This is a genomic window from Pseudomonas sp. CFBP13528, assembly GCF_005233615.1.
Classification (GTDB): Bacteria; Pseudomonadota; Gammaproteobacteria; order Pseudomonadales; family Pseudomonadaceae; genus Aquipseudomonas; species Aquipseudomonas fluorescens_AM.
On the sequence record NZ_QGAJ01000013.1, the window covers coordinates 1 to 165,094 of the forward strand.

Sequence of the window (165,094 nt, forward strand, 5' to 3'; positions counted from 1 at the left end):
AAGAACAGTTGCCCAACGGTGGGATCAAGCGCTATCGCTATGACGATCTGGGGCGGCGGGTTGCGCGGGAGGATGAGCATGGCGCGCTGACTCAGTATCAATGGGACGCTGTAGGGAGGCTGCTGAAACTGACCCAGCCCGATGGGACTCATCGGGAATTCAGCTACAACCCCTACGGAAAAATCATCGCCGAGCGCGATGAACTCGGCCAGGTCACCCGCTACGAATACGCCGACGGCCTGCACCTGATCAGCCGCCGCATCAATGCCGATGGCACTCAGGTCAAGTACCGCTACGACAACGCCCGCCTTTTGCTGACCGAGATCGAAAACGAAGTCGGCGAAACCTACCAACTGGACTACCACCCCAACGGCCTGATCCGACAGGAGATCGGCTTCGACGGCCAATGCACCGCCTACGCCTACGACCTCAACGGCAACCTGCTGGAAAAGACCGAACACGGCGACGACGGTAGTCAGCTTGTTACCCGCTACGAGCGCGACTATGCCGGTCGTCTCGTAAGAAAAACGCTGCCCGATGGCAACACGGTCGCCTACACCTACGACCGCCAGGGCAACCTCCTCAGCGTCGAAGACGGCCACTGGGCGCTGGCCTACGAGTACGACAAACAAAACCGCCTCACTGCCGAACATCAAGGCTGGGGCACCTTGCGCTACGGCTACGACGCCTGCGGTCAATTAAAAGACCTGCGCCTGCCCGACAACAACCGCCTCACCTTCAACCACGAAAAAGGCGGTCACCTGGCCACCGTCGAACTCAATGGTTCGCTGCTGACCTCCCACCTGTTCAGTGCCGGTCGCGAACACCAACGCCAACAAGGCCAACTGCTCAGCCACTACCACTACGACGACCAAAACCGCCTGCACGCCCACGCCGTCACCCAACAGCAAAACCACCTCTATCAACGCCAATACGACTACGACAAAGCCGGCAACCTCACCCGCCTGCTCGACACCCGCAAAGGCGAACACCGTTACCGCTACGATCCGCTCCAGCGCCTGACCCGCGCAGATCATTCCCAGGACGTCCAGGAGCGCTTCGCCCACAACCCGGCGGGCAACCTGCTGATGCAAGACCGCCCCGGCCCGGACATCGTTGCTGGCAACCGCCTGATGATCCAGGGCGATCACCATTACGACTATGACGCTTTTGGAAATCTAATAAGAGAACGGCGTGGCAAGGGCCATTCACTCGTCACCGAATACCGCTACGACTGCCAGCACCGGCTGATTGGCGTCACCCAACCCAACGGCCAAACCGCGAACTATCGCTATGACCCGTTTGGTCGCCGCATCAGCAAGACCCTCGAAGAGAAAACCACAGAGTTCTTCTGGCAAGGCGACAAGCTGATCGCCGAACACCACGCCGATCGCCATCGCAGCTACCTCTACGAACCCGACAGCTTCCGCCCGCTGGCACTGCTGGAAGGCTTCGGGCCGGAAGGCGTAAAGCCTTACTACTACCAACTCGACCACCTCGGCACACCGCAGGAACTTACAACGCCCGACGGCGAAATCGCCTGGTCCGCCCACTACCGCGCCTACGGCCAGATCGCCCGGCTGGACGTAGGCAAAATCGACAACCCACTACGTTTTCAAGGCCAGTACTACGACCAGGAAAGCGGCCTGCACTACAACCGCCATCGCTACTACCATCCGGATATTGGTCGTTACCTGACGCCGGACCCGGTAAAGCTGGCGGGTGGGATCAATGCGTATCAGTACGTGCCCAACCCAACGGGATGGGTGGATCCGTTAGGGCTAAGCTTCAACTGTCCTGGTTTGGGAACGAAAAGCCCAACCTGTTCTTCTCCGGCCGAGCCGGACATCCCTAATATTTCTAGGAGAGGAGCGTTTCGAGAGGCGAAAAGAGATGCGAATATTCCTATGTCACAACAACCTGATAAAGTCGCCGACGCAAAATCCGGATTAGAAAAACAATACGGAACGGTTAAAATGTCAGATATAAATCAGCGAAGCATTTTAGACAGCTTGGGAAAACCCACTAACACGAGGGTGTACCAATACACGAGAGCCGATGGTTCTATAGTGCTAATTCAGGACCACTCTGCCGGGCATGTATTTGGAGATACAAATAAAAAAGGTGACCAGGGTGCTCACTTCAACCTACGACCTATTGCGACACCCCGAACTGGCAGCGTCCCGGGCACAAAAGACCATTACCCATTCAGGAAAAAAAAATGAAATACTGGAATAGTCTAGAAGAAACTATTTTCTTCAACAAAGTATTTAGTTATCCAGTTGAAATTGGAAAAATCTATATACATTCATTAACCATCGAAAATGACCGACCCGACGTGGGGATTGGTTTTGACATACCAGAATTCCCTGATCGCTTACCTGAAAAATGGAAAAACAAAGGTTATAACACTTGCAGAATTGGCCTAAGCTGCTTAGGAGTGAGCGACTTACGAATAGTAAACCTTCCTAGAAGAGAAGTTTTCATTGCCAATATAAAGCAAGAACACGAGGGTTTTTTATTTACCGCAAAATCTAAAGAAGCCTCTATTGAGTTCAGGGTTAAATGGTTATCTCTAGATGGGCCGTCCGTTTACATAAACTGCCCTGACCCGGATGACCACGATTGGGAAAATCTGTAGTCATAGGCGGCATTCAAATTCTCAGAACGGCAACTATGACCCCCATAGTCAACCCCAATTCGCCGCCCCACCCTCTCCCACCTAAACTCCATCCAAGTTGTTTCAACGGACAGAGGATTCACCATCATGGGCAAACGTCACCCCAATCTCCCCGCCTGGCAATGGCGTCACTACCCACAAAACCATCAGCACCCGGCCAACCTGGCCTTGCACCTGATTGCCGTGCCGCTGTTCATCATCGGCTTCTTGTTGATCGTCTCCGGCGTGTTCAGCCTGAGTCTGGTCAGTGTTGCCATCGGCGTGATCGGCATCCTGGCGGGCCTGGCGTTGCAGCGTCACGGCCATAGCCTGGAAGCCCAGGCCAGTGAGCCGTTCAGCGACCGTAAGGACGCGGTGCAACGCCTGGTGGTCGAGCAATTCGTGACGTTTCCGCGCTTTGTGCTCAGTGGTGGCTGGTGGCGCGCGTGGCGTCGGCGCCACTCGCGTTGAATGTCAGGCGAAGACCACTACGGTCTGGCGGCTGAGCGCGATCAATTCGCCGGTCGGGCTCCAGAGCGCGGCGGCGGCGTGGCCGTAGCCGTCGCGGGCGTGTTCGATGTTGACGTGGTATTGGCACCAGTCAAGGGTGGTCAGGTTCTGCAATGGCTGGATGAACTCGATGGTCCAGGTCAAGGTGCTGCCCGGCGCCGGTTTGCGCAAATGCGGGAGCAACGCCGGGGGCCAGGCATCGACCAGTGCGAGGATGTGCGCCTCGGTCAGCGGTTCCTCCTTCACATCCCCACGCAAACGTACCCAACCGCCCATGTCACGGGATTTATTGCCGGTAAACGGCAGGCCGCCGACGCTCCAGCGCATTGCCAGGTGCCGCATGAATTCGGGCGTGACGCCCTTGATATAGGGCAGCTCCTGGCATTCATCCCACTGTTTGAACACCGGTGGCGGCTCGCTCGCTACATCAATCTCTGACTCACGGGACGCACCGAAACTGGCCTGGACCAGCGTCGCCACTTCACCGTTCTGCACCACACGGCCCAGCAATTGGCTGACGGCCTTGCCTTCGCGCAGCACTTCAACCTGATAACTGGCGGATACATCCGGCGCTACCGGGCCCACGAAGGTGATCGCCAGTGAGCGCAGCGGCCGGTCTGCCGGAACGTGCGAACGCAAGGCCTCGTACTGCAAGGCGGCGACCAAACCACCAAACGTGGCGCGGCCCTGGGCCCATTCGGCGGGAATGGTGACATCCAACGGGTGACTGCGAGCAGCGTCGAGCAAATCACTAAAGCGCATGGCGACCTCACATCAAGCAAACGATGCGGAGATCTTAACCATCCACCCCGCCAGGCACAGCGCCTATTCCGGCCAAAAGCCGGACCGGTTCAGAAACAATCGGCGCCGAGTTTATCCAGTACACGATCCGCCCGTGCCTCGGCCTTGACCATGGCGGCACGCCAGGTCGCAATGCAGGGCTGCAGGTCAGCCTGGTGCTCGGCCTGGAGCAGCCATTGCCAGCAGTCATGCCAGTCACCCAGGACGCCCTGCGCTTTTTTCAAAGCGGCCACGGCGTTGGCCGGCAGCTTGTCCAACTCGGGGTACGCTTCGGCCGCGTAGCGCACACGCTTGATCAGCAAGCGCAAACGGTGGCGATCATGCGCTGGATCCTTGAGCGCGTGATTGAGTGTTTTCCATTGCTTGGCCAGGCGTTTCTGGATGCGTGAGCGCAGGCTCTTGAGCAGTTTCTGGTGTTGGGATGCACGGATAAAGCGTGGAAACGCATCAAGGATCTGCAGCAGCTGGGCCAGCTCCGGGCTTTGCGCCACCTGGCGATAGGCCTCAGGTTGCAGGCGCAGACGACGCTCAGCCGCCTGATGATGCCCGTGCTGGTGCAAGTACGCCGCCAGCACTTCGCGGTCACGCAGCGGCGTGGTCAATTGGCCGACGGTGCGGGCGGCGGATTCAAGCTGTTCGACACCCGGTAACCCGCGCAAGGGCCGCAACAGGCTGCGCAAACGGCGCACCGTGGTGCGCAGATCATGCAAGGCTTCATCGTCGGTGACGGCGGCAAGACGAGCCTGGCAGCTCAGTAATCCCACTTCCAGGCCAATGACCTGAGCAACTAACTGATTGACCAGCGCTGACATCCTGCCCTCCCTTTGCGATGAAAAACTCTGCGGTGGCTAAATCAGCGCCCGGCGCGTGACTCACGGATATAGAAGCGCGCCTTCTCGGCCTTGTTGGAGCAGCCTTCGAACGCTTCGAATTGCTGCTGGGTCTTGGCCCCCGTCAACAGCGACAAAGCCTTGGAGTAGCTGACGGTGCCGGCGAAGCCCTCGGCCTTGGCCAGGTCCAGTTCTTTCCAGGCGGCATCCAACTGCGACCCGCAGCTGTCGCGATACGCGGTTTTCCCGGCACAGCCCGCCAAGGCCAACAGGATCACAGGTACACACATCCAGGCTTTCATTGATGACACCTCAAAATATACAAAATCTGTCGTAGCCTGTAGACGATGCCTACAAGAAAAAGTGCCTTGTCCCTAGCCTGAAATCGGTAGTACCTATTGCCAGAGCATACCCGAGCCTCGTGGCGATTCTGGAAAAATTTTGTCAGGCCTCACCGAGGATTGAAGCCGCCCCCTGGATGGGTGCATTGTGGGCACCTGTTTTGCGAAGGATCTGGTCATGAAGAAACGTGTTGCCTTGGTACTGGGCTCCGGCGGAGCCAGGGGCTACGCCCATATCGGCGTGATCGAAGAAATCGAACGACGCGGCTATGACATCGCCTGTATTGCCGGCTGCTCGATGGGCGCCGTGGTCGGCGGGATCTATGCGGCCGGCAAGCTGGACGAGTATCGACACTGGATCGAAAGCCTGGATTACCTCGACGTATTGCGCCTGGTGGATGTGAGCTTTCGCCTGGGTGCGATTCGCGGTGAAAAGGTGTTCGGGCAGATCCGCAAGATCGTCGGCGAAATCAATATCGAAGACCTGCGCATCCCCTACACCGCCGTGGCCACCGACCTCACCAACCAACAGGAAATCTGGTTCCAGGAAGGCTGCCTGCACCAGGCCATGCGCGCATCGGCAGCGATCCCCAGCCTGTTCACGCCGGTGATGCAAGGCAACCGCATGCTGGTGGACGGTGGTTTGCTCAACCCGTTGCCTATCGTGCCGGTGGTGTCGAGCCATTGCGACTTGATCATTGCGGTCAACCTCAACGCCACCAACCAGAAGCACTATCATCTGCCGGTGATCCAGCGCCCGCCGGCGTTCAAAAGCCGTTTCAACAGCCTGGCAAAATCACTGGGCTCGCACCTGCCGTTCCGCCGCAAGCAGGCCGAGCAGTTGATGAAGCTCGAGCAGGAAGCCTTGCAGGCCCAGGCCGCCGAGATCAACCCGTGGCTGGACTCGGCCGAGCCGGAATCCCAGCAACCCGCCGCCGCGCCGGAGAAGCCCGGCGCGCCGAAGTCGGCCACGGGCTCGTTCATCATCGACAATGTCGGGCCGGCCTCGCTGCTGGACCTGATCAACCAGAGTTTCGAGGTGATGCAGACGTCATTGGCCCAGTACAAAATTGCCGGTTACCCGCCGGACGTGCTGATCAACGTACCAAAGCGGGTGTGCCGTTTTTTCGAGTTCTACAAGGCGCCGGAGCTGATCGCGTTGGGGCGGGAAATTGCCAGTGATACATTGGATCGGTATGAGAGTGAGCAGGCCTGAAATTCAGGGTGTTATAGAGGGCCTCATCGGGGGCAAGCCCCCTCCCACCTTTTGATCGGTGAATACATTCAAAGTGTGGGAGTGGGCTTGCCCGCGAGGAGGCCGGTCCAGACAGCGGTAAACTCAAGCACCCAGCAACCGATACCCCACCCCCGCCTCAGTCACGATAAACCTCGGCTGCGTCGGATCATCCGCCAGCTTCTGGCGCAAATGGCCCACCACAATGCGCAGGTAGTGGCTGTCTTCGGTGTGGGTCGGCCCCCAGATATCCTTGAGCAATTGCTGCTGGGTAATTACCCGCCCAGGATGCCGCGCCAGTTGCGCCAGCACCGCGTACTCCTTGCGGGTCAGTGCCACTTCGGCGCCGTCAAGCAGGACGCGGCGGTAGGCCAGGTCCACGGTCAGCGGGCCGAAACTCAACGCGGCCTCCTGAGCTTCCCCCGTCGGAGCCTGGCGCAATAGTGCGCGCACACGGGCGAGAAACTCCTGAATGCCGAAAGGCTTGGTCACGTAGTCGTTGGCGCCACCGTCAAGGGCTTGGACCTTCTGCGCTTCGCTGGCCCGCACCGAGAGCACCAACACCGGCACCGTCGACCACTCGCGAAACTCGCGCAGCACCTGCTGGCCGTCCATATCGGGCAAGCCCAGGTCAAGTACGAGCAAATCCGGTTTGCTCAGTGCCGCCTGTGCGAGGCCTTCGTTGCCGGTACCGGCTTCGATCACCTTATAGCCTTGGGAGGCCAGGCTGATGCGCAGGAATTTGCGGATCTGCGGTTCGTCATCAATGACGAGAATCGTCGCGGTCTGGCTCATGGTGTCTCAGTTAAAATCAATTAAAACCCAACCAATGTAGGAGCGAGCCTGCTCGCGAAAAACGTCTAGGCGCCGCGTGCATTCAGGAAGCCATCTTTATCGTTAACGACCTTCGCGAGCAAGCTCGCGCCTACAAGTTTTGCTCCAAGGCAGGTTGTGTCGGCAGAGGCAGAAACAAGGTAATACAAGTGCCCCGCCCTTCAATACCGTCGGCCACACTGATGTGCCCGCCGTGCGCGCCGACCATGCCCTGGCAGATCGCCAACCCCAGGCCGGTGCCCTGCCCGCCGCGATCACCGCGCGCAGCGGTGTAGAACATATCGAAGATTTTTGCGCGCTCGTCCTCCGGAATTCCCGGCCCCTCATCGGCTACGGCGAAAAACACTTGGCCGTCCGACACGCCGGCGCTCAACTGCAAGCGGCCCTGGGGCGGCGAAAAGCGCGCGGCGTTTTCCATGACATTGACCAGGGCCTGCTCGATCAACGCCGCATGCACATAGAGCAAGGGCAGGTCCGGCGGCACATCGGTGTCGACCTGCAAAGGCGCCAGCACGGCGCGCAATCGCCCAAGCGCACTGCCGACGATATCACCGGGCGACACCCAATCGCGCGCCAGCTTCAGCGCGCCGTGGCCCAGGCGGGTCATGTCCAGCAGGTTCTGGATATAGCGGTCGAGGCGCTCGGCTTCATCACGGGTACCTTCGAGCAATTCGCGACGGTCCTCCAAAGGGATCGCCTCGCCCAGCGCCAGCAGGCTGTCGATACTGCCGCGCATGGAGGTCAGCGGCGTACGCAAATCGTGGGAGACGGAGGCGAGCAAGGCACTGCGCAGTTGTTCGGTCTCACCGTGCAAACGTGCGGACTCCAATTCCTGCGCCAACTGCGCACGCGCCAACGCCTGGGCCAACGGCTGGCTCAGCGCGGTGAGCAGGCGACGGCGTTGGCCGCTCAACGCCATGCCGGCTTTCGCGCTCACGCCCAGCAAGCCCAGAGGGCCCTCTTCACCCGACAACGGCCACCACCACCAGCGTCCAAATGGCAAGGTGCCGGTGCCCATGCCTGCCGGTTGATCGTGCTGCCAGGCCCAGTCGGCGGCGGCACGTTCGGCCTCGGTGAGGGTCAGCGGCCCGCCGGTCTCGATCGTCCAACCGCCCTGACCATCGCGATTGACCAGGCACAGATCCAACTCATTCCAGCCTTGCAGGTGATGAGCCGCCGCACTGATGACCGCCTGGCGATCCGTGGCGGCGGTGAGCTTGCGTGACAGGTCGAGCAGCTCGCTGGTTTCTTCCTGGGTATCGCGCAGCGCCTGTAATTGCCGACGCTGGCGTGCGGCCAGGTTGCCGGTGAGGGCCGCCATCAACAGGAAAAACAACAGCGTGAGGACGTCTTCTTCACGCTGGATGGCGAAGGAGAAATTCGGCGGGATAAACAGAAAGTCGTAGGTCATGAACGACAACGCCGCGCACACCAGCGAAGGCCCCAGGCTGCTGCGCACCGCCACCAGCAGCACCGCAGCGAGAAATACCAGCGAGATATTCGGCAACGGCAAGACGCTGGACACCCCCCACGCCAAGCCTGCTGCGACAAGGGTGGCCGCCACGGCCAGGGCATAATCGAACCAGCGCAGCCCGCGCACATCCGGCAAGCGCGGTGCCGCAGGTATATCGTCGCTGTCGAGTACGTTGATTTCCAGGCCCCGCGCATTGCGCAGCAAGCGTGCGGCCAGGCCGCCGCCGAACAGCCGTCGACGCCAGCGCATGCGCGACTGTCCCACCAGCAGCAGACTGGCGCGGCGCTCGGCAGCATGCTGGATCAACGTCCTGGCCACCTCGCCGGCCCGCAGCAGCACCACCTCACCGCCCAGGCGTTCAGCCAGTTGCTGGGCATTTTGCAGGCGTAGCCGTGACTGTTCATCCCGCGCACGGCCGTTGTCGATATGCACCAGGCTCCACGGCAAATGTCGCCGCTGGGCGACGCGGCTGGCATGGCGCACCAGACGCTCGGCTTGTGCATCGCCATCGACCCCCACCAGCAGGCGACCCCGCACAGCCGGCGCCGCTTGGCCGAGTTGGCGGTAACCCTGGGCCAGATCGTCGTCGACATGGGCGGCAGCGGTCTGCATGGCCAGCTCGCGCAGGGCCATCAAGTTGGTCTGGGTGAAAAACGCATCGATGGCCGCACGCGCCTGTTCCGGCACATACACCTTGCCGTCGCGCAGGCGCTCGAGCAATTCGCGGGACGGCAAATCGATCAGCAGCAGTTCATCGGCCTCCTGCAGCACCCAGTCCGGCAGGGTTTCACGCACCTGCACACCGGTGATGCCACGCACCTGGTCATTGAGACTTTCCAGATGCTGGACGTTGACGGTGGTGAACACGTTGATGCCGGCCGCCAGCAGCTCCTGGATGTCCTGCCAGCGCTTTTCATGACGGCTGCCGGGGGCATTGCTATGGGCAAGCTCGTCGACCAGCACCAGCTTGGGCTTCGCCGCGAGCAGGCCGTCGAGGTCCATTTCTTCAAGCATTACGCCACGGTATTCGCTGCGTAACAGCGGCTGCTGCGGCAAACCGCTGAGCAAGGCTTCAGTCTCGGCGCGGCCGTGGGTCTCGACCACGCCGGCAATCAGACCCACGCCTTGGCGCAGTTGAGTATGGGCAGCCTGGAGCATGGCGTAGGTCTTGCCTACGCCGGGCGCGGCGCCGAGGAAAACTTTGAGCCGGCCACGGCCGTTGCGGGGCAGATCGGCTAGCAGGGCATCGGCGCGGCCGGAGTCGCTCATGTTGTGGTCCTTCAAAAATTTCGATGTAGGAGCAAGCTTGCTCGCGAAAAACCCCAGAGCGCCACGCTGACTCTGGATGCCCGCGTCATCGTTTAACGACCTTCGCGAGCAAGCTCGCTCCTACAGGGGGTCAGAGTTTTTCCAGGGCCATGTTCAGGGCCAGCACGTTTACTACGGGCGGGCCTACCAACGGGCTTTCGATGTGTTCATCCAACAGCCGCTGCAAGGTCGACACCGGTACATTTCGTGCGGCCGCCACTCGCGCCAGTTGATAGGCAATTGCCTCGGGTGGCAAGTGTGGATCGAGCCCGCTGCCGGAGGTCGTCAGCGAGGCCAACGGTACCGGCCCCTGGCCTGGCACCTGTTGTTTATTCGCGTCGTCAAAGATACGCGCGGCCAGCGCGGGGTTGCTCGGGCCAAGGTTGCTGGCGCTGCTGGAAACCGTCGCGAACGCGCCGGCCGAAGGGCGTGGGTGGAACCAGCCGTCGCCGCTGAAATCCTGGGCGATCAGGCTGGAGCCGCGCACCTTGCCGCTGGCATCGCGCACCAGGCTGCCGTTGGCCTGGTCCGCAAAGGCCACTTGCGCGACACCGGTCACCACCAGCGGGTAGGCGACGCCGGTGATCAGGGTCATGAGTACCAGCAGGCTCAGGGCCGGGCGGATTATATTAGTCATCATCAAATCCTCGTTGAATCGGGCCATAAAGACCGCAGGGTTACACCAGGTGCAGCGCCGTCAGCAGCATGTCGATCGCCTTGATGCCCACAAAGGGCACCAGCAGCCCACCCAGGCCGTAGATCAGCAGGTTGCGTCGCAACAATGCGGCCGCACTCGCGGCCTGCACACGCACCCCGCGCAGGGCCAGGGGAATCAGCACCACGATGATCAGCGCGTTGAACACGATGGCCGACAGGATCGCGCTCTGCGGGCTCTGCAAGTGCATGACGTTGAGCACGCCCAGTTGCGGATAGATCGCGGCAAATAGCGCCGGCAGAATCGCGAAGTACTTGGCCACATCGTTGGCGATGGAAAAGGTGGTCAGTGCGCCCCGGGTCACCAGCAACTCCTTGCCGATCTGCACCACATCCAGCAGCTTGGTCGGATCGCTGTCGAGGTCGACCATGTTCGCGGCTTCGCGTGCAGCCTGGGTACCATCGTTCATCGCCATGCCGACGTCGGCCTGGGCCAGTGCCGGGGCGTCGTTGGCACCGTCGCCGCACATGGCGACCAGACGGCCGTCGTTCTGTTCATGGCGGATACGCGCCAGTTTCTTCTCAGGCGTGGCTTCAGCCAGTACATCATCCACGCCGGCTTCAGCGGCAATCGCCGCGGCGGTCAGCGGGTTGTCGCCGGTGACCATCACGGTACGAATGCCCAACGTGCGCAGCTCGGCAAAACGCTCGCGAATCCCGGGCTTGACCACGTCTTTGAGATGGATCGCACCGAGTAACTTGCCATCGGCGCACACCAGCAACGGCGTGCCGCCACTCTGGGCAATCTTGTCGATTTCCCGCGACAGCGCAGGTAACAGGTCGCTGCGTTGCTGGCCGATAAACGCCAGCAGCGAATCCACCGCGCCCTTGCGGAAGACGCGGCCCTGGTAGTCGACACCGGATAACCGGGTTTCGGCGCTGAAGGGTACGGCGGTCAGTTGGTCCAGCGTCGGCTCGGCCTGGGGGTGCAAGGCGCGCAGGTATTCAACGATAGACTTGCCTTCCGCCGTGTCATCGCCCAGGGAGGCGAACAACGCGCCTTCAGCCACTTCCCGGCCACTGACACCGGGCGCCGCAACCACGGCCGAACAACGACGGTTACCAAAGGTGATGGTGCCGGTCTTGTCCAGCAGCAACACATGCACATCCCCTGCCGCTTCCACCGCGCGACCGGACTTGGCGATCACGTTCAGGCGCACCAGACGGTCCATGCCGGCAATGCCGATGGCCGAGAGCAAACCGCCAATGGTCGTGGGAATCAGCGTCACCAGCAGTGCGACCAGGAACACCAGAGGCAGGCTGCCATTGGCGAAGTGCGCGAACGGCTGCAGGGTTACCACCACCAGCAGGAAAATCAGGGTGAGGCCGATCAGCAGGATATCCAGCGCAACTTCGTTGGGGGTTTTCTGGCGTTTGGCGCCTTCCACCAGTGCGATCATGCGGTCCAGGGTCGACTCGCCGGGGTTGGCGGTGATGCGGATCAGCAGCCAGTCCGACACCAGGCGGGTGTTGCCGGTGACGGCCGAGCGGTCGCCGCCGGACTCGCGGATCACCGGGGCGGACTCGCCGGTAATCGCCGCTTCGTTGACCGCGGCGATACCTTCGATCACTTCGCCGTCGCCAGGAATCATTTCGCCTGCCGCGACGCGCACCACATCACCTTTGCGCAGGCTGGTGGCCGGGACCACCTTGAAGCTGCCGTCGGCCTCCTTGCGGCGCGCGCTCAGGCCTTCACTGCCAGCCTTGAGGCTGTCGGCGCGGGCCTTGCCACGGCCTTCGGCCAAGGCTTCAGCGAAGTTGGCGAACAGCACAGTGAACCACAGCCACACTGCGATTTGCACGGCCACGAAGGTCGGCACGCTGGTATCGGGCACAAAGCACAGCACGGTGGTGAGAATGGCGGTCAGCTCGACCACCAACATGACCGGAGAGCGTTGCAGTTGACGGGGGTCCAGCTTGACGAACGCCTGGACCAGCGCCGGGCGCCACAACGCAGAGATCGCGGTCTTGGCGGGCTCCTGAGTGCGCGCAGGGGCAGCATTTTTTACAGACATGTTCATTCTCATATCCCCTTAACTTAGAAGCCCATGCTCAGGTGTTCAGCAATCGGGCCCAGCGCCAGTGTCGGCAGAAACGTCAGGCCGCCCACCAGCAAAATGGTCACGGTCAACAGCGTCACGAACAACGGGCCGTGGGTCGGAAAACTGTTCTGGCCAATCGGTGCGGTCTTCTTCATCGCCAGGCTACCGGCCAGGGCCAGTACCGGGAGGATGTAACCGAAACGGCCGATCAACATGCCCAGCCCGAGCATCAAGTTGTGAAACGCGGTGTTGCCACTGAAACCGCCGAACGCCGAACCGTTGTTGGCACTGGCCGAGGTGTAGGCGTAGAGCAACTGGCTGAAACCGTGGGGCCCAGGGTTGCTGATGGCTCCGGCCGGGCCTGGCAGGCTCGCGGCGATGGCACCCAGCACGAGCACACCCACCGGCATCACCAGCAGAGTCACCACCAGCAATTGCACTTCCTTGGCCTGAAGTTTCTTGCCCAGGTATTCCGGGGTGCGGCCGATCATCAGCCCGGCAAGGAACACCGCGATCAACACGTTGAGCAACATGCCGTACATACCGGCACCGACGCCGCCGAAGATCACTTCACCGACCATCATGTTGACCAGCGCCACCATGCCGCTCAGAGGGCTGAGGCTGTCCTGCATGCCGTTGACCGATCCGTTGGAGGCCGCGGTGGTGGTTACCGACCAGAGCACCGTGCCGGTGGTGCCGAAGCGTGTTTCCTTGCCTTCCAGCGGCGCGGTGTGTTCCACGGCCGGGTTGTTCAGGGTCGGATTGGGCTGGTACTCGGACCACAGCGACGTCGCGCCGCCAATCAGGAACAAGGCCAGCATGCACGCGAGAATCGCGCGGCTCTGACGCAGGTCTTTGACGTAGTGGCCGAAGGTGAACACCAGGGCGACCGGGATCAGGATGATTGATGCCACTTCAAAGAGGTTGGCCCAGGCCGTCGGGTCTTCAAACGGATGCGCCGAGTTCACCCCAAAGAAGCCGCCGCCATTGGTGCCCAGTTGCTTGATCGCAATCTGGCTGGCTGCCGGGCCCAGGGGAATGACTTGATCCACACCTTGCAGCGTCATGGCATCAACGTAATGGGCGAAGGTCTGCGGCACACCCTGCCATACCAGGAACAGTGCCAGCACCAGGCATAGCGGCAGCAAGCCGTAGAGAGTGGCGCGGGTCATGTCGACCCAGAAATTACCCAAGGTCGTGGCGGATTTGCGACCGATCCCACGGCAAAGCGCGACCAGGACTGCCAGGCCGGTGGCGGCACTGACGAAGTTCTGCACGGTAAGGCCGACCATCTGGCTGAGATAACTCAGGGAGGCTTCGCCGCTGTAGTTCTGCCAGTTGGTATTGGTCATGAAACTGACCGCTGTGTTGAACGCCAGCGTCCATTCCTGGCCCGGCAATTTCTGCGGGTTGAGTGGGAGGTAGTCCTGGAATAACAGAATCGAGAACAACAGTAAGAAGCCCGCAAGGTTGAACGCGAGCAAGGCCAGCATGTATTTCTGCCAGCTCTGTTCCTGCTGGGCGTCTACGCCCGACAGGCGATAACAGGCGTTTTCCACCGGCCCCAAAACCGGCGTCAACCAGGTGCGCTGACCTTCCATCACCTTGTAATAGAACCGCCCCAGAAACGGTGCCGGCACCAGTACCACGGCGAAGAAGGCGATGATCAGCCAATAGTCATAACTGTGCATAGCCCGCTCCTAGTTCCGATCCGCGCGTAACAGCGCAACCAGCAGATAAATGAACAGCGCCACGGCCAATAGCAGTGACACCCCGTCCAGAACGCTCATGGAAGTTTCTCCGTTTAACGGCGAGTGCCGCGTGTGGGGCAATTGTCCGCAGGAGGGGTGTAAAGGAACGAGAGCGAGGCGGGGCGCGGGGCGTAAAGATGGCGTAAAGAGTGGCTTTATGCAGGGTTTACAGGGGGATTTGCGGTGGCTCGCAAGGCCTCGTCGCGGGCAAGCCCACTCCCACCTTTTGATCGCGTTTTTCAGGCCCGACGCGGTGCACTGTGGGAGCCGGGTTTGCCCGCGATGGCAGCAGTCCAGGCACTATCGCCCTTATCTGGTGCGCACCAAGCCGTGTTCGAACGCCAAACCGTCTCGCCCGCGACATAGGCACTGCTTTGCGACAGGATTGCCAAGCCTGGCATAGCCACTGCAACAACCTGAATCATTCCAACCGTTCAGGGAACTCCTCACAATGAACACACAACTCAAACCCACCTTGGGCACGCTGCATCTCTGGGGCATCGCTGTCGGGCTGGTGATTTCCGGCGAGTACTTCGGCTGGAGCTACGGCTGGGGTGTCGCCGGCACACTGGGCTTTCTGGTGACCTCATTGATGGTCGCCGCGATGTACACCTGCTTCATCTTCAGCTTCACCGAACTGACCACGGCGATTCCCCACGCCGGCGGACCCTTTGCCTACAGCCGCCGCGCCTTCGGTGAGAAAGGCGGCTTGATTGCCGGCCTGGCAACCCTGATCGAATTTGTCTTCGCGCCACCCGCCATCGCCTTGGCCATCGGCGCCTACCTCAACGTGCAGTTCCCAGCACTGGACCCGAAACACGCCGCCGTCGGCGCCTACATCGTGTTCATGGGCCTGAACATCCTCGGCGTGAAACTCGCCGCCACCTTCGAACTGGTGGTCTGCGTACTCGCTGTCGCCGAACTGCTGGTGTTCATGGGCGTCGTTGCCCCGGCGTTCAGCTTCAGCAACTTCGCCCTGAACGGCTGGGCCGGCTCCGACACCTTCGGTGCCCCGGCGATTGCCGGCATGTTCGCCGCAATTCCCTTCGCCATCTGGTTCTTCCTCGCCATCGAAGGCGCGGCCATGGCCGCCGAAGAAGCCAAAGATCCCAAGCGCACCATTCCAAAAGCCTACATCAGCGGCATTCTCACCCTGGTAATCCTGGCCATGGGCGTGATGTTCTTCGCGGGCGGCGTGGGCGACTGGCGCACCCTGTCAAACATCAACGACCCGCTGCCCCAGGCGATGAAAACCGTGGTGGGCGAAAGCTCCGGCTGGTTGCACATGCTGGTATGGATCGGCCTGTTCGGCCTGGTGGCGAGTTTCCACGGCATCATCCTCGGCTACTCGCGCCAGTTCTTCGCTCTGGCGCGCGCCGGTTACCTGCCGCCTTTCCTGGCCAAACTGTCGCGATTTCAGACGCCTCACCGCGCCATCATCGCCGGCGGCGTGGTCGGCATCGCGGCCATCTACAGCGACGGCCTGATCAACCTGGGTGGCATGACCCTGACCGCCGCGATGATCACTATGGCTGTGTTCGGTGCCATCGTCATGTACATCATGAGCATGCTCAGCCTGTTCAGATTGCGCAAAACCGAACCGCTGCTGGAGCGGACTTTCCGCGCACCGGGCTACCCCATCGTGCCGGGTATCGCGTTGGTACTGGCAGCGGTGTGCCTGGTGGCGATGGCCTGGTTCAATACACTGATCGGGTTGATCTTCCTTGGCTTCATGGCCGTGGGCTTCATCTACTTCCAACTGACCGCCCAGGATCGCGCCGATGCGCCGGCGGATGCGATGTTGACCGGGTTATAAGGTTCGCGAGGCAGAACGGGCCTACAATGAACTACTCAGAACGCCCGTAACTCAAAGCAGTTATTACCGTGGGAAAATTCTCCCCCGGCAATCTGCCTCAAGGAGAGCCTTATGCCGTGGTATGCGTGGTTGATTATGGTAGTTGCGATCGGATCGATCGTCGGTGGGTTGATGATGCTGCGCGACAGCGCCAACAAAGTGGAACTCACCGACGAACAACGCAAACGCGTGGCCGAGCGCAATGCGCAGGCGGATGCCAAGGATGCCCAGGATCGTTGAGCCTTGGGTTACTCCCAAGCCGCCTTGGCAATCTGCAACCCGTGCTGCCCTTTATAGGCAGCACGCTCGGGCTGGCTCCAGCCTTCAAGCAGCTCTTCCTCCAATTGGTAGATCTCGACGCCCAACGGGCGACACACCGTCAACGGATCCTGCGCATCCGGCCCCCACATCGGCAGCGACAAATCCCCACCCGGACACGTAGACAGCGCGCACAGCACATCAATCTCGGCAAAGAACTCCAGGTAATCGCCCTTCTGCGCAGGACAGGCTTTCATGAAGTACATGTCATCATGATTGAGCCCGGTGCACTGGAAAATATTCAGCACGTCGTGCACATCGAATTCCGTCAGACCGTGGGGCAATACCGCGCGAGTGAGGTTCGAATGGCAATGATGATGAAAGTCCTCACCGGTGAGCATACGGTTCACATACGGATCGCAGCGCGTGCCAAGCAAATCGTGCAGACGCCCGCCGTGTTCATCGATGCCATAGCCTGCCAGGCTGTCATCGGTAATGGTAACCAGGGGCCTCAGAAATGGAAGGTTCGACCACAAACGGTCGTGGGTGCTGACATGTGCGCCTTGGAGTTGCCGGGTGCGGGCTGCCCACAACCGCTCGCGCGGATCATTGGCGTTCCACACGTTGAAATCCCCCACCTGCGGGCCCACCGGAGTGGTTACGCGGAAGACATGCCCGGCAGGGACTTTCCATGCCCTGCCCGTGCGGATCGGTACCTCGAACTGTTCGATCAGGGTGCGCTGGCCCTGCCGATCCCGGATGCGCTCGTAGAACGCCGTATCCACCTGTAATGCCGAGCCTTTACTGACTTGGTAGGCGGCCGGATAGTCTTTATACATGGGGCAATCCTCCATCAAGGGTGACTGTTGAACAATCGATAATCTTGAGGTAACCACATTTCATGCCAGGGCTGGACTAAAAACGCACAGGGTAAAAGGCCGATCAATGATCGGCCTCTGGGCAACGTCGTTTAGTTGATAACCAGCCTGTCGCGGTTCTTCTCCAGCAGGGCCTTGCCAATTCCCTTTACCTCCAGCAACTCATCCACCGCTGTGAAGGGGCCATTGCTTTCGCGAAAAGCAACGATCGCTTTCGCCTTGGCGGCGCCGATACCGAACAAATCGCGGCGCAGGGTTTCAGCATCAGCCGCGTTGAGGTTGACCTTGGCCGATTGCTCGGTTTTGGTCATTTGCGCGGAGATGGCGGTTGGGGCTTCAGGTTTGGCGGATGGGGCTGCGGTGGTGGCGACAGAGAGGCTGGCGAGGAAGGCGAAGACAAGGGAGGAAAGGTAGGTGTTTTGCATTGGTGACGCTCCATGACATCGGTAAGAGAAAAGCAGCTTTTCCGAAGCTGCTTCTCTAACTTAGGCGATGGTTGGAGGGTGTCAAAAGCGCTTGAGTAACAGGGTGTTAACTCACGGTTCCAGGCGACGCTGCTGATAGATCCAGTCGACGATTTCGCCGTCGGGGGCATAGCCGCTGACAGTGTCGCGCAGAAGCTGACGGACACGGGTGTAGTCATCCTCATCAACCGCGGCAAGCAACTCAGAGAGCTTGCCTTTGAGTACGTCCCATGACAGATAATCTTCGTTGGCACTCATGATCATCGGGTGCTGGGTCGCAACAACGTTGTCGCCAATCAGCAACTCTTCGTAAAGCTTTTCGCCGGGACGCAGGCCGGAGAACTCGATGGCGATATCACCATGGGGATTCTTTTCGGAACGAACGCTCAGGCCGGAAAGATGAATCATTTTTTCGGCCAGCTCGACAATCTTCACCGGCTCGCCCATGTCCAGCACAAACACATCACCGCCCAGGCCCATGGAGCCTGCCTGAATCACCAACTGCGCCGCTTCAGGGATTGTCATGAAGTAACGCGTGATCTTGGGATGGGTGACCGTCAATGGGCCGCCAGACTTGATCTGCTTGTGAAAGAGCGGAATCACTGAGCCCGAAGAGCCCAGTACATTGCCAAAACGCACCATCGTGAAACGGGTCTTGTTGACGCGTGAGACATTCGACTTATCACCGAACAGTACAGGAGCCAGCTCACGACTGAGCGCCTGCAAGGTAAGTTCGGCCAAACGCTTGGTACTGCCCATGACATTGGTCGGGCGTACGGCTTTGTCCGTAGAGATCAGAACAAAGTTGGAAACGCCAACTTGAAGTGCGGCCTGGGCCGTATTCAACGTCCCGATTACGTTGTTCAGCACACCTTCTGCGATGTTGTGCTCAACCATCGGTACATGCTTATACGCTGCGGCATGATAAACCGTATCCACGCGCCAGGTTTTCATCACATCCAGCAGCTTGGACTGGTTGCGCACAGAACCGAGGATGGGCAATAACTTGACGGGCAACGACTCACGAACGACGCGTTGCTCAAGTTCCGAAAGGATGCTGTAGAGATTGAACTCACTGTGTTCGAACAACAGCAGCGTCGTCGGACGCAACGCCAGAATCTGCCGGCACAGTTCGGACCCGATCGACCCCCCCGCGCCAGTGACCAGAACGGTCTGGCCCTTGATGCAGTGTTCCAGGAGCTCGCCTTGAGCAGGCACGGTATCGCGACCCAGCAAGTCGGCGATGTCGACTTCCTGGATGTCATCTACCTTGACGCGACCACTGGCCAGGTCCATGAACCCCGGAACGCTTCGCACGTGAAGCGGGAAGCCTTCGAGGAAACCCAGGATTTCACGGCGACGGCCACGGTTGGAGGATGGGATGGCCAACAGAATTTCCTGGGCGCCAGTGGTATCGATCATTCGCTGGATATGCTTGGCCTTGTACACCTGCAGGCCCGAAATGACGCGATCAGTGATGCTTTCATCGTCGTCGATAAACGCGACAGGGCGCATCACCCTGCCCATCCTCAACGCCGCGACCAATTGGTTGCCGGCTGCGCCCGCGCCATAAATAGCAACGCGCGGCAGACCATCTTCCCGGCTAGTGAACGGAACGTGCTGAGCCGCCGTAAACCAGTCCCCCAGGAAGTATTGGCGCATCGCCAGACGCAGGCCGCCCACCATGATCAGGCTGAGCCACCAATAGTTGAAAATAATCGAGCGCGGGACCACATTCTGGTGATTGCTGTACCAATATACGACGACGCCAAGAATCAGCGATGAAAGGCTGACCGCCTTGATAATCGCAATCAGCGCGTCGTTACCGAAATACCGCATCACCGCTCGGTACATACCAAATCGAATGAACAGAGGTATTGCGACGACAGGCGCGGCAATAAACAGCCAAAGGTGAGCGATGATTGGATTAGCCATTTCATCGACGCCCAGACGTACGACGAAAGCCAGCCACAATGCAGCCCAGACCACCATTACATCGGTACTGACCTGAATCAGCCGCTTTTTGCGTCGAGGCAAACCGACTAAGAACGCCCGTAACTTATCCATAACTCCTTCGAACACCTCTGTACATTCCAATGCCTAATGCTGCAAAGCCATCCACGGGCTTTTCAGGACTCGCTGACCGACTACGATAACCTTTACTTCTGCGCGACCATAATCTCGAGCTCGCCGGCATGAAACTTTATCGCCAGCGCGACCAACGGCAGGTAGGCAACAACCAACGCCCATGTGCCATCCCATCCGCTCAAGACTACACCCGCTGCAATAGGTAAAAGCCAGAAAACGTTGATGGCAGCAACTGCCATGGTCACTGGCAAGTGCTTGCCATATTTGCGCGAGGCAAATTGATAAGCATGACTGCGATGCGCTTCGTAAACCTTATCACCCCTTACCAATCGACGAACAAGCGTGCAGGTTGCGTCGACGACGAATACGCCCAGCAAAATCAACCACGCCCAGAAAAAATCCGATTTGACCCAGGCTGCCTGCAGTGAGAAGAACGCCAGGGTAATCCCCAGGAAACCGCTACCGGCATCACCCATGAAAATCTTGGCGGGGGGAAAATTCCAAACCAGAAATGCCCCCACTGCCGCTGCCAGCAATAAAGGCAGCCAGATCATCTGCGGGTGACCGCCCAATACGTAAAGCAAACAGGCGCCCAGGCAGGCGCAAATCGCTTCCACGCTGGCGATACCGTCAATTCCATCCATGAAATTGTAGAGATTGAGCATCCAGACAATATAGACAGCCGCCAGCACATTACCGACAAGCCCCAGATCCAGGGCCCATCCGAATAGGTTCAGCGGGGCCAGTCCGTTGATCCAGAACAACGCCCATGCCGCCGCTGCAAAATGCCCTGCCAAACGCCAGCGAGCTGCAATGTGTCCATGGTCATCCATAAAGCCCAGGACGGCTATTACCACTCCGGCGCCGCCTGCTGCAACGAGCGAAGGCCACGGGACCAGGTCCAACCATCCGACCAGCGGCAGTACCGCAAGAAAGGCCAATACAATGGCTACCCCGCCGCCCCTGGGCGTAGGAACAGAATGTGAACTCCGTGCGTTCGGTATATCAATGATGCTTCGAGATAGCGCATAGTGCCTAAGCACAGCGGTCATGACAAACGAGACAAACGCAACAACCGGAACGATCCACCAATAACTCATGTGTTTTGACTTTCCATATAAGCAGACGCCGTGACCTTGAGCGCCTCATCAACCGACAGCGGAGGCGTCCAGCCTAAAAGGGCACGCGTCTTCCCAATATCGACCTGCAAGGAACCGCACAACCGTTGGGACAGGCTGCGCTTGCCCAGCATGATTGCGGCAGTGCTCAGCAAAGAGGCTGGAACCGGAAGAAGACGCGCGGGTTTGCCCAGCGCAGACGCCATTTTGCGTAATAAAACAGTGGTTGAAAGATCCTCGCCATCACTGACCATGAATACCTGGTTGGCGGCGGCTGGATGAGTGATGCAGGTAATCGAAAGATCAACCAGGTTATCCAGCGCGACCAGACTGCGCGCGTTATGGATGGCGCCGAAAGGCAATGGCACACCTTTGTGCAGCCAACGCATCATGCTCAGGAAGTTGGCCTTTACACCCGGGCCATAAACCAGCACCGGACGGATGATCACCACTTCCATCCCTGTCGTTGCAGCCAATTCCAGCAGACCCTGTTCGGCCTCCATCTTTGATATGCCGTAAGGGTCCGACGGTGCCGGCGGCTGATCGGCGGTATAAGGCGCGCCCGAGACCGTGCCTTCACCGTTGACCTTGATTGAACTGAGGAACACAAAGCGTCGCACACCAGCCTGGGCCGCCTGATGCGCCAGGGCCAGGGTGCCCTGGACATTGACGCGGCGAAAGGCTTCAAGCGGATCGGCCTCGGAATCGTTCATCACATGAACGCGGGCCGCGCAATGAACAACCGCCTCAACCCCCGTCAGAACGCCTGAAAAATCAGCGCTCGACAGGTCGTCGAATTGAACCACTTGATCGGCGCCAGGACAGGAAAAACCGGGGTCTCTGACGGCAACCGTGACGTGAACATCTGTACGAGCGGATAACACTTGGACCAACCGGCTACCAACAAATCCAGATGCCCCAGTCACAAATATGCGCACACCAAACTCCTTGTTTAGGATTTAGACCAAACGGTGCGATTAATGTAATCGGTATAGCTGTGCACAATGCGCACGACTTTTTTGGAGACGGCGCCACCCAAATAATCGCCTACCACCGACATCACTCGTTCACCACGTACATGCTGGCTGGTCACGACCCTGACAGCGTTCAGCACGCGATCAGTCGTCAGGCCACACATGATAAGCGTGCCTTCATCCATGCCTTCAGGCCGCTCGTGAGCGTTGCGAATCGTCACCGCCGGCAGGTTCAACAAAGACGCTTCTTCAGTGATGGTGCCGCTGTCGGACAGAATGCAAAACGCTTCCATCTGCAACTTGATGTAGTCGAGCAGACCGAACGGTTTAACGAAGCGAATCAGTGGATGGTCAAGCGACTCACCCAATGCTTCAAGGCGCTTACGCGTCCTTGGGTGTGTGGAAACAATAATAGGCAGCTTGTACTCGTCAGCCAGTGCCTTCAGCGAGCCAATCAGATCCCGAAGATTATCCGGGGTATCTACGTTCTCTTCACGATGCGTGCTGACAATAAAGAAGCCACCGGAGGTCAGCCCTTCGCGAGCCACTACATCGGACGCTTGGATCTTGGGCATGTAGAAGTCCAGGACTTCTGCCATGTGCGACCCGGTCTTGATGATCGTTTCCGGGCGCACGCCCTCATCCAGCAGATAGCGACGGGCGTGTTCGGTCAGCACCATGTTTATATCGCTGAGGTGGTCGAGAACCTTGCGATTCAACTCCTCGGGGACGCGCTGGTCGAAGCAACGGTTACCCGCTTCCATATGGAAAACAGGGATTTTTCTGCGCTTGGCAGAAATGACAGCCAGACAGGTATTGGTATCCCCGTAGAGCAGCAGTGCATCCGGCTTTTCCGACTCGAACAGCTCATCCGATTTAGCGATAACCTGAGCAATCGTCTGGGCCGCAGTATCACCTACAGCGCCCAGGAAATGGTCGGGCTTACGAATATCCAGGTCATCAAAGAATACCTGGTTAAGCTCATAATCGTAGTTCTGACCGGAATGCACCAGAATATGGTGGGTCTGTTTATCCAGCTCTGCGATCACGCGGCTCATTTTGATGAGTTCCGGCCGAGTGCCCACCAGCGTCATGACTTTAAGCATTGAGTTGCTCCCGAACAAACTCCAACTTCATCAGCAGCGCTTTAACACCCTCAACATCCAGGCGCTCAGTGTTGTGTGATGTATAGTCGTCCAACTCCGAAATATGCGTTTCACCCTCTACGAAATATTTCTCATAGTTCAGATCGCGATTGTCCGCAGGGATCCGGTAGTAACGGCCCATGTCTTCTGCCTTGGCCATTTCCTCGCGAGAAATCAACGACTCGTAAAGCTTCTCGCCGTGACGCGTGCCGATCACCTTGATCGAATTCATGCACTTGAACAGTTCTTTGAGCGCTTGAGCCAAATCTTCGACAGTCGATGCAGGCGCCTTTTGTACGAAAATATCGCCTTGTTCGGCATATTCAAAAGCATGCAAAACCAAATCAACCGAATCTTCCAGGGACATGAGGAAACGGGTCATATTGGGGTCAGTTACCGTCAGTTCGCCGCCCTGCTTCAACTGATTGATGAACAAGGGGATCACCGAACCTCGGGAAGCCATAACGTTGCCATAGCGTGTGGAACAGATGACAGGACCGTTTTGCGGGATCATCCGGGACTTGGCAACGACCAGCTTTTCCGCCATGGCTTTGGAAATGCCCATCGCATTGATTGGGTAGACGGCTTTATCCGTACTCAGAACCACTACGCGTTCTACATTGTTGGCGATCGCCGCGTTCAGCACGTTTTCCGTGCCCATCACGTTGGTTTTGACCGCTTCCATCGGATAGAACTCGCAAGAAGGAACTTGCTTGAGCGCAGCGGCGTGAAAGATGTAATTGACCCCGACCATCGCCTGGGAAATGCTGGCATAGTCACGCACATCGCCGATGTAAAACTTTACCTTGTCGTTACCCAGCGCAATGCGCATGTCTTCCTGTTTCTTTTCGTCACGGCTGAACACACGGATTTCTTTGACATCGGTATCGAGAAATCGCTTGAGCACGGTGTTACCAAAGGAACCGGTACCGCCGGTAATCATCAACACTTTATTATCGAACATCTGTAAAATCTCCTAATTATCGCTGAGCGCGCATAAATTGAATAAGGTCTGGCCAAGCAGGCGGAACGTAGCCCACTGCCTGGCGGAATCGCGTAGAGTCCAGAGACCGATCAATCGCTAGATGATCATCTGGGACAATGTCGATTTTCTTTTCATAAATCTTCGCGATTTCATTCAGCAACGTGAATTTATCGATAGGCTCAGCGGAAACATGATAGAGACCGAACAGCTGCGGATTGGGAATCACGAAATCGGTGATGATGCGAGCAAGTTCTGAGGTCGGTACACCCGAGAATATGGCTTTCGTAAAACCTTTTACGGCACCTTCCTGGGAGAGGAACCAGTCAACTAGAGACGCACTGCTTGCCAGCTCATGGCCGATGATTGAGGTGCGCAAGGTGATGGCGTGAGGTTGGTCTTGAACTTCACCAATAAACTTGGACTTTCCGTACAAGTCGACCGCGTCTGAAATGTCAGATTCCAAATACATTCCCTTCTCGCCAGTGAAGACGCAGTCGGTACTGATATGGACAAGCCGGGCACCGATCAGCGCGCACAACTTCGATAGGCGATGCGGCAGCATCGAGTTGAGCGGCAACGTCGACAGCGGATCCTTGGCCTGGGCTAACTGTTTGATCAAGCCAACGCAGTTGATAACGACGTCCGGACGTGCCTGCTCGAAGACACCGACCAAGGCTTCGTAGTCTAGAACATCAACATCCGAATAGAAGTTCTCTGCGTACTTTTCATCGAAGTACTTACGCCCCCCTTTACCACGCATGGTGCCAAACACACTATGTGAGGTATGGCTGGCGATGTACTTGAAAACAGCACTTCCGAGCATCCCTGTCACACCCAGCACTAAAATTTTCATATTGGATCTCTACGTATTTTTAATTCGATCTTGAATAATTTCGACCAAGCGGCGGCACTGGCTTTTCATTTCGTAATTATCACAGAAAAACCGATACCCTGCGGCCCCGTAGGCGCTTCTTTTTTCGGGCTCGCAGCGATAAATTTGTTCGATATTACTCGCCAGCGCAGCAGCGTCACCTGCGGGAGAGCACAGGCCGGCGCCCGCCAACTGCACGACTCTCGCACCCTCGCCGTCAAGGGCGGCCAAGATGGGCTTGCCTGCTGCCATATAGGCCTGGACTTTGCTGGGAATGGTCAGGGTGAATATTTCGTCCTTTTTGAGCGTCACCAGCAGGGCTTCACTCTTGGCGAATAATTCCGGCATTGATTCAGATGGCAAACGCCCCACCAATTCCAAGTTGTGCAGCGCATGCACACGCTTTTGCTCATTCATCCATTCAAGACGGCTACCACTGCCAACCACCACGATCTTGCAACTAAGGTGAGTCAGGGCTTTTGCCGCATCGACGATAGTTTCCAAAGATTGCGCAAATCCGAGATTGCCAGCAAACACAATGCAAAAATGGGAGGTTAACAACTGATTGATTTCATCAGGTAAAACACTGGCGGCGCCAGCGGGCGGCGCAGGTGACAGCCGATAGGAGTTGGGGTAATAAACGAGCTTGCTTTTCTCCACATACTTTTCGGCAGACGATATAAATGCTTCAGACTGTACCAATACGGTATCTGCCTTGGCATATATGAACCGAACCAGCAAACCCACGGCTTTCAGCGCCCAGTGATTTTTTATAAACCCGGTTGCTTTCAGCGTTTCGGGCCACAAATCCTGCACCCAGACCATCAGGTGCGCATCCGTAGAGCGCTTCAACACAATTGCGGGGATCGCAGCAGTGATGGGAGACACCGCGAACACAATGATCGCGTCGAATTTTTTTCCCGCATTCTGCTTTGGAAAATGCTTGATGCCATTAACTACAAATGACAGGTAGTTAAGGATCAGATTCTTTGCACCGCCTGCATGACGTGGCCTTAAAGGTGCACGGTGAACCTTTATCGAATCCTTGTACATGTGCTCGCTGCAGGAAGCTGCCTGATACCCTTCGTAGGTATCACCGTCCGGATAATTAGGTTGCCCCGTGAACACTTCGACTGTATGGCCAAGCGATGCCAATTCCTCCACGATATCATTAATGATAAAGCTCTCAGGGTAAAAATACTGAGTAACTATTGCAATATTCAGGGGCATGTCAGCTCACACTATCGAATCTGGACTTGAGCGCTTTGGGCCCCAAAAAAATCACAGATTTAATGAATGACAACATCGCGATCCACCGGTTAATTTTAATATCGAAACGGGGGGCGCGATTTGATTTCTCTACAAACTGAGCAGAGGTTTCCAGTATGTCAAAAAGCTTGGCCTTCTTTCTGTGACGGTCGGAAACCTGCATGTACTCGGAAGCGCTCATCGCGTGCAGCATCGCAATGGTATCAAAAATCCCAACCCGGTTGGTGGTGGCGGACTCTTCGTTATAGGAATATCCGGCAACGTCCGAAAACAGACCACACGTGAGCGGGCGCTCAATCGACTCGATGCCAACAACAGAGGGAATGCCAGCTGCCGAGGCCTCGATAATCGTCGTCCCCGACCCTACAAAGCAAAATGCACCATCCAGGATAGAGGGCAGCTCAGCGTAATCTACCTCACCGCAAAAATGCACATAAGCCTCAACGCCGTGCGACTCAGCCAAGGCAATCAGCGCGTTGCGCTCAGGGCCGTCGCCATATATGAAGTACTCAAAATCGGCTAACTTGCGAAGCTCAGCCAGTTGCGAGATGACATGGCGATTGTAGATCTTGAAGTCAACCAAACGACCGACGGAAACTATACGCAAGGATGACTGAAGCGGCTGGCGAGCACTGTAGCTTTCAAAAGAAATGCCCAGCGGTAGAATATCCAGCCCCGACACCTCGGCGCCACTGAATTCTGCAGCCATCTCAGCCGTTCTTTCGTTAGGAAATAACGTGAGCTGGACGTTGCGATCATACAACGCCAACATTTTTTTCCTGAAATAGATATTACGACCGCGCCACCAGGCAATTTCCTTAGAGTGATAAATACCGACACTGACCGATTTGAAATCCAGCTGATCTCTATTTAAACAAACATAGGCCAACGTCAGCACATCTACCACATGAACGATGTCGTACTTTGTGGTATCCGTTTTTGCCGGCAACAGTGCATTGACCCAACTGGAAGCAGACAGAAAAGGAACATGTTCGACAATCGTGACCGACGCGTGCTGGGAGAGTTCGGTAAACAGCCCCTGATCATACTTATCAGACAGTAAAGTCACGCTAACGGAGTGCCCGGCCAGCTTGAGATATTTGGCCAATCTGACCACGTAAGTCTCAACCCCGCCAATAGCGAGTCCTCCCATCACAAACAATATGCTTTTCATACACCCTCAACCACAATCTATAGGAAATCGAAAAACACTTCGGAACCACCTGTCCACCCTGAATTGCTGTTGAGGTTCAGGTACAAGGTTGCAAAGGTATAAGCCGCCACCAGCAAAAAGCCCAATTTCTTGCCACACACATGCACAGCGATCATGGGGATCAGCACGTACTCAAACATTGAAATACTTGCGTAGCCCCGACCCGCCAGGATCGCGAAATCGCCCAGCACAATACGCAAGAAGGCCGCACAATAAAAAATACAGAAAATCAGATTGAAACTCTGGTATCGATGTTCAATCTTCTTCCAACACACCAGGCCTGCGATGATCACCAGCAAATTCTTGATATTCACCATGTCAAAAAGCGGCAAGGCATAACTGTACATGTCGGCGTTGAGATACAATTCGATTTTATCCCCCACAAAACCGAAAATTGCCATTTGACGCAGCACAGATTTAAAGTCGATGGTTGCGGAGATAAAGATCAGAACGGCACTGACGAGAAGGTACAAACTGCGCTTGGGCCGAAAAAGATACAACCCCACTGGCACAATAAAAAATACCGATGACACATGAACCAATGTCGCGGCAACGATCAGCGCCGTCATCATTTTATACTTTCGCTGATCCAGATAGGCCGCAGCGAGGAATAGCAACCCGGATGCCAACCCCAAGCGTATTGCATTGAGTTCTTTGGCCAGGTAAAAATGCGTAAAGTAAACCAGCACCGCCAATGCAAAGTAAGGAGAAAAATACCTTATGCTGCGAATATTTAACGTCACCGCAACTAACGAACTAAAGCCGAATAAAACGGCCGCATTCTTTCCGAGTGCTGCCAATACCGACAGGAACATGAAAAAACCGAACTCGACATTGAATGTCGCGTAGCTGTAATCGCAATAGACGTTCTGGCAATCCAATACCGACGGTATCTGATAGAGCATCTCGAGATAAGCGGCATCATCGCTGCCAACTCCCACTGCCCTGAACGTAGCCAGGAAAACTAGCGGAACAGCCATCAGCACAGACACAACAATCGCTGGTAGTTTCCTATCACTTAAGGTATCAAATGCAGCCACCAGCACCAAAAAGCCATAGGCCAGGTACAACGGGAGAGTGAATTCCAGTTCCATTATCTACGCGCCCAGCAGGCAAAACCGATGACACACATGACAAAAAATACGATGTAAGCGATCATATAAGAATACATGACACCGTAAATACCGCCGATACTTTTTCCCAGCGAAAAAGTGAGCCCGACAAACAGCAGCGCTTGAATAACTTCAGACAGTATATACAATTTGGTCGCAGCCTTGGCCACTGCCACGAACCCGATCACGTAAGCGGAAACTTTGAAAAAATCGCCCACCAGCTGAAAAATTATATAATTCTCCAGTTCATTAAATTCGGAAGACAGCAGCAGCGGGATGAAGAAGTGCCGACCAAAATAAAGCACACTTCCGCCGATAAGGAACCCGCCCATCACCAGCAACATGAACTTGATGACCTGACGTGTTATTGCCTTCTTCTCTCGCGTTGCCGAAATAAGTGGCATATAGTAAGACGCCAGGAAGACGCTAAAAAATCCAATATAAGCGCTTGAGAGTTTTATACTCCCCTGCCATATACCTGCCTCACTGTACCCCACCTGCGTTATCAGCGACTCCCTGATAACTATTTCCACCACAGGAAACATGACCGCACTGACCAGTAACATCAAACCGAATCTGGCAAAACCCTTCCCAATGCCAACATCAAATTTTCGCCACTTGATCATTCTGAACAGCGGCATGCCTTTAACAAAAAACAACGAAACAATAATCGGCATGACAAAGATCGCAAGCATGGCAATCGCCGCACCTGGCATTTTATAGCTTGAAATCAAAAACCATATTAATGGCAGTGCCAGGATATTTGAAACAACCTGCACCACCGCATTCACCTTCAGTTTACCGAGCCCATTGAAGAAACCGGAAAACAGAATATTGAACGCGAACGCAACCTGGGCGACAGCAAGGCACAGGATCACCCAGTAAAAGCGAGGCTCTCCAAACACCAGGACCGATATCTTCTCAGCAAATGAAAACAAGGCCACCAAGACAAGCATGGAGGCCCCCAACGCATAGAACACCGAGGTGGAAAACAGCCTGTACAGACTAAACTTACTGTCCTTGAACTCGGCTACATATTTGATGACACCGTGCCCCAATCCCCCCCCCGCCAACAAGACCGCGATGGAGACCAGGCTCATAAAGTGCCCCAATTTCCCGAGGCCATCTGCACCCAAATACAAAGCAATCAGCTTAAGAATGCAGAACCCTACCAGGATTTTTGATGCTTGAGCGGCGCTCGTGAAAAAAGCGCCCGCCAGCAGTCCCGCCCTTTTCTCTTTTAATTTACCGACCGGCGGCATTAACTGCACCTATCACAGAATCAATGACGTGCTGAATTTCAACGTCTGACATTCCGTACCAGACCGGTAGACGAAGAAGACGCTCACTTTCCTTAGTGGTAAAGACATCTTCGCCGTTAAAACGTCCCAACAGAATTCCCGCCGGAGCGCTGTGCAGAGGCACATAATGAAAAACGCCGCCCACGCCGGAGGCATTCAGATGTTTAAGCACTGCCGTGCGGGCGACAATATCTTTAACCTTGATATAAAACATGTGCGCGTTGGCTACACAGCCCTCTGGAACTGACGGCGTTTCGATCAGACCGGCACCGACCAGATCTTTAAACGCGGCATTGTAGCGATTCCAGATTTTGCAGCGGAATTCGTTAATCACCTCCGCCCGTTCTAATTGACCGAACAGATAGGCTGCCTGAAGTTCACCAGGCAGGTAGCTGCTGCCAATATCCACCCAGGTGTACTTATCAATCATCCCTCTGAAAAACTGGCTACGGTTAGTGCCTTTTTCACGGATAATTTCAGCGCGCCCAATAAAACGCTCGTCATTAATGAGCAGCAAACCACCCTCACCGCCACTGGTGTAGTTTTTTGTTTCATGAAAACTGTAGGCAGCTAAATGACCAATAGTGCCCAACTTACGTCCTTTATAGGTGGACATCATGCCCTGTGCTGCGTCTTCGACAACAAACAACTTGTGTCGCTGCGCAATGTCCATGATGGTGTCCATTTCACACGCCACGCCTGCGTAATGGACCGGCACTATGACCTTGGTTTTTTCAGTAATGGCCGCTTCAATCAGGGTTTCATCAATATTCATCGTGTCCGGACGAATATCGACAAATACGATTTTTGCCCCGCGAAGTACAAAGGCATTGGCTGTACTTACGAAGGTGTAGCTGGGCATGATCACTTCATCGCCCGGCTGTATATCGACCAATATTGCCGCCATCTCAAGCGCCTGGGTGCAAGAGGGCGTCAATAATGCCTTTTGGCACGAAAACGTTTCTTCGAACCAGCGCTGGCAATTTATCGTGAAGTCTCCATCTCCGGACATCTTCGCGCTGCGCATGGCGCGGGTTACATATTGATCCTCATTACCGGTATAAGGCGGCTTATTAAAGGGAACTTTCATCGAACTCACCATAAAATTCTTTTTCTAGTTGAAGTAAATCTTTCTTACGTTCTTTGACACGTTTTGCGGGTATGCCTGCATAGACACCCCAGGCGTCAGTAGATTTGGTAACAAGCGCCATCGCGCCTACGGCGCATCCTTCAGCCAGTATCACACCTGGAAAAATGACAGCGCCAGCGCCTACTATTACGTGCCTGTGCACGTGTACCGCAGAAAACAACTCGTTCTTGAATTTTTTTGGAATTAAAGAGTTCGTTAACGTTTCGCCGCTGTAATCATCCGACTGGGAGAATATCTTGACGCCGTACGCCAACGTACAAAAATCCTCAAATACGATACCCGGCGTCCCACCAGCGATAAGGCACATAGGTGTTATATGATTGAAGCGACCGAATGTAATCTTGCCTGAAATGACGCAAAAATCATCAATTCGCGAAAAATCGCCAATCTCAATTTGATCAGCATTATAAATGCTGGCTCGATCACTGATTTTCACATCTTTGCCAAGCTGTTTAAAACCGAGCTGAGCCAGCTGCTCGTTTGATAAATACGCCATAATCTCTCCACAGCTAGCCAATACTGTCAGCAACCTAACGCACGGTTCTGCAGCTGGACGCTGCTGACAGGCGCATCAAAATGTATCAGCAATTTTAAACTTGTTTTTCCTGGCGTAATAGCATAATCGCCTACAGCCACCCAACAAATCAGGCCAATCTCAGGCCCGGGCACAGACAATGGGCTACTGGCCATCACTTAACACGACAGTGGAGCGCATTCTTGCAGGCGCTTGCTAGCGCAGGTAGCAAGATGTACTCCAGCGGCCGCCTCTACGCCAGCCTCTTGGAGCGAAAAACGCTGGAGAACAACGCGAAGGCTATACCGAGAACCAAACCAGCAATAATACCACCCATGATGATCAGCAGCTTCTTGGGCTTTACTGCGCTCAACGGCTCCATAGCGGCTCGATCAATGGCCACTAACTTTATGCGACTCATATCGATATTCAAATTGCGCAAACGCGCCATTTCCGCCCTCAGCGGCTCCACCCCGGCTAGAAAAATGTCTTCGTTTTCTCGGCGATTGAGTACTTCAACTTGACGATTGGATTGAAGCAGCTGCAGTTCTTTGGCGATTTGGGCAATACGCGCCTCAGCGAAGTCGTCCGAGTTTCGTTGATTGAGTGCTCGCTTTTCGGCCTCGAGCGCCTCTACCCCCATGAAATAAAGAGGTATCTGCTGGTTGTTCACTTCCGTACGCATCACGCTGTTTGAGCTTGCGCGTTCAGCGTCTCCCAACGAAGAAGGCGTCGTCGGTTTGTTAATGCCCAGTGATTTAGCGATGCCGATAGCCTCAGCCAATTGCGACATGCGATCGGTACGCAACGTTTTCAACTGGGCACGCAGCGCCTTCAATTCGTCCAACAGCTGTGCGCGCTTCAGATTGTCGGCCTCGAGCAATGAAGCTATCTTCGCTTCCTTGTCGGTTTCATAACTTGCTCGCGCAGCGTTAAACTTACCCGTAATTTCGTTAATTCGGTTCTTGACAATAACATCCATATCGGCCGCTATCTGCTTGCGCTCGCTGGCAATCGCATACTGAACGAAATCGTTCAGAATCTTTACACCATCGACGCCCTGCGGGTAATTCATTTCGAGTTTGATATAGGCACTCAGTGACTCAGCTTTCTTCAAGTCAGGCACTATCAAACTGATCGAATTACGATTGAACTCTTCAAAACTCTGCTCAAGGGTACGCCCTGGACGCTCAAACTCGCTAAAGAGCTGCTGATTGGCTCTGAAAAAATTCAATCGGGTTTCATAAGATTCAAGGGAAGCTCCAACTTTCAGAAGCGCTTCACTCGGTGGCAACTTATAAACTTCCGAACGATTTAAGGCGTCCAACTCATTGATCGCGGCAGGCCTTAGTACACTGCTCACCTGATATTCAGGAGTCGCCAGGAATGCATACGCCGCTGCGAGCAGCGCCACGCCAGCAGTGGTGATCAGGACTATTTTTTTCTGACGCCAGACGATTTGAGATAACGCAAAGAGGTCGACTTCACCCGTCGAGGGCACAGGGGGGGCGCGGAAGCTACTACTCACAACAAAAACCTGCCTTCAATGAGAAACTGCGGGCTCGTTATGCAGACTATCTTGCGTGATTTTTCCATCAACCGCCCAACGAAGCCCAGCTTCGCTGCCTGGCCTTGAGCGCACAAAATGACTGTTCTCGAGAATATGTTGCATTTTGCCATCTCTTCGCTACATTGCAAGACTTGACAAGTCAATGAGACGCTTCCCGCCTACGCGTAGGATACTTCCGCAGAGCTAGCAATGCGCAGCCATTCCCCCTTAAACACTGTCATTATCATTAATTAAAAATAGATTCGACCCGTAGCTGCTGCCAGAAAAAGCTGCGGTTTTAAATCCTGATATTCATTTATAGGATGTAGATCAGCGTATTCGACGCGAAAAACGATCAGATTGATCCGACAAACGGCACCCCTCGTCACCGGCAATCTTGTCCACCTGAACGACCTGGATCCAGGTCACGCTGCAGGTATCTTTCCTCGGCTCTGCCTAGGCTTGAAAAGCAGGAACAGCACTGGGCCCAGTAGCATTCCGATTATCAGTGCCAACGTAACGAATACTGAAACAGGCAGTGTGGCGGAGGACCACCCCAAGAACGAAAGCGAGGCTGACTGTTGGTTCTCAAGCACGAAGCCTACAATTGCGAGAGCAACGATTGAAGCAATGATGACAGTAAAAATACGCTTGAACTGACGCATAACATACTCCTGGCAAACAATCAGATGCCCTCTTCCTCATCTTCATTTACCCGATCGCGTAACTCTTTACCGGGTTTGAAATGAGGTACGAACTTCCCATCGAGACTGACGGACTGGCCAGTCTTGGGGTTACGCCCTACTCGCGGTGCACGGTAATGCAGCGAAAAGCTACCGAAGCCGCGGATTTCTATACGATCTCCGGTGGCCAGGCATTGGGACATTTGCTCAAGCATAGTCTTGATAGCCAACTCGACATCCTTGGATGAGAGCAGCCCTTGATGGGTGACAATTCGTTCGATCAACTCCGACTTCGTCATATTTTTCCCTTCTTTTTCAAGCAGCTAGGAAAATCGCTTCGAAGGTTTTAGCATGACCTGAGGATTTTGAACAGCCCATGTACTAACTTATCTGCGCGCCTACTCCAAGACAGCCGTAAACACCCAAATCATCAATTACAGATCACCAACATCGTGCGCGTAAGCGCGCCAGCCGGGTTCCAGCCGAACGGATAGTCTTCGGCGTCATCCTTGGCTTCACTGGACCGGGCGATGACCTTGTAACCCCGCGCTTTGCACTCACGCATCGCACGCGCATCGCACTTCTCCCATTTATTTCCCAGACCCGAGCAGTCGATCTCAATACCGCTGCCGCCCCGCGTTGCATGAGTCTTGGCGCTGGTAGCGGAGCAGCCTGCAAGCGTCAGCACTGCCAGCACTATGATAAACCTGTTCATTCATCCCCTTATTGAATCAGCAATGTGGAGCAATCAAGACTATAGCCACTTGTGACCTTGAGACGTACGCGTTAGTTCTTGGTTTTTGATTCACTTGATTTCAGAACCGGCAGCAAGCAGCCTTTCAATGGTCGCCCTCTCTACATCATTCAACCACGTCTCGAAACGCCCGTTCCGCAAAGGGGCATGCGCCCTTCGCGACTACATGCCCCGATGGCCAGATCAAGCCCACCTCCGGATGACTCTCCAGACAGCTGTAAGCCACGTCACTTGCGAATCGAGACCGCCCATGCATGCACGGACATCCCGTAACCTTCGAAAGCCGAGCGCGGTGACGGCGCTGACGCTATCGGGGCGCAAGCCCATACGATGAGAAGCCTGCAAAAAGCGCATCATCATCGCTCAGCAGGTATAATTACCTTAAGTTAATCCGGTCCGCATGTTCACAACGAAAGCCAAAGGGATGCAGCAGCAATGACGTTATTTAAACCTGCTAAACCAATTAAAAAAAATAGCAGGGTGCACACTAGCACGATAGCCGACACACCTCAGTCAAAGCGCCTTACGAACTTAGTGGCCTATGGGATACTTCTGGGAATTTGCATTATTCTATTTGAGCCTCTTATCAGCACTCTCTCTACAAACGCGTTCGACTATGTCACTCACTTAAAGTGGGCAAGCGACATGGAGAATGGTCAGAAATTAATATTGCCTCACCCGCTGTATCACGTGCTCACCATACTTTCCAAAAAAGCACTCGCCATCAGTTACCCCCAGGCGTCAACACTGGTCATAGTGCTTTCAATCTTCTTCCTTGCTATTTTAAATTACAACATTTTGAAAGCTCACACGTCCGCGTTGATCGCTGTATTTTTCTCAGTCTGCTTGCTTGTCATAACGCCCTTACAACTCTTCTTCGCTATTGATCAGCACCTTTACTTCGGCTACATAGGAATAAGCATTTATCACAGCCCTACCATGCTGCTGCTGAAGCCTCTATCCCTCCTGGCGTTCTGCTATGCACTCAAGTCTGTAGACAGCCCGCAGCACAACAATCTCTCCAACGGACTCGCACTCGCGTTCGCTTTGTTCCTCAGTGGGATTTCAAAGCCTAATTTCTTGATGATCGTGCTCCCCGCCTTTGTGCTTTTCCTGCTGATCAGCCACCGGCTCAAATCAGCACTCATGAACAAGTATATCTATCTCGCATTTTTTCTCCCCATCATCGCTTTGCTAGGCCTGCAGTTTTTTCAAACGTTTTTCTTCCAAGACCTTTCACAAGCCACCGGCGCTACTGAAAGCCATATTGTTGTTCTACCCTTTGAGACCATGGCTCATTATTCAGACTTTCTATTTCCGAAGCTGATTTTATCGATAGCGTTCCCGCTGCTGGCCTTTTTATGCTACCCGAGAGATTTCATACAAGACAAAGCTGTCGTTTTTTCCTGCTGCTGCCTTTTGATGGGCTTGGTACTGACCTACTTCTTCGCAGAAAGCGGATCGAGAATGTACGATGGAAACTTCTGGTGGAGCGGACAAATGGGGCTCTATCTGGTCTTCCTGTTCTCTGTCGCATTTCTAGTTAAAAACAGACATCACCTGACGATTCGCACCGTAGACAAAGTAAAGTATTCACTCTGTCTGATGTTGTTTTTCTTACACGCGCTTTTTGGAATATTCTTTTATAAACAAGAGCTTTTTTTCAATGCGAAATTTTGGTAACAATTCGTCTATCCCACACACCAACAAGATAAAAATATTATGCCAGCAAAATTGACATCACCTCATATCTCGGTGATCGTTCCAGTTTACAAAGCCGAAAACTCACTTGAGGAGCTTTACTCACGCCTGAAATCCGCCCTCGAGGAAATCTCATCCGATTTCGAAATCGTATTGATAGAAGACTGCGGGGGCGATCGCTCGTGGCAAATTATAGAGCGCCTCGCCGAGGCGGACCCAAGAGTACGTGGCATCCAGTTGAGTCGAAACTTTGGCCAGCACTATGGAATCACCGCAGGCTTGGATGCTTGCCGAGGCCAATGGGTCGTTGTGATGGATTGCGACCTTCAGGATCGCCCTGAAGAGATTCCTCGCCTCTATGCCAAGGCGCAAGAGGGTTACGATATCGTTTTAGCCTTGAGAGGAAAACGAAGTGATCCGCTACTTAAGAGAGCAACCTCTTGGCTGTTCTACAAGACGTTCAGCTATTTAGCCGACTTTGAATATAATGGCGACAGCGGAAACTTTCGTATTATTTCGCGAAAAGTAGTCGATAACCTCTGCCAAATGCGCGAGCAACTTCGCTTTTTTGGTGCACTCGTTCATTGGACAGGTTTCTCAAGCACAGGGATTGAAATCTCGCACGCAGAACGCCTGGATGGAAAAAGCACCTATACGTTTTCAAAGCTCTGGAACCTGGCGATGGAGACAATAATTGCCTATTCAGACAAACCACTTCGGCTTGCAGTGAAGTTAGGTTTCACCATGGCAGCACTGGCGTTTATCTTTGGGGCGTACCTCATGTTCACCACGATGCTACACGGAGCCGTGGTACAGGGCTGGACCAGCCTCATGGTTTCTACATTCTTTATTGGTGGCATCGTCATTTCAATCCAGGGCATTGTTGGCATATACGTCGGCAAAACATTTGACCAGACCAAGAACCGCCCCCTGTATATTGTAGGACGGAAAACCTACGATTTATCTGATGACACAGTTGGCACACACACGCAAACCTCTCGATCTACCTTGCGCTTCGAAAAAGAATGAAGGCCAGAATGAGTTTTTTTGCCTCACCCGCTTTTTTACAACTGATACGTTATGGGATTGTCGGCCTGACTAATAATGCCCTGCTTTACGCGGGCTACTTATTGCTCGTGTATTGCGGAAGCGGTGAAAAGCTGGCGATGACGTTAATTTATATAATAGGTGTTCTCACCAGTTATACATTCAATTACAAGTGGACGTTTTCTCAGAAAAAGAATCGAGGTGCCTTGATACGATACATCCAGATGCACTTAACCGGGTACCTCATAAACTTTTTGCTTCTGTATATCCTTGTCGACAAGTTACTTTACCCTCATCAACTTGTTCAAATCTTCGCAATCATAGTTGTCGCGTTTTTTGGGTTTTTCACATGCAAGTATTTCGTTTTTCGTGACAAATCGGCTCGCGAATAAGCCTATCTTTCACGTACGGGTGCTAGTGCCACTCACTGAAGCGCAGCCGCTATGAGTCAGACGTTATTTCGGCCGTGACTTGCGCCACTGGATTACGAGCTGCCAGTCTCATCAGGCTGAACCAACAGGCACAAAAAAGGGCGACCGAAGTCGCCCTTTTTTACAGCCTTACAGAACTTAGTTCTGCTTAGCCATTGCTTCGCGCAGCAGGGAGGCCATGGTGGTCTCGCCAGTTGCAGCTTCCGGAGCGGATTTCAGGCTCTGGATAGCTTCTTTCTCTTCCACTTCATCTTTCGACTTGATGGAGAGTTGGATTACGCGGCTCTTGCGGTCAACGCTGATGATCTTGGCTTCTACTTCCTGGCCTTCCTTCAGAACGTTGCGCGCGTCTTCAACGCGGTCACGGCTGATTTCGGAGGCTTTCAGAGTCGCTTCGATATCGTCGGCCAGAGTGATGATGGCGCCTTTGGCGTCAACTTCTTTCACTGTACCTTTAACGATGGCGCCTTTGTCGTTCTCTTGTACGTACTCGGAGAACGGATCGCTTTCCAGTTGCTTGATGCCCAGGGAGATGCGCTCGCGCTCTGGGTCAACCGACAGGATAACGGTGTCCAGCTCGTCGCCCTTCTTGAAACGACGAACAGCTTCTTCGCCAACTTCGTTCCAGGAGATGTCGGACAGGTGAACCAGGCCGTCGATGCCGCCGTCCAGACCAATGAAGATACCGAAATCGGTGATCGACTTGATGGTGCCGGAGATTTTATCGCCCTTGTTGAACTGGCCAGAGAAATCTTCCCATGGGTTAGATTTGCACTGCTTGATGCCCAGGGAGATACGACGACGCTCTTCGTCGATGTCCAGAACCATAACTTCCACTTCGTCGCCGACTTGTACGACTTTCGAAGGGTGGATGTTCTTGTTGGTCCAGTCCATTTCGGAAACGTGTACCAGGCCTTCAACGCCTTCTTCCAGCTCAGCGAAGCAGCCGTAGTCGGTCAGGTTGGTAACACGCGCGGTCACGCGAGTGCTTTCTGGGTAACGGGCTTTGATAGCGACCCATGGATCTTCACCCAGTTGCTTCAGGCCCAGGGAAACACGGTTGCGCTCGCGATCGTATTTCAGAACCTTGACATCGATCTCGTCGCCAACGTTGACGATTTCCGAAGGATGCTTGATACGCTTCCAAGCCATGTCGGTAATGTGCAGCAAGCCATCGACGCCACCCAGATCGACGAATGCGCCGTAATCGGTGAGGTTCTTGACGATACCTTTGACTTGTTGGCCTTCCTGCAGGGATTCCAGCAGAGCTTCACGCTCGGCGGAGTTCTCTGCTTCCAGGACGCTGCGACGGGAAACGACAACGTTGTTGCGTTTCTGGTCGAGCTTGATGACCTTGAATTCGAGTTCTTTGCCTTCCAGGTGCGTGGTGTCGCGCACAGGACGAACGTCGACCAAAGAACCTGGCAGGAACGCACGGATGCCGTTAACGTCGACAGTGAAGCCGCCTTTAACCTTACCGTTGATAACGCCCTTGACCACTTCTTCAGCTGCGAAGGCTGCTTCGAGAACAATCCAGCATTCAGCGCGCTTGGCTTTTTCACGGGACAGCTTGGTTTCACCGAAACCGTCTTCAACCGAGTCCAGAGCAACGTGAACTTCGTCACCGACATTGATTGTCAGATCACCAGCATCGTTGTAGAACTGTTCCAGCGGGATCAGAGCTTCAGACTTCAGACCAGCGTGAACGGTTACCCAGCGAGCTTGGTAATCGATATCAACGATAACACCGGTGATGATGGAGCCTGCCTGAAGGTTCAGGGTTTTTAGGCTTTCTTCAAAGAGTTCCGCAAAGCTTTCGCTCATTTTAATTCCTGTTGATAAGGGCGAAGAATACGCCCATCTCCACACCCCAGACGGTATGGGTCAGTTTCAATTAGAAGAAGCACCACAGGACTATGACTGGTCCCCTGCGGCCTTCTTGGTCACCCGGCGATATCGCGAATGGCGATCTCGCTCATGATGCGTTCCAGCACCTGCTCGATGGACAACTCCGTGGAATCCAGCTGTATGGCGTCAGCCGCCGGCTTGAGCGGGGCTACCGCACGCTGGGTATCACGCTCATCGCGTGCACGGATCTCATCTAGCAGACTCGACAGACTAACACCATCGACTTTGCCCTTCAACTGCAAGTAACGGCGGCGAGCACGTTCCTCGGCGCTGGCGGTCAGGAAAATCTTCAGCGGCGCCTCGGGAAAGACCACCGTGCCCATGTCACGGCCGTCGGCCACCAGGCCCGGCGGCTCCTGAAACGCGCGCTGGCGCTGCAGCAATGCGTCACGTACGGCGGGCAGCGCGGCAACCTGGGAGGCCCAGGAACCGACTTGTTCGTTACGCAGGTCGTCGGTCACATCGTCGCCTTCAAGGATGATGCGCTGGGGATGACCTTCCGTCGCGCCGACGAACTGCACGTCAAGGTGCGCCGCCAGCAACGTGAGGGATTCCTCGTTGGTCAGGTCGACGCCATGGTTGCGCGCGGCGAACGCCAGCAGGCGATACAGCGCGCCGGAATCGAGCAGGCACCAGCCGAGGCGCTTGGCCAGGATGCCGGCGATCGTGCCCTTGCCCGAGCCGCTTGGCCCGTCGATGGTAATCACCGCAGCTTTGATATTCACAATTGAGCCTCTTGGGCTACACGCATGCCGACATGGGCACACAGTGTAAGAAAGTTCGGAAAAGATGTGGCGACGTTGGCGCAATCGCGGATACGGATCGGCGCCACCGCTCGCAACGACGCCACGCTGAAGGCCATGGCGATCCGGTGATCGCCATGGGCCTGCACGTCGCCGCCGCCTATCGGGCTGCCGTCAATGATAATCCCATCAGGTGTCGGTTCACACTTCACACCCAGCGCCAACAGACCGTCGGCCATGACCTGGATACGATCGGACTCCTTCACCCGCAGCTCCTCGGCACCGCGCAACACTGTGCGCCCCTCGGCGCAGGCGGCGGCTACGAACAGTACGGGAAATTCATCGATCGCCAGCGGCACCAGCGCTTCGGGAATCTCGATGCCTTTGAGCCCAGCGGCGCGTACACGCAAGTCGGCAACCGGTTCGCCACCCACTTCACGTGGGTTTTCAACGGTAATGTCCGCGCCCATCAGGCGCAGAATATCGATCACCCCGGTGCGCGTCGGATTGATACCGACATGTTCGAGCAACAACTCGGAACCCTCGGCAATCGTGGCCGCTACCAGGAAAAATGCCGAGGAGGAAATATCCCCCGGCACTTCTATATGGGTAGCGGTCAACGTATGCCCGGACTCGACCGACGCCGTCGCGCCCTCCACCACCACCGGGTAACCAAAACCGCGCAACATGCGCTCGGTGTGGTCGCGGGTCGGTGCAGGCTCGGTCACTGCGGTTCGGCCTTCGGCATACAGTCCGGCCAGCAACACACAGGATTTCACCTGGGCACTGGCCATCGGCAGTACATAATTGATGCCTTTGAGTGCCTGGCCACCGTGTATGGTCAGCGGCGGGCAGCCTTGCGGCCCGGTCTCGATCACTGCACCCATGTCTCGCAACGGCTTGGCCACGCGGCTCATCGGGCGCCTGGACAGCGAGGCGTCGCCCGTCAGCACGCTGTCGAAGCGCTGCGCCGCCAGCAACCCGGACAACAGGCGCATGGACGTACCGGAATTGCCCAGGTAGATCGGCCCCGGCGCCGGTTTCAGGCCATGCAGGCCCACGCCATGAATCGTCACTCGACCGTGGTGCGGCCCTTCAATCACCACGCCCATGTCGCGAAACGCCTGCAAGGTCGCCAAGGCGTCCTCACCTTCTAGGAAGCCTTCCACTTCGGTCACGCCCTCAGCCAATGAGCCCAGCATGATCGAGCGATGGGAGATCGACTTGTCACCCGGCACCCGAATGCGCCCGCTCAAGCGGCCACCGGGACGGGCGATGAAGGTCAGTTCTTCGGCATTCACTGCGGTTTCCACATAGGCGCGGCGCGCCAGGATCTTGCTGAAGTGTTCACGCGCCACCCGCGCACGGGTGAACACGCCCAATAGTTGATGGCCATCGCCCGCATCCACTGCGTCGCGCAGGGCGTCGAGGTCGCTGCGGAAAGTATCCAGGGTACGCAACACCGCTTCACGGTTGGCGAGGAAGATGTCGTGCCACATCACCGGGTCACTGCCGGCAATTCGCGTGAAGTCGCGAAAGCCACCGGCGGCATAGCGGAAAATCTCCAGGTTTTCGTTGCGCTTGGCCAACGAATCCACCAGGCCGAATGCCAACAGATGCGGCAGATGGCTGGTCGCCGCCAGCACTTCGTCGTGACGCTCGACCTGCATATGCTCCACATCCGCCCCCAGCTCGCGCCATAGCCGGTCTACCACGGCCAAGGCCGCAGGATCGGTCTGTTCAAGCGGAGTCAGGATCACTTTGTGCCGCCGAAACAGCTGCGCATTGGACGCTTCCACCCCACTCTGCTCGGAACCGGCAATCGGATGGCCCGGCACGAAACGCGGCGGCATGTCACCAAACGCCAGTTGTGCGGCGCGCACCACGTTACCCTTGGCGCTGCCGACATCCGTGAGAATCGCGCCGCCCAAATCCAGGCCGGCCAGGATCGCCAATAGCTTTTCCATCGCCAGGATCGGCACGGCCAGCTGGATCACATCGGCGCCCTGGCAAGCGATGGCCAGGTCCGCCTCGCAGCGATCCACCACCCCAAGCTCCACCGCCAGCTTGCGCGATTGCGGGTCCAGGTCCACGCCGACCACTTCGCCGCACAGGCCGCTCTCGCGCAGGCCTTTGGCGAAGGATCCACCGATCAACCCAAGACCGACCACCACCAGGCGACCGATCATAGGCACAGCAGGTTGCAATGCAGTGACATCAACCACGGGCCAGAACCTTGGCCAACGCCTCCAGGAAGCGGCTGTTCTCCGCCGGCAAACCGATGGTGACGCGCAGGTGGTTTGGCATGCCGTAATTGGCCACCGGGCGTACGATCACGCCTTCGCGCAGCAACCCCTGGAAGACCGGGGCGGCTACCTGTCCGAGGTCGACACAGATAAAGTTGCCCCTGGACGCAATCCAGCCCAGGCCCAACTCGCGAAAACCGTCCTGCAATTGCTGCATGCCGCGTTCGTTGAGGCGACGGCTTTCTTCCAGGTAATCGGCGTCATTCAATGCCGCGCAGGCCGCCGCCAGGGCCAGACTGTTGACGTTGAACGGTTGGCGCACGCGGTTGAGCACATCGGCGACTACCGCTGTGGACAAGCCATAGCCAACCCGCAGCGACGCCAGGCCGTAGGCCTTGGAGAACGTGCGCGACACCAGCAGGTTCGGATAGGCCGCCAGGAAGTCCAGGCCATCCGGCAGGTCGCTGCCTTCGGCGTACTCGATATAAGCCTCATCCAGCACCACGAGGACGTGCTCGGGCACGTCCTGCAGGAATTCGTTCAAGGCCTGCTCATCGAACCAGGTGCCCGTCGGGTTATTCGGGTTGGCGATAAACACCACGCGGGTTTGCGCATCGATGGCGGCCAGCATCGCCGGCAAATCGTGCCCCCAGTCTTTTGCCGGGATAACCCGCGCATCGGCACCTACGGCCTGGGTGACGATCGGGTAGACCGCAAATGCATGCTCACTGAACACCGCATTCAGGCCCGGCGCCAGATAGGCCCGGCCGACCAGCTCGAGGATGTCGTTGGAGCCGTTGCCCAGGGTCACCTGATTGAGCTCTACCCGGCATTTTTCTGCCAGCAGAGACTTGAGGGCAAAGCCGTTGCCGTCGGGATAACGGGTCAGCTCAGCCAACTCATCACGAATCGCCGCCAGCACTTTAGGGCCAGGGCCCAGCGGGTTCTCGTTACTCGCCAACTTGACGATTTTGGATGGATCCAGATTCAACTCACGTGCCAGCTCGTCCACAGGCTTGCCTGGTACGTAAGGCGAGAGTTGTTGCACGCCCGGCTGCGCCAGGGCGAGGAAGTTGCCACTCATGTCAAAGCCTCACAAAACCGCTTTCGGGTAAGAGCCCAGCACCTTGAGTGCCACGGCCTCCTGGCTGATTTTCTCCAGCACACCTTTGACCAGTGGGTCGCGGTGATGCCCGATGAAGTCGATAAAGAACACGTAGGTCCATTTACCGCTGCGCGAAGGACGCGTCTCGATGCGCGTCAGATCAATCCCGTTGTCGTGGAACGGCACCAGCAGCTCGTGCAGCGCGCCGGGTTTGTTGCTCATGGAGACGATAATCGAAGTCTTGTCGTCGCCGGTGGGCGGCACTTCCTGGCTACCGATCATCAGGAAACGCGTGGAGTTGTCCGGACGGTCCTCGATTTTCTCGGCCAGGCGCGTGAGCCCGTACAGGCCCGCCGCCATATCGCCGGCAATCGCTGCCGAGTTCCACTCACCCTTGACCCGCTTGGCCGCCTCGGCATTGCTGGAGACTGCCACGCGCTCGACGTTCGGGTAATGCGCATCCAGCCACTTGCGGCACTGGGCCAGGGACTGGGCGTGGGAATAGATACGGCTGATGCTGTCGGTCTTGGTGTTTTCGCCCACCAACAGGTGATGGTGGATGCGCAGCTCAACCTCGCCACAGATCACCATGTCGTGTTCCAGGAAGCTGTCCAGCGTGTGGTTGACCGCGCCTTCGGTGGAGTTTTCCACCGGCACCACGCCAAAATTCACTGCGCCGGCCGCCACTTCGCGGAACACTTCGTCGATCGCTGCCATGGGCTTGCTGATCACGGCGTGGCCGAAATGCTTCATGGCCGCCGCTTGGGTGAAAGTGCCTTCCGGGCCGAGGTACGCTACTTTCAGCGGCTGTTCCAGCGCCAGGCACGAGGACATGATTTCACGGAACAACCGCGCCATCTCTTCGTTGCCCAGCGGGCCCTTGTTACGCTCCATCACGCGCTTGAGCACCTGGGCTTCTCGCTCGGGCCGGTAGAACACCGGCACTTCACCTTCCGCCAGGGACGCCATTTTCACCCGTGCCACTTCCTGGGCGCAGCGTGCGCGCTCGCTGATCAGCTCGAGGACTTTCTCGTCCAAGCTGTCGATGCGTACCCGCAGGGCCTTGAGTTCTTGCTCAGACATTAGCCGTGTTCCTTTTCGAACTCTGCCATGTAGGCAACCAGCGCGTTGATGGCGTGGATGTCGACAGCGTTGTAGATGGAGGCGCGCATGCCGCCGACTGAACGGTGACCCTTGAGGTTCAGCAGGCCGCGCTCGTCGGCGCCGGCCAGGAACGGCTTGTCCAGGCGGTCGTCGGCCAGGCGAAATGGCACGTTCATCCATGAGCGATTGGCGAGGTTGATCGGGTTGCTGTACAAGCCGCTGGCGTCGATGAAGTCGTAGAGGGTGCGCTTCTTCACTTCGTTGAGCTTGCCCATGGCCGCCACGCCGCCCTGCTCCTTGAGCCATTCGAACACCAGGCCGGACAGGTACCAGGCAAATGCCGGCGGGGTGTTGTACATCGAGCCATTATCGGCCGCGACCTTGTAGTTGAGCATGGTCGGGCACAGCGAGCGGGCGCGGCCGAGCAGGTCTTCGCGGATGATGTTGACCAGAATACCGCTCGGGCCGATGTTTTTCTGCGCACCGGCGTAGATCATGCCGTACCGGGACACGTCGATCGGGCGCGAGAGGATGTCCGAGGACATGTCGCACACCAGCGGGACGTCGCCCACTTGCGGCACCCAGTCGAATTGCAGGCCGCCAATGGTTTCGTTGGCAACGTAGTGCACGTAGGCCGCATTCTTGGACAACTTCCATTCGTTCTGACCAGGAATGGCGAAGTAGTCATAAGGCTTGGCGGTGCCTGCCACGTTGACATGACCGTAGCGGGAGGCTTCTTCAATGGCCTTCTGACCCCAGATACCGGTGTCGATATAGTCAGCCGTGCCGCCTTCAGGCAGCAGGTTCAGTGCAATCTGGGCGAACTGCTGGCTCGCGCCGCCCTGCAGAAACAGCACTTTGTAGTGGGAGGGAATGTCCAGCAAGTCGCGCAGATCCTGCTCGGCCTTGGTGGCAATGGACACGAACTCATCGCTGCGATGGCTCATTTCCATCACGGAGAGGCCTTTTCCATGCCAGTCGAGGAGTTCAGCCTGCGCGCGCTGCAGGACTGCTTCAGGAAGCGCCGCGGGACCGGCACAGAAGTTATAGGCTCTCTTGCTCACATCCAATCTCTCTGATCTGGTGGGACTCAAATCACACACTGTAGGAACGAGGGGGACGCCCAGTTCTTGCTCGCGAAAAAACCGAGAGCGCAAGGGCGTATCAGGCAGCCCGCGCCATCGTTGGCGATTTTCGCGAGCAAGCTCGCTCCTACAGGGGGCGGCGTTATATTTCAAAGGGGACAAACAACAAGGGGGCGAATCTTCATCCGCCCCCTGTGTGTCCGCTTATTCCTGCGGTTCTTCTTCGTCTGCGGCAGCATCGAGGGTTGGCTCGTCGACGTTGTCATCGCCGGCTGCGATCACCTCGCCGTCGAACTCCTCATCTTCCAGCTCTTCGCCCTCAACTTCCGAAGGCTCCTGCACACGCTCCAGGCCGACCAGTTTTTCGTCCTTGGCCAGCTTGATCAGGGTCACGCCCTGGGTGTTACGACCCAGGCTCGAGACTTCAGCCACGCGGGTACGTACCAGGGTGCCCTGGTCGGAAATCAGCATGATTTCCTCGCCATCGAGCACCTGGACTGCGCCGACCAAACGGCCGTTGCGGTCGTTGCTGACCATGGCAATCACACCCTGGCCGCCACGCTTGTACTCCGGGAACTCGCTGATAGCGGTACGCTTGCCATACCCACGCTCGGAAGCGGTGAGGATCTGGCTGCCTTCTTCCGGGATCAGCATCGAAATCAGCTTCTGCCCTTCTGGCAGACGCATGCCGCGCACACCGCGGGCGGTACGGCCCATGGCGCGAACGTCGGATTCCTTGAAGCGCGTTACTTTACCGCCGTCGGAGAACAGCATGACTTCACGCTCGCCATCGGTGATGGCAGCCGAAATCAGTACGTCGCCTTCGTCCAGCTCCAGGGCGATCAGGCCCACGCTGCGTTGACGGCTGAAGGATTCCAGCGGGGTCTTCTTCACAGTGCCCTTGGCGGTGGCCATGAAGATGAAGTGACCTTCGGTGTAGTCCTCGACCGGCAGCATGGTGGTAATGTATTCATCACTGTCCAGCGGCAGCAGGTTGACCAGTGGGCGACCACGGGCGGCACGGGAGGCTTCCGGGATTTCGTAGGTTTTCAGCCAGTACACCTTGCCCTTGCTGGAGAACAGCAGCAGCGTGGTGTGGCTGTTGGCGACCAGCAGGTGAGCGATGTAGTCCTCATCCTTGACGCCGGTAGCCGATTTACCTTTACCGCCACGACGCTGAGCCTGGTACGCAGCCAGCGGCTGGGTCTTGGCATAGCCACCGTGGGAGATGGTCACCACGCGCTCTTCTTCCGGGATCATGTCGCCCAGGGTCAGATCGAGGCGTGCATCGAGGATTTCGGTGCGGCGCACGTCGCCGTATTCGGCGCGGATCACTTCGAGTTCTTCGCGGATCACTTCCATCAGGCGTACGGCGCTGTTGAGGATGCGGATCAACTCGCCAATCTGGTTGAGGATCTCCTGGTACTCGGCCAGCAGCTTCTCGTGCTCCAGACCGGTCAGGCGGTGCAGGCGCAGTTCCAGGATGGCCTGGGCCTGTTCCGGCGACAGGAAATACTTGCCGTCACGCAGGCCGTATTGCGGGTCCAGGGTCTCGGGACGGCAGGAGTCAGCGCCGGCGCGTTCAACCATGGCCACGACGGCGCTGGATTCCCACGGCATCTTGATCAGGGCTTCCTTGGCTTCCGACGGCGTCGGGGAGGCCTTGATCAGCGCGATCACCGGGTCGATGTTCGACAGCGCAACCGCCTGGCCTTCCAGGATGTGGCCGCGCTCGCGGGCCTTGCGCAGTTCGAACACGGTACGCCGGGTGACCACTTCGCGACGGTGACGTACGAAGGCTTCCAGCAGATCCTTGAGGTTCAGGATGCGTGGACGGCCATCGATCAGGGCAACCACGTTGATACCAAACACGCTTTGCAGCTGGGTCTGGGCGTAGAGGTTGTTGAGGATCACCTCGGGCACTTCGCCACGACGCAGCTCGATCACCACGCGCATACCGTCTTTGTCGGACTCGTCGCGCAGCTCGGTGATGCCTTCGAGCTTCTTCTCTTTAACCAGCTCGGCGATCTTCTCGATCAGGCGTGCTTTGTTCAGCTGGTACGGGAGTTCGGTGATGACGATCTGCTGGCGGCCACCGACCTTGTCGATGTCTTCGATGATCGAGCGGGCGCGCATGTAAATGCGGCCGCGACCGGTGCGGTAGGCTTCGATGATGCCGGCGCGACCGTTGATGATCGCGGCGGTCGGGAAGTCCGGGCCGGGGATGTACTGCATCAGCTCATCGACGGTCAGCTCGGGGTTGTCGATGAGGGCCAGGCAACCATCGATGACTTCACCGAGGTTGTGCGGCGGGATGTTGGTGGCCATGCCCACGGCGATACCGCTGGAACCGTTGACCAGCAGGTTGGGAATACGGGTGGGCATGACGGCCGGGATCATTTCGGTGCCGTCGTAGTTCGGCACCCAGTCCACGGTTTCTTTATGCAGGTCGGCCAGCAACTCGTGCGCCAGCTTGGTCATGCGCACTTCGGTGTATCGCATGGCCGCGGCGTTGTCGCCGTCGACCGAACCGAAGTTGCCCTGGCCGTCTACCAGCAGGTAGCGCAGGGAAAACGGCTGGGCCATCCGAACGATGGTGTCGTACACCGCAGTGTCGCCGTGAGGGTGATACTTACCGATCACGTCACCGACAACACGGGCAGATTTCTTGTACGGCTTGTTCCAGTCGTTACCCAGCTCGCTCATCGCGAACAGCACACGCCGGTGCACGGGCTTCAAGCCGTCGCGCGCATCAGGCAGTGCCCGACCGACAATGACGCTCATCGCGTAGTCGAGGTAGGACTGTTTCAGCTCGTCTTCGATATTGACCGGGAGGATTTCTTTGGCCAGTTCGCCCATGAGAAGCCTGATTCCTTTTTCGGGTGAAACTTCGTTACATCCATTCGGGACGAACAAAGCTCGCCGCTGCCGGCACGGTGCCTGACAACGACTTACGACAAATCAACGAGTTATGACACGGATCTGCGCGTTATGGACCACCCCTCGGGGCAGCCCTGGAAACCGCCGGATGTTATCACAATCGCCGCCACGCACCTATCCCCCTGATGCGCATGGAGGCTAGTAATTTGATGAATGACAGGCTTGAGGGGGACGAGAGGGGCTCAGAGGTGGGGTGGTGCTGTTTTTTGAGGCTGGATCCGGGACTTTTATTGACTTTGAGGGCCAATCGGGGGCAAGCCCCCTCCCACATGTTGACCGTGTTCACCATTCAAGTGTGGGAGGGGGCTTGCCCCCGATAGCTATTTCACAGACACCACAGCCCTCAATGCAGCCGCTTACGGCACATCAACCTGGCCAGCTTGGCGGTATCCGGCCGCTCCACAACGCCTTTTTCAGTCACGATCACATCAATCAGATCAGCCGGCGTTACATCGAACACCGGATTAAAGGCCTGCGCCTCCAACCGCTGGCCATTGACCTCCAGCAACTCACCGACATCACGCTCTTCCAGGGCCACATCATCGCCGGTAGCCATCATCAGATCGAGGGTCGAACTCGGCGCCACCACCATGAAGCGTACGCCATGGTGCATGGCGCAAACGGCCAGTTGATAGGTACCGATCGTGCTGATCACATCGCCATTGGCCGCGATGCAGTCCGCGCCGACCACCACCCAGGTGACGCCTTTGGTCTTGAGGATATGCGCTCCGGCGGAGTCGGCATTTACCGTGACCGGAATGCCGGCGCCGGCCAGTTCCCACGCGGTCAATCGCGAGCCTTGCAGCCACGGACGGGTTTCATTGGCATACACCTGCTCGACCAGGCCTTCCAGGAACGCCGCGTGAATCACCCCGAGCGCCGTGCCGACACCGCCGGTGGCCAAAGCGCCGGCGTTGCCATGGGTCAGGATCGCCTGGGCATTGCCCTGGTGCTTGCGTATTCGCTCAAGGCCCAATTGGGCCATGACCACATTGGCTTCGCGGTCGCTTTCATGAATCGCAAGGGCTTCGGCTTCCAGCACCGCCAACGGGTCGGCGTGCTGCCTGAGACGGTCGAGGCGGTCGCGCATGCACTTCAATGCCCAGAACAGGTTGGATGCGGTGGGACGGGTATCGGCCAGCAATGCGTAGTCTTCTTCCCATGCCGCCTGCCAGTCGTCGCCTTCGGCAATGCGCTGGCGGGCAGCCAGCACCAGGCCGTAGGCCGCACTGATCCCGATGGCTGACGCGCCGCGCACCACCCTCGCGCGAATGGCGGCGGCCACCTCGTCGACGGTCGAGCACGCCACCCAGCTTTCCCGGGCCGGCAACGCACGCTGATCGAGCAGGTGCAGCACGCCATCACGCCACTCGATGGCCTTCACCTTCTCCGCAGCCAACAGTCGGTCGCGCATCCCTTACCCCGTACTCATGAACAAAAGCCGCCGATTATAGCGATCCGCCAGCCGGGACGCTCGGGTATACTTCGCCCTTCTTTTATAGCTGCCCAGGAAGAAGCCTGCGATGACGCCCACTGCCGCCCCGCTCGACTTATTACTGCTGCCGACCTGGCTGGTACCCGTCGAACCCGCTGGCGTAGTGCTCAAGGAGCACGGCCTGGGTATCCGCGACGGCTGCATCGTGTTTATCGGGCCGCGGGCGGCGGCATTGAAGCTTGAGGCGAGCGAAGTGCGCGAACTGCCGGGCATGCTGCTCAGCCCGGGCCTGATCAACGCCCACGGACATGCGGCGATGAGCCTGTTTCGCGGCCTGGCCGATGACCTGCCGTTGATGACCTGGCTGGAAAAACACATTTGGCCCGCAGAAGCCAAGTGGGTCGATGAAGCCTTCGTGCGCGATGGCACTGACCTGGCCATCGCCGAGCAGCTCAAGAGCGGCATCACCTGCTTCTCCGATATGTATTTCTACCCCAAGGTCGCCAGCGATTGCGTGCACAACAGCGGCATGCGGGCGCAGATCGCCATTCCGATCCTGGACTTCCCGATCCCGGGCGCCAGCAACGCCGACGAGGCGATTCGCCAGGGCATCGAGCTGTTCGGCGACCTCAAGCATCATCCACGCATCAAGATCACCTTCGGCCCCCACGCGCCTTATACGGTCAACGATGACAACCTGGAAAAGATCCGGATCATCGCTGAAGAGCTGGACGCTGCGATCCATATGCACGTGCACGAAACCGCCTTCGAAGTGCAGCAAGCCGTGGAACAGACTGGCGAGCGGCCACTGGCCCGTCTGGGTCGCCTTGGCTTGCTGGGCCCGCGCTTCCAGGCCGTTCATATGACCCAAATCAGCGAGGATGACCTGGCTTTGCTGGTAGAAAGCAACACCAGTGTCATCCATTGCCCGGAATCGAACCTGAAACTGGCCAGCGGCTTCTGCCCGGTTGAACGCCTGTGGCAGGCTGGCGTCAATGTGGCTATAGGCACTGATGGCGCCGCCAGCAACAACGACCTCGACCTGTTGGGCGAAACCCGCACGGCCGCCATGCTGGCCAAGGCCGTCGCCGGTTCGGCCACCGCGCTGGATGCCCATCGCGCGTTGCGCATGGCAACCCTCAATGGCGCGCGGGCCATGGGCCTGGACAGCCAGATCGGTTCGCTGGAAGTTGGCAAGGCCGCAGATATCGTCGCCTTCGACCTTTCGGGGCTGGCGCAACAACCGATCTACGATCCGGTCTCACAGCTTATCTATGCTACCGGTCGCGACTGCGTGAAACACCTTTGGGTCGCCGGCAAGCAGTTGCTCGACGACCGACGATTGACCCGCATGGATGAAGCACAGTTGACCGCCACGGCCATTGCCTGGGGCCAACGCATCAGCGGGCACAGCGAATAAACCGATTTATCAGATTCAGAGGATTCACCATGAGCAACGTCGACCACGCCGAAATCGCCAAATTCGAAGCCCTGGCCCACCGCTGGTGGGACCGTGAGAGCGAGTTCAAGCCGCTGCACGACATCAACCCACTGCGGGTCAACTGGATTGACGAACGCGTCAACCTGGCCGGCAAAAAGGTGCTGGACGTCGGTTGCGGCGGTGGCATCCTCAGTGAAGCCATGGCCCAGCGCGGCGCCACCGTCATGGGTATCGACATGGGTGAAGCACCGCTGGCCGTGGCCCAGCTGCACCAGCTGGAATCCGGCGTAAGCGTGGAATACCGCCAGATCACCGCCGAAGCCCTGGCCGAGGAAATGCCCGAGCAGTTCGATGTGGTCACGTGCCTTGAAATGCTCGAACATGTGCCGGACCCGTCCTCGGTGATCCGCGCCTGCTTTCGTATGGTCAAGCCTGGCGGCCAGGTGTTCTTCTCCACCATCAACCGCAACCCCAAGGCTTATCTGTTCGCGATTATCGGCGCCGAATACATCATGAAGCTGCTGCCACGCGGCACCCATGACTTCAAGAAATTCATCCGTCCGTCCGAGCTGGGCGCGTGGAGCCGCCAGGCCGGGCTGACCGTCAAGGACATCATCGGCCTGACCTACAACCCGCTGACCAAGCACTACAAGCTGGCCAACGACGTTGACGTCAACTACATGATCCAGACCCTGCGCGAGGAGTAAGCCTGTGAAGTTGCGAGCGGTTCTCTTCGACATGGACGGTACCCTGCTGGACACCGCGCCGGACTTTATCGCCATCTGCCAGGCCATGCGCGCCGACCGTGGCCTGCCGCCGGTCAACGACCAGCACATCCGCGATGAAATCTCCGGTGGCGCGAAAGCGATGGTCGCCGTGACCTTCTCGATGGACCCGGAGTCGCCAGGTTTCGAAGCGTTGCGCCAGGAGTTCCTCGAGCGCTACCTCAAGGATTGCGCGGTGCACAGCAAATTGTTCGACGGTATGGCCGAACTGCTGGAAGACATCGAGAAAGCCAAGCTGATCTGGGGCGTGGTCACCAACAAGCCGCTGCGCTTTGCCGAGCCGATCATGCAGCAATTGGGCCTGGCCGAACGCTCGGCCGTGCTGATCTGCCCGGACCACGTGAAGAACAGCAAGCCGGACCCGGAGCCGATGATCCTGGCGTGCAAGATGCTCGACCTCGACCCGGCCAGCGTGTTGTTCGTCGGTGATGACCTGCGTGATATCGAATCCGGTCGCGATGCCGGTACGCGCACGGCGGCGGTCACCTACGGCTACATCCACCCGGACGACAACCCTCGTCACTGGGGGGCGGATGTGGTGGTGGATCACCCGCTGGAACTGCGCAAGGTGCTGGATAACGCGGTGTGCAGTTGCTGATTTAACTGATCGATGAAGATCCAATGTGGGAGGGGGCTTGCCCCCGATTGCAGTGTGTCAGTCACTGCATTTGTTGACTGATCCACCGCTATCGGGGGCAAGCCCCCTCCCACAGGGGATCTTCGGCATTTTCGAATTTGAGGTTATTTATGTTTGATTATTCTGCCCCTCCAGAACTGCTCAAAGGCCGGGTCATCCTGGTCACCGGCGCCGGTCGCGGAATCGGCGCGGCCGCGGCGAAAACCTACGCCGCCCACGGCGCCACCGTGCTGCTGCTGGGCAAGACCGAAGCCAACCTGGCCCAGGTGTATGACGAGATCGAAGCCGCCGGCCAGCCGCAACCGGTGGTGATCCCGTTCAACCTGGAGACCGCCCTGCCCCATCAATACGATGAGTTGGCAGCGATGATCGAAAAGGCATTCGGCCACCTCGACGGCCTGCTGCACAACGCCTCGATCATCGGACCGCGCACACCTATCGAGCAATTGTCCGGCGAGAACTTCATGCGGGTGATGCACGTCAACGTCAACGCGATGTTCATGCTGACCAGCACCTTGCTGCCGTTGCTCAAGCTGTCCCGGGATGCGTCGGTGGTGTTCACCTCCAGCAGCGTCGGGCGCAGGGGCCGGGCGTATTGGGGCGCTTATGGTGTGTCGAAGTTTGCCACTGAAGGCTTGATGCAAACCCTGGCCGACGAACTGGAAGACGTAGCCGCCGTGCGCGCCAACAGCATCAACCCGGGCGGTACGCGCACCAGCATGCGGGCCCAGGCCTACCCAGGGGAAAACCCGATGGAAAGACCGGCGCCGGAAGAAATCATGCCGGTGTACCTGTACCTGATGGGGCCGGACAGTGCGGGCATCAATGGGCAGGCATTTGACGCGCAGTAACCCCTGACAAGACCTGGATCAAATGTGGGAGGGGGCTTGCCCCCTCCCACATTTTGTATTGCGGTGTTCTGTAGACCTTAGTTTTTCACCACTTCCTCGAGCGTGAAGCGGCCCAGCGGGTTCTGCAGGAAGTTGCTCACATTCTTGCGTGAGATATTGATGTACGGGCTGTAATACAGATCGATCCAGTTCACATCCTGTTTCGCCAGTTTCTGCAATTCCACGTACATCTGCTCACGCTTGGCCGGGTCGGCCTCGATGCGCGCTTGCGCCACCAGTGCCTTGACCTTGTCGTTCTGGTAACGGGTCATGTAGTTCTGGTTGGTGTCGTGGCCCAGCACGAAGGTGGTCTTCTGGTCCGGGTCGAGGATGTCGTTGGTCCAGTACATCACCGAAATATCGTACTCACCGTCCACCAGCATCTGCCAGCTCTGGGTCGGGTCGACCTTTTGCAGGTTGGCGGTGACGCCGACCTTGGCCAGTTGATCCTTGATGATCACCGCAATCTGTTCGTCCGCTTCATTGCCGGCGTTGACCACGTAGTTGAGCTTCAAGTCCTTGGCGCCGGCCTGCTCCAGCAGCTTCTTGGCGGCAGTCGGGTCGTATGGGCGCTGCAGGTTATTGGCGTAGTGATAAAGCGAGCCTTTCGGGATGTAGGAATAGGCCACGGTGCCTTGACCGTAAGTGGCGGTCTTCACCAGCGATTGTTTGTCGATGGCCATGTCCAGCGCTTCACGCACCTCTGGCTTGGCCAGCAGGCCGTGAGCGTGGTTGATCAGCAGGTGGTCTTCGCGGGTGGACGGGTCGGCATGGATCACCACGTTCGGGTCTTTTTTCAGCTCCTCAACGCGGGAGAAGGGTACGAAGATCGCCGTGTCCAGCTCGTTGTTCTGCACCATGCGCATGCGTGTGTTGTCGTCGGTGACCGACACCCACTCCACACCGTCCAGGCTGACGTTGCTGGCCTGCCAGAAGTTCGGGTTCTTCTTCAGGATCACACGGTCGCCCTTGCGCCACTCGTCCACGGTGAAGGCGCCGGAGGTCACCGGGTTTTCCGAGTAGGCGTCTTCGCCCATTGTCGTCATGGCTTTTTCCGACAGGATCGACACCGTTGGCGACGCCAATTGCGAGAGAAACGCTACCGCCGGCGTTTTCAGGGTAACCACCAGCGTTTTCGCATCGCTGGCCTTGGCGGTGTCGATCAGGCTGAACGGGTCGCTCCACAGCGATGCCTTGTTATCACGGATGCGCAACAGGCTGAACGCCGCGTCGCCAGCGGTGATCGGCGAGCCGTCGGAGAACTTCGCGTCGCGCAACTTGAAGGTGTAGGTCAGGCCGTCCTTGGAAATCTCCCAGCTTTGCGCCAGGCCCGGTTGCATTTTGGTGCCCAGGTTATCCACCCGCACCAGGGTGTCGTAGACGTTGGCAAAAACCCAGGTATCGCGGTTCTGCGCGCTTTTGATCGGGTCAAAGGTGGTGCTGTCTTCACGGCAACCGATGGTCAGTACACCGGCAGCCTGGGCCAGGCCGGCAGTGAGGGACCAGGCGGTCAGCGTGGCGGCGGCGAGCAATTTCAGATGGCGCGATTGCATGTCATAACTCCTTGTTCATGATGGGCAGGAAGGGTCAAAGGGTGTTCAAGCACGCAACTGTACCGATGCTCATGCAGTGAATGGGTGGGCGGCAACACCACGGAACACCTGGCCTGGGCATAGCGGCAACGCGGGTGAAACGCGCAACCTGTGGGCAAATTCAGCGGGCTTGGTGGTTCGCCGGGCAACGGCTGCGCAGGCAACGGATGATGGGGGTCAATCTGCGGAATTGCCTCGATCAACGCCGCCGTATAAGGATGGCGCGGGGCAGTGAACACCGCTTCCACCGGCCCCTCCTCGACGATCTTGCCCAGGTACATCACCGCCACGCGGTCGCACAGGCGACGCACGATGGCCAGGTCATGGGCGATAAACAGGATCGCCAGGTTCATGCGCTGTTGCAGTTCCAGCAGCAGATTGATGATCTGGCCCTGGATCGACACGTCCAGCGCCGCCACGCATTCGTCGGCGATGATCAGGCGCGGCTCCACCGCCAGCGCCCGGGCGATCCCCACGCGCTGGCACTGGCCGCCACTGAGGGAGCCGGGTTTGCGCGAGGCCAGTTCAGGGCGCAGGCCAACCAGCTCAAGCAGTTCATCGACACGGGCGCGGATGTTGTGCGGCGCGACCTTGCGCTGCACCCGCAACACTTCGGCAAGGGTCTCGCCGACGGTGTGACGCGGGTTCAGGGCGGCATAGGGGTCCTGGAAGATCATCGCGGTTTCCCGGCGCAACCGTGCAATATCGATAGCACTGCCCTGAGCCAGGTCGACACCCTCAAACAGCACCTGCCCGGCGCTGATCGGGTTGAGGTGCAAAATCGCCCGGCCCAGCGTGCTTTTACCGCTGCCGGACTCGCCCACCAGCCCGAGGGTTTCACCGGCGGCCAGATTCAGCGACACCCCGTTCACCGCCCTCACCCACTGCTTGCTCAACCCGAACAGGCCACTGCCGGATGCGGTAAAGCGGACCTCCAGGTCCTTGATCTGCAACAGGCTCATGGGCGCCCTCCCAAGGGATAGTGACAGGCAACCCGTGCGCCTTCCGGCAACAGTTCGGTACACAGGGCGCCGACCTGCGGGCAACGGGGGTTGAAGCGGCAACCGTCAGGCAATGCGTCGAGCAGCGGCGGCTGGCCAGGGATGGTGCGCAACAACGCATGGCCGCTGCTGTGGGCCGGCTGACAATCGATCAGGCCGGCAGTGTACGGATGCCGTGGCTGGGCCAGCAGTTCGTATTTGCTGGCGTGTTCGCACAAGCGCCCGGCGTACATCACCGCGATGGAGTCGCAGCTTTGCGCCACCACGCCGAGGTCGTGGGTGATCATGATGATCGACAGGCCACGCCTGTCGCGAAGGTCGAGCAACAAGCGCAGGATTTGCGCCTGCACCGTCACATCCAGGGCCGTGGTGGGTTCGTCGGCGATCAGCACCTTCGGGTTGCATCCCAGGGCTACTGCAATCATCGCGCGCTGGCGCATGCCGCCGGAAAACTCATGGGGATAGTTGTCGACACGGGCTTGCGGGTCGGGAATACCCACTTGGCGCAGCACGTCGATGGCTTGCAGGCGCGCGTCTTTTTTCGAGGCGTCTTGATGCAGGCGGATGCCCTCGGCGATCTGCTCGCCGATACGCATCAACGGGTCCAGGTGACTGCTGGGGTTCTGGAAGATCATGCCCAACTGCCCGCCACGCACGGCGCGCATGCCGGCTTCATCCAGGCGCAACAGGTCCTGGCCGGCCAGGTGTACCGTGCCGCCGTGCACGCGCAGGCTGGGCGATGGCAACAGGCGCATCAGGCCGCGACACGCCAGGGTCTTGCCCGAACCGCTTTCACCGACCAACCCCAGGATTTCGCCCTCGGCCAGGTCAAAGGACACGCGGTCGACCAGGGTCAGCGCGTGCCCGGCGTTATCGGCAATCACGCTGAGATCGCGCACTTGCAGCAGGCTCATGAGCGATCCCCCAGGACGTGCGCCACACCATCGGCCAGCAGGCTGAAGCCCATGGCCAGGGTCACGATGGCCACGCCCGGAAAGGTGCAAATCCACCAGGCGGTGGTGATAAAGGCCTGGCCCTCGGCGACCATCGTGCCCCATTCGGCGGTCGGTGGCTGCACGCCCAGGCCCAGGTAGCTCACCGCAGCGCCGTTGAGCAGCACCAGCACCGCGTCGGACATGGAAAACACGATCGAGCCAAACAGCGCATTGGGCAGCAAATGCCGGAACAGAATGCGCCCATGACCAAACCCCAGGCTCTTGGCGGCCAGGGCAAAGTCGCTCTCCTTGAGCACCAGGATCTGTGAACGGATCAACCGCGCATACGACACCCAGCCCACCAGCGCCATGGCGATGTAAAAGCTCTGCAGTCCAGGCCCGAGAATGGCCATGATCGCCAGCATCAACACCAGAAACGGGAACGCCAGGACCACGTCGATCACGCGCATGCACACACTGTCCAGGCGCCCGCCGATATAACCGGAGACCGCGCCGATGAAGGTGCCGATCATGAACGGAAAAATCACCCCGACAATCGCCAGTTGCAGGTCGATGCGCGCGCCCCAGATCACCCGCGACAGCACATCGCGGCCGTAGTTATCGGTACCGAACAGGTGCGCAGCGCCGGGCGCCAGCAGGCTCATATCGGTGTTCTGCGCAATCGGGTCGTAGGGCGCGATCCACGGCGCGAACAGCGCCAGGATCAACCACGTGAGCAGTATCAGCAGGCCCCACGCAGCGGTCAGCCGGCCGTTGCGAAAACCCAGGCGCAGACGCCAGGGCGCTATCAATGGGCGGCTATTCATTGCATTTTCACCCGTGGGTCGAGCGCCACCGTGACCACGTCGGCGATGAAGTTGACCACCACCGTCGCGCACGCCAGCACCATCGCCACGCCCTGTACCACCATGTAGTCGCGGGTAAAAATACCGCGTACCAGCAACTGGCCGATGCCGGGAATGGCGAACAGACTTTCGATGACCACCGTGCCGCTGATCAGCCAGCCGATATTCACAGCCAGCAGGTTGACGGCCGGCACCAGCGAGTTGGGCACGACATGGCGGCGGAACACGGCGGCTTCCGACAGCCCCCGCGCCCGTGCAGCGGTGACATGATCAGCCTGCAGTTCCACCAACATGCTCGCGCGCAAATTACGCACCAGCACTGCCGACAGCGCCAGGGCAATGGTCAGACACGGCAGGACCATATGGTGGGCCTTGTCCAGCCAGGTGCGACCGTAACCGGACACCGGAAACAGGCCCCACTGCACGCTCAGCAACAGGATCAGCATCAGGCCCAGCCAGAACGCCGGCATGCCCAGGCCGACCGTGGTGAATATACGGATCAGGTTGTCAGGCCAGCCGCCTTTATTGCGCGCCGCCAGTGTCGCCAGGGGTACCGCGATCAACAGCGCCAGCAACACACTGCCGAGCACGAGCACCAGCGTCGGTTCAATGCGCGTGACGATCAGCTTGAGGGCGTCGACCTTGTACAGCAGCGATTGGCCGAGGTCGCCCTTGAGCAGGTTCTTCAGGAAGTAGAAATATTGCAGCCACAACGGCTCATCGAGGCCGTACTGGGCGCGGATTTTCAGCAACGCGTCCGGCGTGCTGCGCGAACCCAGCAGCGCGCGCGCCGGATCGCCCGGGATCGAGCGCACCAGCACAAAGGTGATCAGGCTGATGCCCACCAGCACCGGCAACAATTGCAGGGGCCGGGACAGTACGAAGCGATAACGCGCCAGGTTCATTCGTCAGCCTCGGTGACGGGCGAGAAAGTCCAGCAGCACCGGAAAGTACGCCTGGGGTTCTTCGTAGAACGGCATATGGCTGCTGTTGGGAAATACATGCAGTTCGGCGTGCCGGGCCGCCATCTTCATGCGCATGGCACAGGCCGGCGTGAGTTCGTCGTGCTGGCCGGTGGTGATCAATATCGGCATCTTGAACGTGGCCATTTCAGGAATGCGGTTCCAGTCCTTGAGGTTGCCGATATAGAGGAATTCGTTTGGACCTTGCATGGTTTCGTAAGGCCCCATGTTCCAATCGCCGAGGGAGCGTTTGACCGGCTCCGGCCATTCGTCCAGCCGGCAGACGTGGCGATAGTTGAGCAAGGTGATGGCGGCTTGATATTGCGGGTGATCGAGCGTGCCCGTGGCTTCATGGCGCTGCATCATGGCCACGGTTTCGCTGCCAAGGGCGCCGCGCAGGCGTTCAAGTTCCCGTGACAGGTGGGGAATATCGCCAACCGTGTTTTCCAGAATCAGGCTTTTCAGCGCATCGGGGTAATGGATGGCGTACTCGATGCCCAGCCAACCGCCCCAGGAATGCCCGAGCAGATGCACCGGGCCCAGGCCCAGTGCCTGGCGCACGGTCTCGACTTCTTCGACATAACGGCGGATTTCCCACAGGGAAACGTCGTTCGGTCTGGCTGATGCGCCCGTGCCAAGCTGGTCGAATGCAACCACTCGCAGGTTATGCTCTTTGAGCCAGCCATGGGCGTCGCGCAAATAGTCACACGGCAGGCCCGGCCCGCCGTTGAGGCACAGCAGCACCTCATCGCCTTCGCCAAAGCTGTAGACCACGAGATTATGGCCGTCGACTTGCACGTTGTACTGCTGGTCGGGGGCAATTTCACGCCACATGCATACATTCCTTGTGTTGTATCGGCCTGGCAGGTAGTGGCCGTTTGTCACGTCAACACTACCGAGGATGCCGCGCGTCCATAACCTAGCGTTTCTTATAGGTTTGGCCTGGCAGTCCTTCGCCGGGGCGTGGCATTCTACTTGCAGCAAGTCGAGATTCAAATGAATTCGGGAGCAGAACGGATGCTGGCCAGGCTAACTGCCTTCAATAGTCGTCTGATGCCGGGCAGGAGCCTGGACGAGCAGATAGACAACACGTTTATCCTCGCCCAACAACTGGGCTTCGATGCGCTGGTGTACGACTACACGCCGGTGCCCATCGACCTCAATGGTGCGCTGATCACGCCCTCGGTGCTGCAACTGCGCAACACACCGACCGACTGGCACGCCTTGTGGTGCAGCGAAGGGTTCTACCAGATTGATCCGGTGCAACACCTGGCCTTGCGCAGCGTATCGCCGTTTGTCTGGTCGTATGAGGCAAAAGCCGAGACTGCACTGCAAACGATCATCGACCCCTGCCATGCACCCGTTTGTTCCTACCTGCACGAACAACAGTTGACCTGCGGCGTCAGCGTGCCGATCCACCTGCCCCGCGGTGGCTTCGCCTCATTGACCGGGCTGCGCACCGGCAAGGCGAGCACGGTATTGAAAGATGCGCAGCACACCTTGTCGGACTTCAGCGTGATCGGCCACGCGTTACAGGAGGCGGCTTATCCTTTGTTCAACAAAGCGTTGCGCACCTACCCGCATATCCATCTGACCAAACGCGAGCGCGAGTGCCTCAAATGGGCGGCCGAGGGCTTGACCGCGGCCGAGATCGCCACGCAATTGACCCGCTCGCTGGCGGTAGTGACCCTGCACCTGGCGTCGGCCATGCACAAATTGGGCGCCAAGAACCGCGTGCAGGCGGTGGTGCGCGCCACGCACTATCGGTTGCTGGACGATTGACCCTTACGCAAAACCTAGCTGTTTTGCTAGTTACCTAAACGTCGCGTGCAGACTATCGTAGCCCTGATCCTTTTTTCAGAGCAGGGTACGAAATGGAATTCATCGATAAAGTCCGCGAAGGCTACGCCCCCTTCGGCGCCTATCAGACGTGGTATCGCATCACCGGTGAGCTGGCCACAGGCCGCACACCGCTGGTGATCATCCATGGCGGCCCCGGCTGCACCCACGATTACGTCGACGCGTTCAAGGACGTTGCCGCCAGCGGCCACGCGGTGATTCACTACGACCAGCTGGGCAACGGTCGCTCAACGCATCTGCCGGAAAAACCGGCATCGTTCTGGACCGTCGACCTGTTCCTCAATGAGTTGAACAACCTGCTCGACCACCTGCACATCAGCGACAACTACGCGATCCTCGGGCAATCCTGGGGCGGCATGCTCGGCAGCGAACATGCGATTCTGCAGCCCAAGGGCCTGCGTGCCTTTATCCCGGCCAACTCACCGACGTGCATGCGCACCTGGGTCAGCGAGGCCAATCGACTGCGCAAGCTGTTGCCCGAAGGTGTGCATGAAACCTTGCTCAAGCATGAAGCCGCCGGAACCTACCAGGACCCGGAATACCAGGCCGCCTCGCGGATCTTCTACGACCAGCATGTGTGCCGGGTCAACCCGTGGCCGGAAGAAGTCGCACGCACCTTCGCCCAGGTCGATGCCGACCCGACGGTGTACCACGCCATGAGCGGCCCGACGGAGTTCCATGTGATCGGCAGCTTGAAGGACTGGAACGTGATCGGTCGCTTGCCTGCGATCAACGTGCCGACCCTGGTGATCTCCGGTCGGCACGACGAGGCCACGCCGTTGGTGGTCAAGCCTTTCCTGGACGAAATCCCGGACGTGCGCTGGGCGCTGTTCGAAGACTCCAGCCACATGCCCCACGTAGAAGAACGCCAGGCGTGCATGGGGACCGTGGTGAAGTTCTTGGATGAAGTATGTTCAGTACGGCACGCAGCACTCAAAGCCAGTTGATTTCCAATGTGGGAGGGGGCAAGCCCCCTCCCACATTTAGACCTTGCTGGTTTCAGCCTTCACTGTTCTCTTCGGCATATCCGCCACCAGTGGAATCTCCTTGCCCTCGGCATCGAACAGTTTGCCACCCCGGTAGTAATCGCCATCGCGCAACGCCGCCACGTCGCGAAAGCACAAACTGCGCTCCGTCCCCGCCACGAATACCGACTGCTGGTCAGAGTTACCGGCGGTGAAGTGGTTGAACGTCAGGTTGAGCAAGATCGCCATGATCGCCGACGAACTGATGCCCGAATGGAAAATGGTCGCGAACCAGTTGGGAAATTGGTCGTAGAAGCTGGGCGCGGCGATGGGAATCATGCCGAAACCGATACTCGTGGCGACGATGATCAGGTTCATGTTGTTGCGGTAATCCACCTTGGACAAGGTGCGAATACCGCTGGCCGCCACCGTGCCGAACAACACAATGCCGGCGCCGCCGAGCACCGAGGTAGGCACGGCGGCAATCACCCGGCCCATGAACGGCAGCAGGCCAAGCACCACCAGGAACACCCCGCCGGTTGCCACCACAAAACGGCTCTTCACCCCGGTAACCGCCACCAGGCCGACGTTCTGGGCGAACGCACTCTGCGTGAATGAACCGAAGATCGGCGCGAACATGCTCGACAGCATGTCGGCGCGCAGGCCGTTGCCGAGGCGTTTGGAGTCGACCTTGGTGTCGATGATCTCACCCACCGCCAGAATGTCCGCCGAGGTTTCCACCAGGGTGACCATCACCACGATGCACATGGAAATGATCGCTGCCACATGAAAGGTCGGCATGCCGAAATGGAACGGCGTGGGAAAGCCGAACATGGGCCCCTGGGTCACGCCGGAGAAGTCGGCCATGCCCAGGAACACCGCGATTACCGTGCCGATTACCATCGCCAGCAGAATCGACAGGCGCGAGATGGCTGCGCTGCCGATTTTGCTCAGCAGCAACACCAGCACCAGCGTCAGTGCAGCCAGGCCGATATTCGACATGCTGCCGAAGTCCGCCGCGCGGCTATTACCGCCCATGGCCCAGCGCGCCGCCACGGGCATCAGGGTCAGGCCGATGGTGGTGATTACGATACCGGTCACCAGCGGCGGGAAAAACTGGGTAATGCGCGAGAACACCGGGGTGATCAACAAACCGATGAACGATGCGGCCATCACCGCGCCGAGAATCGCCGGCACGCCCCCTGCCCCGTCGCTGCCGACGATCGCCACCATGGTCGCCACACCGGCGAACGACACGCCCTGCACCAGCGGCAACTGGCACCCGAAGAATGGCAGGCCAAGGGTTTGCAGCAACGTGGCCAAGCCACCGGCAAACAACGACGCGGCGATCAACAGGCCGATATCCGCTGGCGACAACCCGGCCGCCTGGCCGACGATCAACGGTACGGCAACGATGCCGCCATACATGGTGAGCACATGCTGCAGGCCGTAAGCCATGTTGGCGGCGACGCCCAGATTCTCATCTTCGGGCCGCTGCGGTGACGCCTTCGGGATAGTCATGGTGAGGGGATCTCTGTTTTTGTTGTGCGCTCACTGTATGCAATGTTAAGACTGTATGTCCATAGAGTTGTATACAATCAGTCAGACAAGATACCCTGCCGCGGCGTTACAAAAACAATCCGGCCGTCACGAGCCAGAACGCCAAAGGACCCAACAGAATGAAAAAGGCATTGCAGGGCGCAACCGTCGCATTGACCCTCTTCGGCGGCGGGGAGGCTGTCGCAGTGGAATGGATGAACAACAGCGTAGGTTTTCGCTACGGCCAACACTTCACCAACCCGAACAACCCCGACGACTTCAGCAAGCGCATCTACAGCTTCACCCACGCCAGCGGCTACCGATACGGCAGCAATTTTCTGAATCTCGATGTGTTCCTGTCCGACAGCAAGGACCCACGCAAGGGCACCGACCGCGGTGGCAGCGAGGTGTACGCGGTGTACCGCCATCAGCTCTACGCTTCACGGGTATTGGCTATGCCGCAGGGTACCGGGCTGATCAAGGATTACGCACTGACACTGGGCTTCGATGCGAACCGCAACAACAACTTCGCCAGCGCGAAAAAACGTGCTCTGGTCATCGGCCCTACGTTGAAGTGGGACACCGTCGGTGTGCTGGACCTGAGCCTGATGTACTACAAGGAAAAGAACCACACCGGGATTCCCGGCGCCAGGGAATCGAACCACACCTTCGACGACACCTACATGCTCAACCTGACCTGGATGCGCCCGTTCGAGATCGCCAGCCATGCGGCTAAATTCCAGGGATTCATCAATTACGTGGGGGAGAAAGGCGAGGACTATCATGGCCGCGATACCGCGCCGGAAGCCCTGATGCGCACCGCATTGATGGTGGCGGTGCGGCCGGGCAAGAGCGTCAAGCCGAACCTGTACCTCGGCGTGGGCTATGAATACTGGCATAACAAGTTCGGCGTGGACGGCGGTCGGGGCAGCCGTACATCAACGCCGACGCTGAACATGGAAGTGACGTTCTAGCTGAAGAAACTCAATCCAAATGTGGGAGGGGGCTTGCCCCCGATTGCGCTATATCAGCGCCAAATGTGCTGGCTGATCCACTGCTATCGGGGGCAAGCCCCCTCCCACATTTTCGACCGCATTGTCACTTCAGATCAGTTGCCAGCTCAGAGCACTGCGCCTTCGGCCGCGCCAACCAGTAACCCAACACCGCCAACGGCGCGGTCGCCAGCATCACCATCACCGTGATCAACAACGGTTGCTCGATCATTGACGACACCAACAAGCTGGCCAGGAAGCAAAGGCCCAGTTGCAGAGTGTTTTGCAGTGCCGCCGCCTTGCCGGAGTTTTCCGAAAACGGCATCAGCGCATTCGCCACCACGATCGGGTAGCTGGCCCCGTTGCACAGCGCCATCAGGCAGAACGGAATCAGCAAGGTGGTGAGGGTCGGCACTGTCAGGGTTGCAACCAGGTACAACGCCACCATGCTCAGGCAATAGAAAGCAAGCAACCACGGAAGCAAGGTCTTGCCCGGCAAGTGCTGCAAGGCGCTGCGGCAACTGTAGCCGCCGACAAGAAAGGCCAGGGTCGGCACCACGTAACTGAGGCCGATGTCACTCGGGCTGTAGCCCATGCCACCGAGGATGAACGGCGAAGCGGTCAGCCAGGCAAAGAAACTGGCGGAGCAGGCGGCAAATATCATGACGTTGCCAGTAAATACCCGTGAAGTGAACAGCTGTGCATAGCCCAGGCGCACGGGTTGGTGCGTCTGACGCTTCGGCGCGCTGCGCAGGAACACCGTCGGCAACAGCAGGAGCAGCGACACCCCCAGCAACACGCCAAAAATCGCCTGCCAGCCAAAATGATTCAACACCATCGCGCCCAACAACGGCGCCAACGCCGGCGACAGCGACATCAGCGGCATGATGCTGGCGAACACGCGGTGAGCCTTGTCCGCCGGGTAGCGATCGATCACCAGGGCCTGCCAACTCACCGCCGCAGAGCACACGCCGATCGCCTGCATAAAGCGCAATGCCCAAAGCTGCGGCGCGGTCTGCACCCAGAACATGCCCAGGCACCCCAGCACAAACAGGCTCAACCCCATGAGCAGGACCGGCTTGCGCCCGAGCCGGTCGGACAATGGCCCCCACAGCAGCTGCCCGAGCGCAAAACCGGCAAGGAAAATGCTCAAGCTGGCGCCCACGGCCCCGGCGCCAATCTGCAACTGCTCGCCCATGGCGCCAAACGCCGGCAAATACATGTCCATGGCGAGATAACCGAGCATGCTCAGCCCCGCCAGATACCAAGTGAAACCAAATGAATTTTTCATTGAAGCCTTGTAGAACCTGCCATCAAACTATTTGCTGACTGGCGCCCATTATGAAGCTGGTAGTTTTCCTGTGAAGCGATAATAATTGGACAGTCTGATCAATAATTTTGAAGGCAGCTGCCATGTGGTCCGAATATTCCCTGGATGTGGTCGATGCCGTCGCACGCCACGGCAGTTTCAGCGCCGCCGCCCAGGAACTGCATCGCGTGCCGTCGGCCATCAGCTATACGGTGCGTCAGTTGGAAGAGTGGCTGGCGGTGCCGCTGTTTGTACGACGCCACCGTGACGTGGAGCTGACGCCCGCCGGCCGCCTGTTTATCGACGAAGCCCGCGGGGTGATGAAAAAAATGCTCGGCACCCGGCGCCTGTGCCAGCAAGTGGCCAATGGCTGGAGCGGTCAGCTGAAGGTGGCGGTGGATTCCATCGTCAAGCCGCAACGCTGTCGGCAACTGGTGCTGGACTTCTATCGACAGTTCCCCGAAGTGGAATTACTGCTGGAGTACGAGGTGTACAACGGGGTGTGGGATGCGCTGGCGGACGAGCGCACCGACATTGTGATCGGCGCCACCAGCGCGGTGCCGGTGGCCAGCCACTTCAGCTTTCGTGACATGGGCTTGTTGAACTGGTTGTGTGTGGTCAGCGCCAAACATCCCCTGGCAACGGTCAGCGGCCTGCTCAGTGACGATCAACTGCGCCCCTTTGCCTCCCTGTGCATGACCGACACCTCGCGCAACCTGCCCAAACGGGACACCTGGACCCTGGACAACCAGCGCCGCCTGGTGGTGCCCAACTGGTCCTCGGCGCTCGATTGCCTGCGCGATGGTTTGTGCGTCGGCATGGCCCCGGCGCATCAGGTGCTGCCGTGGATCGAGCGCGGCGAACTGGTGGCGCTGCAACTGCACCGCCCCTTCCCGGCCAGCCCATCCTGCGTGGCCTGGGCACAGAACAAACTGTCCCCGGCCATGGCGTGGTTGCTGGAGTACCTGGGGGATACCGAGACCCTGAATCAGGAGTGGTTGAATGGAATCTGAAAAGCAGCGCAGAACTCTGTGGGAGGGGGCTTGCCCCCTCCCACATTTGGCTGCATTTCAAGCCAGCAGTCGGGTGATGGCTCGTACGATCATCTCCACTTCCTTGCTGTGCAACGTCAGCGGCGGCAACAGGCGAATGATCTTGCCCCGCGTGACGTTGATCAACAGCCCGTGCTCCTGGGCGGCACGTTGGGCAAGGTCGCGATAAGGGCTGGCCAGTTCAATCCCGATCATCAAGCCTTTGCCGCGAATCGCCCGCACTTGCGGGTGCCCATCGAGTTCCATGCGCAAGCGATCGAGCAAGCGCTCGCCCTGCCGCGCAGCGTTGTGCAACAGCCCCTGCTCTTCGATGATGTCCAGCACCGTGCAGCCGACGCGGCACGCCAGCGGGTTGCCACCGAACGTGCTGCCATGGCTGCCTGGCGTGAACAGTTCGGCGACGCCGGCACGGGCCAGGCAGGCGCCGATCGGTATGCCGTTGCCGAGCCCTTTGGCCAGGGTAATCACGTCGGGGACAATGCCCTCGTGCTGAAAGGCGAACCAGGCACCGGTACGGCCAATGCCGGTTTGTATTTCATCAAGCATCATCAGCCAGCCGTGACGCGTGCAATGATCGCGCAGGGCTTTCAGGTAGCCGGGCGGTGCCGGTAACACACCGCTTTCGCCCTGGATCGGCTCCAGCAGCACGGCGGCGATGCGCGTACCCAACTGTTGGGTGATGCGCTTCAATGCGTCCAGATCACCAAAACCCACCTTCAGAAAATCCCCTGGCAGACGTTGAAATCCAAGGCGAACTGATGGCCCGTCACTGGCCGCCATGGTGCCCAGCGTGCGCCCGTGGAAAGCGTTCTCCATCACCACCACCAAGGGCTGCTCAATGGCTTTTTTCCAGCCATGCAGGCGTGCCAGTTTCAGCGCTGCTTCATTGGCTTCAGCGCCTGAATTGTTGAAGAACGCGCGGTCAAGCCCGGACAGTTGGGTCAGGCGCAGGGCCAGACGCTGTTGCCAGTCAATGCTGTAGAGGTTGGAGGTGTGCAACAGCAGGCCGGCCTGCTCGCTGATGGCCGTTACCAGCCGGGGGTGGGAATGGCCGACATTGGTCACGGCCACGCCCGCGACCGCGTCCAGGTACTCGCGACCTTGTTGGTCCCACAGACGCGTGCCCAAACCGCGTGTGAAACTCAGGGCCAAGGGTTGATAGGTGCTCATCAGGCAGGCGGCAGTCATGGGGCGGGCTCCAGTGCATCGTTGTGGTGTTTGAGTATCGTTAGCCACCACAGCTGGATAAACTGCGAATTCCTACAATTACTTTAAACCAGGACTTGATAATGGATCTGTTCCAGGCCATGTCGGTGTATGTGAAGGTTGTCGAGACCGGCAGCATGACCGCCGCCGCGCACGAGTGCGGGATGTCGACGACCATGGTCGGTAACCATCTGCGTGCGCTGGAGCACCGACTGGGCGTCAGTTTGCTCAAACGCACCACTCGCAAACAGAGCCTTACGGAATTTGGCGGGCAGTATTATCAGCGCTGCCTGGAAGTGCTGGGGCTGGTGGCCGACTCCGAGCTACTGGCGGAGCAGATTCACAGCGAAGCGCCCAAAGGCAGCCTGCGTATCACCGCGCCGCCCGTGTTCGGCACCGAACGTCTCGTGCCGGCCTTGAGCGAGTTTTCCCAGCGCTACCCGCTGATCAACCTGTATGTGGTGTTGAGCAATGAGCGGATGGACCTGGTCGACAGCGGCTTCGACGTGGCGATCCGCCTCGGCGAACTGGAAACCTCCAGCCTGATCGCCAGACCCCTGCAGGCCTACACCCTCACCCTCTGCGCGTCCCCTGCGTACCTGGCGCGGCGTGGCACGCCGCAGACTCCGGCTGACCTGCAGCATCACGACTGCCTGGCTTTCGCCTACCCTGCGACCGACAACTGGCGCGACACCGACAAACTGTGGCGCATGACGGGGGACGAAGGCGAGGTAGAGGTTCCGGTGGCTGGCTCACTGACCATCAACAGCTCCCAAGGCTTGCGCCAGGCGGCGGTAAACGGCATGGGCATCATCATGCTGGCTGATGCCCTGGTGCAACCGGACCTGGAGAGCGGCAAGCTGGTTGCCTTGCTGACCGGTTATAACCTCCCCAGCCGCCCCATGCACCTGCTGTATCGCCAAGACCGTTATCGCCTGCCCAAGCTGCGGGCCTTGGTCGATTTTGTCATGGAGAAGTGGGCGCGCTAGGAGGCGCAGCAGAAGGCAGGCACGAGTAGGATCGTTCTGAATGTTCACCACGCCTCCCCATCCGGGGCCAATCTCTTTTAATGTCAGCCCTGTCAAGGAGAACGTTGACTGAACGGAATCACCCAACACTGCCGCAAGACGTGACATAGGGGTATTCCGATGATAGCCACGAGTCTCAGTGTTACATCACCTTCCGCACTCAGCCTGGAAGCCTTGCAACGCAATCAGTCCCTTCAGGAACACAGCGTTGCCGGGGAGTCCGACAGCCCGCGCCAGACCCTGATCGAGCGGGTAAAAAAGCAAACAGGGATAGTTTCGAGCCACCTTGAACCCTTGCAACAGATCGCGGCAACCACCAACTCCATCATCGGCATACGTCCAGTCGAGTCCGTGGCTACCGGACTGATAGAAGCCGGACACCCCACCAAGGACTTCCACATCAAGGGCAAAAGTGCCAACTGGGGGCCGCAGGCAGGTCTGATCTGTACCGACCAGGCATTCAGCAAGCTGGAGAGTGCACCGGAAAAAGTCGCCAAGGCCAACGCGCAGATTCTGGAGTGCGTCGAGCGACGCCACGCAGTCCCGATCCCGCTGAAACTCTCGAGCCATCGCCTCAATGAACTGGTGAACCTAGGCCATATCACTGAACTGGCCGCAACAGGCGAGGAAGGCACGCTGAAATTGAGCGCCCAAGGGCCGAGCGGGCAACGCTATACATTTCAAGCCCGTTCTGTTTCGCCTGACGCCGACACTTATCTGATCACCCACCAGGGCAAGCCGCTTGAAGTACTGGCCAAACAGGCAGAGGGCAAGCCGTTGACTGCCGATTACGATCTGCACATGGTCGCACCGCACCTGAGTGACTACGGGGCCCAGGATAAGCTCCCGGTACCGGATGTCGCTCACAGCGTGTTCAAGGAACGAATCAATGCGTATAAACAGGTGCCGGAGGAGCTGCGCGCAGACTTTGCCAGCGCAGCGAATTTCTACAAGAAAGAGGACGCCGATCTAGGCAATGCCACGCCGCGAATACGGGAGATGATCGGCATCATCAATCAAACGCTGGTCGGGGACGCAGAGCGGGTGGTCCACCACAATGCGGACTCGGGCAGCCCGGCGACGGAAGTGGCCGCGAACTACCCGGCGACGTTTTTCCTGCCGTCAAAACTAGGCAGATTCGATGAAATAAGCATCATCCGTGACAGCAGGGAAATGGCTGAGCTGATAAAAACCGCCAAAGACAGCGGTTTTCACGTGCCGCTCAATCCTCTCTGGGAGAATGAGCTGGTGAATATCCGGCGATCAGACTTCACCCAGGCAAAACATCGCCTGGCTGAATCCAGATATGCCTGATATCGGCAGCAGCAAGCAGCGGCCTGATAATCGAGTTATCGAGGCCGCCACCGTTGCATCATTTAATTACGCCTGAACCAGACCGTTGATCTTGACGGTCGGGTTCACGTCCGCTTCGTAGTCCACGCCATCGACCTCAAAACCGAACAAGCGCAGGAACTCAGCCTTGTAGCCGGCAAAATCGCTGATCTCGTTGACGTTGTCGTCGGTAACCTGGTTCCACAGCGCCGCCACGGCGTCCTGAACCTTTGGCTCCAACTCGGCCAGATCGGCACGCAGACGGCCGTCAGCGTCCAGTTTCGGCTCGCTGCCGTACAGGCTGTCCTTGAACAGGCCGTACACCTGCTCGATGCAACCCTCGTGAGTGCCCTGCTCTTTCATCACCTTGAACAGCAGCGACAGGTACAGCGGCATGATCGGGATTGCTGAACTTGCCTGGGTGACCACGGCCTTGAGCACCGACACACGGGCGTCGCCCTTGAGCGCAGCGAGGTTGTCGCGCAGAGTCAGGACTTTTTTGTCCAGGTCTTTCTTGGCTTCGCCGATGGAGCCGTTCCAGTAGATGTCTTGGGTCAGCTTCTCACCCAGGTAGGTGAACGCGGTGGTCTTGGCGCCTTCGGCCAGTACATCGGCGTCACGCAGGGCGTCGATCCACAGCTGCCAGTCTTCACCGCCCATGACTTTGACGGTGCCGTCGATTTCTTCCTGGTTCGCCGGCTCCAGCGTAGTGTCGACCACCACGCCCTTGTCAGTATTGATCCCACGCAGGGTCACAGCCTTGCCGATCGGCTTGAGGGTGGAGTTGTGCACCACGCCTTGTGGGTCGGTACGGCGTGGCGCGGCCAGGCTGTAGACCACCAGGTCGATTTTGCCCAGGTCTTTCTTGATGGTTTCGATGGTCAGGCGCTTGATCTCGTCGGAGAACGCGTCGCCGTTGATGCTCTTGGCGTACAGGCCCTTTTGCACGGCAAACTTCTCGAACGCCGCGCTGTTGTACCAGCCAGCGGAGCTCAACTTGCCTTCTTCGCCTTCTTTCTCAAAAAACACGCCCAGGGTATCGGCGCCGCAGCCAAACGCAGCACTGATGCGCGCGGCCAGGCCGTAGCCGGTGGAAGCACCGAGGACCAGCACCTTCTTGGGGCCGCCTTCGATGGTGCCGTTTTCAGTCACGTAGTCGATCTGTTCCTTGACGTTCGCTTCACAGCCAACAGGGTGAGCGGTCACACAGATAAAGCCACGAACCCGCGGTTTGATGATCATAAAAATTCTGCCTCTTCCAAGGTGCCGAAGGCCAATGGTGGCCATTCAACTTCAATCGTACCGGTCTATGACGCCTGAAAAACCGAAGCGTCACGATAGACGCAAATCTTCCGATCTCAAAATTCAATCCGCAGACCCTGACAGCCCTGATGTCCGTTACAAACTGTGCACCGACTTAACAATTTTCGAACTATTTAAAACGCTCAAGGACGACAGAAACCCCTATGATGACGATATTGTTTCATTATGTTTCAGGTTTGGAGCCAGGTTTCATGAGCAAAAACGCTGTCGGCAAAAAGCTGGTGTCCCTCGCCTGGGTCGTCGGCGTTCTGCTATTGATCTACTGTTTTCCGCGCACCTGCCTGGTGTTTCTACTGCTGGTGGTGCTCTGCGGTGTTTATGATTTTTTGCGCAACGGCCTCTACGACCGCAGCACCATCAAGAAATATTTCATCGGCAACGGCCGCAACACTTGGGTGCTGGCGCCGTTCAACACCCTGCTCGACCTCTTGAGCGCCCGCAACCGGCATGTCTACACGATGCAAGACCTGCCGCCCGAATGGCGCGAAGACCTGCAACAGGTCATCAACGACGCCATGGCACGCAAGGAAGAAATCATCGGTTACCTGGACGCCCGCATGGCCGAGAAGAAACGCGGCATGCTGTTTTTCCAGTGGTACGGTCGGCCCATCGAAACCGCCCTGAACATCCCGCAACTGCGCAAGAAACTGCCCTTCGTGAAGACCATCGGCGTGTCGGTGTTCAATGAGAACCGCTCGACGTCGTTCCACTTCGGGCCCCTGCGCATGATGTTCCGTGTGCTCTACAACATGGCGCCGGCACCGCACCATGAAGGCGTGTATATCCAGGTGGGCAAGCACAAGCACTACTGGCACGACGACCCGCTGTTTATCTTCGATGACACGCTGATGCATGCGTCTTTCAACAAGAACGATGCGAAACGTTACTGCCTGTTCATTGATATCGTGCGGCCAACCCGGGTGCCCTCCGTGCTTAACGCCGTGATCGCGGGTTTTGCCGGCCTGGTGTTTACCCTGCGTCGGGTTTTCTACAAAAACTGGAAGCTGATCCAGTAAGTTCTGCGGCATGATGGTGCTGGACGGCATTTGCGCTCGGCCTTGCGCCTGAGGTAAATAACCGTCTCGTGCGACCGTATACGGCGCCCATTATTCTCAAGCCATCGCGTCTTTCGTGGATGCGGTGGCTGTGCTTTCAAGGAATCAGAATGCCCCAACGTCAAGTCATCAACGCCGCCGTCAGCCCCAAGGGCAGCCTCGAAACCCTGTCACAACGTGAAGTCCAGCAACTGAGTGAAGCCGGCAGCGGCAGCGTCTATGCCCTGTTTCGCCAGTGCGCCCTGGCGATCCTCAACACCGGCGCGCATATCGACAACGCCAAGACCATCCTCGATGCCTATAAAGACTTTGAAGTGCGCATCCACCAGCAAGACCGCGGCGTACGCCTGGAACTGCTCAACGCTCCCGCCGACGCCTTCGTCGATGGCGAGATGATCGCCAGCACGCGCGAAATGCTGTTCAGCGCCTTGCGTGACATCGTCTACACCGAGAACGAGCTGGACAGCCAGCGCATCGACCTGAGCAACTCCCAGGGCATCACTGACTACGTGTTCCACCTGCTGCGCAACGCCCGTACGCTGCGCGCGGGGGTCGAACCGAAGATCGTGGTGTGCTGGGGTGGCCACTCGATCAACACCGAAGAATACAAATACACCAAGAAAGTCGGGCACGAGTTGGGCCTGCGCAGCCTCGACGTATGCACCGGCTGCGGCCCCGGCGTCATGAAAGGGCCGATGAAAGGCGCGACCATTTCCCACGCCAAACAACGCATCACCAGTGGCCGCTACCTGGGCCTGACCGAGCCTGGCATCATTGCCGCCGAAGCGCCGAACCCGATCGTCAATGAGCTGGTTATCCTGCCGGACATCGAGAAACGCCTGGAAGCCTTCGTGCGTGTCGGCCACGGCATCATCATCTTCCCCGGCGGCGCGGGCACCGCTGAGGAATTCCTGTACCTGCTGGGCATCCTGATGCACCCGGACAACCGCGACCTGCCGTTCCCGGTGGTGCTCACCGGGCCCAAACATGCGGCTCCCTACCTGGAACAACTGCACGCGTTCGTCGGCGCTACCCTCGGCGAAGCGGCGCAGAAGCATTACCAGATCATCATCGACGACCCGGCCGAAGTCGCGCGCCAGATGACCGCAGGGCTCAAGGCGGTCAAACAGTTCCGGCGCGAGCGCAACGACGCGTTCCACTTCAACTGGCTGTTGAAGATCGACGAAGGTTTCCAGCGCCCCTTCGACCCGACCCACGAAAACATGGCCAGCCTGCAGCTGAGCCATGCGTTGCCGCCCCATGAACTGGCGGCGAACCTGCGTCGCGCGTTCTCGGGGATCGTTGCAGGTAACGTGAAGGACAAAGGTATTCGCCTGATCGAAGAAAACGGTCCGTACGAGATTCATGGCGACCCGGCGATCATGAAACCGTTGGATGAGCTGCTCAAGGCGTTTGTCGCCCAGCACCGCATGAAGCTACCGGGCGGCGCGGCGTATGTGCCGTGCTATCGCGTGGTGCAGTGAGCCGGCGCGGCCGGTCATAGTTTGTATCGGTTTGGCGCATGGCCAAAGGTGTGGGGATCGAGGGTTCGGACTAGGGTTTTAGTACCGACTCACCCACACCTGCGAGCAACCCATGGACCAACGGATATTGTCCTCTATCACTCCTTACCCTAAGGTAAGGAATATCACGATGGAGATCTTCACTATGGCAACCGCCACGCTTACATCAAAAGGGCAAATCACCATCCCTGTCCAGGTCAGGACAGCCCTCGGCCTGGAAACAGGCGACCGGGTGGAATTCGTCGAAATGGAAGACGGCAAGTTTTCCATGATCGCCGCGAGCAAAACCGTCACCGACCTCAAGGGTCTGATTCGCAAGCCTGCCAATGCGGTGTCCATCGAGGACATGAACCAAGCCATCGCGGCCCAGGGAGCAAAAGCCGGATGATCGGCCTGGATACCAACGTGCTGGTGCGCTACGTCACCCAGGACGAGCCGGTGCAATCAGCCAAGGCGTCCAGACTGATCGAATCACTGACTGCCGCGTCACCGGGCTTTGTCAGCCTGGTGACCATTGTGGAGTTGGTGTGGGTACTGCAGTCCTGCTATCAATCAGCCAAGAGCGATGTGGTGATGGTGCTGGAAACCCTGCTGCACACGCGCGAGCTCACTGTTGAGCACGCCGATATCATCTGGCAGGCGCTGCGCAAGTTCGTGGCGAACAAGGCAGACTTTGCCGACTGCCTGATCGAGCGTTGCGCCCATGCGGCCGGCTGCGAGTACACCGCCACCTTCGACCTCAACGCGGTCAAGGCGACGGGTATGAAGCGCATTGGTTGAGTCGGTCTGTTTCGGGGTTCAGCGAATCCAGCCACCGACCTGCCAGTGATACCCGTCATTACGCTGTACCCAATGCGGATGCACATAGCGATAACCCTCGCGCACCGGCTCCCAATGGCCGTGCACCGCGACATATCGCCCGCCTTGCCAGCGCCAGTAGCCGCGTGACCAGATATAACCTTCGCGCGCCGCCGGCTCGACTTCGATCACTTGCACCGGCGGCGGTTGGGGCGCCACGACTTCCACATACTCATGCTGTACCGGCCGACGTTCATGTACGACACGCTCTTGCACACACCCGGATGACGCGACGACTAACGCCGCCATTGCCGCATAACGTAGCAACATACAAAACCCTCGGGCGTAATCGCCCCGTACCTGCATCAGTAAGAATTCCCCCTTTGTTGCAGCCAGGCCTCCTGCTCGGGCATGGTTTATTTTTAACAGGAGATGTCTGTCAGATTGCTGAACCCCCAGGCCTCAAGACGTGCACGCGACGGTCGGTCGCTTCAGGCGCAATAAAACCAGCCCGGCAATGACGACGGCGATGCCGGCATAGGTCGAGGCATGAATCCGCTCGCCGAACATCAACGCCGCCCATACCAGGGTGACCGGGGGCTCCAGGTAGACCAACGCGGCAACCTGGGTGGCCGTCATCACGCGCAGCAACTGCCACAGGCTCAAGTAAGCAGCAAAGGTGGAAAACACCGTCAACCACACAATCGAAACCAGTACGTCGGTGTCATGGGGAATGCTCAAGGTATCGGTGTACAACACAGCGCCTGTGAAGCCGATCAGGCTCAGCAGCGATTGGATAAACAGCGGTATGAGCAAACCGACATTCTCGCTCTGCACCGAGCGGCGTTCGTACAGCGTCGCCAGCGTCAGCCCCAGTGCCGACACCAGTGGCAGCCCATACATGGCCAGGCTTACCTGGGTTGGGCCATGGCTATACTGCCCGGCTATCACCATCGCAACGCCGGCAAAGCTGATCACGAGCCCCACCCATTGCCAGCCGCCGCTGCGCTCGGTGGCGCTGCCCGTCGACAATACCGCTGTCATCAACGGCTGCAACGCCGCGATGATCGCCGCAATGCCTGGCGGCAGACCGTTCTGGATCGCCACATACAGGCAACTCAGGTACAAAAACTGCGACAGGCAACCAATGACGGCGTAATGGCGGATCTGCGCCCATGAAACCTTCAACAGTCTGACGTTCAGGAACAGCCCCAGGCACAGCGATACCAATAGGAATCGCCAGAACAGCAGGTTGAACGCCCCCCCGTCCTGGGTGCCAAGCTTGGCGCCGATATAGCCCGAACTCCACGACAGGACAAACGCCCCTTGCAACAGCAGCAAACCCAGGGTTGATCGCTTCATGCAGCCCTCCAGCCTTAATCGATTGACTTCAAGGCTAGGGACAGGAGACTCTTCTGTATATTTGAATAACCTGCACTATCAATCCGTAAAAGTCGAACCATGGCCAAACAGCTGAATATCGATCTACTGCGTACCTTTCACGCCGTCGCGCGTTTTGGTCGCTTCAATGAAGCGGCCGAGCATGTGCACCGCAGCGCTTCCACCGTGACCACGCAGATTCAGAAACTGGAAGATCAGGTCGGCCAGCGCCTGTTCAGCCGCAGCAACCAGGGCGTGGACCTGACGCTGTACGGCAGAAAACTGTTGGGCGAAACCACCGAATTTCTCAAAAGCCACGACCGTCTGCTGATCTCGCTGATGCCCCAGCGCATGCAGGGTAAGATCCGCCTGGGTGTGCCCGATACTTACGCGCCCGCCTTCATCCAGGCATTCGTGCCGCGACTGATTGCCGACAACCCGCTGCTGGAGCTGGAAATCGAAGCGCGCACCAGTGGCGAACTGTTGAATCTGTTCACGGCAAACCAACTGGATCTGGCAATCACCGTCAGCGCACAGCCGCTGGCACAGGGTGAGCGCTTGGGGCCGGTGCAACCGCTATGGGTGGCAGCCGAGCAATTCAGTTATCCGCCAAACGCGCCGCTGCCCATCACCGTGCCCATCGCTGGTTGCCCCTATCGAGCGGCAGCGTTACAGGCGCTGAAAGATCACGGGATTTACCATCGAGTACTGCTGGAAAGCCCTAACTCATCGGCGGTAGAGGCTTGCGTACGCAGCGGCGTGGCCGTGGGCCTGATGGAGGAGAGCCGCATGGGCGAAGGGCTGAGGCAAATGACAGAGCTGGCGGCCCTCCCCGCGCAGCATCTGTATCTGCTGTGCGACACCGCTAACGCACTGGCCCTGCACGTGTATGAGCAAGTCAGGCACTTCAGGGTCTGAACGCCGCGCACAAAAAAGCCCGCTGACCGTCACCGGTTCAGCGGGCTTTTTATCAGGCGTTACTTACAGCGCCAGGTCAGACGCCGGCTTGCCAGGCTCAGCCGCAGGCTTGGCAGCCTCGGTGGCCTGTGGAGCAGCCAGTTGCGGGATCGCTGGCGGTGGCGTCAGTTGCAGCACACCGGCAGTGTAAGCCCACTCCTTGGCAACCGCTTCAGGGCTGTCGTTCAGCTTGGTGCCGTAGCTTGGCACGATCTGGTGCAGTTTTTCCTGCCAGGCCGGGCTTGCTACCTTGTCCTTGAAGACTTTCTGCAGCACGGTCAGCATGATCGGAGCCGCGGTCGACGCGCCTGGCGATGCACCCAACAGGCCGGCAATGGAGTTGTCAGCGGAGCTGACCACTTCGGTACCGAGCTTCAGCACGCCGCCCTGCTCTTCGTCACGCTTGATGATCTGCACACGCTGGCCGGCTTGCCACAGGCGCCAGTCGGCTTGCTTGGCGTTCGGGAAGTATTCCTGCAGCGCCTTGAAGCGGTCGTCATCGGACAGCATCAGTTGGCCGGCGAGGTACTCGACCAGTGGGTATTCACGAATACCGACTTTGGTCATCGGCCAGATGTTGTGGGTGGTGGTGCTGGTCAGCAGGTCCAGGTACGAGCCTTCTTTGAGGAACTTGGTCGAGAAGGTGGCGAATGGGCCAAACAGAATCACGCGCTTGCCATCCAGCACGCGGGTGTCCAGGTGCGGAACCGACATCGGTGGCGAGCCCACCGAAGCCTTGCCGTAGGCCTTGGCCAGGTGCTGCTCGGCGACGGTCGGGTTGTCGGTCACCAGGAACGAGCCGCCAACCGGGAAGCCGGCGTATTCCTTGGCTTCAGGAATGCCCGACTTTTGCAGCAGGTGCAGGGCACCGCCGCCAGCGCCGATGAACACGAACTTGGCGTCGGTTTCAGTCTTGGTGCCGTCTTTGAGGTTTTTGTAGCTCACACGCCACGAACCGTCTTCGTTGCGGGTGATGTCCTGCACTTCGCTCGACAGTTTCAGGTCGAACTTAGGGGTGGTTTGCAGGTGGGCAACGAACTGGCGGGTGATCTCGCCAAAGTTCACGTCGGTGCCGATCGGGCTCCAGGTGGCCGCGATTTTCTGGTTGGGGTCACGCCCTTCCATCATCAGCGGGACCCACTTGGCGATCTGCGCCGGGTCTTCGGAGTACTGCATGCCGGCGAACAGCGGGCTCGCCTTCAGCGCTTCATAGCGCTTTTTCAGGAACTTGATGTTGTCATCGCCCCACACAAAGCTCATGTGCGGTGTGGAGTTGATGAACGAACGCGGGTTCTTCAACACGCCCTGCTGGACCTGCCAGGACCAGAACTGACGGGAGATCTGGAACGCTTCGTTGATCTCGACCGCTTTAGGGATCTCAACGTTGCCGTTCTTGTCTTCCGGGGTGTAGTTCAACTCGGCCAGGGCCGAGTGACCGGTACCGGCGTTGTTCCAGCCGTTGGAGCTCTCTTCGGCCACGCCATCGAGGCGCTCGACCATCTCCATCGACCAGTCCGGTTCCAGCTCGTTAAGCCAGACACCCAGGGTCGCGCTCATGATGCCGCCGCCGATCAGCAGCACATCGACTTTCTTTGCCTCTTCCGCGTGAACGGACGTGATCCCCATCGACAAAGCCAGCCCCAGCAGGGCAGTGTTTACTTTTTTAAACATCAGTAGCACCTATGATAAAACGCCATCCGCCCTACCGCCCCCGATCATGAGTAACCCTCGACCACGCTACGTCAGGCAACGTACCGCGGGGTCTGCACATTCACATAAAGGCTGCAGGGTGGGCACACAAGGCCGATGGATCGACCTCACTGTTATGTCCCTTCTGCGCTGACTTCTTATCATTATTGGCTTCAGCTACCTGGGCGACAGCCAACCGCTGGGACGTATACGGGTGTACGCACCAAGGAAAGCCTAGACCAGGACGGCGCGCAGAATATCACGCCAAACGGCGTTTATGCGCCGTTTGGCCAATTGACACCGCTAAATCGCGGCTTTTATCGCACCAGTGTCAAGACTGCCAGCCGCGACGTGGGGTCACAGGCCCGGAACTCTCGTGCTCGAGGCTGTTCTAGACACCTTCACAGTCGCCTGCGTAGCATCGGCGACTGTCTTTCGTGCACCTCATCCAAACAGAGCGATCCATGTCTATCCAGCAAACACCCGGGCACCTGCTGCCCGCGCGCAGTGCCGCCAAAATGGAAGCGGCCATGGCCGTGGGCGCGTTCGCCATCGGCACCGGCGAATTCGCCATCATGGGCCTGATGCCCGACATCGCCCAGAACCTGGGCCTGAGCGAACCGCAAGTCGGCCACGCCATCAGCGCCTACGCGCTCGGTGTGATGGTCGGCGCCCCGCTGTTGGCCATCCTCGGCGCCAAGCTGTTGCGCAAACACATGCTGCTGTTGCTGATGGGCCTCTATGCCCTGGGCAACTTCGCCACCGCCTTCACCCCCACCTTCGGCTCGCTGGTGGCCTTCCGCTTTATCAGCGGCCTGCCCCACGGCGCCTACTTCGGCATCGCCGCCGTGGTCGCCTCCAGCATGGTGCCCACCGACAAACGCGCCGGCGCCGTGGCCCGCGTCATGATGGGCCTGACCCTGGCCATGCTGCTGGGCAACCCCATCGCCACCTTCCTCGGCCAACACCTGGGCTGGCGCTCGGCGTTCGCCCTGGTCAGCGTGATCGCCCTGCTCACCATCGCCCTGGTCTGGCAATTCGTGCCCCACCGCCACGACGAACAACGCAGCGACCCGCGCAAGGAACTGCGCGCCTTCACCAAACCCCAAGTCTGGATGGCCCTGTCCATCGGCGCGATTGGCTTTGCCGGGATGTTCTGCGTATTCAGCTACCTGGCGCCGACCATGCTGGAAGTGACCAAAGTGTCGCCGCAGTGGATTCCGTTCGGCCTGGCAGCGTTTGGCGTAGGTGGCATCATCGGCAACATTGCCGGTGGCAAGCTGTTTGATCGCATGCAGTTCCGGGCGGTGGGCTTGATATTGGTGTGGTCGATGGCCGTGCTGCTGTTCTTCCCCTTCGCCGCGGCGTCGCTGTGGGGCGTGCTGCTGAGCATGGGATTGGTGGGCACCATGGTCGCATTGGCGGCACCGTTGCAGATTCGCCTGATGGACATCGCCCACGAAGCGCCAAGCCTGGCAGCAGCGTCTAACCATGCCGCGTTCAACCTGGCAAATGCCCTGGGGCCGTGGTTTGGCGGCATGGCCATCACTGCCGGCCTCGGCTGGACCAGCACCGGCTACATCGGCGCCGCAACAGCCCTGATCGGCCTGGGCCTCTACCTGATCGCCCGCCGCATGAAGGGCGGCCACTAACACCCACACTTGCGCCCCCACCACAAATCAAATGTGGGAGGGGGCTTGCTCCCGATAGCAGTAGGTCAGTCACCACACAACTGACTGACCATCACTGCATCAATCATCATGCAACAACCCCGCCCCATACTCCCCATAACTACTCCCCAGTCCACTACCACCAAAATTCATCTTGGCGGCTTTGCTGTGGCTGTGGTCGCCAAACGCCTGGCATCCACCTGAAAAGCACGGGTCACTGCTCACGGCTGGTGAAGATGAACAAGCGCTCAACAGCAACGTGCTGGTGATCATCACAACTTTGACGAGGTTCGAGATCATGGTTTCAGTTCCCTGTGGGCTGGAGGCGCTGGGGTCTTCTCTTGCAGGGAATCGTAGACCTCAACGGCGCAGGGAATTATGAAACTTTGCTGCGGGACAGCATGAGTTCAGGTTGCCGCCTTGGGTAAGGCGGCAGGGGTTGTTGTCAGGCTTTGACTGAGGCGGCTACAGGCGCAACTTGCTCCTGGGCTCGATCAACGAGCAGCGAACTCAACTCGATTAACTGTTGAATGCCCAGGGCGATGGCGCGCTGGGAGTCGTCGAGATCGAACGCCAAGGTGGCGGCCATTTCGTTGGCGGACGCGAGGTTTTCGGCGGCGTTGGCCAGGAGGGTTTCGGGGTCGAGGGTTGGGTTGACGAGGAATAGGATGTTGGTTGGGTGTTCGGTGGGCGCAGCGTCGTCGGACTGGGGTAAGTGATGATGGATTGCTCGCTGGGCTGCGGCTTGAAGTTTGGAATCAGAGGATGCGGCGTTTGAAGCATAAGGCGGATTAGGTGTGACCTTGTACATGGCGAAGCTCCTTTAGCGTTTAAGGAACTGCCTATCTCACTTCCACATGAGGGGTGGCAGCTGTGCGCAGGTGTGGAAGACCAGGGCTAAAGGACCCGGCGCACCGAAGTGCCCCGCGCACAGCCGCCATAAGCAATCATACAGACGTAAAAAAACGCCGGTAGGTGTTTATGGGCGATTGAGCGCCTTCAGCTTGATCGGACTTCCACATCCGGCCGCTGGATTGGCAGCGGCTTGTGGAGGTTAGCTAGGGGTGGTCTGAGGGGCAAGCTGAGAAAAGTGTGGGAAATATCCCATAGGATTTCGTAGTCTGCTCTCCCAATATCCCGCCGTTACTCTTTCTTGCGTAAACGACTGACAAACACTGCGTCGCTGGTAGTAAAAGCATTTTTTGCTCTCAACCAATCGCTAACTGGGTCACCCACTCTGGAATCGTTATTCAACATACGCTGTATAAACCAAACCGCTACTGGAACCCAGGCCGCTGCGGGACCAGCCATCAACGCAGGAGCCAATGCGGCGGTCAACGTAAGCAAATCCCGCTTTTTAGCACCCCGCTCGACTTTCTCCAACGCCTTTACCTTATCATTAATAACTGCAACATAAGTTCCGACTGCTTCAGCACTAAATCCTTGTTCCTTTAACATGCAATTTAGACGATAGACATCCTCAAAACTAAAAGCACTCGTTACATCCCTGATAGGGGTATCCCCATCTAAAACCAGCAACTCCTCTACGACAACCCCTAAATGGGATGCCGTATCAATAATAGGCACACGCGGCACACCCGTAATAAAACTTGCGCTTAACTCAACCAAAGGCTCGATATCAAAACCATCCGACTTCACAGGACAATAATTTGCGTTAAGTGCCGCCGCCCAGTCGACAGAGGTTGAGCACTCCAAAATAATAGGATTTATATATTTTCCACTTTTTCCTGAAATTATCTCTGCCAAGAGCCGCCCCATGCCATGTTGCAATCCAGCTCTGGCTCCTTGGGTTGAATAATCGGCTTCCAAAGATGCCCAGCTAGAACCGAGATATTTGCGTACCGACTGCATCCCGCTAAAACCATCTCCAATACTGTCCTTGCCAAGCAAGTCAAGTAAATAGCGTCGACCCTCGTTATCCAAAGCTGGATAAAGCAAAGGATTTCTCTTCCTTCCGTCTGCAACTGTAGCTGCCGCAAGCTGTTTATTAAGCACAAACTTGCTTTGATCGTGATCAAGCAACGTCGCAAGCATCTCCCGATCATAAAAATGAAGCTCGGCAGGTAAAACTATAATGACACGCCCCGTATTGATTAACGAAACCAACTCGCGAATGGTAATTGAAAAGCTTTCAAGCAAACTATCTAGGTCACTAAATGGTGGCGATATATATATTGAATTATAGGTAGTCAAATAATTTCTAATATTACTCGGCCTGCCAAGCAAACAATCAATAAAACACGCCGCTTGCTTACCGCCGACCGAAGGAATATATCGTGAAGGCTCCATCTGCTCAGTTGAAAACAATGACAGCCGATCATCGAACCATTGCTGCTCACTTAGTTCTTGTGCAGTCACCAGCTTCGACGGCCAACCTTTTAGACGTTGATCCACAAAGTAAAAATCGGGAGCATGCACTCCCGGAAAATCTCCGGGATTGACCTGAAACTCCAACCTAATACTTATCCCAAGATTAGCTATAGCAATTTTTATAAGCTGCCTTGACTCTCCATCGAGCCTAACGGGAGAAATGATACGTAGAAATGTTGGATGATCATCGATTTTAAAAGCAGTAAAAAACCTAGGAAGCTGACGCCGCAACTCCCGATGAAACTCTGAAATATTCAGAGGGACACCGTGTAATTGAGATAATTGTTTAGCAGTCCTAGCAGGAATACGGGTCGCCCCCTGCGGCGGGCTTTTTACTAAATCAACCTGATAAGCTACCATTCGGCAGTAATCATCAAACCATCTTTTCAAAGGCAACCCTTCAGATGAAACTGCCTCGTCAAGGGTTACACAGACAATATAATAGTTACCATTTAACTGCCAAAGCCCGCCAAATTCTATTTTAGATTGAATAAGAATTAGCCGCTCGTATGAAATCTGCGCATACCCCTTTGCGAAACCGAATTCTTCCATAACACGTATTCCTTGTTATCATCTAAGCTGAGAATATCAGGGTATCGGGGGGGGGCCGACCACAATACCCCCGGCACCAAAAAGCAATGAATCAATTCAGGATACGCCTCACGACGAACTGCTGATCCAACCTAGCGCTCCATGGTGATAAGATGCCCCACCATCGAGGCCGCCATGACTGGAATATCCCTAAACCTGCCGGAAGACCTATCCAACTCTCTCGCCGAACTGGCCAAAACCAACGGTCAGACAGCGAGCTACCTGGCGATGGACGTTCTTCGCGCCTACATCGAGCACGAAAAAACGCTGACCGCCCAGATCGAGCTGGCAATAAAGGAAGCTGACGAAGGCAAATTCGCCAATGATGACCAAGTGGCAGCAATGCGCGCTAGGCGCTGGAACCGGAATGCGGGTTGAGTGGCTTGAAAAAGCACTCAAAAACCTGGAAGACGAAGCGAACTATATCGCTCTCGAAAACCCAAAAGCCGCTGACGACTTCTCGGATGCCATTTTCGTCAGCGTCGACGGGCTGGCTCAGTTTCCTTCCATGGGCCGCGAAGGTCGCGGTAAAACATACCCGCGAATGGGCAGTTCCCAACTGGTCCTATCTGATCCCGTATAGAGTGCGGGGCGATCGACTGCAGATCCTTGGCGTATTCCACACACGGCAACGCCCTCGTTCGAAGTGGTAATTCGCGCAAAACTTGCCTCTCCGGCACCCAAGATCCGTTCCTGATAAACTGCGCCCCATTCGCCTCGCTGACTCAGATCCCCCATGCCCTTACAAACCGCCCCACTCTCCCGCCGCTTCTCCGTCGCCCCCATGATGGATTGGACTGACCGCCACTGCCGGTACTTCCTGCGCTTACTCTCCAAACACGCCCTGCTCTATACCGAAATGGTCACCACCGGCGCTATCCTCCATGGCGATCACGAGCGCTTCCTGCGCCACAGCGAAGCCGAGCACCCGCTCGCGCTGCAATTAGGCGGCAGTGTGCCGGCTGATCTGGCCGCCTGCGCCCGTATGGCCGAAGCCGCCGGCTACGACGAAGTGAACCTGAACGTCGGCTGCCCCAGTGACCGGGTGCAGAACAACATGATCGGCGCGATCCTTATGGCGCACCCTGCCCTGGTGGCGGACTGTGTGAAGGCGATGCGCGATGCCGTGTCGATTCCGGTGACGGTGAAGCACCGTATCGGCATCAATGGCCGGGACAGTTATGCCGAGTTGTGTGATTTCGTCGGGACGGTGAAGGACGCCGGTTGCACCAGTTTTACCGTGCATGCGCGCATTGCCATTCTGGAGGGGTTGTCGCCCAAGGAGAACCGCGACATTCCGCCGTTGCGTTATGACGTGGCGGCGCAGTTGAAGCGGGACTTTCCGGCGTTGGAGATCAATCTCAACGGTGGGATCAAGACGTTGGAGCAGTGCGAGGAGCATTTGCAGACGTTTGATGGGGTGATGCTGGGGCGGGAGGCTTATCACAATCCGTATCTGCTGGCGGAAGTGGATCAGCGGTTGTTTGGCAGCGAGGCGCCGGTGATCAGTCGGGCAGAAGCCTTAGCGCAGTTGCGGCCTTATATTGCGGAGCATTTGGCCAGTGGTGGGACGATGCATCACATCACCCGGCATGTGTTGGGGTTGGGCACCGGGTTTCCGGGGGCGCGCAGGTTCAGGCAGTTGTTGTCGGTGGATATTCATAAGGCGGCGGACCCGTTGGCGTTGTTGGATCAGGCTGGGGAGTTGTTGGAAGGGCGGTGACTGGTTGGCTTGCAGAGGGTCAGATAGTTTTGGATTGGCTGACACATTGCTATCGGGGGCAAGCCCCCTCCCACATTTGGGGTGGTGTTTGGCTATGAAGGCGCTATCGGGCAGTTGGGTTGAACCTGCCATGGATTCTGGCCTCCTATTGAGCAGTACGGCCGGTATTCAAACGGCTGTTTTCAGGTTGTTGCCCCGCGCAAACGACCTGACGCATTTGCGCCCTTGAGCGCTTGCCAGCGCTCGGGTAATGTCATCAGACCCAAAGGACAGAGCACGCCCATGACTTCCAAGCTGGAACAACTCAAGCAATTCACCACCGTCGTAGCCGATACCGGCGATTTTTCTACCCTCGCCAAGCTCAAGCCGCAAGACGCGACTACCAACCCTTCCCTGCTGCTCAAGGCCGCGTCGATCGCAGGCTATGCAAAGCTGCTGGATGAGTGTGTGCAGGACTGCAACGGCGATGTGGGCCTGGCCAGTGACCGTTTTGCGGTGGCGGTGGGTCAAGAGATCCTGAAAGTCGTGCCGGGCCGTATTTCCACGGAGGTGGATGCCCGTCTGTCGTTCGACGAAGACGCGATACTCAAGCGTGCGCACCGTCTGATCGATCTGTACGACAAAGCCGGCGTTGGCCGTGACCGTGTGCTGATCAAGATCGCTTCCACCTGGGAAGGCATCCGCGCCGCCGAGAAGCTGGAAAAAGAAGGCATCCAGACCAACCTGACCCTGCTGTTCTCCTTCGCCCAGGCTGTGGCCTGTGCCGAAGCGGGTGTGTTCCTGATTTCGCCGTTCGTGGGCCGCATCTACGATTGGTACAAGAAGGCCAACGGCAACGACTACACGGGTTCCGATGACCCGGGCGTGCAGTCGGTGACGCGTATCTACAACTACTACAAGGCTAATGGCTACAAAACCGTGGTGATGGGTGCGAGCTTCCGTAACCTCAGCCAGATCGAGGAACTGGCTGGGTGTGATCGCCTGACCATCAGCCCGGACCTGCTGGAGAAGTTGGCGGCGGATGAAGGCAAGCTGGAGCGCAAGTTGTCGCCAGGCCATGCCGGTGAAGCGCGCGTGCATATGACGGAGGCGCAGTTCCGTTGGGAGTCCAACGAGGATGCGATGGCCACCGAGAAGCTGGCGGAGGGGATTCGTCAGTTTGCGCGGGATCAGGAGAAGCTGGAGGCGTTGTTGACTGCCAAGTTGTAAGGCGGACGGCGACAAAAAGGGCGGCACCCTCGCGGGTGCCGCCCTTTTTTGTGTGCGCCAGTCTCTAGCCAGTCACAAATCAAATGTGGGAGGGGGCTTGCTCCCGATAGCGGGGTGTCAGGCACAGAGTCTGTGTGTGAACCTCTGCAATCGGGGGTAAGCCCCCTCCCACATTGAAATGTGTTCCGGCAGGGAGGTCGTCAGTGGCGCTCGAGGGCGTTGACGAGGTCGTGAAAGGCTTCGCGGTTGGACTCGTTCAGGCCCATGAGGATCTTGTGCGCTTCGAGCACCTTGATCCGTACGATTTCCTCGGACTGGTCCTGCGACGGCAGGTCGGTCAGGCATTCCGGGCAGGGGATCGGGCGGTCAACGATGTTGAACACTTGGTCAAAACCCATGGACTGCAGCAGCCGGGTGATGTCTTCGTGGGTGGTGACAACCGTCGGCAACAGGCCGACCTTCTGCCGCGACAGAATGGACAACTTGGCCAACAGGCCCAGGGTGGTGCTATCGATGCTGCGGGTTTCGGTCAGATCGATCACGATCGCCGAGAAGTTCAGCGCTGTGAAGATCCGCTCGATCGTCGCATCCAGCGCCGAACACAGGGTCAGGCGCACTTCACCGACAAACTTCAGGACGAAGGTCCCGTCTTGCTCGGCGAATTGGATTCTTCCGGTACTCATCAAAGATTCCTGCTCAACACCAATAGGGCGATATCATCCGGCATCTCCCCTAGCGTGGCCAATCCAAAAACCTGCCGCAGACCATCCAGGCTGCCGCCCGCCGACTTGACCTTTTGGGGCAAGGCGGCTTCTTTCTCTTTGAGTGTAGGCTCTGGAAGGAGGTCCAGGATGCCGTCGGACATCAGCGTCAGGCTGAAGGTCGGCGGCAGTTCCAGGATGTGGTCTTCATAGGTGGCTTCATTGAACAAGCCCACTGGCAGGCCACGCCCTTCCAGGTAACGCACACTGTCAGGAGTGTATAAAACCGGCATCGGCAGGTGACCGCCAATGCTGTAGGTCAAAAGACCGGTTTCTTCATCGATCACGCCACCCACCATCGTCACGTGCTTGCCCAGCTTGCAGCTGATCAGGCCCCGGTTGATGTGGCCCAGCACCTCGGAGGGGGTGAACTCCGGCAAGGTGCCATTGCGCTTGGATTCGAACAACAACCGCGTCGTCATGAACTTCAACAACACGGTGACAAACGCGGAGGATGCACCGTGGCCGGACACGTCGGCCAGGTAGAACGCCACACGCCGTTCATCCACACGGAAATAGTCGACAAAATCCCCCGACAGGTACAACGACGGGATGATCTGGTGCGCGAACTGGAAATCGTCGATGGTCCAGGGGCTCACCGGCAGCATGTTCATCTGCACCTGGCGACCGGCGTTCTGGTCTTCCTGGAGCAGGTTCAGGCTGGCTTCAAGCTCGCGGTTGGCGGTCTCGAGCTTTTCGCGGTAGCGCTGGTTTTCCTGAAGCAGGCGTGCACGGTCCAGGGCGCGACGCACCGAGTGTTCCAGCACCGCCAGGTCTTCCAGGGGTTTGATCAGGTAATCGGCGGCGCCCAGGCGCAGGGCTTCAACGGCGTCGTTCATGACCCCGGCACCGGACACGACAATCACCGGCGTCTGCGGAGCAAGCTCGGTCACCTGGCGAATCAGCTCGAGGCCGCCCATCTGGGGCATGCGCAGGTCGCAGATCACGAGGTCGGGCTGGTCGCGCTCGAATACCTGGAGACCCTGTTGGCCGTTGCCGGCCTGCAGGACGCTGAAGCCACTGTCTTCCAAATAGGCCGCGAGGCTCGCGCGCACTACTTCGTCGTCATCGATTATCAGCAGCGTGGCACTGGTTTTTTGCATGTGGGCAAACGGCGCCAGAATTAGGTTGGCGTAGGTGGCTCGACAATGGCCGGGCTCACGTACTGGATTCGCTTTCTAGCCTCTCTGTCCTACAAAGCATTGGGATTTACCCCATGCACAACCGTAAAGCAGAGGTGCCCTTCTAAGGCGCAGACGGTACTCCCATCCGTGAGGGGTTTCAAGCTCATGCCGATGGTCGCCGAACGTCTTTACACCGCAAATCACCGGGAGTTATAAGAACGCTCATGACCACAACCCAAAGTAAGGATGGATGCTGTGAGCGAACATGAGCGCGACTACGCCGAAAAACGCGACTTCATCCGCATGCGGGTGGATGCCGATGTGTCCTTGATCCACGCCGGGCAGGAAATTGCAGGGGTCTGCCTGGACCTTTCCAGCTCAGGCATGCAGGTGCAGGCACCTCGCCAGTTCAGCGTCGGTGACTTGCTTACCGTGCGCATTGATTCCGAGCACGCCGCACTCAAAGGCCTTGAAGCCGATACAGAGGTGGTGTGGGCCAGGGCAGCGGGAGACGAACAGCATCTGGGCCTGAAGATTTTGAAAATGCGCTGATCAGCGCGCACAAAAAAAGGCGACCGTTCAAAGGTCGCCTTTTTTTCATTTCAAAACGTCACAGCTTAAAAGTCGTCGACAACCTTGCCGTCCTTGACCTTGAACTCACGGTTCTGCAGGTAAGCGTTACGGATAAAGGTGTACTTGTCGCCGCTGATCAGCTTCTCGCTGTCGAGCAGGCTGGCACGGACGTCGACCACGTTCAGGCCAAAGGTGCTGTTGCGCCAGCCGATATCGTTCATGTAGCGGTACGGTTGGGTGTAGCTGTCCACGTATTTGGAAGGCGCGTCACGCAACGTGCTTGGGCCGAGCAACGGGATCATCACGTAAGGACCGCTGCCGACGCCCCAGTAGCCGAGGGTCTGGCCGAAGTCTTCATCGCTGCGCTGCAGCCCCATTTTGGTGCCGACATCGATAAAGCCCAGCACGCCGAACGTGGTGTTGACCAGCAGACGGGCCGTGTCGACGCCAGCGTTATGCGGCTTGAGTTGCAGCACGTTGTTGGCCAGGTTGCCGACATCGCCGATGTTGCGGAAGAAGTTGTGAATGCCGTCCTGCACCAATTGCGGGGTGACGAACTGATAGCCCTGGGCGATTGGCTTGAGGGCGTAGGTGTCAACGGTGTCGTTGAAGGTGAAGATAGGGCGGTTGACGCTTTCCCATGGATCATCTTCCGTCGCGGCCTGGGCGGCGAACGGTGCCAACAGGACGGTGGCACACAGCGACAACTGAGCGATGTACTGGCTCCAGCGCATAGCTTTTGCTCCTTGAATGGTCTGTCATGGGCGCTATGCCCTGAATAAGGCCGTCAGTATATGACGGAAGTGTCGATTTAGGCAGCCGCATGGAAACGACTTTCATGATTTGGACAAAATTCCTACAAATACGCCCTCATGTCATCCACTTGTCATGCCGCCCCGATAGCGTTGCAGCTATTTCAGGGACGTTCAGATGCCACATGCCGAGATAGCCGTCGCCACTGCCCCCGCGTTGACCGCCGTGTTGTTTGGCCTGAGTGGCTGCCTGGTGGACTTCGGTTCCCAGGCCCGTAGCGACACACCCACCCCAGACTCGCAGGCCACGCCCGGGGCGCTGAAAATCCTGCGCAGCCTGAAGGAACAAGGCGTGCCCTGCGCCTGGCTGGATGAACTACCCGCCTCTGTCACCACCCCACTGGCCGCTACCCTGCCCGCCTGGCTCAGGGCCTCCTCGCCTTCCACCATCCGCTGGCCGGCGCCCCACGCCTGCTGGCAAGCCTTGATGGAGCTGAACATCGAACGCCTGGAGGGCTGTGTGCTGGTCAGCGGCGAACCGCGCCTGCTGCAATCGGGCTTGAACGCCGGGCTGTGGACCATCGGCCTGGCATCCTGTGGCTCGCTGTGCGGCGTGGCGCCGGAGCAATGGCAGGCGCTGAGCGAAAAGGAACGCGAGTACAAGCGCGGCAAAGCCACCGTGGCGCTCTATGGATTAGGTGTGCACTCGGTGATCGATCACCTCGGCGAACTCGGCACGTGCCTGGCCGACATCCGCCTGCGCCGCCTCAAAGGCGAGAAGCCCTGACAAGGATCATGCACAGTTGGCGCCGGTGGATTAATCTACAGGTCAGTTCGTAGACCTTTCCCGGCGTGCCGCGGTCTATGCCAGTGCCTATCGATAAAAGGAAAGAATGTCATGCCTGATCGCAAAAAACTGGAAGAACAGGTCGAGATCCTGCGCGGGCAGCTGGAACAGGAACCGCCGCTGCCGGAAGAAAAACGTGAAGCGCTGGAAGCCTTGATTGCCAAGTTTGAAGTGCAACTTGAACTGGAGCCGGCCACCCAGTCGCCCAGTATTTCCGACGACGTGAATCAAGCGGCCATAGAGTTCGACGCTGAACACCCGGTCATTTCCGGGACATTGCGCAATATCATGATCACCCTGGGCAACATCGGCATCTAACCTGCCAGCCAACCAAGCACCGATGCAAAATGTGGGAGGGGGCTTGCCCCCGATAGCGGAGTGTCAGTCACAGCATCTGTGTCTGAACCCCTGCAATCGGGGGCAAGCCCCCTCCCACATTTGGTTTGTGTGCAGGCTTACTGGCGCGCCAGGCGTACGTTCTGGAACGCCACATCCTCGGTACTGCGATACGGGTTGATATCCAGCCCACCCCGCCGCACATACCGCGCATACACGGTCAACTTCTCCGGTTTGAGCAAGCGCTGCAAGTCCAGGAAGATCCGCTCCACGCACTGCTCATGGAAATCCGAGTGCTGGCGAAAGCTCACGATATATTCCAGCAGGCTCGCGTGATCCAGCGCCGCACCGCGGTACTCCACCACCACACTGCCCCAATCGGGCTGGCTGGTGACCGGGCAGTTGGATTTGAGCAGGTGGCTGTGCACGCTCTCTTCCACCACACGCGAGTCATCACAGCGCAACAGTTCCGGGCGCGGATGTTCGTAGCTGCTGACGTTGATATCCAGATCATCGATGCACACGCCCGGCAACGCCATGACGCCTTGCGCCTCGATTTCGGCCAGGCTCCGAAGGCGTACGCTGACCGGCTTGCCGGCGGCGGCGCTGAGGTCGTTGCGCAGGGTCTCTTCCAGACCGTGGGTGTCGGCGAACGCGGTCTGGTTCAACGAGTTGAGGTACAGCTTGAAGGACTTGGACTCGATGATATTCGGCGAGTCGGCCGGGATGCTGAACTCACCGATGGCCACCACCGGCTTACCGGACGGCAGCAACCAGGACAGTTCGAAGCAGTTCCAGAAATCCACACCCTTGTAAGGCAGGGTCTCGGCGCTCAGGCCCAGTTCGGCCCATTTGGCGGCGCGAGGGATCGGGAACAGCAACGAAGGGGTGTACGTGGAGATGTATTCACTGGACTTGCCCAGCGGCGAATGTTCGGCTGCGGGATGCATGGCGGAAACCTGGCTAAATAAACCGCGCCAGTCTACCAGCCTTTGCTCCCGCCCTTAAGGAACGCCTTACTCAACGGTCAGCGTGCCGACCATGCCCGCCTGGTAATGGCCGGGAAGATTGCAGGCGAACTCAAGGCCCGTGGCCTTGGTAAAGGTCCAGGTCAGCTCGGCGGTGTTGCCGGGCTCGACCAGCACACTGTTGGGATCATCGTGCTTCATCGCACCATGCCCCATTTTACTGTGGTCCATAGCGCCCATCCCGGTGGCCGTGAGCATGCCGCTGGCCTGCATCTGCAACATTTCCTTCTGATGTTCGGCGTGCATGGCCGCGTCGCCCAGGTTGAATTCGTGGAGCAACTGGCCTTTGTTGACCAGTACAAAACGAACGGTCTCACCGGCCTTTACGTCCAGGGACTTAGGCGAGAAGGAAATATCCTGCAGCGTCACCTCCACCGTACGTGTGGCTTTGTCAGCCGGTGCCGGTTGGCCAAACGCGTAGGTGCGAGACGCATCAGCCAGTGCATTGAAGCTCAACGCCAGCAGGCAGCCCGCCAGCAACAGGGGTGTACGCAACGCCATCTCTCTTCTCCAAAAATACATAACCCGCTTGGGCAGCACTCTAAGATAAGCCCGCTGCCAGCGAGCTGACTGCTAGATTACAACTTTGTCAGGTTACCCCGTTGGCGCGCTCAGCCGCTTATTGTGGTAGGAGCGAGCTTGCTCGCGAAGAACATCAGCACGCCGCGTCAAGCCAGAGAGTACGCGTTATCGTTGACGTTTTTCGCGAGCGAGCTCGCGCCTACAGGGAAGCGTCCATCCTTTGCCAAGAGCCTTACATGAAACTGCTGATCGTCGAAGACCAACCGAAAACCGGCCACTATTTGCGCCAGGGCCTGGCAGAAGCCGGGTTTACCACCGAGTTGGTGGCCGACGGCACCAGCGGTCAGCACCTGGCGCTGACCGGCGACTATGACTTGCTGATCCTCGACGTGATGCTGCCCGGCCGTGATGGCTGGCAAATCCTGCAAGCAGTGCGCAGCGCCGGCCTCGACATGCCGGTGTTGTTTCTTACCGCACGCGACGCGGTGGAGGATCGCGTCCACGGCCTGGAGCTGGGCGCCGACGATTACCTGGTCAAGCCCTTCGCCTTCTCCGAGCTGCTCGCCCGCGTGCGCAGCCTGTTACGGCGTGGCAGCAGCGCGCCGCAGGACACCCACCTGCAACTGGCCGACCTGCGCCTGGACCTGATCCGCCGCCGCGTCGAACGCAGCGGCCAGCGCATCGACCTCACCGCCAAGGAGTTTTCCCTGCTGGAACTGCTGCTGCGCCGCCAGGGCGAAGTGCTGCCCAAGTCGCTGATCGCCTCGCAGGTGTGGGACATGAATTTCGACAGTGACACCAACATCATCGAAGTGGCGATCCGCCGCCTGCGCCTGAAAGTCGACGATGCCTTTGCCAACAAGCTGATCCACACCGTGCGCGGCATGGGCTATGTACTGGAGGAGCGTTTCACGTGATCCAGCGCCTGTCCCTCGCCAGCCGCCTGGCACTGCTGTTTGCCGCGTGCACCGCCGTGGTTTCGCTGCTCGCCGGCGTGTTGTTCAACCACGCCAGCGAGGCGCACTTTATCGAGCTGGACCAACAGCAATTGGACAGCCGGCTGGTCGTGCTGCGCAACACGTTGCAGGGTGTCGACTCGCCGCAGGCCTTCGCCCAACGCGAACCCCAACTGCGCGCCGACCTCAGCCATCAACCCGACCTCACCTTGCGCATCACCGCAGCCGGCCAGCGCTGGCTTGACCAGGCGCCGGGCGTTGCGTTGCCCGACGCACCCGGCCTGCACAGTCTGCAACAGGCAGGCACCGCCTATCGCGTGTACAACGCGCCCTTGAGCCCCGGCCAACCTCGCTCAGCGCAGTTGACCCTGATACTCGACATCACCCACCACCAGCATTTTCTGCAACGCATGCAGCGCTTGATCTGGCTGACCGTCGGCCTCTCGGCCCTGGCCACCGCGCTGCTCGGCGCCTGGGCGGCGCGCAGTGGGCTGCGGCCCTTGCGGCGTATGGGCGAAGTCGCCGCCGGCGTGTCCGCCCACTCCCTGACGCAACGCTTGCCGCAGCAACAGATGCCGGTCGAACTGGCGGAGTTGGCGCAGACCTTCAATGCCATGCTGGGCCGCCTGGACGACGCATTCCAGCGCCTCTCGGCCTTCTCCGCCGATATCGCCCATGAACTGCGCACACCGCTGTCGAACCTGCTGACCCAGACCCAGGTCATCCTCACCCAGCCGCGCCCATTGGAGGATTACCGTGAAGCGCTGCACAGCAACCTGGAGGAGTTGCAGTGGATGGCGCAATTGGTCAACGACATGCTGTACCTGGCCAAAGCCGATCACGGTTTGCTGATGCCCAAGTGCGAACCTCTGACACTGGCCGATGAAGTCGAGGCGCTGCTGGAGTTTTTTGCGCTGCTGGCCGAAGACGCACAGGTTTCGTTGGGGTGTGAAGGCCACGCCCACGCGGCCGGTGATCGCGGCATGTTGCGCCGGGCCCTGTCCAATCTGTTGGAGAATGCACTCAGGTTTACCCCGGCGGGCGGCGAGGTGCGGGTGCGCCTGGCAGAGGATGAACGCGGCGTGAGGCTGACAGTGGAGAACACCGGGGAAGGTATTCCGAAAGATGTATTACCTAAACTGTTCGATCGCTTCTACCGGGCCGATCCGGCGCGGCGCGAGGGCAGCAGCGAGCATGCGGGGCTGGGGCTGGCGATTACCCAATCGATTGTGCGAGCGCACGGGGGGAGGATTTATTGTGAATCTGACGCGGGGTGGACACGGTTTGTGATTGAGTTGCCCAGGGGAGATTGATGCAAGCCGGGCCGGCGCTATCGGGGGCAAGCCCCCTCCCACAGTGGACCGCATTTATTCAGGAGAAATGAGGTCAAAATGTGCGAGGGGGCTTGCCCCCGATAGCGGTCTCAACGACTACGAATACCTGAGCGCATGCGCCGGCTCGATCTTCGCCGCGCGATACGCCGGATAAATCGTCGCCAGGAAGCTCAGCACAAACCCCGCCGAGCAAATCAGCAACACATCGCCACCTTGCAGCTCGGAAGGCAGGTTACTGACGAAGTACACGTCCGAACTGAAGATATGCTGCCCGCTCACCCGCTCCAGCCAGCCCACCAGTTCGCTCACGTTCAGCGCCGCAATCACGCCCAGCACGCCGCCGATCAGGGTGCCGACCACGCCGATCACCGTGCCCTGCACCATGAAGATCGCCATGATCTGCCGAGGCGTGGCGCCGATGGTACGCAGGATCGCGATGTCGGCGCCCTTGTCGTTCACCACCATGATCAAGGTGGCAATGATGTTGAAGGCGGCCACCGCGACGATCATCAGCAGCAAAAGGCCGATCATGGTCTTTTCCATCTTCATCGCACTGAACAGGCTGCCCTGGGTGTGGGTCCAGTCGTCGGCCTTGTACGCCGCGCCGAGGCTGGCGGCGATATCGGCCGAGACCTTGGGCGCCGCGTACAGGTCGGTCACCGCCAGGCGCACGCTCTGCACCTGGTTGGGTTGCCAATGCTGTATTTCGGCCGCGTCGGCCATGTTGATCAAGGCCATGGAACCGTCCAGTTCGGCACCCACCTTGAAGATACCCACCACGTTCAAACGCTGCATGCGCGGCGTGATGCCGCCCGGCGCGGTGCTGATTTCCGGCACGATCAAGGTCAGCTTGTCGCCCACGTTCAGGCGAAAGCGGCGCGCGGTGATGTCGCCGATCACCACACCGAACTCGCCGGGTTTCAGGTCGTCCAGTTTGCCGCGCACGATATGCTGGGCCACGATCGACACCTTGCCTTCCTGGGCCGGGTCGACGCCGCTGATCTCAATCGGCTGCATCGCGCCCTTATAGGAGAACATGCCGTCCATCTGTGTGAACGGTACCGCCGCCGTCACTTGCGGGTTCTTCATCGCGGCAGCGGCCACCGGCTGCCAGTCATCGATCGGCTTTACGCCGACGATGGTAGCGTGGGGCACCATGCCAAGGATGCGCGAGCTCATTTCGCGCTGGAAGCCGTTCATCACCGAGAGCACCACGATCATCGCCAAGACGCCCAGGGCGAGGCCGATCATCGAGGTCATCGAGATAAACGAGACAAAACGGTTGCGGCGTTTGGCGCGGGTATAGCGCGTGCCGATGAAAATCGATAACGGTCTGAACATTCGCGTGCACCGCCTGAAAAAATAAAAAAGCCCGGCCTCGAAAAACCGGGCTTGCAGCCACTCAGATAGCGACCAGATGACCTTCCTGCAAATGCAGTACGCGGTCCATCTGACGGGCCATGCTCATGTCGTGGGTCACCACCAGGAACGCGGTGCGCATCTGGGTGCTCAGCTCCAGCATCAAGTCCTTGATGCCCTGGGCCGTGTGGGAATCGAGGTTGCCGGTGGGCTCGTCGAGCATCACCAGGCCTGGGTTGTTCACCAGCGCACGGGCGATGGCTACGCGCTGGCGCTCACCGCCGGACAGCTCGGCCGGCTTGTGCTCCAGGCGATGGCCGAGGCCGACGCGCTCCAGCAAGGCGGTGGCACGCTGGCGCGCCTCGGGGATCGCGGTCTTGCCGATCAGCAGTGGCATGCACACGTTTTCCAGGGCGGTGAATTCCGGCAGCAGGTGGTGGAACTGGTACACAAAACCCAACGAGCGGTTGCGCAACTGACCACGGGCCTTTTCATTCAGGGCCGAGAGTTCTTCACCGGCCAGCCATACGCTGCCCTGGGACGGCGTGTCGAGGCCGCCCAACAGGTTGAGCAAGGTACTTTTACCGGAACCGGAGCTGCCGACGATCGCCACGCGCTCGCCGGGGTGCAGTTCAAGTTGCAGGTTGGCCAGCACCACCACGGATTCCGGGCCTTCCTCGTAGGATTTGCCCAGGTTGCGGCAGCTCAGGATTGCTTTTTCACTCATGCCCGATTCACTCATAACGTAATGCCTGTGCTGGCTGGGTACGTGCCGCGCGCCAGGCTGGATACAGGGTGGCAAGGAAACTCAGGACCAACGCGGCACCGCCCACCATCAGCACGTCCTGGGCCTGAACCTGGGAGGGCAAGTAGTCGATGAAATAGACGTCGGCGTTGAGGAATTTGTGTCCGAGCACTTGTTCAAGCAGGGCGATGGCGGCGCTGACATTCAACGCGGCGAGAATGCCGACGGCGGTGCCGATCAGGGTGCCGACCACGCCGATCACCGTGCCCTGCACCATGAAGATCGCCATGATCTGCCCCGGCGTGGCGCCCAGGGTGCGCAGGATGGCGATGTCGCCCTTCTTGTCATTCACCACCATCACCAGCGTGGAGATGATGTTGAAGGCGGCCACGGCGACGATCAGCAACAGCAGCAGGCCGATCATGGCTTTTTCCATGCGGATGGCCTGGTAGAGGTTGCCGTGGGTGCGGGTCCAGTCGCGGGCGTAGTACTCGGATTCACCCAGGTGCTGGGCAATCTCCCAGGCGCCGCGTGGCGCATCGAACAGGTCGTTGAACTTCAGGCGCAGGCCCTGCACCTGGTCCGGCTGCCAGCGATGCAGGCGGGCCAGGTCAGTGAGATTGGTCAACCCGAGGTAGCCGTCGATCTCGCCGGCGCCCACATGAAAGGTGCCGACCACGGTAAAACGCTTCATGCGCGGGAACATGCCGGCCGGGGTCACGGTGACCTCCGGCGCGACGAAGGTCAGCTTGTCGCCAACGCTCACACCGAGCTTGGCCGCCGCCTTGTCGCCGATGATGATGCCGAAACTGCCGGGCGCCAGGTCATCGAGCCTGCCCTGCAGCATGAACTTGTCGATGATCGAGACGTTGCGCTCCTGGGCCGGGTCGACGGCATTGAGCAGGATCTTCTGCACCTTGCCGTCATTGGTCAGCAGCCCCTGCATTTGGGTAAACGGCGCAACGGCCAGCACCTTGGGGTTCTGCTTGACCTTGGCGGCCAGGCTTTGCCAGTCGCTGATGGGCGCTTCGGCCTCGATGGTCGCGTGGGGCACCATGCCCAGCACGCGGGTGCGCATCTCATGATCGAAGCCGTTCATCACCGACAGCACCACGATCATCACGACCACGCCCAGGGCGAGACCGATCATCGAGGTCAGGGAAATGAACGACACAAAATGATTGCGACGCTTTGCACGGGTATAACGCGTGCCGATAAATACGAAGAGAGGTCTGAACATGTCGGGGCTTGTTCGGAGGAAAAGAAGACGTCCCGGTGGCGGGGTCTGGTCAGCAGCTTTACACTCAGACCATTACCGTTACCTGGGGTTCGCCATGTCGACATTAGATGAAGAAGAGCGCCGCGAATACTACCGTATCGACGACATGATCGCACTCCAAATCAAAAGCCTGTCGGCTCCCGACGCGGCGAGCAAGGAAGTGTTGCTGGATGATTCGCCGCTGTTCAATCTGCTCAGCGAATTGCACCTCAGCGAATTCGAAGCCCAGCACCTGCTGCGCCAGATCAACGAAAAAGACCGCAGCCTGGCGGCCTTTCTCAAAGTGCAGAACAAGCGCCTGGACCTGCTCAGCCAGGTCATGGCCCGCGGGCTGCTCAGTGAGGTAGGCGCGCCGCAGCCGGTGATCCTTTCCGAAGGCGGCATCGACTTCCAGCACCCTACGCCGCTGGCTCCCGACACGCACCTGGCGGTCAAGCTGGTGCTGATGCCCCAGGCGCTCGGCCTGCTGTTGCGCGCGCGAGTGACCCATTGCGATCCCAAGGGCGACGGCTTCGATGTGGGCACGGAATTCGAATCCATGACCGACGCCCAACGCCAGCTGCTGGCGCGCTACATCCTGCAGAAACAGGCCCAGGAACGCCGCCTGGCGCGAGAACAAAGCGACGATCTCTGAATGCGTATTCACGACGCCAGCCATCCTGGCGCAAAGGAGCAACTGTGACCCTGATTTACGGCCATCGCGGTGCCAAAGGCGAAGCACCGGAAAATACCCTGACCAGCTTTCAGGAATGCCTCAAGCACGGCGTACGCCGCTGCGAACTGGACCTGCACCTGTCCATGGACGGCGAACTGATGGTCATCCACGACCCCACCCTCAAGCGCACGGCCGACCGACGCGGCAAAGTCGTCGAGTACTCGGCGGCGGACCTGGTGAACATGGATGCGCGCAAAGGCGGCCCGGGCTGGGTCAGCCCCTGCCCGATTCCGCGCCTGGAGGAATTGTTCGAAAAGTGCGACTTCGACCACTGGCAGTTGGAAGTCAAAAGCGCTTCGCGCACCCGCGCCGCCACCACCGTGCTGGCGATCCGCGAGATGGCCGTGCGCTTTGGCCTCATGGACAAAGTCACCGTCACCTCAAGTTCGCGGGAAGTGCTCAAAGCGGCGGTTGAACTCACACCCGACCTGTCACGCGGGCTGGTTGCCGAATATGCCTGGCTCGACCCGTTGAAGGTCGCGCAGAACTATGGCTGTGAATACCTGGCGTTGAACTGGACGCTGTGCACCCCCGAGCGGCTGGAAAAAGCCCAGCGCCAGGGTTTGCATGTATCCGTGTGGACGGTCAACGAACCTGCGCTGATGCGCAGGCTCGCCGACTTCGGCGTAGATAGCCTGATTACAGACTTTCCCGGTTTGGCCACTGCCACCCTCGGGAATTACTGAAATCGGTCTCCCCGGCCGGCTCAGGCCACCGGCCGGAGCCGCTCAAAAAAGCCGGTTGAGGCCGTCGTAGGCCGCTACCCGATAGGCTTCGGCCATGGTCGGGTAGTTGAACGTGGTGTTGACGAAATACTTGAGCGTATTCAGATCACCCGGCTGATTCATGATCGCCTGGCCAATGTGCACGATCTCCGACGCCTGGTAGCCGAAGCAATGTACGCCGAGCACTTGCAGGGTTTCACGGTGGAACAGGATTTTCAGCATGCCTTGCGGCTCACCGGCAATCTGCGCACGCGCCATGCTCTTGAAGAACGCCTTGCCCACTTCGTACGGCACCTTGGCCTTGGTCAGTTCGTGCTCGTTCTTGCCGATCGAGCTGATCTCGGGAATGGTGTAGATCCCGGTCGGCACGTCGTTCACGTAGCGCCAGCTGCCGTTGTCGACAATGCTGCCGGCCGCCGAGCGGCCCTGGTCATGGGCGGCGCTGGCCAGGCTTGGCCAGCCGATCACGTCACCGGCGCCGTAGATGTTGGTCACGCAGGTGCGGTAGTTCTCGTCCACCTCGATCTGGCCACGGCTGTTGACCTTGACCCCGATGTTCTCCATGCCCAGCTTGTCGGTGTTGCCGGTACGCCCGTTACACCACAGCAAGGCATCGGCCTTGATCTTCTTGCCGGACTTGAGGTGCAGGATCACCCCGTTGTCCAGGCCTTCAACGCGCTCGTACTCTTCGTTGTGACGCACGGTGATGTTGTTGTTGCTGAAGTGGTAGCTCAACGCCTGGGAAATTTCCGAGTCGAGGAAGCTCAGCAACTGGTCACGGTTGTCCACCAGCTCCACCAGTACACCCAGGCCGCTGAAGATCGAGGCGTATTCACAGCCGATCACGCCAGCGCCGTAGATAATCAGTTTGCGCGGGGTGTGACCCAGGCTCAGGATGGTGTCGCTATCGTAGATACGCGGGTGGTGGAAATCGATGTCCGCCGGGCGATATGGGCGCGAGCCGGTGGCGATGATGATGTGCTTGGCCACCAGTTTCTCGACCACGCCGTTGGCGCAGACCACTTCGACGGTCTGCTCGTCGGCGAAGCTGCCGGTGCCGAAGAACAGGTCGACGCGGTTGCGGGCATAGAAGCCGGTGCGCGACGCGACTTGCTTGGAAATGACTTTCTCGGCGCTTTTCAACACGTCCGGGAACGAGAACCAGCGCGGCTCACCAATCGCCCGAAACATCGGGTTGGTGTTGAATTGCATGATCTGGCGCACGGAGTGACGCAACGCCTTGGACGGGATGGTACCCAGGTGGGTGCAGTTGCCGCCGACCTGGCGACGGCTGTCGACCATTGCCACCTTGCGTCCTGCCTTGGCAGCGTTCATCGCCGCGCCTTCTCCAGCCGGGCCGGAACCCAGTACCACCACGTCGTAGTTGTAGACAGCCATGCGTACTCCTCAGAACAGGCCAGGCGTACGGTTGGACGCCTGGCTAAATCATGCCGCGGCCAGCGGGCATGAAGGACAATTTGGCTCAAGTGTGTGAACCGGGGCACAGTCTATATAAGGCTCAACGCCGCGCACATTAACCCTTGGTCGCGTCGTAGGCCAGTGTTGCCATACTAACAGGGCGCAAAGCAGCGTCGATTCAAGGATCAGCCATTATGCGACAACTCTTTATCGGTTTGATGCTGATGATGTCGATCACGGCCCAGGCCAGTGATGCAGACCGACTCAAGCAGGCTGGCTTCCCCGCGCAGGTCGAGGGGTTGGCGCTGAAAAACCAGGCGGTGCTCAATTATCTCTGGGCGGATGTGTATGCGGCGGCGCTGTACGCGCCGGCTGATCTGACCGCAAAGCAAGCCTGGGACCAACAGAAAGCGTTGCGCCTGATGCTGTATTACTTTCGCAACATCGATCGCGCGGATGTGATCAAGGCGGCCAGCGCCACCCTGGAACGCCAGCAAGCCAATGCCGGCTTGAATCCAGAGATAGACAAGCTACACGCCCGCTTTCGGGATATTCGCAGCGGTGACCGCTATGCCCTGGATTTTCGCCCGGGCCGGGGTTTGAACCTGGAGATCAATGGCCAGGTGGTGTTCAGCAGTGGCGATGACGCACTGGCGAGGGCTTACCTGGGCATCTGGCTGGCGCCCAGTGGGCTGTCTGATGAGTTGCGCGGCCAGTTGCTCAATTAGGGTCGGCCTTAACACCGCCATCGGGGGCAAGCCCCCTCCCACATTGGTATGTGTTCACAAATCAAACTGTGGGAGGGGGCTTGCCCCCGATGAGGCCCTCCCAGGCACCACAAAACCCGCAGGCATAAAAAAGCCCCGAACCAGTCGGGGCCTTTTTCATTCAACACTCAGGCTTAGCGCGGAAACGCCGGCGGGTTGACCCCGGCCATGTCTTCCATCACGCGAACCACCTGGCAGCTGTAGCCGAACTCGTTGTCGTACCACACGTACAGCACAACGCGATTGTCCTGGCTGATGGTCGCTTCGGCGTCCACCACACCGGCGTGGCGCGAGCCGACGAAGTCGGTAGACACCACTTCCTGGGAATTGACGAAGTCGATCTGCTTGTGCAGATCGGAGTGCAGCGCCATGTAGCGCAGGTACTCGTTCATCTCTTCACGGGTGGCGGCTTTCTCGAGGTTCAGGTTGAGAATGGCCATCGACACGTTCGGCGTCGGTACCCGGATCGCGTTACCGGTCAGCTTGCCGGCCAGCTCAGGCAGGGCCTTGGCGGCAGCGGTGGCGGCACCGGTCTCGGTGATCACCATGTTCAGCGCGGCGCTGCGGCCACGGCGGTCGCCCTTGTGGAAGTTGTCGATCAGGTTCTGGTCGTTGGTGTACGAGTGAACAGTCTCGACGTGGCCGTTGACGATGCCGAACTTGTCATTCACAGCTTTGAGCACCGGCACGATGGCGTTGGTGGTGCAGGAAGCGGCGGACACAATCTTGTCGTCAGCAGTGATTTCGGCGTGATTGATACCGTGCACGATGTTCTTGAGCTTGCCCTTGCCAGGCGCGGTCAGAACAACGCGGTCGACACCCGGGCAGGCAAGGTGCTGGCCCAGGCCCTCGGCATCGCGCCATACGCCGGTGTTGTCCACCAGCAGGGCGTCCTTGATGCCGTACTGGGTGTAATCCACCTCGGATGGGTTCTTCGCGTAGATCACCTGGATCAGGTTGCCGTTGGCGGTGATGGTGTTGTTTGCTTCGTCGATGACGATGGTGCCGTTGAACGGACCGTGTACCGAATCGCGGCGCAAGAGGCTGGCGCGCTTGGTCAGGTCGTTCTCGGCGCCTTTGCGCACGACGATGGCACGCAGGCGCAGGCCGTCGCCGCCGCCGGTTTTTTCGATCAGGATGCGCGCCAGCAGGCGGCCGATACGACCGAAGCCGTAGAGCACCACGTCGGTGCCTTTGCGGGCAGCGGCGTTTTGCTGGCCAATCACCTCGGCCATTTCTTCACGCACGAACTGCTCGGCGCTGCGACCCGCGCCTTCCTTGCGGAATTTGTAGGCCAGCTTGCCCAGGTCGACCGAAGCCGCGCCGAGCTTGAGCTCGCTCATGGCCTTGAGCAGTGGGAATGTTTCGTGGACGGAGAGTTCGCTGTCGTCGGCAGAACGGTGGCGCGCAAAGCGGTGCGCCTTGAGAATCGCGATGACGGACTGGTTGATCAGGCTGCGGCCATAGATCGAGCTCACCACATTGTTATTGCGGTACAGCTGACCGATAAGCGGAATCATCGCTTCAGCGAGTGCTTCACGGTCGATCCATTCACCAAGACACTGGTCGGGCTTCTGAGTCACGGGAACCTTCCACATGTAGGGGCTGAAAAAAGGGGCTACATTATGTCGTCCGACTGACCGTTGAGCAATGCGCGACAGGCAACAAAAACCCCTTGCAAAAAAATACCACCGCGCTACAGCCCAGGAAATACGCGGGTTCCAGAAGGCCACTAGTTTCACGAGCAGGCCGACTTGTCCGTAACCCTCCTAAACATTCGCGCATTTTGGCACTACATATTGAGTCAAAACCCACGATTGTTTGTCTTAGCCACTACATTTCCAACAAACCGTAATAGGCACAGTCAGCAACTGACAGGCGGCACCTCTGGCCGTTACAATTACCGACTTTGTCGCAACGCTTGGAGCTCAACCTTCCGTGCCCGTTCTGCGTCTACCGCTACTCCCTGCCGCGGCAGGTAAACAGCACTGGGGCAACCTGCCCGGTGCCGCCCTGAGCCTGGCCATTGCCGAGGCTGCCAGTGCAGCCAAGCGCTTTACCCTGCTGCTGACCGCCGACAGCCAAAGCGCCGAACGGTTGGAGCAGGAGCTGAGCTTCTTCGCCCCCGATTTGCCGGTGCTGCATTTCCCGGACTGGGAAACCCTGCCCTACGACCTGTTCTCGCCGCACCAGGACATCATTTCCCAGCGCATCGCCAGCCTGTACCGCCTGCCGGAACTGGCTCACGGCGTGCTGGTGGTGCCGATCACCACTGCCCTGCATCGCCTGGCGCCGACCAAATTCCTGCTCGGCAGCAGCCTGGTGCTGGACATCGGCCAGAAGCTTGATGTGGAGCAGATGCGCACGCGCCTCGAGGCCAGCGGCTACCGCTGCGTCGACACCGTGTACGAGCACGGTGAGTTTGCGGTGCGCGGTGCGCTGATCGACCTGTTCCCGATGGGCAGCAAGTTGCCGTATCGCATCGACCTGTTCGATGACGAGATCGAAACGCTGCGCACCTTCGACCCGGAAAACCAGCGCTCCATCGATAAAGTCGAGTCGATCAAGTTGCTGCCGGCACGGGAATTTCCCCTGCAAAAAGACGCGGTCACGCGTTTCAAGGCGCGCTTTCGCGAGCGCTTCGACGTGGACTTCCGCCGTTGCCCGATCTTCCAGGACTTGAGTAGCGGGATTACCCCGGCCGGTATCGAGTACTACCTGCCGCTGTTCTTCGATGAAACCTCCACCCTCTTCGACTACCTGCCCCAGGACACCCAGGTGTTCTCGCTGCCGGGCATCGAGCAGGCGGCGGAAAACTTCTGGAACGACGTACGCAACCGCTACGAAGAGCGCCGCGTCGACCCGTCCCGGCCTTTATTGCCGCCTGCCGAATTGTTCCTGCCGGTCGAAGACTGCTTCGCCCGCCTGAAAAGCTGGCCGCGCGTTGTGGCCAGCCAGCAGGATGTGGACGCCGGCAGTGGCCGCGAGCGCTTCCCCGCAGCGGCGCTGCCGGATTTGGCTATCCAGGCCAAAGCCACACAGCCGCTGGAGGCGCTGTCCAACTTCCTCGGCGACTTCCCTGGCCGCGTGCTGTTTACCGCAGAGTCCGCCGGCCGCCGCGAGGTGCTGCTGGAGTTGTTGGAGCGCCTGAAGCTGCGACCGAAGACCGTCGACAGCTGGCCGGATTTTGTAAACAGTAAAGAACGCCTGGCGATCACCATCGCACCGTTGGATGAAGGCCTGTTGCTGGATGATCCGGCCCTGGCCCTGATCGCCGAGAGCCCGCTGTTCGGCCAACGCGTGATGCAGCGTCGCCGCCGCGAAAAACGCGCCGATGCCAATAACGATGCGGTGATCAAGAACCTCACCGAACTGCGCGAAGGCGCGCCCGTGGTGCACATCGACCACGGCGTGGGCCGCTACCTCGGTTTGCAAACCCTGGAAATCGACAACCAGGCCGCCGAATTCCTTACCATGGAATACGCCGAAGGCGCCAAGCTCTACGTGCCGGTGGCCAGCCTGCACTTGATCGCGCGCTACACCGGCAGCGATGACGCGCTGGCGCCCTTGCATCGCCTGGGCTCCGAAACCTGGCAGAAAGCCAAGCGCAAGGCCGCCGAACAGGTGCGCGACGTGGCTGCCGAATTGCTCGACATCTACGCCCGCCGTGCCGCGCGCGAAGGTTATGCGTTCGCCGACCCGAAAGCCGACTACGCCACCTTCAGCGCCGGCTTCGCCTTCGAAGAAACCCCCGACCAGCAGACCACCATCGAAGCGGTGCGCGCCGACATGCTCGCGCCCAAGCCGATGGACCGCCTGGTGTGCGGCGATGTGGGCTTCGGCAAGACCGAAGTGGCGATGCGCGCAGCTTTCATTGCGGTGCACGGTGGCCGTCAAGTCGCGATCCTGGTGCCAACCACCCTGCTCGCCCAGCAGCACTACAACAGCTTTCGCGACCGCTTTGCCGATTGGCCGGTGACGGTGGAAGTGATGAGCCGCTTCAAATCGGCCAAGGAAGTCAATGCCGCGATTGCCGACCTGGCCGAAGGCAAGATCGATATCGTGATCGGCACGCACAAGCTGCTGTCGGACGATGTGAAGATCAAGAACCTGGGCCTGGTCATCATCGACGAAGAACACCGCTTCGGCGTGCGCCAGAAGGAGCAACTCAAGGCCCTGCGCAGTGAAGTCGACATCCTCACCCTCACCGCCACGCCGATTCCACGCACGCTGAACATGGCGGTGTCGGGCATGCGCGACCTGTCGATCATCGCCACGCCGCCGGCGCGCCGCCTGTCGGTGCGCACCTTCGTGATGGAGCAGAACAAAAGCACGGTCAAGGAAGCGCTGCTGCGCGAATTGCTGCGCGGTGGCCAAGTGTATTACCTGCACAACGATGTGAAGACCATCGAGAAGTGCGCCGCCGACCTCGCCGAACTGGTGCCGGAAGCGCGTATCGCCATCGGCCACGGGCAGATGCGCGAGCGCGAACTCGAACAGGTGATGAGCGACTTCTACCACAAGCGCTTCAACGTGCTGATCGCCTCGACCATCATCGAGACCGGTATCGACGTGCCCAGCGCCAACACCATCATCATCGAGCGCGCCGACAAGTTCGGCCTGGCCCAGTTGCACCAGTTGCGCGGCCGGGTCGGGCGTAGCCACCACCAAGCCTATGCCTACCTGCTGACGCCGCCGCGCCAGCAAATTACCAGCGATGCGGAAAAGCGCCTGGAAGCCATCGCCAACACTCAGGACCTGGGCGCAGGCTTTGTGCTGGCCACCAACGACCTGGAAATCCGTGGCGCCGGCGAACTGCTCGGCGACGGCCAGAGCGGGCAGATCCAGGCGGTGGGTTTCACCCTCTATATGGAGATGCTGGAACGCGCGGTGAAAGCCATTCGCAAGGGCGAGCAACCGAACCTCGATCAACCGCTGGGCGGTGGCCCGGAAATCAACCTGCGCCTGCCAGCGCTGATTCCCGAAGACTACCTGCCGGATGTGCATGCGCGGCTGATCCTGTACAAGCGCATTGCCTCGGCCACCGACGAAGAAGGTCTCAAGGACCTGCAAGTGGAAATGATCGACCGCTTCGGTCTGTTGCCGGAGCCGACCAAGAACCTGGTGCGCCTGACCCTGCTCAAGTTGCAGGCCGAGCAGTTGGGCATCAAGAAGGTCGACGCCGGGCCGCAAGGCGGGCGTATCGAATTCGAAGCCCAGACGCCGGTGGACCCGTTGGTACTGATCAAGCTGATCCAGGGCCAGCCCAACCGCTACAAGTTCGAAGGGGCTACGCTGTTCAAGTTCATGGTGCCGATGGAACGTGCCGAAGAACGCTTCAATACCCTGGAGGCGCTGTTTGAGCGCCTCATTCCGAAATCCGCTTGAAGGACGCCTCCATGCGCGTGTTCCGCATTCTGAGCCTGTTGTTGGTGGTACTCGCGCCTTCAGCCTTTGCCGACAGCCCCTACCAGGTGGAAATGATCCTGGTGCGCCAGAATGCGGAGCCTGTGATCAACAGCCGCGCGGCCCCGGAAAACTGGGATGGCGGTGCACCGCGCCTGGGCGAGCGGATGAGCCCGCCGCGCCTGGGTAACATCGTCGACAAGCTGCGCGCCGATTCCAACTACACCGTGCTCGCGCACAAGGCCTGGGAACAGAACCTGGGCGAGCAACCGGTGAAGATCGCCATCACTGACGGCCAGGAGCAGTTCGGCCAATTCCCTATCGAGGGTGTGCTGAACCTGCAGCTGGGTCGTTTCACCGACATCGATGCCGACTTCTGGATCAACCAGTTCGACAGCAACGGCAGCGTGATCGCCAGCGAACACTTGAGCCAGAAGGATGTACGCACCAAGAACAACCAGCTCAACTACCTGGATGGCGGCCACCTGGCGCTGCTGATCAAGATCACCTCGCTGACCGCCAAGCCGCCCAGCGCACCACCGCCCGACCTGCAGGACTGATCCAGCGCCATGCCCCCGTCATCACTGACCAAACCCCTGGCCCCTTCCTGGGCCAATCGTTTCAAGGAACAAAGCCTGGAGCGCGGGCGGCGCTATGCGCTGGAGAATCGGGTGCGCATCGTCGAGTCCGGCGACAGCACTATCACCGCCAGTTGCGAAGGGTCGGGCAGCAACGTGTACCGGCAAACCATCTCGTTGCGCGAATCGGCCAAGGGCATGCTGATTCTGGTGGACAGCCGCTGTACCTGCCCGGTGCACACCAACTGCAAACATATCGCTGCAGTGCTGCTCAAGGTCCAGGAAACCCTGGCCTACCCGGCGGCGGCCCAGGACGCCGAGTTGCTGGGCAAACTCCAGGCGGTACTGGATAACCGCGTGGTGCTGCCGCAGGTGGTCATGGAGGATGTGCGCCCCGTGCCGCGCCTGTGGCTGGCCAGTGTGGAGTTCAGCGCGTTCGAGCCGCGCAATGGCAAGATGCAGCGTTACATCCAGCACCGCGCGGCGCTGTCGTTCAACTATCTGGGCAATTATGTCAGCGGGCAAAAGAACGCCGACATCATCGTGCGCCAGGAAACCCAGAGCCTGCGCATCAAGCGCCATCCGGAGCTGGAACAAGCGTATCGCGAGCAACTGCGCCTGCTCGGCTTCAAGATCGCCACGCGCCAGAGCAAGGCGCTGCCGGAGAGTGCCGGCGAACTGTTCGAGATGGTCAATGACAGCGCCTGGTTGAATTTCACCCTCAACGCATCCCCCGCGCTGCGGGCCGAGGACTGGGAGCTGCAGATCGATGAAGACTTCGGTTTCGACCTCAGCCCGGTAGACGACTGGTACGCCAGCGTCGATGAAGCCCCCGAGCGTGACTGGTTCGACCTGGAGCTTGGGATTATCGTCAACGGCGAACGGCTGAGCCTGCTGCCGATCCTGCTCAACTTGATGCGCTCCCACACCGAGATCCTCAATCCGGAAAAACTCGCCCGACGTCGCGATGATGAACTCATCCTGGTGAATATTCCCGGCCTGCCCAACGGCCACGGTCCGCTGCAGGTGGCGCTGCCTTATGGACGCTTGAAACCGGTACTGGCGACGCTCGGCGAGTTCTACCTGCAGGAAGCCGGCAGCACCACGTTGCGCCTGGCCAAGGCCGATGCGATTCGCCTGAACCCGCTGGAAGACCTGCCGCTGCAATGGGAAGGCGGCGAGAAGATCCGCAACTTTGCCCAGCGTCTGCGTGACATCAAGGATTTCACCTGTGTGGCGCCTGAAGGCTTGAATGCAACCTTGCGCCCTTACCAACTGGAAGGCCTGAGCTGGATGCAGTCGCTGCGCCAATTGGAGGTGGGTGGAATTCTTGCGGATGACATGGGCCTGGGTAAAACCTTGCAGACCCTTGCGCATATTCTTACCGAGAAAGCCGCCGGTCGTCTGGACAGGCCGTGCATGGTGGTGATGCCCACCAGCCTGATCCCCAACTGGCTCGATGAGGCGGCGCACTTCACCCCTCAACTGAAGGTGTTGGCGCTTTACGGTGCCGGGCGCAAGAAGCACTTCGCCAATCTGCAGGACCACGACCTGCTGCTGACCACCTACGCCCTCCTGCCCAAGGACATCGAACATCTCGCCGCCCTGCCCTTGCACGTGCTGATTCTCGATGAAGCCCAATACATCAAGAACCCCACCAGCAAGGCGGCTCAAGCGGCCCGCGAGCTGAATGCACGGCAGCGCCTGTGCCTGAGCGGCACCCCACTGGAAAACCACCTGGGCGAACTGTGGTCGCTGTTCCACTTCCTGCTGCCGGGCTGGCTGGGCGACGTGAAAAGCTTCAACCGCGATTACCGCGTGCCGATTGAAAAACGCGCCAGTGAAGTGCGATTGCAGCACCTCAACGGTCGGATCAAACCGTTCCTGCTGCGCCGCACCAAGGAGCAGGTGGCCACGGAACTGCCGCCCAAGACCGAGATCATTCACTGGGTCGATCTTAATGAAGCACAGCGCGACGTGTACGAAACCATGCGCCTGGCCATGGATAAAAAGGTCCGCGACGAGATTACCCGCAAGGGCGTGGCCCGCAGCCAGATCATCATCCTTGAGGCACTGCTCAAATTGCGCCAGGTGTGCTGCGATTTGCGCCTGGTCAACGACGCCACTCTACCCGCCCGCGGCAGCAGCTCGGGCAAGCTCGACAGCCTGATGCAGATGCTTGAGGAATTGTTTGCCGAGGGGCGGCGGATACTGTTGTTCTCGCAGTTCACGTCGATGCTGAGCTTGATTGAGGCTGAACTGAAGAAACGCGAAATCGCCTACGCCTTGCTGACCGGCCAGACCCGTGATCGGCGCACACCGGTGAAGGACTTTCAGAGCGGCAAGCTGCAGATTTTCCTGATCAGCCTCAAAGCGGGCGGCGTCGGCCTGAACCTGACCGAAGCCGACACCGTGATCCACTACGACCCGTGGTGGAACCCCGCCACCGAAAACCAGGCCACCGACCGTGCGTATCGCATCGGGCAGGAAAAGCCGGTGTTCGTGTACAAAATGATAGCCCGGGGGACGGTGGAGGAAAAAATCCAGCACTTGCAGAAGGAGAAGTCCGACCTGGCAGCGGGTGTACTGGACGGGCGTACGACTGGGGACTGGCAGTTGGGTAATGAGGATATCGAGGCGCTGTTTGCGCCGTTGCCCAATAAGCAGGAAAAGCGCTGACTGTCGGAACGCCATCGGGGGCAAGCTCCCTCCCACACATTGAATTGCGAATACATTCAAATGTGGGAGGGGGATTGCCCCCGATGGGCGCGACGCAGTCTTCAGTCGATCAACTGCGCATCGCGCAACGCGCTAAGCGCTGTCAACCAACGCGGATCCTGCTTATAGTCCGTCGACGCAACTGCCTGGCCCCGCATACGTGCAATCCGCGCCGACGGGGTGACCTTCATCCGCTGCGCCGCACTCAGCGCCAGCTCGGCAGCCGCACGGTCATTGCACACCAGCCCCATGTCACAACCGGCCGTCAGCGCCGCCTCGATGCGACTCGCCGCATCGCCCACCACATGGGCGCCCGCCATGGACAGGTCATCACTGAAGATCACCCCGTCGAACTGCAACTCGCCGCGCAGGATGTCCTGCAACCAGCGGCGTGAGAAGCCGGCCGGCTGGCTGTCCACCTGCGGGTAGATCACATGGGCGGGCATCACGGCGGCCAATTGCCTGCTCAGGCGTGCGAACGGTACCAGGTCATTGGCGCGAATCTGTTCCAGGCTGCGCTCGTCATTGGGAATCGCAACGTGGGAATCGGCCTCGGCCCAGCCGTGACCGGGAAAGTGCTTGCCGGTGGCAGCCATGCCGGCGCTGTTCATCCCACGGATAAAGGCACCGGCGAGCACGGCAGCGCGCTCGGGATCGCCTTCGAACGAGCGAGTGCCGACCACGGCGCTGCGCTGGTAATCGAGGTCAAGCACCGGCGCAAAACTCAGGTCGAGACCCACGGCCAGCACCTCGGTGGCCATGATCCAACCACAGTGTTCGGCCAGGGACTCGGCGTTGGGTTTATCCGCCAGCGCGCGCATGGCCGGCAGGCGCACGAAGCCCTGGCGCAGGCGCTGCACGCGTCCGCCCTCCTGGTCGACCGCCAGCAGCAGGTCCGGGCGCACCGCACGGATCGCCGCGCTCAACTCGCGGACCTGGCGCGGGTGCTCGATGTTGCGCGCAAAAATGATCAAGCCGCCCACTTCAGGTTGGCGCAACAGATGGCGATCCTCGGCCGTCAGCCAGGTACCGGCAACGTCGACCATCAAAGAACCTTGCAGGGCAGCAGTCATAAATCTTCCTTAAATAACGCGCACAACCCGTCACTCCTACCAGGTACGGTAAGTACAACGGGTTGCGCGTAAATAGCTGAAATCGGCATGGCGGCTAGCTTAGCGGATGCAAGCGGCCACGCACACCCGCGACGGTCAAACCTTGGCGAGGGCGGGTGTGGATTTGCTGCGCGGGCGCAATTGGGCCACGGCCATGGCCTGATCGGTCACACCGGTTTCGGCGCGCATGCCCGCGGCGAGGAACGGCACCATCAGGCGCATCACCTGCTCGATGGACGTATTGACGCCGAAATCGGTCTCGGCAATCGCGCGCAGCGCCTTGATCCCGGACATGCTGAAGGCGGCGGCGCCGAGCATGAAGTGCACGCGCCAGAACAGTTCGATCGGAGGAATGCGCGGAGCGGCTTCATTGACCAGCAACATATAGCGACGGAATACCTTGCCGTACATGTCTTCCAGGTAACGTCGCAAGTGACCCTGGCTCTGGCTGAACGCCAGGCCCAGGAGGCGCATGAAGATAGACAGGTCATTGCCGCTGCGCGGTTGAACCACCAGGGCTTGCTCAACCAGGATTTCCAGCAGTTCTTCCAGGCTTGGCGTGTTATCGGCTTTAGCCTGGCGACGTTCGAGTTCACGGTCGAGACTGGCGCAGAACGGCCCCAGAAAGCGCGAAAACACCGCCTGGATCAGGGCCTTTTTTGAGCCGAAATGATAGTTCACGGCGGCGAGGTTGACCCCGGCCTTGCTGGTGATCAGCCGCAATGAAGTTTCAGCAAATCCTTTTTCCGCGAACAACTGCTCGGCAGCATCGAGAATGCGTTCAACGGTTTCCGACTGGGCCATGGCTACTCCGCCTGACAAACACTTGTTTGAAACATACGTTTCAGGGTATGTCTTGTCAAGCCTGCGCGCCCGTTTTCCGGCCGGGCAGTCATCTATTTCGTCGCTATTTAATCACATCCTCCACGGTCTGTAGGCAGCGCTATCTTCGCCTTGCAGTAACGCGGATGAATGACCGTCCAGCGGAGGCGCAAAAAAGGATGATTGCCAAGCGCGATTCACTGTATATAATCCCAGTCACTGTATAAAAAGACAGAGCGATCAACATGCTAAAACTGACGCCACGCCAAGCTGAGATTCTGGCTTTTATCAAGCGCTGCCTTGATGACAACGGTTATCCACCGACACGCGCCGAAATCGCGTTGGAACTGGGTTTCAAGTCTCCCAACGCTGCTGAAGAACACCTTAAGGCCCTCGCTCGCAAAGGCGCGATCGAAATGACCCCAGGGGCTTCACGCGGCATACGCATCCCTGGTTTCGAAGCCAAGGCCGACGAATCGACGCTGCCGATCATCGGTCGAGTGGCCGCTGGTGCACCGATCCTGGCGCAACAGCACGTCGAGGAGTCCTGCAACATCAACCCGACCTTCTTCCATCCTCGTGCCGACTACCTGCTACGTGTGCACGGCATGAGTATGAAGGACGTGGGCATTTTCGACGGTGACCTGCTGGCCGTTCACACCACCCGCGAAGCCCGCAATGGCCAGATCGTCGTGGCCCGGATCGGCGATGAAGTCACCGTCAAACGCTTCAAGCGTGAAGGCAGCAAGGTCTGGCTTATGGCCGAGAACCCGGAGTTCGCGCCGATTGAAGTGAACCTCAAAGACCAGGACCTGGTGATCGAAGGCTTGAGTGTCGGCGTCATTCGCCGCTAAAGGAGACATCATGCAGCTCGTGCACACCCCACAACACACACAACTGTCGCTGTTCGAGGCCTTCATGGCTCAACCCCTTGCGCCCCTCCTCAAGGAAACGGTCGAAGCTCCCTGGAGCTGTGAACCCGAGGTATTCAGTGAATTGTCGTTGCGTGGTGCTGCCGGGAGCTGCTTGAGCCTGCTGGCGCCGATCCTTCGCGAACTCAGTGAAGAGCAGGACGCGCGCTGGTTGACCCTGATCGCCCCGCCCGCCAGTCTGACCCAGGCTTGGCTAAGGGATGCCGGCCTCAACCGTGAAAGGATTCTGTTGCTGCAGCCAAGGGGCGCACAGAGTGCCCAGCAGTTGACCTGTGAAGCCTTGCGCCTGGGCCGCAGCCATACCGTGGTGAGCTGGCTGAACCCGTTGAGCGCAACGGCCAAGCAGCAGTTGATCAGTGCCGCTCACACAGGTGATGCGCAGAGCTTGAATATTCGATTGGGATAAGGGTGAACGGTTACACCGGGCTCAGTGAAGAACCCTTGGGCCATCGTCCTTTTCCGGCTCGCCTTCAGCCAGGCGACCGGCCATTTGCACCCCGACGCTCAACATGGCTTTAGCCACTTCCACATGCTGGCCTTGCAGGAACGCTTTTGCGTCTTCGGAGAAGTTCAGGGTGACCAGAGAACCTTCGTCCTCAGCCCGGCGCAGCTCGATTCGGCCGTCAGGCAGTTCAACAATTTCCAGAAAGGACGTTGGCATAAAAGTCTGTTCTCCACGAAAGCGTGGGATTATATCAGTGTTGTCGCGTGCAGGCTTGCCCGCTCAGCACTCGTTCAGGCCTTCGCGAAAGCGCAATGCCAGCTTTTTCAGCGCCTCGCGCCAGCTTTCCAGCTCTTCGCGACTCAAAGGCTTGGGTTCCTCCGCTTCCAACGAAACCGCCATGATCAATGGCTGCGTCACATCACCCTTGGGTACATGAGGGACACGGGGCGGCTGGAACATGTCGGCATGTGCCTTGAGCAGGCGCGCTACCCAACTGTCCGGGCTCTGGGCCATTTCCACCAGCTCGGCCAATTCCGGGATAGCCATGGTGTCCAATACTTCCCGGGTCATGATCATTTCAGCACGGGGCGAACCTGCCTGGGGCAGGCGGTAGAACCCGGCGATTTCATGGCATAGCCCCAGCAAGGCGCCGTACAGGTGAAACAAAGCGGCTTCACGCCCCGCCTGGACCAGCGCGATGGCATTCATCTCCTTCCCCACCTCGGCACGGCCAAGGGCCTCCAGGGACAAACCCGCGAAATAAATTTTCTGATTGGTACGGGTATAGAGTTCGTTGGCCATGACGGCAATCTCCACAACGAATTAGGCCTGATGCTGGCTTGTAGGAGCGAGCTTGCTCGCGAAAAACTTTAGAGCACCACTGTGTATCAGATTTCTCGCGTCATCGTTAACGACCTTCGCGAGCAAGCTCGCTCCTACACCAAGAAAAGGCCGCCTATGAAGGCGGCCTTTGTATTTCCCAGATTACTCAATCAAGCGCCCTGGCGCTTGTCCTCGACCTTCCACTTACCACCGTCGTAGAACGCCTTCCAGCCGGTAGGCTTGCCGTCGACTTCGGTCTGCACGTACTGCTCCTTGGTTTTGCGGCTGTAGCGGATCACGGCTGGGCGACCATCCGGGTCCTTCTTCGGCGCTTCACACAGGAAGTGGTACTTGGGATCGATCTCGTCCTTGTGCGGCACGATCTCCAGCACCAGCGGTGCACGGGTCTCGCGGTTTTTCGGGAACTGGCTGGCGGCCAGGAACAGGCCCGAAGCACCGTCGCGCAGGATATAGGTGTCGTTGACCTTCTCGCACTTGAGCTCGGGCATCTTCACCGGATCCATTTTCGGCGGCGCCGCATCACCGCTTTTCAGCAGTTTGCGGGTGTTCTTGCAGGTCGGGTTGGTGCAACCGAAGAACTTGCCGAAACGCCCGGTCTTGAGCTGCATCTCGCTGCCGCACTTATCGCACTCCAGGCTCGGACCTTCGTAGCCCTTGATGCGGTAGGTGCCCTCTTCGATCTCGTAGCCGTTGCAATCCGGGTTGTTACCGCAGATGTGCAGCTTGTGCTTTTCATCCAGCAGATAGGCATCCATCGCCGTGCTGCAGATCGGGCAACGGTGCTTGCCACGCAGCACCAGCGACTCCGATTCACCCTCGTCATCCGCGGCGATTTCATCGCCCGGTACCAGGTTGACGGTGGCCTTGCAGCGTTCTTTGGGCGGCAGGCTGTAGCCCGAACACCCCAGGAACACGCCGGTGGAGGCGGTACGAATCTGCATCGGCCGGCCGCAGGTGAGGCACGGAATGTCGGTCATGACCGGCTGGTTGGCGCGCATACCACTCTCAGGGCTCTCGGCCACTTCGAGTTTTTTCTTGAAGTCGCCGTAGAACTCGTCCAGCACGTTTTTCCAGTCGCGCTCGCCCTGGGCCACGTCATCGAGGTTCTCTTCCATGCCGGCGGTGAAGCCGTAGTCCATCAGGTTGGAGAAGCTCTCGGACAGACGCTCGGTGACGATATCGCCCATCTTTTCCGAATAGAAGCGGCGGTTGTGCAGCGCCACGTAGCCACGGTCCTGAATCGTGGAAATGATCGCCGCATAGGTCGAAGGACGACCGATACCGCGTTTCTCCATCTCCTTGACCAGGCTGGCTTCCGAATAACGCGCCGGCGGCTTGGTGAAGTGCTGGGACGGGTCGAGCTTGATCAGCTTCAACGTATCGCCCTGAGCCATATCCGGCAGCACATCGTCGTCGCCAGGCTTGGCGATCTGCGGCATCACACGGGTATAGCCGTCGAACTTGAGGATACGGCCCTTGGCACGCAGCTCGAAATCACCGGCGCCCACGCTTACCGTGGTCGACAGATATTGCGCCGGCAGCATCTGGCAAGCCAGGAACTGACGCCAGATCAGCTCGTAGAGGCGTTCAGCGTCGCGCTCCATGCCGCTCAGCTTGCTGGGCTCGGTGTTGGCGTCGGAGGGGCGAATCGCTTCGTGAGCCTCCTGTGCGCCTTCCTTGCTGCTGTAGACGTTGGGCTTTTCCGGCAGGTACTTCTTGCCAAATTCGCTTTCAATATAAGTACGCGCCATCGCCACCGCGTCTTGCGACAGGTTGGTCGAGTCGGTACGCATGTAGGTGATGTAACCCGCTTCGTACAGACGCTGGGCCATCATCATGGTTTTCTTCACACCAAAGCCCAGGCGGTTGCTCGCGGCCTGCTGCAGGGTGGAAGTGATGAACGGTGCCGACGGCTTGCTGCTGGTCGGTTTGTCTTCACGCTTGACGATGCTGTAGCTGGAGGCCTTGAGCTTTTCCAGCGCAGCCATGGCCTGGGCTTCGTTCAGCGGCTTGAAGGCCTCGCCTTTTTCGCGGGCCACTTCAAAGCGCACGTTGGCGCCCTTGGCGGTGCCGAGGTCGGCGTGGACTTCCCAATACTCTTCGGGGTTGAACGCGCGGATCTCACGCTCACGCTCCACCACCAGCTTCACCGCAACCGATTGCACACGACCGGCGGACAGGCCACGGGCAATTTTCGCCCACAGCAGCGGCGAGACCATGTAACCCACCACGCGGTCGAGGAAACGTCGGGCCTGCTGGGCGTTGACGCGGTCAATGTCCAGTTCGCCCGGCTTGGAGAAGGCTTCCTGGATGGCTTTCTTGGTGATTTCGTTGAATACCACGCGCTTGTAGCGGCTGTCGTCACCGCCGATGGCTTCCCGCAGGTGCCAGGCAATAGCCTCCCCTTCGCGGTCCAAGTCCGTTGCGAGATAGATGGTGTCGGCATCTTTGGCAAGCCGGCGCAGCTCTTCGATGACCTTTTCCTTGCCCGGAAGGATTTCGTACTTGGCCTTCCAGCCATGGTCCGGGTCCACACCCATGCGTGAGACCAGCTGCTTGCGCGCTTTCTCTTTAGGGGTGAGCACCGGACCTTCGCCCGCAGCCGCCTTGCCGCGCTTGGCGGCAGGCTCCTTGCTGGCGCTAGCCGAACCGCTGGTGGGCAGGTCTCGGATATGGCCGATACTCGACTTCACCACGTACTCGTTGCCCAAGTACTTGTTGATGGTCTTGGCCTTAGCCGGGGATTCCACAATGACCAGCGATTTGCCCATGGATCGGAAAATTCCTGAATTCGAGAAGTGAAAGGCAGTTGGCGCCTGTCGCGGCAACGCTATATATAGTGGCAACAAGATGAGGTCAAGCGCAGTATTCTGCGCGACCTGTGGTTATTGCCCTGAAAAAAGACTGGGTTCTGCCTGGACCAAAGCAAAGCGCGGGACCTGCTCGCCGTCAACTTCGACGGTCTCCAGGAACATGCTCAAGGGGCGCACCCAAAAGCCGTATTCGCCATACAGGGCTTGGTAAAACACCACTTCTTCTTCGGTTTCGGAATGCCGTGCCACGCTGAAAACGCGGTACTGCGGCCCCTTGTAATGTTGGTAGAGCCCTGGTTCGACTTTCATGCTCTGGCCCTCGTACAAAATTTGTTGAAAAAAAATATTAAAAAATCCCAAAAAACAAAAACCGGGGCACTGGGCCCCGGCTTCCGTCAAGCGAACGGTTAAACGCGTTCGAAGACGGTGGAAATACCTTGGCCGAGACCAATGCACATGGTTGCAACCCCAAGGTTGCCGCCATTTTGCTTCATCACGTTAAGCAATGTGCCGGAGATGCGTGCACCGGAGCAACCGAATGGGTGGCCCAGGGCAATCGCGCCGCCGTGCAGGTTAACCTTCTCATTCATCTTGTCGAGTACTTTCAGATCTTTCAGCACGGGCAGGGCCTGTGCGGCGAAAGCTTCGTTGAGCTCGAAGAAGTCGATATCGGAGATGGTCAGGCCCGCGCGCTTCAAGGCTTTTTGTGTGGCCGGCACCGGACCATAGCCCATGATCGCCGGGTCCACACCCGCCACAGCCATCGAACGAATCACCGCCAGCGGCTGGATGCCCAGGTCCTGGGCACGCTGCGCCGACATCACGATCATGCACGAAGCGCCGTCGGTGATCTGGGACGACGTACCGGCCGTCACGGTGCCACCCTTTGGATTGAACGCCGGCTTCAGCGCCGCCAGGCTTTCCAGGGTGGTGTCCGGACGGATGGTTTCATCGTAGTCGAACAGTTTGAGGAAACCGTTCTCGTCATAGCCGTTCATCGGGATGATTTCATCCTTGAACTTGCCTTCCACGGTCGCCTTGTGGGCGAGCTGGTGGGAACGCAGGCCGAACGCGTCCTGGGCTTCACGGGTGATGCCGTGCATTTTGCCGAGCATTTCCGCGGTGAGGCCCATCATGCCCGAGGCTTTTGCCGCGTACAGCGACATGTGCGGGTTAGGGTCGACGCCGTGCATCATGCTGACGTGGCCCATGTGCTCCACGCCGCCGACCACGAACACATCGCCGTTGCCGGTCATGATCGCTTGCGCAGCGGTGTGCAGCGCGCTCATCGACGAACCGCACAGGCGGCTCACGGTCTGGCCGGCCGCGGTGTGCGGGATCTGGGTCATCAACGACGCCATGCGCGCGATGTTCCAGCCCTGTTCCAGGGTCTGGTTCACACAGCCCCAGATCACGTCCTCGACTTCGTTCGGGTCAACCTTGACGTTGCGTTCCAGCAGCTTGCTGATCAGGTGCGCCGACATGTCTTCGGCGCGGGTGTTGCGGTGCATGCCGCCCTTGGAGCGGCCCATCGGCGTGCGACCGAAGTCGACAATCACGACGTCTCTTGGATTCAAGCTCATAAATATTCTCGCTCTAGTCGATTGGGCGCTTAACCGAAGAAGCTCTGGCCATTCTTGGCCATCTCACGCAGCTTCGCGGTCGGGTGGTACAGCGGGCCCAAATCAGCGTATTTGTCAGCCAGGGCAACGAACTCGGCCACACCGATCGAATCGATGTAACGCAGCGCACCACCACGGAATGGAGGGAAACCAATACCGTACACCAGGCCCATATCGGCCTCGGCGGCGGTCTCGACGATGCCGTCTTCCAGGCAACGTACGGTTTCCAGGCACAGGGCGATCATCATCCAGTTGATGATGTCTTCGTCCGACACCTCACGCTGCTCGTAGATGACCGGGGCCAGCACTTCGTGCACCGACGGGTCGGCTACTTTCTTCTGCTTGCCCTTCTTGTCGGCCTCGTAGGCGTAGAAACCCTTTCCGTTCTTCTGGCCCAGGCGCTTGGCCTCGTACAGCGCGTCGATCGCCGAACGACGGTCGTCTTTCATGCGGTCCGGGAAACCTTCAGCCATGACGTCGCGACCATGGTGGCCGGTGTCGATACCGACCACGTCCATCAGGTACGCCGGGCCCATGGGCCAGCCGAATTTCTCCATGACCTTGTCGATGCGCACGAAGTCCACACCGGCGCTGACCAGCTTGGCGAAACCGCCGAAGTAGGGGAACAGCACACGGTTGACCAAAAAACCCGGGCAGTCGTTGACCACGATCGGGTTTTTGCCCATTTTCTTGGCGTAGGCAACGGTGGTGGCCACGGCCAGTTCACTGGACTTCTCGCCACGGATCACTTCCACCAGCGGCATCATGTGCACCGGGTTGAAGAAGTGCATGCCGACGAAGTTTTCCGGACGCTTGAGGGCCTGAGCCAGCAGCGAAATGGAAATAGTCGAGGTGTTGGAGGCCAGGATGGTGTCGTCTTTGACCTGCGCCTCGACTTCAGCCAATACCGCCTGCTTGACCTTCGGATTTTCGACAACGGCTTCGACCACCAAGTCGACGTGGCCGAAATCGCCGTAGGACAGCGTAGGACGAATACCGTTAAGCACTTCAGCCATTTTTGCAGCGGTCATGCGACCTTTATCAACGCGGCCCACCAGCAGTTTGGCGGCTTCCGCCAGGCCCTGCTCGATACCGTGCTCGTTGATGTCCTTCATCAGGATCGGCGTGCCTTTGGACGCCGACTGGTAAGCGATGCCGCCCCCCATGATACCGGCGCCGAGTACGGCGGCCTGTTTCACGTCGCGGGCGATCTCGTCGTAGGCCTTGGCCTTTTTCTTCAGCTCCTGATCGTTCAGGAACAGGCCGATCAGGCTCTGGGCCGCCGAGGTTTTCGCCAGTTTGACGAAGCCCGCAGCTTCCACTTCCAGGGCTTTGTCGCGACCGAAGTTCGCGGCTTTCTGGATGGTCTTGATCGCTTCAACCGGCGCCGGGTAGTTCGGGCCGGCCTGGCCAGCCACGAAACCCTTGGCGGTTTCGAACGACATCATTTGCTCGATGGCGTTGAGCTTGAGTTTTTCCAGCTTCGGCTGACGCTTGGCCTTGTAGTCAAATTCGCCGCTGATGGCGCCCTTGATCAGGTTCAGCGCGGCTTCGGCCAGTTTGTCCGGGGCAACCACAGCATCGACGGCGCCGACTTTCAGCGCGTCTTCAGCACGGTTTTCCTTGCCGGCGGCAATCCATTCGATGGCGTTGTCGGCACCGATGATGCGCGGCAGGCGCACGGTACCGCCGAAGCCTGGGTAGATGCCCAACTTGACTTCAGGCAGGCCGATTTTGGCAGTGGTCGACATGACGCGGAAGTCCGCCGCCAGGCACATTTCCAGGCCGCCGCCCAGGGCGATACCGTTGATCGCAGCAACGGTGGGTACGTTGAGGTCTTCGAAATCGCTGAAAATCTTGTTGGCTTCAAGGTTGCCAGCCACCAGCTCGGCATCGGGCAGCTTGAAGTTGTCGACGAATTCGGTGATGTCAGCGCCGACGATAAACACGTCCTTGCCGCTGGAGACGATCACGCCCTTGACCGAAGCATCTGCTTTGATGGTGTCTACGGCCTGACGCAGTTCGTTCAGGGTTAGACGGTTGAACTTGTTGACGGACTCACCCTTGAGGTCGAATTTCAATTCGACGATGCCACTTTCAAGAGCCTTAACCGTGATGGCTTTACCTTCGTAAATCATCAACTGATCTCCACGATATGGAAGCTGAACAGTACACACCGAACGCTGGCCTCTGGTTGGACATTGACACCTGCATCAATGCTCACGCCAATCCGCCAGGCACACCCGCCAGTGCGATAGTCGGGGTTATGTCAGAGCCGTCTGTAGGACAAACGCTCAATTCATACGCCCGTTTGATTTGGGTACGCCACCTTCATCCAATTCCGGGCAATTGTCAATCGCTCCAAAGGCTAGGAAAAACGCGACTTTCCAGTCAGTTCAGAACCCGGAGCACAGGATAGCAAGCCGTCAATATCCAACTATTCACAGGATCAATAATAGGAAAGATGTGGGAAAAGGCTGTACAGAAAGGGATTGGCGGCTAGGCTAACCGCAACCTGAGGATTTACCGGCCTGCCTGGCCAGCTCCAGCCCGATGATGAGTCGGGCTTTTTATTGCCCGGCCTTCCGGTTTTTCTGCAGGCGCGAGCTTGCTCGCGAAAATCGCCACCCATAACGCAGCTAACTCGGCTTTAACGCGGCGCTCTCGGGTTTTTCGCGAGCAAGCTCGCTCCTACAATGAGTGGGTCCTATCAGGCCAGGGCTTTGAGCAGCGCGTCGATATCCTTCAACACACTGGCATCGCCCTTCTCGCCCCAGTACAAGGCGATCATTTGCTTGTCCGCCTCGACCTTGTAGACGTTAGCCGGCAGCGTTGAAAAATGCGGCAACAACTTCTCATCCACGCACACCTCGCGCCATTGGTTGACCCACACACCCGGTTCCCACTGCCAGTAACTCCAGATGGCCGGCGCGTTGCCGCGCCGTGGCCGGCAGTACTGCGCGCAGGGGCTCGGCGGCTCTTGCTTGAGCCAGTGCGGCCATTCCTGGGGCGTCAGTTGCATGGCCAGCCCGATGCGGCGCGCCTCCATGCGCAGCGCCATGCGCCCGCTCTGGTGGCGCGAGGGGCGCAGCCATGCCAAAGGGCTCAGCACCACAACAAGGATTGACACCACTATCCAGACCGTCATATGTGTACTCCCGAATTTCTAGATGAGCGGATTTGACCTGACGCAAGCCGATCCGCTTGAAAGCAGCCATACTGAACCTATTGCAGTCTCCCTGGAGGAACGCCCCATGCCCTATACCCATATTCTGGTCGCCGTCGACCTGACCGAAGAGTGCGATCCAGTGATCAAGCGCGCGCAGGAATCGTCAATTGCCAATGGCGCCAAACTGTCGCTGGTGCATATCGTTGAGCCGATGGCCATGGCCTTCGGCGGCGACGTGCCCATGGATCTTTCCCAGTTGCAGCAACAGCAATTTGACCAGGCCAAGGAGCGTCTTGAGCGGTTGATCGTCAAATATCCTCAGTTGACTAAAGACGCGTGCCACCTCACCTACGGCCAGCCGCGCCAGGAAATCCATCATCTGGCCAAGGAGCAAGGCTGCGACCTGATCGTGGTCGGCAGCCATGGCCGCCATGGCCTGGCGTTGCTGTTGGGCTCCACTGCCAATGATGTGCTGCATGGCGCGCCGTGTGATGTGCTGGCCGTCAAGTTGGTTAAAAGTTCGTAAGATCGATGGCGATCCAATGTGGGAGGGGGCTTGCCCCCGATAGCATTCTGTCAGTTGATATATCTGCTGACGGGTACACCGCTATCGGGGGCAAGCCCCCTCCCACACTTGAATCGCATTCATATGAAAAAGCCCGGCGCTCATAGAACAGCGCCGGGCTTTTTCATTGCGGGCCGATCACTCAGGCATCCAACTCGGCCCAACGCTCAACCAGCGCTTCCAACTCCTGGTTCAACGTCTCCAGGGAGGCGATGACCGCAGCGGTTTCCGCTGCCGGGCGCTGGTAGAAACCGGCGTCAGCCATCTCGGCCTCTACTGCCGCAATCTGCTGTTCCTTGGCATCGATATCACCCGGCAAGGCTTCCAGCTCGCGCTGCAGCTTGTAGCTGAGCTTTTTCTTGGTGGCGGGCGCAGCTTCCTGTACCGGAGCAGCGGCGGCCACAGGCGCGACGACCGCAGAGGTCAGGTCGGCCTTGCCGGACTTGCTCTCGGTCACGCCCAGCAGGCGCGGCGATCCGCCCTGGCGCAGCCAGTCCTGATAACCACCGACGTACTCGCGTACCTTGCCCTCACCTTCGAAGACCAGGGTGCTGGTCACCACGTTGTCGAGGAATGCCCGGTCGTGGCTGACCATCAGTACGGTGCCGTTGAAGGTCAACAGCACTTCTTCGAGCAACTCGAGGGTTTCCACGTCGAGGTCGTTGGTCGGTTCGTCGAGCACCAGCAGGTTCGCCGGCTTGCTGAACAGTTTGGCCAGCAGCAGGCGCGCGCGCTCGCCACCGGACAAGGCTTTGACCGGCGTACGTGCACGTTGCGGGCTGAACAGGAAGTCGCCCAGGTAGCTGAGTACGTGGCGGCTCTGGCCGTCGATGTCGATAAAGTCGCGACCTTCGGCGACGTTGTCGATCACGGTTTTCTCCAGGTCCAACTGGTGGCGCAACTGATCGAAGTAAGCCACGTCGATACGCGTGCCCTCTTCCACCGTGCCGCTGGTTGGCTGCAAACCGCCGAGCATCAGCTTGAGCAAGGTGGTCTTGCCGGTACCGTTGGCGCCCAGCAGACCGATACGGTCGCCGCGCGCCAGGACCATGGAGAAGTCCTTGATCAGGAACGGACCTTCCGGATGATGGAAGCTGACGTTCTCCAGCACCATCACCTGCTTGCCCGACTTGTCGGCGGTGTCGAGCTGGATATTGGCCTTGCCGGTGCGTTCGCGACGTTCGCTGCGCTCAACCCGCAGCGCTTTCAACGCACGCACACGGCCTTCGTTACGGGTGCGACGCGCCTTGATGCCCTGGCGGATCCAGACTTCTTCCTGGGCCAGTTTCTTGTCGAACAGCGCGTTGGCGGTCTCTTCAGCCGAGAGTGCGGCTTCCTTGTGCACCAGGAAGCTGGCGTAGTCGCCGTTCCAGTCGATCAGGCCGCCACGGTCCAGCTCGAGGATGCGGGTGGCCAGGTTTTGCAGGAAGGAACGGTCGTGCGTGATGAACAGCACGGCGCCCTGGAAATCCTTGAGGGCTTCTTCCAGCCAGGCAATGGCGCCGATATCCAGGTGGTTGGTCGGCTCGTCGAGCAGCAGCAGATCCGGCTCGGACACCAGAGCCTGGGCCAGCAGCACGCGACGACGCCAGCCGCCGGACAACTGGGCGAGGGTCTTGTCGGCCGGCAGTTGCAGGCGGCTCAGGGTGCTGTCGACCAGTTGCTGCAAGCGCCAGCCATCGCGGGCTTCGAGGTCTTGCTGGACATGCATCAGCTTGTCCAGGTCGGCTTCGGTGACGCAGTTCTGCGCCAGGTGATGGTATTGCGCAAGCAATTCGCCAACCCCGTCCAGGCCTTCGGCAACCACGTCGAACACTGTCCGCTCGTCGGCTACCGGCAATTCCTGCGGCAATTCGCCAATCTTGAGGCCCGGAGCGCGCCAGACAGAGCCCTCATCGGGCTTCTGGTCGCCTTTTACCAGCTTCATCATGCTCGACTTGCCGGTGCCGTTGCGGCCGATGATGCACACCCGCTCACCACGGGCGATCTGCCAGGACACCTTGTCCAACAACGGCATAGCGCCGAAAGCAAGGGACACATCGCTGAATTTGAGCAGGGTCATACGCTTCTCCAAAAACTGGGCGCGCATTCTACCTGAGTTGAGGGTGGGATGCGGCCTGCATTTTCGCTGCCGACACGTTCTGCAGGACATTTGCCGCGAACTTGAACCAACCGGCCGGCAAAGCTTTCGCCGGTCGCTGGCAAAAGGCTAAGCTAGGGGCAATCAGTGTCGGCGATGCCGGTGCTAGTCGTGATTTCTCTGCACGGACGTCTCATGCGCAGTCGCCTTTTCAACTTTTTATCCTGCCTGCTTCTTTCCGCCACCGCCGTTCAATCTGCCCAGGCCGTGGACCTCACCACCCAACGTCAATATTACGATGAAGCCAAGCGCGCCCTCGCCAAGGGTGACAGTGGCCCGTACATGCAATACAGCCAGGCTCTGGCCGACTACCCGCTGACGCCGTACCTGGCGTATGACGAACTGACCGCGCGGCTTAAAACCGCGAGCAACCAGGAAATCGAACAGTTCCTCGCCAAAAACGGCGACCTGCCCCAAGCCAACTGGATGAAGCTGCGCTGGTTGCGCTGGCTGGCCGAACGGGGTGACTGGCAAACCTTTGAAAAGTACTACGATACCAAGCTCAACTTCGTCGAGCTGGACTGCCTGCATGGCCAGTACCAACTGACCCACAACCTCAAGGCCGAGGGCTACAAGACCGCCGAAAAGCTGTGGATGACCGGCAAATCCCAGCCGGCCGCCTGTGATGTGACCTTTGGCCAATGGGCATCTGACGGTCAGTTGACCGAACAAAAAATCTGGGACCGCACCAAGCTTGCCGCCGAAGCACGCAACTACGCACTGGCCAACAGCCTGGTGAAAACCCTGCCGACGCTCGGCGCCCAGGGCCGCCTGATGATCGACGTGGCGCAAAAACCCGACATGCTCAGCGACCCGTCGCGCTTCCTGCCGGCCACCGAGGCCATGTCCGACGCCGTGGGCCTGGGCCTGCGCCGACTGGCCCGCCAGGACCCGGACAAGGCCATGGCCCTGCTGGACGGCTACGCCAGCAGCATGCACTTCTCCCGTGACGAAAAAGTCTCGATTGCCCGGGAAATCGGCCTGACGCTCGCCCGTCGCTACGACCCTCGTGCGTTGGAGGTAATGACCAAGTACGACCCGGAGTTGCGTGACAACACCGTTTCGGAATGGCGCCTGCGCCTGCTGCTGCGCCTGGCGCGCTGGGAAGATGCCTACCAACTGACCCGCAAGCTGCCCCAGGACCTGGCCACCACCAACCGCTGGCGCTACTGGCAGGCGCGCAGCCTGGAGCTGGCCGAACCGAAAAACCCGCAGGCGCTGGTGCTGTACAAAAACGTGGCCAAGGAACGCGACTTCTACGGCTTCCTCGCCGCCGACCGTTCCAAGACCCCTTACCAGTTGAACAACAAGCCGCTGGTGATGAGCCAGGCGCTGGTCAATAAAGTGCGCAATACCCCAGGCGTGCGCCGTGCCCTGGAGTTCTACGCCCGTGGCCAGATCGTCGATGGCCGCCGCGAGTGGTACCACGTCAGCCGTCACTTCAACCGTGATGAAATGGTCGCGCAGGCGAAGCTGGCCTACGACATGAAGTGGTACTTCCCGGCGATCCGCACGATCAGTCAGGCGCAGTATTGGGACGACCTGGACATCCGCTTCCCGATGGCCCACCGCGACACCCTGGTGCGCGAAGCCAAGGTGCGCGGCCTGCATTCGAGCTGGGTGTTCGCGATTACCCGTCAGGAAAGTGCCTTCATGGACGATGCCCGCTCCGGCGTCGGCGCCAGCGGCCTGATGCAACTGATGCCCGGTACCGCCAAGGAAACCGCACGCAAGTTCAGCATTCCCCTGGCTTCCCCGGCCCAGGTACTGGACCCGGACAAGAACATCCAGCTCGGCGCCGCCTACCTGAGCCAGGTGCACAGCCAGTTCAACGGCAACCGTGTACTCGCTTCCGCCGCCTACAACGCCGGCCCCGGCCGCGTGCGTCAATGGCTGCGCGGTGCCGATCACCTGAGTTTCGACGTGTGGGTGGAAAGCATCCCGTTCGACGAAACCCGCCAGTATGTGCAGAACGTGCTGTCTTATTCAGTGATCTACGGGCAGAAGCTCAATTCGCCGCAGCCGTTGGTGGATTGGCATGAGCGGTATTTTGATGACCAGTAAGAGGGGCAGCTTCAAGCGGCAAGTTTGAAGCTTCAAGAGGAATGCCCGCATTGAGAGATGCGGGCATTTTTTATGAGTCGGCTTTACACCGCCTCAGCCAGCGCCAGGCTCAAGGCTTGCAACATGAATTCAACAAAGGGCGTCGCTTCTGCCTGCTGATCCGCCGCCGAAAGCGCAGCATAGTAGGCATCCTGCTGATCCCGAATGACCGCCTCCACTGGCAGATAAGCGAGCGCCGGACGCCATTGGCTGAGTATCAACGTCTGCCAGAGCCGCCCCATTCGTCCATTGCCGTCTGCAAAGGGATGGATGAATTCGAACTCGTAATGGAATACACAACTGGCGATCAAAGGGTGCCAATCTGAAGCTGACTGCCATTGCAGCAAATCATCGATCAGCTGCGCAACGCGACTCGCGGGCGGCGCCATATGGACCAATTGCTCGCCGCGATAAATGCCAACCCCCGAGTGACGAAACCGTCCGGCATCGTCTATCAATCCGAACATCAGCAGTTCGTGGGCTTTCAGCAGGTCAGCACGATCACTCGGCGTCCAGTGCGGCATCGCCTCATAGGCTGCAAAGGCGTTGCGCACCTCCTGGATTTCCCGTGGCAGGCCCAGTACTCGCTTACCCTCCAGGACAGCGGTGACTTGCTCGACGCTGAGCGTATTGTTCTCGATCGCGAGCGAAGCCTGAATGGTGCGAATCCTGTTACCGCGCCTCAGCTGAGGCGTCTGGCGGCTATCATTGCCCGCCGAGAGCTGACCGATCTGCTCACTGATATCGGCCACTAGAGCCAGCATCTTTGTCGTCAGCGTCAACGGAGGTTGATAACGGCTCATATCCTCATCCAGATCATTTATCGAAAGGCCATATGATGCCCTAAGGCGCAAGCACACTGCAGCTTCATTCCTCCTGCCCGCCATCACTGAACTGCAACGCCGCCAACCGCGCATACAGCGGATTGCTCGCAATCAACTGCTGATGCGTGCCCACGGCCACCAGCTTGCCCTGGTCCATCACCGCAATCCGATCGGCGTTTTTCACCGTGGCCAGGCGATGCGCGATCACCAGGGTGGTACGGCCCTGCATCAATTGCGGCAGGGCCTGCTGGATCAGGTGTTCGCTCTGGGCATCGAGGGCGCTGGTGGCTTCGTCGAGCAGCAGGATGGGCGCATCCACCAGCAAGGCACGGGCGATGGCCAGGCGTTGACGCTGACCGCCGGAGAGGCCCAGGCCACCGTCGCCCAGGTGGGTCTGGTAGCCGTCGGGCATTTGCAGGATGAAGTCGTGGGCATGGGCGATACGCGCAGCGGCTTCGACCTGTTCGCGGGTGGCGGTGGGGTTACCGTAGCGGATGTTGTCCTCGATGCTGCCGAAAAACAACGCCGGGCTCTGGGAGACCAGGGCGAAGTGGCGGCGCAGGTCCAGCGGGTCGAGTTCGGTCAGCGGCTGGCCTTCGAGCAGGATGCGGCCTTGCTGGGGGTCGTAGAAGCGCAGCAGCAGGTCAAACAGCGTCGATTTACCCGCGCCGGAAGGGCCCACCAGCGCGAGGGTTTCGCCGGGGTTGATCGTCAGGTTCAGGCCATCGATGGCGTAGCTGTCTGGCCGCGACGGGTAGGAAAAGCGCAGGTCCTCAAGCGCCATGCGCCCGCTGACACGCTCCGGCAAGCGCACGCTGCCGCTGGCCGGCGCCTGGATTTCGTTGCTCGACTGCAACAGTTCGCCAATCCGCTCTGCCGCGCCGGCGGCCCGCTGCAATTCGCCAAGCACTTCGCTCAAGGTGCCGACGGCGCTGCCGACGATCAGGCTGTAGAACACGAACGCCGCCAGCTCACCGCCGGAAATGCGCCCGTTGATCACGTCCATCCCGCCGACCCACAACATCACGCCCACGGCACCGAGCACCAGCATGATCACCAGGGTAATCAACCAGGACCGCTGCAGGATGCGTTTGCGCGCAGTGGCAAACGCCTCCTCCACGGTCAGGGCAAAACGCTGTTCGTCCTGCGCCTGATGGTTATAGGCCTGCACGGTCTTGATCTGGCCCAAGGTTTCGGACACATAGCTGCCGACATCGGCGATGCGGTCCTGGCTCAGCCGCGACAGGCTGCGCACACGCCGGCCGAAGATGAGGATCGGCGCCAGCACCAACGGCAATGCCACCACGACAATGCTGGTGAGCTTGGGGTTGGTGATGAACAGCAGCACGATACCGCCAATGACCATCAAGGCATTGCGCAGGAACAGCGACAGCGATGAGCCGATCACCGATTGCAGCAAGGTGGTGTCGGTGGTCAGGCGCGACTGGATTTCCGAGCTGCGGTTGTTCTCGTAGAAACCGGGATGCAGGTAAATCAGGTGGTTGAACACCTGCCGGCGAATGTCCGCCACTACGCGCTCGCCGATCCACGACACCAGGTAGAAGCGCGTGAACGTACCCACCGCCAGGCCCAGCACCAGCAGCATGAACAGCGTGATGGACTGGTTGAGCAGGTGCGGGGACTGGGTCATGAACCCCTGGTCGACCAGCAGGCGTATGCCTTGCCCCATGGACAAGGTAATACCGGCGGTGACAATCAGCGCCAGCAGGGCGCCCAGCGCCTGCCAGCGATAGGGCGCAATAAAGCGGCTGGCCAAGCGGATTGCGCGGCGTTGACGGGTTGAAAACATAGGGCTTCACCACTGACGGAGTCTGACCCTCAACATTGGGGGAACTTGTGTAAATAACAATGAGTCAGGTTAATTATGCCCGCCGATAGAGGCCGCTAGAGGCTATCGGTCTAAGACTGATCTGGAAATATGTGCCGGTTTCTGGTGGACTGGGTGTTCGAACCGGTGAACGTGTATGGAGTTGTAATAGCTCGGTCACGCGGGGGAATTAAAGTAGGTACACAACCTGATGAGGAGACAGGCCATGACCTTGCAGAACAGCAGCGATGCCAAGATTGAAGTGATCCGCCAACCGCAGGAGCTGCCTTGCTCTTACATCGATGCCAAGGGCCTCGAAGTGCAGATTACCGAAGAGATGATCCAGCAAGCGTGCAGCGAACTGGAACAGCGCCTGGTCAAGCCTGCGCAGCAAGGCTGAAACGCCGACGCTCTTTCAAACCCGGCCCAGGTGGCCGGGTTTTTTATCGGCTGTCTAAACGCAGACCGCGCCCAGTGCGGCCACCATGCTCGACAACACGGCCGACTCGCCGTTGATGCGCACCTTCAGGCCATCGATCTCGCGGCGCTCAGGGTAATGCTTGCGCAATAAGTCAAAGGCTTTGCGCTGCTCGTCCACCGTTCCCACAAGGCTGCGACGCAAATCCGCATCATCGCGGCGCGGGTCATACACGCTGCGGCACAAGGTCGCCAACGCCCAGGCCGGGTCGGTCGACGCGTTCAGGTGCACCTCAGCCAGCCACGGTGGCGGCAGCAGGTCGCTCAAGTGAATGCTCGGCGCCTGGCCCAGGTGGGCACAGAACGCCTGATAGATCTGCGCAGTGCCGCGCTGCTTGCCGTCGAGGCTGTAGCCGGCGATGTGCGGGGTGGCCAGTACGCACAGGTCAGCCAGGTCGGCATCCACCTGCGGCTCACCCTCCCACACATCCAGTACCGCTTGCAGATCTTCGCGCTCAAGCAACACTTCGCGCAGGGCGGCGTTATCCACCACCGCGCCGCGACTGGCGTTGATCAGCCAAGCGCCGGGCTTGAGCTGTTCCAGGCGCTGGCGATCAAACAGATGCCAGGTGGCGCCATTGCCGGACTTGATCAGCGGCGTGTGCAGGCTGATCACGTCGCACTGCTCGATGATCTGTTGCAGGCTCACGTAGTCGCCGTCTTCGGCGATCTGCCGTGGCGGGTCACAGACCAATACGTTCCAACCCAGGCCCTTGAGCACCTGGACCAGCCGCCCGCCGACCTCACCGGCGCCAACGATGCCATAGGTACGCCGGGTAAGGTCGGCACCTTCGATTTCGGCCAGGGTCTGCAAGCTGCCCAGCACATAATCCACCACGCCCCGTGCATTGCAGCCGGGCGCGCTTGACCACTGGATACCGGCCTGCCGGAAATAATCGAGGTCCAGATGATCGGTGCCAATGGTACAGGTGCCGACAAACCCCACCTTCGAGCCCTCGAGCAAGGCCCGGTTGACGTTGGTCACCGAGCGCACCAGCAGCACATCGGCCTGCTCCAGCGCGGCACGATCAATCGAGCGGCCGGGCACGCGACGTATCTCGCCAAACCCTCGGAAGAATGCATCGAGCAGCGGAATATTTTCGTCGGCAACAATCAGCATGGCAGGCTCCTTTGGCGGATCAGCAGTGTACAGGCATGGGATTCAAGTAACACCCGGGATCCCTGTGGGAGGGGGCAAGCCTTCTACCACACAGGTTAAGGGGTGCCTGCGTAGTCGCATTACAAATCAGCAACACAGGTTTTTTCCTGACCCTTGCGTCAAAGCGTAGAATCCGCCGTCCTTGCGACTGCCTTTTTATTGGACATCTGTACGTGAACACTGCCACCGCTACCCTCACCCGCCCCGCCCGCATCCGCCGGGAAGTGCGCGGCCTGCTGACGCTGGCCCTGCCGATCATCATCGGCCAACTGGCAACCACCGCGATGAGCTTTGTCGACGCGGTGATGGCCGGGCGGGTCAGCCCCCAGGACCTGGCGGCGGTTGGCCTGGGTAACTCGATCTGGATCCCCGTGTACTTGCTGATGACGGGCACCCTGCTGGCCACTACGCCGAAAGTCGCGCAGCGCTATGGCGCGGGCAAGTTCAACGAAATCGGGCCTCTGGTGCGCCAGTCATTGTGGCTGGCCGTAGTGGTGGGCCTGTGCGGCGCCCTCTTGTTGCTGTGCGCCGAGCCGATACTGCACGCAATGAAGGTCGAGCCCGACCTGATCGAGCCGTCCATGGGCTATCTGCATGGCATCGCGGCCGGGATGCCGGCCATTGCGCTGTACTACGTGTTTCGCTGCTTCAGTGACGGCCTGGGGCGTACGCGGCCGAGCATGGTCATGGGCTTGTGCGGGTTGGCGCTGAACATTCCACTGAACTACATCTTCATCTACGGCCATCTCGGCCTGCCGGCCATGGGCGGCGTGGGCTGTGGCTGGGCGACGGCGATCGCGATGTGGGTGATGATGCTCGGCCTGGCCGGGTGGACGCGCTGGGGCGCGGCGTATCAGAGCAGTGAATTGTTCAAGCGCTTTGACTGGCCGCAATGGGCGGTGATCAAACGCGTACTGGGGATCGGCCTGCCGATTGGCGTGGCGATCTTTGCCGAATCGAGCATCTTCGCCGTCATTGCCCTGCTGCTGGGCAGCCTGGGCGCCACGGTGGTGTCCGGCCATCAGATCGCGCTGAATGTCAGCTCCCTGGTGTTCATGATCCCCTACTCCCTGAGCATGGCCGTCACCGTGCGCGTCGGCCAGGCCCTGGGCCGTGGCGAACCGCGTGAAGCACGCTTTGCCGCTGGCGTTGGCATGGGCACAGCGCTGGCCTATGCCTGCTTGTCCTGCAGCCTGATGCTGGTGTTTCGCGAGCAGATTGCGGCGATCTACACCCCCGACCCGGTGGTGATCCACCTGGCATCGATGCTGCTCGTGTTCTCGGCGCTGTTCCAGTTCTCCGACTCCATCCAGGTGACCGCCGCCGGCGCGCTGCGCGGCTACCAGGACACACGGGTGACCATGGTACTGACCCTGTTTGCCTACTGGGGCGTGGGGTTGCCGGTAGGTTACGCCCTCGGGCTGACCGACTGGCTGGGCGAACCCAGCGGCCCAAGCGGCTTGTGGCAGGGCCTGATCGTGGGCCTGAGTTGCGCGGCCGGCATGCTGCTGGTGCGCCTGGCGCGCAGTGCGCGCCGGCGTATCCATGCAGGCACCGCGCTTACGCGCGCCGTGTAGGAGCGAGCTTGCTCGCGAAAAACCTGAGAGCGCCGGGTTAAACCAGAAGCGCTGCGTGATCGTTAGCGTTTTTCGCGAGCAAGCTCGCTCCTACAAGGGTTCGGCGGCTTTCTTGCGGATCCAGTAAAGGTACGTGCCGGCGTCTTCCTGCTGACTGACCAGTTCATGGTCAAGGAACACACAGAACTTGGGAATATCGCGGCGGGTCGACGGGTCGGTCGCGATCACCTTGAGCAGGCCGCCCGCCGGCAGGTCACGGATGTGCTGGTGCAGCATCATGACCGGCTCCGGACAGTTGAGGCCAGTGGCGTCGAGGATGCCGTCGACGGGCAATTCAAGACTCATACTTCACTCCTAAACGAACCCGACTCCCTGTGGGAGGGGGCTTGCCCGCGATGACGGGGGCACATTCAACATACATTTCGACAGTGATACCGCTATCGCAGGCAAGCCAGCTCCCACATTGGATATCAGTGTCTCTTGGGTTTCTTTACGTCCAGCAGTCGACGCAAGTGGCACGTCACTTCCTCACGGTCGTGGTACAGCTGCTTGCAGCCGATTTCCACACGAATGCCACGGGCCTTGAAGCCGTCTTCGATCCGCTCGAGCAAACGCTTCACCTCGGCATAACGCTGCTTCATCGGCAGCTTGAGGTTGACCACCGCCTCGCGGCAATGCCCCTCGCCGATCCAGGTTTCCAGCAACGCCGCGTTGCGCGCAGGCTTCTCGACGATGTCGCACACCATCCAGTCCACCGGTTGCTTGGGGACGAAGGTGAAACCGTCGGCCATCAAGTGCTGCACCAGACCGGTGTCCATCAGGCTTTCGGCCATGGGGCCGTTATCAATGGCGGTCACCAGCATGCCCCGGTTGACCAACTGCCAGGTCCAGCCACCGGGGGCCGCGCCGAGGTCGACACCGGTCATGTCGCCGTGCAGGCGTTCATCCCATTGTTCGCGGGGGATGAAGTGGTGCCAGGCCTCCTCCAGCTTCAAGGTCGAGCGACTTGGCGCGTCACGCGGGAACTTCAAACGCGGGATACCCATGGGCCACATTGCCGAGTTGTTCGGCTCGGCCAGGCCCATGAACACTTCGCGGCCGCTCTTGAACGTCAGCAGCAGGCGCGGCTTGCTCGGGTCGTCCACCAGCCTGCCCGCGTTAAGCAAGGCCTTGCGCAGGTGCACTTCGAATTTCTTGCAGAAGTTCGACAGTTCCTTGCCATCGTTGGTATCGACCATCTCCAGCCACAGGCTACCGCACACCGGGAACTCCCGCAGGTGGGCGAGGATCACGCTGATACGGTCGGTTTCCGGCAGGTCGATAAACACCCCGCGCGCCCACTGCCTTGGGAAGATCAGCTCGGCGAAGCGCTGGCCGTGCATCAGGCGCTGCGCGCCGTCTTCTTCAGTGCAGACAAATTCGGCGCAGGCGCTGCCGGTCTTGGCCTTGGCGTAGCCGGATACGTTCAGGCGCGCGGCGTGTTCCGCGATCTCGGAACAGACTTCGCCTTCAAAACCCGGGCGGCAGTGCATAAAAAGGGTGTTCAATTGAATCTCCTGGCAACTGGATTGCTCTATCGCAATACCTGTCATGAAAACGCGCGCATGATAGCCGAGTTCGGAACCTTGGACTCAGCGATAGAGTCCAGTTATTAGCCTGCTAATGAAAACAGCGCTAAGTTGAACGCTCTGTTCGTCCCGTCAGGTCCGTGGCCGTGCGGATCATAAGGAGTCATGTAATGTCATCCCTTGATAGCCTGAGAACCCTTAAGACACTGCAAATAGACAGCAACACCTACCACTACTTCAGCCTGCCCGAAGCCGCCAAGAGCCTGGGTGACCTGGACAAGCTGCCGATGTCGCTCAAAGTGCTGCTGGAAAACCTGCTGCGCTGGGAGGACAACAAAACCGTCACCGGCACTGACCTCAAGGCCATCGCCGCCTGGCTCAAGGAACGCCAGTCCGACCGCGAAATCCAATACCGCCCCGCCCGTGTGCTGATGCAGGACTTCACCGGTGTGCCCGCCGTGGTCGACCTGGCCGCCATGCGCGCCGCCGTGGCCAAGGCCGGCGGCGATCCGCAGCGCATCAACCCGCTGTCGCCGGTCGACCTGGTGATCGACCACTCGGTCATGGTCGACAAGTTCGGCAACGCCGACGCCTTCGAGCAGAACGTCGATATCGAAATGCAGCGCAACGGCGAACGCTACGCCTTCCTGCGCTGGGGCCAGAGCGCCTTCGATAACTTCAGCGTGGTGCCACCGGGCACCGGCATCTGCCATCAGGTCAACCTGGAATACCTGGGCCGCACGGTGTGGACCAAGGATGAAGACGGCCGCACCTACGCCTTCCCCGACACCCTGGTGGGCACCGACTCCCACACCACCATGATCAACGGCCTGGGCGTACTCGGCTGGGGCGTGGGCGGCATTGAAGCGGAAGCGGCGATGCTCGGCCAGCCGGTATCGATGCTGATCCCGGAAGTGATCGGGTTCAAGCTTACCGGCAAATTGAAAGAAGGCATCACCGCCACCGACCTGGTGCTGACGGTGACCCAGATGCTGCGCAAAAAAGGCGTGGTGGGTAAATTCGTCGAATTCTATGGCGACGGCCTGGCCGACCTGCCGCTGGCCGACCGTGCCACCATTGCCAACATGGCGCCGGAGTATGGCGCCACCTGCGGCTTCTTCCCGGTCGACGAGGTAACGCTGGACTACCTGCGCCTGTCCGGTCGCCCGGCAGAAACCGTCAAGCTGGTCGAGGCCTACACCAAGGCCCAGGGCCTATGGCGCCACGCCGGCCAGGAGCCGATCTTCACCGACACCCTGGCCCTGGACATGGGCAGCGTCGAAGCCAGCCTCGCCGGGCCGAAACGCCCGCAGGACCGCGTCGCCCTGCCCAACGTCGGCCAGGCGTTCAGTGATTTCCTCGACCTGCAATTCAAACCCACCAGCAAGGAAGAAGGCCGCCTGGAAAGCGAAGGCGGCGGCGGTGTCGCCGTGGGCAATGCCGACCTGGTGGGCGAAGCCGACTATGAATACGAAGGCAACACCTATCGCCTGAAAAACGGTGCCGTGGTCATCGCCGCCATTACCTCCTGCACCAACACCTCCAACCCCAGCGTAATGATGGCGGCCGGGCTGTTGGCGAAGAAGGCCGTGGAAAAAGGCCTGACGCGCAAACCATGGGTCAAGAGCTCGCTGGCGCCGGGCTCGAAAGTGGTCACCGACTACTACAACGCGGCCGGCCTCACTCACTATCTGGACACACTCGGTTTCGACCTGGTGGGCTACGGCTGCACCACCTGCATTGGCAACTCCGGGCCGCTGCCCGAGCCGATTGAAAAAGCCATCCAGACAGCCGACCTCACCGTCGCATCGGTATTGTCCGGCAACCGCAACTTCGAAGGCCGCGTGCACCCGCTGGTGAAAACCAACTGGCTGGCCTCGCCGCCCCTGGTGGTGGCCTACGCGCTGGCCGGTACGGTACGTATCGACATCAGCAGCGAGCCGCTGGGTAACGACCGGCACGGCAACCCGGTGTACCTGAGGGACATCTGGCCCAGCAGCCAGGAGATCGCCGACGCGGTGGCCCAGGTCACCACGGGGATGTTCCACAAGGAATACGCCGAAGTGTTTGCCGGCGATGAACAGTGGCAAGCGATCGAGGTACCGCAGGCGGCGACCTACGTGTGGCAGCAGGACTCCACCTATATCCAGCATCCGCCGTTCTTCGACGACATCGCCGGCCCACTGCCAGTGATCAAAGACGTCAAGGGTGCCAACGTGCTGGCCCTGCTTGGCGACTCGGTGACCACCGACCACATCTCCCCCGCCGGCAACATCAAGACCGACAGCCCCGCCGGCCGTTACCTGCGCGAGCAAGGCGTGGAGCCACGGGACTTCAACTCCTACGGCTCACGTCGCGGCAACCATGAAGTGATGATGCGCGGTACCTTCGCCAATATCCGTATCCGCAATGAAATGCTCGGTGGCGAAGAAGGTGGCAACACCCTGTATATCCCCACCGGCGAGAAGATGGCGATTTACGATGCCGCCATGAAGTACCAGGCATCGGGCACCCCGTTGGTGGTGATCGCCGGCCAGGAATACGGCACCGGTTCGAGCCGCGACTGGGCGGCCAAGGGCACCAACCTGCTGGGGGTCAAGGCGGTGATCGCCGAGAGCTTCGAACGTATCCACCGCTCCAACCTGGTGGGCATGGGCGTACTGCCGCTGCAGTTCAAGCTGGACCAGAACCGCAAGGCGCTCAAGCTCACCGGCAAGGAGAAGATCGATATCCTCGGGCTGACCGATGCCGAGATCGAACCACGGATGAACCTGACGTTGGTGATTACGCGCGAAGATGGCAGCCGCGAGAAGATCGAGGTGCTGTGCCGGATTGATACCTTGAATGAGGTGGAATACTTCAAGGCGGGTGGGATCTTGCACTATGTGCTGCGCCAGTTGATCGCCTCTTAAGCAACACTGCCAAACCAATGTGGGAGGGGGCAAGTCCCCTCCCACATTGACGGTATTCCACATTTCAAATCAGCCGAACAGCCACTTCCACAGCAATACCAGGACAAGCACCGCCAGCACCGGCCGCGCAATGCGGTAGGCCTTGGGATGCTTGCGCTTCCACTGCTTGACCTGGCCGCTGAACGTGTCGCTGAAGGTCTTGCTCCAGGCATACGCCTGGTTGATCCCGCCCACGCGCTCGTCGTCCAGGTTCTGCGGCGCGGTCGCGCGTCCCAGTTGCTTGCTGACCCAACGGTTGATGCGGGTCATCAGGCGATTGCTCAACGGCCGCTCGATGTCACAGAACAGGATCACACGGGTCTTTTCAGTCTCGTTCTTCACCCAGTGCACGTAGGTTTCGTCGAACATCACGTCTTCACCGTCGCGCCAGGCATAGACCTGGCCATCGACGAAGATGCGACAGTCGTCGGAGTTCGGCGTGGACAGCCCCAGGTGATAGCGCAAAGAGCCGGCAAACGGGTCGCGGTGCGGGTTGAGGTGGCTACCGCCCGGCAACAGCGCGAACATCGCGCCTTTCACGTTGGGAATGCTGCTGACCAGCGCCACGGTTTTCGGGCACAGGGCTTCGGCCGATGGCAGCGGTTTGTCGTACCACTTGAGGTAGAAGCGCTTCCAGCCTTTCTTGAAGAACGAGCCGAAACCGGCGTCGTTGTTCTTTTCGGCGGCGCGGATATAACCCTCGTCGAACAGGTGCATGGCCTCTTCGCGGATCACTTCCCAATTGTCCTTGAGCACGTCCAGTTCCGGGAACTTGCTGCGGTCCAGGTAGGGCTTGGACGGCACTGCGGAAAACAGGTACATCAAGGCGTTATACGGGGCGAACAGCGCCGAATGGTTGACGAACTGGCGCAGCATCGGCAAACGGGCCTTGCCGCGCAGGTGCACATACAGCGTACTGCCGATAAACAGCAGCAACACCGACAATTTGGCGGCCAAAGAAAAGGTCATGCAGCAACTCCTGAAGATAAGCGCCTGGCCAACAGCTTCCCGTCGCAGGGAAACCAGACGTAGCAGCCGGCCATGATAAACACTTGGCGCATTATGCAGAAGGCCCATGCCGACCGGCTGACCTGGATCAACACGCCTTGCCCCTGCAGGAGCGAGCTTGCTCGCGAAGAACGTCAACGATAACGCGGGTTGACTGATTCAACGTGGCGCTCTCAGGTTTTTCGCGAGCACGCTCGCTCCTACAGCCGATTCACGCCTGGTTTTCCTGGTCGGTGAACAGGTCACTGAACAGCATGCTCGACAGGTAACGCTCGCCCGAATCCGGCAGAATCACCACGATAGTCTTGCCCTGCATTTCCGGTTTTTCAGCCAGGCGCACCGCCACGGCCATGGCGGCGCCGCAGGAGATGCCGCACAAGATGCCCTCTTCCTGCATCAAGCGCAGGGCCATGGCCTTGGACTCGTCGTCGGTGACCAGTTCCACGCGGTCGACCATCGCCAGGTCGAGGTTTTTCGGCACGAAACCGGCGCCAATGCCCTGGATCTTGTGCGGGCTGGGCTTGATCTCTTCACCCGCCAGCGCCTGGGTGATCACCGGCGACACGGCCGGTTCCACCGCCACCGACAGGATCGGCTTGCCTGCGGTGTTCTTGATATAGCGCGACACACCGGTGATCGTGCCGCCAGTGCCCACGCCTGCCACCAGCACGTCCACGGCGCCATCGGTGTCGTTCCAGATTTCCGGGCCGGTGGTTTTCTCGTGGATGGCAGGGTTGGCCGGGTTTTCGAACTGGGCCGGCATGAAGTAGGTGCTCGGGTCGCCGGCGACGATTTCGCCCGCTTTCTCAATGGCGCCTTTCATGCCCTTGGCCGGTTCGGTCAGCACCAGCTCGGCGCCGAGGGCCTTGAGCACTTTACGCCGCTCGATGCTCATGGACGCGGGCATGGTCAGCAGCAGTTTGTAGCCACGTGCCGCCGCCACGAACGCCAGGCCGATCCCGGTATTGCCGGAGGTCGGTTCGACAATGGTCATGCCCGGCTTGAGCTTGCCGCTGCTTTCCGCGTCCCAGATCATGTTGGCGCCAATGCGGCACTTCACCGAGTAGCCTGGGTTACGTCCCTCGATCTTGGCCAGGATGGTGACCCCGCGCGGTGCGATGCGGTTGATCTGCACCAGGGGTGTATTACCGATGGAGTGCGCGTTGTCTGCAAAGATGCGGCTCATGACGGGTCCTGTTTGGCAATGTCGGAAAGGCCCCAAGGGTATGCCTCGTGCCACTAGGCGTCCAGTCGGAGGAACGTTGCGCCGTTTGCAGCAGTCAATCTCCTACGAGCAAGGAGAACTGCCCCATGAAACGTCGTTACAGTTGGCCGCTCTGGACCGTCGCCGGGCTGGTGCTGGTCCTGGTTGCCATACACATCGCGCTGCCTTACCTGGTGCGTAACTACCTGAATGAAAAGCTCGCCGACATGGGCGATTACCGTGGCGAAATTGCCGATGTGGACCTGGCCTTGTGGCGCGGCGCCTACCGGATCAACGGTCTGCAGATCGTCAAGGTGGACGGCAAGGTACCGGTGCCGTTCGTCAAGGCGCCACTGATCGAGTTCGCGGTGAGCTGGCATTCACTGTGGTACGACCATGCCGTCGTGGCCGAAGGGCATTTCGTACGACCGGAGATCAACTTCGTCGACGGCGGCGCCAACAAGCAGGCGTCCCAGACCGGTAAAGGCACCGACTGGCAGGCACAACTGAGCAAACTGCTGCCGATCACCCTCAACGAAGTGCGCATCGAAGACGGCAAGATCGCCTTTCATAACTTCAGCTCCAAGCCTGAGGTGAATATCAACGCCACCGGGGTCAACGCCAGTCTCTACAACCTGACCAACGTGGTGGACGTCCAGGGCAAGCGCGACGCGCGCTTTGAGGGCAAGGCGCTGCTGCAAGGCCAGGCGCCACTGGAAGCCAGCGCCACCTTTGACCCGCTGAGTGATTTCGAAGAGTTCGAGTTCCGCTTTCGCGCCCGCGACCTGCAACTCAAGCGCATGAATGACTTCGCCTCGGCCTACGGCAAGTTCGACTTCAAGGCCGGCACCGGCGATGTGGTGGTCGAAGCCCAGGCCGAAAAAGGCCAACTGAGCGGCTACATCAAGCCACTGTTGCGCGATGTCGAGGTATTCGACTGGCAGCAGGACGTGGAAAACAAAGACAAGAACATCTTCCGCTCGATCTGGGAGGCCGTGGTCGGCGCCAGCGAGACGGTATTGAAGAACCAGCGCAAGAACCAGTTCGCGACCCGCGTGGAGCTGAGCGGCAGCGTGCACCAGCAGAATGTCAGTGCGTTTTCTGCGGTGATCGCGATCCTGCGCAATGGCTTTATCCAGGCCTTCAATGCCCGCTACGAACAACCCAAGCCTAGCGCCGATTAAAACTGTGGGAGGGGGCTTGCTCTCGATGGCGGCGTGTCAGTTTATACATCTGTGACTGAACCCCCGCTATCGGAGGCAAGCCCCCTGCCACATTGACTGCGTTGACCGGACTGCCGTGACCGGCCATTCAGAGACTGAATAACCCGTCTGCGTTCACAGTCGCCGGGGCTGCGCGGTATAGTCGGGCATTGATGAATGTGAGGAATGACCGATGAAGTTCGAAGGCACCCAGGCCTATGTGGCTACCGATGACCTGAAACTGGCCGTCAACGCCGCCATCACCCTGGAGCGGCCGTTGCTGGTCAAGGGCGAACCGGGCACCGGCAAGACCATGCTCGCCGAGCAACTGGCCGAGTCCTTCGGCGCCAGGTTGATCACCTGGCACATCAAGTCCACCACCAAGGCGCACCAGGGCCTCTACGAGTACGACGCGGTCAGCCGCCTGCGCGACTCGCAGCTGGGCGTGGACAAAGTGCATGACGTACGCAACTACCTGAAAAAGGGCAAGCTGTGGGAGGCTTTCGAGTCCGAAGAGCGAGTGATCCTGCTGATCGACGAAATCGACAAGGCCGACATCGAGTTCCCCAACGACCTGTTGCAGGAACTCGACAAGATGGAGTTCTACGTCTACGAAATCGACGAGACCATCAAGGCCAAGAAACGCCCGATCATCATCATTACTTCCAACAACGAGAAAGAGCTGCCGGACGCGTTCCTGCGCCGCTGCTTCTTCCACTACATCGCCTTTCCCGACCGCACGACCCTGCAGAAAATCGTCGATGTGCACTATCCGGACATCAAGAAAGACCTGGTCAGCGAAGCGCTGGATGTGTTCTTTGACGTGCGCAAGGTGCCAGGCCTGAAGAAAAAACCCTCCACCTCCGAACTGGTCGATTGGCTCAAGCTGCTGATGGCCGACAACATCGGCGAAGCGGTATTGCGCGAACGCGACCCGACCAAGGCCATCCCTCCACTGGCCGGGGCCCTGGTGAAGAACGAGCAAGACGTGCAACTCCTGGAACGTCTGGCATTCATGAGCCGTCGCGGTAATCGATAATGTTGCTCAACCTGTTCAATGAAATGCGTGCCGCCAAGGTGCCGGTCTCGGTACGCGAACTGCTCGACCTGATCAACGCGCTGAAACAGCGCGTGACCTTCGCCGACATGGACGAGTTCTACTACCTGGCGCGGGCGATCCTGGTCAAGGACGAGCGGCACTTCGACAAGTTCGACCGGGCTTTTAGCGCCTACTTCAACGGCCTGGAAAAGCTCGATGACCACTTGCAGGCGCTGATCCCGGAAGACTGGCTGCGCAAGGAGTTCGAACGCTCGCTGAGCGATGAGGAGCGCGCGCAGATCCAGTCCCTCGGCGGCCTCGACAAGCTGATCGAGGCATTCAAGAAGCGCCTGGAGGAACAGAAGGAACGCCACGCCGGCGGCAACAAGTGGATTGGTACCGGCGGCACCAGTCCCTTTGGTTCCGGCGGCTACAACCCCGAAGGCATCCGCGTGGGTGATGCCGGCAAGCGCCAGGGCAAGGCGGTCAAAGTCTGGGACCAGCGCGAGTACAAGAACCTCGACGACCAGGTTGAGTTGGGCACGCGCAATATCAAGATCGCCCTGCGCCGCCTGCGCAAGTTTGCCCGCCAGGGCGCCGCTGAAGAGCTGGACATCGACGGCACCATCGACCACACCGCACGCGACGCCGGGCTGCTGAATATCCAGATGCGTCCTGAACGGCGCAACACCATCAAGCTGCTGTTGCTGTTTGACATCGGCGGCTCGATGGACGCCCACGTGAAGACCTGCGAAGAACTGTTCTCAGCGTGCAAAACCGAGTTCAAGCACCTGGAGTACTTCTACTTCCATAACTTCGTGTACGAGTCGGTATGGAAGAACAACCAGCGGCGCACGTCCGAACGCACCTCCACCCAGGACCTGCTGCACAAATACGGCGCCGACTACAAAGTGATTTTTATCGGCGATGCGGCCATGGCGCCCTATGAAATCACCCAGGCCGGCGGCAGCGTCGAGCATTGGAACGAAGAGCCTGGCTACGTGTGGATGCAGCGCTTCATGGCCAAGTACAAGAAGTTGATCTGGATTAACCCGTACCCAAAGGATACCTGGGGTTATACAGCGTCAACGGGGATTGTGCGGGAGTTGGTCGAAGATCAGATGTATCCGCTGACACTGCGCGGATTGGAAGAAGGCATGCGTTTTTTATCAAAATAGCCTTCAGCCAGTGACCCGCACCGCGTAGTGTGCGGGCCCGTTTTCAGCAGTGCTCGGCGTCTATCCAGCCGAATGCCAGGAACAGCGTGGAAAACTTCTTGACCAGTTCAGCGTCCCTTTTGTCGACCTTCTGGTCATTGTTAACGTCCTGGTAGATCGCCGTCGCGCCCTGACCATTCCCGTCGGCATACAATGCGGCGGTGTAGACCAGGCTTTCATCGCACGGCGCGCCCGCACCCTGATGAAAATGCAGGCGCACGGTGTCCGGCACGCCGTTGTCGTCAAAGTCTCGAGCGAACACCTGCAGATATTTATCGAACGGCTCATCCAGGCTGTACCAGTTGAACTCAAGAAACAACTGGGCCAGTTCGATCGCTTGGGCCCTATCGACCGCGTCAATGACGCCATCCTGATTCACATCATCGGCAATTATCCAATCCAGCTTTCCATCATCGGTAATATCAAAGGCCGTGGCGCTGTGGGAAATTGTCGGCGTACGCGTATCGTCATGGAACTCCAGATACACCACGTCCGGAACATCATCATCAAGCACGTCTTGTGCGTAAATTTTCAAATAGCGCATGTTAAAACTCAGTATCGAATGGAACACCAGCTTTTCACTGCGTCATCGGTAGGGCCATACGACAAACTCCCTATCATCATGGGACTTTTCCGAAAATTGCAACGCACTTTTTGAAACACAGGTTTCGCAGGAACCCATCGCGCCCGGCTCAATTGAGTCGGCGCAAGAACTCTACCTGCTGCCGATGCGCAGTCTCCTGAACCATCGGCGCCAACCGTAGCTTCTCACCGGGCAAGCATTGCGCCAGGCGCGCCAGCGCCAACGGCGTCAACGCACCTAGACGCGGATACCCACCAATCGTCTGCCGGTCATTGAGCAACACAATCGGCTGCCCATCCGGTGGCACCTGGATCGCGCCCAACGGAATGCCTTCGGAAATCAACGACGGCCCCTGGTACTGCAGGGGTGTGCCCAGCAAGCGCATGCCCATGCGGTCGGCTCGGCTGTCCAGAGCCCACTCGGTGTTGAAGGCGTCGAATAAACTCTGCCCGCTGAACTGGCCGATCTGCGCCCCCAGGATTACGTCCAGCGATGAAACGGTTGGCAAATCCGGGTTAGCCAGCACTTTCATCGCGCCCCCGGTACCGGAATAGGTCAACCGCCCGCCCTCGGCCAATGCCTTGCCATACCCGTCCACCCCGCCCAATGCCTCACGCACTACGGTGGCACAACTGCCGAGCACTGCCTGCGCATCAAACCCACCGGGCGCGGCCAGATAAGCCCGTGCTCCACTGAACGGCTGGGTGAAGCGCAGGCGCTGGCCCTTTTGCAGGATAAAGCTGCGCCCGGGGCTGATGGCCCGCTCGTCGATACAGGCGCCCAGGTCCGCACCGGCAAGCGCCAACAAGCAGTAGTCCTCGGCCTGCACGGTAAAACCGCCCAGGGTAATTTCTATTACCGGCGCATCCAGGGCATTGTCCAGCAGCCAATTGGCCCATGACATCGACACCCAGTCCAGCGCCCCGCCCTGGGTCACGCCCAGGTGGCGTACGCCGAAACGCCCGGCGTCCTGCAACAGGCACAGCGGTGTGCTGGCCTCAATCATCAAGCGGCTCATGCGTGCGCCTCCAGAGGCGCGTCATCGCCACCCAGGTTGACGAACTCAGCGTGGCTGACCGCCTCGAAACGCACCGTGTCGCCGGGCTGCATCAAGCTGTAGCCGTCGCGTTCGCGGTCGAAGAGTGTGGCCGGGGTGCGCCCGATCAGGTTCCAGCCGCCGGGGGATACCACTGGATAGGCGGCGGTTTGCCGCTCGGCGATACCCACGCTGCCGGCCGCTACGCGTTTGCGCGGGGTGTTGAGACGCGGCGTGGCGAGGATGTCGTCCACCAGCCCCATAAAGGCAAAACCGGGGGCGAAACCCAGGGCGAACACCTGATACAGGTGGTCGCTGTGGCGACGAATCACCTCAGCGACCGCCAGCCCGCTGCGCTGCGACAGCAAGCTCAGCTCCGGCCCGACGCTGAGGTCGTACCATACCGGCAGCACATGGCAACGGCCGCCGCCCTGGGCCTGGGGCTGCAGGTCGGTCAGGGCCTGGTCGATCAACGCCCGTGCCTGGGCCGGGGTCAGGAGGGTGAGGTCGTAATGCACCATCAAAGTGGTGTAGGACGGCACCAGGTCAACCAGCGCGCTGCCGAACCCGCTGCGCAGACGTTGGGTGGCGGCAAGCATCCAGGGCATGTTGGCTTCGGCAATCACGTCAAACAAACGCACCATCAGGCAGTCGATGGCCACCACTTCAATCCGTGGCTTCATGCTGGCCTCAACGCCTCGCGGATACGCTGCACCGCGGCCATCGAGCTGGCGTTATCACCGTGTACGCACAGCGTATTGGCCTGCAGGACCAGCGGGCTGCCGTCACTGGCAGTCAGCGCCTCACCGCGGGAAAGGGTCAGGGCCTGTTCGACGATGGTGTCGGCGTCATGATGCACCGCGCCCGGCAACTGGCGCGAAACCAGATGGCCCTGGCTGTCATAGGCACGGTCGGCAAAGGCTTCGAACCACAGGGTCACGCCGTATTCATCGCCCAGGGCCTGGGCCGCGCTGTTGTCGCGCGTGGCCAGCAGCATCAGCGGCAGGTCGCCGTAAGCAGCCACGGCCTGCAACACCGCGCGCAGCTGTGCGGGGTTGGCCATCATGTCGTTGTACATGGCGCCATGCGGTTTCACGTAACTGACGCGCCCGCCTTGGGCGCGGCAGATACCCTCCAGCGCACCGATCTGGTAATGCAACAGGTCCTGGATTTCCTGAGGGGTGTACTGCATGGAGCGTCGGCCGAAACCTTGCAGGTCCTGATAGGCCGGGTGCGCGCCTACTTGCACGCCATGCTTGAGCGCCAGGCTGACGGTCTTGCGCATGATGCTCGGGTCGCCGGCATGGAAGCCGCACGCCACGTTGGCGCAGTCGATGAACGGCATGACTTCGGCGTCCAGACCCAGGGTCCAGTTGCCGAAGCTCTCGCCGATGTCGCAATTCAATAGCAGGCGGCTCACGGGGTCGCTCCTGTAGGCTTTGTTTTTTTGTAGTGTGGGATCTTTTACCAACATCTCGCAACGATGTTGTCCTGAAACCCAACGACGCTTATCGTGGAACGGCTCGATTTTTGGCGCCGGCACGCTGCGGCGTCCAACTAATAAAAACCGATCCATGCATAAGAAAAAGTTGATCCCATGAATTTGAAGTTCCTCGAAACCTTCGTCTGGGTGGCCAAGCTCAAGAGTTTCCGCCTGACCGCCGAAAAGCTGTTCACCACCCAGGCGTCGATCTCCAGCCGCATTGCAGTGCTGGAGAGCGAGTTGGGGGTGAAGCTGTTCCTGCGCGATTCGCGCGGCGTGAGCCTGACCCCGGAAGGCTTGAAGGTGCTCGATTATGCCGAGCAGATGATGGTGACCCTGCAGGGCTTGAAGCAGTCCCTGGAAACCACCAGCAGCAAGGTCGGACGGATTAGGATCGGCGCAATGGACACGGTGATCCACACCTGGCTCAGCCCGTTGGTCGCCGAGTTGATGAGCCTGTTCCCGCGGGTGGAAATCGAATTGGTCGCCGATACTGCGTTGAACCTCAGCGATCAGCTGCAAAAAGGCTTCCTTGACCTGATCCTGCAGACCGACCTGCTGCGCCTGGAAAGCGTGCGCAGCCTGGAACTGGGCAGTCACCCCATGGCCTGGATTGTCGCCAGCCAGTCGATTTATAACCGCGATTACGCCTCCCTCGCCGAATTGGCCCAGGAACGCATCATCACCTACTCGAAAAACTCCTGCCCCCATCAGGATGTGTTGAGTTTGATGCAGGCCAACGGCGTCGCCGCACCGCGCATGAACTGCGTCAACTCGGTATCAGCCATCACCCGGTTACTGCGCGACGGGTTTGGCATTGGCGCGCTGCCGCCGGTGCTGGTCAGTGAAGAGCTGGCACGGGGGGATCTGGTGATGCTGCCGATGGCGCAGCAACTGCCGAATCTGCAAGTGGTGGTGTCGTGGCGCGTGGGGGTGGAGTTGGTGGAGGAGATTGTGGGGTTGTGCCAGAAGGTCGTGGCTCGCTATGCCGAGCAGGTCGGTAAAGAGCGGATGGTGCTGAGTTAAACCGGGTCAAAATGTGGGAGGGGGCTTGCCCCCGATGGCAGTGTGTCAGCCAACATAAGTTTAGCTGGCCCACCGCTATCGGGGGCAAGCCCCCTCCCACATTGGATGTGTGTCAGGACTTAGAGCCCCTTGAGGTCCCGCTCTTCAATCGGCCGGCTCTGGCGCAGGCGCCGGCCGCCCAGCACCACCCAGTCGATCAGGCGGTACAGGCATTCGATACCGAACGACAGCAACATCGCCCCGCCCAGGCCCCAGCCCATGGCCTCGGGCGTCAGCAGGATCTGGTAGCTGTAGCCGTTCCAGGTTTCCAGGCGAATATCCGGGTCAGCCGCCACCGCCACTTGCAGGACGCGAATGTACCAGGGGCCCTGCATGGCCTGGAATTGCTTGTCCAATGCCAACTGACGGTCGAGCATCGCGCCCAGGCTGCTGGCGTCGCTCTGGAATACCGGGTCATCACTGGCACGGTAATGCGCCACCAGGGCTTGCATGTCACCGTTGAAGAACTGCTGCGCGGTGGACTCGAATCCGCGCAGGCCTGTCTGGGCCTCGATCAAGTGGGCTTCGACGCGCTTGGCGTAATCGTTGATGAACCCCGGCACTTGCACGCCGACCAACAAGCCTATGGCAAACAGCACCAACCGCAGATAGCTGAGCAACATGGTCGATTCCTTATTGGGTAACGCCCTGGCTGACGCATTCACCGCGTCGCCACAGGCTCCATTGGCCCGGTTCGTAGCGGGTCCAGTTTTCGTTGTCGGTCAAAGGTTCGGTGGCGATGACCGTTACCACGTCATTGGGGGTGGTTTCGGCCTGAAAATCGACGATCACGTCGACATCTTTCAAGCGGGCCGGACCAAATGGCGCGCGCCGGGTAATCTGCGCCAGTTTGGTCGAGCAGTAGCAAAACAGCCAGTCGCCATCGCTGAGCAGGCAGTTGAACACACCTTTGCTGCGATATTCGGCGCAGGCGGCGATCAGGTCCGGCAGCATCTGCTCGATATCCACCGGTTCCGGGAAGGCTTCGCGTACGCGGTTGAGCAAGTCGCAGAACGCCGCTTCACTGTCGGTGTCGCCCACCGGTCGGTAGAAGGTGGCGCGGGGGTTGAAGTCCGCCAGTTGGCCATTGTGCGCAAAACACCAGTTGCGCCCCCACAGTTCGCGCACGAACGGGTGGGTATTGGCCAGGCTCACCTTGCCTACATTGGCCTGGCGGATATGGCCGATCACCACTTCGCTCTTGATGGGATAGCGCTGCACCAGCAGGGCGACTTCCGACTCGCTGCTCGCGGCCGGGTCCTGGAACAACCGCAGGCCACGGCCTTCGTAGAAGGCGATGCCCCAACCGTCGCGGTGGGGGCCGGTTCGCCCGCCCCGCTGCATCAGCCCGGTGAAGCTGAACACGATATCGGTGGGGACGTTGGCACTCATGCCCAATAATTCACACATGCCAGGGCTCTCGCTGCAGGGCGGACAACGTTAAAGACGCGGTTCGACCCGCATGCCCCCGACGGGGGCCGGGCGACGGAACGGTTCGTCTTCCTCCGGCTCGGCGGCCAACGCCGCATCCGTGGCCGCCTTGCGCTCACGGCGCGCCTTGGCAGCGCGCTCGATGGGCCAGCGGATCAGCACGAATACGATGTACAGCGCACATACGATCATCGTGTACATGAACAGGTCGGAGATCGCGCGCCAGGCGTTGTTGCCGACCTTGAGCAGCAGGTCCAGGGCGGTAATCGCCACCGCAGGCGCGAACTGGGTCTTGATCGGGTCGACGATGGTGGGGCTGAGCAGCAGCACCGCCATCAGTAACTGCAACGGCTCGCGCAGCCAGCGCCAGACCCAGCGGGTCATGCGCCACCACACCAACAGGCAGCCCAAAGCAGCAAAGGCGTAAAGGCCCCAAGCGGTCAGATAGTCGTTCTCGGTCATGGTGTCCATGGCAAGGCTGGCAAAGAGGCGGCTATGATAACGGCTTTTGCGTGTCGCGGCTGCAATGCCGGCCACCGTCTGCCAGATAGAGAATTATCCATGCCTATTTCCACCGCACCGATCGCCCGCAAGGCCCCAGGCCCGGACCCGTACGCCTGGCTGCAAGAACGTGACAGCAGCGAGGTCCTCGATTACCTCAAGGCAGAGAACGCCTGGCAAGACGCCCAACTCGCCGACCAGCAGGCACTGCGCGACACCCTGTTCGAAGAGATCAAGGGCCGAATCCTGGAAACCGACCTGTCGCTGCCCTCCCCCTGGGGCCCGTACCTGTACTACACACGCACCACCGCCGGTGACGAATATGCGCGTCACTACCGTTGCCGGCGCCCTGCCGATGACAGCAACCAGGTGGATGACAGCAGCGAAGAATTGCTGCTGGACCCGAACGTGCTGGCCAATGGCGGCTTTTTTTCCCTCGGCGCGTTCAGCATCAGCCCCGATCATCAGCGCCTGGCCTACAGCCTCGACACCACCGGTGAAGAGATCTACACCCTGTACGTGAAGGAATTGGCGAGCGACAAGGTCAGTGAGCTGGTATTCGACAACTGCGACGGCAGCATGACCTGGGCCAACGACAGTCTCACGCTGTTTTTCGGCGAACTGGACGACACTCACCGACCGCACAAGCTTTACCGCTACCGCCTGGACGGCACGGCGGCGCAGGAAGTGTTCCACGAACCCGACGGACGCTTCTTCCTGCATTGCTACCGCTCCAGCTCCGAGCGCCAGTTGCTGTTGGCCCTGGGCAGCAAGACCACCAGCGAGATCTGGGCACTCGACGCCGACCAGCCGCACCTGGATTTCACCTGCCTGGCGCCACGGGTCGAGGACCACGAATACGATGTCGACCATGGCCAACTGAATGGCGCATGGACCTGGTTTATCCGCAGCAACCGCGACGGTATCAACTACGCGCTGTTCGTCGCGCCTGACACCGGCACGGTACCCACCGAAGCCGACTGGCAGAACCTGATCCCCCACAGCGACGAGGTGATGCTCGACGGCGTCAGCCTCAACGCCAGCGCCATGACCCTGAGCCTGCGTATCGGCGGCCTGCCGGTGATCGAAGTGCATCCTGAAGGTGTGGCCGCCTATCGCGTGGAACTGCCTGACGCGGCTTACAGCCTCTACGTACAGAACAGCCTGGAATTTGCCAGCGACAGGATTCGCCTGCGCTATGAAGCACTGAACCGTCCGGCCCAGGTGCGTCAGTTGGAACTGGCCAGCGGTGCACAGCAGGTGCTCAAGCAAACCCCGGTACTCGGTGTGTTCAACGCTGACGATTATGTCAGCCAGCGCTTGTGGGCCACGTCCGCCGACGGCACCCAGGTGCCGATCAGCCTGGTGGTCAAGCGTGACCAGATCGGCAAGCCGACGCCGCTGTACCTGTATGGCTACGGCGCGTATGGATCTAGCCTGGACCCGTGGTTCTCCCACGCGCGCCTGAGCCTGCTGGACCGAGGTGTGGCGTTTGCCATCGCGCATGTGCGCGGCGGTGGCGAGCTGGGTGAAGCCTGGTACCGCAACGGCAAGCAGGAACACAAACAGAACACGTTCAGCGACTTTATCGCCTGCGCCGAACACCTCATCGCCCAGGGCCTGACCACCGCCAACCAGTTGGCGATCAGCGGCGGCAGCGCCGGCGGCTTGTTGATCGGTGCGGTACTCAACCAACGGCCGGAGCTGTTCCAGGCGGCGATCGCCGAAGTGCCGTTTGTCGATGTGCTCAACACCATGCTCGACCCGGAACTGCCGCTGACCATCACCGAGTACGACGAATGGGGCAACCCGCAGGAGCCCGAGGTGTACGCGCGCATCAAGGCGTATGCGCCGTACGAAAACGTGGGTGCCCAGGCCTACCCGCACCTGCTGGTGATCGCCGGTTACAACGACAGCCGCGTGCAGTACTGGGAAGCGGCCAAGTGGGTGGCCAAACTGCGCGACACGAAGACGGACGATAACCTGCTGCTGCTCAAGACGGAGCTGGGCGCCGGTCACGGGGGCATGAGCGGTCGTTACCAGGGATTACGTGACGTAGCGCTCGAATATGCATTTGTGTTCAAGGCGCTGGGCTTGATTTGAGAACTTAGTCAGGCGGCCCTGTCTGAACACAGGACCGCCTACCGGATTGATGGACCAAGATTGCCGCCATGTCACAACCTACCCTGCTTAACGACGAAATCCGCGACATGCTCATGGACTGCGGTTTGTTCGACCCGCTGCTGCCGGAAGATTTTCATATTGCCGCGGGCTATTTCAATATCAGCAGCATTGCCGGGGGAGAGGTGATTTTCCTCGAGGGCGATGCTGGAACCTTCATGTGCATCCTCCACAGCGGCCAGGTGGCGGTGCAGAAAACCAACCCCGCCGGTCAACGCCTGACCATCGCCACCCTGCGCAGCGGCCGGGCCTTTGGGGAGATGGCGGTGCTCGACGGCGAACGGCGATCGGCCAGTTGCATTGCGGCCACCGATTGCGTGCTACTGAACCTGGGCAAGGACGCCCTGGAAAAAATGCTCAACGAAGCGCCCAGGGTCGCGGCCAAGATCATCCGAGCGATTGCCATTGCCCTGTCCAGGCGCTTGCGCATGGCGGATGGGCAATTACTGTCGCAACAGTTTTAACCGCCGGGCGTCTTCGGCTTGCTGTCGTTCTGCTGCAGGCCCGGGACAGTCTGGTCCTTTGGCGGCGCCGGCAGCACGATCGGCGCCAGGGGCGGCGAGCCGTTGGTCTTGGGCACGACGGGCGGCGTGACCTGCGGGTACAACGTGGGCGTTGGCGTACCCGGCGCGCCGGGAGTTGGCGCGGGTGCGACCGGCACGGTTTGCAACTCCTGCGCCTGCGCCGCACCCAATGTGAGCGCGCCAAGCACAATGACCGTTAGAATGCTGCACTTCATCGATGGCTCCATGGCCTGACCGGAATGTCACAAGGCTACTCCCAACCGCGCAAGAATGCCCTTCCCAATGAGATTTCCATGAAACGTTTCGTTCTGCTGGACACCACTCCGATCCCCGACAATGGCGGTGCCTTGTGCCTGTTCGAATACGGCGAGGATTTCGTCATCAAGATCCAGGGCGGTGACGGTGGCCAGTTGATGAACACGCGCATGCACGGCTCCGAAGATGCCTTGGCCGAAATTCCGTGCCGCAAAGTCGCCGGTCGTCCGGGTTCACGGGTGCTGATCGGCGGCCTGGGCATGGGGTTTACTCTGGCCTCGGCGCTCAAGCACCTGGGCAAGAGCGCCGAAGTGGTGGTGGCGGAGTTGGTGCCGGGCGTGGTGGAGTGGAACCGTGGGCCGCTCGGCGAAAAGTCCGGCCGCCCCTTGCTCGACCCGCGTACGGTGGTGCGCATGGAAGACGTGGCCAAGGTGCTGCAGGCCGAGCCCCAGGGGTTTGATGCGATCATGCTTGACGTCGATAACGGCCCTGAAGGCCTCACGCAAAAAGCCAACAGCTGGCTGTATTCCGCCGGCGGCCTGGCCGCGTGTGCCAAGGCCTTGCGCCCCAAGGGCGTGCTGGCCGTGTGGTCGGCCAGCGCCGACAAACTGTTCAGCGATAAACTGCGCAAGGCCGGTTTCAAGGCCGAAGAAGTGCAGGTATTCGCCCATGGCAACAAAGGCACGCGGCACACCATCTGGATTGCGGAAAAGCTCAAGGGCTAATTGCGCTGTGATTAGCTAGAATCAACCTGTCCGTGACCACCCAATAGCCAGGAGCCATGATGAGCTCGACCAACCCGCCCTCCCACACCGCCAAGCTGGACCGCATCCTCGCCGATGCCCAGCGCGACCGGGAAATGGGCTATCGCGACAAAGCCCTGAAAATGTACCCCCACGTGTGCGGCCGCTGCGCCCGTGAATTCGCCGGCAAACGCCTGAGCGAACTGACCGTGCACCACCGCAACCACAATCATGACGACAATCCCCAGGACGGCTCCAACTGGGAACTGCTGTGCCTGTACTGCCATGACAACGAGCACTCGCGCTACACCGACCAGCAGTACTTCGGCGAAGGCTCCACCAGCAGCCCGACGATCGCCAAGGCCACGCACAACCCGTTTGCGGCGTTGGCGGGGTTGATGAAGAAGGACGGTTGAAAGCGGCAAGCTGCAAGCTGCAAGTGGCAAGAAAAAGCCGCCTGCTTTTACTTGTCGCTTGCAGCTTGCCGCTATAATGCTGCCTTTTTAAGGCACCCTTCCCCGTGGGCAATAAACGCTACAGCTGTATCGGCTTGTATAACCCCAAATCCCCCGAAAATGTCGGCTCGGTCATGCGCGCCGCCGGCTGCTACGGCGTGGCTTCGGTGTTCTATACCGGCGTGCGTTACGAGCGCGCGCGGGACTTCATCACCGACACCAAGAAGGTGCATCACGACATTCCGCTGATCGGCATCGATGACCTGAAGAAGATCCTGCCCCTGGGCTGTATCCCCGTCGCCGTGGAGCTGGTGGAAGGCGCCCGCCCGCTGCCCGAATACACCCACCCCGACCGCGCGCTGTACATCTTCGGCCCCGAAGACGGCTCGCTGGACAAAGACATCCGCGACTGGTGCGAGGACGTGGTCTATATCCCGACCACCGGCTGCATGAACCTCGCCGCCACCGTCAACGTGGTGCTCTACGACCGCCTGGCCAAGGGCAATAACACCCGCTCGGGACCCAAGTACTGAAAATCAGGTAATGAAAGTCAGGGCTCAAATAGCGGGAACATCCGGCCATCGCCAACAGTCAGCTACTTACACTTGCCTTTGTTGGAGACGGATCATGAGCGACAGCAAAACCCTGCGACCTGTGATTGAACACCTGCAGCCGGACGCCCAGCGCACGCAGAACGTACACGGCTGGGAACGCATCGGCTCGGTAGCCGGTGGCGTGATGATGGTAGGCAAAGGCCTGCGCCGTGGCGGGCTCTTCGGGCTGATCCAGGTGGCGATTGGTGGCGTGGCGCTGGCACGCGGTTTTACCGGCCACAGTTCGCTCAAGGACAAGCTTGAGCAGGGCCGCCAGGAAATGAACAGCGTCCGTACCAAGATCGAGCGTGCGGGTGCGCAGCTGAAGAACTTGAAGACCAAGGCCGAAGTGGCGGCTGAAGAAGCGGTGAAAACCACGGGCTGAAGTTAGCGAGCAGCCAGAGATTCAAATGTGGGAGGGGGCTTGCCCCCTCCCACATTTTGCTTTGTGCAAGGTTTGAAGATCAGTGCAGCAGTTTGCTATCGAGCACCACCGATGACTCGCCAATGATATTCTCGGCCAGCTGCACAAACTGCGCAGTGGTCACGCTGCCGGCGCGCATTACCGCTTGCGCCAGATCATCCAGCGAGCGCTTGTTATGGGTTTTCACGCGGATCTCCCGGTCCAGCTCCTGCAACACCACCACCGCCCGTGACACTGTTGCGCCGCTGACGTGTTCGCCACGCAGGCGGGTCACGTCCTTGCCCTCCTTCGTCAGGCGCACCTGTATCGCCTGATACCGCTCATCGGTGATCCCACCGGCGCGGCGTACCAGTTCAATGGCGTAGTAACCGGCCAGGCCTTCGCTGATCCAGTCACTGGTGTCGTGGTCATTGAAACGGGCAATGGTCTGTACCACTTCGCGGATCAACGGGCTGCTGCCGTCTTCACTGACCAGCGGCGTGCGGCTGTTGAGGTAGATCGAGTCACGCGCCGCAAAGGCGCCACGGCGCATCGGATCGCCGGCGCCCACCACCAGCAGTTTGGCCGGGTGGCGCGGGAACGCAGCTTCCACTTGCGGCCACACGAAGGTCAGCAGCGTCAGCACATCCATACGCCGCATGCCCTGGCCCTTGGGCGACGTCACGGTGACGTCGGTCTGTCCCAGGCGCATGCGGCGGCTGCCCAGGCTACCGGCGAGCATCCAGCCGGTGGGGCGGTCGAACAGGCGGGACACGTTGTCGATGCGGAACTTGTTTTTGCCGATACGCGGCCAGGCGGTCTCGACGCTTTTCCAGCCCGGCGGCAGCTCGAACGTCAGGCGCGAGACCAGCTCGACACCATCCTGCTGGTCCAGCCGTGCGGTGGGCACCAGGTCGTCGCCGCGAAACAGCGCCCAGGCCGGCGTCATCCGCGCTTCGTAGGTGCCGGGGTTGTGCGCGTGGGTCAGACGTACGCGGTAGGTCAGGCTGGCCTTGTCGGCGCTGGGTTGCCAGTGACCCCGACGACCATCGACCTTCCATTGCCCATCGGCCTTGAAATCGCTGTAGTCGCCGTCGCGGCCCAGGTCGAAATCCAGGCTGCGCACCGCAGAACCCTGGGACAGGCTTACGAGCACCTCGGCCTGATCGCTCTGGGGCAGAAGTTTGACGTGGTAATCCAGGTCGACTTTCCTGGCGCACCACGCCGACGTGCTCAGCGCCAGCAACAGCGCCACTGTCGCCAGCTTGAATCCCACCTTCATACACACTCCTGGTTCAACCCGCGCGGAAGATCAGGTAATCCTCCCAGTCGTCCTCTGGCACGCTGCCTTCGCTGAGCATGCGCCCGGACTGGGAAATGCGTTCGTGGTGCACGGCGTCGCGGTCGCCGCAGACCAGGTGGTGCCACAACGGCAAATCCTTGCGCTCGCTGACCAGGCGATAGCCGCAGGTGGGCGGCAGCCATTTGAACTGGTCGGCCTGCCCGGGCGTGAGCTGAATGCAGTCCGGCACCGACGCCCGACGATTGGGATAGTCGCTGCACTGGCAGGTTTTCAGGTCCAGCAGTTTGCAGGCGATGCGCGTGTAATAGACGCTGTTGTCGTCTTCATCCTCGAGCTTTTGCAGGCAGCACAGGCCACAGCCGTCGCACAGCGACTCCCATTCCTCCTGGTCGAGGTGCTCGAGGGTTTTGCGTATCCAGAAAGGTTCGACTTTGGCGGCCATGGCTCTGCATCAGTATCGGTAGGTTCAAAGGCCGCCAGTCTAGTGCCCAAGCCCCCTGGGGCCAAGCGCTTACGACTGGCGGTGTAACAAGGCTTGTCAGTCTAGTGGTTGCGCAGTAGTTTTGAGCGCCGAATTGACGATCAGGAACTGCTCATGACCCGTGTTGCCGACTATCCGATCCACCCCCAGTTCACCGAACGCTGGTCGCCTCGCGCCTTTACCGGCGAGAGCATCTCCCGGGAAACCCTGCTGAGCTTCTTCGAAGCGGCGCGCTGGGCACCTTCGGCCTACAACTCGCAGCCATGGCGCTTTCTCTACGCTCGCCGCGACACGCCGGACTGGGAGCGCTTCCTGGGTTTGCTCAATGAATTCAACCGGGGCTGGGCGCAGCATGCGTCGGCACTGGTGATCATCGCCTCGAAGACCGACTTCGTCGCCCCCGGCGCCACGGAAGAAACCCCGGCCCTGTGGCACACCTTCGACACCGGCGCCGCCTGGGGCCACCTGGCCTTGCAGGCCAGTCTCGCCGGCTGGCACACCCATGGCATGGCCGGCTTCGATCAGGAACTGACCCGCAAAGAGCTGAAGATCCCCGCAGGCTATGCGCTGCACGCCGCCGTGGCAGTGGGCAAGCTGGGCGACAAGTCGAGCCTGCCCGAGTACCTGCAAGGCCGCGAAGCGCCAAGCCCGCGCAAGCCGCTGAGCGAGCTGGTATCGGAAGGTGACTTCAGTCTCTGAATCGCGCGCAAAAACCAATATGGGAGGGGGGCAAGCCCTAATGCCAGTTAGTTAAGGCTTTTTGTAGGAGCGAGCTTGCTCGCGAAAAACTCACAGGCACCGCGTTCATGCAGAAAGCACGCGTTATCGTTGACGCTTTTCGCGAGCAAGCTCGCTCCTACAGACTGGCATTAGGGCAAGCCCCCTCGCACATTTTGTCCACGCCTGCGTTCGTATCAGTAGCCGCGCTCGAAACTTACTTCCCCGCGTAGTGCCTGTTTAGCCTGGTACGCACGCACGTTCTGCACGAACAACTGCACCATCATTGCCGGCGAAGTCGGTGCCGAGCTGTGCCCGGTCAACAACAAGCCCCACGCCGTCCAGAACGGATGGCGTTGCGGCAGAGGCTCCTGGCGGCAGACGTCGATCACCGCTCCGGCCAGATGTCCCTCTTTGAGGGCTTCGACCAGATCGGCATCCACCACCGCCACGCCGCGCCCGACGTTGATAAACAAGGCGGTCGGCTTGAATTGCTTGAACAGTGCGGCGTCGTACAGGTCATGGGTGTCGGGGGTGTTGGGCAGCAGGTTGATCACATAATCCACCTCGCCCACCAGCCGGCCCAATTGATCGAGCCCGGCGACTTCGATAAACGGCGCCTGCTCGCGGGCCTGGCTGGCGATGCCATACAGCTTGACGCCAAACGGCAGCAGGAACTGCGCCACGCTCTGGCCAATATCGCCGGTGCCGACCACCAGCACCTTGCGCCCCGCCAGGCTCTGGCCCAGGCGGCTGTCCCACTTGCGCTCGACCTGGCTGACCAGCCGCGCCAACACTTCACGTTCGTGTCCGAGCATGTAGGCCAGGACGAATTCGGCCATGACCTGGCCAAAGATGCCGACCGCGCGGGTCAGGCGATAATCACGCGGCAATCCTTCGGCCAGCAGCGGCGTGATGCCAGCCCAGGTCGACTGCAACCATTGTGGATGATGCCCCTGGCGCAACAGCGTCGCCAGCAGGTCCGGCTGGCCCAGCCACACGGGGGAATCGGCGGCCAGGCGCGAGAGTTCGGCCGAGTCGCCGCTGGTCAGTACCTCAAGGTCCGGCGCGGCTTCGCGAAGCAATTGGGCGTAGAGCGGGTGATCCTGTTCAGCAATCAGAACACGCATGGTTCAAACCTTTCAAAAACAGTGCAGACGGCCGCCCGCATCCTTACGGCCACCGTCCTCTAATACAATTCCATTCAAGCCTGCGCCCTGATACGGACGCTGATCGGTCACATCGGGTCGTTGCGGCGTAGCAGCTCTTCAGGCAGGTGCTCGATGTACTCGTCCTCGGCGGGCGGCATTTGCAGGTGATAGCCCTGCTTGTCGAGGTTTTCCAGCACCACGGCGATGTCCTCGCGCGACAGTTTGCGCTCGGGTGTCAGCACCATGTCGAAGGCGTGATGCGGCTTGCCGAAGGCGAGCATCAACGGCTCCGGCACCCGCTCCAGGGCGTCGCTCTTGAGGACATAGAGGTACATGCCGTCTTTTTTCAAGCTGCGATAAATCGAGCAAATACGTTTCAAGGCTGTTCTCCGGCACTGGCCAGGCTGTCGAGCAGCGCCTGGCCCATCAATTCGCGACGCCAGCCACGCAGCGAATCGGGTAATTGGTAAGGCCCATCGGGATAGCCACTTTTAACCAGGGCTTCGAGGGTTTTCTTGCGTAGCATCAGTTCCGGCGCCATGTCCAGGCGCTCGGCGAACGTCTGGCCCAGGGCGCGCAGTTGCTTGATCAGCGCAGCGGCATCGACCGGCAGCGGTTCAGGCACGGCAGGCGGCCATTGGTCCATGGGCACGCTGCCCGCACGCTTGATCAGGTCGAGCAGGAACTGGCCGTCCTGACGCACGGTGCGCGGGTGCATGTCTTCGATCTTGCCCAGGGCGGCGAGGTTATCCGGCTGGGATTTGGCCAGGGGCCATAACGAGTGCTCACGCACGATGCGGTTGCGCGGCAGGTCACGAGCGCGGGCTTGCTGCTCGCGCCAGGCGCACAGTTCACGCAATACGACGAGCTGGGCGCGGGACAGTTTCCACGCCAGCTTGGCGTCGCGGTACACCTCGTACGGGTCGACTTCGCGGCGCAGGTTGGCCACCAGCTCGGCGCCGTCTTCCAGTACCCAGGCGTATTTGTCGTCGGTCAATTGCGGGCGCAGGCGGATGTAGACTTCAGCCAGGTGCACGGCGTCTTCGGCGGCATAGCTCACCTGGGTTTCGGACAATGGCCGCTGCAGCCAGTCCGAGCGCGTCTCGCCCTTGGGCAGGTCGATGTCGAGCACCGCTTGCACCAGTCGCGAGTACCCCATGGAGAACCCGAGGTTCAGGTAAGCCGCGGCCAGTTGAGTGTCGAACAACGGCGCCGGCAGGCTGCCGGTCAGGCGCAACAGCACTTCCAGGTCTTCGCTGCAGGCATGTACCACCTTGATCACGCCCGGGTTTTCCAACAAGGCGGCCAAGGGTTGCCAGTTGTCGATGGTCAGGGGATCGATCAGGTACGCGCGCACGCCATCACCGATCTGGATGAGCCCGGCAATGGGGTAGAAGGTGTCGACCCGCATGAATTCGGTGTCGAGGGCGACGAATGGCAACTGCTGCCATTGGGCGCAATGCTGGCCGAGGCTATCGTTGTCGCAGATCCAGTGAATATCGATGGCCACACGGCTCTCCCTTGAAGAATGGCGCGCAGTATATATCGCGAAAGGGACTTGCGAGCATCCGCAGTGCACAGGCAACCATGAAAACTCAGACAGACGATGAAGAATAATCCGACAGGCGGAAGCTATCTCCTCTGAAGCTATCCCCTCTTGCGCAGGACGTAGACACACCAGAGTTTGGAGCCGGGCAGGAACTCCCGCTGATTCAGGACTTTGAAGCCGGCCTGGCGAAACTCCTCCTCAACCGGGATACGCGCGTCCACGGACACAATCACAGTGTCGCGGCTGACGCGGTGGAATTCCCGTAGCAAGGCCAGGCGCACCTCGGTATCGGGCACATGGCGAAACAACTCCAGGCAGAAGATGCAATCCACCGCATTCGCCGACAGACCAATGGAAAAGGCTGAGCCCGGGAAAGTCTTGACGCGTTTGAGCAAGGCCGCCGAGTGATGGGTGCGGGCATGGTCGAGCATGTCCTGGGAAGGGTCCGATGCCAGGATCACCCGATTGACGTGCTCTGCCAGGACCGGCCAGAACCGCCCGGAGCCGCAGGCCAGGTCGAGGATCAATCCAGGCTCCCCGGCGACCTTCAACGCATGGCGCACCAGCCGTGCATCGCGCCACGCGGACAGACGCTGCAACAGCCCGGGCGGACAGGTATCACCACAGACCCTGGCATGCTCACGGTCATAGCGCTCGGTGAATTCGGTCTCGATGGAGGATGGAGGTTGTGACGACATCGCAGGCTCATGTGGACAAAACGGAAGTAAAACGACCTTGATCGGCAGCTTAACCACCGCAACGTGAAAAAAAGGTCGAAAGCCGCAACGCCGTAATCCGACACCTTGCCACCCTGCCCCGTGCTGGAAATAATGTCCGCCCGACCTGCCCCAAGGACTCGACCGCATGAAAGCTCCTCTAGCCCTGTGTGTACTGGCGAGCGTGGCAACCACCGCCCTGGCCGATACCAGCCCGTCACGCCTGGACGAGGTCATCGCGCGTGGCACGCTGACGGTGTGCACCACCGGCGACTACATGCCCTACACCTCGTTGCGTGCCGATGGCCGCTATCAGGGCATTGATATCGCCATGGCCGAGTCCCTGGCCAAGAGCCTCAACGCGACGATCACCTGGGTGCCCACCACCTGGAAAACCCTGATGCCGGACTTTCTGGCCCAACGCTGCGACATCGCCGTAGGCGGTATTTCGGTGTCACTGGAGCGCCAGAAAAAAGCCTTCTTCAGCCAGCCGCTCGGTGTCGACGGCAAGATCCCGCTGGTGCGTTGCGCCGACGTGCAGCGCTACCAGAGCGTCGAGCAAATCAACCAGCCCCAGGTGCGCGTGATCGAACCGGCGGGCGGCACCAATGAGGCGTTTGCCCGCGCCCAGCTGGGGCAGGCGCAGATACGCCTGCACGACAACGTGACGATTTTTGACGAACTGCTGGCGGGCAAGGCCGACGTGATGATCACCGACGCCAGCGAAGCGCGTTACCAGCAAAAGCAAAAACCGGGACTGTGCGCGGTCAACCCCGATCGGCAGATGCAATACAGCCAGAAAGCCTTCCTGCTGCCGCGCGACGATGTGGCCTGGAAAAGCTACGTCGACCAGTGGTTGCACCTGAGCGTGGCGACCGGCGTGTATGACGGCATTGTCAGTCAGTGGCTGGCGGCGCCTTGATCAGCTCGACAAAGGCCGCGCACGCGGCGCTGCGATAGGCGCCCCTGCGGCTGAGCAGCCCTACGGTGCGGTGCGGCAACGGCGGCTCGATGGCCACGGCGTGCAACCCGGCCTGCGCCAGGGCCAGTGCGCGGGGCAGGATGGTCGCCAGTGAAGTGTTACGCACGATTTCAATGATCGCGCCGATGGAGTTGGCCTCCATGACAATGCGCGGTTTCACGCCTTGCCGGCGGCAGTAGTCATCGATATAGCGGCGCGTGGCAAACCCCGGATCGAGCAGGACCAGCGGCTGCTCGAACCATGCCGACCGATTCACCTCGGGCGAATCCGCCCGCACCACCACGCTCAAGGCCTCGGCAAACAACGCCTCACACTCGATATCCGGCCCGTGTTCGCCGGCAAAGCCGATGCCGATATCCAGCAAATCCTCCCCCAGCGCGGCTTCGATGCGGTCCTGGGTCAACTCTTGGACGCTCAAGGTGATGCCTGGGTACAGCCCATGGAACCGCGCCAGCAACGGGCCGATCAGGTAGGCGGTAAAGGTCGGGGTCATCGCCAGGCGCAGATGCCCGCGGCTCAAGTCCTGCACATCATGCATCGCACGGGTGCCCGCCTCCAGGTCCTGCAATGCCAGCCGGGCAAAGCGTACATAAGCCTGGCCCGCATCCGTCAGGCTGACGCTGCGCCCGGAACGATCGAGCAGCGGCGCTCCCAGGGTGTCTTCAAGTTGCTTGATCTGTTGCGACAAGGTGGGTTGCGACACATGCAACGCTTGGGCCGCTCGGGTGAAATTGCGGTGCTCGGCAACGGCCAACAGGTAACGGATATGGCGCAACAGCATCAGTGACGCTCCAACTATAGGCAGTACTTATAGAAACAATAATAAGCCGGTCTTGGACGCTATAGGCGAAAACTTCCATCCTTGCCCTATCAGCAACGCAAGGAGAACTCCCTATGCAGCACCTCATCGACGGCTTTCGAAAATTCCAGCGCGAAGCCTTTGCCCAACGCAGCGACCTGTTCAAACACCTGGCCACCACGCAAAACCCCGGCACGCTGTTCGTGTCCTGCTCCGACAGCCGTGTCGTCCCGGAACTGCTGACCCAGCAGGAACCAGGCGACCTGTTCGTCATCCGCAATGCCGGCAATATCGTGCCGTCCTACGGGCCGGAACCGGGCGGCGTATCGGCCACGGTCGAATATGCGGTGGCGGTACTCGGCGTGAGCGACATCGTGATCTGCGGCCACTCCGACTGCGGCGCGATGACCGCCATCTCCACCTGCACCTGCCTGGACCACCTGCCTGCGGTCGCCAACTGGTTGCGCCATGCCGAGTCGGCCAAGGTGATCAACGCCGCCCGCCCGCATGTCTCGGACGCGGCGCGCCTGGATGCCCTGGTGCGTGAAAACGTGGTCGCTCAATTGGCTAACCTCAAGACTCACCCGTCCGTCGCCCTGGCGCTGGAGCAAGGCCGGCTGAACCTGCACGGCTGGGTGTACGACATCGAAACCGGTGGCATCGACGCACTGGATGGACGCAGCGCACGCTTCGTGTCCCTGCTCCAACACCCGACCACCCGCGCTCACGCCGCCTGAACCCATTCAACCCAAGAGGACTTCATCATGCTGCAATCGAACTTTTCCCAAACCCCTCGCCTGGCCCTGGCCGACACCGTCATCGACCTCAAGGCACGCAAGGACCTGTCCTGGCAGGACCTCGCCGACGGCACCGGCCTGAGCCTGGCTTTCGTCACCGCCGCCCTGCTCGGCCAGCATCCGCTGCCCAAGGACGCCGCCGACGTGGTGTGCGCGAAACTCGGCCTGGACGAGGACGCCAGCCGCCTGCTGCAAAGCGTGCCCCTGCGCGGCAGCTTCCCCGGCGGCGTGCCGACCGATCCGACGATGTACCGGTTCTACGAAATGCTGCAGGTCTACGGCTCCACCCTAAAGGCCCTGGTGCATGAGCAGTTTGGCGACGGCATCATCAGCGCGATCAATTTCAAGCTGGACATCAAGAAAGTCGAAGACCCGGAGGGCGGTTCGCGCGCGGTGATCACCCTGGACGGTAAATATCTGCCAACCAAACCCTTCTGATCGTTCGCCGAACCGTCTACGCTCTGGTGATTCCAACAAGACCGAGGGACGGGTAGATGAACACACTGCTACGACTCGCCTGGCTGCTGCTGTTGTGCGGCAGCCAGGTGCACGCCGACACGGCCAATGACGCCGACGCTCAAGCGGCCAAGGCGTTGCTGGAAAAGGCCCTGGTGTACTACCAGAACAATGGCGACAAGGCGTTGGCCGCTTTCAGCCGCCAGGGCGAATTCATCGACCAGGACCGCTACGTCTTCGTGGTCGACACCAAAGGCGTACTGCTGGCCAGTGGCGGCCCCTCCTCGGCCTTGATCGGTCGCGACGTGTCCACCGTACTCGGGCCCGATCTGCAAGCCTCGTTCAAACACGCCATCAGCGCGCCCGAAGGCCAGGGTATCCAGCAGGCCGATTATCGGTGGCAGAACTGGAATGACGGCAAGGTCGAACACAAGCATGTGTTTTACCAGCGGGTGGGCGAGCGCATCCTGGCGGTCGGCTATTACCTGCCACGGGCCACACCGGAACAGGCGCGGGCACTGCGCAACAAGGCGGTGAACGCGCTGCTGAAGGACGAAGCGGGGACGCTCAAGGCGATCAACTCATTGCAGGGTGGTTTCCTGCAGGATGATCTGTATGTGTTCGTGGTTGACCTGGATACGCGGCGCTATGTAGCGCACGGCACCGATCTGCGCTTGATCAATACCGATTTCGCCAAGGTCAAGGACCCGGATGGCCGGCCTGTCGGGGAGCCGATCCTTGCGTTGATGGGGGAGCAGGATCAGGGCGAATATAAATACCGCTGGAAGAACCCGGTGACCGGGAAGGTCGAGAATAAGCATGCTTATGTGCGCAAGGCCGGGCATTGGATGGTGGCGGTGGGGTATTACAGTCCTTGATTCATCTGACGGGTACATATCCTGCTGCGGTAACGGATATGTACGCTGTTGGCTTTGTGTGGGAGGGGCGGTGCGACGATTCGACTTGCCCCCGATGGCGGCCTCTGGGCCGACCAGGATGTTGGATCAGATTGAGTACATATCCGTTTCTGCGGTAACGGCCACTTAGGGTTCCGCCCTGACGGCGGCTCACTTTTGAAAAGCGTAAAAGTAAGCAAAACGCTCATGCGGGTATGACTCACCCACATGGGTTACAAATCAGTTCACGCACATAGGTAACAGTTTTTAACTGGCAGGGTCGATTTCGCGAGGATCTGACCATG

152 protein-coding genes and 3 pseudogenes are annotated in these 165,094 nt (G+C 59.5%); 61 read left to right on the forward strand and 94 right to left on the reverse strand.

Translation table 11 applies throughout. The annotated features are described in order from the left end of the window. The 3 genes from PspCFBP13528_RS20460 to PspCFBP13528_RS20470 form a co-directional block, all read left to right on the forward strand. Nucleotides 1-2,225, forward strand: a 2,225-nt coding sequence (locus tag PspCFBP13528_RS20460; protein ID WP_178084449.1) for an RHS repeat-associated core domain-containing protein, incomplete at its 5' end; no start/stop codon positions are given. After that, the gene (locus tag PspCFBP13528_RS20465; RefSeq protein ID WP_101221234.1) at nt 2,222-2,641 is read left to right on the forward strand and encodes an Imm50 family immunity protein; all 420 of its coding nucleotides are present in this window, start codon (nt 2,222-2,224) and stop codon (nt 2,639-2,641) included. The genes PspCFBP13528_RS20460 and PspCFBP13528_RS20465, both read left to right, overlap by 4 nt. Nucleotides 2,642-2,767: 126 nt before the next feature. Further along, nucleotides 2,768-3,130: an Mpo1-like protein gene (locus PspCFBP13528_RS20470; protein WP_065950354.1), complete on the forward strand. Its 363-nt coding sequence runs from the start codon at nt 2,768-2,770 to the stop codon at nt 3,128-3,130. Between the two features lie 3 nt (nt 3,131-3,133). On the opposite strand, the gene PspCFBP13528_RS20475 is transcribed toward PspCFBP13528_RS20470, so the two are convergent. The 3 genes from PspCFBP13528_RS20475 to PspCFBP13528_RS20485 all read right to left on the reverse strand — a co-directional run bounded on the left by PspCFBP13528_RS20475 (nt 3,134) and on the right by PspCFBP13528_RS20485 (nt 5,102). Next, entirely contained in the window at nt 3,134-3,931 is a 798-nt protein-coding gene (locus PspCFBP13528_RS20475; RefSeq protein ID WP_065950353.1) for an acyl-CoA thioesterase domain-containing protein, read from the reverse strand. Between the two features lie 89 nt (nt 3,932-4,020). Beyond that, on the reverse strand, nt 4,021-4,782 hold the full coding sequence (locus PspCFBP13528_RS20480; protein ID WP_101221233.1) for a CHAD domain-containing protein: 762 nt from the start codon (nt 4,780-4,782) through the stop codon (nt 4,021-4,023). Between the two features lie 41 nt (nt 4,783-4,823). Further along, a complete protein-coding gene (locus PspCFBP13528_RS20485) occupies nt 4,824-5,102 on the reverse strand; it encodes a hypothetical protein (RefSeq protein WP_003238638.1) in 279 nt (92 codons plus the stop codon). 217 nt (nt 5,103-5,319) lie between these two features. On the opposite strand from PspCFBP13528_RS20485, the gene PspCFBP13528_RS20490 reads away from it, so the two are divergent. Then, nucleotides 5,320-6,357, forward strand: coding sequence for a patatin-like phospholipase family protein (locus tag PspCFBP13528_RS20490; protein ID WP_065950351.1), 1,038 nt, complete (start codon nt 5,320-5,322; stop codon nt 6,355-6,357). A gap of 123 nt (nt 6,358-6,480) precedes the next feature. Here the strand turns inward: PspCFBP13528_RS20490 and PspCFBP13528_RS20495 are convergent, their stop codons facing one another. The 6 genes from PspCFBP13528_RS20495 to kdpF form a co-directional block, all read right to left on the reverse strand. Next, nucleotides 6,481-7,170 carry a response regulator gene (locus PspCFBP13528_RS20495; protein WP_065950350.1) on the reverse strand — a complete coding sequence of 230 codons (690 nt, stop codon included), beginning with the start codon at nt 7,168-7,170 and terminating at the stop codon, nt 6,481-6,483. 130 nt (nt 7,171-7,300) lie between these two features. Then, nucleotides 7,301-9,952 carry a sensor histidine kinase KdpD gene (locus tag PspCFBP13528_RS20500; RefSeq protein WP_137201388.1) on the reverse strand — a complete coding sequence of 884 codons (2,652 nt, stop codon included), beginning with the start codon at nt 9,950-9,952 and terminating at the stop codon, nt 7,301-7,303. 130 nt (nt 9,953-10,082) lie between these two features. After that, on the reverse strand, nt 10,083-10,628 hold the full coding sequence (kdpC, locus tag PspCFBP13528_RS20505) for a potassium-transporting ATPase subunit KdpC (RefSeq protein WP_065950357.1): 546 nt from the start codon (nt 10,626-10,628) through the stop codon (nt 10,083-10,085). A gap of 40 nt (nt 10,629-10,668) precedes the next feature. Then, a complete protein-coding gene (gene kdpB / locus PspCFBP13528_RS20510; RefSeq protein WP_241669124.1) occupies nt 10,669-12,732 on the reverse strand; it encodes a potassium-transporting ATPase subunit KdpB in 2,064 nt (687 codons plus the stop codon). 11 nt (nt 12,733-12,743) lie between these two features. Continuing rightward, nucleotides 12,744-14,438, reverse strand: a complete 1,695-nt coding sequence (gene kdpA / locus PspCFBP13528_RS20515) for a potassium-transporting ATPase subunit KdpA (RefSeq protein ID WP_137201389.1) — start codon at nt 14,436-14,438, stop codon at nt 12,744-12,746. 9 nt (nt 14,439-14,447) lie between these two features. After that, nucleotides 14,448-14,537, reverse strand: a complete 90-nt coding sequence (kdpF, locus tag PspCFBP13528_RS20520; RefSeq protein ID WP_003218754.1) for a K(+)-transporting ATPase subunit F — start codon at nt 14,535-14,537, stop codon at nt 14,448-14,450. A gap of 412 nt (nt 14,538-14,949) precedes the next feature. Here kdpF and eat point away from each other — a divergent pair, with 412 nt between their 5' ends. Together eat and PspCFBP13528_RS20530 are read left to right on the forward strand one after the other, a co-directional pair. Beyond that, on the forward strand, nt 14,950-16,314 hold the full coding sequence (gene eat / locus PspCFBP13528_RS20525; RefSeq protein ID WP_065950346.1) for an ethanolamine permease: 1,365 nt from the start codon (nt 14,950-14,952) through the stop codon (nt 16,312-16,314). A gap of 111 nt (nt 16,315-16,425) precedes the next feature. After that, the gene (locus PspCFBP13528_RS20530; RefSeq protein WP_003172675.1) at nt 16,426-16,593 is read left to right on the forward strand and encodes a DUF2897 family protein; all 168 of its coding nucleotides are present in this window, start codon (nt 16,426-16,428) and stop codon (nt 16,591-16,593) included. A gap of 8 nt (nt 16,594-16,601) precedes the next feature. On the opposite strand, the gene PspCFBP13528_RS20535 is transcribed toward PspCFBP13528_RS20530, so the two are convergent. The 18 genes from PspCFBP13528_RS20535 to PspCFBP13528_RS20620 form a co-directional block, all read right to left on the reverse strand. Continuing rightward, the gene (locus tag PspCFBP13528_RS20535) at nt 16,602-17,450 is read right to left on the reverse strand and encodes a DUF1989 domain-containing protein (protein WP_101221227.1); all 849 of its coding nucleotides are present in this window, start codon (nt 17,448-17,450) and stop codon (nt 16,602-16,604) included. A gap of 131 nt (nt 17,451-17,581) precedes the next feature. Next, a complete protein-coding gene (locus PspCFBP13528_RS20540) occupies nt 17,582-17,914 on the reverse strand; it encodes a ComEA family DNA-binding protein (RefSeq protein WP_101221226.1) in 333 nt (110 codons plus the stop codon). A gap of 111 nt (nt 17,915-18,025) precedes the next feature. Beyond that, nucleotides 18,026-20,020: a nucleoside-diphosphate sugar epimerase/dehydratase gene (locus PspCFBP13528_RS20545; protein WP_065950342.1), complete on the reverse strand. Its 1,995-nt coding sequence runs from the start codon at nt 20,018-20,020 to the stop codon at nt 18,026-18,028. 92 nt (nt 20,021-20,112) lie between these two features. Further along, on the reverse strand, nt 20,113-21,141 hold the full coding sequence (locus PspCFBP13528_RS20550; protein WP_137201390.1) for a glycosyltransferase family 4 protein: 1,029 nt from the start codon (nt 21,139-21,141) through the stop codon (nt 20,113-20,115). Continuing rightward, entirely contained in the window at nt 21,138-22,097 is a 960-nt protein-coding gene (locus PspCFBP13528_RS20555) for an SDR family oxidoreductase (RefSeq protein WP_137201391.1), read from the reverse strand. The genes PspCFBP13528_RS20550 and PspCFBP13528_RS20555 overlap by 4 nt, the downstream gene beginning before the upstream one ends. Nucleotides 22,098-22,111: 14 nt before the next feature. After that, the gene (wecB, locus tag PspCFBP13528_RS20560; RefSeq protein ID WP_137201392.1) at nt 22,112-23,239 is read right to left on the reverse strand and encodes a UDP-N-acetylglucosamine 2-epimerase (non-hydrolyzing); all 1,128 of its coding nucleotides are present in this window, start codon (nt 23,237-23,239) and stop codon (nt 22,112-22,114) included. Then, nucleotides 23,232-24,242, reverse strand: a complete 1,011-nt coding sequence (locus PspCFBP13528_RS20565) for a polysaccharide biosynthesis protein (RefSeq protein ID WP_065886424.1) — start codon at nt 24,240-24,242, stop codon at nt 23,232-23,234. Before PspCFBP13528_RS20565 ends, wecB begins: the two co-directional genes overlap by 8 nt. Before the next feature lie 16 nt (nt 24,243-24,258). After that, nucleotides 24,259-25,116, reverse strand: a complete 858-nt coding sequence (locus PspCFBP13528_RS20570) for an SDR family oxidoreductase (RefSeq protein WP_137201393.1) — start codon at nt 25,114-25,116, stop codon at nt 24,259-24,261. Nucleotides 25,117-25,125: 9 nt separating this feature from the next. Continuing rightward, entirely contained in the window at nt 25,126-26,364 is a 1,239-nt protein-coding gene (locus tag PspCFBP13528_RS20575; RefSeq protein WP_178084450.1) for a glycosyltransferase family 4 protein, read from the reverse strand. A gap of 1 nt (nt 26,365) precedes the next feature. Beyond that, a complete protein-coding gene (locus PspCFBP13528_RS20580) occupies nt 26,366-27,577 on the reverse strand; it encodes a glycosyltransferase family 4 protein (protein ID WP_137201394.1) in 1,212 nt (403 codons plus the stop codon). Nucleotides 27,578-27,594: 17 nt separating this feature from the next. Next, a complete protein-coding gene (locus PspCFBP13528_RS20585) occupies nt 27,595-28,710 on the reverse strand; it encodes an EpsG family protein (RefSeq protein WP_065950337.1) in 1,116 nt (371 codons plus the stop codon). Continuing rightward, nucleotides 28,710-29,990 carry an O-antigen translocase gene (locus tag PspCFBP13528_RS20590; RefSeq protein WP_137201395.1) on the reverse strand — a complete coding sequence of 427 codons (1,281 nt, stop codon included), beginning with the start codon at nt 29,988-29,990 and terminating at the stop codon, nt 28,710-28,712. Before PspCFBP13528_RS20590 ends, PspCFBP13528_RS20585 begins: the two co-directional genes overlap by 1 nt. After that, entirely contained in the window at nt 29,974-31,119 is a 1,146-nt protein-coding gene (gene rffA / locus PspCFBP13528_RS20595) for a dTDP-4-amino-4,6-dideoxygalactose transaminase (RefSeq protein WP_065950335.1), read from the reverse strand. Before rffA ends, PspCFBP13528_RS20590 begins: the two co-directional genes overlap by 17 nt. Then, complete coding sequence (locus PspCFBP13528_RS20600; RefSeq protein ID WP_137201396.1) at nt 31,103-31,675, reverse strand: acyltransferase; 573 nt, start codon at nt 31,673-31,675, stop codon at nt 31,103-31,105. The genes rffA and PspCFBP13528_RS20600 overlap by 17 nt, the downstream gene beginning before the upstream one ends. Nucleotides 31,676-31,946: 271 nt before the next feature. Beyond that, nucleotides 31,947-33,221, reverse strand: coding sequence for a Wzz/FepE/Etk N-terminal domain-containing protein (locus PspCFBP13528_RS20605; protein WP_065950333.1), 1,275 nt, complete (start codon nt 33,219-33,221; stop codon nt 31,947-31,949). 446 nt (nt 33,222-33,667) lie between these two features. Next, the gene (locus tag PspCFBP13528_RS20610; RefSeq protein ID WP_065950332.1) at nt 33,668-33,907 is read right to left on the reverse strand and encodes a lipopolysaccharide assembly protein LapA domain-containing protein; all 240 of its coding nucleotides are present in this window, start codon (nt 33,905-33,907) and stop codon (nt 33,668-33,670) included. Nucleotides 33,908-33,927: 20 nt separating this feature from the next. Next, entirely contained in the window at nt 33,928-34,224 is a 297-nt protein-coding gene (ihfB, locus tag PspCFBP13528_RS20615) for an integration host factor subunit beta (protein ID WP_065886416.1), read from the reverse strand. A gap of 131 nt (nt 34,225-34,355) precedes the next feature. Beyond that, on the reverse strand, nt 34,356-34,640 hold the full coding sequence (locus PspCFBP13528_RS20620) for a hypothetical protein (protein ID WP_065950331.1): 285 nt from the start codon (nt 34,638-34,640) through the stop codon (nt 34,356-34,358). Nucleotides 34,641-35,114: 474 nt separating this feature from the next. Here PspCFBP13528_RS20620 and PspCFBP13528_RS20625 point away from each other — a divergent pair, with 474 nt between their 5' ends. Together PspCFBP13528_RS20625 and PspCFBP13528_RS20630 are read left to right on the forward strand one after the other, a co-directional pair. Next, on the forward strand, nt 35,115-36,362 hold the full coding sequence (locus tag PspCFBP13528_RS20625; protein ID WP_137201397.1) for a hypothetical protein: 1,248 nt from the start codon (nt 35,115-35,117) through the stop codon (nt 36,360-36,362). Between the two features lie 39 nt (nt 36,363-36,401). Beyond that, complete coding sequence (locus tag PspCFBP13528_RS20630; protein WP_065950329.1) at nt 36,402-37,409, forward strand: glycosyltransferase family 2 protein; 1,008 nt, start codon at nt 36,402-36,404, stop codon at nt 37,407-37,409. Between the two features lie 587 nt (nt 37,410-37,996). Here the strand turns inward: PspCFBP13528_RS20630 and rpsA are convergent. The 8 genes from rpsA to mtnA form a co-directional block, all read right to left on the reverse strand. Next, complete coding sequence (gene rpsA, locus PspCFBP13528_RS20640; protein WP_065950327.1) at nt 37,997-39,682, reverse strand: 30S ribosomal protein S1; 1,686 nt, start codon at nt 39,680-39,682, stop codon at nt 37,997-37,999. Nucleotides 39,683-39,801: 119 nt separating this feature from the next. Next, complete coding sequence (gene cmk, locus PspCFBP13528_RS20645) at nt 39,802-40,491, reverse strand: (d)CMP kinase (protein WP_065950326.1); 690 nt, start codon at nt 40,489-40,491, stop codon at nt 39,802-39,804. Beyond that, complete coding sequence (locus PspCFBP13528_RS20650) at nt 40,488-42,698, reverse strand: bifunctional prephenate dehydrogenase/3-phosphoshikimate 1-carboxyvinyltransferase (protein ID WP_241669125.1); 2,211 nt, start codon at nt 42,696-42,698, stop codon at nt 40,488-40,490. Before PspCFBP13528_RS20650 ends, cmk begins: the two co-directional genes overlap by 4 nt. 28 nt (nt 42,699-42,726) lie before the next feature. After that, on the reverse strand, nt 42,727-43,839 hold the full coding sequence (gene hisC / locus PspCFBP13528_RS20655) for a histidinol-phosphate transaminase (protein ID WP_101221219.1): 1,113 nt from the start codon (nt 43,837-43,839) through the stop codon (nt 42,727-42,729). Between the two features lie 9 nt (nt 43,840-43,848). Further along, nucleotides 43,849-44,943, reverse strand: coding sequence for a prephenate dehydratase (pheA, locus tag PspCFBP13528_RS20660; protein ID WP_003172650.1), 1,095 nt, complete (start codon nt 44,941-44,943; stop codon nt 43,849-43,851). Further along, the gene (gene serC / locus PspCFBP13528_RS20665) at nt 44,943-46,028 is read right to left on the reverse strand and encodes a 3-phosphoserine/phosphohydroxythreonine transaminase (protein WP_137201400.1); all 1,086 of its coding nucleotides are present in this window, start codon (nt 46,026-46,028) and stop codon (nt 44,943-44,945) included. The genes pheA and serC overlap by 1 nt, the downstream gene beginning before the upstream one ends. A 225-nt stretch (nt 46,029-46,253) precedes the next feature. After that, complete coding sequence (gyrA, locus tag PspCFBP13528_RS20670; RefSeq protein WP_065950322.1) at nt 46,254-48,908, reverse strand: DNA gyrase subunit A; 2,655 nt, start codon at nt 48,906-48,908, stop codon at nt 46,254-46,256. A 424-nt stretch (nt 48,909-49,332) separates the two neighbouring features. Then, on the reverse strand, nt 49,333-50,403 hold the full coding sequence (gene mtnA / locus PspCFBP13528_RS20675; protein WP_137201401.1) for an S-methyl-5-thioribose-1-phosphate isomerase: 1,071 nt from the start codon (nt 50,401-50,403) through the stop codon (nt 49,333-49,335). A gap of 109 nt (nt 50,404-50,512) precedes the next feature. Here mtnA and PspCFBP13528_RS20680 point away from each other — a divergent pair, with 109 nt between their 5' ends. From PspCFBP13528_RS20680 to PspCFBP13528_RS20695, 4 genes are all read left to right on the forward strand, one after another. Further along, nucleotides 50,513-51,844, forward strand: a complete 1,332-nt coding sequence (locus PspCFBP13528_RS20680) for a TRZ/ATZ family hydrolase (RefSeq protein WP_137201402.1) — start codon at nt 50,513-50,515, stop codon at nt 51,842-51,844. Nucleotides 51,845-51,873: 29 nt separating this feature from the next. After that, nucleotides 51,874-52,572, forward strand: a complete 699-nt coding sequence (ubiG, locus tag PspCFBP13528_RS20685; RefSeq protein WP_003189760.1) for a bifunctional 2-polyprenyl-6-hydroxyphenol methylase/3-demethylubiquinol 3-O-methyltransferase UbiG — start codon at nt 51,874-51,876, stop codon at nt 52,570-52,572. A gap of 4 nt (nt 52,573-52,576) precedes the next feature. Continuing rightward, the gene (gene mupP, locus PspCFBP13528_RS20690) at nt 52,577-53,248 is read left to right on the forward strand and encodes an N-acetylmuramic acid 6-phosphate phosphatase MupP (RefSeq protein ID WP_065950320.1); all 672 of its coding nucleotides are present in this window, start codon (nt 52,577-52,579) and stop codon (nt 53,246-53,248) included. Nucleotides 53,249-53,397: 149 nt separating this feature from the next. Continuing rightward, nucleotides 53,398-54,138 carry a YciK family oxidoreductase gene (locus PspCFBP13528_RS20695; protein ID WP_137201403.1) on the forward strand — a complete coding sequence of 247 codons (741 nt, stop codon included), beginning with the start codon at nt 53,398-53,400 and terminating at the stop codon, nt 54,136-54,138. A 77-nt stretch (nt 54,139-54,215) separates the two neighbouring features. Here the strand turns inward: PspCFBP13528_RS20695 and PspCFBP13528_RS20700 are convergent, their stop codons facing one another. The 6 genes from PspCFBP13528_RS20700 to PspCFBP13528_RS20725 are packed head-to-tail and all read right to left on the reverse strand — an operon-like array spanning nt 54,216 to nt 60,367. After that, complete coding sequence (locus PspCFBP13528_RS20700; RefSeq protein WP_101219049.1) at nt 54,216-55,730, reverse strand: ABC transporter substrate-binding protein; 1,515 nt, start codon at nt 55,728-55,730, stop codon at nt 54,216-54,218. Further along, on the reverse strand, nt 55,712-56,731 hold the full coding sequence (locus tag PspCFBP13528_RS20705) for an ABC transporter ATP-binding protein (protein WP_137201404.1): 1,020 nt from the start codon (nt 56,729-56,731) through the stop codon (nt 55,712-55,714). Before PspCFBP13528_RS20705 ends, PspCFBP13528_RS20700 begins: the two co-directional genes overlap by 19 nt. Continuing rightward, nucleotides 56,728-57,684 (reverse strand): ABC transporter ATP-binding protein, encoded by a 957-nt coding sequence (locus tag PspCFBP13528_RS20710; RefSeq protein ID WP_137201405.1) that lies wholly within the window; start codon nt 57,682-57,684, stop codon nt 56,728-56,730. The genes PspCFBP13528_RS20705 and PspCFBP13528_RS20710 overlap by 4 nt, the downstream gene beginning before the upstream one ends. Continuing rightward, a complete protein-coding gene (locus PspCFBP13528_RS20715) occupies nt 57,681-58,532 on the reverse strand; it encodes an ABC transporter permease (RefSeq protein ID WP_137201406.1) in 852 nt (283 codons plus the stop codon). The genes PspCFBP13528_RS20710 and PspCFBP13528_RS20715 overlap by 4 nt, the downstream gene beginning before the upstream one ends. Beyond that, entirely contained in the window at nt 58,529-59,476 is a 948-nt protein-coding gene (locus PspCFBP13528_RS20720) for an ABC transporter permease (RefSeq protein WP_065950314.1), read from the reverse strand. Before PspCFBP13528_RS20720 ends, PspCFBP13528_RS20715 begins: the two co-directional genes overlap by 4 nt. A 3-nt stretch (nt 59,477-59,479) precedes the next feature. Continuing rightward, nucleotides 59,480-60,367, reverse strand: a complete 888-nt coding sequence (locus tag PspCFBP13528_RS20725) for a proline iminopeptidase-family hydrolase (RefSeq protein ID WP_137201407.1) — start codon at nt 60,365-60,367, stop codon at nt 59,480-59,482. 183 nt (nt 60,368-60,550) lie between these two features. Here PspCFBP13528_RS20725 and PspCFBP13528_RS20730 point away from each other — a divergent pair, with 183 nt between their 5' ends. After that, entirely contained in the window at nt 60,551-61,315 is a 765-nt protein-coding gene (locus PspCFBP13528_RS20730) for a LuxR family transcriptional regulator (protein WP_065950312.1), read from the forward strand. A gap of 92 nt (nt 61,316-61,407) precedes the next feature. Continuing rightward, on the forward strand, nt 61,408-62,340 hold the full coding sequence (locus tag PspCFBP13528_RS20735; RefSeq protein ID WP_065950311.1) for a proline iminopeptidase-family hydrolase: 933 nt from the start codon (nt 61,408-61,410) through the stop codon (nt 62,338-62,340). 36 nt (nt 62,341-62,376) lie between these two features. On the opposite strand, the gene PspCFBP13528_RS20740 is transcribed toward PspCFBP13528_RS20735, so the two are convergent. Next, nucleotides 62,377-63,879: a nucleobase:cation symporter-2 family protein gene (locus PspCFBP13528_RS20740; RefSeq protein ID WP_065950310.1), complete on the reverse strand. Its 1,503-nt coding sequence runs from the start codon at nt 63,877-63,879 to the stop codon at nt 62,377-62,379. Nucleotides 63,880-64,037: 158 nt separating this feature from the next. Here PspCFBP13528_RS20740 and PspCFBP13528_RS20745 point away from each other — a divergent pair, with 158 nt between their 5' ends. Further along, complete coding sequence (locus PspCFBP13528_RS20745) at nt 64,038-64,871, forward strand: nucleoside-binding protein (RefSeq protein ID WP_137201408.1); 834 nt, start codon at nt 64,038-64,040, stop codon at nt 64,869-64,871. Nucleotides 64,872-64,995: 124 nt separating this feature from the next. Here PspCFBP13528_RS20745 and punC read toward each other — a convergent pair whose 3' ends face one another. Beyond that, nucleotides 64,996-66,180 carry a purine nucleoside transporter PunC gene (gene punC, locus PspCFBP13528_RS20750; protein ID WP_137201409.1) on the reverse strand — a complete coding sequence of 395 codons (1,185 nt, stop codon included), beginning with the start codon at nt 66,178-66,180 and terminating at the stop codon, nt 64,996-64,998. A 122-nt stretch (nt 66,181-66,302) separates the two neighbouring features. Here punC and punR point away from each other — a divergent pair, with 122 nt between their 5' ends. After that, nucleotides 66,303-67,211, forward strand: coding sequence for a DNA-binding transcriptional activator PunR (gene punR, locus PspCFBP13528_RS20755; protein ID WP_065950307.1), 909 nt, complete (start codon nt 66,303-66,305; stop codon nt 67,209-67,211). 57 nt (nt 67,212-67,268) lie between these two features. Here the strand turns inward: punR and PspCFBP13528_RS20760 are convergent, their stop codons facing one another. Next, nucleotides 67,269-68,438 carry an aspartate aminotransferase family protein gene (locus PspCFBP13528_RS20760; RefSeq protein ID WP_137201410.1) on the reverse strand — a complete coding sequence of 390 codons (1,170 nt, stop codon included), beginning with the start codon at nt 68,436-68,438 and terminating at the stop codon, nt 67,269-67,271. Nucleotides 68,439-68,539: 101 nt separating this feature from the next. Here PspCFBP13528_RS20760 and PspCFBP13528_RS20765 point away from each other — a divergent pair, with 101 nt between their 5' ends. Further along, entirely contained in the window at nt 68,540-69,445 is a 906-nt protein-coding gene (locus PspCFBP13528_RS20765) for a LysR family transcriptional regulator (protein WP_065950305.1), read from the forward strand. Nucleotides 69,446-69,604: 159 nt separating this feature from the next. Further along, nucleotides 69,605-70,798: an anthrax toxin-like adenylyl cyclase domain-containing protein gene (locus tag PspCFBP13528_RS20770; RefSeq protein WP_137201411.1), complete on the forward strand. Its 1,194-nt coding sequence runs from the start codon at nt 69,605-69,607 to the stop codon at nt 70,796-70,798. A gap of 66 nt (nt 70,799-70,864) precedes the next feature. Here the strand turns inward: PspCFBP13528_RS20770 and fabV are convergent, their stop codons facing one another. Next, nucleotides 70,865-72,058: an enoyl-ACP reductase FabV gene (gene fabV / locus PspCFBP13528_RS20775; protein ID WP_137201412.1), complete on the reverse strand. Its 1,194-nt coding sequence runs from the start codon at nt 72,056-72,058 to the stop codon at nt 70,865-70,867. A 272-nt stretch (nt 72,059-72,330) separates the two neighbouring features. On the opposite strand from fabV, the gene PspCFBP13528_RS20780 reads away from it, so the two are divergent. The 4 genes from PspCFBP13528_RS20780 (at nt 72,331) to PspCFBP13528_RS20795 (ending at nt 75,497) form a co-directional block, all read left to right on the forward strand. After that, nucleotides 72,331-73,155 (forward strand): aspartyl/asparaginyl beta-hydroxylase domain-containing protein, encoded by an 825-nt coding sequence (locus tag PspCFBP13528_RS20780; protein ID WP_101219063.1) that lies wholly within the window; start codon nt 72,331-72,333, stop codon nt 73,153-73,155. 149 nt (nt 73,156-73,304) lie between these two features. Continuing rightward, entirely contained in the window at nt 73,305-74,678 is a 1,374-nt protein-coding gene (ppnN, locus tag PspCFBP13528_RS20785) for a nucleotide 5'-monophosphate nucleosidase PpnN (RefSeq protein WP_065950301.1), read from the forward strand. 169 nt (nt 74,679-74,847) lie between these two features. Beyond that, nucleotides 74,848-75,105 carry an AbrB/MazE/SpoVT family DNA-binding domain-containing protein gene (locus PspCFBP13528_RS20790; protein ID WP_101219065.1) on the forward strand — a complete coding sequence of 86 codons (258 nt, stop codon included), beginning with the start codon at nt 74,848-74,850 and terminating at the stop codon, nt 75,103-75,105. Continuing rightward, nucleotides 75,102-75,497, forward strand: a complete 396-nt coding sequence (locus tag PspCFBP13528_RS20795) for a type II toxin-antitoxin system VapC family toxin (protein WP_065950299.1) — start codon at nt 75,102-75,104, stop codon at nt 75,495-75,497. The genes PspCFBP13528_RS20790 and PspCFBP13528_RS20795 overlap by 4 nt, the downstream gene beginning before the upstream one ends. An 18-nt stretch (nt 75,498-75,515) precedes the next feature. Here PspCFBP13528_RS20795 and PspCFBP13528_RS20800 read toward each other — a convergent pair whose 3' ends face one another. Then, on the reverse strand, nt 75,516-75,845 hold the full coding sequence (locus PspCFBP13528_RS20800; RefSeq protein ID WP_101219068.1) for a YXWGXW repeat-containing protein: 330 nt from the start codon (nt 75,843-75,845) through the stop codon (nt 75,516-75,518). Nucleotides 75,846-75,977: 132 nt separating this feature from the next. After that, entirely contained in the window at nt 75,978-76,877 is a 900-nt protein-coding gene (locus PspCFBP13528_RS20805) for a DMT family transporter (protein WP_065950297.1), read from the reverse strand. Nucleotides 76,878-76,976: 99 nt separating this feature from the next. On the opposite strand from PspCFBP13528_RS20805, the gene PspCFBP13528_RS20810 reads away from it, so the two are divergent. Next, nucleotides 76,977-77,813: a LysR family transcriptional regulator gene (locus PspCFBP13528_RS20810; RefSeq protein WP_065950296.1), complete on the forward strand. Its 837-nt coding sequence runs from the start codon at nt 76,977-76,979 to the stop codon at nt 77,811-77,813. A gap of 63 nt (nt 77,814-77,876) precedes the next feature. Here PspCFBP13528_RS20810 and mqo read toward each other — a convergent pair whose 3' ends face one another. Next, a complete protein-coding gene (gene mqo / locus PspCFBP13528_RS20815; RefSeq protein WP_065950295.1) occupies nt 77,877-79,523 on the reverse strand; it encodes a malate dehydrogenase (quinone) in 1,647 nt (548 codons plus the stop codon). 482 nt (nt 79,524-80,005) lie between these two features. Between mqo and PspCFBP13528_RS20820 the strand changes: the two genes are divergently transcribed. Further along, on the forward strand, nt 80,006-81,193 hold the full coding sequence (locus PspCFBP13528_RS20820; protein ID WP_137201413.1) for an MFS transporter: 1,188 nt from the start codon (nt 80,006-80,008) through the stop codon (nt 81,191-81,193). Between the two features lie 99 nt (nt 81,194-81,292). On the opposite strand, the gene PspCFBP13528_RS20825 is transcribed toward PspCFBP13528_RS20820, so the two are convergent. From PspCFBP13528_RS20825 to PspCFBP13528_RS20835, 3 genes are all read right to left on the reverse strand, one after another. After that, on the reverse strand, nt 81,293-81,511 hold the full coding sequence (locus PspCFBP13528_RS20825) for a hypothetical protein (protein ID WP_137201414.1): 219 nt from the start codon (nt 81,509-81,511) through the stop codon (nt 81,293-81,295). A 145-nt stretch (nt 81,512-81,656) separates the two neighbouring features. Continuing rightward, nucleotides 81,657-82,022 carry a DUF6124 family protein gene (locus PspCFBP13528_RS20830; protein WP_137201415.1) on the reverse strand — a complete coding sequence of 122 codons (366 nt, stop codon included), beginning with the start codon at nt 82,020-82,022 and terminating at the stop codon, nt 81,657-81,659. Between the two features lie 332 nt (nt 82,023-82,354). Beyond that, complete coding sequence (locus PspCFBP13528_RS20835; RefSeq protein WP_137201416.1) at nt 82,355-84,154, reverse strand: hypothetical protein; 1,800 nt, start codon at nt 84,152-84,154, stop codon at nt 82,355-82,357. Between the two features lie 174 nt (nt 84,155-84,328). Between PspCFBP13528_RS20835 and PspCFBP13528_RS20840 the strand changes: the two genes are divergently transcribed. The 4 genes and pseudogenes from PspCFBP13528_RS20840 to tal all read left to right on the forward strand — a co-directional run bounded on the left by PspCFBP13528_RS20840 (nt 84,329) and on the right by tal (nt 87,125). Then, on the forward strand, nt 84,329-84,571 hold the full coding sequence (locus PspCFBP13528_RS20840; RefSeq protein WP_137201417.1) for a CopG family transcriptional regulator: 243 nt from the start codon (nt 84,329-84,331) through the stop codon (nt 84,569-84,571). Beyond that, nucleotides 84,561-84,846: pseudogene (locus PspCFBP13528_RS20845) on the forward strand (type II toxin-antitoxin system RelE/ParE family toxin). The gene PspCFBP13528_RS20840 and the pseudogene PspCFBP13528_RS20845 overlap by 11 nt, the downstream one beginning before the upstream one ends. A gap of 83 nt (nt 84,847-84,929) precedes the next feature. Next, nucleotides 84,930-85,916 carry a tRNA dihydrouridine(20/20a) synthase DusA gene (gene dusA, locus PspCFBP13528_RS20850; protein ID WP_137201418.1) on the forward strand — a complete coding sequence of 329 codons (987 nt, stop codon included), beginning with the start codon at nt 84,930-84,932 and terminating at the stop codon, nt 85,914-85,916. 282 nt (nt 85,917-86,198) lie between these two features. Further along, a complete protein-coding gene (gene tal, locus PspCFBP13528_RS20855) occupies nt 86,199-87,125 on the forward strand; it encodes a transaldolase (RefSeq protein WP_065893548.1) in 927 nt (308 codons plus the stop codon). Nucleotides 87,126-87,325: 200 nt separating this feature from the next. Here the strand turns inward: tal and rssC are convergent, their stop codons facing one another. Continuing rightward, nucleotides 87,326-87,808 carry an anti-sigma factor antagonist RssC gene (rssC, locus tag PspCFBP13528_RS20860; RefSeq protein WP_017848891.1) on the reverse strand — a complete coding sequence of 161 codons (483 nt, stop codon included), beginning with the start codon at nt 87,806-87,808 and terminating at the stop codon, nt 87,326-87,328. Further along, nucleotides 87,808-88,989, reverse strand: coding sequence for a two-component system response regulator RssB (gene rssB / locus PspCFBP13528_RS20865; RefSeq protein WP_065932314.1), 1,182 nt, complete (start codon nt 88,987-88,989; stop codon nt 87,808-87,810). Before rssB ends, rssC begins: the two co-directional genes overlap by 1 nt. A gap of 276 nt (nt 88,990-89,265) precedes the next feature. On the opposite strand from rssB, the gene PspCFBP13528_RS20875 reads away from it, so the two are divergent. Continuing rightward, nucleotides 89,266-89,562, forward strand: a complete 297-nt coding sequence (locus PspCFBP13528_RS20875; protein ID WP_065950473.1) for a PilZ domain-containing protein — start codon at nt 89,266-89,268, stop codon at nt 89,560-89,562. Between the two features lie 65 nt (nt 89,563-89,627). On the opposite strand, the gene PspCFBP13528_RS20880 is transcribed toward PspCFBP13528_RS20875, so the two are convergent. Continuing rightward, nucleotides 89,628-90,317, reverse strand: coding sequence for a VacJ family lipoprotein (locus tag PspCFBP13528_RS20880; protein ID WP_137201419.1), 690 nt, complete (start codon nt 90,315-90,317; stop codon nt 89,628-89,630). Nucleotides 90,318-90,513: 196 nt separating this feature from the next. Between PspCFBP13528_RS20880 and PspCFBP13528_RS20885 the strand changes: the two genes are divergently transcribed. Next, complete coding sequence (locus tag PspCFBP13528_RS20885; RefSeq protein ID WP_137201420.1) at nt 90,514-91,122, forward strand: HAD family phosphatase; 609 nt, start codon at nt 90,514-90,516, stop codon at nt 91,120-91,122. A 111-nt stretch (nt 91,123-91,233) separates the two neighbouring features. Then, a complete protein-coding gene (locus PspCFBP13528_RS20890) occupies nt 91,234-91,500 on the forward strand; it encodes a DUF4404 family protein (protein ID WP_065886358.1) in 267 nt (88 codons plus the stop codon). Nucleotides 91,501-91,637: 137 nt separating this feature from the next. Here the strand turns inward: PspCFBP13528_RS20890 and queF are convergent, their stop codons facing one another. Then, nucleotides 91,638-92,468, reverse strand: coding sequence for an NADPH-dependent 7-cyano-7-deazaguanine reductase QueF (gene queF / locus PspCFBP13528_RS20895; protein WP_137201421.1), 831 nt, complete (start codon nt 92,466-92,468; stop codon nt 91,638-91,640). 66 nt (nt 92,469-92,534) lie between these two features. Further along, the gene (locus PspCFBP13528_RS20900; protein ID WP_065950477.1) at nt 92,535-93,047 is read right to left on the reverse strand and encodes a cupredoxin family protein; all 513 of its coding nucleotides are present in this window, start codon (nt 93,045-93,047) and stop codon (nt 92,535-92,537) included. Between the two features lie 257 nt (nt 93,048-93,304). Between PspCFBP13528_RS20900 and PspCFBP13528_RS20905 the strand changes: the two genes are divergently transcribed. Further along, nucleotides 93,305-93,985 (forward strand): heavy metal response regulator transcription factor, encoded by a 681-nt coding sequence (locus PspCFBP13528_RS20905; protein WP_137201422.1) that lies wholly within the window; start codon nt 93,305-93,307, stop codon nt 93,983-93,985. Then, entirely contained in the window at nt 93,982-95,337 is a 1,356-nt protein-coding gene (locus PspCFBP13528_RS20910; protein WP_137201423.1) for a heavy metal sensor histidine kinase, read from the forward strand. Before PspCFBP13528_RS20905 ends, PspCFBP13528_RS20910 begins: the two co-directional genes overlap by 4 nt. Nucleotides 95,338-95,454: 117 nt before the next feature. On the opposite strand, the gene PspCFBP13528_RS20915 is transcribed toward PspCFBP13528_RS20910, so the two are convergent. From PspCFBP13528_RS20915 to PspCFBP13528_RS20925, 3 genes are all read right to left on the reverse strand, one after another. Beyond that, nucleotides 95,455-96,699, reverse strand: a complete 1,245-nt coding sequence (locus tag PspCFBP13528_RS20915; RefSeq protein WP_137201424.1) for a lipoprotein-releasing ABC transporter permease subunit — start codon at nt 96,697-96,699, stop codon at nt 95,455-95,457. Nucleotides 96,700-96,760: 61 nt separating this feature from the next. Next, complete coding sequence (gene lolD, locus PspCFBP13528_RS20920; RefSeq protein WP_164484517.1) at nt 96,761-97,444, reverse strand: lipoprotein-releasing ABC transporter ATP-binding protein LolD; 684 nt, start codon at nt 97,442-97,444, stop codon at nt 96,761-96,763. Nucleotides 97,445-97,451: 7 nt separating this feature from the next. Beyond that, entirely contained in the window at nt 97,452-98,702 is a 1,251-nt protein-coding gene (locus tag PspCFBP13528_RS20925) for a lipoprotein-releasing ABC transporter permease subunit (protein ID WP_101219101.1), read from the reverse strand. Nucleotides 98,703-98,796: 94 nt separating this feature from the next. Here PspCFBP13528_RS20925 and PspCFBP13528_RS20930 point away from each other — a divergent pair, with 94 nt between their 5' ends. Together PspCFBP13528_RS20930 and PspCFBP13528_RS20935 are read left to right on the forward strand one after the other, a co-directional pair. Beyond that, complete coding sequence (locus PspCFBP13528_RS20930) at nt 98,797-99,375, forward strand: PilZ domain-containing protein (RefSeq protein ID WP_065950482.1); 579 nt, start codon at nt 98,797-98,799, stop codon at nt 99,373-99,375. A 44-nt stretch (nt 99,376-99,419) separates the two neighbouring features. Then, nucleotides 99,420-100,142, forward strand: a complete 723-nt coding sequence (locus PspCFBP13528_RS20935) for a glycerophosphodiester phosphodiesterase (protein WP_065950483.1) — start codon at nt 99,420-99,422, stop codon at nt 100,140-100,142. 42 nt (nt 100,143-100,184) lie between these two features. On the opposite strand, the gene sthA is transcribed toward PspCFBP13528_RS20935, so the two are convergent. Then, nucleotides 100,185-101,579: a Si-specific NAD(P)(+) transhydrogenase gene (gene sthA, locus PspCFBP13528_RS20940; RefSeq protein ID WP_065950484.1), complete on the reverse strand. Its 1,395-nt coding sequence runs from the start codon at nt 101,577-101,579 to the stop codon at nt 100,185-100,187. 215 nt (nt 101,580-101,794) lie between these two features. Between sthA and PspCFBP13528_RS20945 the strand changes: the two genes are divergently transcribed. After that, the gene (locus tag PspCFBP13528_RS20945; protein WP_101219107.1) at nt 101,795-102,328 is read left to right on the forward strand and encodes a chalcone isomerase family protein; all 534 of its coding nucleotides are present in this window, start codon (nt 101,795-101,797) and stop codon (nt 102,326-102,328) included. Nucleotides 102,329-102,501: 173 nt separating this feature from the next. Here PspCFBP13528_RS20945 and PspCFBP13528_RS20950 read toward each other — a convergent pair whose 3' ends face one another. Continuing rightward, nucleotides 102,502-103,965 carry a glyceraldehyde-3-phosphate dehydrogenase gene (locus PspCFBP13528_RS20950; protein WP_065950486.1) on the reverse strand — a complete coding sequence of 488 codons (1,464 nt, stop codon included), beginning with the start codon at nt 103,963-103,965 and terminating at the stop codon, nt 102,502-102,504. Nucleotides 103,966-104,305: 340 nt separating this feature from the next. On the opposite strand from PspCFBP13528_RS20950, the gene mfd reads away from it, so the two are divergent. Genes mfd through PspCFBP13528_RS20965 form a run of 3 tightly spaced genes read left to right on the forward strand, consistent with a single transcriptional unit; the run spans nt 104,306 to nt 111,030 of the window. Further along, entirely contained in the window at nt 104,306-107,755 is a 3,450-nt protein-coding gene (gene mfd, locus PspCFBP13528_RS20955) for a transcription-repair coupling factor (protein ID WP_065950487.1), read from the forward strand. A gap of 11 nt (nt 107,756-107,766) precedes the next feature. Continuing rightward, the gene (locus PspCFBP13528_RS20960) at nt 107,767-108,333 is read left to right on the forward strand and encodes a CsiV family protein (protein WP_065950488.1); all 567 of its coding nucleotides are present in this window, start codon (nt 107,767-107,769) and stop codon (nt 108,331-108,333) included. Nucleotides 108,334-108,342: 9 nt separating this feature from the next. Then, nucleotides 108,343-111,030: a DEAD/DEAH box helicase gene (locus tag PspCFBP13528_RS20965; RefSeq protein WP_137201425.1), complete on the forward strand. Its 2,688-nt coding sequence runs from the start codon at nt 108,343-108,345 to the stop codon at nt 111,028-111,030. Nucleotides 111,031-111,131: 101 nt separating this feature from the next. Here the strand turns inward: PspCFBP13528_RS20965 and nagZ are convergent, their stop codons facing one another. Together nagZ and PspCFBP13528_RS20975 are read right to left on the reverse strand one after the other, a co-directional pair. After that, nucleotides 111,132-112,142: a beta-N-acetylhexosaminidase gene (gene nagZ / locus PspCFBP13528_RS20970; RefSeq protein WP_065950490.1), complete on the reverse strand. Its 1,011-nt coding sequence runs from the start codon at nt 112,140-112,142 to the stop codon at nt 111,132-111,134. Between the two features lie 135 nt (nt 112,143-112,277). After that, on the reverse strand, nt 112,278-112,985 hold the full coding sequence (locus PspCFBP13528_RS20975; protein ID WP_065950491.1) for a TetR/AcrR family transcriptional regulator: 708 nt from the start codon (nt 112,983-112,985) through the stop codon (nt 112,278-112,280). A 263-nt stretch (nt 112,986-113,248) separates the two neighbouring features. Between PspCFBP13528_RS20975 and lexA the strand changes: the two genes are divergently transcribed. Continuing rightward, nucleotides 113,249-113,857: a transcriptional repressor LexA gene (lexA, locus tag PspCFBP13528_RS20980; protein ID WP_017137423.1), complete on the forward strand. Its 609-nt coding sequence runs from the start codon at nt 113,249-113,251 to the stop codon at nt 113,855-113,857. A gap of 10 nt (nt 113,858-113,867) precedes the next feature. Beyond that, nucleotides 113,868-114,341, forward strand: coding sequence for an SOS-induced cell division inhibitor SulA (gene sulA / locus PspCFBP13528_RS20985; RefSeq protein WP_101219119.1), 474 nt, complete (start codon nt 113,868-113,870; stop codon nt 114,339-114,341). A 21-nt stretch (nt 114,342-114,362) separates the two neighbouring features. On the opposite strand, the gene PspCFBP13528_RS20990 is transcribed toward sulA, so the two are convergent. The 8 genes and pseudogenes from PspCFBP13528_RS20990 to PspCFBP13528_RS21020 form a co-directional block, all read right to left on the reverse strand. Then, nucleotides 114,363-114,596, reverse strand: a complete 234-nt coding sequence (locus PspCFBP13528_RS20990) for a hypothetical protein (RefSeq protein WP_065950493.1) — start codon at nt 114,594-114,596, stop codon at nt 114,363-114,365. Between the two features lie 63 nt (nt 114,597-114,659). Beyond that, nucleotides 114,660-115,181, reverse strand: coding sequence for a DUF6586 family protein (locus PspCFBP13528_RS20995; protein ID WP_137201426.1), 522 nt, complete (start codon nt 115,179-115,181; stop codon nt 114,660-114,662). A 39-nt stretch (nt 115,182-115,220) separates the two neighbouring features. Next, nucleotides 115,221-115,307 (reverse strand): annotated as a pseudogene (locus PspCFBP13528_RS27945) (outer membrane lipoprotein carrier protein LolA); the annotation flags it as partial. A 65-nt stretch (nt 115,308-115,372) separates the two neighbouring features. Next, on the reverse strand, nt 115,373-117,994 hold the full coding sequence (topA, locus tag PspCFBP13528_RS21000) for a type I DNA topoisomerase (protein WP_053136569.1): 2,622 nt from the start codon (nt 117,992-117,994) through the stop codon (nt 115,373-115,375). A 114-nt stretch (nt 117,995-118,108) separates the two neighbouring features. Next, nucleotides 118,109-118,345, reverse strand: coding sequence for a DUF1653 domain-containing protein (locus PspCFBP13528_RS21005; RefSeq protein WP_065886336.1), 237 nt, complete (start codon nt 118,343-118,345; stop codon nt 118,109-118,111). 98 nt (nt 118,346-118,443) lie between these two features. Then, a complete protein-coding gene (gene fadA / locus PspCFBP13528_RS21010) occupies nt 118,444-119,619 on the reverse strand; it encodes an acetyl-CoA C-acyltransferase FadA (RefSeq protein WP_024074080.1) in 1,176 nt (391 codons plus the stop codon). A 29-nt stretch (nt 119,620-119,648) separates the two neighbouring features. Then, nucleotides 119,649-121,796, reverse strand: coding sequence for a fatty acid oxidation complex subunit alpha FadB (fadB, locus tag PspCFBP13528_RS21015; protein ID WP_065950495.1), 2,148 nt, complete (start codon nt 121,794-121,796; stop codon nt 119,649-119,651). Nucleotides 121,797-122,368: 572 nt separating this feature from the next. Beyond that, entirely contained in the window at nt 122,369-122,806 is a 438-nt protein-coding gene (locus tag PspCFBP13528_RS21020) for a hypothetical protein (RefSeq protein ID WP_137201427.1), read from the reverse strand. Between the two features lie 106 nt (nt 122,807-122,912). Between PspCFBP13528_RS21020 and PspCFBP13528_RS21025 the strand changes: the two genes are divergently transcribed. Then, nucleotides 122,913-123,353, forward strand: coding sequence for a universal stress protein (locus PspCFBP13528_RS21025; protein WP_065950497.1), 441 nt, complete (start codon nt 122,913-122,915; stop codon nt 123,351-123,353). Between the two features lie 181 nt (nt 123,354-123,534). Here the strand turns inward: PspCFBP13528_RS21025 and PspCFBP13528_RS21030 are convergent, their stop codons facing one another. Then, nucleotides 123,535-125,454 carry an ATP-binding cassette domain-containing protein gene (locus PspCFBP13528_RS21030; RefSeq protein ID WP_065950498.1) on the reverse strand — a complete coding sequence of 640 codons (1,920 nt, stop codon included), beginning with the start codon at nt 125,452-125,454 and terminating at the stop codon, nt 123,535-123,537. 213 nt (nt 125,455-125,667) lie between these two features. On the opposite strand from PspCFBP13528_RS21030, the gene PspCFBP13528_RS21035 reads away from it, so the two are divergent. Further along, complete coding sequence (locus tag PspCFBP13528_RS21035) at nt 125,668-127,596, forward strand: transglycosylase SLT domain-containing protein (protein WP_101219124.1); 1,929 nt, start codon at nt 125,668-125,670, stop codon at nt 127,594-127,596. 89 nt (nt 127,597-127,685) lie between these two features. On the opposite strand, the pseudogene PspCFBP13528_RS21040 reads toward PspCFBP13528_RS21035, so the two are convergent. Both PspCFBP13528_RS21040 and PspCFBP13528_RS21045 read right to left on the reverse strand, forming a co-directional pair. Beyond that, a pseudogene (locus tag PspCFBP13528_RS21040) lies at nt 127,686-128,438 on the reverse strand (Fic family protein); the annotation flags it as partial. Between the two features lie 64 nt (nt 128,439-128,502). Beyond that, nucleotides 128,503-130,269: an ABC transporter transmembrane domain-containing protein gene (locus PspCFBP13528_RS21045; RefSeq protein WP_101219126.1), complete on the reverse strand. Its 1,767-nt coding sequence runs from the start codon at nt 130,267-130,269 to the stop codon at nt 128,503-128,505. Nucleotides 130,270-130,513: 244 nt separating this feature from the next. Here PspCFBP13528_RS21045 and PspCFBP13528_RS27660 point away from each other — a divergent pair, with 244 nt between their 5' ends. Continuing rightward, nucleotides 130,514-130,687 (forward strand): PA1571 family protein, encoded by a 174-nt coding sequence (locus PspCFBP13528_RS27660; protein WP_175413266.1) that lies wholly within the window; start codon nt 130,514-130,516, stop codon nt 130,685-130,687. Between the two features lie 54 nt (nt 130,688-130,741). Here PspCFBP13528_RS27660 and pdxB read toward each other — a convergent pair whose 3' ends face one another. Beyond that, nucleotides 130,742-131,884: a 4-phosphoerythronate dehydrogenase PdxB gene (pdxB, locus tag PspCFBP13528_RS21050; protein ID WP_137201428.1), complete on the reverse strand. Its 1,143-nt coding sequence runs from the start codon at nt 131,882-131,884 to the stop codon at nt 130,742-130,744. A gap of 212 nt (nt 131,885-132,096) precedes the next feature. Here pdxB and PspCFBP13528_RS21055 point away from each other — a divergent pair, with 212 nt between their 5' ends. Continuing rightward, on the forward strand, nt 132,097-133,500 hold the full coding sequence (locus PspCFBP13528_RS21055) for an MATE family efflux transporter (protein ID WP_065950503.1): 1,404 nt from the start codon (nt 132,097-132,099) through the stop codon (nt 133,498-133,500). Nucleotides 133,501-133,590: 90 nt separating this feature from the next. Here the strand turns inward: PspCFBP13528_RS21055 and tusA are convergent, their stop codons facing one another. Both tusA and rlmM read right to left on the reverse strand, forming a co-directional pair. Beyond that, nucleotides 133,591-133,845 carry a sulfurtransferase TusA gene (tusA, locus tag PspCFBP13528_RS21060; protein ID WP_137201429.1) on the reverse strand — a complete coding sequence of 85 codons (255 nt, stop codon included), beginning with the start codon at nt 133,843-133,845 and terminating at the stop codon, nt 133,591-133,593. A 125-nt stretch (nt 133,846-133,970) separates the two neighbouring features. Next, nucleotides 133,971-135,047 (reverse strand): 23S rRNA (cytidine(2498)-2'-O)-methyltransferase RlmM, encoded by a 1,077-nt coding sequence (rlmM, locus tag PspCFBP13528_RS21070; protein WP_065950505.1) that lies wholly within the window; start codon nt 135,045-135,047, stop codon nt 133,971-133,973. A gap of 191 nt (nt 135,048-135,238) precedes the next feature. Here rlmM and acnA point away from each other — a divergent pair, with 191 nt between their 5' ends. After that, nucleotides 135,239-137,980, forward strand: coding sequence for an aconitate hydratase AcnA (gene acnA / locus PspCFBP13528_RS21075; RefSeq protein ID WP_137201430.1), 2,742 nt, complete (start codon nt 135,239-135,241; stop codon nt 137,978-137,980). A gap of 69 nt (nt 137,981-138,049) precedes the next feature. Here acnA and PspCFBP13528_RS21080 read toward each other — a convergent pair whose 3' ends face one another. After that, nucleotides 138,050-138,988 (reverse strand): aspartyl/asparaginyl beta-hydroxylase domain-containing protein, encoded by a 939-nt coding sequence (locus PspCFBP13528_RS21080; protein ID WP_065950507.1) that lies wholly within the window; start codon nt 138,986-138,988, stop codon nt 138,050-138,052. A 250-nt stretch (nt 138,989-139,238) separates the two neighbouring features. Next, the gene (gene cysK / locus PspCFBP13528_RS21085) at nt 139,239-140,213 is read right to left on the reverse strand and encodes a cysteine synthase A (RefSeq protein WP_065950508.1); all 975 of its coding nucleotides are present in this window, start codon (nt 140,211-140,213) and stop codon (nt 139,239-139,241) included. A 125-nt stretch (nt 140,214-140,338) separates the two neighbouring features. Here cysK and PspCFBP13528_RS21090 point away from each other — a divergent pair, with 125 nt between their 5' ends. The 3 genes from PspCFBP13528_RS21090 (at nt 140,339) to PspCFBP13528_RS21100 (ending at nt 143,650) form a co-directional block, all read left to right on the forward strand. Then, nucleotides 140,339-141,415, forward strand: a complete 1,077-nt coding sequence (locus PspCFBP13528_RS21090; protein WP_065950509.1) for a DUF748 domain-containing protein — start codon at nt 140,339-140,341, stop codon at nt 141,413-141,415. A gap of 211 nt (nt 141,416-141,626) precedes the next feature. Further along, nucleotides 141,627-142,472, forward strand: coding sequence for a MoxR family ATPase (locus tag PspCFBP13528_RS21095; protein ID WP_003189627.1), 846 nt, complete (start codon nt 141,627-141,629; stop codon nt 142,470-142,472). After that, entirely contained in the window at nt 142,472-143,650 is a 1,179-nt protein-coding gene (locus PspCFBP13528_RS21100) for a VWA domain-containing protein (protein WP_137201431.1), read from the forward strand. Before PspCFBP13528_RS21095 ends, PspCFBP13528_RS21100 begins: the two co-directional genes overlap by 1 nt. 43 nt (nt 143,651-143,693) lie before the next feature. Here PspCFBP13528_RS21100 and PspCFBP13528_RS21105 read toward each other — a convergent pair whose 3' ends face one another. The 4 genes from PspCFBP13528_RS21105 to PspCFBP13528_RS21120 all read right to left on the reverse strand — a co-directional run bounded on the left by PspCFBP13528_RS21105 (nt 143,694) and on the right by PspCFBP13528_RS21120 (nt 146,728). Further along, nucleotides 143,694-144,233: a hypothetical protein gene (locus PspCFBP13528_RS21105; protein WP_065950511.1), complete on the reverse strand. Its 540-nt coding sequence runs from the start codon at nt 144,231-144,233 to the stop codon at nt 143,694-143,696. 148 nt (nt 144,234-144,381) lie between these two features. After that, nucleotides 144,382-145,290, reverse strand: coding sequence for a biotin-dependent carboxyltransferase family protein (locus tag PspCFBP13528_RS21110; protein WP_137201432.1), 909 nt, complete (start codon nt 145,288-145,290; stop codon nt 144,382-144,384). After that, nucleotides 145,287-145,991, reverse strand: coding sequence for an allophanate hydrolase subunit 1 (locus PspCFBP13528_RS21115; protein WP_065950513.1), 705 nt, complete (start codon nt 145,989-145,991; stop codon nt 145,287-145,289). Before PspCFBP13528_RS21115 ends, PspCFBP13528_RS21110 begins: the two co-directional genes overlap by 4 nt. Continuing rightward, nucleotides 145,988-146,728, reverse strand: a complete 741-nt coding sequence (locus PspCFBP13528_RS21120; protein ID WP_065950514.1) for a 5-oxoprolinase subunit PxpA — start codon at nt 146,726-146,728, stop codon at nt 145,988-145,990. The genes PspCFBP13528_RS21115 and PspCFBP13528_RS21120 overlap by 4 nt, the downstream gene beginning before the upstream one ends. 177 nt (nt 146,729-146,905) lie before the next feature. On the opposite strand from PspCFBP13528_RS21120, the gene PspCFBP13528_RS21125 reads away from it, so the two are divergent. After that, nucleotides 146,906-147,817 carry a LysR family transcriptional regulator gene (locus PspCFBP13528_RS21125; protein WP_101219144.1) on the forward strand — a complete coding sequence of 304 codons (912 nt, stop codon included), beginning with the start codon at nt 146,906-146,908 and terminating at the stop codon, nt 147,815-147,817. Between the two features lie 119 nt (nt 147,818-147,936). Here the strand turns inward: PspCFBP13528_RS21125 and PspCFBP13528_RS21130 are convergent, their stop codons facing one another. The 3 genes from PspCFBP13528_RS21130 to PspCFBP13528_RS21140 are packed head-to-tail and all read right to left on the reverse strand — an operon-like array spanning nt 147,937 to nt 149,824. Beyond that, complete coding sequence (locus PspCFBP13528_RS21130) at nt 147,937-148,479, reverse strand: DUF2937 family protein (protein ID WP_101219146.1); 543 nt, start codon at nt 148,477-148,479, stop codon at nt 147,937-147,939. Between the two features lie 10 nt (nt 148,480-148,489). Then, nucleotides 148,490-149,266 carry a class II glutamine amidotransferase gene (locus tag PspCFBP13528_RS21135; RefSeq protein WP_101219148.1) on the reverse strand — a complete coding sequence of 259 codons (777 nt, stop codon included), beginning with the start codon at nt 149,264-149,266 and terminating at the stop codon, nt 148,490-148,492. A gap of 30 nt (nt 149,267-149,296) precedes the next feature. Then, a complete protein-coding gene (locus PspCFBP13528_RS21140; RefSeq protein WP_065950518.1) occupies nt 149,297-149,824 on the reverse strand; it encodes an MFS transporter in 528 nt (175 codons plus the stop codon). Nucleotides 149,825-149,848: 24 nt separating this feature from the next. Here PspCFBP13528_RS21140 and PspCFBP13528_RS21145 point away from each other — a divergent pair, with 24 nt between their 5' ends. Together PspCFBP13528_RS21145 and PspCFBP13528_RS21150 are read left to right on the forward strand one after the other, a co-directional pair. After that, entirely contained in the window at nt 149,849-151,891 is a 2,043-nt protein-coding gene (locus PspCFBP13528_RS21145) for a S9 family peptidase (RefSeq protein WP_137201433.1), read from the forward strand. A 68-nt stretch (nt 151,892-151,959) separates the two neighbouring features. Beyond that, nucleotides 151,960-152,433: a cyclic nucleotide-binding domain-containing protein gene (locus PspCFBP13528_RS21150; protein WP_065950520.1), complete on the forward strand. Its 474-nt coding sequence runs from the start codon at nt 151,960-151,962 to the stop codon at nt 152,431-152,433. Here the strand turns inward: PspCFBP13528_RS21150 and PspCFBP13528_RS21155 are convergent. Further along, nucleotides 152,430-152,708, reverse strand: coding sequence for a hypothetical protein (locus PspCFBP13528_RS21155; RefSeq protein ID WP_065950521.1), 279 nt, complete (start codon nt 152,706-152,708; stop codon nt 152,430-152,432). The two genes, PspCFBP13528_RS21150 and PspCFBP13528_RS21155, sit on opposite strands and share 4 nt — an antisense overlap. Nucleotides 152,709-152,786: 78 nt before the next feature. Here PspCFBP13528_RS21155 and PspCFBP13528_RS21160 point away from each other — a divergent pair, with 78 nt between their 5' ends. The 4 genes from PspCFBP13528_RS21160 (at nt 152,787) to PspCFBP13528_RS21175 (ending at nt 154,924) form a co-directional block, all read left to right on the forward strand. After that, nucleotides 152,787-153,473, forward strand: a complete 687-nt coding sequence (locus PspCFBP13528_RS21160) for a hypothetical protein (protein ID WP_065893509.1) — start codon at nt 152,787-152,789, stop codon at nt 153,471-153,473. A gap of 59 nt (nt 153,474-153,532) precedes the next feature. After that, the gene (locus PspCFBP13528_RS21165) at nt 153,533-153,907 is read left to right on the forward strand and encodes a YajD family HNH nuclease (protein WP_057723014.1); all 375 of its coding nucleotides are present in this window, start codon (nt 153,533-153,535) and stop codon (nt 153,905-153,907) included. 104 nt (nt 153,908-154,011) lie between these two features. Then, nucleotides 154,012-154,479: an RNA methyltransferase gene (locus PspCFBP13528_RS21170; protein WP_053136646.1), complete on the forward strand. Its 468-nt coding sequence runs from the start codon at nt 154,012-154,014 to the stop codon at nt 154,477-154,479. Nucleotides 154,480-154,573: 94 nt separating this feature from the next. Then, the gene (locus tag PspCFBP13528_RS21175; protein ID WP_137201434.1) at nt 154,574-154,924 is read left to right on the forward strand and encodes a DUF2892 domain-containing protein; all 351 of its coding nucleotides are present in this window, start codon (nt 154,574-154,576) and stop codon (nt 154,922-154,924) included. 79 nt (nt 154,925-155,003) lie between these two features. On the opposite strand, the gene PspCFBP13528_RS21180 is transcribed toward PspCFBP13528_RS21175, so the two are convergent. Both PspCFBP13528_RS21180 and PspCFBP13528_RS21185 read right to left on the reverse strand, forming a co-directional pair. Continuing rightward, entirely contained in the window at nt 155,004-156,224 is a 1,221-nt protein-coding gene (locus tag PspCFBP13528_RS21180) for a hypothetical protein (RefSeq protein ID WP_137201435.1), read from the reverse strand. Between the two features lie 13 nt (nt 156,225-156,237). Next, nucleotides 156,238-156,687, reverse strand: a complete 450-nt coding sequence (locus PspCFBP13528_RS21185; protein ID WP_065950524.1) for a YcgN family cysteine cluster protein — start codon at nt 156,685-156,687, stop codon at nt 156,238-156,240. Between the two features lie 153 nt (nt 156,688-156,840). Here PspCFBP13528_RS21185 and PspCFBP13528_RS21190 point away from each other — a divergent pair, with 153 nt between their 5' ends. Continuing rightward, nucleotides 156,841-157,425: a nitroreductase family protein gene (locus tag PspCFBP13528_RS21190; RefSeq protein ID WP_065950525.1), complete on the forward strand. Its 585-nt coding sequence runs from the start codon at nt 156,841-156,843 to the stop codon at nt 157,423-157,425. A 215-nt stretch (nt 157,426-157,640) separates the two neighbouring features. On the opposite strand, the gene PspCFBP13528_RS21200 is transcribed toward PspCFBP13528_RS21190, so the two are convergent. The 4 genes from PspCFBP13528_RS21200 to PspCFBP13528_RS21215 all read right to left on the reverse strand — a co-directional run bounded on the left by PspCFBP13528_RS21200 (nt 157,641) and on the right by PspCFBP13528_RS21215 (nt 160,841). Beyond that, the gene (locus PspCFBP13528_RS21200) at nt 157,641-158,573 is read right to left on the reverse strand and encodes a D-2-hydroxyacid dehydrogenase (RefSeq protein WP_065950526.1); all 933 of its coding nucleotides are present in this window, start codon (nt 158,571-158,573) and stop codon (nt 157,641-157,643) included. A gap of 107 nt (nt 158,574-158,680) precedes the next feature. After that, the gene (locus PspCFBP13528_RS21205; protein ID WP_065950527.1) at nt 158,681-158,974 is read right to left on the reverse strand and encodes a YcgL domain-containing protein; all 294 of its coding nucleotides are present in this window, start codon (nt 158,972-158,974) and stop codon (nt 158,681-158,683) included. Beyond that, nucleotides 158,971-160,104, reverse strand: coding sequence for a ribonuclease D (gene rnd / locus PspCFBP13528_RS21210; protein WP_065950528.1), 1,134 nt, complete (start codon nt 160,102-160,104; stop codon nt 158,971-158,973). The genes PspCFBP13528_RS21205 and rnd overlap by 4 nt, the downstream gene beginning before the upstream one ends. Nucleotides 160,105-160,241: 137 nt before the next feature. Beyond that, nucleotides 160,242-160,841 (reverse strand): class I SAM-dependent methyltransferase, encoded by a 600-nt coding sequence (locus PspCFBP13528_RS21215; protein ID WP_065950529.1) that lies wholly within the window; start codon nt 160,839-160,841, stop codon nt 160,242-160,244. Between the two features lie 166 nt (nt 160,842-161,007). Between PspCFBP13528_RS21215 and PspCFBP13528_RS21220 the strand changes: the two genes are divergently transcribed. Continuing rightward, nucleotides 161,008-161,781, forward strand: coding sequence for a transporter substrate-binding domain-containing protein (locus PspCFBP13528_RS21220; RefSeq protein WP_137201436.1), 774 nt, complete (start codon nt 161,008-161,010; stop codon nt 161,779-161,781). On the opposite strand, the gene cynR is transcribed toward PspCFBP13528_RS21220, so the two are convergent. Continuing rightward, nucleotides 161,756-162,622, reverse strand: coding sequence for a transcriptional regulator CynR (gene cynR / locus PspCFBP13528_RS21225; protein ID WP_137201437.1), 867 nt, complete (start codon nt 162,620-162,622; stop codon nt 161,756-161,758). The genes PspCFBP13528_RS21220 and cynR overlap by 26 nt on opposite strands. Before the next feature lie 113 nt (nt 162,623-162,735). On the opposite strand from cynR, the gene PspCFBP13528_RS21230 reads away from it, so the two are divergent. The 3 genes from PspCFBP13528_RS21230 to PspCFBP13528_RS21240 are packed head-to-tail and all read left to right on the forward strand — an operon-like array spanning nt 162,736 to nt 164,771. Continuing rightward, complete coding sequence (locus PspCFBP13528_RS21230) at nt 162,736-163,377, forward strand: carbonic anhydrase (RefSeq protein ID WP_137201438.1); 642 nt, start codon at nt 162,736-162,738, stop codon at nt 163,375-163,377. A 27-nt stretch (nt 163,378-163,404) separates the two neighbouring features. Beyond that, nucleotides 163,405-163,875: a cyanase gene (cynS, locus tag PspCFBP13528_RS21235; RefSeq protein ID WP_104502119.1), complete on the forward strand. Its 471-nt coding sequence runs from the start codon at nt 163,405-163,407 to the stop codon at nt 163,873-163,875. A 56-nt stretch (nt 163,876-163,931) separates the two neighbouring features. Next, nucleotides 163,932-164,771, forward strand: a complete 840-nt coding sequence (locus PspCFBP13528_RS21240; protein ID WP_137201439.1) for a cache domain-containing protein — start codon at nt 163,932-163,934, stop codon at nt 164,769-164,771. The last annotated feature ends 323 nt before the right edge of the window (nt 164,772-165,094 follow it).

Excerpts from the sequence above, each read along its gene's own strand:
- PspCFBP13528_RS20465 (WP_101221234.1), top strand. The coding sequence starts at position 2,222 with ATGAAATACTGGAATAGTCTAGAAGAAACTATTTTCTTCAACAAAGTA.
- PspCFBP13528_RS20470 (WP_065950354.1), top strand. The coding sequence starts at position 2,768 with ATGGGCAAACGTCACCCCAATCTCCCCGCCTGGCAATGGCGTCACTAC.
- PspCFBP13528_RS20475 (WP_065950353.1), bottom strand. The coding sequence starts at position 3,931 with ATGCGCTTTAGTGATTTGCTCGACGCTGCTCGCAGTCACCCGTTGGAT.
- PspCFBP13528_RS20480 (WP_101221233.1), bottom strand. The coding sequence starts at position 4,782 with ATGTCAGCGCTGGTCAATCAGTTAGTTGCTCAGGTCATTGGCCTGGAA.
- PspCFBP13528_RS20485 (WP_003238638.1), bottom strand. The coding sequence starts at position 5,102 with ATGAAAGCCTGGATGTGTGTACCTGTGATCCTGTTGGCCTTGGCGGGC.
- PspCFBP13528_RS20490 (WP_065950351.1), top strand. The coding sequence starts at position 5,320 with ATGAAGAAACGTGTTGCCTTGGTACTGGGCTCCGGCGGAGCCAGGGGC.
- PspCFBP13528_RS20495 (WP_065950350.1), bottom strand. The coding sequence starts at position 7,170 with ATGAGCCAGACCGCGACGATTCTCGTCATTGATGACGAACCGCAGATC.
- PspCFBP13528_RS20500 (WP_137201388.1), bottom strand. The coding sequence starts at position 9,952 with ATGAGCGACTCCGGCCGCGCCGATGCCCTGCTAGCCGATCTGCCCCGC.
- kdpC (WP_065950357.1), bottom strand. The coding sequence starts at position 10,628 with ATGACTAATATAATCCGCCCGGCCCTGAGCCTGCTGGTACTCATGACC.
- kdpB (WP_241669124.1), bottom strand. The coding sequence starts at position 12,732 with ATGAGAATGAACATGTCTGTAAAAAATGCTGCCCCTGCGCGCACTCAG.
- kdpA (WP_137201389.1), bottom strand. The coding sequence starts at position 14,438 with ATGCACAGTTATGACTATTGGCTGATCATCGCCTTCTTCGCCGTGGTA.
- kdpF (WP_003218754.1), bottom strand. The coding sequence starts at position 14,537 with ATGAGCGTTCTGGACGGGGTGTCACTGCTATTGGCCGTGGCGCTGTTC.
- eat (WP_065950346.1), top strand. The coding sequence starts at position 14,950 with ATGAACACACAACTCAAACCCACCTTGGGCACGCTGCATCTCTGGGGC.
- PspCFBP13528_RS20530 (WP_003172675.1), top strand. The coding sequence starts at position 16,426 with ATGCCGTGGTATGCGTGGTTGATTATGGTAGTTGCGATCGGATCGATC.
- PspCFBP13528_RS20535 (WP_101221227.1), bottom strand. The coding sequence starts at position 17,450 with ATGTATAAAGACTATCCGGCCGCCTACCAAGTCAGTAAAGGCTCGGCA.
- PspCFBP13528_RS20540 (WP_101221226.1), bottom strand. The coding sequence starts at position 17,914 with ATGCAAAACACCTACCTTTCCTCCCTTGTCTTCGCCTTCCTCGCCAGC.
- PspCFBP13528_RS20545 (WP_065950342.1), bottom strand. The coding sequence starts at position 20,020 with ATGGATAAGTTACGGGCGTTCTTAGTCGGTTTGCCTCGACGCAAAAAG.
- PspCFBP13528_RS20550 (WP_137201390.1), bottom strand. The coding sequence starts at position 21,141 with ATGAGTTATTGGTGGATCGTTCCGGTTGTTGCGTTTGTCTCGTTTGTC.
- wecB (WP_137201392.1), bottom strand. The coding sequence starts at position 23,239 with ATGCTTAAAGTCATGACGCTGGTGGGCACTCGGCCGGAACTCATCAAA.
- PspCFBP13528_RS20565 (WP_065886424.1), bottom strand. The coding sequence starts at position 24,242 with ATGTTCGATAATAAAGTGTTGATGATTACCGGCGGTACCGGTTCCTTT.
- PspCFBP13528_RS20570 (WP_137201393.1), bottom strand. The coding sequence starts at position 25,116 with ATGAAAATTTTAGTGCTGGGTGTGACAGGGATGCTCGGAAGTGCTGTT.
- PspCFBP13528_RS20575 (WP_178084450.1), bottom strand. The coding sequence starts at position 26,364 with ATGCCCCTGAATATTGCAATAGTTACTCAGTATTTTTACCCTGAGAGC.
- PspCFBP13528_RS20580 (WP_137201394.1), bottom strand. The coding sequence starts at position 27,577 with ATGAAAAGCATATTGTTTGTGATGGGAGGACTCGCTATTGGCGGGGTT.
- PspCFBP13528_RS20585 (WP_065950337.1), bottom strand. The coding sequence starts at position 28,710 with ATGGAACTGGAATTCACTCTCCCGTTGTACCTGGCCTATGGCTTTTTG.
- PspCFBP13528_RS20590 (WP_137201395.1), bottom strand. The coding sequence starts at position 29,990 with ATGCCGCCGGTCGGTAAATTAAAAGAGAAAAGGGCGGGACTGCTGGCG.
- rffA (WP_065950335.1), bottom strand. The coding sequence starts at position 31,119 with ATGAAAGTTCCCTTTAATAAGCCGCCTTATACCGGTAATGAGGATCAA.
- PspCFBP13528_RS20600 (WP_137201396.1), bottom strand. The coding sequence starts at position 31,675 with ATGGCGTATTTATCAAACGAGCAGCTGGCTCAGCTCGGTTTTAAACAG.
- PspCFBP13528_RS20610 (WP_065950332.1), bottom strand. The coding sequence starts at position 33,907 with ATGCGTCAGTTCAAGCGTATTTTTACTGTCATCATTGCTTCAATCGTT.
- ihfB (WP_065886416.1), bottom strand. The coding sequence starts at position 34,224 with ATGACGAAGTCGGAGTTGATCGAACGAATTGTCACCCATCAAGGGCTG.
- PspCFBP13528_RS20620 (WP_065950331.1), bottom strand. The coding sequence starts at position 34,640 with ATGAACAGGTTTATCATAGTGCTGGCAGTGCTGACGCTTGCAGGCTGC.
- PspCFBP13528_RS20625 (WP_137201397.1), top strand. The coding sequence starts at position 35,115 with ATGACGTTATTTAAACCTGCTAAACCAATTAAAAAAAATAGCAGGGTG.
- PspCFBP13528_RS20630 (WP_065950329.1), top strand. The coding sequence starts at position 36,402 with ATGCCAGCAAAATTGACATCACCTCATATCTCGGTGATCGTTCCAGTT.
- rpsA (WP_065950327.1), bottom strand. The coding sequence starts at position 39,682 with ATGAGCGAAAGCTTTGCGGAACTCTTTGAAGAAAGCCTAAAAACCCTG.
- PspCFBP13528_RS20650 (WP_241669125.1), bottom strand. The coding sequence starts at position 42,698 with ATGATCGGTCGCCTGGTGGTGGTCGGTCTTGGGTTGATCGGTGGATCC.
- hisC (WP_101221219.1), bottom strand. The coding sequence starts at position 43,839 with ATGAGTGGCAACTTCCTCGCCCTGGCGCAGCCGGGCGTGCAACAACTC.
- pheA (WP_003172650.1), bottom strand. The coding sequence starts at position 44,943 with ATGTCTGAGCAAGAACTCAAGGCCCTGCGGGTACGCATCGACAGCTTG.
- gyrA (WP_065950322.1), bottom strand. The coding sequence starts at position 48,908 with ATGGGCGAACTGGCCAAAGAAATCCTCCCGGTCAATATCGAAGACGAG.
- mtnA (WP_137201401.1), bottom strand. The coding sequence starts at position 50,403 with ATGCGCGACCGACTGTTGGCTGCGGAGAAGGTGAAGGCCATCGAGTGG.
- PspCFBP13528_RS20680 (WP_137201402.1), top strand. The coding sequence starts at position 50,513 with ATGACGCCCACTGCCGCCCCGCTCGACTTATTACTGCTGCCGACCTGG.
- ubiG (WP_003189760.1), top strand. The coding sequence starts at position 51,874 with ATGAGCAACGTCGACCACGCCGAAATCGCCAAATTCGAAGCCCTGGCC.
- PspCFBP13528_RS20695 (WP_137201403.1), top strand. The coding sequence starts at position 53,398 with ATGTTTGATTATTCTGCCCCTCCAGAACTGCTCAAAGGCCGGGTCATC.
- PspCFBP13528_RS20700 (WP_101219049.1), bottom strand. The coding sequence starts at position 55,730 with ATGCAATCGCGCCATCTGAAATTGCTCGCCGCCGCCACGCTGACCGCC.
- PspCFBP13528_RS20705 (WP_137201404.1), bottom strand. The coding sequence starts at position 56,731 with ATGAGCCTGTTGCAGATCAAGGACCTGGAGGTCCGCTTTACCGCATCC.
- PspCFBP13528_RS20710 (WP_137201405.1), bottom strand. The coding sequence starts at position 57,684 with ATGAGCCTGCTGCAAGTGCGCGATCTCAGCGTGATTGCCGATAACGCC.
- PspCFBP13528_RS20715 (WP_137201406.1), bottom strand. The coding sequence starts at position 58,532 with ATGAATAGCCGCCCATTGATAGCGCCCTGGCGTCTGCGCCTGGGTTTT.
- PspCFBP13528_RS20720 (WP_065950314.1), bottom strand. The coding sequence starts at position 59,476 with ATGAACCTGGCGCGTTATCGCTTCGTACTGTCCCGGCCCCTGCAATTG.
- PspCFBP13528_RS20725 (WP_137201407.1), bottom strand. The coding sequence starts at position 60,367 with ATGTGGCGTGAAATTGCCCCCGACCAGCAGTACAACGTGCAAGTCGAC.
- PspCFBP13528_RS20730 (WP_065950312.1), top strand. The coding sequence starts at position 60,551 with ATGCTGGCCAGGCTAACTGCCTTCAATAGTCGTCTGATGCCGGGCAGG.
- PspCFBP13528_RS20735 (WP_065950311.1), top strand. The coding sequence starts at position 61,408 with ATGGAATTCATCGATAAAGTCCGCGAAGGCTACGCCCCCTTCGGCGCC.
- PspCFBP13528_RS20740 (WP_065950310.1), bottom strand. The coding sequence starts at position 63,879 with ATGACTATCCCGAAGGCGTCACCGCAGCGGCCCGAAGATGAGAATCTG.
- PspCFBP13528_RS20745 (WP_137201408.1), top strand. The coding sequence starts at position 64,038 with ATGAAAAAGGCATTGCAGGGCGCAACCGTCGCATTGACCCTCTTCGGC.
- punC (WP_137201409.1), bottom strand. The coding sequence starts at position 66,180 with ATGAAAAATTCATTTGGTTTCACTTGGTATCTGGCGGGGCTGAGCATG.
- punR (WP_065950307.1), top strand. The coding sequence starts at position 66,303 with ATGTGGTCCGAATATTCCCTGGATGTGGTCGATGCCGTCGCACGCCAC.
- PspCFBP13528_RS20760 (WP_137201410.1), bottom strand. The coding sequence starts at position 68,438 with ATGACTGCCGCCTGCCTGATGAGCACCTATCAACCCTTGGCCCTGAGT.
- PspCFBP13528_RS20765 (WP_065950305.1), top strand. The coding sequence starts at position 68,540 with ATGGATCTGTTCCAGGCCATGTCGGTGTATGTGAAGGTTGTCGAGACC.
- PspCFBP13528_RS20770 (WP_137201411.1), top strand. The coding sequence starts at position 69,605 with ATGATAGCCACGAGTCTCAGTGTTACATCACCTTCCGCACTCAGCCTG.
- fabV (WP_137201412.1), bottom strand. The coding sequence starts at position 72,058 with ATGATCATCAAACCGCGGGTTCGTGGCTTTATCTGTGTGACCGCTCAC.
- PspCFBP13528_RS20780 (WP_101219063.1), top strand. The coding sequence starts at position 72,331 with ATGAGCAAAAACGCTGTCGGCAAAAAGCTGGTGTCCCTCGCCTGGGTC.
- ppnN (WP_065950301.1), top strand. The coding sequence starts at position 73,305 with ATGCCCCAACGTCAAGTCATCAACGCCGCCGTCAGCCCCAAGGGCAGC.
- PspCFBP13528_RS20790 (WP_101219065.1), top strand. The coding sequence starts at position 74,848 with ATGGAGATCTTCACTATGGCAACCGCCACGCTTACATCAAAAGGGCAA.
- PspCFBP13528_RS20795 (WP_065950299.1), top strand. The coding sequence starts at position 75,102 with ATGATCGGCCTGGATACCAACGTGCTGGTGCGCTACGTCACCCAGGAC.
- PspCFBP13528_RS20800 (WP_101219068.1), bottom strand. The coding sequence starts at position 75,845 with ATGTTGCTACGTTATGCGGCAATGGCGGCGTTAGTCGTCGCGTCATCC.
- PspCFBP13528_RS20805 (WP_065950297.1), bottom strand. The coding sequence starts at position 76,877 with ATGAAGCGATCAACCCTGGGTTTGCTGCTGTTGCAAGGGGCGTTTGTC.
- PspCFBP13528_RS20810 (WP_065950296.1), top strand. The coding sequence starts at position 76,977 with ATGGCCAAACAGCTGAATATCGATCTACTGCGTACCTTTCACGCCGTC.
- mqo (WP_065950295.1), bottom strand. The coding sequence starts at position 79,523 with ATGTTTAAAAAAGTAAACACTGCCCTGCTGGGGCTGGCTTTGTCGATG.
- PspCFBP13528_RS20820 (WP_137201413.1), top strand. The coding sequence starts at position 80,006 with ATGTCTATCCAGCAAACACCCGGGCACCTGCTGCCCGCGCGCAGTGCC.
- PspCFBP13528_RS20825 (WP_137201414.1), bottom strand. The coding sequence starts at position 81,511 with ATGATCTCGAACCTCGTCAAAGTTGTGATGATCACCAGCACGTTGCTG.
- PspCFBP13528_RS20830 (WP_137201415.1), bottom strand. The coding sequence starts at position 82,022 with ATGTACAAGGTCACACCTAATCCGCCTTATGCTTCAAACGCCGCATCC.
- PspCFBP13528_RS20835 (WP_137201416.1), bottom strand. The coding sequence starts at position 84,154 with ATGGAAGAATTCGGTTTCGCAAAGGGGTATGCGCAGATTTCATACGAG.
- PspCFBP13528_RS20840 (WP_137201417.1), top strand. The coding sequence starts at position 84,329 with ATGACTGGAATATCCCTAAACCTGCCGGAAGACCTATCCAACTCTCTC.
- dusA (WP_137201418.1), top strand. The coding sequence starts at position 84,930 with ATGCCCTTACAAACCGCCCCACTCTCCCGCCGCTTCTCCGTCGCCCCC.
- tal (WP_065893548.1), top strand. The coding sequence starts at position 86,199 with ATGACTTCCAAGCTGGAACAACTCAAGCAATTCACCACCGTCGTAGCC.
- rssC (WP_017848891.1), bottom strand. The coding sequence starts at position 87,808 with ATGAGTACCGGAAGAATCCAATTCGCCGAGCAAGACGGGACCTTCGTC.
- rssB (WP_065932314.1), bottom strand. The coding sequence starts at position 88,989 with ATGCAAAAAACCAGTGCCACGCTGCTGATAATCGATGACGACGAAGTA.
- PspCFBP13528_RS20880 (WP_137201419.1), bottom strand. The coding sequence starts at position 90,317 with ATGCGCTGGAGCCAGTACATCGCTCAGTTGTCGCTGTGTGCCACCGTC.
- PspCFBP13528_RS20885 (WP_137201420.1), top strand. The coding sequence starts at position 90,514 with ATGCCACATGCCGAGATAGCCGTCGCCACTGCCCCCGCGTTGACCGCC.
- PspCFBP13528_RS20890 (WP_065886358.1), top strand. The coding sequence starts at position 91,234 with ATGCCTGATCGCAAAAAACTGGAAGAACAGGTCGAGATCCTGCGCGGG.
- queF (WP_137201421.1), bottom strand. The coding sequence starts at position 92,468 with ATGCATCCCGCAGCCGAACATTCGCCGCTGGGCAAGTCCAGTGAATAC.
- PspCFBP13528_RS20900 (WP_065950477.1), bottom strand. The coding sequence starts at position 93,047 with ATGGCGTTGCGTACACCCCTGTTGCTGGCGGGCTGCCTGCTGGCGTTG.
- PspCFBP13528_RS20905 (WP_137201422.1), top strand. The coding sequence starts at position 93,305 with ATGAAACTGCTGATCGTCGAAGACCAACCGAAAACCGGCCACTATTTG.
- PspCFBP13528_RS20915 (WP_137201424.1), bottom strand. The coding sequence starts at position 96,699 with ATGTTCAGACCGTTATCGATTTTCATCGGCACGCGCTATACCCGCGCC.
- lolD (WP_164484517.1), bottom strand. The coding sequence starts at position 97,444 with ATGAGTGAAAAAGCAATCCTGAGCTGCCGCAACCTGGGCAAATCCTAC.
- PspCFBP13528_RS20925 (WP_101219101.1), bottom strand. The coding sequence starts at position 98,702 with ATGTTCAGACCTCTCTTCGTATTTATCGGCACGCGTTATACCCGTGCA.
- PspCFBP13528_RS20930 (WP_065950482.1), top strand. The coding sequence starts at position 98,797 with ATGTCGACATTAGATGAAGAAGAGCGCCGCGAATACTACCGTATCGAC.
- sthA (WP_065950484.1), bottom strand. The coding sequence starts at position 101,579 with ATGGCTGTCTACAACTACGACGTGGTGGTACTGGGTTCCGGCCCGGCT.
- PspCFBP13528_RS20945 (WP_101219107.1), top strand. The coding sequence starts at position 101,795 with ATGCGACAACTCTTTATCGGTTTGATGCTGATGATGTCGATCACGGCC.
- PspCFBP13528_RS20950 (WP_065950486.1), bottom strand. The coding sequence starts at position 103,965 with ATGTGGAAGGTTCCCGTGACTCAGAAGCCCGACCAGTGTCTTGGTGAA.
- PspCFBP13528_RS20960 (WP_065950488.1), top strand. The coding sequence starts at position 107,767 with ATGCGCGTGTTCCGCATTCTGAGCCTGTTGTTGGTGGTACTCGCGCCT.
- PspCFBP13528_RS20965 (WP_137201425.1), top strand. The coding sequence starts at position 108,343 with ATGCCCCCGTCATCACTGACCAAACCCCTGGCCCCTTCCTGGGCCAAT.
- nagZ (WP_065950490.1), bottom strand. The coding sequence starts at position 112,142 with ATGACTGCTGCCCTGCAAGGTTCTTTGATGGTCGACGTTGCCGGTACC.
- PspCFBP13528_RS20975 (WP_065950491.1), bottom strand. The coding sequence starts at position 112,985 with ATGGCCCAGTCGGAAACCGTTGAACGCATTCTCGATGCTGCCGAGCAG.
- lexA (WP_017137423.1), top strand. The coding sequence starts at position 113,249 with ATGCTAAAACTGACGCCACGCCAAGCTGAGATTCTGGCTTTTATCAAG.
- sulA (WP_101219119.1), top strand. The coding sequence starts at position 113,868 with ATGCAGCTCGTGCACACCCCACAACACACACAACTGTCGCTGTTCGAG.
- PspCFBP13528_RS20990 (WP_065950493.1), bottom strand. The coding sequence starts at position 114,596 with ATGCCAACGTCCTTTCTGGAAATTGTTGAACTGCCTGACGGCCGAATC.
- PspCFBP13528_RS20995 (WP_137201426.1), bottom strand. The coding sequence starts at position 115,181 with ATGGCCAACGAACTCTATACCCGTACCAATCAGAAAATTTATTTCGCG.
- topA (WP_053136569.1), bottom strand. The coding sequence starts at position 117,994 with ATGGGCAAATCGCTGGTCATTGTGGAATCCCCGGCTAAGGCCAAGACC.
- PspCFBP13528_RS21005 (WP_065886336.1), bottom strand. The coding sequence starts at position 118,345 with ATGAAAGTCGAACCAGGGCTCTACCAACATTACAAGGGGCCGCAGTAC.
- fadA (WP_024074080.1), bottom strand. The coding sequence starts at position 119,619 with ATGAGCTTGAATCCAAGAGACGTCGTGATTGTCGACTTCGGTCGCACG.
- fadB (WP_065950495.1), bottom strand. The coding sequence starts at position 121,796 with ATGATTTACGAAGGTAAAGCCATCACGGTTAAGGCTCTTGAAAGTGGC.
- PspCFBP13528_RS21020 (WP_137201427.1), bottom strand. The coding sequence starts at position 122,806 with ATGACGGTCTGGATAGTGGTGTCAATCCTTGTTGTGGTGCTGAGCCCT.
- PspCFBP13528_RS21025 (WP_065950497.1), top strand. The coding sequence starts at position 122,913 with ATGCCCTATACCCATATTCTGGTCGCCGTCGACCTGACCGAAGAGTGC.
- PspCFBP13528_RS21030 (WP_065950498.1), bottom strand. The coding sequence starts at position 125,454 with ATGACCCTGCTCAAATTCAGCGATGTGTCCCTTGCTTTCGGCGCTATG.
- PspCFBP13528_RS21035 (WP_101219124.1), top strand. The coding sequence starts at position 125,668 with ATGCGCAGTCGCCTTTTCAACTTTTTATCCTGCCTGCTTCTTTCCGCC.
- PspCFBP13528_RS21045 (WP_101219126.1), bottom strand. The coding sequence starts at position 130,269 with ATGTTTTCAACCCGTCAACGCCGCGCAATCCGCTTGGCCAGCCGCTTT.
- PspCFBP13528_RS27660 (WP_175413266.1), top strand. The coding sequence starts at position 130,514 with ATGACCTTGCAGAACAGCAGCGATGCCAAGATTGAAGTGATCCGCCAA.
- pdxB (WP_137201428.1), bottom strand. The coding sequence starts at position 131,884 with ATGCTGATTGTTGCCGACGAAAATATTCCGCTGCTCGATGCATTCTTC.
- tusA (WP_137201429.1), bottom strand. The coding sequence starts at position 133,845 with ATGAGTCTTGAATTGCCCGTCGACGGCATCCTCGACGCCACTGGCCTC.
- acnA (WP_137201430.1), top strand. The coding sequence starts at position 135,239 with ATGTCATCCCTTGATAGCCTGAGAACCCTTAAGACACTGCAAATAGAC.
- PspCFBP13528_RS21080 (WP_065950507.1), bottom strand. The coding sequence starts at position 138,988 with ATGACCTTTTCTTTGGCCGCCAAATTGTCGGTGTTGCTGCTGTTTATC.
- cysK (WP_065950508.1), bottom strand. The coding sequence starts at position 140,213 with ATGAGCCGCATCTTTGCAGACAACGCGCACTCCATCGGTAATACACCC.
- PspCFBP13528_RS21090 (WP_065950509.1), top strand. The coding sequence starts at position 140,339 with ATGAAACGTCGTTACAGTTGGCCGCTCTGGACCGTCGCCGGGCTGGTG.
- PspCFBP13528_RS21095 (WP_003189627.1), top strand. The coding sequence starts at position 141,627 with ATGAAGTTCGAAGGCACCCAGGCCTATGTGGCTACCGATGACCTGAAA.
- PspCFBP13528_RS21100 (WP_137201431.1), top strand. The coding sequence starts at position 142,472 with ATGTTGCTCAACCTGTTCAATGAAATGCGTGCCGCCAAGGTGCCGGTC.
- PspCFBP13528_RS21105 (WP_065950511.1), bottom strand. The coding sequence starts at position 144,233 with ATGCGCTATTTGAAAATTTACGCACAAGACGTGCTTGATGATGATGTT.
- PspCFBP13528_RS21110 (WP_137201432.1), bottom strand. The coding sequence starts at position 145,290 with ATGAGCCGCTTGATGATTGAGGCCAGCACACCGCTGTGCCTGTTGCAG.
- PspCFBP13528_RS21115 (WP_065950513.1), bottom strand. The coding sequence starts at position 145,991 with ATGAAGCCACGGATTGAAGTGGTGGCCATCGACTGCCTGATGGTGCGT.
- PspCFBP13528_RS21125 (WP_101219144.1), top strand. The coding sequence starts at position 146,906 with ATGAATTTGAAGTTCCTCGAAACCTTCGTCTGGGTGGCCAAGCTCAAG.
- PspCFBP13528_RS21130 (WP_101219146.1), bottom strand. The coding sequence starts at position 148,479 with ATGTTGCTCAGCTATCTGCGGTTGGTGCTGTTTGCCATAGGCTTGTTG.
- PspCFBP13528_RS21135 (WP_101219148.1), bottom strand. The coding sequence starts at position 149,266 with ATGTGTGAATTATTGGGCATGAGTGCCAACGTCCCCACCGATATCGTG.
- PspCFBP13528_RS21145 (WP_137201433.1), top strand. The coding sequence starts at position 149,849 with ATGCCTATTTCCACCGCACCGATCGCCCGCAAGGCCCCAGGCCCGGAC.
- PspCFBP13528_RS21150 (WP_065950520.1), top strand. The coding sequence starts at position 151,960 with ATGTCACAACCTACCCTGCTTAACGACGAAATCCGCGACATGCTCATG.
- PspCFBP13528_RS21155 (WP_065950521.1), bottom strand. The coding sequence starts at position 152,708 with ATGAAGTGCAGCATTCTAACGGTCATTGTGCTTGGCGCGCTCACATTG.
- PspCFBP13528_RS21160 (WP_065893509.1), top strand. The coding sequence starts at position 152,787 with ATGAAACGTTTCGTTCTGCTGGACACCACTCCGATCCCCGACAATGGC.
- PspCFBP13528_RS21165 (WP_057723014.1), top strand. The coding sequence starts at position 153,533 with ATGAGCTCGACCAACCCGCCCTCCCACACCGCCAAGCTGGACCGCATC.
- PspCFBP13528_RS21175 (WP_137201434.1), top strand. The coding sequence starts at position 154,574 with ATGAGCGACAGCAAAACCCTGCGACCTGTGATTGAACACCTGCAGCCG.
- PspCFBP13528_RS21180 (WP_137201435.1), bottom strand. The coding sequence starts at position 156,224 with ATGAAGGTGGGATTCAAGCTGGCGACAGTGGCGCTGTTGCTGGCGCTG.
- PspCFBP13528_RS21185 (WP_065950524.1), bottom strand. The coding sequence starts at position 156,687 with ATGGCCGCCAAAGTCGAACCTTTCTGGATACGCAAAACCCTCGAGCAC.
- PspCFBP13528_RS21190 (WP_065950525.1), top strand. The coding sequence starts at position 156,841 with ATGACCCGTGTTGCCGACTATCCGATCCACCCCCAGTTCACCGAACGC.
- PspCFBP13528_RS21200 (WP_065950526.1), bottom strand. The coding sequence starts at position 158,573 with ATGCGTGTTCTGATTGCTGAACAGGATCACCCGCTCTACGCCCAATTG.
- PspCFBP13528_RS21215 (WP_065950529.1), bottom strand. The coding sequence starts at position 160,841 with ATGTCGTCACAACCTCCATCCTCCATCGAGACCGAATTCACCGAGCGC.
- PspCFBP13528_RS21220 (WP_137201436.1), top strand. The coding sequence starts at position 161,008 with ATGAAAGCTCCTCTAGCCCTGTGTGTACTGGCGAGCGTGGCAACCACC.
- cynR (WP_137201437.1), bottom strand. The coding sequence starts at position 162,622 with ATGCTGTTGCGCCATATCCGTTACCTGTTGGCCGTTGCCGAGCACCGC.
- PspCFBP13528_RS21230 (WP_137201438.1), top strand. The coding sequence starts at position 162,736 with ATGCAGCACCTCATCGACGGCTTTCGAAAATTCCAGCGCGAAGCCTTT.
- cynS (WP_104502119.1), top strand. The coding sequence starts at position 163,405 with ATGCTGCAATCGAACTTTTCCCAAACCCCTCGCCTGGCCCTGGCCGAC.
- PspCFBP13528_RS21240 (WP_137201439.1), top strand. The coding sequence starts at position 163,932 with ATGAACACACTGCTACGACTCGCCTGGCTGCTGCTGTTGTGCGGCAGC.